Here is a 227177-nt window from a genome sequence, read left to right on the forward strand (position 1 = left end):
GACACCGCCCCCTACGCCATCGACCCGACGTGGATGAAGCGGGTCAAGCAGGTTGTCGACTGGGCCCTGGAGGACGGCCTCTACGTCGAGATCAACGTCCACCACGACTCGTGGCAGTGGATCGCCGACATGTCCACCGACCACGACAAGGTCATGGCCAGGTTCAAGGCGACCTGGCAGCAGATCGCCACCACCTTCAAGGACGAACCGCGCGCGCTGCTCATGGAGAGCATCAACGAGCCGCAGTTCAACAACGCGACCGACGCCCAGAAGACCCAGTACCTGCGTGAGCTCAACACGGCCTTCCACGACGTCGTGCGCGCGTCCGGTGGGCAGAACAAGGACCGTCTGCTCGTCCTGCCCTCGGAGGAGACCAACAGCGCCCAGCACTGGCTCGACGACCTGTCGACGACGATGACGGGGCTGCGCGACCGCAACCTCGTGGCGACCGTGCACTACTACAGCTGGTACCCGTTCAGCGTGAACATCGCGGGCGGCACGACCTACGACGCCACGAGCCAGAAGGACCTGACCGACGGCTTCGCCCGGGTGCACGACACCTTCGCCGCCAAGGGCATCCCCGTCTACGTGGGCGAGGTCGGCCTGCTCACCTCCCCCTACTCCGGTGTCGTCGAGCGCGGCGAGATGCTGAAGTACTACGAGCACCTCACCTACGAGGCCCGGCGCAGCGGATTCACCACGGCGCTCTGGGACGCCGCGAACGACTTCCTCAACCGCGGCACCATGCAGTGGATGGTTCCCGAGATGGAAGCCCTGATGAAGACGTCCTGGACCACCCGCTCGGGCACCGCCTCCACCGACAACGTCTTCCTGCCCGCCTCCGGCGCCCTCACGGCGCAGACCCTCACCCTGAACCCCAACGGCCAGACGTTCACCGGCCTGTGGGAGGGCGACCGTGAGCTGACCTCGGGCAGCGACTACACCCTCGACGGCGACCGGCTCACCCTCACCGCCGACGCCCTCACCCGGCTCGCGGGCGACCGCGCCCACGGCGTCAACGCCACCCTTGAGATCCGCTACTCCGCCGGTGTGCCCTGGAAGCTCTTCATCCGCTCCTACGACAAGCCGGTGCTCTCCAACGCCACCGGAACGCTGGACGGCCTGACCATCCCGACCCGGTTCAACGGCGCCCTGATGGCCAACGTGGAGTCCACCTACGCCGACGGCACCGCGGCCGGACCGGCGTCCTGGACCACGTTCCAGTCGTTCGACAACTACCGCGCCGACTACAGCGCCAACACCACCACTGTGAAGCCGGACTTCCTCAAGTCGCTCAAGGACGACGCTCCGGTCACACTCACGTTCCGCTTCTGGACGGGTGACAACATCACGTACACCATCACCAAGTCCGGCAACACCGTGACAGGGACTACGTCCTGACACACCGTCACAGAGCAGCCCGGTCGGCACACGCCGTCCGGGCTGCCACGGTCACAACTCCCCGACGAACCTCCGCCACGCGGCTTCGCCGACCAGGAGGCGGGGGCCCTGGGTGTCCTTGGAGTCGCGGATGTGGGTGGTGCCGGGGGTGTGGGCGACCTCGACGCAGTTCGGGTCGTCGCTGCCGCTGCTGTAGCTGCTCTTGAACCAGGCCAGTTCAGAGGTCTCGCGGATCATAGTTCTCCCAGCACTTGCTCGATGAAGACCAGTGACTCCCCTGGTGGGAGAGCCTGAGCCCGGATGATGCCACACCGCAGTTCGATGACGCGGAGCTGTTTCGCGTCGGAGACGGGGCGTGCGGCGTAGAGGCCGTGGCAGCGTCCGATCGCTGTTCCGTCCCTGAACTTGAGCACCTCCATCTCCCCGCTCATCCCGGAGTGGTCCTCGCGGTCCGTCGGCATCACCTGGATCTCGACGTGCGGCAACTGCCCGATGTCCAGCAGGTGTTCGAGCTGACGCCGCAGCACCATCTTCCCTCCGATCGGGCGGCGCAGGGTCACCTCTTCCTGGATGAAGCTGAGACTGGGTGCCGGATCACGCTCGAACACGGACTTCCGCGCCGCCCGTCCGGCCACGCCGCGCTCGATCTGCTCCCGCGTCAGCGTCGGTCGCCACATGGAGATGAGGGCCTGTGCGTACTCCGGTGTCTGCAACAGACCGTGCAGATTGTGATTCCAGTACGCCGTCAGCTCGACGGCCTGCGCCTCCATTGCCGCGATGTCCCGTACCCGCTTGGGGTAGCGCACCTCCGCGACGTCCCCCTTCAGCCCCGTGATGAGCCCCCCGGCGTCCAACACCTCCTCCGCCTTGTCCAGGAACTCCGGCCGCGGAATCCGCTTCCCGGACTCGACCTTGTAGACGAGCCCCTCCCCGTACCCCATCGCGGAGGCCAGTTCGGGTACCCGCAACCCCAGCGCCTCCCGTCGCGCCTTCAGCAACCGCCCCACCAGGGCGATGACCGCCGCACCCTGCTCGTCGCCGGGTTCGAGCTCCCAGCCGTCACTGTCCGTCGCCTCAGTCATCCGTGCGCACCTCCCGAGATTCCCCACGGCACTACCCGCACGGCACCTTGGACAGCCTGTACAGCTCTGGACAAAAGCTGGACAGTCACCGTACGTGACGGGCATGTCGCGGGTCAGGGTAGGCAGGCGCGGCCACGCTGAGTCACATGAATCAAGAAGTCGCCCAACTGGCGTGCCCCACCCATCACTTCAGCGTTCAGCTGTCGCCCACGCCCCGCGCGGCCCGGCTCGCGCGCCTCCTCGCCGTCGAACAACTTCGCACCTGGGAACTCGTGTGCGTACTGGACGGCGCGGCGCACATCGTGGCGGAGCTGGCCGCGAACGCCGTCACGCACGCCCGGCTCCCCGGGCGGGACTTCCGGCTGGTGCTGTACGTGGCCGAGGGCGTCCTGCGCATCGAGGTCGCCGACGCCCGGGGCGACCGGCGCCCTCAACTCGGCTCGGGTGAAGGGGAGTCGGGGCGCGGCCTCATCCTCGTAGAAGCACTGGCCGACCGCTGGGGCGTCACGGCGGGACCGGCGCCCCGCAAGACCGTCTGGGCTGAGATCGACCTGTCACCGGGGCGCGGAAACGCGTGCTCCGGTCACTCGGGCTTCAACCCCAAAGGAACATCCGAGAGGGAAAGAAACCTGACCAAGCCCCACCCCTCCTCCCGCCGCCACTCGGACGGGTGAAGGTAGCCAACTCGGCTTGCGCTGCGGCCGGTTGGTCCCTCTACGCTCACGCCCAACAACACAACCGCAAACATGCGACGGCCCCCGCCGGGATTAACGGTCCCAAGGCGAGGGCCTGACCACCGAGGAAGGCCAACTTCCCGATGGATATCCAGCACCCTAGCGCGCCCCCGCACGCCGAGTCCGGCGTTGGCGGCATCGTTCACGAGAACGTGCGGCATCACAGCCGTTTCACGGTCATCGGCAACCATCTCGCACAGCATCGCGAACTCTCCGGACTCGCCATCGGGCTCGCCGTGTACATCCAGTCGCTCCCGGCCGGGGCCCGCGCCGACATCCGCACCCTCACCGCCCGCTTCCCGGAAGGCTCCACCCGTATCGCCGCCGCCCTGCGCGAGCTGGAGACCCACGGTTACCTGCGGCGGGAGCGGCTGCGCACCCCGGACGGGAAGGTCCGCACGCGCACGGTCTCCTGCAACCGGCCCGGCGCCGTCGACCGGGCCGCCCCGGCCGTGCGCACGCCCGTACGGGAGAAGAAGCCCAAGCCCCTCGCCGTCCCGCACCCGGAACGCGCGCCGGGGCCCGGCCTCCTGCGGGCCGCCACCGACGTCCTCGCCACCCTCCACCGCGCCGACGCCCGCCTGGCCCTCTCCGCCCGGGACGCCGAACGGCTCGCACCCGGTGTCGCCGCCTGGCTGGAACGGGGCCTGACCCCGTCGGCCGTCCGGCACGCGCTCACCCGGGACCTCCCGGACCGCCCGATCCACCGCCCGGCGGCGCTGCTCGCACACCGGCTGACGGTGCAACTCCCGGTGTGGGACCGGCCGTTCCAGCCGCCGGCCGCCGCGCCACCCGCCCTCCATCCCCTCCACAACTGCGACGTCTGCGACCGCGCCTACCGGGGCCCGGAACCGGACCGCTGTCCCGGCTGCCGGGCCCACGCCGCCGACCCTGGGCGGGCTGCCTTACCCCGGACGTAATCGACCGGGACCGGGGCCGAGCGGCACTCTGAGGTCACCGGAACCCGGACGGCGCACTCCGTCCGGGCTCCGGCCCCTTGACCAGGTACTTCAGGTGTTTCCGGTAGCTCAGGAGGCTTGCCATGACCGCCAACGACATCCACACCGCCGCCGTCGCCCGCTACTTCGAGGCCTGGAACGCCCGGACGCCCGAAGAGCGCGCCAAGGCCGTCGCAGCGGCCTGGACGGAGGACGGCAGCTACACCGACCCGCTCGCCGAGGCCGCGGGCCACGACGGCGTCGCCGCCGTCATCGGGGGCGCGCACGAGCAGTTCCCCGGCTTCTTCTTCCGGCCGCTGGGAGACGTCGACGGGCACCACCGGGTGGCCCGGTTCGGCTGGGAGCTGGTCTCCGAGGCGGACGGGTCGGCGCCGGTCGCCGGGTTCGACGTGATCGAGCTCGCGGACGACGGCCGGATCCGTGCGGTGCACGGATTCCTGGACCGCGTACCCGCCTGAGCCCCAACCGGGCTCTCCCGGTTCGGTGCTGCGGTGCTGCGGCTGCGGTGCTGCGGTGTCGCCGGCGTGGCCGGTTCCGCTCCGTGACGAGCCGGAACCGGCGCCGCCGCAAGCGCCGACCCTGTGACGAACCTGTGTGGGACATCGGGAGGTGCCCCACAGGTGTCCAGTATTGGGGGTCTGTGCATTTATGGAGGGAAGGGGAGGGAGCGGTTCCATTGCGGTATGACTTCACCTCTTGACGCCGTCTGGGCGGACGAGTTGGCTTTCGAGCCACCTCGGTCGCACCGTCGCGGCCACGTCAGGGAGGTATCCGTAATGAACACGCGAATGCGATGCGTCACGACGGCGGGCGCCGCATCCGTCCTGCTGGTCTCGCTCACGGCCTGCGGTGGTGTGCTGCCCGGGGGAAGCAGCGACAGCAGCGCGCCCGTGCGCAAGGGCAATGACGTGAAGATAGGTCTGCTCCTTCCGGAGAAGGAGACCGCCCGCTACGAGAAGTTCGACCGGCCGATCATCGAGAGACAGGTCGACGAGCTCACCGACGGCAAGGGCAAGTTCGTGTACGCCAACGCGGACCAGGACGCCGACCTTCAGAACGATCAGGTTCAGAAGATGATCGACGAGAAGGTGGACACCCTCATCGTCGACGCGGTCGACGCCAAGACCATCGCCGCGTCCGTGAAGAAGGCGAAGGACGCGGGCATCCACGTCATCGCCTACGACCGCCTCGCCGAGGGCCCGGTCGACGCCTATGTCGGTTTCGACAATGAACTCGTCGGCCAGACGCAGGGCAAGGAACTGGTCGCCGCGCTCGGCGACAAGGCGAGCAAGAGCACCAAGGTCGTCATGATCAACGGTTCGCCGACCGACCCCAACGCCGCGCAGTACAAGGAGAGCGCCCGCGCGGAGCTGGAGAACAGGGTGACCGTCGCCGAGTCGTACGACACGGTGGGCTGGAAGCCCAAGAACGCCAAGGCCAACATGGAGCGGGCGATCTCCGCGATCGGCGCGTCGAACATCGCGGGCGTCTACTCGGCGAACGACGGCATGGCGGCCGGCGTGATCGAGGCGCTGAAGGCGGCGGGCGTCACCAAGATGCCGCCCATCACCGGCCAGGACGCCGAACTCGCTGCTGTGCGCCGCATTCTGACGGGCGACCAGTACATGAGCGTGTACAAGCCCTACCCCGACGAGGCCGCGACCGCCGCCGAGATGGCGGTGCGTGCCGCCCAGGGCCGCGACATCGAGTTCGAGGCCCTGGCGACGAGCCGCGTGGACAGCCCGACGAACAAGCAGATCCACACCGCGAGCATCAGCGTGGTGGCCCTGACCCGCAAGAACATCAAGCAGACCGTGGTCAAGGACAAGATCTTCACGGTCAAGGAGATCTGCGCGGGCGGCTACGCGCAGCCGTGCGCGGACGCAGGCCTGAAGTAACCGCCCCGGGAGCCGGTCGAACTCCCCTTGCCCGGCCCTGGCCAGGCGGGGGATGACTGGTCAGGGCCGGTGCGCTTGGGGAGCGCTGGGGTTCAGCCTGCCCGGGGGAGAGGGGTGGCGCTACCGTCAGCTTGTTGCGTCAGCACCTTCATGGGGTCTGCGCAAACCATGAACAAGCGCTGCATATGCGTTGTTTGAGGCCGGGTGGGGTGACGATGACGGAGTGGGGCGGCACGGCGGACGGACGGCACGACCACGGTGTGGAGCGGCTGTGCGACGCCGGGAACCGGTTGTACAGCGAGGCGCTGCGGGCGGGCCGGCTGCCGCGCGACGCGGCCGAGGAGGCCCCCTGCCTGGTGCGCCTCGCTCTGCTGTACACGGATCCGCGCGATTCCGACTGGCTGGTCCCGGTGCCGCCTCAGCAGGCCATGGCGGGCGCGCTGCGCTCGACGTACGAGGCCGTCGCGGAAGGCCACCGGCGGCTGGGGGCGACCGTCGAGGCGCTCTCCCGCTACGCGGAGCTCGACATCCGCTCGGGGCCCGACCGCGGGGTCGCCCGGCTGCTGGAGGGCAAGGAGCGCATCCAGGAGGCCGTCGACGAGGCGGGCGCGGCGTGCGAGGGCATGGCCCGCACCATCCAGCCGGGCGGCATCCGCAGCGAGCTGGACCTGGCGGAGTCGGCGTGGCGGCTGGAGGGGATGCGCGAGCGCGGGGTGCGGATGCGCACGCTGTACACGCATGTGGCCCGGCACGGCCTGGGGCTCCACGAGTATCTGGACATGGTCGGGGACGTCGTCGAGGTGCGGACCCTGGACGAGGTGCCGGAGCGGCTCATGGCGTTCGACTCGACGGTCGCGTACGTCCCCGCGAACGCGGACCGCACGCTCGCGCTGGAGATCCGGCACCCCGCGTTGGTCGCGTACCTGGTCACCGTCTTCGACCGGCTGTGGCGTCTTGCGATGCCGACGACGCAGCGGCTGCCCGGGGCGGACTCGGCCGGGATCACGCACCAGGGGCGGGCCATCGCGGCGCTGCTCGCCGAGGGCCACACGGACGCGGTGGTCGCCGAGCGGCTCGGGATGAACGTGCGGACGTGCCGGGCGCACATCGCGCGGCTGGCGGAGACGCTGGGTGCCTCGAACCGCACTCAACTGGGCGTGCGCATAGCCCAGTCGGGCCTGGCCGACCCTGAACCGTCGTCGCCCGGGACGTCACCCGTCCTGATCCAGGATCCCTGACTGCCCTATGAGGTATCCGAGCTGAGCCCGGCTGTCGCTGCCGAGGGTGGCGGCCAGTTTGGCGATGTGGACGCGGACGGTGCGGATGTTCATGCCGAGACGTTCGGCGATGACGGCGTCCGTGTGGCCCTCGATGAGGAGCGCCGCGATGGTGCGCTGGCGGGTGGTGACCGACCCCGCCGACGCCTCCTCCCCCGCGTCCTGCGGGAACATCGGGGTGGCCAGCCGCCACAGCCGCTCGAAGGTGGTGGCGAGGTAGGAGATCAGTGCCGGGTGCCGGATCTCCAGCGCGACCGTGCGGTCCGCGTTCGCGGGGATGAAGGCGACCTTGCGGTCCAGCATGACGAGGCGTTCGACGACCTCGTCCAGCGTGCGCACCTGGACGTCCCCGGCGAGCTGCTCGTAGTGGGCGAGGACGGCCGGTGAGTGCCGGGAGGTGTGCTGGTACAGCGTCCGCATCCGGCCGCCGCGGGCGAGCAGTTGCTGTTCGCGCGGCAGGGTCGTGGCGAGTATGGACGCGGGGCGGGCCGGTCCGGGCTGGATGGTCAGCAGTTCGCTCGACGAGGTCGAGGTGGCCTCGGCGATGGCCTCGTTGATGCGCTGGAGGCCGAGCAGGACATCGATCATGGGTGCCCTCGGCACCGTGGCGCGCTCCGCCTCCATGTCGATGAGCGAGGCGAACGTCTGAGCCAGACGCACCTCTTTGCTGCGCTGTTCGGCGATGGTGCTCTCGACCGACTTCAGCAGTTCCGGGAGCACGACCGCGGGGGACGCGGGGTGCAGCCACTGCGGGTCCTCCGGGTCCGGGCGGAGCAGACCGAACGATTCGAGGCAGGGGACGGGCTGGGTGTCGTCCCTGTGCAGTCGGCGCTCACGCAGGGCGCGGGTGTACAGGGCCGTGCCCGCCTCGCACATCTCCTCGGGACCGTGGGGGTGTATGTCAGTCGTCACGCGTCTGCTCCAGCATCCCGGACTGTGCGATGAGGTACCCGAGTTGGGCCCGGCTACCGCTGCCTAGGGCGGCCGCGATCTTGGCGATGTGCGCGCGGCAGGTGCGGACGTTCATGCCGAGGCGGCGGGCGATGGCCTCGTCGACGTGCCCCTCCACGAGGAGTTTGGCGATGGAGCGCTGGACGCCGGTGATCCCCTCCGGCGTCGCTTCGTAGGAGACGTCCTCCTGGAGCGGGGTGGCGCGGCGCCACAGATGGTCGAAGACATTGATGAGGTACTGCACCAGGCCCGGGTGCCGCAGCTCCAGCGCCAGGTTGTCGCCGGCCTGGGCGGGGATGAAGGCGACGTCGTGGTCGCAGATGATGAGGCGCTCGATGAGTTCCTCCGTCGTCCGTATCTCGACCCGTGCCCCGGCCATCTTGTCCATGTAGGCGAAGGTGTTCTGGCTGTAGCGGACGGTGTGCTGGTACAGAGTGCGCATGGAGATGCCGCGCTCTATCAGGGGTTTGCTGCGCTCCAGCGCCTCGCTCAGGAGATGCTCGGACCGGCCGCCGCCCGGCTGGATCGTGAGTACTTCCCGCCGGCTCTCGCCGATGGCCCGGTCCAGGGCGGCGTTGATGCGGCCCACGCCCTCCAGCACCGTGATGGCGTGCGTGGTCGGAGGCATCTGAGCACTGATGGCCATGAATGGCTGGAAAGCAGTCGTGAGATCGGCGGTGAGCTGCCGCCGCTCCTGTATCTCGCGTTCTATCGGCTGCAGCGTCTGAGCGAGCACGACGGACGGGGGAACCGGACGCAGCCAGCGGGCGTCGTCCGGGTCAGGGTGCAGCAGCGCGAATTCCACCAGGCAAGGCGCGAGATCGACTTCGGCACGTGCGATCCGTCCCGCACTGAGCGCACTCGCGTAAAGACGCTCGCCTTCAGGGCACAGCTCAGTGACTGGATGTGGATGTGTCGGTTGTGTGCTTTTTGTTGGCAAATCTCCACCCCCCAGGGTCCTGAACGTGCAGGAACATGATGCATCGCTCCTGTGGCTTACACACGCACGAATGAGTCATCGTCTGTGGTGCGGGGGAGAAGAAGCCATCAGGTAAGGACGAAGCCGACATGAGTAAGAGAATGCTTCGCTCAATGCTTGGCGCGGCGGTCGTCGCTGTTGCGCTGGCGCTGAGCACGGCCGCCACCAGTGCGCCGGGCGATGTTGCCTGGGGCTCTGCTCAGGTAGGTACGCACAGCGTCGCCAGCCCCGCCGCCGCCGATGACGTGGCCTGGGGCCGTTCGACCGCCGCCGGGGGCGAAGAGGGATGATGACCCCACCCGACGACAGAACCCTGCGCCGCGAGATGGCGATCGCCTACCGGTCCGGTTGGCACACGATCGATCTCGTGACGGCGATCCCGAACGTGGGTGACTCCCTCATGGTCACCCTCTTCGGAGAACCGATCGTCGTGGTGCGGGAGGACGACGACATCCGGGCCTTCCGGTGTCTGCGTCGGCCGCGCGGCGCCCCACAGCCGGTGCGGACCGTCGTCCGGTACGGAATGATCTTCGTGAACCTCGACCAGCGGGACCACCAGCTGGTCGGCGAGGCAGGACCCGAGGCCTCGCGGGCGTCCCGAGAGGCGTCCCCCCGCACCACAGCCACCCCCCGCAGTGCCTGACGCGATGCCCCCGTCGTTGTAGATCGCGCAGGTGCTTCCCCCCGCAGCGGCGCCACCGTGAACCTGAATCACGGTGGCGCCGCTGCAGTTTTGCGTGCGGTGCCCCGGATACCCGGCTACGCGTCGAAGACGGCGTTGCCCGTGGCCCGGCCCACCGCGATCTCGATGACCACCCGGTCCGGGTTGGGCGACGGCGTGCGCGTGTAGCGCTCGGCGTAGCGGCGCTCGGCGTCCGCGACGCGCTCGGGGTCCGTGTGCACGGTGGCCCGCCCCTCCAGCGTGGCCCAGCGCCGGCCGTCGACCTGGCAGACCGCGACGAGCCCGGGGCCCGCCAGAAGGTGGGCGACCTTGCGGCTGGCCTTGTTGGTGATGACCCGGGCGACCCGCGCCTCGGCGTCGTAGGTCACGCCCACCGGGACGACGTGCGGCGTGCCGTCGGGGCGCAGTGTCGTCAGCGTGCACAGGTGCCGTTCCCGCCAGAAGCTGAGGAAGGCGTCGGAGGGGGCGTCGAGGTCGATCCGCTTGGCCATGCCGCGAACCTACCTTTCATCTGAAGGTTGAGCGGAATAGACTCAACTTTGTGTACGTTGGAGTAGTCAGATTCAAGAGTAGTGAGAAGGCCGCAGCGGGGCCCGTCAGGGCCCGGTAGAGCCAGGGCCCAGTTGGACGACGTGGAGGAGAACAGGCACGTGGACGCCGAGCTGACGAACCGGAGCCGCGACGCGATCAACGCGGCGACCAGCCGGGCCGTGTCCGGGGGACACCCGGATCTGACCCCGGCGCACTTGCTGTTGGCCCTGCTGGAGGGGCAGGAGAACGAGAACATCACCGACCTGCTGGCCGCGGTCGGCGCCGACCAGGCGGACGTCAGGGCCGGTGCCGAGCGCGTGCTGAGCGAGCTGCCCAGCGTGACCGGGTCGACCGTCGCGCCGCCGCAGCCGAGCCGCGACATGCTCGCCGTCGTCGCCGACGCCGGTGAGCGGGCGAAGAAGCTGGGCGACGAGTTCCTCTCCACCGAGCATCTGCTGATCGGCATCGCCGCCAAGGGCGGGGCCGCCGGTGCGGTGCTGACCGAGAATGGGGCCGGGGCGAAGCAGCTGGCCGAGGCGTTCGCGAAGAGCAGGGGAGGGCGCCGGGTGACGACACCGGATCCCGAGGGGTCGTACAAGGCGTTGGAGAAGTTCGGTACGGACTTCACGGAGGCGGCGCGCGAGGGGCGCCTCGACCCCGTCATCGGGCGGGACCAGGAGATCCGCCGCGTGGTGCAGGTGCTGTCGCGCCGCACGAAGAACAACCCGGTGCTCATCGGTGAGCCCGGCGTCGGCAAGACCGCCGTCGTCGAGGGGCTCGCGCAGCGGATCGTGAAGGGGGACGTGCCCGAGTCGCTGAAGGACAAGCGGCTCGTCTCGCTCGACCTGGGCGCGATGGTCGCGGGCGCGAAGTACCGCGGCGAGTTCGAGGAGCGGCTCAAGACCGTCCTCTCCGAGATCAAGGAGAGCGACGGACAGGTGATCACGTTCATCGACGAGCTGCACACCGTCGTGGGCGCGGGCGCCGGCGGCGACTCCGCCATGGACGCGGGGAACATGCTGAAGCCCATGCTCGCCCGCGGCGAGCTGCGCATGGTCGGTGCGACGACCCTCGACGAGTACCGGGAGCGGATCGAGAAGGACCCCGCCCTGGAGCGCCGCTTCCAGCAGGTGCTGGTCGCCGAGCCGAGCGTCGAGGACTCCATCGCGATCCTGCGCGGGCTCAAGGGCCGGTACGAGGCCCACCACAAGGTCCAGATCGCCGACAGCGCGCTGGTCGCGGCCGCCACCCTCTCCGACCGGTACATCACCTCCCGCTTCCTCCCCGACAAGGCCATCGACCTCGTCGACGAGGCGGCGTCGCGGCTCCGTATGGAGATCGACTCGTCGCCCGTCGAGATCGACGAGCTGCAGCGCGCCGTCGACCGGCTGCGCATGGAGGAGCTCGCGATCGGCAAGGAGACCGACCCCGCGAGCCGCCAGCGGCTCGACAAGCTCCGCCGCGACCTCGCCGACAAGGAGGAGGAGCTGCGCGGCCTCACCGCCCGCTGGGAGAAGGAGAAGCAGTCCCTCAACCGCGTCGGTGAGCTGAAGGAGAAGCTCGACGAGCTGCGCGGGCAGGCCGAGCGCGCCCAGCGCGACGGCGACTTCGACACGGCCTCCAAGCTCCTCTACGGCGAGATCCCCACCCTGGAAAGGGACTTGGTGGAGGCTTCCGAGGCCGAGGAAGAGGTCGCGCGCGACACCATGGTCAAGGAGGAGGTCGGTTCCGACGACATCGCCGATGTCGTGGCGTCGTGGACCGGCATCCCGGCGGGCCGCCTGATGGAGGGCGAGACGCAGAAGCTGCTGCGCATGGAGGACGAGCTCGGCCGGCGGCTCATCGGCCAGGGCGAGGCCGTGCGCGCCGTGTCCGACGCCGTACGCCGTACGCGCGCCGGCATCGCCGACCCCGACCGGCCCACGGGTTCCTTCCTCTTCCTCGGCCCGACCGGCGTCGGCAAGACCGAGCTGGCCAAGGCGCTCGCCGACTTCCTCTTCGACGACGAGCGGGCGATGATCCGCATCGACATGAGCGAGTACAGCGAGAAGCACTCGGTGGCCCGCCTGGTCGGCGCGCCCCCCGGCTACGTCGGATACGAGGAGGGCGGACAGCTCACGGAGGCGGTGCGCCGCCGCCCGTACAGCGTGGTGCTCCTCGACGAGGTGGAGAAGGCGCACCCGGAGGTCTTCGACATCCTGCTCCAGGTGCTCGACGACGGCCGGCTCACCGACGGTCAGGGCCGCACGGTCGACTTCCGCAACACGATCCTGATCCTCACGTCCAACCTGGGCAGCCAGTTCCTGATCGATCCGCTCTCCTCGGCGGACGAGAAGAAGCAGCAGGTCCTCGAAGTCGTCCGGGCGTCGTTCAAGCCGGAGTTCCTCAACCGGCTCGACGACCTGGTCGTCTTCTCCGCCCTGGAGAAGGACGAGCTGCGCCGGATCGCGGGCCTGCAGCTCGACCGCCTGGCCAAGCGCCTCGCGGACCGCCGCCTCACGCTCGACGTCACCGACGCCGCGCTGTCGTGGCTGGCGGACGAGGGCAACGACCCGGCCTACGGTGCGCGCCCGCTGCGCCGCCTCGTCCAAACGGCCATCGGCGACCGGCTGGCCAAGGAGATCCTCTCCGGCGAGGTCAAGGACGGCGACACGGTCCGGGTGGACGCGTTCGGCGACGGGCTCATCGTGGGGCCCGCCACCGGGAAGACGCTGTAGCGGTACGCCCCCGCGCCCCCTGGGGCGCGGGGGCGTGTCCGTCGGCGGTCGCGCCGCGGCGTGCAGCCGGAAGCGAACACGACCCGGCAGACGCGAAGCCGGGCTTGCCCCCCGGGGGGCCTCCTGGGAGAGGATGGCCGCATCCATACGAAGGGAACAAGCACGTGAGCATCGACCCGTCCTCGATTCCGAATTTCGGGGGACAGCCCCAGCCGCAGCAGGGGGCGGGACCGGCGGGCCCCGTCATTCCCGACCAGGACCTGGTCAAGCAGCTGCTCGACCAGATGGAGCTCAAGCACGTCATCGACGACGAGGGCGACCTCGCCGCGCCGTGGGAGGAGTTCCGCACGTACTTCATGTTCCGTGGCGAGGGTGACCAGCAGGTCTTCTCGGTGCGGACGTTTTACGACCGGCCGCACACCATCGAGGCCAAGCCGCAGCTCCTGGAGTCGATCGACGACTGGAACCGCCGCACCCTGTGGCCCAAGGTCTACAGCCACACGCACGACGACGGCACGGTCCGCCTCATCGGCGAGGCCCAGATGCTGATCGGCACCGGAGTCTCCCTGGAGCACTTCGTGTCGTCGACCGTCAGCTGGGTCCGCGCCGCGATCGAGTTCGACCGCTGGCTCGTCGAGCAGCTCGGCCTGGAGGCCGACGTCGACGCCGCCGAGGGCGAGGACGACGAGAAGCCCGAGGGCGACGCCGAGTAGTAACCCGACGGCCCGGACCGCCTACAGCGGTCTGCGTGCGTACAGCAGCAGATACGTTCCGTACGCCAGGGAGAGCCCGGCCAGCGCAGCCACCACCAGGAGGGCGTGCGCGGGCCGGGCTCTCGCCGTTCTGGCCAGCGCTCGGGCCAGCGGCAGCAGCAGCGGGAACGCCGGGAGCAGAAAGCGCGGCTTGGACTCGAAGAAGCCGGAGCCGCAGACCGCGATCGACAGCAGCACCCCGCTGTAGACGAGCAGCGGCAGCGGTGCCCGGTCCAGGAGCAGCAGCGCGTACAGCAGTACGCCGACCGCGACGATCAGCAGCGCCGTCGGGAAGATGACCAGGTCCCCGCGGAGCAGCATGTTCCGCGCGAACCGCGCCGAACCCAACCCGAGATCGAACGTCGACCCCCAGGCCTTCTGCACCCCGAAGTACCCGCCGAGCGGATCGCCCTTCCGGAACCCCACCCACAGCATGTACGCGCCCCAGCCGAGCGGCGCGAGCAGCGCGCCCGTCCACAGCCTGTGGGGAACCCGGCCGCGCCGCCGCACCAGCTCCCAGGCGGCGGTGACGAGCACGGCGGCGGCGACCGCGAAACCGTTGGGCCGGGACAGGCCGGCGAGCGCGGCCAGCGAGCCCGCCCACAGCCAGCGCCCGGTCAGCACCGCGTACAGCGACCAGGCGGCGAAGGCGGTGAGCACCGGCTCGGTGTAGCCCATGGAGAGCACCACCGAGTGCGGCATGACGCCCCACAGCACGACGAGCAGCGTCGCCACGGACGGGCCGTACAGGCGCAGCCCGATGCGGTGGATGCCGAGCGCGGCCGCGGCCGCCGCGGCCCAGGCCACCAGCAGCCCGCAGGCCCCGAGGCTGACCGGCAGCACCAGGTGCACGGCGCGGGTCAGCGCCGGATAGAGCGGGAAGAACGCCAGGTCCTGGTAGACGATCGCGGGGCCGTGGTGCATCGTGCGGGCGCCGTAGCCGTGCGCGGCGATGCTCAGGTACCACAGCGAGTCCCAGGAGCGGCCGAGCACCGCGAAGGGCTGCCGTCCGTCGAGCCAGGAGTCGAGCACCACGGCGAGCAGGCCCGTCAGGCGCGCGGCGGCGAACAGCGCGAGGGCCCGCAGCGCGGTCGCGGGGCGTCGCGCGGTCCTGCCGAGGTGCGGTGCTGTGGCTGAGGGGGCGTCAAGAACGGCGGTGCTGCTCGACTCGGTCACAACCGAACCTTCCGACGCCCGCCCCGCACCCGCGCGTTGGGCTGCGCCGACCGGGTTCGTCGCGGGGCAGGGTCGGATCGTGGCCCGGGGGTGGTCGGTCGTTGTCTGCGGCTCCGGTGGGGGCTGGTCGCGCAGTTCCCCGCGCCCCTGAGATGCGCACCTTCGGTGCGGCATCTCCCCGACGGGGAAGGCTGCGCGTCAGCGCATGCCTTCAGGGGCGCGGGGAACTGCGCGACCAGCCCCCACCGGGCCCGCGGCCTCCCACGAGACAGTCCCCCCTACGGCGAAGCCGAGCAGGAAGGAAGGGGCTCGCTCAGAGCCGCTTCAGCCGGCCCACCGCCTCCGCGAGAACGTCCTCCCGCTTGCAGAAGGCGAACCGTACGAACGGCGCCCCGGCGGCCCGGTCGTCGTAGAAGACGGCGTTCGGAATGGCGACCACCCCGCACCGCTCGGGCAGCGCGCGGCAGAACGCGAACCCGTCGCCGGAGGCGTCGAGCGGCCGGATGTCCGTCGTGACGAAGTACGTGCCCGCGGGCCGGAACACCTCGAACCCCGCCTCCGTGAGCCCCGCCGCCAGCAGATCCCGCTTGGCCGTCATGTCGGCGCGGAAGTCCGCGAAGTAGGAGTCGGGCAGCGCGAGGGCCTCGGCGACCGCGTACTGGAAGGGACCCGCGGAGACGTACGTGAGGAACTGCTTCGCCGAGCGGACGGCCGTCACGAGCTCCGGCGTGGACGTGACCCAGCCGACCTTCCAGCCCGTGAACGAGAACGTCTTGCCGGCCGAGCCGATCGTCACCGTCCGCTCCCGCATCCCGGGCAGCGTGGCCAGCGGCACGTGCTCGGCGCCGTCGAAGGTGAGGTGCTCGTAGACCTCGTCGGTGACCACGAGCAGATCGCGCTCGACCGCCAGCTCGGCGATCGCGGTCAGCTCGGCGCGGGTCAGGACGGTGCCGGTCGGGTTGTGCGGGGTGTTGATCAGCAGCAGCCGGGTGCGCGGGGTGATGGCGGCGCGCAGCTCGTCGAGGTCGAGGCGGAACCGGGCGGCGCCGTCCTCGACGGACGGCCGCAGCGTCACCGGGACCCGCGTCCCGCCCGCCATCGCGATGCTCGCCGCGTACGAGTCGTAGTACGGCTCGAACGCGATCACCTCGTCGCCGGGCTCGACCAGCGCGAGCAGGGACGCCGCGATGGCCTCGGTGGCGCCCGCGGTGACGAGCACCTCGCGGTCGGCGTCGAGCTCGATCCCGTACCGCCGCTTCTGGTGCTCCGCGATCGCGGCGCGCAGCTCCGGGACGCCGGGGCCCGGCGGGTACTGGTTGCCGCGCCCGTCGCGCAGCGCCCTGACCGCCGCCTCGCGCACCTGCTCGGGGCCGTCGGTGTCGGGGAAGCCCTGGCCGAGGTTGATGGAGCCGGTGGACAGGGCCAGGGCGGACATCTCCGCGAAGATCGTGGTCCCGAACTCGGCGAGACGGCGGTTGAGCAGAGGGCGCGCGCTGGAGGTCATGGCCGCCATCCTGCGCCGAAGCCCCGCCATGCTCAAACCTCTGGACTTCCTCAACTCTGCTTTGACCGCGTACGCGCAGGGGCATCCCCCTGTCACGCCCGCTCGGGGCGCCCCTCGGGGGACACGGGGGAAGCGAAAAACAGAGAGGGAGGCCGGTGATGGAAGCAGTCGTCATCGTGGTCTTCGTGGCGTTGGTGGTCGCCATCGTCATCGGTACGGCGAAGGCGGGCGGCAGCGGCCGCTCACCGCGTACCTCACGTACGTCGTTGAACAAGACGCGGTCACGGACCTCGGGCCGCGGCAGCGGCAGCGACAACAGCTGGTGGGCCGCCGGCGGCGCCGCGAGCAGCGGCGGCATCTCGTGCTCCTCGGGCTCGTCCGGCTCGTCGGGGCACCACCACGGTCACTCCTGCGGGGGCGGTTCCTCGTGCGGCGGAGGCAGCTCCTGCGGAAGTTCCTGCGGGGGCGGCTCGTCGTGCGGCGGCGGGGGCGGGTGCGGCGGCGGCAGCTGACGCCGCACCCACACGGGGAGCGTGCGGCCCGCGCGGAGGCGACTGACACGGGGCAGTCGGTCCGCGAGGGCCGCACGCATGTGCGGTCACGGTCTCGGAAGGTGTGCGCCGGGCGCATTCCGTGGCCCTGGAAGTTGAACAGTTGAGCTGTGCAGCGCCCGAGGGGATGGAAACCCTGCGATGTTGGGTAAAAACGCTGTGACGGCGCCACCGCCCATGATTCCCTTTCAGTCGTTGTAACCCGTCAACTCAGCCCTCGTACTACGTATTCACAGCGTTCGCGTGGGCACGAGCCGGTCCCTTTGACACAGCCGGCCCCACCTCCCTTTGCGTGCTAGCGGAGCCGACCCATGCTCACGACCCTGAACACCGCGTACACCGACACGAGTGCCGACGACCTCGCCTGGGCCCTGGGCCGTGAGCCGCTCCCCGCGCTCGCCACCCTGGACCTCGAACTCTCCGGCGCCACGCTCCAGTTGAGACTGCTCGGCGCCTCCCACCAGGTACTTCTGGAGGAGGCGAACGGCACCTGCTCGGAGACCGTGGCCTGTATCCCCGGCAGCAGCACCCCGCTGCCGCTCGGCGTCGCCAAGCGCCTGGGCGACTGGGAGTACGAGTTCGCGGCCCGCGTCGAACACCTGACACCAGGTCAGTTCGCGGGCCGGGCGCAGGAACTGCTCGCCCTGGTGTCCGATCATCCGAACGGTCTGGCCGGTGTCTTCCCCGGCAGTCCGCATGCCTTCACCGCGATGCTCGCCCAGCGGCACGACGGCCAGGTGCACTGGCGTACCTGGCACGCGTACCCGCAGGACGGTCAACTCGTCGCCACGCGCACCCGGGTGGGTGTGCGGATGCCCGCGGGCGCCCTGCTCTGACGTGAGAGGTGCCCATGGCCCGGCGCTTGTCGGCGTACGTATGCCTTCGGTGCGCCTTTTCCACACGTGTGGGTGACCGGGCGGAGTTGAGCGGTGACGTAGCGTTCCAGGAGTGATCGATCCGCACGCCCCTGCCCCGCACTCGGGGGTCCCGCGGCCCCTGAGCGGGCCGGGCCGGGCCCCGCTCCCGGTGAAGCCCGGGACCGGCCGGTTCCTGGTCCTGCTGGGCGTCTTCGTCTGCGCGGCCTGCGGACTGGTCTACGAGCTCGAACTGGTGGCCCTAGCCTCGTACTTGATGGGCGACTCGGTCACCCAGGCGTCCGTCGTGCTCTCCGTCATGGTCTTCGCGATGGGCCTCGGCTCGCTCGCGGCCAAGCGGCTGCGCTGCCGGGCCGCCGCGGGCTTCGGCATGGTCGAGGCCGTCCTCGCGCTCGTCGGTGGATGCAGCGCGATGGCGCTGTACGCGGTGTTCGCGTGGACCGGCGACTGGGGCGGGCCGTGGAGCGACGGGCCGAGATGTCTGCTGGTCGCCTTCTCGCTCGCCATCGGGGTGCTGATCGGCGCCGAGGTGCCGCTGCTGATGGTGCTGATCCAGCGGATCCGCAGACAGGACCCCGGCGGCGCCGTCGCCGACCTCTTCGCCGCGGACTACGTGGGGGCGCTGGTCGGCGGCCTCGCGTTCCCGTTCGTGCTGCTGCCGCTGTTCGGGCAGCTCACGGGCGCGCTGCTGACCGGCGCGGTGAACGCGGTGGCGGGCGGCGCGCTCGTCCTCGGCCTCTTCCGGGGCGACCTGAGCCGGCGGGGCCGCTGGCTGCTGCTCGTCGCCAACGTCACGGTGCTCGCCGTGCTCGCCGTCGCCTGGGTCCTGGTCGGAGATTTCGAACGGGCGGCGCGGCACGCGCTGTTCGGTGCGCCGGTGCGGGTGGCTGTGCAGAGCCCGGTGCAGGAGGTCGTGCTGACCGGCGGCGAGCACGGGCGCCCGCTCGGCCTGTACCTGGACGGGCGGGCCCGGGTGCGCGGCGCGGACGCCGGCCGCTACCGCGCGGACCTCGTCGACCCGGCCATGCGCGGCGGTCCGCACGCCCGGGTGCTGGTCCTCGGCGGAGGCGACGGGATCGCGGCGCGCGAGGTGCTCCGCTTCCCCGGGGTGCGGCGGGTCGACGTCCTCGACACCGACCCGGCCGTGGTCCGCCTCGCCCGCACCGACCCGGGGCTGAGCGCGCTGAACGGGCGGGCGCTGCGGGATCCGCGGGTGCGGGTCACCACGGGAGACGTGTTCGGGCTGCTGCGGGCCGAGCGCGGGGGCTTCGCCCGGGGCCGGTACGACGTGGTGGTCTGCGATCTGCCCGATCCGGCGCTCACCAGCAGTACGAAGCTGTACTCGGAGGAGTTCTACGGGCTGGTGGGGCGCGTCCTCGGGCCCTCCGGGCGGGTGGTGGTGCACGGGGGGCCGGTGTCGGGGCGGTTCTGGACGGTCGCGGAGACGGTGCGGTCGGCGGGGCTGCGGGTGGTCGCGTACCGGGGGAGCGGGGGTGCGGGGTTCGTGCTCGGGGGGTGGCAGGTGCCCCGGGCCGGGGAGGTGCGGGTCGTTCGGTCCGGGGGGACGTACGCACCGTCGACGCTGGTGCATCCGCGGTACGGGGATGTCGCGCCGTAGCTTCGGAGGTGGGTGGCCGGGTGCGGGTTGCGTTGTGGCTGGTCGCGGGGAACGGCGCGAGAAGCCCCACCGGGCCCGAGGATCTCCACGAATCCGAATGCACCACGGCGAAGGGGATACACGTGACCGGCGGCGCCGTTAGGCTCAGGTCGCATGGAGCATGAGGTGTTCGTTCCGGTTCCGGCGGAGTCCGTCAGGGCGGTGCTCTGCGATCCCCTTCGGGTCGCCCGGGCCCTGCCCGGGTTCCAGCGCGATGCCGCCGGCGAGGGGGGCCGCCTCAAGGTACGGATCGGCGGCCACACCATCACGTACCGCGGCAGCGTCACCGTGGCGCAGGCCGCCGACGGTTCGTTCGCCGTGACCGGTGACGCCACCGAGGCCCGCGGCACCGGCGGCGTGAAGTTCGCGCTGACCGCCAAGGTCGCCGCGGCGGCCGGCGGCACGGCGCTCACCTTCTCCGGCACCGCATCCGGCGACGGCCGCGTGGCCGAACTGCCCAAGGACGCCGTGGAATCGGCGGCCCACCGCCTGCTGAACCGTTTCGCGGAGAACCTCGCGGCGGCCGAGCAGGAGCCCGGCTCCGAGGACGAGCCGGAGACGGACACGGAGACGGAGACGGAGACGCAGGCCGGGATCGAGGGTGAGCCGCACGTCTCCGTGTACGAGACCGAGGTGCCGCCCCCGTCCCTCGACCCCGACGCCGACCTGGACACGGACCTGGACACGGGACTGGACACGGGACTGGACGACGACACCGGGCTGCCCGCCGAGCCCGTCGCCGCGCACGCCCGCCGCACGATGATCGGCCGCAGCGCGGAGGAGGTCGACCACGCCCCGCCGCGCGGCCGCTACGCCCCCGTGCCCGCCCCGGCCGGCACCACGGCGAGCGCCACCCTGCGCTGGGCGGCGCCCGCCGCGGCCCTCGCCGTCGCCTCGGCGATCGTCGTCGGGCGGGCCCTGCGCAGGCGGCGATAGCCGCACCCCGCAGCCCCGCATAGGCTCAGTGGTCGTGACGACACAGGAAACGACGCTGACCGCGGGCGACGCGGAAGTGACCGTGGCGCCGGGCAACGGCTGCCGCATCAGCAGTCTGAAGATCGCCGGTACCGAACTGCTGCGGCAGGGCGAGCGCTACGGCTGCTTCCCGATGGTGCCGTGGTGCGGCCGTATCAGGGACGGGCAGTTCCGCGACGGCGGCCGGCTGCACCAGATGCCGCTGAACTCCCCGCCGCACGCCATCCACGGCTTCGCCCGGGACGCCGAGTGGACGACGGCCCGTACCGGCGCCGCCGAGGCCGTGTTCACGTACGACCTCACCGACCCCTGGCCCTACCGCGGCCGCGTCACCCAGATCGTCTCCCTCACCGAGGACGCCCTGACGCTGAGCATCGGCATCGAGACGTACGAGGACTCGTTCCCGGCGCAGATCGGCTGGCACCCCTGGTTCAACCGGGAGCTGGACGGTTCCCAGGTCGAGATCGCCTTCGAGCCGGCCTGGCAGGAGGAGCGCGGCGACGACCACCTGCCCACCGGCAAGCGCATCGACGTCCAGCCGCAGCCGTGGGACGACTGCTTCGGCATGCCGGACGGCGTGGACGTGACCCTGACCTGGCCCGGCGCGTTCGAGGTGAAGGTCGCCAGCCGGGAGCAGTGGGTCGTCGTCTACGACGAGCAGGAGGCCGCCGTCTGCGTCGAACCGCAGACCGGCCCCCCGAACGGCCTCAACACCGCGCCGCGGCTCGTCACCCCCGTGGAGCCCCTGGAGGCCGCCACCACCTGGACCTGGCGGCGGCTGTGACAGGTCCTGTGCCCGAGCCCCCGTCTGCGCCCCGACGCACGGCGATCGCCCGCACCGGACGCCGCTGCGCCCGCCCTTCGGGCGGACGGCAGGGGCTCGGACACAGGCCCTAAGCTCATAGCCATGACGACGAACGACGTGCGCGACGCGCTGCTCCAGCAGATCAAGGACAAGGCCGTGGTGCACGGCAAGGTGACGCTCTCCTCCGGCATCGAGGCCGACTACTACGTCGACCTGCGCCGCGTCACCCTCGACGGCGAGGCCGCCCCGCTGGTCGGCCAGGTGCTGCTCGACCTGACCGCTCAGCACGGTCTGGAGTTCGACGCGGTCGGCGGTCTGACCATGGGCGCCGACCCGGTCGCGACGGCCATGCTGCACGCCTCCGCCGCCCGCGGTGAGCGCCTGGACGCGTTCGTCGTCCGCAAGGCCGCGAAGGCGCACGGCATGCAGCGCCGCGTCGAGGGCCCCGAGATCAAGGGCCGCCGGGTCCTGGTCGTCGAGGACACCTCGACCACCGGCGGCTCCCCGCTGGAGGCCGTACAGGCCGTGCGCGAGGCCGGGGCCGAGGTCGTCGGCGTCGCGACGATCGTGGACCGGGCCACGGGCGCCGCGGAGAAGATCACCGAGGGTGCCGGGGTCCCGTACCTGTTCGCGTTCTCGAAGGACGAGCTGGGCCTGGACTGACCCGGGACCTATGGCCCGCCACCGCGGGCTTTCGCCGGACTGGAGCATTCGCCCAAGTCTGGAAAGATGGGGGCGACGATGATGTCACCCCTTGGTACTTGGTGAGGCTCGACAGAGCAGCAAACCAAACCCGCAGAATCGCGCTTTACGAGGAGACGGCTGATGGCCATCGCAACCCCGGACCAGTACAACGAGATGCTCGACCGGGCCAAGGCGGGCAAGTTCGCCTACCCGGCGATCAACGTCTCGTCGACGCAGACCCTGAACGCGGCGCTGCAGGGCTTCGCCGAGGCCGAGTCCGACGGCATCATCCAGATCTCCACCGGTGGCGCCGAGTACCTGTCGGGCCAGGGCGTGAAGGACATGGTGCCCGGCGCCGTGGCCCTCGCCGAGTTCGCGCACGTCGTCGCGGAGCGCTACCCGAACAAGATCGCGCTGCACACCGACCACTGCCCCAAGGGCAAGCTGGACGGATACGTCCGCCCGCTGCTCGACATCTCCGCGGCCCGGGTCGCCGAGGGCAAGAACCCCCTGTTCCAGTCCCACATGTGGGACGGCTCGGCGGAGACGCTCGCCGACAACCTCTCCATCGCGCAGGAGCTGCTCGCCAAGGCCAAGGCCGCGAACATCATCCTGGAGATCGAGATCACCCCGACCGGCGGTGAGGAGGACGGCGTCTCGCACGAGATCAACGACAACCTCTACACCACGGTCGACGACGCGGTGCGCACCGTCGAGGCCCTCGGCCTGGGCGAGCAGGGCCGCTACCTGCTGGCCGCGTCGTTCGGCAACGTGCACGGCGTGTACAAGCCGGGCAACGTCGTGCTCCGCCCCGACCTGCTCGCCGAGCTGAACGAGGGCATCGCCGCGAAGTACGGCAAGCCGGCCGGCTCCAAGCCGTTCGACTTCGTCTTCCACGGCGGCTCGGGCTCGACGATCGAGGAGATCCACACCGCGCTGGAGAACGGCGTCGTGAAGATGAACCTCGACACCGACACCCAGTACGCCTTCACCCGCCCGATCGCGGGCCACATGTTCTCGAACTACGACGGCGTCCTGAAGGTCGACGGCGAGGTCGGCAACAAGAAGACGTACGACCCGCGCGTGTGGGGCAAGAAGGCCGAGACGGGCATGACCGCCCGCATCGTCGAGGCCTGCGAGAACCTGCGCTCGACCGGTACGCGCATCAAGTAAGCGAGTAGTTCGGTACGCGGGCCCGGTTCCCCCTGCGGGGGCCGGGCCCGCGCCATGCCCGGAGGCTGTTTTCAGTGACGTACGACGGTTCTGTTCAAGACTTCGACCTGTTCGACACTCCGGTGGACCGGCGCGGCACCTGGTGCGTCCAGTGGGACGGCATCACGGACCGTTTCCCGGTCCCCGACCTGCTCCCGTTCACCATCTCGGACATGGACTTCCGGTGCCCGCCGCAGGTCATCGACGCCATCAACGCCCGGGTCGCGCACGGGGTGTTCGGCTACACGGACTGGCGCAACGACGACTTCCGCGGCGCGATACGCGACTGGTACGCGCGCCGGTACGCGACCGAGGTCGACACCGACCGGCTCGTCTACGCGCCGTCCGTCCTGAACCAGATATCGCAGCTGTTGCGCATGTGGACCGTGCCGGGCGACGGGGTCGTGGCGCACGCCCCGACCTACGACGGGTTCCGCAAGGCGGTCACCGGGCTCGGCCGTGAGATGCGCACCGTCGGCCTCGACGACTGGGCGGGCCTGGAGCGGGAGCTGGCGCGGCCCGACGCCCGTGTGCTCTTCCTGTGCTCGCCGCACAACCCGACCGGGCACGTGTGGACGGACGCCGAGCTGCGCCGCGTCGCGGATCTGGCGCGGACCTACGACGTCGCCGTCATCAGCGACGAGATCCACTCCGACCTCACGCACGACGGGTCCACCCACCTTCCGTTCGTCCCCTACGGCGAGGGGCTGCGCTGGGCGCTCGTCACGTCCGGCACCAAGTCCTTCAACTTTCCCGCGCTGAGCGGCAGTTACGGGTTCGTGGGCGATCCGGACGACCACGCCGCGTTCGTCCGCCGGATGGACACGGGGGAAGGCCTGGCCTCGCCCGCGGTGCTCTCGCTGACCGCGCACATCGCCGCCTATCGGGAGGGCGGTGAGTGGCTCGACGCGCTGCGCGCGTACACGTACGGCAATCTGCGGATGCTCGGCGAGCGGCTCGACGCCGAGCTGCCGGAGCTGAAGTGGCAGGTGCCCGAGGCCGGGTATCTGGCCTGGATCGATCTGCGGCCGCTCGGCATCGAGGAGGACGCCGAGCTGCAGCGCGTCCTGGTCGAGGAGGAGAAGGTCGCCGTCATGCCGGGCGGCACGTACGGGGCACCGGGCTTCGTGCGGCTGAACCTGGGCTGTCCGCGCTCCAAGGCGCAGGCCGGTGTGGAGGCGCTGATACGGGGGGTACGCCGGGTCGCGGGGTGACCCGGGGCTGTGTCGAGGTGCCGCTGTGGTCGTGCCCCGCGGGGCACGGGACTGTGTCGATGTGCGGCTCCGCCGCGTGGGCGCGATCGGCGGTGGTCGTGTCCCGCAGGGGCGCGGGGAACTGCGCGACCAGCCGAGACGGTGCTGCACCCGGCGATGGCGCGGCCGGGACCGAGCTGGAGGCCGGTTGGAGCGCTCACCCCGCGCCGGGGTGCCGCCTTGCCCACCCTGCCGCCCATGGCGGCAGACTGCCCAAGGCGAGGGCGACCGGGCGCCGCCAAGGCGAGGGTGACCGGGCGCCGCCAAGGCGAGGGTGACCGGGCGCCGCCAGGGCGGGAAAGCCGCCGGCGGCAGATTGCCCAGGGCTCCGGGGCCCGGAGCCGAGCACTGGCCGTGGCGCGGCACACTGGACACCATGAGCCTTCACGAGAATCTGCTCGGGGGACCGGCCCCGACCCACCTGCCCGACGACCCGGAGCCGCGGGAGCTGCTCGCCGCGGGGACCGCCCCCGCGGACGTCGCGGCGAAGTACCCGACCTCCTCGCTCGCCTGGGCGCAGCTCGCCGACGAGGCGTTCGAGCGGGGCAGCGTCGTCGAGTCGTACGCGTACGCCCGTACCGGATACCACCGCGGCCTGGACGCCCTGCGCCGCAGCGGCTGGAAGGGCCACGGCCCGGTGCCGTGGGAGCACGAGCCCAACCGCGGCTTCCTGCGCGCCCTGCACGCCCTGGCCCGCGCCGCCGGTGCCATCGGCGAGCAGCAGGAGTTCGAGCGCTGCTCTCAGTTCCTGAAGGACTCCTCGGAGACGGCCGCGCGGACGCTCGGCTAGGTCCCTTTTGCGCCGAGGCCCGCCTGTGACCAGGCGGGCCTTGCGGTTTCGAGGGACGATTGCGGAGGATGCGAGGTGGGGACCGGGGCCCCGTGCCGGTAACGGCAGGGCGGACCGCTACCCGTAGTACGCAACAGGAGACAGTGATGTCCCACCACGCGATCAACGAGTCGGAAGCAACCGCTGCCCCGCATCTCGACTTCGCGGGCACCACGCCGTACGAGGACTACGTCCAGGCCGACGTCCTCACCCACCTCCAGCACCCCCGCTCGAACGACCCGGGCGAGATGGTCTTCCTGGTGACGACCCAGGTGATGGAGCTGTGGTTCACCGTCATCGTGCACGAGTGGGAGACCGCGACCCGGGCTCTCGTCGCCGACGACGTCCCCACCGCCGTGGCCGCGCTCAAGCGGTCCGTGCGGGAGCTGGAGGCCCTGAACGCCTCGTGGAAGCCGCTCGGCCAGCTCACCCCCGGCCAGTTCAACTCCTACCGCGCGGCCCTCGGCGAGGGCTCCGGTTTCCAGTCGGCGATGTACCGCCGCATGGAGTTCCTGCTCGGTGAGAAGTCCGCGTCGATGCTGGTGCCGCACCGCGGCGCCCCGCGCGTCCACGCCGAGCTGGAGAAGGCGCTGCACGAGCCGAGCCTGTACGACGAGGTGCTGCGGCTGCTCGCCCGCCGCGGGCACGCCGTGCCGCGCGCCGTCCTCGACCGTGACGTGTCGAAGCGGTACGAGCCGTCGCCGGAGGTCGAGGCCGTGTGGACGGCCCTGTACTCGGGTGACGAGAGCGATGAACTCGCGCGTCTGGGCGAGGCGTTGACCGATGTCGGCGAGCTGGTGTGGCGCTGGCGCAACGACCACCTGGTGGCCACCCGGCGTGCGATGGGGGCCAAGGCGGGCACGGGCGGTTCCGCCGGTGTGGCGTGGCTGGAGAAGCGCGCACGAGGAAACGTTTTCCCCGAGCTGTGGACGGCGAGGTCCCATGTCTGACCTGGAAGAGCGCGCACGGGAACTGGACGCGGCCGATCAACTGGCCGCCGTCCGCGGGGACTTCGTTCTCGACGACCTTGACCATGCGGTCTACCTGGACGGGAACTCGCTGGGCGCGCTGCCCGTGAACGTGCCGGGCGCGGTCGAGGACGTCGTCCGCCGGCAGTGGGGCGAGCTGCGGATCAGGTCGTGGAGCGAGTCGGGCTGGTGGACCGCCCCGGAGCGGATCGGTGATGTGATCGCCCCGCTGGTGGGTGCGGCCGCCGGGCAGATCGTGGTCGGCGACTCGACGAGCGTGAACGTGTTCAAGGCGCTGGTGGGCGCGGTGCGCCTGGCCGGCGGTCCGGCTTCCGGCCGGGACGAGATCCTCGTCGACGCCTCGACCTTTCCCACGGACGGGTACATCGCCGGGTCGGCGGCCCGGATGACCGGGTGCACGGTGCGTGCCGTCGCGCCGGACGAGGTGCCGGACGCGCTCGGCCCGCGTACCGCCGCCGTGCTGCTGAACCACGTCGACTACCGCAGCGGGCGCCTGCACGATCTGCCCGGCCTCACGGCGGCGATCCGTGCGGCGGGCGCGGTGAGCGTCTGGGACCTGTGCCACAGCGCGGGCGCGCTGCCGGTGGGGCTCGACGCGCACGGGGTCGACCTCGCGGTCGGCTGCACGTACAAGTTCCTCAACGGCGGGCCGGGTTCGCCCGCGTACCTGTACGTCGCCGAGCGTCACCAGGCCGCCTTCGACTCGCCGCTGCCGGGCTGGAACTCGCACGCCGAGCCGTTCGGAATGCGTTCCGCGTACGAGGCGGCCGACGGCGCCGTCCGCGGGCGCGTCGGCACCCCGGACATCCTCTCGATGCTCGCCCTGGAGGCGGCGCTCAAGGTGTGGTCGCGGCCCGACGTCTCGGTCGACGCGGTACGCGCCAAGTCCCTCGCCCTGACGGACTTCTTCGTGGAGTGCGTGACGGCGTACGTGCCCGAGGGCCGGGTCGAGGTCGTGACGCCCGCCGCCCACGGCGAGCGGGGCAGCCAGGTCGCGCTGCGCTGCGCGGACGCGGGTGAGGTCATGGAACGGCTGATCGCGGCGGGTGTCGTCGGGGACTTCCGGGCGCCGGACGTGCTGCGGTTCGGGTTCACGCCGCTGTATCTCGGGTTCGCCGACGTGGAGCGGGCGGCGCGGGTGCTCGCCCGCGAACTCGGCTGACGCGGAACCCGGCGGACGGGGGGCCTCAGCCGATGTAGGCGCCGGCCTTCGCCGCCGCCGTGGCGGCGGCGACCGCGCGGTCCGCGTCCGCCTCGGTGGGCGCGGACCCGGTCGTCAGGAGCCGGTAGTAGAGCGGGGCGGACACCGCGCGGACGACCTCCGCCGGGTCCGTCCCGCGCGGCAGTTCGCCGCGGGCGACGGCCTCCTCGACCACGGGCGCCCACTCGGCGACCCGTACCGCGTAGAACTGCTCCAGGGCCTGTGCCGTACGGGCGTCGCAGGTCGCCGCCGCGATCACGGCGCGGAACAGCGGGCCCTGGCGCGGGTCGGCCAACGTGCCCTGTACGAGACGGGCGTTGGCGGTCAGATCGCCGTGCAGGGAGCCGGTCGCCGTGCGTGGCAGCGACCCCTCGGCCATCTCGGCGAGCAGGTCCGTGACGAGTCCGGTGGGCGACGACCAGCGCCGGTACACGGTCGTCTTGCCGACCTCCGCGCGGCGCGCGATGTCGGCGAGGTCGAGTCCGGCGAAGCCGTGCTCGGCGAGGACGTCGCCCGCCGCGGCGAGCACCGCGGCGCGGACCCGGGCGGTGCGGCCGCCGGGGCGGAGGGTGCCGGGTTCGGGGGTGGCCGGTGCGGCTTCGCTGCTCATGACAGCGAGAGTAACGGACGTAACGGAACAACAGCACCGTTTGTCCGGTGACTCTGCGTATCGGCGAACGTGATCTCCCTGGTAGCGTCCGCATACCCCGCTGGTGCCCCGCCGGTTCCCGGCTGGTTCCCGGCTGGTTCTCACTGCTTCTTCTGTTTCTTCTGGTTCTGCTGGTTCTGCTGGTTCTTTGTGCGCTGAGAGGTTGGAGCATGCCGGTCCCCGACGACGCTGCCGCCGCCCGGGAGGAGGCCGAGGAGACATCGGCCTTCTCGCACCCCGCCGTCCCCCCGGACGTCACTGCCGCGTACGGCGATCACCCGGATCAGGTCGTCGACTTCTACGCGCCCCGGGACGGTTCGAGTCCGGCGCCGCTGGTCGTCGCCCTGCACGGCGGCGCGTGGCGGGCGCCGTACGACAGAAAGCACCTGAGCCCGCTGTGCGACTACCTCGCGCGGCGCGGCTTCGCCGTCGTCAACGTCGAGTACCGCAGGGGCAGTTCCGTGCCCCATCAGGGCGTGGCCGGTCCGGTCGCGGGGCGCTGGCCGGAGACCTTCGACGACGTGGCGGCCGCGTTCGACGCGCTGCCCGCGCTGGTCGCCGAGCATCTGCCGACGGCGGACGCCCGGCGCGTGGTCGCCGTCGGGCACTCGGCGGGCGGCCATCTCGCGCTGTGGGCGGCGGCCCGGCATGTGCTGCCCGAGGGCGCGCCGTGGCGGACAGCGGCCCCGGCGGCGCTGCGCGGCGTGGTCGCGCTCGCCCCGATCGCCGACTTCGCTCTGGCCGAGACGCTCGGCGTGTGCGGCGGCGCCTGCGGCCAACTGCTCGGCGGCGACGCCGACTTGTTCGACGAGCGCAGGCCGTACGCCGATCCGTCGCTGCTGCTGCCGACGGGCATCGCCACCACCCTCGTCCAGGGCCGCGCGGACACGACGGTCCCGCACGAGCTCGCCGAGGCGTACGCGGACGCGGCGGCGAAGGCGGGCGAGGTCGTCGGCGTCACGTACCTGGAGGAGGTCGGCCACTTCCCGCTGATCGACCCGGCGGCCGACGCGTGTGCGGTGGTCGCGGAGGAGATCGCGCAACTGGCCTGGTGAGCGCCCTGGACTGCCTGCGGAGCGACGGTAGGACCAAGGACCTACGGTCCCGGCGTTCCGGGTCTGCGTGATGTCCCTCGGCGACCTTGAGCCGGTGGAGGCGTGCGCCTTCTTGGCGGGTGGCGCGTGCCGCGTCGACGTCCCGGTCGTGGACGGCGCCGCAGCCGGGCAGGTCCAGCTGCGCACCTTCAGCGGCTCGGGGCCGTCGACGCCGAGAGCGGCGTCCCAGTGAGCCCGGGGCGCGGCCCGGGTAGTACTCAGGGCGGACCCGTACAACCCGTCTTCCTGGGGACGACCCGGGCGGCGCGGGACCGTACGGTCATGGCATGACCGAGACGACCACCACCGTGCCGGGGCAGCGGGAGCGCAGCCCCGAGTCGCGCTTCGCCCGGGAGTCGCTGCGCGGGCTGCGCGCGGACCTCTTCCGGGACGTGACCGCCTACCGGCCGCTGCCGCGCCTGCGCACCGAGGGACCCGTGTGGCAGCTGATACCGGCGGGACCGCGCAGCGAGGCGGGCGTCCTGCCGCACCTCGTCGTCCTGTGCCTGGCCCTGCTGACCTTCGCCATCGGTCTGGCCGAGACGTCAGACAGCAGCCCGATCGCGCTGATGGGCGGGCTGATCGTGGCGCTGCCCGTCGGGCTCACCCTGATCCGGCCGGTGCTCGCCTGGTGGCTGTCACTGGCCGCGGCGGCGTTCGCCGTCGTGCTCACCGGCACGGTCCACTCCCCTTGGTCGGGCGGGAGCATCGCCGGGCACACGATCGTCATGGCGCTCGTCGCCGCCCGCACCCGGCCGCGTACGGCGGCCTGGATGTGGATCATCAGCGTCGTGTACTCGGTGTTCGCCGGGGCCGTGTTCGGCGGTGGGCCGCTCGGCGGTGACTCCGTGCCGATGCTGGTCTTCTCCGGGGTCGTCCTGGCGCTGGTCGCCCAGGCTCAGGTGAGCCGCAGCGCTCGGCGCGAGGTCGCCGTGGAGCGCACCGTCACCGCGGTGGAGCGGGACAAGCGCACGCTCCTCGAAGAGCGCACCACCATCGCGCGTGAGCTGCACGACGTCGTCGCCCACCACATGTCGGTCGTCGCCATCCAGGCCGAGGCCGCGCCCTACCGCGTGGAGAACCCGCCGCCCGAGCTGGAGCAGGCGTTCGTGACGATCCGGGAGAACGCGGTGGCGGCGCTGACCGAGCTGCGCCGGGTCCTGGGTGTCGTACGGGCCGAGGACTACCAGGCCCCCGACGCCCCGCAGCCCACGCTCGCCGACCTCGACCGGCTCCTGGAGAACGTGCGGGACGCGGGCCTGACCGTCTCCAAGGCCGTCACCGGCGCGGTCCGTGAACTGCCGCCCGGCGTCGAGCTGTCGGCGTACCGGATCGTGCAGGAGGCGCTGAGCAACGCGCTGCGGCACGCGCCCGGCGCCGAGGCCGCCGTCGAGGTGTCGTACGTGCTCGGCGGGCTCGGCCTGCGCATCGTCAACGGCCCGCCCACCGGCCTGCGCAAGGAGTCGCCCGGCGCCGGGCACGGCATCACCGGGATGCGGGAGCGCGTCGCGATGCTCGGCGGCGAGATGACGGCCGAGGCGACGCGGGACGGCGGGTACGAGGTCGCGGTCTTCGTCCCGGTGGCCGCGGCGACGGAGCCGGAGACCGACGCATGATCCGCGTACTGATCGCCGACGACCAGATGATGGTCCGCGAGGGCTTCTCGGTCCTGCTCAACGCGATGCCGGACATCGAGGTCGTCGGCGAGGCGGTCAACGGTGCGGAGGCGGTCGCCAAGGTCCGTGAACTCCGCCCCGACGTCGTCCTCATGGACATCCGGATGCCGGAGATGAACGGCATCGAGGCGACCCGCGCGATCGTCGCCGCCGACGAGGGGGAGCGGGCCGCGGCCGTCCTGGTGCTGACCACGTTCGACCTCGACGAGTACGTGTACCAGGCGCTGCGCGCGGGCGCCTCCGGGTTCCTGCTCAAGGACGCCTCCGCGCGCCAACTCGCCGACGGGGTACGGGTGGTGGCCTCCGGTGAGGCGCTGCTCGCGCCGACGGTCACGCGGCGGCTCATCACCGAGTTCTCGAAGCTGTCGGCCGGTCCGAAGAAGCTGCCTGCGTACGGCGAACTGACCGACCGCGAGACCGAGGTCCTCGTGCTCATCGCACAGGGCCTGTCGAACGCGGAGATCGCCGAACGGCTCGTCGTCGCCGAGTCCACGATCAAGACCCACGTCAGCCGGGTCCTGGTGAAGCTCGGCCTGCGCGACCGCACGCAGGCGGCGGTGTTCGCGTACGAGGCCCGCCTGGTGACGCCGGGGTAGCGCTCCTTCCCCTGCGAGTCCGGGCACCTTTCGCGCCCGCGGGCCGACGCCCCCGCGACCGGCCCCACCGGGCCGGCACCCGGCTGCGGCGCCCGACGGCGGCGCCCGGCCAGGGATCCCGGTCACGGCACCCGGCCACGGCATCCGACCGGGAATCCCGCCCACGGCACCCGCCCACGGCATCCGACCGGGAATCCCGCCCACAGCACCCGCCCACAGCACCCGGCCACGAATCCCGCCCACGGCACCCGCCCACCAATCCCGACCACGGCCCCCGCGATCCCTGGTCACGCTCGACTGGCCTTGGCTAACGTCACGCCATGGAAGCCACCGCCGCCACCGCCTTCGACCCCTGGTCGCCGACCTTCCTCGGCGACCCGTACCCGGCGTACGCCGCCCTGCGCGAGGCCGGCCGGGTGCATTACTACGAGCCCACGAACCAGTACCTGATTCCGCACCACGCCGACGTCTCCGCGCTGCTGCGCGACCGCCGTCTCGGCCGGACCTATCAACACCGGTACGCGCACGAGGACTTCGGCCGCGTCGCGCCGCCGCCCGAGCACGAGCCGTTCCACACCCTCAACGACCACGGCATGCTCGACCTGGAGCCGCCGGACCACACCCGCATCCGGCGCCTGGTCTCGAAGGCGTTCACGCCGCGCACGGTGCAGCAGCTCCAGCCGTACGTGGAGAAGCTGGCGTGCGACCTCGTCGCCGGGCTCGTCGCGGACGGCGGCGGCGACCTGCTCGGCGCCGTCGCCGAACCGCTCCCCGTCGCCGTCATCGCCGAGATGCTCGGCGTCCCGGAGTCCGACCGGGCCCCGCTGCGCCCCTGGTCGGCGGCGATCTGCGGGATGTACGAGCTCAGCCCGCCGGAGGACGTGGCCCGCGCCGCCGTGCAAGCCTCGGTCGAATTCACCGAGTATCTGCGCGAGTTGATAGCCGAGCGGCGCAGGAATCCGGGCGACGACCTCGTCTCCGGTCTCATCGCGGCCCACGACGACGGCGACCGGCTCACCGAACAAGAGATGATCTCGACCTGCGTACTGCTCCTGAACGCCGGCCACGAGGCCACCGTCAACTCCACGGTGAACGGCTGGGCCGCCCTCTTCCGTCACCCCGAGCAGCTGGCCGCCCTGCGCGCCGACCACTCCCTCGTCCCCTCCGCCGTCGAGGAACTGATGCGGTACGACACCCCGCTCCAGCTCTTCGAACGCTGGGTCCTGGAGGACATCGAGGTCGCGGGCACCGCGATCCCGCGCGGCTCGGAGGTCGCCCTGCTCTTCGGCTCCGCCAACCACGACCCGGCCGTCTTCACCGACCCGGCCCGCCTGGACCTGACCCGCGCCGACAACCCGCACATCTCCTTCTCGGCCGGCATCCACTACTGCATCGGCGCCCCGCTGGCCCGGCTCGAACTGGCCGCGTCCATGCGGGCGTTGCTCACCCGGGCGCCGACGCTGCGGCTCGCCGCCGAGCCGCGGCGCAAGCCGAACTTCGTCATCCGGGGCCTGGAGGGCCTTGCTGTGGAGGTGTGAACGACCGGCCGCCGAGCAGCCGGTGCAGCAGGAATCCGGCGAGCGTGCCGACGGCGACGCCGCCGACCAGACAGACGGGCAGCCCGAGGTAGAACACCCGCCAGTCGGGCCCCGTCTCGAACCGGTGGATCCGGCCGTCCGCGACCCACTCGGTCCAGGCCACCAGTCCGGCACCGAGCCCGGCGAGGGCGGCGAGGCAGCCGGCGGTGGCCTGTGCGCGCTGTCCCATGCCCGTAACGGACGCGGAACCCCTGCCCAGGGGTTCCGCGTCCGCACGTTCCTTCTCCTCAGGTGGACAGGTCGCGCCGCCGCAGCCCCGCGAGCCCCGCCCCCACCAGCACCACGGCGATCCCGCACAGGACCAGCACGGGCCCCCACGCCATGTCCCCGCCCGGCAGCTTCGGCAGATGCCCGAAGGGGGAGAGGTCCATCACCGCCTGCGGCAGCTTCAGGGCCGGGCCGATCCAGCCGATCAGGAGCGCCGCGCCCGCCACACCCCAGCCGCCGCCGACGGCGGCCTGCGGAGCGAACCCGTACAGCAGCACCGCCACCGCGCCGAGCGCCCACACCGCAGGGAGCTGGACCAGGGACGCGCCCAGGATCGGGCCGATTTCATGGCCGTAGCCCGCCGCGAGGCCGAGGCCGCCGCAGAGCAGGATCAGGACCGCGCCCGCGAACGCGATCGTCAAGTGGCCCGCCGCCCAGCGCAGTCGGCCCACGGCGCCGGACAGCACCGGCTCCGCGCGCTGCGACGTCTCCTCGCCGTACATGCGCAGGACGGACTGGACGACGTACAGCGCCGCCACCATCCCGAGCATGCCGACCATCGCCGCGAGGAACGCGTCGGTGATCCCGGACTGGCCGCCCATCCGCTCGATGATGTCGCGGGTGTCGGCGTTGTCGCCGACCAGGTCCGTGGCCCCGTTCGTGACGCCGCCGAGCGCGGCGCCGGACGCGAGGAAGGCGAGGGACCAGCCGATGACGCTGCCGCGCTGGAGCCGCCAGGCCAGTGCTCCGGCCGACCCGAGGCGGCCGTTCGCCGGGCCCGGCCTGCTCGGCACGAAGCTCATGCCGATGTCGCGCCGCCCGGCCAGTACGTAGGCCAGGGCGCCCTGGGCGAGCACGGCGACCCCGAAGAGGAGCAGCACCCACCAGCGTTCACCGGCGTAGGCGCGGGTGTTCTCCAGCCAGCCGATCGGGGAGAGCCAGGTGAGGACGGAGGACCCGTCGACACTGCCCGCGTCGCCGGCCGCGCGCAGCACGAACGCCACGCCGAGCAGGCCCGCGCTCAGCCCCCGGGCGAGCCGGGCGCTCTCGGTGAACTGGGCGACGATCGCCGCCAGGGAAGCGAACACCATCCCGACCCCGCCGGTCGCGAGCCCGAGTGCGAGCGCGCCCGCGACGCCCTCGCCGGCGGTCACGGTCATGCCGACGGTGATGAGCACCGCGACCGTGGCGTTGGCGACGAAGGCCGCGAGCAGCGCCGAGGTGAGCGGCGCCCGGCGGCCCACCATCGCGGCGGACACCATCTCCTGCCGCCCGCTCTCCTCCTCGTCACGGGTGTGCCGCACGACGATCAGCAGGCTCATCGCCGCCGCGAACAGGGCCGTCCACGCGCCGACCCGCCACACGGTCAGGCCGCCGAGCGAGTCGTCGAGGGCCGGTCCGTACAGGGCCCGCAGCGAGCTGTTGGCGCTCATCGTCGTGAGCACGTCGGCCCGCTCGGCCGGCGTGGCGTAGATGCCCTTCAGCGTCTTCGGCATCGTGATCACGGTCAGCGCGACGAGGTAGACCCAGAGCGGGATCATCAGCCGGTCGCGGCGCAGCGCGAGCCGCAACAGCACGCCCGTTCCCGCGAGTTGGCGGCTGCCGCCGCGTGCTGCCGAGTAACCGGCGGCGGTCATCGCGCGGCCTCCAGATCGCCGAGGTCCTCCTGGTAGTGGCGCAGGAAGAGCTCCTCCAGGGTGGGCGGCGTGCTGGTCAGCGTCCGTACGCCGGACGCGGTCAGTGAGCGCAGTACGGCGTCGATCTTGTCGGTGTCGACCTGGAGCCGCACCCGGTTGCCCTGGACGTTCAGGTCGTGGACCCCGGGCAGGGCCGCCAACCCGTTGGGCGCGCCGACGAGTTCGGCGCTCACGCTGGTCCGGGTCAGATGCCGCAGCTGGGCGAGCGAGCCGCTCTCGACGGTCCGGCCCTTCCTGATGATGCTGACGCGGTCGCAGAGCTCCTCGACCTCGCTGAGGATGTGCGACGAGAGCAGCACGGTCTGCCCGTGCTCGCGGGCCGCCTGCGCCACGTAGGACTGGAAGACCTCCTCCATCAGCGGGTCGAGCCCGGAGGTGGGCTCGTCGAGGATGAGCAGGTCGACGCCGGTGGCGGCGAAGGCGGCGACGAGCGCGACCTTCTGCCGGTTGCCCTTGGAGTAGGTGCGGCCCTTCTTCGTCGGGTCCAGCTCGAAGCGCTCGATCAGTTCGGCCTTGCGCCGGGTGTCGAGGCCGCCGCGCAGCCGCCCGTACAGATCGATGACCTCACCGCCGCTGAGGTTGCGCCACAGGGTCACGTCACCGGGGACGTACGCGACCTTGCGGTGCAGTGCGACCGCGTCCGCCCAGGGGTCGCCGCCCAGCATCTGGACGGCGCCGGAGTCGGCGCGCAGCAGTCCGAGCAGCACCCGGATGGTGGTCGACTTGCCCGACCCGTTCGGGCCGAGGAAGCCGTGCACCTCACCGGTCTCGACGTCCAGGTCGAGGCCGTCCAGCGCGTGCGTCCTGCCGAACGACTTGTGCAGTCCGGAGACCGTGATTGCCTTCGTCATGATTCTGAACGTACGCTGGTTTCACAAATTTGTGAAGTTAAGGAAGTGTATAAAACGGCGTATAGACTCGACGGACCGGATCCGGGCACGTCGGGCAGGGGAGATGATCGGGGCATGAAGAACGAAGCGGCGGAAACGGCGGCAGCGACGGAGCCGGACGCGCGCTCCCGTTTCGTCGAGCGCTTCGCGGGCCAGCTCGTCGAGGCCGGAATGCCGCGCATGCCCTCACGGGTCTTCGCGGCCCTGCTCGCCTCCGACTCCGGCGCCCTGACCTCGGCGGAGCTCGGGGAGCGGCTGCGGATCAGCCCGGCGGCGGTCTCCGGGGCCGTGCGCTATCTGACGCAGCAGCACATGGTCACGCGCGAGCGCGAACCCGGGACGCGGCGCGATCTCTTCCGGGTGCACGGCAACCAGTGGTACGAGGCCCTGGGCAACCGGGACAGTGTGCTCAAGCGCTGGGAGGACGCCCTGCGCGAGGGGGTCGGCGCGGTCGGCGCCGACACCCCGGCGGGCCGGCGCCTCGGCGAGACGCTGGCGTTCTTCGAGTTCATCCAGGGCGAGCTGGCCGGTCTGATGGACCGCTGGCGCGCGCACCGCAAGACGCTCGGCCTGGACTGAACTGTCGTGCGTGCGCGGCTCAGACGGCGGACCAGCCGCCGTCCACCGGCAGCACCACACCGGTGATGTTGGACGCCGCCTCCGAGGCCAGGAACACGATGGCCGCGGCCTGCGTCTCGGCGCCGGCCGGCTGTCCGACATTGCCCATGTAGGCGCCGATGGCCTGCGGGCCGATGGCCTGCGGGTCCGCGCTGACCTGGATGTTGGTGATCGTGCCGCCGGGCGCGATGGCGTTCGCCCGGATGCCCCTGCCCCGGTACGTCACGGCGATCGACTTCGTCAGGCCCGCGATGCCGTGCTTGGCGGCGGTGTAGGCGGCACCGGCGGCCGAGCCGCGCAGTGACGCCTCGGACGCGGTGAACACGATCGCGCCGCGCCCGGCCGTCAGCATGTGCGGGACCACGGCGCGGGCCAGCAGGAACGGCGCCGTCAGATTGATCCGGATCAGCCGCTCCCACTCCGCGTCCGTGACATCGGCGACGGCGGACATGGAGTCCATGATCCCGGCGTTGTTGACGAGCACGTCGATCCCGCCGAACGCCTCCAGGGCCGTGGCGACGACCTCGTCCACGACCTGCTGCTCGCTCAGGTCGCCCACGACGGCGACGGCGCTGCCGCCCGCCCGATCCCGGAACCGGCGCCGGTGACCACGACGGAACGGTTGCTCGTGCTGCTCATCAGGTGCTCGCTTTCCGCGTGCCCGCTGTACTGGTGGTGTGTACGATGCACGCTATATGTATGGTACACATCGCCCGTGATATACCTGCGGCGGGACAGGCTGTCCGGCGGGACGACGGGCGGCGGGCCGGCACGGGAAGGTGACGAGGTGGGCGACGAGGCGGGCGACGCCGGCGAGGACAGGACCACGCGCCAGGTCGAGTTCGAGACCATGCTGCTGAGCCGGCACGGCTATCTCTTCGGCTCCCGCGCCCGCTCCGAGCGCTGGCACCTCGACCGCAGCGCGTACATCCTGCTCAGCCGCATCCAGATGGACGGCCCGATGTCGATCGGGCAGCTCAGCGACGCGTTCGGCCTCGACGCCTCCACGCTCAACCGGCAGACCGCGGCGATGATGCGCGAGGGCCTGGTCGAGCGCATCCCGGACCCGGAGGGCGGCGTCGCCCGCAAGTTCCGCATCACCCGCGACGGCGCCGCGGCGCTGGACGCGGACCGGGGCCTCAACCTGGAGGTGATCAGCGGTCTCCTGGACGAGTGGACGCCCGAGGAGATCGCCGGGTTCGCGACGAGCCTGGAACGCCTGAACCGGGCGATCGAGCGGCTGGAGGGCAGGCCCTGGCCGAGGCCGTGAGCCCCGGACCCCGCCCTGCGCCGCACGAGCGAATCTTCCGCGGTGCCGCGGGCCCGCCCGGCCCGCCTCTTTGGTGACGTTCCGTACGACCGGTATCCCGTTCATGGTGATTTATGCCGGTAATCGTAGGAACACACGGTTGGGGTGGTGGGTCTTTCATGCTCTGGGCTTTCCGGTCGGCACTCGGATCGCGGGGCGGCCGGGTGTGCGGCGCGCTGCTGGCGCTCGCCTGTCTTCTGGCGGTGCTCGGACCCTCCGGCGGACGGGCCGCGGCGGCGGCCGCCGCCCAGAACCCGCTGTCCGTCACCTTCGTGGCCCGCGCGTGCCCTGCCTACACCGACGTGATGGCCAACAAGGCCCGTAACAACATCCAGGAGTCGCTGCGCGACCTCGGACCCGACTCCAACTACGCGGCGGGCGAGGCGGTCTCGGCGGCGAAGGAGGCGGCCGGCACCCCGCTGCCGCCGTGCGAGGCGCTGCCCGGCTGGACGTTCGCCACCGGCACCGGCATCACCGCGAAGTCGACCCAGTCGCTCAACCTGAGCACGGTCTCCGGCCCGATCCGGCAGAACATCACCACGATGGCGAGCACCGCCGAACTCGACAACCAGGGGAACCCGACCGGACGCACGCTCCAGGGCGCGGTCACCGTGAACCTCACCAGCCAGGAGATCGCGGCGGGTTCGGGCCTGGTCGTCCAGGGCGGCACGAAGTCCCAGCCGCTCAACGGCCTCCAGGAGCAGTACGGCTTCGCCGCGCTGCGCTGCGCCCAGGACTCCATCAACGGCGACAACGTCGAGTACGTGGCGTTCCCGTCCGGCACCCGGCACGTCTTCTGCTACTACTACGCGATCACGCCCCCGCCGGACGCCGGCACCATCAAGGTGATCAAGAAGGTCACCCCGGAGACGGCGGGCGAGGGCGACTTCCGCTTCGACGGCAACGTCTCCTACGCCGACACCAACGGCGACGGCACCAACGACTTCGTGCTGCACGGCTCGGCGCGCCAGGAGGACTCGATCACGTTCGTCCGCGGCGCGGGCGGGGCCCCGTGGACCTTCAAGGAGGTCATCCCCGCGGGCACCGGCTGGACCCCGCCGGGCCGCCCCGACTGCACCGTGGTCGCGGCCGGCGGCGGGGCGGGCACCAGCGCCGTGCGGACGGACTCGACCGGCGCGGTCTCCGTGGAACTGGCCGCGGGCGACACCGTGACCTGCACGTACACCAACACCAGAACCAGCGGAAGGGCGCTCCTGGAGAAGGAGTCGATCGGCGGCACCGGCACCTTCGCCATCGATCTGAAGCCGCCGACCGGATCGGGGCCGCTCGCCATCGGCCCGGTCACCACCAGCCGTGAGAGCACCCCCGTCATCGTCGCCCAGGCACCGCAGGGCGCCACCCCGGGCACGTACACCGTCGACGAGGCGATCCCGGCCTCCGACGGCACCGGCAGCTGGGAACTCGTCGGCCTGAACTGCAACGGCACCGACGTGCCGATCAGCAAGGGGGCCGCGACGGACGCGGCCCCGCGCGGCACCTGGCACGCGAGCTACGACGTCGCCTCGGTCGACGACGCGACCTGCCTGCTCACCAACAAGTTCACGCCCGGCGGCGCCATCAACATCGAGAAGGTCACCGACGGCGGCACCGGCACCTTCGCCTACGACGTGATCGCCCACCCGCTCTCCCGGCTCAGGGACGCCACCACCTACCGCTCCACGGCCACCACGGTGACCGAGGGCGTCGCCGTCACCGCGCACCCGGAGGACGGCACGGGGCCGGCCGCCGACGAGCTGACCGTGGGCGACCGCACCCAGTACACCGTCCAGGAGCACCTGCCGCCGCCCACCGCCGCGGGGCACTGGGAGCTGACCGACGCCGACTGCGGCGCCGCCGGGTCCGACGTGGACACCGCGCAGGGCACCGTGCGGGTCCGGCTCACCGCCGAGAACCCGCGCCCCACCTGCCGGTTCACCAACCACTTCGTGCAGCAGGGCACCCTCGACGTCACCAAGCACACCACCGGTGACACCGGGCTGCGCCCCGGCGCCGCCCATCTGAGGCTCAGCTGCGCCGACGGGACCGAGGACGCCCTGGACGTCGCGGCGGGGGAGGCGTCCGGCGCCCTGGAGCGGCACCGGTTCGCCGCCGACACCACGTGCACGGTGCGGGAGACCGCCTCCGGCGCCGGTGAGCGGGTCGATGTGACGACGTCGGCGGTGCTGACGGTCGGGGGCCGGACCACGCAGGTGACGCCCGGCGAACCGTTCCCGGTCCGGGAGGACGAGGCGGCGTCCGTCGTCGTCACCAACACGTTCACGCGTACGCCCCCGACATCGAGCCCCACGCCCACGCCGACCCCGACGCCCACGGTGACCCCGCCGCCGACCCCCGCCCCGAGCGGGCCGGGCACGCCCCCGCCCGGTCACCAGCTGGCCCACACGGGTACGTCCCTGACCGCCCTGTGGCTGGCGGCGGCCGCGGCCCTCGCGGTGGCCCTGGGCACGCTGACGGTGACGGCCGTACGGCGCCGCTAGGTCCTGTCCGGGCGGTGAGAACGCGGGAGGGGCGGGGGCTGGCGGCTCAGGGCAGCGCCAGCCCCCACGCCCCCACCCGTACCGTCCACGTCCGCTTCCGCACCGGCCCGCCGATGGTCACCGCGTCCGCCCGGTACCGGAAGTCGGACCCCGACACGCAGACACTCCGGGCCGCCACCCGCAGCGGTTCGGCCGGGGACGCGACGGGCCGCACCTCGACCCGGGCCAGCCCGGACCCGATGCCCGCGGGCGTCACGGACACCCCCTCCACCGGCTGGTCGAGATCGACGAGCGTCACCCCGTCCGCCTCCACCCGCAGCCGCGCCGGGACCCCGCCCTGCGCCGGCGCGGGCCGCGCGGGCCGCGCCGCGATACCGCGCACCAGCGAGCGGCACGTACGCAGCCAGGGGTGGGCCCCCGCAGCCCCCTCCGGGTGCGCGACCGGCGGGATGCGCAGATCCCCGAGCACCACCCCGTCACTGTCGTCGACCAGCAGATCGAGCCGCCGCTCCGTGCCGTCCAGCGCCGCGCGCGCCGCGGCGACCGCGCCCTGCGGCACCCCCAGCGAGCGCGCGAGCGCCACACCGGTGCCCACCGGCACCATCGAGAGCACCGCTCCGGCCAGCTCGCGCTCCCGGTGCAAAAGGGACACCGCGCGCAGCAGCGCCCGGTCGTCGCCGACCACCACGGGCCGCCGCGCACCCCGCTTGGCCAGGGCTTTCGCGAAATCCTCCGGTCCGTCGGGCAGGCACACCTTGGCGGTGGCGCCCGCGCACAGCACGTCCTTCGCGATCCGGACCGACTCCCCGTCCGCCCGCCGGGCGAGGGGGTCCACGATCACCAGAAGCTGCCGGGACAGTTCCTGCCCCGTACGGTCAGATGGAAGGTCCAACGCCGCCACCTCGGCCTTGCCTCGCTTCCTCGGGTAGCATCTTTGTGCAAGAGCCCCTTGCGCTATTGCGCCAGGGGCTTCGTCTATTCCGGGGCACCCCAAGGCTCATGAAGGCCCGCCGCAGAGCCGCGGCGCCAGCCCCTGACCTTGGACATGCCCCGCCCGGAAGGGGTGTACGCCTGTGCCCGCACTTGTGCTGCTCGGTGCTCAGTGGGGTGACGAAGGCAAGGGAAAGGCCACCGACCTGCTCGGTGGATCCGTGGACTATGTGGTGCGCTACCAGGGCGGCAACAACGCCGGTCACACGGTCGTCGTAGGCGACCAGAAGTATGCGCTCCACCTCCTCCCTTCCGGGATCCTCTCGCCGGAGTGCACGCCGGTCATCGGAAATGGTGTCGTCGTCGACCCGTCGGTCCTGCTCTCCGAGCTGAGCGGTCTGAACGAGCGCGGCGTCGACACCTCCAAGCTGCTGCTCAGCGGTAACGCGCACATCATCACGCCGTACAACGTGACGGTCGACAAGGTGACGGAGCGCTTCCTCGGCAAGCGGAAGATCGGCACCACCGGCCGCGGTATCGGCCCGACCTACGCGGACAAGATCAACCGCGTCGGGATCCGGGTCCAGGACCTCTACGACGAGTCGATCCTCACCCAGAAGGTCGAAGCGGCCCTCGAGGTCAAGAACCAGCTGCTGACCAAGCTCTACAACCGCCGCGCCATCGAGGCGCAGCAGGTCGTCGAGGAGCTGCTCGGCTACGCGGACCAGATCAAGGGCTACGTGGCCGACACGACCCTGATCCTGAACAACGCGCTGGACGAGGACAAGGTCGTGCTCTTCGAGGGCGGCCAGGGCACGCTCCTCGACATCGACCACGGCACGTACCCCTTCGTCACCTCCTCGAACCCGACCGCGGGCGGCGCCTGCACGGGTACGGGCGTGGGCCCGACGAAGATCGGCCGGGTCATCGGCATCCTCAAGGCGTACACGACGCGGGTCGGCGCCGGCCCGTTCCCGACCGAGCTCTTCGACCAGGACGGCGAGGACCTGCGCCGTATCGGCGGCGAGCGCGGTGTCACCACCGGCCGTGACCGTCGCTGCGGCTGGTTCGACGCGGTCATCGCCCGCTACGCGACCCGCGTGAACGGCCTGACGGACTTCTTCCTCACGAAGCTCGACGTCCTCACCGGCTGGGAGCAGATCCCGGTCTGCGTCGCGTACGAGATCGACGGCAAGCGCGTCGAGGAGCTCCCGTACTCCCAGACCGACTTCCACCACGCGAAGCCGGTCTACGAGTACCTGCCGGGCTGGTCGGAGGACATCACGAAGGCCAAGACCTTCGCGGACCTCCCGAAGAACGCGCAGGCGTACGTGAAGGCGCTGGAGGAGATGTCCGGCGCCCCGATCTCGGCGATCGGCGTCGGCCCCGGCCGCGACGAGACGATCGAGATCAACTCGTTCCTGTAGGAAGCGAGCCTTCGGACTCACGACCGGTGCCCCGGTCCGCTGCGGCGGGCCGGGGCACCGGTGCGGGTGCGGTCAGCCGCCGAGCACCCCGCCGAACCCGGGCGTGCCGGACGTGGAGACGCCCACGGCGGACGGCGAGAGCGACACCGCGCCCGTCGTGACGATCTTCCCGCCGGAGGACTTGAGGACGGTCAGCGCGCCGTTGCCCGCGTTCTCGCCGGCGACACCGACGGCCAGGTCCGACCTGCCGTCGGCGTTGAAGTCCGACAGCAGGACGTCGGAGCCGAACAGATCGCTGCTCTCGCTGCTGCCCGGGACACCGGCCGTGTTCTGGGTGAAGCTCTGCGCCCCGGTGCCGGTGACGCCGGACGGGGTGCCGTACAGGACGGTCACGGCGCCGCTGTTGTCCGTCCCCGCGGTCGTGCCGTCCTCGCCGATCGCGCCGACGGCGATGTCGCTGAGGCCGTCGCCGTTGATGTCACCGACGCTCACCTCCCAGCCGAACAGGTCCGCCGCCTCGCCCGTGCCGGGAACACCCGCGGTGTCCTGCGAGATCACCGTGGTGCCGCCGTCGGGCCCGGTGGCGGAGCCGTACGTGACGTGGATGTCGCCGCCGGTCGAAGTGCCGGGCTGTTCCTCGGAGTTGGAGGAGTCCGCGGTCAGGCCGGTGACCACGTCGCCGAAGCCGTCGCCGTTGAGGTCACCGATGTCGCTGATGACGCCGCCCGGCAGCATGGTGGCCGTGTTCGAGGGGCCGGACGCGGTGCCCGGCAGGTAGGCGTTGACGAGGTAGTCGCCGTCGGTGGCGGTGTTGCCGCTGACGACGAGGTCGTCCTTGCCGTCGGCGTTGATGTCACCGGCGGTGAGCTTTCGCAGGTGGTAGGGGCTGGTCGAACGGAGCGGGGTGGTGACGGCGGTGGCCGAACCGACCGAGTCGTCCTTGGTGATGCCGCCCTTGAAGACACGGACGTACTTGGAGGTGTCCGCGATCGCGAGGTCCGTCTTCGCGTCGCCGTCGAAGTCGCCCGCGGCGACGTCGAAGCCGAAGCGGTCGTGGCTGGAGGGCGCCGGGTCGTCGAGGGTGGTGCCGCCCTTGAGGCCGCTCGACGACCCCCACAGCACGGTGACGGTCCCGCCGTCGGTGTCCCCGGGCATGTCCTCGTACGGGGTGCCGACCGCGAGGTCCGTGAACCCGTCCCGGTTGAAGTCGCCCGGCGACGTGGCGTACCCGAACAGGTCGCCGGACTCGGGCGTGCCCGGCACGCCCGTGGAGCTCTGGGTGATCGTGGCGCGCTTGGCGGCACTGATCCCGCTCGCCGAGCCGTAGAACACCGTGATCTGCCCGGCCTCCGCGTGTCCGCCGACGGACGCCTCGGGGGAGGAGACCGCCACGTCCGGATACCCGTCGAGGTTGAAGTCGGCCTCGTGCGGCCGGGTCGCCGACGCACCGGCCGTCGCCGACGCCGTACCGGCCGAGAGCGACACGAGTCCCCCGGTGAGTGCGGCCGCGGCAGCCGTCGCGGCGGCGATCCGGGCCCGCCCGGGTCTGACGGCGGGGGTGCGCTTGTGCTTCGGCATGGCGGGGCTCCTGGGCGGTCGTGGTGCGAACGGTGCTCAGGAGACTCACAGGGGGCGTCCGGGGTTGTAGAGGCCCCGGATGCCTTGTGGGCGGGGCCGTCAGTCGCGGGTGAGTTCGACGACGCGGTCGCGGCGCCGGGGTCCGAAGCCGAGGACGAGCTTCTCGCCCTCGCGGGTGTAGACGTACGGCTTCGCGGTGGTTCGGCACCGGGGGTCGCCGCCGGTGCGGCGGAGCTGGTTGGCCGTGGTGTCGATGTGCTGCTCGACCCGGTCGAGCACGACCGCCGACCAGACGCACATGCCGTCCGGGGCCCGCTCGATGCCCGTCACCAGGGCACCGTTGGCTGCATGGGCCGGATCTTCGCACAGGCGGGCCCGGCGGGAGGGGGGGAAAGGAACTGATGAGGGGACGTCAAGTAGGTATGACTGCACGGTAGTTGAGGGTGCGGGCGGTCGTCGGGCCCGGCTGGACGCGTCCGGGCCGGGGTCCCGGCCGGGGCGCCGGGCAGCTCCTTGCCCGGCAGCTCCGACCGCGGCGCGGTGCCGCACCGGGACGCCCTGGTCGGATCAGCCCTGCTTGGTGTAGGTGAGGACCTGTTCGTGGCCCGTCGAGTCGATCAGGGTGCGGCGCAACTGGCCCGAGGACAGGAACTCGACCGTGCTCGGTGTGCCCTTGCGGCAGGCCGACGACGGCTCGGCGGTCACCACGTCGGTGCCCGCCAGCTGCAGGCTGGAGTCCGTGGCGGAGGCCAGCCGGCCCTTGAACACACAGTGGTACGAGTCGTAGTTGTCCTGTGTGCCGTCCTGGGTCAGCGTCAGGACCGTGTCGCCCGGCTCCCCCTGTTCGATCTCCAGGACGCGGGAGATCGGCCCGTAGTCGTTGCCCTTGTCGTTCGTCCAGGTGCCGAGGAACTTCTCGGGTATGTCACCCGCCGCCGACTGCGGCGTCGGCGACTCGGCGGGTGTGGTGGACTGCTCCGGCGTGGGCGAACCCCCGCCCTGCGAGGAGGGCGCGGGCGACACGGGCGCCGACGCCGACGCGGACTGCGAGCCGTCGGCGCTCGGTGAACCGCCCTTGCCGTCGTTCTTCATCAGCGCGTACACCGAGCCGCCCGCGCCGAGTGCCACGATCAGTGCCACCGCGACGAGCGCCGCCGTGGAACGGCCGCGGCGCGGCTCGGGAGCGGGCGGTGGGCCCAGTGGCGCCGGGCCGTAGGGCGGCGTCCCACCCCAGTTGCCCTGCGGGTAGCCGTATCCGGGCTGCTGGTGCGGGTAGCCGTACGCGGGCGGGTTCGGCGTCGGTGCCGGGGCGGGCGGCAGGGCCGGGGTGTCCTTGCCGACGACCACCGTCGGCAGATGGTTCACCACCGGCGGCGGCGTCGCACCGGGCGCGCCGGGCGGCGGCGGCGCGTTCGGCGGCTCGGGGACCGGTACGGGCGTACTCGCGGGGTTCGCCGGGTTCGCCGGGCCCTCCGGGTCCTCGGAGTCCAGCAACTGCACTGCGTGCCGCCCCAGTTGGGCCACGAGGGCGCCGGGCAGCCACGGGTCGCGGGTGCGGCCGCCGTCGCCCAGGGTGTCCTCGGCGCCGGTGCGCTCCAGGATCTCGTCGGGCGTCGGGCGCTCCCCGGGCCGCTTGTGCAGACAGTCCCGTACGAGATCCTGCAGCCCCTCCGGGAGGTCGGACAGGTCCGGCTCCTCCTGGGCGATCCGGAACATCAGGGCGTGCACCCCGCTGTTGGACGTGCCGAACGGCAGATGGCCCGTCGCCGCGTACGCCAGCACCGAGCCCAGGCAGAACACGTCGCACGCGGGCGTGATGCGGTCGCCGCGCACCTGCTCGGGCGCCATGAAGCCGGGCGAGCCGACCAGCGCCCCGGTTCTCGTCAGACCGCCGTCCGTGACGGTCTCCAGGGCGCGCGCGATCCCGAAGTCGATGACGCGCGGGCCGTCGATCGTCACCAGTACGTTCGACGGCTTCAGGTCGCGGTGGATGATCCCCGCCGCGTGCACGTCCTTGATCGCGTGCGCCAGACCGGCCGCGAGGATGCGCACCGAACGCTCCGGCAGTGCGCCGTAGTCGTGCGAGACGACCTGCTGGAGTGAGGGGCCCGCCACATAGGCCGTCGCCACCCAGGGCACCCCGGCGCCCGTGTCCGCGTCCAGCACGCTCGCCGTCCAGGCGCCGCCGACCTGCCGCGCCGCCTGCACCTCCTGCCGGAAGCGGTTCCTGAACTCCTCCTGCTCCGCGAGCTCTTCGCGCACCAGCTTCACGGCGACGGTGCGTCCGCGCTCCGAGCGCGCCAGGTACACCTGCCCCATGCCGCCGGCGCCGAGCCGGCCGAGCAGCCGGTACGCCCCGATGCGCTGCGGGTCCCCCGGCCCGAGGGCCTCAAGCCTGTCCATGTCGCGCCACCCTCCCCCGTACGTGAGCAACAAACCGAGAATAGTGCGGGGCTGAGACAGAGAGGGTGGTAGTGGCTTCTACGGTTCCGTAACGGACCTGTCGTGTGCAGCAGCCGTTTTCCGCCGCGCACCATCCGTACCGTCCGTACCGTCCGTACCGGCCGGCCTCCCGGTCGGCGTGCTCCCGCTCCAGCCGGTCCTCCGGTACCCGCAGCCGACGCGACTCGGCATGCCACTGCCGCTGCGCCCAGACCCCCGGCACCCGTGCGCCCGGCCGCCTCGGCGCCCGCGGGCCGGCGTGCCCGACGGTTTCCTGGCGCCACGCCAAGAGCGGGCCCGGGAAGGCCCGACAGTCTGTCGTGTTCGGCGGCGTCCCACAGACAGGACGCCGATGGCACCCGGGTGCAGCGCACATTTACCCTCGGCCCCATGACCCCTCAGCCGAATCCCCAGGTCGGCGCCGCCGTCAAGGCCGCGGACCGCAAGCACGTGTTCCACTCCTGGTCCGCGCAGGAGCTCATCGACCCGCTCGCCGTCGCCGGTGCCGAAGGCTCGTACTTCTGGGACTACGACGGCAACCGCTACCTCGACTTCACCTCCGGGCTCGTCTACACGAACATCGGGTACCAGCACCCGAAGGTCGTCGCGGCGATCCAGGAGCAGGCCGCGAAGATGACGACCTTCGCGCCCGCGTTCGCCATCGAGTCGCGCTCCGAGGCCGCACGCCTCATCGCCGAGCGCACCCCCGGCGACCTCGACAAGATCTTCTTCACCAACGGCGGCGCCGACGCCGTCGAGCACGCCCTGCGCATGGCCCGCCTGCACACGGGCCGCCCGAAGGTGCTCTCCGCGTACCGCTCGTACCACGGCGGCACCCAGCAGGCGATCAACGTGACCGGTGACCCGCGCCGCTGGGCCAACGACAGCGCGTCCGCCGGTGTCGTCCACTTCTGGGCCCCCTACCTCTACCGCTCGCGCTTCTACGCCGAGACGGAGGAGCAGGAGTGCGCCCGCGCCCTGGAGCACCTGGAGACGACGATCCAGTTCGAGGGTCCGGCGACGATCGCCGCGATCATCCTGGAGACCGTCCCGGGCACGGCGGGCATCATGCTGCCGCCCCAGGGCTACCTGGCGGGCGTCCGCGAGCTCTGCGACAAGTACGGCATCGTCTTCGTCCTCGACGAGGTCATGGCGGGCTTCGGGCGTACGGGCAAGTGGTTCGCCGCCGACCTGTACGACGTCGTGCCGGACCTGATGACCTTCGCGAAGGGCGTGAACTCCGGCTACGTGCCGCTCGGTGGTGTGGCGATCTCCGGCGCCATCGCCGAGACGTTCGCCCAGCGCGCGTACCCCGGTGGTCTCACGTACTCCGGGCACCCGCTGGCCTGCGCCGCCGCCGTCGCCACCATCAACGTGATGGAGGAGGAGGGCATCGTCGAGCAGGCCGCGAAGACCGGCGCCGAGATCATCGAGCCGGGTCTGCGTGAGCTGGCCGAGCGGCACCCGTCGGTGGGCGAGGTGCGCGGCGTCGGCATGTTCTGGGCCCTGGACCTCGTACGGGACCGTGCGACGCGTGAGCCGCTGGTGCCGTACAACGCGGCAGGGGAGGCGAACGCGCCGATGGCCGCGTTCGGCGCCGCCGCCAAGGCGAACGGCCTGTGGCCCTTCATCAACATGAACCGCACGCACGTCGTGCCGCCGCTGAACATCACGGAGGCGGAGGCCAAGGAGGGTCTGGCAGCCCTGGACTCGGCCCTCGCCGTGGCCGACGCACACGTGGCGTAACCACCGAGCCCACGGCCGCCGCGGGCATTCCGCCGTTACGGGGCATTCCGCCGTTACGGGGTATCCGCCGCTACGGGCTGTCCGCCGCCTGCCCCCGCTCGCCGCGGGCAATCGGCCGCCCGGCACGGCCGCCCGGCCCCACCCGCCTTGGGCAGTCTGCCGCCATGGGCGGCAGGGTGGGCAAGGCGGCACCCCGGCGCCGGGCAGGCGCCCCCGCGGGCACCCGCCCACGGTCCCGGGCGGCAGGCACAGCTCGGGGCGAGCGCTCAATGGGCGCTCGCCCCGGGCAGGCTCCGCCGCGCGGCCTCAGCTGAAGATGATCATCGAGCCCTGGGCCAGGCTCCGCGTAGCGGCCTGATGCAGGCCCAGCCACACATGCCGCTCCCGCGCGAACGGACTGTCGTCCAGCGGCACGGCGGCCGCCGGCTCCTCAAGAGCGGTGGGCCCGGCGGGCGGCGCGGGCGCCACCGGAGGATTCGCCGGGTCGATCCCGATCGCCGGCGCCACGTACTCCAGTTCGCGCAGCAACGCGTGCGACGACCCCAGGGGGCCGCCCCCGGCGAGCAGTTCGTCGTTGGACAGCGGCGTCGCGAAGTCCACGGGAACGTACGCACCCGCGTGGTCGTAGTGCCACACCAGATGCGAACTCTGCGCCGTCGACTCGAACATCTCCAGCAACTGCTCGTAGTCCCCGCCGAGTTCGTCGACCGGCGTCACCGCGAGACCGCACAGCTGGAGCAGATACGCCCGGCGCAGGAAGTGCAGCGCGTCGTAGTCGAACCCGGCGACCGGCGCCACGTCGCCGGAGAGTCCCGGCATGTACGCGTAGACCGGCACCGGCGGCAGTCCTGCCTCGTGCAACGCCTTGTCGTAGAGCGCGAGTTCTTCGGCGAAGGGATTGTCGGGGCTGTGGCACAGCACGTCGACGAGGGGGACGAGCCACAGGTCACAGGCCAAGAGGGCTCCTTAGATTCGGACGTCGGGGCGTCAGCGCCAGCGTAGTGCGCGCCGGGCCGGGGCAGACCTGTCTTGCAGGTACCCGCTGCGGACACCGTTCAGCGCTGCTGTCCGCCCGCGATGCTCTCGATCAGCGCGAGCGAGTCCGCGTTGTACGAGGCGATGATCGCGTGCGCCCGCTGTGCGTCCTGCTGGGACAGGGCGTCGACCAGTTCGCAGTGCCCGGCCCACAGGCGGCCCCTGAGCTCGCCGGCCCGGCGCAGGTGCGGCACCGCGCACATCCAGGACTGGACGCGCAGCCGGTGGAAGAAGTCGGAGAGGTACGCGTTGCCGAACAGGGCGGAGAGCTCGCGCCAGAACCGCAGGTCGTAGCCGATCAGCACGTTCAGGTCGCCGGCGCTCGCGGCGCGGGCCGCCTCCTCGCCGCGGCGGCGCACGCCGGTCAGCGCGGCGAAGGTGGCCGGGTCCTGCGGGGCGTGCGCGGCGAGCCCGCGGAAGATGCCGTCGGCGACCAGGCTGCGGGCCTCGATCATGGCGCGGTAGTCGGCGAGCGAGTACTCGTGGACGCGGAAGCCGCGGTGCTGGGCGGAGTCGAGCAGGCCCTGCGCGGTGAGGTCGACCAGGGCCTCGCGCACCGGGGTCGCCGACACGCCGTAGCCGTCGGCGATCTCCTTGACGGTGAATTCCTGGCCGGGGGTGAGCCGCCCCGCCAGGATCTCGTCACGCAGCGCGTCCGCGATCTGCTGACGCAGAGTGGAACGGGTGACGGTGGGGCCGTCGGATGCGGGCGGCACGGGTCCCCTCCGGGGGTCAGCGGGCGATCTCGTCGGGTCACCCTAGCCGTGGGGCCGCTTTCGGCGCCTTCTCGCCGCTGCCGGTGACGGGTGCGTAGCCCGCCCCGGCCCCGCTCCGGCCCGCCTTGGCCCCGGCCCGCCCCGGCCGGCTGCCGCGCCGCCTTGGGCAATCTGCCGCCATGGGCGGCAGGGTGGGCAAGGCGGCACCCCAGCGCCGGGCAGGCGCTTCAGGCGGCCCCCGCCCCGGCCCCGCTCCGGCCCCCGCCCCGGCCCCGCTCCGGCCCCGCTCCGCCCTCGACTCGCTGTTGCCCGGTGCGGGCTCCGGCGGGGGCCGGGCGCGCTCGCGCCGGAGCCGCCCCGCGCCGGAGCCGCTCATACACACGGCCCCGCACCCCGCCGGGGCCGGTGCCCTCGGGGTCTAGCGAGGCTCCGGCGGGCGCTGGCGGGGCATGTTCGGGCGGGCGCCCGGCGGCAGCGGGAAGCGGCCGGGGGACGGCTCGGGACCACGCGACGCGGGCCCGGGGACGGTCGCCTGCATCACCAGCGGCGCCGGCCCCGACCGGAACTCCACCATCCAGTCCGCGGTCTCGGCCCGGACCATCTCCGTGATGTCCTCGGAGAACCGCCGCAGCACCCCGAGACACCGGTCGGCCGCCTCACTCGCCGTCCCCTCGGTCGGCCCGAGCACCTCGCGCACACTCTCCGACGCCCAGTCGAACTGGAGCACCTGCAAGCGCCGCTGCACGGCCTGCGCCGTGGCGACATCCCTTATCCACCCGGACGTGAGCCCGAAGTACCGGTCGCACGCGATGCACGCGACGGCGAGCAGCAGCGCCACATACCCCCAGGGCGCCGCACCCCCCACCGCCCCGGTCAGATCGAGCAACGGCAGCACACCCCCGCACACCGCCCCGAAGGCCGCCCCGGCCCGCAGCCCCCGTGCCCCCCGCCGCTTCCACGCCCGGTCCGCCAGATACCAGTCGGCCGTCCGCAGGGCGCCCTGCTCGACCCACCGGTACAGCTCGTCGAGCCGCTCGGCGGGCTCGCCCCAGTCACCGAGCGGAAACGTTCGCCCAGTGAGGTCGCCCGACCCCGGGTCCTCCTGGGGCGGACCTTCGGGCTGCATCTCCGGCTGACTCACCCGGCACTCCCTCGACTGGTGACGACTGGACGTTAAAGGGGCTGAATGTGCAGCATCTTCCTACCGCCCAATGGGTGGCCAAGGTCCCGGTTTCACGGGTTTTACCCCTAGAAGTAGGTCTTCATCAGGTATAGGGAAGCCGCTCATCTCACTCGAAAGAGTGCAGTGGCACGCGCCAGGGCAGCGGCCCCCGGGACCACGTAGGCTCGGTTGTGTCAGTGACGTACGCACCCGGATACCAGGAGCTGATCGTGATCCCCGGTGGTGGCCAGCCCAACATGCAGCAGCTGCTCCAGCAGGCCCAGAAGATGCAGCAGGACCTCGCGAAGGCCCAGGAAGAGCTGGCGCGCACCGAGGTCGAGGGCCAGGCGGGCGGCGGTCTCGTCAAGGCGACGGTGACGGGCTCCGGCGAGTTGCGCAACCTTGTGATCGACCCCAAGGCGGTCGACCCGGAGGACACCGAGACCCTCGCCGACCTGGTGGTCGCGGCGGTCCAGGCGGCGAACGAGAACGCACAGACGCTGCAGCAGCAGAAGCTCGGCCCGCTGGCGCAGGGCCTCGGCGGCGGCGGCATCCCGGGCCTCCCCTTCTAGGGGCGGCGGCAACTACCGTACGTATCAGGCGACACCGAGCGACACCCCACCGGAAGGCAGCGATCCGTGTACGAAGGCGTGGTCCAGGACCTCATCGACGAGCTGGGCAGGCTGCCCGGCGTCGGTCCCAAGAGCGCGCAGCGGATCGCCTTCCACATCCTCCAGGCCGAGCCGACGGACGTGCGGCGGCTCGCGCAGGCCCTGATGGAGGTCAAGGCCAAGGTCCGCTTCTGCGCGACGTGCGGGAACGTGGCGCAGGAGGAGCTCTGCAACATCTGCCGCGACCCGCGCCGCGACCCGACCGTCATCTGCGTGGTCGAGGAGCCCAAGGACGTCGTCGCGATCGAGCGGACGCGTGAGTTCCGCGGGAAGTACCACGTGCTCGGCGGCGCGATCAGTCCCATCGAGGGTGTCGGTCCCGACGATCTGCGTATACGAGAACTTCTCGCGCGGTTGGCCGACGGGACGGTCACGGAGCTGATCCTGGCCACCGATCCGAACCTGGAGGGCGAGGCCACGGCGACGTACCTCGCCCGCATGATCAAGCCCATGGGCCTGAAGGTCACCCGCCTGGCCAGCGGCCTCCCCGTCGGGGGCGACCTGGAGTACGCGGACGAGGTCACCCTCGGCCGTGCCTTCGAGGGGAGACGACTCCTAGATGTCTGACGCCACGCTGCACTCCACCACCCAGGACCCGAACGACTTCGCGGTCCAGATCTCGGACCAGATCGAGTCGTTCATCGTCGCGGTCACCGAGATCGCCAAGGGCGACGAGCCGGACTCGGCGGTGCCGTTCCTGCTTCTCGAGGTGTCCCAGCTGATGCTCGCGGGCGGCCGGCTCGGCGCCCACGAGGACATCGTCCCGGACGAGCGCTACGAGCCGGACCTGGGCCCGGAGGGCGACGTCGACGAGCTGCGCGAGAAGCTGGCGCGGATGCTCGAACCGATCGACGTCTACTCCGAGGTCTTCGACCCGTACGAGCCCCGCAAGGCGCCCGTCGCGGCCCGGATCTCCGACGACCTCGCCGATGTCGTCACCGATCTGCGCCACGGCCTGGCGCACTACCGCGCGGGCCGGATCACCGAGGCTCTGTGGTGGTGGCAGTTCTCGTACTTCTCCAACTGGGGATCGACGGCCTCCGCGACCCTGCGCGCCCTCCAGTCCCTGGTGGCCCACGTCCGCCTGAACCAGCCCCTCGCGGAGCTCGACGGCCTCGACACGGACGAGGACCTCTCGACCGGTGAGGACGCCCTGGAGGAGGAGGCCGGCCGCGTCATGGCGGAGGAGATCGCGGGCCCGCTGGGACTGCGCCCGGTCAAGTGACGTACGGGGCGACCACCTCGTACACGTACGAACGGGACGGCGTACGCCTCGCCCGCCGGGAGGCCGGCGAGGGCGTCCGCCGATCCCGCTGCACGGCCTCACCGGCGACGCGGGCCCGTGGCGGCACGCCGGGCACGCCCGGACCCTGGCCGCTGCCGGGCGGCGCGCGAGCATGCCGGACTTCCGCGGGCACGGGTCGAGCGAAGGCCGACGGACGCGGCGGCCCACCCGCAGGACGTGCCGAGAGCCTGTGACCGGCCCCCTGTCCGCGCGGCGGCATCCGGTGCGTGCGCCGCGGCCCTGGCCGGGTTCCTGATCGTGTGACCCGCCCCACTTTCCCGGTTGTGCCCGGACGGGGCCGGGCATGCGCTTGTCCGGAGCGGCCGAGCCGATGACCGATCAGGCCCAGTGATCAGTTCGTGAGCGGGACATCTCACGATCCGATACGGCTGGGGCGGAATTCGGCCGCTCGTTAGACTGAGCCGACCGCCATGCATGCGCATGCGCGGTGACAGACGGACTGAGCGAGGAGCGCACGTGGGCCTTGTCGTGCAGAAGTACGGAGGCTCCTCCGTTGCAGATGCCGAGGGCATCAAGCGGGTCGCCAAGCGCATCGTCGACGCCAAGAAGAACGGCAACCAGGTGGTTGTCGTGGTGTCCGCGATGGGCGACACGACGGATGAGTTGATCGATCTCGCCGAGCAGGTATCTCCGATTCCTGCCGGGCGTGAGTTCGACATGCTGCTGACCGCCGGAGAGCGGATCTCCATGGCCCTGCTGGCCATGGCGATCAAAAACCTGGGCCACGAGGCCCAGTCGTTCACGGGCAGTCAGGCCGGTGTCATCACCGACTCGGTCCACAACAAAGCCCGGATCATCGACGTCACGCCCGGCCGTATCCGGGAGTCCCTGGACAAGGGCAACATCGCGATCGTCGCCGGTTTCCAGGGTGTCTCGCAGGACAAGAAGGACATCACCACGCTCGGCCGCGGTGGGTCCGACACGACCGCGGTCGCCCTTGCCGCCGCGCTCGACGCCGAGGTCTGCGAGATCTACACGGACGTCGACGGTGTGTTCACCGCCGACCCGCGCGTCGTGAAGAAGGCGCGGAAGATCGACTGGATCTCCTTCGAGGACATGCTGGAGCTCGCGAGCTCCGGCTCGAAGGTGCTGCTCCACCGCTGTGTGGAGTACGCCCGCCGTTACAACATCCCGATCCACGTGCGGTCTTCGTTCAGCGGGCTGCAGGGGACCTGGGTCAGCAACGAACCGCTCGTGAAGCAGCAAGGGGACGAACCCGTGGAGCAGGCGATCATCTCCGGTGTCGCGCACGACACCTCCGAGGCGAAGGTCACCGTCGTCGGCGTTCCGGACAAGCCGGGCGAGGCCGCGAAGATCTTCCGGGCCGTCGCGGACGCCGAGATCAACCTCGACATGATCGTCCAGAACGTCTCGGCCGCCTCGACCGGGCTGACGGACATCTCCTTCACGCTCCCCAAGACCGAGGGCCGCAAGGCCATCGACGCCCTGGAGAAGCAGAAGGCGAACGTCGGCTTCGAGTCGCTGCGCTACGACGACCAGATCGCCAAGATCTCGCTCGTGGGCGCCGGTATGAAGACGAACCCGGGTGTCACGGCCGGGTTCTTCGAGGCGCTCACCGACGCGGGCGTCAACATCGAGCTCATCTCGACGTCGGAGATCCGGATCTCCGTCGTCACGCGCGCCGATGACGTCAACGAGGCCGTGCGCGCCGTGCACTCCGCCTTCGGGCTCGACTCGGACTCCGACGAGGCCGTGGTCTACGGAGGCACCGGCCGCTGATGGGCGCTCCTTCAGGGGCCACCCCTGTGCGGCGTCCGACGCTCGCGGTCGTGGGAGCGACCGGGAGCGTCGGCGCCGTTCTGCTCCAGCTGCTCTCGCAGCGGGCGGACATCTGGGGCGAGATCCGGCTGATCGCCTCGCCCCGCTCGGCCGGGCGCAAGCTCACCGTGCGCGGCGAGGAGACCGAGGTCCTCGCCCTGGAGGAGTCCGCGCTCGACGGGGTCGACGTCGCCATGTTCGACGTGCCCGACGACGTGGCCGCCCGGTGGGCGCCGATCGCCGCCGCCAAGGGCGCCGTGGTCGTCGACAACTCGGCCGCCTTCCGGATGGACGACGACGTGCCGCTCGTCGTCCCCGAGATCAATCCGCACGCCGCCCGCGTGCGGCCGCGCGGCATCATCGCGAGCCCCAACTGCACGACCCTGTCGATGATCGTGGCCGTCGGCGCGCTGCACGCCGAGTTCGGCCTGCGCGAGCTGGTCGTCTCCTCGTACCAGGCGGTGAGCGGGGCCGGCCGGGCCGGCATCGAGACGCTGCGCGCGCAACTGGCGCTCGTCGCGGGTACGGAGCTGGGGACGAGCCCCGGTGACGTGCGGCGGGTCGTCGGCGACCGGACGGGGCCCTTCCCCGAGCCGGTCGCGCTGAACGTCGTGCCGTGGGCCGGTTCGCTCGCCGACGAGGGCTTCTCCTCGGAGGAGATGAACGTGCGGGACGAGTCCCGCAAGATCCTCGGGCTGCCCGGGCTGAAGGCGGCGGTGACCTGTGTCCGGGTGCCCGTCGTCACGACGCACTCGCTGACCGTCCACGCCCGCTTCCAGAGCGAGGTCACCGTGGACCGGGCGCGGGAGATCATCGCGACCGCCCCCGGTGTGGTGCTCTTCGACAACCCGGCGGCGGGCGAGTTCCCGACGCCCGCCGACGCGGTGGGCACCGATCCGACGTGGGTGGGCCGGGTGCGCCGCTCGCTCGACGATCCGACCGGCCTTGAACTCTTCGTGTGCGGGGACAACCTGCGCAAGGGGGCCGCTCTGAACACCGCGCAGATCGCCGAACTGGTCGCCGCGGAGTTCACCGGCGCCTAACTGGTCACCCAGGTCCGCACAGCGGGTCGCCATGTCCGTATATGGGAGGCCCCGGTGTGTCCGGTCTTCGGGCGGCCTCTTCCCATATCCGGATCGCCTCGTAGGATCTGTGGAGGTTCTGTGGATGTGACGCTGGTCCATACCACTTGAACCGAGACCACAGCGCGTTCAAAGATTCCCTCCTCGTCCTGCAACCGCACGCAGGGCGGGGAGCGTCTTTGCGGGGGCCTTCGGAGGTGTTGTCTCGCAGAGCGCAGATCAGGGCGTAGGGGAAGAGCAGGTACGCATGTCGGCATATGGCGCGTCGCCATCGGGGACGGTGGCGAAGTCTGTCGCAAATGGGGCGCCGGACGCGTACAACCCTGATGGGGGGAAGCGTGTCCAACAGACGTGGCAGAGGTACTGGACTTCACAGCGGTGCAGGCGAGGGGCGCAGCCGCCCTACGCCCACCCCTTGCGCCCCTGGGCGCACGCCGCCCCCGCGGGGGCGCGCCCGGCGGCATGCCGGTGATCGCCCCCATGCCCGCGCGCATACCGGCGCAACTGCAGGGCGCTGACGACACGATGGCGGCCGGCACCACAGTCGATCACCTCACCGAGACGTATCGCGCCCACTACCGCTCCCTGCTCGGGCTCGCGGCGCTGCTCCTCGACGACACGGCCTCCTGCGAGGACGTCGTCCAGGAGGCCTTCATACGCGTCCACTCGGCGCGCAAGAGGGTGCGCGACCCCGAGAAGACGCTCGCGTATCTGCGTCAGACCGTCGTGAACCTGTCGCGGTCCACGCTGCGGCGGCGCATCCTCGGCCTGAAGCTGCTCACCAAGCCGATGCCGGACATGGCGAGCGCGGAGGAGGGCGCGTACGACCTGCTGGAGCGCGACGCCCTGAAGAAGGCGCTCAAGGGGCTGCAGCGACGCCAGCGCGAGGTCCTGGTCCTGCGCTACTTCGCGGACATGACCGAGGCTCAGGTGGCCGAGGCGCTCGGGATATCCCTGGGATCGGTGAAGGCGTACGGTTCACGAGGCATCGCGGCCCTCCGCGTCGCCATGGAGGAGCCGGCATGAGCCCTGCACGCGGCGGCCCCGAGGAGTGGTTCGGGGCGTACAGGCAGGACGACGCGCAGGACACGCGCGCCACGCGCGACACGTACGACGAGCAGTACACGCAGGACGAACACGCTGGGAATGCAACTGTGAACGACGGACCCCGTCGTCCGGCCGATGCGGCGGCCGGAGACGAGAGCGGCCCCGAGACCCCGGGCAGCAATGGTGTCGGCACTGGGCTCGGTGACGACGAGCTGGCGTTGCGGCGGATGATGCGGCAGGCCGTCGCGGAGATCGGGCCCCCCGACAGCACGGACGCGGTCCTCGATCACCTGCGTCGTGCGGTGCCCGCCCGGCGGGCCCGCAAGCGGCAGGCCACCGTGGGTGCCATCGCCGCCGGCGTCTTCGTCGCGATGGCGGTGCCCGCGGTGCTGCACGTGACCAACTCGGGAGCCTCCGGCGACCGGCCCTCCATCGCCGGCAACAGCACGGCGACGCAGGGGAGCGACGCGGGAAAATCCTCCGGCGCCGCAGGTAAGGACTCGGCCGGCTCCCCCTCGCAGTCGAAGGGCAAGGACGAGGACGGGAAGAAGGGCAAGAAGGGCGACCAGGGCAAGGGGGCGAGCGCCGGCGCGAGTGCCGGCACCGACACCGGGTCCACGGCCGCCGCGTCCTCCCCGACCTGCGACGCCAACGAGCTGGGCACACCGGTGACCAGCGTCGGCACCCCCGATGCCAACGGCACGGTCTACGGCTCCTTCACCGTCCCCAACACCTCCGGCTCCAACTGCACGGTCGACAGCCCCGGCAGCGTCGTCACCATCGCGCAGGGCGCGGCCGACCCGACCAAGGTGAGCGTCGTCGACCACACCTCGGGCGACCAGGCGAGCGGCCTGCCCGACCCGTCGACCGAGCCGAGCCAGCTGGTCCTGGAGCCCGGCAAGTCGTACGTGGTGCGGTTCGCCTGGGTGCCGTCCGCGCCGTGCACGCCCTCCGGCGGCGACGGCGGCGGCGGGAGCGGTGGCACCGGCGGCGGCGAGGCATCGCCCTCTCCGTCGGCGAGCGGGGACACGACGCCCACGACCGGCGACACCACCGATGCGTCGCAGCTGTCCACGCAGTTGGGGTCGGACGGGTCCGACACCGGCAGCGTGGTCGTGTCGCACACGGCGGAGCCCGGAGCGCCGTCCGCCGCCGCCACGATCCCGGACGCGTGCGCGGGGACGGTCTACACGACGGGGCTGCTGCCCGCGTCGTGATCGCCCGGGGCCGTTCCCCTCAGGCGGTCTCCTCCGTGAGGCCGAGCTCCGCGTCGCGGATCGCCTCCGCCTCGCGGCGGACCAGGCGGAACCACATGAAGACGACGAAGCCCGCGAAGACGAACCACTCGCCGGTGTAGCCGAGGTTCTGGAACGCCTTGAGGTCGAGGCCGCTGCCCGACGGGGTGGTGGCCGGAACCGCCGTCATCGTCCCGTCGGCCTTGTCGAGGGTGATCCAGGCGTCGTAGACGTCGTAGGGCACCACGTTCACCAGCGACGCCGCGCTGATCATGCCGATCTGCCCGGAGGGCAGACCGCCCGCCGCCGTCACCCCGTTCGCCCCCTGCGACTCGGACGCCTGGAGCGCCCCGGTCACCGTGACCTCGCCCCGGGGCGCGGCCGGTGTCTTCGCCGCGGAGGCCGAACCGGGCAGCCAGCCGCGGACCACCGGCAGCGCCTTGTCCGTGCCGTCGACCTTCAGCAGCGTGACGACGTAGAAGCCGTCGCGCCCGTCCACCTCGCGGTGCGGCACCACGAGCTGCTTGCCGTAGCGGCCGGTCGCCGTGGCCCGCTTGCCGGAGGTCTCGGTGGAGACCGGCAGCAGCGAGGCGAGCGGCGCGGCCGCCGTCTTCTTGTTGCTCTGCGTCTGCTCCGTCGCGGACCGGTGGTCCTGCACCCGGTCCTCGAAACGGCTCAGCTGCCACGAGCCCATGAAGACGCAGAACGGGATGGCCAGCAGCACGAAGAGGTTGATCCCCAGCCAGCGCGGGGTCAGCAGGAACCGGTACACGCCTTCCACGGTACGGGTCCGATATAAAGCCGCTTCCCGCGACCCCCGGCACGGCCGCCCCTCGGCTACTGCGGCGGCAGGTGCCGTCTCGCGAAGTCGAGTTCGAGCGCGACCTGCTTGATGCGCTCGTCGACGACGAGGGAGCCGTGCCCCGCCTCGTACCGGTACACCTCGTGCACCGCGTCGCGCGCCGCGAGCCGGTCCACGTAGTTGTCGATCTGGCGGATCGGGCAGCGCGGGTCGTTGAGCCCCGCCGAGATGTACACCGGCGCCTTCACGTCGTCGACGTACGTCAGCGGGGACGACGCCGCGAAACGGTCCGGCACCTCCTCGGGGGAGCCGCCGAAGAGGGTACGGTCGAGGGCCTTGAGGGCCTCCATCTCGTCCTCGTAGGCCGTCACGTAGTCCGCGACCGGCACCGCGGCGAGGCCCACCGCCCACGAGCCCGGCTGGGTGCCCAGGCCGAGCAGGGTGAGATAGCCGCCCCAGGAGCCGCCCGCGAGGACGAGCCGGTCGGGGTCCGCGAGCCCGGACGTGACCGCCCACTCCCGCACCGCCGCGATGTCCTCCAGCTCGATCAGGCCGACGCGGTGCTTGAGCGCGTCCGTCCACTCCCGCCCGTACCCGGTCGAGCCGCGGTAGTTGACCCGGACCACCGCGAACCCGTGGTCGACCCAGGCCGCCGGGCCCGCCGCGAAGGCGTCCGAGTCGTGCCAGGTCGGCCCGCCGTGGATCTCGAAGACCGTGGGCAGCGGGCCGCTCGCGCCCGCCGGCTTCTGCACGAGGGCGTGGATCCGGCCGCCGGGGCCCTCCACCCACACGTCCTCGACCGGGACGGACGCCGGGGCCCGCATGCCCGGGGGATCGAGGACGACCCCGCCCTCCCCCACTGCCTTGAGGGCGGGGGAGGTGCCCCCGGTCGAGCGCACCACCGGCGGCTCGGCCGCCGACGACCACAGGTACTCGACGCTGCCGTCCGGGCGGACCGTCGCCCCCGACACCGAGCCGACCGGGGTGTCGACCTTCGTCAGCGCGCCCGTCGCGAACTCGTAGCGCCACAGGTCGCCGCGGGCCTCGAATTCATGGGCGATCAGCAGCGCCGAGCCGTCCGGGTACCACTCCGCCGACACGTCGCCCGGCAGGTCGAGGGCGAGGTCGGTCTCCTCGCCGGAGGCGAAGTCCCACACCATCGGCTCCCAGCGGCCGCGCCGCTGGTGCCCGACCAGGAGGCGGGTGTCGCCCTCCACGGGCGCGAAGCCGAGGACCTCCAGGCCCAGCTCCTCCTGGCCGCCGCGGGTGTCGTCCAGCTCCGCGACCGTCGACCCGTCGAGCCGGACCACGCGCAGCGCCGAGTGCATCGCGTCGCCGTGCTCGGTGTGCTCGATGGCGATCAGCGTGCCGTCGTGGCTCAGGTCGCCGACGCCCGCCGACTCGCGGTGCCGGTAGATCTCCGTCGGTCCGTCACCATCGGGGCGTACGACGTGCAGGGTCGTCCCGTCCTCGTCCGTGGAGCGGCCGACCACCGCCGTGCGCCCGTCCCGGCCGATCGCGAGGCCCGCCGGGTAGGAGGGTGCGAGACCCGGCACGGCCTCGGTGTCCTCGCCGCCCGTGAACGGCTGGCGCAGCCAGATCCCGAACTCGTCCCCGTCCTTGTCGCTGAACCACCAGATCCACTCGCCGTCGGGGGAGAGCACCCCGTCCGTCGTCCCGTTCGCCCGGTCCGTCGCCTGGCGCTGGGTGCCCGTGGCTCTGTCCCACGCGTACAGCTCGTACGTCCCCGTCGCGTTCGACACGAACAGGGAGCGGTCCGGGGCGTCCTCGGCCCAGTCGGGCAGGGACACGCGCGGCGCCCGGAAGCGCTTCTCCCAGTCGGGCATGGACCCGTTGCTGTCACTCATGGCCCCATAGTGCCCGCCCGCGCCGACAATTCGCTGGCGGGTCCCCCACACCCTGTGGATAACTTCTGTCATGCCTTCCACGACCCCGCCCGCCCCCGGAGCCTGGCCCGCTCTGCGCGAGGCCAACCGCCGCCGCTGGGACGAGAGGGTTCCGCTCCATCTCGCCAGCGACTTCTACAACGTCGACTCGTTCCGGGCCGGCCAGGACGCGCTGCGTGCCTTCGAGGTCGACGAGATCGGCGCCGACGTCGCGGGCCGTTCCCTCCTCCACCTCCAGTGCCACATCGGCACGGACACCCTGTCGTGGCTGCGGCACGGCGCCGCCCGCGTCGTCGGCCTCGACTTCTCCGAGCCGGCCGTCGACGCCGCCCGCGACCTCGCCGCCGGACTCGGTATCGACCGCGACCGGGCCCTGTTCGTGGCGTCCGACGTGTACGACGCGGTGTCGGCGGTGCCCGACAAGGCGTACGACGTCGTCTACACCGGGGTGGGCGCGCTGTGCTGGCTGCACGACATCCGCGCCTGGGCCGACACGGTCGCGGCGCTGCTCGCGCCCGGCGGCTTCCTGTACCTCGCCGAGTTCCACCCGGCGTGCTGGATGCTCGACGACGAGACGGGCAGCCGGGTCGTGCGCGACTACTTCGCGCCGGACGCCTTCGAGTACGAGTCGTCCGGTACGTACACGGACTGGGAGGCGCCGACCGCGCACAACCGGGCCGCCGAGTGGCAGCACACGATGGGCGACATCGTCTCGGCACTCGCGTCGGCCGGGCTGCGCCTGGACTTCCTGCACGAGCACGACTTCACGCTGTTCGGGATGTTCGGCGGCCTGGAGGAGCGGGACGGGGTGTGCCGCTTCCCCGCGGACCGGCCGCGCGTGCCCCTCATGTACTCACTGAAGGCCACGAAGCCGTAGGTCTGGGGCCGTCGGTCTACGAGGCCCTGGGCAGCCGTATCACCGCGCGTCCGCCGTCGAGGTCCACCCGCGAGTGCGCCGGCGGCGCCCCGTCCTCCTCGTCGTCGCGCAGCACGAGCGCGCTCTGGCGCTCCTTCAGCTCACTCTGCTTGCCCGGCGAGAACGTGGCGTGCAGCTGCTCGAACCCGGTCGCCGAGATCTGGCTCTGCCGCTTGCGCCGGCCCAGCAGCCGCAGGCCCTGGTCCGTGAACGCGATCACGGTCAGCGCGATGACGAGCCCCGGCAGCGTCATGAGGACGGCTGTTCCCATGGGCCCAGTAAACCTCAGCGGGCAGGCGGCGTGACCCGGCCGGATGGTGCGTCCGAGGGGAGCGGCCGGGTCCGCCTCGCAGGTGCTCCCGCTGTGCTGAGCCTGCCGTGCGCCGACGGCGTACGAGGGGTCCCGAGGGGAGGGGGCCCGAGGGGAGGGGATGAACAGCACCGACGCAGTTCATCCGAGCGTCCCCGCGTACGGCGACGGTGAGGGGAATGTACGCCTCTGGGTGCCGCCCCGGAATACCCCGCGCATATATCTGCGGAAGTCTGCGGCTCCAGGTCCGCGATAAATTTCCTAGCGCCGCTAGACAGTCGAGTGCCGCTAGGTCTAGCGTAGTTCTTGTAGCTAGCGGCGCTAGAACGCGAAGCGGTCGGCGCCGCTCGTCCTCGTAGACCTTTCAGGGGGAGACCTCTCATGTCCGAGCACGTCAGCACCACCGCGGTCGTCGCACCGGCCGTCGTCACGCCCACCGCCGTCGCCGCCCCGCGCCGCAGGGGCCGGTTCCTCACCCGGCGCCGCGTCACCACCGGCCTCGCCGTCCTGACCGGCGCCGCCGTCTCCTACTTCGGGCTGAACTTCCTGTTCAACCCCGCCGCTCCCGACGGCTTCGGCATCGACCCGTGGCCGACCGGGAACGGCACGGGCTACTTCGCCGTGAAGGGCGTACGGGACCTGGCCGTCGCGGCCACGGTCTTCCTGCTCCTGGCCCGCGGCCAGCGCCGCACCCTCGGCTGGGTCGTCCTGATCGACGCGCTGATGCCGCTCGGTGACGCCTTCGCCGTCCTCACCCACGGCGGCTCGCTCACGACCGCGCTGAGCGTGCACGTCTCGGCGGCGAGCGTCGTGCTCCTGACGGCGTTCCTGCTGCTCACCGAGGGTTCGAGCGATGCGACCGACGGCCCGCGGACGGCGTGAAGGCGGCGCCCCGAGTGGCACGCCGGGGCCGCCCGGGTGAGGCTGACCGGGTGACCCCGGGGGCGGCGACGGGAGGCAGGTGCGATGTTCGCAGCACTCGGGCGATTCGTGGTCCGCAGGCCCTGGTGGGTGATCCTCGGCTGGGTCGTCGTGGCGGCCGCGGTGATATCCCTGGCGCCGAAACTGACCTCCAGCACCGACGAGGCGAGCTTCCTGCCCGACAGCTACGAGTCGATCAAGGCCGCCGACGTCCAGGAGTCGGAGTTCCCCCGGCAGCAGAACATCGGCGCCGTCATCGTCTTCCAGCGCTCCGACGGCAAGCGGCTCGCCGCCGCCGACTCCGCCGACGTCGTCCGCGTGTCGAGGGAGTTGGCGGCCAAGGACATCCCCGAGGTGGAGGCGGTGGTCCCCGGACAGCCGTCGCCCAACGGGCTCGTGCAGACCTCCATGGTCGCCATGCCCAAACTGACCGACCCCTCCGACACCTCCGAGCAGGACGCGGTCAAGACCCTGCGCACCGATCTCCAGCAGGAGATCAAGGGCACGGAGCTGAGCGCCGGGGTCACCGGCTCCGCCGCCACCGCCCTCGACGAGTCGGAGGCGTCCGAGCGGGCCGGGATGCTGGTCGGCGTCGGCACGATCGTCATCATCGTCGTCCTGCTCCTGCTGATCTTCCGCAGCCCGATCATCGCGCTGCTCCCCGTGGTCCTCATCGGCCTCATCTCGCCGCTCGCGACCGGCCTGATCGCCTCCGCCAACAAGGCGTTCGACATGAAGGCGGACTCCTCGATCCAGGAACTGCTCACCGTCGTCCTGTTCGGCGTCGGCACGGACTACATCCTGTTCCTGCTGTTCAGATACCGAGAGGCGCTCCGGGCCGGGGAGGACCCCAAGCGCGGCATGGTGCACGCCGTGGAACGGGTCGGGGAGGCCATCACCTCGGCGGCCGGCGCCGTCATCGTCGCCTTCGCCGCGCTCGCCCTGTCCACCCTCGGCATGCTCAAGTCGATGGGCCCGGCGCTCGCCATCGCGGTGTTCGTGACCCTGTGCGCGGGCCTCACCCTGGTCCCCGCCGTCGTCTCGCTCCTCGGCACCAAGGTCTTCTGGCCCTCCAAGTCCTGGCAGCGCGAACCGCAGGGCACCGGCTTCGCGCGGCTCGGCGGCGCCATCGCCCGCCGCCCCGCGGTGTGGGCCCTGGTCTCGGCGCTCGTCATGGGCGTGCTGGCCCTCGGCGCCCTCGACTACAAGGCCAACTTCGACTTGGCGACGTCCTCGCTGCCCAAGTCGAAGGAGTCGATGGTCGCCCTGAAGGACCTGGAGAAGGGCTTTCCCGCGGGCACCACCGACCCGACGAGCGTCTACCTGACGTCCACGACGAAGGACGCGCCGCTCACCCCGGTCACGACGGCGCGGTTCAGGAAGTCGCTGTCCGAGGTCGACGGCGTCGGTACGGTCTCCGCGGCCACCCTGAGCAAGGACGGCACGGCCGCGGCCTTCAGCGTCGTACTGGACGATCCGCCCGCGTCGGACGCGGCGATGAACACGGTCAAGGACGAGCTGCGCCCCGCCGCCCACGCGGACGCGCCCGAGGGCACACAGGCGCTGGTCGGCGGCATCACCGCGGTCTACGTCGACATCAACAAGGCGGTGGACCGCGACTACTCGGTGGTCTTCCCCGTCGCCGCACTCGCCATCATGGTCATCCTCGGACTGCTGCTGCGCAGCCTGGTGGCGCCCTGGTACCTGATGGTGTCGGTGGCGCTCGGCTTCGGCGCGACGCTCGGCGCCACGTCGTTCCTCTTCACCCGGATCGGCAGCCAGCCGGGGCTGATGTTCATGCTGCCGGTGATCATGTACTTGTTCGTGGTCGCGCTCGGCACGGACTACAACATCCTGATGGTGTCCCGGCTGCGCGAGGAGGCCCGCGAGGGCCGCGATCCGCACGACGCGGCGGGCACGGCGGTGCGCCACTCGGGGCCGACGATCGCCTCGGCGGGCGTGATCCTGGCCGGTACGTTCGCGACGCTGATGCTGGCCGGCAACTCCACCCTCTCCCAGATGGGGTTCGCGCTCTCCTTCGGCATCGTGATCGCCGCGTTCGTGATGGCGATGGTGTTCACCCCGGCGCTGACGGCCCTGATCGGGCATGCGGCGTGGTGGCCGGGGCACGGGGATCGCCGCGATTAGGGCGCCGGTTCGTCTGCCGGGTGCGGTTTCGTCGGCGGGTGCGGGTGGTGGTGGGTTGCTCGCGCAGTTCCCCGCGCCCCTGAAAGGCCTGCGGCCTTCAGGGGCGCGAGAACGGACCACCGGCCTGCACCGGACGACGCACCGACGAAGCTACGGCGCACTCATCAGCATCTTCACCACGATCCCCGTCACCCCGGCCACCCCCACCCCCACGCACCACGCCCCCGCGATCACCCGGGCCCGCATCGCCCGGTACCGCTCCTCGTACTCCCCGCGCAACGAACCGGCCCGCTCCACCGCCTCCCGCCACAACTCCCGCCGCAGCCCCAAGTGGACCTCCACATAAGCCCGTTGGACATCCTCCGCCTGCGTCTCGGTGAGCCACGGCACCCGCTCCGTGAACCGCCGGGCGGCGACCCGACCCTCGGCCCGCGCCGCCTCCACCATCAGGAAGCCCTCGATCTCCCGGATCACCGCGCACCCCGCACCAGTTCAGGCTCGGCGGCAGCGCCCCCGTGCCGCACGTCGAACGCCGGCGACTCCGAGCGGATCCGCGGCAGCGCCACGAAGTTGTGCCGCGGCGGCGGGCACGACGTCGCCCACTCCAGCGAACGCCCGTACCCCCAGGGGTCGTCGACGCCCACCGGCTCCCCGTACTGCGCGGTCCGCCACACGTTGTAGAGGAACGGCAGGAACGACATCCCCAGCACGAACGAGAAGATCGTCGAGACGGTGTTGAGCCCGGTGAGCCCCTCCACCGCCAGATAGTCCGGCACCCGGCGCAGCATCCCCCGCGCGCCCAGCCAGTGCTGCACCAGAAACGTCCCGTGGAACCCCACGAACAGCGTCCAGAACGTCACCTTCCCCAACCGCTCGTCGAGCATCTTCCCCGTGAACTTCGGCCACCAGAAATGGAATCCGGAGAACATCGCGAAGACGACCGTGCCGAAGATGACGTAATGGAAGTGCGCCACCACGAAATACGTCTCGCCGACATGGAAGTCGAGCGGCGGCGCCGCCAGGATCACCCCGGTCAGGCCGCCGAACGCGAACGTGATGAGGAATCCGATCGCGTAGAGCATCGGCGTCTCGAACGACAGCGAGCCCTGCCACATGGTGCCGATCCAGTTGAAGAACTTCACGCCCGTCGGCACCGCGATCAGGAACGTCATGAAGGAGAAGAAGGGCAGCAGCACCCCGCCCGTGACATACATGTGGTGCGCCCACACCGTCACCGACAGGCCCGCGATGGCGATCGTCGCCCCCACCAGGCCCTGGTACCCGAACATCGGCTTCCGGCTGAACACCGGGATCACCTCAGAGATGATCCCGAAGAACGGCAGCGCGATGATGTAGACCTCCGGATGCCCGAAGAACCAGAACAGGTGCTGCCACAGCAGCGCGCCCCCGTTCGCCGCGTCGAAGACGTGCGCCCCGAACTTCCGGTCCGCTTCGAGCGCGAAGAGCGCGGCGGCGAGCACGGGGAAAGCGAGCAGCACCAGGACGCCCGTCAGCAGCACGTTCCAGGTGAAGATCGGCATCCGGAACATCGTCATTCCGGGCGCGCGCAGGCACACGATCGTCGTGATGAAGTTGACCGAGCCGAGGATCGTGCCGAAGCCGGAGAAGGCCAGACCCATGATCCACATGTCGGCGCCCACGCCCGGTGAATGCACGGCGTCCGACAGCGGCGCGTACGCGAACCAGCCGAAATCCGCCGCCCCTTGAGGGGTGAGGAACCCGCCGACCGCGATCAGCGACCCGAGCAGATACAGCCAGTACGCCAGCATGTTCAGCCGCGGGAACGCGACGTCCGGCGCCCCGATCTGCAGCGGCATGATCCAGTTCGCGAACCCGGCGAACAGCGGCGTCGCGAACATCAGCAGCATGATCGTGCCGTGCATCGTGAACGCCTGGTTGAACTGCTCGTTCGACAGGATCTGCGTTCCGGGCCTGGCCAGCTCCGCGCGCATGAACAGCGCGAGCACCCCGCCCAGACAGAAGAACGCGAACGCCGTGACGAGATACAGCGTTCCGATGGTCTTGTGGTCGGTGGTGGTCAGCCACCCCACCACCTTGTGTCCCCTCATGGCTCTCATGCCCGGTACGTGTCCGCACCCGCCCCGCACGTCACGGGCCGCCCCGCCCGAAAGATCACACACCGCGCCTGTGAACATCGGGGCACAGCCGGACACCTACGGATCATGAGCACGGACGCATCACGAGCAGCGGCAGCAGTACGGGTATGAGCGACAGCAGCACCACGGACGAGGCCTTCGCGGCGGCCTACCGCGCCCACTACTGGGCGGTCAGCAGGTTCGTCGCGCGCCGTCTCGACCCCGGCGCGGCCCACGACGTCGAGGAGGTCGTCGCCGACGTGTTCTCCATAGCGTGGCGGCGCCGCGCGGAGCTGCCGCCCGAGGCGCCGCTGCCCTGGCTGTACGCCGTCGCCCGCAACTGTCTCGCCAACACCGTGCGGGGTCTGGGCCGAAGACGCCGGCTGCTCGACCGCATCGGTCACCACGAGACCGCCCATCGCCGCCAGGTCGTGCCGGGCCCCGACGCCGACGAGCCCGGCGCCTGGATCCACGAGGCGCTCGCCCGGCTGAACCCCGCCGACCAGGAGGCCCTGCGCCTGACCACCTGGGAGGAGCTCGGTGTCGACGAACTCGCCGTCGCCCTGGAGTGCTCGCGCGGCGCCGCCGCGATGCGCCTGCACCGCGCCCGGCGCCGGCTGCGCGCCGAGATCGACCGGATGAACATGACCGTGACGGCAGGAGACCACGACCGTGACTGACCATCGAGGCACGCCGGGGGCCCGCGACGGCGCCGACGAGCTGGCCCTGCTGCGCGCCGCCAACCCCGTACGCGCCGACGACCCCCGGTACGCCGACGCCCGCCCCCTGCACCACACCGCCGAACGCGCCCTGAACCAGCTCCTGCACCGGGGGCGGCGCCGGGCACGCCGGGCGCTGGTGCTGCGCGCCGAGGCCGTGGCGTGCGCGCTGGCCGCGCTGCTCGCCCTCGGCCTGTCGAACCTGGCCGCGACCCCGGCGACCGCCACACCACCGAAGAGCTGCGGCGCGACGGCCCCCGACCGCGATTGCTAGGGCGTGTTTCGAAAGTCCCGCCTGCCCCGCGACGCCTGGCACGCGCGCTCGCGGCGTTGCCGAACCGCCCGAATAGCTCCGCTATGAGGACGCTCCGGCGCCTTGCGATCGCACGCACCAGACGCCGCGGGGCCCGCCCTTCGGGCGGACGACGGGACTTTCGAAACACGCCCTAGCGCGCTCACTTCAGCCCGTGCCTGCGGGCCACCATCCGCTCGCTCGCCGCGCGCGGCAGCATCCGGCGCAGCGCGAACACCAGCGGCGCGTTGCTCCCGACCGCGTACAGCGGGCGGGGCCGCGCCGCCTCCACCGCGACGAGCACCTTCGCGGCGACCTTGTCGGCCGAGATCCCGTGCGCCTCATTGCGGTTGAGGGCGGCGAGCATGGTGTCGTACGCGGGCCTGAAGGGCGAGTCGGCGGCCACGTACTGGGTGCGCCGCTCGCTGATCCCGGTGGCGATCGAACCGGGCTCGACGGTCGTGATGCCGACCCCGTACGGCGCGTACTCCCGCCGCGCCGCGTTCGCGAACCCCTTGATCGCGGCCTTCGAGGCGACGTAGGAGGACCGGTAGGCGAGCGGGAAACTGGCCAGCATCGAGCCGACCATCACGACCCGCCCGCGCCGCCGCGCCCGCATCCCGGGCAGCACCAGCTGGCTGAGCCGCACGGCCCCGAACACGTTCAGCTGGAACAGCCGGCGCACGGCGTCCATCGGCAGTTCCTCGAAGGGGCCGCTCTGTGACTCCCCGGCGTTGTTGACGAGCACGTCCACCTCGCCGGCCGCGGCCGCGCACGCCTCGATGCTCGCCTCGTCCGACAGGTCGAGGGGGAGGTAAGTCACCCCGGGGACAGGGGAGTCGACCTTCCGCGGGTTCCTGCTGGTGCCGTACACGGTGTACCCGCGGCGCACCAGCGCGGCGGCCACCGCGGCCCCGATCCCCGACGAGGCGCCCGTCACGAGCGCGGTGCCGGTCACGCGAGGCTCCGCGCGAGGGCGCGCCCGGCGGCCCGGCCGGAGAAGATGCAGCCGCCCAGGAACGTTCCTTCGAGCGCGTTGTACCCGTGCACGCCGCCGCCGCCGAACCCGGCGACCTCCCCGGCCGCGTACAGCCCGTCGAAGACGCTGCCGTCGCTCTTCATCACCTGCGAGTCGAGGTTGGTCTCCAGGCCGCCCAGCGTCTTGCGCGTGAGCACGTGCAGCCGTACGGCGATCAGCGGGCCCTGCGCCGGGTCGAGCAGGCGGTGCGGCTTGGCGACGCGGGTGATGCGGTCGAAGAGGTACGAGCGCGCGTTGCGCACCGCCATCAGCTGGAGGTCCTTCGAGTACCCGTTGTCGATCTCGCGGTCACGGGCGACGATCTCGCGCTCGACCTGCTCGTAGTCGACGGGGGCCGAGGGGGTGAGGGCGTTCATCCCGGCGACGAGGTCCTTCAGGTTCCTGCGCACGACGAAGTCCTCGCCGTGGTCGAGGAACGCCTGGACCGGACCCGGGGCCCCCTTCTTCACCCGCTGGAGGACGAGTTTCAGGTCCTTGCCCGTGATGTCGGGGTTCTGCTCGCTGCCCGAGAGCGCGAACTCCTTCTCGACGATGGCCCGGGTCAGGATGAACCAGGTGTGGTCGTGCCCGGTTCCGGTGATGTGCTTGAGCGTGGCGAGCGTGTCGTGCCCGGGGAAGAGCGGGGCGGGCAGCCGCCTGCCCTCGGCGTCCAGCCACAGCGACGACGGGCCGGGGATGATCCGGATGCCGTGGCCCGGCCAGATCGGGTCCCAGTTCTTGATCCCCTCGGTGTAGTGCCACATGCGGTCGCGGTTGACCACGGACGCGCCCGCGCCCTCGCTGATCTCGATCATCCGCCCGTCGACGTACGCGGGCACGCCCGTCACCATCGACTCCGGCGCCTGGCCCATCCGCTCGACCGGCCAGTTCTTCCTGACCAGTTCGTGGTTGCCGCCGATGCCGCCGGAGGTGACGATCACCGCCTGCGCGCGCAGCTCGAAGCCGCCGACGGTCTCCCGGGAGGAGGCGACACCGCGCGGCTCGTCGCAGGGCGCGAGGAGCGAGCCGCGCACGCCCACGGCCGCCCCGTCCTCGACGATCAACTCGTCCACCTGGTGGCGGTACTTGAAGGTGACGAGCCCGCGCTCGGCGGCCGCCAGGACCGGCTCCCGGAAGACCCGCACCACCTCGGGGCCCGTGCCCCAGGTGAGGTGGAAGCGCGGCACGGAGTTGCCGTGCCCGGTGGCGGTCCCGGCGCCGCGCTCGGCCCAGCCGACGTTCGGGGTGACCTTCAGGCCGAGCCCGTACAGATAGTCCCGCTTCTCGCCGGCCGCGAACTTCACGTACGCCTCGGCCCACTGGCGCGGCCACCGGTCCTCGGTCTCCCGGTCGAACCCGGCCGAGCCCATCCAGTCGGCGAGCGCCAGCTCATAGCTGTCCTTGATCCCCATCCGCCGCTGCTCGGGGCTGTCGACGAGGAAGAGACCGCCGAGCGACCAGAAGGCCTGTCCGCCGAGGTTGGCGGCGTTCTCCTGGTCGACGAGCACAACTCGCTTGCCCGCGCGGGTGAGTTCGTACGTGGCGACGAGCCCGGCGAGCCCGGCCCCCACGACGATGACATCGGCGGCTGCGTCACTCACGGTTGCTCCCTCGGTGTGCTGTAGGCGTTCAGTACGTTCATGAAGAGGGCCCGGCGACGCTCCCGTACGGCGTCGTCGTCGGGCCGCAGCAGAACCTGCACGGCCGTTCCGTCGTGCACCGCGACCAGCGCGTCCCCCAGCGCCCGCTCGTCGGTGACCCGCCGCCCGAGCCGGTCGAGGGCGGCGACGAACACCGGCAGCACGGCGTCCCTGATGGCCTCCTCGCGGGCGGCCATCACCCGCCGCAGCCCCGGCGTGCGCAGGGCGTGCGCCGTGAACTCGGCGGTGATCCGGTACCAGCCGTCGTCCACGGGATTGGCCTCGATGGCCGCGCGCACGGCCGACTCGGGATCGTCCGGGTCGAGCCCGGCGAGCGCGGCGCGGATGTCTTCGAGCATCCGCGCCGACCGCTCCTCCCACAAGGCGAGGAACAGCTCGTCCAGGGACGAGAAGTTGGAGTAGAAGGCCCCGCGCGTGAAACCGGCGCGGTCACAGACCTGCTCGACGGTGGAGCGCCCGAACCCCTCCTCCGCGAACACGTCGAGCGCGGCGTCCAGCAGCCGCTGCCGGGTGCGGGCGCGCCGCTTGGTGATCATGGGTGACTCCCCGGCTTCCCGGCCCGTCGTTGGATACAGGAACGTATTCGATACATTCCTGTATCCACAAGGGGCGGGTGCTCCCCGTGGGGCGTCGGCCGGGTCAGCCGACGAAGATCTCCACGAACGACCACACGGCGAGCACGAGCATGCAGACACCGCCGACCCGCTGCACCGTCTTCAGCGGCACCCGCTTGGCGATGAACCGCCCGGCGATCAGCGCGAGTCCGGAGACCGAGATCAGCGCGGCGAAGGAGCCGATCGCGGTCGACCAGGTCCCGTTCGTGGCGGCCAGGTTGGCGGTGGTGATCTGGGTGAGGTCGCCCCACTCGCCGATGAACACGGCCATGAAGGCGGTGCCGAACACCGGCCAGAACCCGGTGACGGTCTTCGCGCCCGCCGCGTCCTCGCCGTCCTCGTCGTCCCCGCCGCGCAGCAGCATGAACGCGCCGAACAGGAACATCAGGCCCGAGACCAGCTTCACGATCCAGGAGGGCAGCAGGCCGAGCAGCGACCCCGCGCCGACCGCGATGGCGACGTGCACGGCGAACGCCGCGGAGGTGCCGAACCACACGTACAGCGGCTTCATCCGCGTACCCATGGCCAGGGACGCGAACATGGTCTTGTCCGGGAGCTCGGCCAGGAAGATCAGGCCGAAGGCGGTGACGATCGCCAGCGGATCGAGATGCATGGAATTCGGGGGTCTCTCTGTGCGGGCCACGTCCGGGCCTCGCGAACCACCCGCTCCGGGGGACCACTCGACCCGGCAGCGGCACATGGGCAGGCTGCCTGGTCGAAGGTCTCGCCCGCCCGCACCGCAGTGGTGGGGCCCGGCCACCGGGAGCCGGGGCTCCAGTGTGTCGACGACCGGTTCGCGGGGCTACTCCCCTTCGCTTGCTCCATTCAGGGTACAGGGGGTTTCCCTCGGCCGCAGTCGCTGAATGTGGCGGCCGTTCGAGTGCAATCGTGTAAATCGCGTCAAATATGCCTTTCGGTAAATAGAGGGCATGTGAAGTTCGCCTCACTGATCACTCTGGGTCACTGCGGAGGCGGAGATGAGCGGCGCGAGACATCGGTTCCGGCACGCGTGGGTGCCGCGGGGCGCACCCATGGTGGGGACGGTGCTTGCAGCGGTGCTCGCCGTCGTGGCGGCGCCGCTGCCGGTGTTCGGCGTGGCGTCCGAGGCGCACGCGCGGCCGGGCGAGGTGGCGGCCGCGGCGGTTCCCGAGGATCCCACGGAGGTCTACCGGGAAGACTTCGAGAACGTCACCGGGGACCCGGTCCTGCTCGACCGCTACACCGGCGCCGCGCCGCAGAGCATGACGTACACGGCGAACGCGGGCTGGCTGAAGGGCTGCAACGGCTGGGTGCTGAACAAGGCCGACTCCGCCGCCTACGCGCCCGGCGTCGCCGACTGCGGCTCGTGGTGGGACTCGACCCGTGACTTGTCCAGCGCGCTGGGGCAGGCGAACGGGACGGCGGATCCGGACAGCAACCACGCGGTGGCCGCCTTCACCGTCACGGCCCCGTCGGCGAACTCGGTGGAGTTCGAGACGGAGCAGCCGTTCGCCGTCACCCCCGGCCGCTTCTACACCTTCTCGGTCTCCTCGGCAGCCCTCAACTGCAGTGTCTCCGGGCCGCAGCTGAAGTTCTTCCTGATGGACGGGACCACGGCGATCTCCACGTCGTCGAAGGCCATCAACCCGTGCAGCGACAAGAACGCGACGACCGTCACGGTCGGCAAGCGGAACGTGCAGGTGGTGCACACCACCAGCGACGCGCCGGTGCTGTTCAACGGCAGCACGCTCGGCATCCGCATGGTGAACGCCAACGGCAGCAACGCCGGCAACGACGCCGCGTTCGACGACATCGAGCTCCTCGACGTCACCCCGCGCGTGGAGAAGGCGTTCACCCCCGCGCTCGCGGAGTCGAACGGCACGTCCACGCTGACGTTCACCGTCACCAACACCTCGGACCTGCGGGCCAAGAAGGGCTGGTCCTTCAACGACAGCCTGCCCGCGGGCCTGACCGTCGCCGACCCGGCGGCCACCACGACCACCTGCTCCAACGGAACGGTCACCGCGGCCGCGGGCGGCAGTTCCGTCGCGCTCAAGGGCGACCTGACCGACGGGCAGACCTCCTGCACGCTGAGCGTGAACGTGACGGCGGCCCAGGGCGAGTACCAGAACTGCCCCGCCAACATCGGCGCGCTGTCCGGGATGAACGCGCCCACGGAGTGCGCGACCGTCCGCTTCACCGACCCCGGCTACAAGATCACCAAGACCTCGTCCCCGGCCTCCGGCGAGAAGGCCGAGCCCGGTGACAAGGTCACGTACACGGTGGTCGTGGAGAACACGGGGCCGGTGTCGACGCAGACACCGGTCACCGACGATCTGACCGCCGTCCTCGACGACGCGACGTACAACAACGACGCCTCGGGGACCACCGGCACCCCGTCCTACACGTCTCCGCAGCTCAGCTGGAACCCGACCGTCGCGGCGGGCGCCAAGGCGACGCTCACCTACTCGGTGACGCTGAAGGACCCGGCGACCGGTGACGGCGTCGTGCGGAACACGGTGAAGGGGTCCTCGATCTCCAACTGTGCCACCGGCGCCGAGAGCGGCTGCACGACGACGGTCACCGTGAACAAGCCGCCGCGCGGCGGCTACTGCTCGGACGTCGCGTACCTGTCCCAGCTGGTGGGCGGGACCACGAGCCTGTACTCGGTGGACCTGGTCACCGGCGCGCAGTCCAAGGTCTCCGACACGACGCCCGGCGCGTCGATCGGCTACAGCCAGCTCGACGGCGCGGTCTACGGCATCAGCCCGGACAAGCGGCTCGGCCGCTTCGACCCGCGGACGGGGAAGCTCACCAAGACGCCGGTCACGGGGCTGCCCGCCGACATCTCGGGGGTCAACAACGCCGCGAACTCGATCGACGGTTCGCTGATGTACATCCGGGACAACACCACCGGCAACCTGTTCACGATCGACATCGACCCGGCGAGCGCCACGTACGCGTCGGTCCTCAAGACGGTCAGGACGGACGACCTGACCAGCGGGGGGAACTACGGCAACGTGGCCGACTGGTCGGTCAGCCCCGCCGACGGGTTCCTCTACGGCATCCTCGGTGACGACGCCACCCTGTGGCGGCTCGACCCGACGACCGGCGCCGCCACCAACCTCGGCACCCACAAGCTGCCGGTCTCGGCCTACGGCGGTGTCTGGTTCGACAACCTCGGCACGTTCTACGCGGCCAACAACAACACCGGCGTCATCTACGCCGTCGACCTGTCGGTGTCGTCGGCCTCGGCCCCGATCGCCAAGGCCGACGTGCCCGACGCGTTCAAGGCCGCCACGACCAACGCCACCACGGGCAACGACGCGGCCGGATGCCTCAAGGACTACGACTTCGGCGACGCGCCGGACTCCTACGGCACGCTCAAGGGCGCGGGCCCGGTCGCCGCGATCGACAAGTCCCTGATGCTCGGCGCGCACATCTCCTCCGAGCGCCAGGCCCGCACCCCCGGCGACGACCCGGCCCTCAACGCCCTCGGCGACACCTTCGACGACGGTGTCGCGAGCTGGCCGAAGATCGACACGAGCACGCGGTCGTACGCGGTTCCGGTCGCCGTCACCAACAGCACCGGCGCACCGGCCACCCTGTCCGGATGGATCGACTTCGACGGCTCGGGCACCTTCGACGCCGGTGAGCTGGCGACCGTCGCCGTGCCCGCCGGGGCGACCTCGGCCCGCCTGGACTGGTCCGGGATCACCGGTCCGAAGGTCGGCGCGACGTACGCGCGCTTGTGGCTGCAGGCCGGCACCGTCGCCTCGCCGGTCCCGACCGGCGACGCGGACACCTCGCGCACCGTCATCGGCGAGATCGAGGACTACCCGGTCACCGTCGAGAGGGTCCCCGTCAGCTCGATGCGGATCACCAAGTCCGCCGACAGCACGGTGCTCGCCCCCGGCGGCATCCTCACCTACACGGTGGCCGTCACCAACACCGGTGAGACGGCGCTGACCGGCGCCACCGTCACCGACGACCTGTCGAAGGCCCTCGACGACGCCACGCTGTCCGGTACGCCGAGCGCGTCCGCCGGCACCATCACCGTGGACGGCACCACCGCCACCTGGACCGGCGACCTCGCCGTCGGCGCCACCGTCACCCTGACCTACCGGATCAAGGCGGGTGCCGCGGGCACCGGCGACGGTGTCCTCACCAACAAGGTCACCGGGCCCGACATCTCCAACTGCCGGGCCGATGCGACCGATCCGGCGTGCACCACGACCGCGCGGCTGACCGCGGTGGAGATCGTCAAGAGCAGCGACAACCCCGGGCCCAAGCCCGGCGACAAGGTCACCTACACGGTCACCGCGACCAACACCGGCCAGGTGGCGATCAGTTCCGGGTCCATCGTCGACGACCTGTCCAAGGCCCTGGACGACGCCACGTACAACGGCGACGCCCAGGTCTCGGCCGGCACCGTCTCCTACGCCGAGCCGGAGCTGACCTGGTCCGCCGGCATCCCCGTCGGCGGGAAGGCCACGCTCACCTACTCGGTGACCCTGAAGGACCCGGCGACCGGCGACGGCAAGCTGGACAACGCGGTCGTCTCGGACGTCCCCGGCTCCAACTGCCCGGAGGGCTCCACCGACCCCCGGTGCGCCACCTCGGCCGGGGTCCCGTCCCTGGACATCGCGAAGAGCGCCTCCGCCTCGCAGGCCGAGCCGGGTGACAAGGTCACGTACACGGTGACCGTCACCAACACCGGTACGGCCGTGTACCGGGGAGCGACCGTCTCCGACGACCTGACGAAGGTCCTGGACGACGCCGCGTACAACGCGGACGCGTCGGCCACCTCCGGCACGGTCTCGTACGCCGCGCCGAAGGTGACCTGGACCGGCGACGTCGCGGCCGGCCAGACGGTGACGGTCACGTACTCGGTGAACGTGGCCTCGCCGCCGAAGGGCGACAAGGTCCTCACCAACGTGGTGACCGGGCCGCCCGGCTCCACCTGCGCCGACGACTGCACCACGGACACCCCGGTCGCCGCGCTGGCGTTCGCCAAGTCGTCCTCGACGACGGAGGCGGAGCCGGGTGACAAGGTCACGTACACGGTGACCGTCACCAACTCCGGCAAGGCCCCCTACACGGGTGCGACGTTCACCGACGACCTGACGAAGGTCGTCGACGACGCCGCGTACAACGCGGACGCGTCCGCCACCTCCGGCACGGTCTCGTACGCCGCGCCGAGGGTGACCTGGACCGGTGACGTCGCCGCCGGCGCGACCGTGACCGTCACCTACTCGGTGACCGTGGGCAGCCCGCCCGCCGGTGACAAGGTCCTCACCAACGCGGTGACCTCGGACTCGCCGGGCTCCAACTGCCCGGCCGGTTCCACCGATCCGACGTGCACGACGTCGACGCCGGTCGCGACGCTCGACATGGTGAAGAAGGCCGACAAGGCCGACGCCAAGCCCGGCGAGAAGATCACCTACACGATCACCGTCACCAACACGGGCAAGGGCGGCTACACCGGCGCCACCGTCACCGACGACCTGACGAAGGTGCTGGACGACGCCACGTACAACGGCGACGCGAAGGCATCCTCCGGCGACGTGACGTACGAGCGGCCGACAGTGACGTGGGCCGGTGACCTGAAGGCGGGCGCGAAGGCGACCATCACCTACACCGTCACCGTCTCCGCCGCGCCCGCGGGCGACAAGAAGCTCGACAACGCCGTGGTCGGCCCACCGGGCTCCAACTGCGCGCCGGGCTCCACCGACCCGCAGTGCACCACCGAGGTCCCCGTCCCGACGCTCGCCGTCAAGAAGAGCTCGGACACGGCGAAGCCGCTGCCCGGCGACAAGGTCACCTACACCGTGACCGTCACCAACACGAGCGGCGAAGCCGCCTACCGCGACGCGCGGTTCACCGACGACCTGACGAAGGTCGTCGACGACGCCGCGTACAACGCGGACGCGGCCGCCACCTCCGGCACGGTCTCGTACGCCGCGCCGAAGGTGACCTGGACCGGTGACGTCGCCGCCGGGCGGACCGTGACCGTCACCTACTCGGTGACCGTCGGCGCCCCGCCCGCCGGTGACAAGCGGCTGACCAACGCGGTCGTCTCCACCTCGCCGGGCACCAACTGCCCGGAGGGCTCGACCGACCCGGCGTGCACCACCGACGTCGGCATCCCCATCCTCAAGATCAAGAAGACCGCGACGCCCGAGGACCCGAAGACCGGCGACACCGTCACCTACACGGTGAAGGTCACGGCCGACGGCGAGGCGGACTACCCGGGCGCCACGTTCACCGACGACCTCGGCAAGGTCCTCGACGACGCGACGTACAACGACGACGCGCGGGCCGACTCCGGCACGGTGTCCTACGCCGAGCCGAAGCTGACCTGGACCGGCGACCTCGCGCAGGGCGCCACCGCCACCGTCACCTACTCCTTCACCGTCTCCGGACCCGGTGACGGCGACGGCCGGTACGTCAACGGCGTTGTCGGCCCGCCCGGCTCCAACTGCCCCGAGGGCAGCACCGACCCGGACTGCGTGACCGTTCTCCCCAGCCCGGACTACGACTTCGGCGACGCGCCGGACAGCTACCGCACATCCCGGATCCGGGGCGGGGCGTTCCACGAGATCGTCCCCGGCCTGCGGATCGGCCGGAGCGTCGAGCCGGACCGGGACGGCGATCCGACCACGAACGCCGGAGGCGACGCCGACGACGACGGCATGAGGACCATCACGCTGTACCAGCACCAGGACCGGTACGCCGTGGACATCCCGATGGTCAACGAGACCGGGCGGGACGCCGTCCTCGCCCTGTGGATCGACAAGGACGGGAACGGCACGTTCGACGCCGACGAGATGGTCTCCGCGACCGCCCCGCCGGGCACCACCGACTGCCCGCTGACCGTGACCGGCCTGGCCGGCGTGGCTCCGGGGACGACGTTCGCGCGGCTGCGGCTCTTCGGCGACGACAGCGCCGCGGCCGCCGAGCGGGCGCTCGCGAGCACCGAGCCGGTCAGGTCGGCCGGATTCGGCGGGCCCGGCGAGGTCGAGGACTACACGCTCGTCGTCGAACCGGCCCACCTGGAGATCGCCAAGTCGGTGTCCGCCGCCGGGGCGCAGCCCGGCGACAAGGTGACCTACACCGTCACCGTCGCGAGCAGCGGCCCCGGCGCGTACTCCGGCGCGACGTTCACCGACGACCTGACGAAGGTCCTGGACGACGCCACGTACAACGGCGACGCCAAGGCCACCGTCGGCGACGTCACGTACGCCGAGCCGAAGGTGACCTGGACCGGGACGGTCCCGGCCGGGGAGAAGGTCACGGTCACCTACTCCGTCACCGTGGCGGACCCGGTGACCGGCGACCGTAAGCTGACCAACGTCGTCACCGGGCCCCCCGACTCCACCTGCGAGGACGGCTCGGCGGCCGGCTGCACCACCACGACCGAGGTGCCGCCCGCCCCGAAGCCGCCCACGGAACCGGGCAGCCCGACGCCGACCCCGCCGCACACCGGCACCCCGCCGCACACCGGTACCCCGCCCGCCGGGAGCCTGCCGGACACCGGCTCCTCGGCGGCCACCACGGTGCTCGCGGGCCTGGCCGGCGCCCTCGCGCTCGCCCTCGGCACGCTTCTGACGGTGCGCGCCCGCCGCGGCCGGCGGAACGCGAGGTGAGGCGGCGGCCCGGACAGCCGTAGCAAGGGCCGGAGGGGAGGCACCGGGTCCATCCGGTGCCTCCCCTCCGGCGTGTCACGCCACCTGTACGGCGGGAATTCGTATGGGCGGGTGAACCCGCGGGCCTGTCCGGCACGCCCCGAGCCGTGTGCCCGGGGCCGGTGCTGCCATGGGCGCCGCCACGCCGCGTCGGCGTGCCCCGACGGAAGGACCACTGCCGTGACCCTCGTTTCCCGAGTCGCGCACTGCGCCCTCGCGCTGCCCTGCGCCGTCCTGCTCCTGGCCCCGGCCGCCCATGGCGACGGCGGCGGCAAGGGAGCCAGGGGTGCGGGGGACGGGGCGGTGCCACCGATGTCCATCGAGATCACCGACGGAGTCGAGGCCGCCGACAGCGGCGACAAGCTCGGCTACACGATCATCGTGCACAACCAGGGCGCCGAGCCGATCGAGAAGCTGCGTGTGGAGCAGCGGCTGCCGCAGGGGGCGGGCGCGCCCGAGCTGTCCGAGGGAGGCAAGGCCCGTACGTCCGGACTCGCCGTGTGGACGGCGGACGTCAAGGCGAACCACAAGACGACGTTCACGTCCCGCGTCCGCCTGGGCAAAACCGGCAAGGACACGCTGCGGGTGGCGTCCACCGTCTGCGCGTACGTGGACGGCGCGAAGGCCCCCGCCGTCTGCGCCAGCGACCTCGACACGCTCCCGGCGGGGGCCGCGGGTGCCGCCGGCGAGCGTGCCGCGGATGCTTCGGGCGGGTCCGGGACCGCGGCCCTCGTGGGAGGCGGGGCGGCACTCGCGGCGGCGGGCGGGGCGCTCGTGGTGATCCGGCGCAGGCGGGCGCGGGCGCACCTCTCCTGACAGATCATGGGAGCGGATCGGCGGGGAACGGTCTCGCGAGGGCTCGGGGAGCGGTACGGCTCCCGAATGGCTCCCGACTTCTCCTCGGTCCGGGCTGGGTGCCGCACACCGGCTGCCCGCCCCCGAGCGCCACGACCTGATCATGATCGGGCCCCGTCGGATCCGGCGGGCCCGTGCCACGATCCTTGATGCGAAGGCCGCCTTCGGCGGCTGGGGCACACCGTCCACAGCGAGGTCAGTCAGCTGCTCGTGGACGGCGGGGCCGGTTCCACCGGGCCGGACCGGCGCTCGCCTCAGGCCGTGGTCGTCGGACCGGAGGATTCGGCGGCGCGTCGGTACTCGGCGTTGATGCGCTGGGCCTCTTCGAGCTGGTCCTCGAGGATGACGATCCGGCATGCCGCCTCGATCGGGGTGCCCTGGTCGACGAGCTCACGCGCGCGGGCCGCGATCCGCAGCTGGTAGCGCGAGTAGCGGCGGTGTCCGCCGTCGGAGCGCAGCGGCGTGATCAGCCGCGCCTCGCCGATGGCGCGCAGGAAGCCGGGCGTGGCGCCGATCAGCTCGGCGGCCCGGCCCATGGTGTAGGCGGGGTAGTCGTCGTCATCGAGACGGCCCAGCGAATCGTCTGCTGTCATTTCACCTCTCTGTGGAATACGTCGAGTCTCTGTGGAACACGTCGAGGGGCCCCGATGCCGTACGGCACCAGGGCCCCGAAGGAACTACTACACCATCTGCCGACCTTGATGCTGTGTCGGCCTTCTGTTTCCGCATGACCGTCCGGAATGCCGACGGGAGTGCGGGGATCGCGGATGCGTGACCGGAGACCACCTGCCTATCGATGTCCTGCGGTACCCGGGCTCAGTGCTGCTCCCGGGCGATCCTGATGGCGATCGATTCCTCCGTTCTTCCCTCTGATCGTTCGCTCTCTTGCTGTGGCGGCCCCTGATCACCGCGGGCCACCCGGTCCGGTGGTCAGCCCCGTCACCGTCTGCAACAGCCCTGGCTTCGAAGCTCCACCACCGCACCGTGATGCGTGTACTACTGCCCGCCAGTTCGTGTCTGCCGGGCCTTGCTCGATCTCGGCTACGAGAAAAACCATAACCGCGCGAGGAGCCAATGTCTACCTCGGCCACGATAGATTTCTGGTCTCCTGCCGAGTAGGTAACCCGCTGGAGCGGGCTGAGATCCGGCGCGGGCGGCTCGCGCTACGGGGAGGTCAGGGCGTCGAGCCGGTCGACGAGGTCGGGGTGTGCGGGGGTCAGGTGGGGGCGGGCCGCGGTCAGGGGAGCGATGAGGTCCGTGGGGTCGTCGTGGGCGAGGGCCGCGTGGAGTTCGGTGAGCGGGCGTCGGGCCGCGGCGGGCAGGTCGGTGAGTGCGGTGATCTGGCCTGCGAGGCGGCGCAGGTCGGCCGCGTTCTGGCGGGCCCGGGCGGCGGTGGTGCGGTCGGCGGCGCGGGCCTGACGGGTGGCCGTCACGCGCTGTTCGCCGGTGGACCCGGCAGGGCCGGGTCGACCGCGCAGGTAGCGGCGCTCGGCGGCCTGGCGGCTGGCGACGCCGAGGGGCGGGGCGAGGTCGGCCCAGCTGGCGCCCGCGTCGCGAGCGGTTTCGATCAGGCCGGTCTCCCACCCGGCGAGCCGCTCCCGCACTTGCCGCAGCAGCAACAACGAGGCCAGGGCCTGCTCCGGGGCGGGCCCGGCGGCGGAGGTGTTCGGAGTCTCCTGCTGGGCTTCGCGAAGGGCATCGTCCACGGCCTTGAGGGCCGCCGCGGCGGCGAGGAACGACGCCGGGCCGTGAGCGTCGGCGTCGTGCGTGGACGGCTGGTCGGTCGGGGTCACGGACACCTCCTTGGTTCCGTCATCGCACTGACGACATCATGTTTGTCATCCATTGGATGACATGTTACAACGATGGCAGTGCAGCGCATTGGCAGCAACTGCCTACAACCCGCTGGAGGTGTTTCACGATGTTGATGCGCACTGACCCCTTCCGTGAGCTGGACCGGCTGGCACAGCAGCTGATGGGCCCGGGGACCTGGTCGAGGCCGTCGGCGATGCCGATGGACGCCTACCGCGAGGGCGACGAGTACGTGGTGGCCTTCGACCTTCCCGGTGTCACCGCGGACGCGATCGACATCGACGTCGAACGGAACATGCTCACCGTCAAGGCCGAGCGCCGACCGGTCGCGAAGGCCGACGACGTGCAGGTGGAACTGTCCGAGCGGCCGCTGGGCGTCTTCTCCCGCCAGGTCGTGCTCGCCGACACCCTCGACACCGAGCACATCGAGGCCGACTACGACGCGGGTGTGCTCACCCTGCGCATCCCGATCGCCGAGCGCGCCAAGCCCCGCAAGATCTCCATCGGCGTCGGGACCGGCAACAAGCAGATCTCCGGCTGACACCGGCCGGCCGAGTGCGGGGGGACGGGCACCTGATCTCTCCCTCCACCTCGCCCTCCGCACCCGCCGGCCGCGTGAAGAAGGAGGGGTGACGGCCGAGACGATTCCCCGACGCGGAGCCTTCCTCGACCACGTCAGGGAACGTGGCGAGTACGGCACCGAGGATGAAGCCGAGCGCGCGGCCCGGGTGGTGCTCGCCCTGCTCGGGGCACACCGGGGCGGCGAGTCAGGCACCTGACTGTCCTGGGCTCCGCCGGACTGCTCTCCAGCAGCCGGGCCGGACGCGAAGTGCGGTACTCGGTACGGCCCGCGGCGCTGGACGCGACGGCACGGTGGATGGACTCGCTCGCCGCCGACTGGGACCGGCGCCTCGCACACACCAAGCGCACGGCCGAAGCGGCGGAGCGTCATTCCAGCTCGGCCAGCTCGGCCAGCTCGGCACCACCCGATGGAGAGGAAGCGCCCCCCCCCGGACACGACCGCACTGCGCGGCGCGCACGAGAAGTTGCTCGATGCGGCGGCCACACCCGGCCTCGGTGAGGCCGCCGACGGGGGATGGGACGCCGACCGGATCCTGGCCCACCTGCTCAGCGCCGACGCCGCGACTTCGACGGTCGCTCTCGGCGTCGTCGCGGGCTCGCGCCCCACGTTCGACAACCGGATCTTCCTCGACGCCTGGAATTCGGAACGGATCATCGTCGAACACCCCGGCCGGGCGGACCTGTTGGAGCATGTTCGGCGCCAGGCCGCCGTCCTGTGCGACATCACCGACCAGCTCGGTGAGGAAGCCGCCGAGGTGCTGGTGCCGACGATCCTCCTGTCCAACGACGCGCTGGCGCTGGACCAGCCGATTCCGTTGGCAAGCCTCATCAGTGGCCTCGCCGAGAACCACGTGCCCGCGCACACCCGACAGCTCCTCGCCCTGCGCACAGCGGCCACCGCCCCGGAGGACGCGGCGGAGCTCGCCGACGGCCAGAGGCACCCCCGGTAGCGATCGGCGGCGCGCCAACGACTGAGCGGCAGTGTCATTCCGCTTCCGGCCACAACAAACAGGTGAGGGGCTCACGGCAAACCGTGAGCCCCTCACCTGCTGTTTCAGCTGTCGGGGTGGCGGGATTTGAACCCACGACCTCTTCGTCCCGAATGAGGTTCGGGCGTGATCTACACCTGCGGACTCTGTAAACATGCAGGTCAGTTCGTTGGTCTGAGGTGGGCCGGCATGGTCTCGATGGGCCTCCGCGGGAAGATCATCTCCCAAAATTCCCCCAGCGCTGGATGTGGCGTTCAGCGAGCGCAACCGGCCCCACCTCCAAGTTGCATTGCGGAAGCAAGTTTGCACTGGCCGTTGTAGCTTGATGAGCCTCTCGCAGTGTTTGCAGTTAATGGGCCCATCAAGGCTGAGCTTCACGCCATGGCGCGCGGCAGGGTCCGACAGAGTGTCGAAAATCAACTCTCTCCAGGTGGCCGTAGCGATGACCGTCAGGCGGGCATGTCGGACTCCGAGGCTGGATGGTGCGCTTGCCTGGTCGCGCCCCTACCGAACCCCGGTTGTGTAGTTCGGCGACTCCGACCGCGATGTTCACCGCGCCCGAGAATTGGGCGTGAATGTCAGTGGGGTCGGCCAGACTGTCTGCCGTGGAGAGGGTTCTCGCGTGGATGGTACTGGCGTCCCTGATATCCGTTCCGGTGCTGTGCTTGTACGACCCCCTTCGGCAGGGGTTACTTCGGCACGTTCGGCGAGTCCGGGCGGGGACGGTTCGCTCTCGCCGCCGCTTCGCGTTGAAGCAGGCCGAGCCCTTCTTCGACGAGGCTCGGCATGTACTGCCGATGGTGGTGGAGGGGCGAGTCCCGCCGGGGCGGGGTCTCACGCCTGACTGGGTGCTGCGATGGTGGTACGCGGCACAAGTCACCATCCCTGCAATGGCATTGATGCTTGCGGCGTCCGTTGTGTTCATCTGGAACGCCGGGGCGACCTTCTCCAGCGATGATCGGCATCCGAATCCGCTATCAGGGCTGTTCGGTCTGGAGGACCTGCTGGACTGGGCGATGTCTCTCCCGCGTACGGTGCGTTCCTGGGACGGCCCAGGGGACGTGTACGAGTCGCTGCGAGGACTTGTGGTCTTTCTGGTGGCCGTGCGCATTGTTCCGCTGATCATCCGTATCGTCTCCGTGATAGCTCAAAAGCCGGAGCGTCGACGGTTCAAGGAACAGGAGCGCCAGCGGAGTGGGCGCAGAGGTGACTACCAGCGTTGCTGGCCTGTTGTCATGCTGCTGCTCACCGCAGTGGAGTGCGCCCGGGCGCATGAACAGTGGGGCGAGGTGTCGCGGGGTGAAGACGGACCGCAGGTGTCTCTGGGGTCTGTCGAGCGCGTCCTGTGGCGGGCTCCGCGTACCCGGAGGGGATGGGCACGCGGGCATCAGGAACGCGTGGCTAGGGCACATGTCGCGCGAGTGGTGGGTGCCCTGCGCGCGGCCGAGGCGCGTCAGGACGACGATCCCCGACAGGCGCTCCAGGATCTCACGGTCTTGTTGCTGACCATCGCGGAGAGGTATGCCGAGGGACGTGTACGGGAACTCCTTGACGAGGACCAGCTAGAGAACGCCGAACCGGCTGTTTACCGAGAGCGCTTCCGGCTTGTGGGAGTCGGGACAACTGCCGTGCTGATCATGGTGGGTGCTTCTCTGGCAGGTCTTCCGGAGGCGGCACTCACCGCGCTGCTGCCGGTGAGCGTGGTGGTCTTGATCCTCCTGTTCTACCGGGAGAAGGGCCCCACTCCCTCACAGCTGACAGACCTGATCATTCCCCGGTAGAACTGGCTGCGGTTGCGCTCGGATGAGTTGCCGTCGAGGTGCAGCGAGGATGGGATGCCCGGCACTTTCTCAAGTGGCCAGGTTCTCCCGCAGCATGGAATGGTCGGCGCCAGGGCGTTCGGCGATGGCGACCAGGTCGAGCAGGGCCTCGGCTGCGTAGGAGCGGCCTCCGGGTCCGCCAGGGCTGGGCTTCCTTGCGGCGAATTGAGGGGCAAGACCACTCGAGAACTGGCTCAATGGACCCATGGAGGCGAAAGAGCATTGGGCGTACCGGGGGAGGCCGAGGGAACTGGGCAGCCCGTTGCGCGAGGTCGAGGTCGTGCGTGTTGGCGGTCCCGGCAAAGGCGGATGGGTTCACGTACGGTTCCTCGACGGTGACGATGCCGGCCTCCAGGAGTGGGTCAACCCCGCCTCGCTGGTTGTCCCTTGGCCTGACATCGAAGTCTTTCTCAAGGATGATGCAGGCGAGCTGGCCCTGGCCGAGGCGTCGCGTCATGTACGAGGAACCAACGACTTCGAGGCCGCCCGGCTGATCCTCGGCTTTGTCCGGCCCAAGAGCGCCCTGCGTCTGCGTCGCGGTGTGGCGGACGCCGGGATTCTGGAGCTGAATCGACTGGGCGTCATTGCTCGACAACTCGGGATAGAAGAGGCCGAGTTGAAGGGCGATGCCATGGTGTACGTACGACACAACGGAGTGTGCCTGGCAGGCTGGCCGGTCACCGAACGCATCGCCCGTCAAGCCGCGCGCAGCCTCGCAGAGGAGATCCTGCCCGAACTCGATCGCAAGCAGCAGGCGCTGGAACAGGAGCGCGCACAACCGACCTGGTACGCCTATGGCCGCCGCGACGACCGCAAACTGGACGCGCAGGCGGCGATCCTGCGAACCGTCCGCGCATGGTGCGGCGAAGACAAGGCGGAGCGCTACGACGAATTGGTCGCCCTGCGCGCCGAGGTGGTCCGGCTCGGCGAGCTGGTCGAAAGAGCATCGAGGGCCCTACGCGAGCGCGGCCACGGGGTCATCGCCTCCACCATTGAGCGCGACCTTGGCGTCCCCATCGCCACTCTTGATCCTGACGTGCGTCGGTAAGGCCGCGCCAGGGGTCCGGATCGGGTTGGGGCGGGGTGTCCGGAGTCCTCCGCTCCACCTTCTCCGGACGCTCCGGATGCCACCCATCCAGGTGGGGGCGCAACTGCTCGCTGGTCGGCTCCGCATGGAAGTCCTGTGCCGTCAGACCATGCCCACTGAGCGTGGGATCGAGTCGGTCCGCTTCTCCCATCCCCCACACGGACCACTCCCGCAGCCTCTCGGCCTCCACAGGATCCTTCGACGCCGTGGCGACCTCAGCCAGTGCCGCACAGAACTGCCGGATCTCTCCGGCTGCACGCCACTGCTCCAGGGCCGTACCGAAGCGATCGGTTCGCACGGCCTGAACTGCCTTGACCGACGCTGCATCGACCGCCCGCTCCCACTCCTTTCGAGTGCGCTCCTGCTGCTCCGCTTCCAGACGTCGCTGTTCTGCCTCCTGTCGCTCTCGCTCTTCCTTCAGCCGCTGCTGCTGCGCCTCACGCTCGCGCCGTACGCGCTCCACGTCCTCAGCATGGTTCTTCAACGCCCGAAGGATGGATACGACTTGGTCCTCCAGCGGCTTCTTCGCAGTGTCGGCCCACTCCTTCTTCCAGCCGTGCCCGGAGTAAGGGCTGTAACCCGGGTACTGCTGGCTGACGTGCAGTTCCAGCTCCCCGGACGGTTCGAGGCGGTGTGCCGGGGTGACCCGCTGCCAGTCGTACGTCCGGCGTCCCGCCTCCTTGGGCACGTAGCGGACTGGCTTCTGCCGCTCCTTGAAGATCACCTCGTATGTTCTGCCGTGCACCGTGAGCAAGGGCTTCACCTGCCTGCGCTTCTTGGACACCGCGATCTCCCCGTGCCGGGCCAGGGCCTGTTCGGCGAGGTGCCTCAGAAGCGAGAGCACGCGGGGGAGCACCTCATCCGAGATCTCGAAGGCGCTGTGATCGGCCGTGACCGCTGCGAGCACGTCCTCGACATCGGTGATGACGCGACTGCGCGCCAGACGGATCCGGTTCCACTCGGTGTCGTCCTCCCCGGTGATCCGGAGCAGCCCTAAAAAGAAGTCGCCCTTGGCTCGCCCGCTGTACTTGAGGTGGTAGCCCTCAGGGGCGCATTGCCGTGCCGCGTCGAACGCCCGGCAGTAGCGAGCGCGCTCCGAGTCGCTCGGATCGGGGATCCGCAGAAACCGCCCAGCCTGTTGAACTTCCGCGATCAGAGCGGCACCGATCTCCGCGGACGGCGGCGGCGTGGGCTTCACAACGCGCGCCGGTTTCGGCCGCGGGGAGGGAGGAGCGGCCAGCGGAGTTGCGGGGGCTTCGGGCGGGGGTGAATCCGGAAGTCGCTGACGGCGTTGTGTCGGCTCGGGACGGTTCGGGTGGTGCCCGTGTTCCAGATAGAAGCGCCCCGCGTCCGTGATTTCCGCCTGCCACTTGCCGCCCTGTCTTGGCATGGAGATCAGGCCGCGGTTCTTGAGTGCGTGGGCGCTGATGGCGAGCTCGGGGCTGTCCGAGGTGACGGGATCTGTTTCCGCTCCGATCCGGAGGAGAAGAGCGAGCTGGCGGTCATTCAGCGGAGACCAGGGATGCATGACGATGGTCGTACCGTCTGTGACCATCTCGGCACAAGCTGTATGCGGTGATTGCTCTCGGGGCTTGTTGAGGAGCTGAGCGGGCGAGGGGTCGTCGCGACTCTGGGCTCCGGAGTGTGGAAGGTATCGCGCGCACGACAGGGCGCTTCCTGACTTTACGTCTTCCGGCGAGTGAACCAGCCCAAGAGTGGGTGACCTGGTTCGAACAGCGGAAGGACAACTCATGCAAGCGAAAGCCATGCAATGCGCATCAGAGGAGCGTCGGATCGCGGAGGAGACCCCCGGCAGGATCCGGGCGCATGACGCCTGGGGGCTCGATCTTCCCGTCCTGATGGACGCGATGAACACGCGGGCGGTCGAGTACGACCTGGGGAAGGGGAGCATGCATGCCGCGCTGGGCGTCATCACGGGGCAGCTCTTCATCCTCGTGCGTCCCGGACTGACTGACACGCAGGTCGCATTCGCCATCCGGTCTCTGCTGGCCCACTACATCCACCGGCCTTATCCCGTCCTACGCTTTTGGGCGGCGACGCAGGGACAGGGCGCGAGGGTTGAGGAAGTGGATGATCTGCCGGATTCGGTGCCGGCGGAACCCCCCGAGGTGACGGTGGACGTCCTGGACCTCTTCGGCGATGGTCACTGGGCGCCGAAGGACGGCTGGCGTCCCGACGAGGAGGTCCTCGCCGAACTGAAGGACATTGCCGTCCTCGGCCTTAAAGGCGTCGTGGAAGACATCCCCGTAGACCGGTATCCGCTGCCCGCCGGCCTCGGAGCTGTCATGACGATCAGTGAGGACAACGATGGAGCGCCTCATCCGCTCGTCTACCTTCGCGGCGACCTGCCTACTGGGCTGTTGGTCGATCTTCTCGGCTTCTGCATCGCGCTTGGTAGCGGAGCAGAGTACGGGGACTGGGAACCGGATGAGAACGGCCTGATCTTTGTAGGCACCGAGGCCGGGCCGGTTCGCGGCCCCGGAGCCGCGCTTCTGGGCGCCCTCATGGTCCAGCGCTTGGGCCGCCGTCCCGGGGACTGCGCGTTCACGCTTCTCGCCCCACCCACCGAGGGATCTGCCTCGGCGCCGGAGCTTGCCGCCTGAGTACGGGGACGTCTGGGAGCCGGATCCGGGGAACGGCTCCCAGATAGCGCCCCAAACGGCTACGGAAGGCACTCAAGGCCGCCGACTCATGTGAGTCGGTGGCCCTGAGCTGGCGTTTCTCTGTCGAAGTGGCGGGATTTGAACCCACGACCTTCGTCCCGAATGAGGTTCGGACAGTGGGGCCGACCACGAGTGTTGATGTTTGCGCAGGTCGGGGCGTTGATCTCGGATGGTGTGGGGTGTAATCGCGGCGGGTGCGGGAGAAGTTCTTCTCCCAAGGGCCGGGTGGCCGTCCTGGTGACAGTGGGACTCATGAGCGCTTTGACACATTGCTGGTACACACAGGACGGGGCGTCAGTAGGGTGCCAGGAGTCGTCGGCGACCTGGGTGGGGGATCCGTGATCGAGCTGTCGGAGATGATTCGTGAGCTGCGTCGTGAGTTCACGACGGCCCTTTCTGCGGGGAACGGGGAGCAGCTGCGGTTCGAGCTGGGGCCCATCGAGGTGGAGGCATCCGTCACGGTGACCAAGGAGGCGAGTGGCAACGCGCGCCTGCGCTTCCTCGTGGTTGAGGCTGGAGGCGCCGCCAAGGTGGCACAGGCCGAGACGCAGCGGATCACCTTCACCCTGCAACCGCGCATCGCGGATTCCGATGCTGCCGTTCTGATCTCCGGTGACGCTGTGGCCGGCGAGCGCTGAAACTCTCACGAGGGTGTCCATCGGTTTGGAGGCGCGCCGAGCGGCGGAAGTCATCGTCTCCGGGGACGACGGAAAGGGGCGTCGGGGGTCGGGGTACCTGGTCGCCGTTGGACGGGTTCTCACCGCCGCACATGTGGTGCGGGGTGCCCACACGGTCACGGTGAGATTCGACGCCGACCTGGCAACCGAGCGTGTTCACCGTGCTGGAGTTCTCTGGGAAGACCAGGCCATCGATGTTGCCGTACTCGCCGTCGATGGGGATCAACAGTCAGTCTCATGGACCCATTTCGGGTCTGTGCCTAACCGGGATGTCGTGCTCCGGTGCAGCGCCGTCGGGTTCCCGGGCTTCAAGATGCGCACGGATCCCGATGGTTCTCGGTATCGGGACTCGTGCCACGTGCACGGCTCCTGTGCGGTGTGGTCCAACCGCCGCGAAGGGACGTTGGACCTCAGGGTCGCGGCGAGTCCCACGAAGGCGGCCGCGGGAGAATCTCCGTGGGACGGAATGTCCGGTGCCGCTGTCTTCAGTGGTGCGAGCCTCATCGGCATCGTGGGGCACCATCACCTCTCCGATGGCTCAGATCACTTGGCTGTTCTCCGTGTGGACGGCTGGCACAGCCGATTGTCACCTGAAGCCGCGCGGCGCTTGGAGGACGCGATCGGTGTCCCGCTGAGGCCGAGTCGACTCATCGAGGTACGGGCCGAGTTCGAGAGCACGGGGACGAACAAGGGCGGGCCGCCTTTGGGGCGTCGGCTGAGTTCCTTGCCGCCCGAGCATGCGCTGGCGCTGGAGGTCCACCCCGCCATCGAGCTGCGCGAGCCCGGTCAGCGGCTTGAAGTCCTGCCCCCATACCTCCAACGCGATGGAGTGGACGACGAGTTACGGAAAGTCGTGGCTGACGCTGAAAACGGCAGCAAGCTGCTGATGCTTGTCGGGGGATCTTCCACAGGGAAGACGCGCGCTGCGTGGGAGTCGGTGCGTGCCTGCCTGTCGGGCGGCTGGCGGCTGTGGCACCCCCTCGCCCCGGAGCGTCCCGTCTCTGTGTTGGAGGCGCTGAGCTCGGGCCGTGTCGCTCCACGCACCGTTCTGTGGCTGAACGAAACCCAGCTCTACCTGACCCCGAGTCCTTATGGTGAGCGCGTTGCCGCAGTGCTGCATGAACTGCTGGCCGACGGGCGCGCCGGTCCGCTGCTTGTCCTGGGGTCTCTCTGGCCCCGGTACTGGGACGCACTTACGAAGGAGCCCGAGAAGGGCGGATCCGCGCCGGATCCCCACGCTGCCGCGCGCTCACTGCTCGGGCTCGCCACGGTGGTCCACGTCCCGGAGAGCTTCAGCGAGTACGAGCTGCTTGGCCACAAGCAGGTGCTCGATGCAGATCCGCGACTCGCTCAGGCCGCGGACGCTGCTGGTGGGCGCGTGACTCAATTCCTTGCTGGTGCACCGGAGTTGGTTCGTCGGTACAAGCAGGCTTCGGCGGCCGCCCGTGCGGTTCTCCTGGCGGCTATGGACGCACGAAGGCTCGGGCACGGTGCGTTACTGCCCCGGGCGTTCCTGGAGCGGGCCGCGCCGGGATATCTCAGCGACGACGAATGGGACGTGCTGGAAGAGGACTGGTTCGACCGGGCGCTTACGTATCTCGCCGAGCCATGCCGTGGGGCGCGAGGACCGCTCAGCCAGAGTCGCCCCCGCCCTGGTTCCGCCGATGCCGACGGCAGACGGGGATACCGGCTCGCCGACTACCTCGAACAACATGGCAGTGCCGAACGCTGGCACATCAGTCCTCCGGCCGATTTCTGGGAGGCGGCAGCTCATGCGGCAACACCGCAAGACACCTCGATGCTCGCCCGTGCCGCCCGACAACGCTGGAGGCTTCGACACGCGGCCAGGCTGTATCAACAGGCCGCCGCGCAGCAGGACGTCGAAGCCCTTGAGGGCGTTGCACTGCTGTGTAATCACACCGGCAACCGCTCGGAGAACCTGAATGCAGACGATGTGGCGGACACCGGAGGCGTGACGGCTGCTGAGTCCGACATCCGCTGGAGTCTGCGGCAGAGTGCCGTTCGGGAACGGTTGGCCGAGAGACACGAGGCGGCCTGGCTTGAGCAGCGGGAGGAAGGCGAGTTCGTATTGCCTTGGGAACGTGGCGAGACGGCCGATGCTCGGTTGTGGCGTGAGATGGCCCCGTTGCGAGAGGCCGCCCCACACATGGGCGCCACCGAGGAGCTGATGACGGAGGCTGTGGCGGAGGGGAACTCTCGGCTCCTGTTCAGCCTGGCCTTGATCAGAGAGCTGGCCGGTGACCGCTACGGAGCGGAAGCAGCCCTGCGGCAGGCTGCTCGGGCCGGTCATCCACGGGCCCTGATCGACCTCGCACGGTTGAGGGAACTGGCCGGGGACCGTGAGTCGGCCGGCCGGTATGCGCTCGATGCAGCTGCGCATGGACACACCGGGTTGCTCACGTCCTTGGTCGAGCACCGCGAACAGCACGACCTTCGGTCAGCCCGACGACTGGCGCACCGTGCTGCGGACGCCGGACATGCGGACATCTTGATGGCCTTGGCGATCCGCCGCACCTTGGCAGAGGGCCTCGGGAGTCCTTGGGTGCGGCTGTGGCGGTATGGGCTGACAGCTGAGGGGGACATTAGCCGCCCGTGGTGACATCAGCTGTGCGGGGGGCGCGTCGTGGGCGTGGAGCAGCTCTAAGGGCACCGCTGACCTCACGGGACAGGACTCAACCTCGGGCCGGTGCGCCAGGTCGGCACGATGGAGGGTGCGCTCCCCGGTCCAGTCCCAGGCCGCAGTCCTGAGACTGGACCGGCCGCCAGTCAGTCCGCTCGGTCCGTCGACTCCCCTCGGCCGTTCCGTGCGGCCCGGAGGGCCGGCAGGCTCTCGGTGACGTCGCGCGCATAGTCGGCGAGAAGCGGCGTCACCTCGTCAAGCAGGGCGGAGAGCCGGTCGTACTCGTCAATCTGCTCTGGTGTCCAGGGCTCATGGATGTCTTCCAGCTCCGACAGGCGCGAGATGGCCATGGAAGCGCGCACGACGGCGCGGGAGGAGCTCAGAAGGCGCTCGCTGGCCTCGCCGGGGGCGTGGGCAAGAAGCACGTCGAGGTCGTCGGGGCCGGGCAGTGCCGGAATGCCGAGCTGGAGCCAGCACTCTCCCCAGAGACGGCGGCGCCGGGCTTCCGGATCGACGTTCTCGATCACCTCGATGTCCCCATGTACGTTCCGACGCAAGGACAGACCTGAACGGGCTGCCAGGTCAGTGGCCATGGAGGCGGTGTCGTCGTCGTTGTCAGGAGCCATCCGAGGGTCGCCCAGAAACGCTCCCAACTCCACGAGTTCCCTCGTTTTGTCGTTTACTGCGGGCAGTACCGCCACATCGTCGTCGGCCAACAGAGTGTCCGGTGCGGCTGCACCCAGGCGTGCCCGAGTCACTGGCAGTTCGTGGACCACTGCCGTCCATGCAGTCACAGCTGCGTCCACCCACCAGCAGACGAACTCCCGCGCAGCGTCGCGACTGTCCTTCGCGCACCTGTTTGCCAGCCTCAGACGCACCGAGAGCGCCACGGACTCAGCGCTGTAAGGCGGCTCCTGCCCTTCGATGCGACGTTGGATTCCGCTCTCGCTGCGCGTGTTCAGCTCTTCCGCACGTTGCTGGTCGGCCTGAGACTGCTGGACCAGGGCGGCTGAGCAGCGGCCAAGCCCGGCGAGGATCTCATCGATCTCCGCAGCGGTTAGAGGTTCTGTTGCTGGAGCCAGGGCTGGTCTGGCGTCGGAAGAGGAGGGGTCACCACGCATGTCGGACTCCTGAACCGCGGGGAGCGACGAACGAGAGGAACTTGTAGAAGCTCTCTCGGACTCGGACAAGAGGCGACCGTAGTCCTCGTGGCGATGGGTCGTACAAGAAACGGTGCAATGCGGCGTGCGAACGGTGTCGCGGTAGTAGGCCGAGCTGCCGGAGACGTACCGGAGTCTTAGCGGCGACCTGCATAGGTGCCTACGGCTGAGAGAACCCCGACCAAGATCTTCTCTCAAACGATCACCTGAAATGCGGGAATAGCTGGCTCTCCAATGCGGATCAGGCCCCTGACCCGTTCCTTCAGCTGTTGGGATGGCGGGAACTGAGCTACGAGGTAGCAAGTCGGCTCCCAGGCTGCCTGAGGGCGTTACGCCTTTACCATTTGCGCTTCGCTGATCACGCGGTGCCCGGTTGAGGAATGCGGGTCAGACGGGTTACCGAACGGTCGCTCCCCAGAATCGCGATTCGAGATCTGCGAAGAAGCGACGCATGAACGTCAAGTCGCCCTTGGCCTGAAGGATCTCGTGACCGCCGAAGCGAAAGACTTCGTAGCCCAGCAGACGGAGGGCTCGATCCTCGGCGACCATCTCGGAATAGAGGTCGGACGCTACTTGCCACTGTCCTGTCCCTGAGGGAACCTCACGGGCGTAATGGTGCTTCCCGTCCACCTCGATGACGATGCGGACGCCGCCAGGAAGAAGCATCAGGAAATCCATGCGTTCGCGAGCAAGGCGGCGAGGCTTGTGTAGGAGTTGCCGTTGGCGCTCAGTCAGCGGGTCGAAGTGCAGGTATACCTGCGGAAGAAGGACTGGCTGGGCCCGTCCGTCAGCCGCAGAGTATCGGCTGGCGAAAGCGTAGAAGAGATGGCGCTCAGCGTCGGAGCTCAGGGAAGCTTTCAGCCGCTCGTACAGAGAGATTGCGACGTCGCGTTCCGGTGACTCTTCGAGATGGTTCTCTTGGCGCCACCAGTCGACGAGCTCGCCCCAGGTGAGGCCGGCATCGGTCAACGGCTTGTTGTAGAGGAGACATTGATCGGCATGTTCGACGATCTCGATGGCCCCGTCCATGACCTGACTCCAGACAATCTCAGGCTTGGCACCCTTGGAGGCGAAGATTATGTTTCTCGGTTCACCGTCAACGCCGAGGAAGCCGACTGCGGCGGTGGATGCTTCGTCCAGCTCGTCTAGCCGCTCCCAGACTGGCGCGAAGAGCTTGTTGAGGTAACCGCGCCGGGCCGCCCAGCCGCCAGGGCCGCCCATACCTTCAGCACTCCAGTAGCCGTGGAAGCCCCGAAAGTCGCGGAACGGTGGGTTGAAGTCGAGGCCAAGCCTGCGCATCAAAGACTTGAAGCTGCGGATTGCCTCAGCTATCTCGTCATCGTCCAGGCGCTGAGAGCCGCTGGTGCCACATTGCTCCAGCTCGGAGTGGATGAGCCGTCCGAGAGCTTCGCCAGCATCCCTGTCCTCGGTGCCCTCCAGCGGCCCCTTGCGTAGCCGAACCACGAACTCGCGCTCGAACTCATGCCTCTCCGAAGACCACAGTTCTCCGGGTCCCGGGGGTGTCACCACCGGCCGGAAAAAGTCGTTCGGCTTCATATGGGCAGGTTACTGAGCGGCACTGACATGGGGGAGGGGTAGAGGCGCTTGGTCGCGCGGCCAGCTAGTGCTGTGAACGGTTGGACGGGCGGTGACGTCCGTTGCAAGCGTTGGAGGTGTGGTGGCTGAGCCTGTGCGGGTGCGCAGACTGACCAACCAGGAGAGGCAGAATCTGCGGAAGATCATGCCCTGGGGCAGTACCAGCTTGGCGCGCTATCGCCGGGTGATGCTGCCGGTGGGAACCGGATGCAGGTGATCGCGTAGATGGTCCAGGCCGACGAGGACACTGCGCGAGAGGTGATCCACCGGTTGAACGAGTGCAGCCTGGCTTGCCTGGACCCTCAGCGGGCGGGAGGGTCGCTGCTGTGGACGCCCGTTGGCGCGGCCTGAGAGCATTTCGTGCACATCGCCTCCGACCCAGCGAAGGATCCAGAGGCCACACGCTTGAGCATCAGTACGACGCATCGGGATTTGCTGAGCCGTTATGGCGCGTACATCTTCGCTAACGTGTAGCTGGCGCACCAGTGCCGCAACTGGCGCAAGTCGAGCAAAGACTCGATCGGCATCAGTCCGGATGAGTTCATCCATCCAGTGGTGGTTGCTTGGTTCCCGGTCACCCGCGGGCCCAGGAGGACGCTCCTGAGCCCGCGTGCTCACCCTCGTAGCTGCGCCAGATGACGAACGTTGTGGTGGTTGCAGGGGAGACACCAGAATCCTCTCCCATCTGCAACAGACCCTGCTGCCCGGTGGAGCTGACTGGCAGGCGCTCGGAGCCTTCGCTTGCGCCTCATTGTCAGACCTAACGCTGTTGGCAATGGCACTTCTATTAGCCGCCCGCTATCACTGCGCTACTGGCAAGCGTAGAAGGTCATCCTGAATTCAGAAAGGTTCCTGGGACTCTGTGGTGAGCCTTCCGGATCGCCGCCCGGAATTATATGTGTCTCGCACTACTCGGGCGATACCCTCTACTACTGTACCCCCGGTTACTTCCTTGAAGCCGCGCCCCTTTCCTAGGAGGCTGGCAGGCCCGCCAGCAAGCTTCGACAGCTTGCGTACGAGCGCGTCGGAGTCTAGGTACGGGAACTCGTGAAGAACTGAAGCAACTCCCAAAAGCACGTAGCTATTTGCTGCAGCCGGACTGTTTCCCCAGGAATCGGTGACCACCCTCAAGGTGCGCCTGAGGAGTTGGCCTTTCTCGGTCGACTTTCCGTAGATCTTCCGTAGAGCCGCAACCGCGATAATTGCGTTACCGGCGCCTGAATCTGAGACAATCCAGCCGTGATCCCTTGCGGCTCGAGTGATCTCCAAAGATTCTGCATGCCCAGCAGTGACCTCGGCCATGAACTTATATAGGGGCTGCACGCGTCGGTTGTCATTCAACCCGAGAAACAGTTCCGCTTCCTGCTCTCTTGTGAGCCCACGGAATACTTTCATTCCGACCTTTGTTTCTCCGTGGTCTGCAGCGACGCATAGAGCTCCTCGGTTCTGTCCATCGAGCCAGATGTATGTGCCGTCTGGGCGGGCAGATACCTGGGGCACCCCGAGCCGCCCCAGGTCAAAACCTTCTCTGAGCTTTCGCCCCACCCAGGCCGTGTCCACGGGGCGAGTATTCACGTGCCGGTCGGTTGTCACCTGACTGGGCACAAGAAACTCGATTTCAACAGCATACTGGGCGCGATTATTCATCCCGCATCTTCTCCATCTTCTTCACGTACGTGTGTGACAATCGACGGGCGTCTTTGAGTGCCTTGAGCATGTACCCAAAGTGCTCGGAGCTGGCTAGATCGTCCGTGACGATTTCGGACAACCCTCCGAGAGTGCCAATTACTACATCGGCGGTACGGACATAGTCATATTCTCTTTTGGAGGCACGGGCCTTGGGTACGGGATGGCCTACGCTTTCAGCGCTAGCCGGGCGGGTCTCTTTAGTGCCCGGCTTTCCGTTGAGATACGGGAAACATGATTCCAGTGTGTCCGGGCAGATGCCTTGACCAGCAGAACCCGGTCCTCCAACGTCAGAGACCATGGTCGCCCCGGCCCCGGTTCGTCGGCGCCCTCACGTCGCAGCATGCGTATCAGCTTGTGGAAGGCGACGAGGTTCATGCCGGTGAACGGGGCAATCCATGACGGCTCCGATGCTGTGATCACGGTTGGCACAACAGAAGCGTCTCACCGGTTGTCCGGCCAGATCCGGCGAGGCTTGCTGCGCGATCGAACCGTGCTGGCGCTGCGAAGGTTTTCGGTCCGCGAGGGAGTGACTTTCCGCTGAGTCCTCCCGGCGGGGGAGCGGGAGGACCAGAATGGCAACTAAGCCGGGGCGCCGCCGCCCGAGCGGCGGGCCGCGGCGCCGACCTACGAAGTGAGGTGACCGTTATGGCGCAGCCGGAGCGGGACGAGCGGCTGGCGCGGGCCTTCATCGAGCTGGCAGACACGCTGGTCGGCGGGTTCCAGCTGGTCGACTTTCTGCACGTGCTGACCGACCACATGGTGGAGCTGCTGGAAGTGGATGCGGCCGGGGTGGTGATGGTCGATGCCCGTGGGCGTCTGGTCGACGTCACGGCGTCCACTCATACCGTGCACCAACTGGAGGAACTCCAGCTGGAGTTCGATGAAGGGCCGTGCCGGGACTGCTGCCTGGACCACTGCGTCATCCCCCCGGTGGACCTGACGACCCGGGCTGCCGCCGACCGCTGGCCACGCTTCACCAAAGCCGCGCGGACTGCTGGCTTCACCGCGGTGGCCGGACTGCCGCTGCGGCTGCGCGAGGAAGTCATCGGCGCCGTCAACCTCTTCCACACCACCCCCGACGGCCTCCACCCGGCCGACCTGCGTCTGGGCCAGGCCCTCGCCGACGCGGCCACCATCGGCATCCTCCACCAGCGGCTCAGCAACGACCAGGCCGAACGCGTCAGCCAGCTGCAGACCGCGCTCAACAGCCGCATCACCATCGAACAGGCCAAGGGCGCCCTCGGCGCCCACCTGGACATCACCCCCGACGCCGCCTTCACCCTGCTGCGCGCCTACGCTCGCTCCCACAGCCGCTCACTCACCCAGCTGTGCCTGCAACTCCTCGAAGGCACACTCCACTTCGGCCTGTTCGCCCAGTCCGACAAGGACAAGCATCCCGGCGGCTGAGGCTCACGCCCGACCCGCCCGCGCTCAGGCGCTCCACCCCCTGCACGTCGAGGAGACAGCGGTGCCCCCAACCAGCCCCGAACTTCCCAAGCTCCTGGCCACAGCCTCCGCGGCCGACCAGGGACTCGACGGACTGCCACCGGCACCCTGCGCGGCCGCGCTCGGCCTGGACGGCCTGACCATCTCCCTGCGCAACAACTCCAGCATCGAACTCGTCTGGTACGACCCCGGCGACACCGCCGGCCTCGCCCTGGACGACCTCCAGTACACCCTCGGCGAAGGACCCACCTGGGACGCAGCCCACACCGGCCAACCCGCCATCGCGCCTGACCTGCACACCACACCGGAACACCGCTGGCCGGCCCTCCTGCCCGCCACCCGCGACCAGCCCACACACGCCGTCATCGCCCTGCCACTGAACCTCGGCGCCATCCGACTCGGCGTCCTCACCGGCCACCGCGCCACCCCCGGCCCCCTCACCCGCGCCCAGATGGCCGACATGTTCAGCCTCACCGAAACCGCCGTGCTCCTCCTGCTCAGCCCCTCCAGCCCCCACGACAACGCAGGCGACAACCACAGCCCCCTCCCCCTGCACCGAGCCCTCATCCACCAGGCCGCAGGCGCCCTCACCGTACGGCTCGACATCCCCATCGATCAGGCCCTGGCCCGCCTGCGCGCCTACAGCTTCACCCACGCACGCCCCATCCTCGACATCGCCCACGACGTCGTCCACGGCCGCAGCAACCTGAACGATTCACCACCCAACTGACCAACAGTTGCGGGACAGCCTTTAGCGTCGTGTCCGAGCTAACAATCTGCTGGGTAGACAGATCGGGCGTCCATCGAAGGTGCGCTGAGCCGTAGGAAGACGACTAGGCGCGCCCGCAACGTCCTGATGATCGTCTGCGACGGCCCTGATCTGATCGGCGTCCACCTGTAGGAGGCCGTCGGAAGGACCCACGGCAGCGGGTGGACACGTGGTTGCGAAGCATGGGTGTCTCAGCCGAAGACCAGCTTGCGGAAGGTGTCGCGGATGTCCATCAAGGGCTGGCGGTCGCGTGTGTAGTAGAGCTTGTTGGTCAGGAGCACTGCCCATTGCCGTTGGCGAGGCGAGATCCACATGCCGGTGCCGGTGAAGCCGTAATGGACCCAGACGTCTTCGGTGGGGGCGGTGCCGGCGGCGGGGTGCCAGAACAGCCCGCGTACGGGTTCCAGGGCTCCGGTTTGGACGGTCAGTGATTCTGTGGTCCAGGCCGGGCCGAACCCTGCCCGTGCCGGGGCGGTCGTGGTGTCGAGCATGTAGCCCAGGAACGCGGCGAGGTCGGCGAGGACCGTGAAGGCGCCTGCGATTCCGCATGCTCCGCCCAGGAGCCGGGCGGAGAAGTCGTGGGCAACGCCCTTGAGGTGCGTATCGGTGTCCTGATCGAGCTCAGTCGGTGCACAGCGGGCGGCGACGTCAACTGGCAGTGGCCCGAAGCGCGTGGAGTGCATGCCAAGCGGCTGCCAAGTCCGTTCTACGGAAAGGTGGTTGAGGGTCCCACCGGATAGGTACTCGGCGAGGTAGCCGAGGACGAGGGCGGCTCGGTCGGTGTACTCGACGGCCTCGCCGGGCTGGCGGTGCAGGGCTTCGTGCAGGACGCCGTCGCGGATGTCCTGGGCGTCGGTGCCGTAGAGGTTCTTCAGCTGGGCCCGCAGCGGAAGGCCGGCGGTGTGGGTCAGTAGCTGTCGGGCGGTGGCCGCTCCGAGCGGGTGGCCGACGACCTCGGGCCAGAGGGTGTCGAGCGGGACGTCGAGATCGAGCTTGCCGTCCTCCCAGAGAGCACCGATCGAGGACCAGACGGCGAGGATCTTGGTGAGGCTGGCCGCGTCGAAGACGGTGTCCGGGCGCATAGGAGCATCCGGCTCGTCGGGGTCGAGGACGCCCGCGGTGCCCGACGCTCCGATGCCGTCGGCGTCGCCAACGGCCCACACCACGCCTGGGTAGACCTTGTCTCGGACGCCTTCACCCAGCAGCTGCTCGATGCGATCGTTGCGGTACGTCATGGTCTCCCTGTTCGCCGTTGGCATCCCGTCGTCAGCGTAGTGACGCGGGTGAGAGGTTCGGGGAATGCTTCCGCCTTGGTGTCGGGTGGCACCAGGAACAAGATGGGGCTGCGACCAAGCATCGGCTCGGCCGCAGCCTCGATCTGCCGGCCCCGCATCAGGTGAGCTGCTGACCGAGTTCGGTCAGGGTCTGCGCGGTCGTTGAGAGCGGATAGCGAGCGGCGTTCGCGTAGCCCGCCTGTCGAAGCGCGGGCAGGAGGCCCAGTGCGGTGCGTAGCCGATCCAGGTCGCGGGCGAGTGTGGCGGGCTGGGATAAGTCGGTGGCCATTCCGGAAGCAGCGAGAACCTCGTTGAGGCCGGGCACCGGCTGGTGGAGGACGGGCAGGCCGCAGGCTTGGGCCTCCAGTGCGACCAGGCCCATGGCCTCCAAGGTCGTGGACGGCATGACCAGCGCGTCGTGCTCGGCGAAGGCTTTCCACAGCTGTGGGCGGCGGAGCCAGCCGAGATACCGGGCCCGCACTCCGGACCGCTGGAGCAGCGGGGCCAGCGCGTGGAACTGGGCTCTGGGGGCGGCGATGCTCAGCTCGATGCCTGGAATGGGTGCCAGGGCTGTGACCAGGTGCTCGGCTCCCTTCTCGGCGGTCAGCCGCCCTGCATACAGCAGCCGCAGGTGGCTGGCCGAGCTGCGGGAGGGCCGGGGTGGTGGATCGGTGAGCAGGTGGTCGGGGATTCCCCAGGGGATGTGGACAATCTTGCGGCGGTCGGCCTGTGGGGCGAGTTGGAGGAGGTGATCAGCCATCGCGCCGGTGGGGACCACGATGGCGTCGGCGGTCCTCGCTGTCTCGCGAAGGACTTGGAGTTGGTCGCGGTGGGCTTCAGCGAAGAGCAGGTCGGTGCCGTGGACCAACGCGATCCTCGGGTGGTTCGGCAGTGCACGGAGCAAGGCGGGTGTGGCGCCGAACGCGAGGTGTTGCAGGTGCAGTACGCCGATCTGCGCGGGGTCGATCGCGGTCACCAGGGCCTGGCGCAGCTCCGCGACGTAGCGACTGAAGAGGGCGCCCTCCAGACACTTCCCGGACACCGGAAGAACGTTGAGCCCGGCCGGGAGTCGGGTTCTGGGGTCGGCGGGCGCCAGCATGAAAGCCCGCGCGGGGATCAATGGGTTGTCGCCCGTGTAGAGGTCGAGGAAGAGTTCGACGCTGCCTCCCGGGCTGCCGGCCGGAAGGTCCAGGAAGGTGGCGGCCAGCGGACCCGCGTCCGAGCGTACGACGGGATTCACAGCGCTCCTTGAGGGATCTCTTCGTACAGGCGGGAGATGTCGATGCCGTTCGTGGCCGCGTACTTGGCGTGCTGTTGCTGGTAGCTGGCCGGGACGCCGAGGGCCGTGAGGAAGACGAGCTTGCCGAAGGTCATTCCCGGATAGACCCGGGCGGGTTTCGCGGCCCGGATCTCCAGGGTCCAGCGGATCGCGTGGCCCTGGTGGCCGAGTGGGGCGGAGACGTGGACCCAGATGCCCAGGGCGCCGATGGTGCGGTCGCCGTTGAGTAGTTGCGCGTAAGTTTCCGAGCCGGTCTTCTCCAGGGTCACGCCGAGATAGAGCACTCCGGGCTGCAGGACCAACCCGGAGGCAGGGATGGGGTGTTCGGTGAACCTGGTGGGTGCGGCGGCGTCGAGTTCGCTGTCGCAGATGCGGATCGTGTCGCCCAGGCGCCAGTCGTAGGAGTTGGGGGAGAGCCGTGCTGGGTCGTAGGGGGCGATGGTGATCTCTCCTGTGCCGACGGCGGCGGCGATGGCCGGGCCTGTGAGGATCATGAGGCGACCGCCTGGATGGGTGCCGCGTCCCGCCAGTAGCGGGAGGGCTGCGGGCCGGTGGCGCCCTGGTACTTGCCGCGGTACGGATCGACGTCGCCGGTGGAGACGAAGAACATGACCTGCCCGATCTTCATGCCCGCGTAGACCCGCAGCGGGCGGATGGGCGAGAGCATCAGCGTCCACTGACCGTGGAACCCGATGTCGCCGATCGGCGCGGTGATCTCCACGAACAGGCCGAGGCGGCCCACCGACGAACGGCCGAACAGCAGCGGGACGAAGACGTCCGAGCCGACCTCCTCGACGGTGTGGCCCAGGTACAGCTCTCCGGGCTGGAGAACGTAGCCGTCCTTCCCGATCAGGACGGAGCAGGTGGGGTTGGCGCGGTGGGCGTCGATGACCTCGGCGGCGTAGGTCAGCAGGGTCGGGCCGAGGCGGACGTTGTAGCTGTTGGGGTTCGTCTGGTCCGGGGCGAAGGGCGTGATCCGTAAGCGGCCGTCGGCCACGGCAGCATTGATCTCAGGTCCGGTGAGGATCATTGCTCGCCTCCTTCGTGGGACTGGCGGAGGTCAGGACGCGGCATACGGCCTGTCCAAGTCGTAGGCCGGCCTGATGAGTTCGTCCGCCGAGGTAGCTGTCGGCGAGGTAGTCGGTGGTCAGCACGGTGCGGACCGTCGGTGGCAGGTGAGCGGGGGCGGTGACGAGAGGGCCGAGGCGTTCAGTGAGGAGGTCGAGCAGGTTGCCGTGGTCCTGGGCGTGATCCTCGGGGAGGAAGGCGTGCACGAGCTGGTTGCCGAAGGGCTCGATGGCCAGCAGGTCGCCGAGGGTGAGGGTGGTGCCGAGCCGGACACTGCGCAGGGCGGTCTCGTTGAGGACGACCGCGTCTGCGCCGAGACCGGTGTGCAGTCGGTCGGCGATCTCTTCGAGCAGCTGACGGCGGTCCACGAGTGTGTTGCGGAGAGGCTCGGCCACGGCGCCGAGGGGACTTTTCAGCTGCTGTCCGATGGCTGAGATCTCCGCCAGCAGAGCGGTGAGGTCGCGGGGAGCGGCAGGGGCGTCGGGGAAGGTGCCGGTGCGGGCAGCCCAGCCGCTGCCGACGGGTTCGGCGGCGGCGTATCCGACGCCGAGTTCGCGTCCCTTGACCACCAAGGTGTCGCCGACGTGCACGGGCCCGAGGGTGTCGCTGTGGCAGTGCCCGGCGAAGATGACGTCGGCGAACGGGCAGGCGGCGGCTAGCTTCAGGTCCTCCTCGAAGCCGGAGTGGGACAGCACCATCCAGGCGTCGGCGCGGTGGTGGTGCTCCAGCATCACTTCGCGCAGGGCCTGGGCGGGATTGGTGACGCGGTGGCCGGCGCGTTGATCGACGGGAATGGCGTTGAACGCCTGCGGGCCCATCACCGCGGTGACGGCGACTCGTCGCCCGCCGATGTTCTGCATGCGTACGCGATCGAAGAGCGGCCCGCCCTTGTCGTCGGTCGTGTTCGCGCACACCGTCATCTGGTGCAGTTGCGGCTCGAAGTAGTGCGGCCAGCCGTGGTTTCCGGGCGAGAGCACGTCGTACAGGGTGGTGAGGACTTCGCGCTCGATGCGCCCCTTGCCCAGGTGGTAGAAGCCGCTGCCCTCGAAGAAGTCGCCGCAGTCCACGATCAGGCTGTCGGGCCTGGCGGCGTGGAGGTAGGCGAGCATCGGGATGGCCGAGTCGAAGGCGGAGTGGACGTCGGTCGTGGCGATGATCTGCCGGAACTGCCTGGGCTGCCGGTTCACGGGAGCACCTCGCAGATGTCGGCGCCCAAGGCGTGCAGCTTGACGGGCAGGTCGGCGTGGCCGCGTCGGAGCTGTTCGAGGCCGCCGAGGGTGGTCACGCCGTGCGCGGTGAGGCCGGCGATGAGCAGGGCGGAGCCCGTGCGGATGTCGGTGGCCTCCACTCCGGTACCCGTCAGCTGCTGCGGCCCGGCGAAGCGGCACCGTGTGGACGACAGTTCGTCGATCGCGGCGCCGAGACGGACGAGTTGGGGCAGCAGATTGCCGTGGCGGCCGGGGTTGATGTCGTCGGCGAACAGGTGGTCGCCGGGAAGGGCGAGCGCCAGGGCCATCAGCGGTGGTTCGAAGTCCGCGTCCAGGCCGCCGGGGGTCAGGGAGGCGATGGCTCGCAGTGGGCGACCGGTGGGCCGCGCGTTCTCGGCCTGGACAGCGAGGGTGCCGTCCTTTGACTCGGCAGGTACGCCGAGCCAGTTCAGGGCGTTGACGAGGGGTACGACGTCGTCGCTGCGGACGCCGAGGATGTGTGCGTTGCCTCCGCTCACCGCGACCGCGCAGGCCAGCGTGCCCGCCTCGATCTTGTCGCCGGGCACCCTCCACGCGAGCGTGTCGTCGGTGACGGACCGAGGTGGCTGGAGCGCGAGGACGGTCTCGCTAACTCGGCACTCCCACCCAGCGGTCTTCAACGCCTCTACGACACTGAGCACTTCGGGCGACAGGTTCGGCTGGCCCAGACGCAGTGGCCGTCCGGCGACGACCGCGCGCAGGACGGCGGCGATGCTCGCCCCGCGGGACCGGAAGGGCAGCATGACCGATACCGTGCCGCGTCCACCCGTGGCCGCTTCGACGAGGTAGCCGTGGTCATCGACGGTTGTGCGGTCACCGAAGCGCTCGTACACCTTGAAGTGCTGCTCCATCCCGCGCTCCCCGATGGCGCAACCGCCCGGCCACGGCAAGCGGGCCCGCCCGTACGCGCCGAGCAGTGCCGGGACCAGGTAGTACGAGGCCCGGATGCGGGCGGCGACGGCGGGGTCCGGATCGGGCTGGGGCTTGTCGCTCGGCAGGATCACCGTGGTGTGCGGATCGCTGACCGGGCGGGCTGCGTGCCAGCCGGTCTGCTGGAGCAGGGTGAGCATCGTCTCGACATCCGTGTTCGCCGGGACATTGCGCAGGTTCACCGGGCGGTGGATGGCCGCCGCGGCGGCCAGCAGGGGCAGGGCCGCGTTCTTCGATCCGTCGACGGTCACGGTCCCGGTCAGCGGAACGCTCGGTCGTACGGCGACCACTTCGGCCGCGACTGGGGGAATCCGTACGGCAGGCAACAGTCAACTCCTCTGCTGGGGAAGGTGTGCTGCAGGGACTGGAAGCGGGGCGCTGAACTCGAATTCGGCCCAGCAGCGCTTGCCGGAGGGCAGCGGGTCGAATCCGTGGCGATCCGCGAGCGCGGCGACAAGGAACAGGCCGCGGCCGTCCTCCGCCTCTGCATGAGGCAGGCCGACCTTGGGGATGTCGGAGTTGGCGTCGGTCACAGCGATCCGCAGTGCTTTGCCGTGCAGGTCGGCGCCGGCCGTGATCGGCCCTTCGTGTGCGTGTCGCACCGCATTGGTGATCAGCTCTGAGGCCACCAACTCGGCCGCGTCCAGGAGCTCGGATCCCAGGACGGCACCCCAATCCCGTATCTCCTCCGCGATCTGCTGGCGCGCGGACGCGGCGCCGGCAGATGTGCCGGAGACGGAAATCCGGATGTGGTGCGCTTCCATGAGCGGCCTCCTGGATCGGTTCGGCCACTCCACGCAACCGCCCCACGAGCCCCTCGAACCAGGACATGTGCCAGTGCTGCATGGTCTATGCAGGAGCTGCATCACGGTGAACTGCCAGTCCATTACGCTCGGTTGAGCAGGCAGGATCGGCGACGGCAGGAGGAGCCGTGGCACAGATGGCCGACGCGCAGAGCGAAGCGAGACGGATCGGTGAAGTGATTCGTCAGGCACGCGTATTACAGCGGCGCTCGCAGGCGGACGTCGCCTCCGCCCTGGGCTATCACCAGTCCAAGGTGAGCCGCCTGGAAGGCGGCAGGGGCACGGACGACGTCCGCGTGCTGCGCGAAGTCGCGCAGGTACTGGCGATTCCGCCGCACCGCCTCGGCCTCGCCGCCGCTTCGGACATCAGCCCCGTCGATCCCGAGACATCCGAGACAGAGGACATGCGCCGCCGTACCGTTCTCGCCGCCGGCATCGCCGCGCTCGCGGCCCCCACCATCCCCGGCACCGCCCACCAGGACCTGGTGCAGTCCCTGCTGCCCGGAGCAGCCCGAGTGACCGCCGAACCGGTGCCGGATCTCCAGAGCCTGCGAGACCAAGTCGCAGGCGTACGACGCCTCTTCTGCACCTGCGACTACACGAAGCTGGAGGGCGCGCTGCCCGTCCTGATCGGGCAGCTGCGGCAGGCCATCAGCGAAAGCCCCGGCTCGAGCGACCTGTCCGGTCTCCTCGCCACGACGTACCAGACCTCGGCGAGTCTCCTGCTCAAACAGAGCGACCAGGGGAACGCCTGGCTCGCGGTCGGACGCGCCATGGCCGAGGCCGAACGCTCCGGCGACCCCGTCGTCCTCGCCTCCAGCGTCCGCGTCCACGCCCACGCCCTGGCCCGCGACAGCCACACCGCCCAGGCCGTCACCCTCGTCCGGCACACCGCCGACCAGCTCACGGGCTCCTACGACCAGCGCTCCCCGAGGTATCTCGCGGCACTCGGGCTGCTGCTCCTGCGCGGGGTCACCGCTGCCAGCAGCGGCGGCGACCGCTCCGCCACCCAGGACTTCCTCACCGAGGCGAAGCAAGTCGCCCGCTACGTCGCGCTCGACAGCCCCGACGCCTGGGCCAACTTCAGCCCGACCAACGTCGCCCTGCACGGACTCAGCGCGGCCGTCGTCTTCGGCGACGCGGGCGTCGCCCTGGACACCGCCCGCCCTCTCATGCGCCGCCACATCCCCGTCCCCGAACGCCGCGCCGCCCTGTGGATCGAGGCCGCCCGCGCCTACAGCCAGCAGGCCCGCCTGGCCGACGGGTACCAGGCCCTGCGCATCGCCGAGAGCTGCGCGGCCCAGGACATCCGCCGCCCGGCCGTCCGCGAGCTGGTGGCCGACATGGCCGCTCGTGACCGCCGCCGTACGCTGCCCGAACTGCACCGCTTCAGTCGCCAACTGGGAGTCCCCGCGTGAGTGATCAGCCAGACCAGCAGACCGAGCCGACCCAGAAGAAGCCCTTCCTGTACGTCGTCGTGTGCGCCTGCGGCATCGCCGGTGACGTCGGCAAGCTGATCACTGCGGCCCAGGAGGCGAACTGGGATGTCGGCGTCGTCGCCACCCCGCAGGGCCTCGGCTTCATAGACGCCGAGGCCATCGAGGCGCAGACCGGCTACCCGATCCGCTCGGCCTGGCGACAGCCCGGCGACCCGCGCCCGCTGCCGCCCGCCGACGCCATCGCGGTGGCGCCGGCGACCTTCAACACGATCAACAAGTGGGCTGCGGGGATCTCCGACACCTTGGCGCTGGGCATCCTGTGCGAGGCATACGGGATGGGCATCCCGATCGCTGCCTTCCCGTACGTGAACGCGGCCCAGGCCGCCCATCCCGCGTACGCGCGCAGCCTCGACGTGCTGCGCGAGATGGGCGTCCTGATCGGCTCGTACGAGCCCCACAAGCCGAAGGCCGGGGGCGGTGCCGACCGCTACCGCTGGGAGGAAGCGCTGGAGCTGCTCGCTCCTGAGCTGTCCGCACGGGCCTGATCTGCGCCGCCATACATTCGGGGCGGCTGCCCGAGTCGGATCTGGTCGCGTTACGTCAGAAGGCGTACGGGGTGAAGGGGCGAGTCGGTTCGACTATCAGGCCGAGGATGCGATCGAGCTCGGCCCGGTCGTCCTTGCTCATCAGCTCGACCGCGTTGCCGAGGGTCTTCTCGGTGACCCGTTCCATGAACGGGGCGAGGAAGCGCTGCAGGGTGTCGGGGCTTTCCTCCTTCGTGCGCAGGTATTCCATGTAGCACTGGTGCTGTGCGCCGAACTCTTCGAACTCGGCCTTGGTAGCGGAGAGGGCCGTTGCCTGCTCCTCCTCGGTGAACGGGCGCCCGGAGCTGTGAGTCCAAGTGTTGCTGTCGGATCGGAGCTTGAAGTCCGAGTGGCACAGGAGAGCGACGACATGCGGTCGGATGTCGGTCGAGGGCATGCAGGAAATTCCTTCCGGAGTTCGGGGTTGAGGCCCAAATACTCCGGACGATCCCCGGTTTCGGTAACCGGGGATCGTCGGCTATGTTCCGCTCGCTCGCTGGTCAGCGCCGGTGCGATGGTGACCGCGGTTGAAGTGGGGCGACGGCCATCGGATGGACCGGGGCGCCGTGGGCTTGTGCGGCGCTGCGGGCCCTGGCTGCCTGGGCCCGGGGACTGGGGGCATGACGCTCGCCGAGGCGGCGGATGCGCCATGTCAGCGCACGGGCGGGGCTGTGAGCGTCGTGCAGAGGGCGTTGGCCGAGCGCCTGGTCCAGGACGGTGGCCGCGTTATGCCCGGCGGCCTCCGCTTCGGCGAGCACGGTGGTGAGCGCGTCCCAGGCGGGGTCGTGCAGGATGCGCTCGGCGTGATCGGGGACCGCCTGCTGGAGGTGGCGTGCGAAGCGCTGCTTCACCTGGAGGCTAGGGGCGCGTTGTGCGAGGCCCGCGAGGACCGGTTCGGTGATCTGCCCGTACGCGAGCTGCAGGTGGACGAGGGCCTGCTCGGCCGCTGCTTCTTGCTGAGCGTGCTGGTGCGTGCGGTGCCAGTGCGTCGCGAATGCCACCGCCGTGAGCACCGTGTCCAGGAGCATCGCGAACCCGGACCCGTCGCCGTCCGTGGGCCCTTCCCGCCAGATCGCTTGAACGCTGCGACGCAGGACGCGGGTGCTGTCCAGGTCGGCCGCGATGCGGGAGCGGGTGGCGCGTTCGAAGGCCACGGCGGCTTGTTGGAGCTCCACCTTCACCGCGGCCGGCGCGGTGATCGGTAGCAGGTCCAGCGTCGCGCCGAGCGCGACCAGTTGACCTTGAGCGACCTTCTCGTCGCCGTGGATGAGGTGGTGGGGAATGCGGTCGGCGGCGGCTGTCGCCCGGTGCCATGGGTCACCGGGCCCGACAGCGATCGGCTCAGGATTGGTGGTGGCGAGGTTCTTACGGATCTTGGGCAGGGACAGGTCGGGGGAGAGGGTGGAGCCCGCGTAGAACACCGGCTCACCCTTGTCGTTGGTGTCCTCGGGCAGGGCGAAGTTGCAGCCGAGCGCGTCGCCGGAGGGACCGAGCTTGAGGCGCACCGTCACGCCCGTCGCCTCCAGCAGGGCGAAGAACTCGGTCTCGTCGGACGCCGCGGCGACGGCTCGGCGTACCCGCAGGCGTAGGACATCTCGGGTCGCGGCGTCCTGGCCCATTCGCTTGGCCTTGAAGTGCTCCTTGCTGGTGGGGCGTTTGGCGCCGGTTCCATCGCCCTGCTTCAACCGCCGGAGCCCGTAGTCGATTTCGATCCGGCGGGCCTCGCGCTGGACGGCGCGCTGGTCGTAGCCGCGCTCGGGACGGCGGCCGTCTTGGCGTACGAGGGTGGCGGCGATGTGGATGTGGTCGTCGGCGTGGCGGACGGCCACCCAGCGACAGGCTTCTTCGTCCCCGGTCGGGGCGATGCCGGCGGCGGCCACGATGCGGCGGGCGATGTCGGCCCACTGGTCGTCGCTGAGGATCGGATCCTCCGGCGCGGCGCGGACGGGGCAGTGCCACACGGTGTCCTTGGGCGCCTTGTCGCCCAGCATCTTCACGGGCTGGTCGAGTTGAGCGACGAGCTGGTCCCTTGCGTCCTTAGGGTCGCGGTGGGGGCTGCGGCCGGGGTCGGGGGCGAAGCTGTTCCAGGACGCCACGAGGTGCGGGTCGATGTGTTCGTTGGCGCGGCCCTTGCCGAAGAGGTAGCCGATCGTGCGGCGCGTGGCGTTCGGGCCCGAGCTGAGGATGATCTTGGGTATCACCCGCTCACCGCCCCTCAGTGACCTGAGCGATGGCGGAGTCCAGCTCGGCGACGGACGCATCCACGCGGTCTAGGAGTCGTTGGACGGCGTCGGGGTGAGGCCAGGCGCCGTCCTTGTGGAGGTGCCAGGTGAGCTGGTTAAGGTTGTTGCCGATCTGGCCGAGCTTTCCGTTGGCGGCCATGAGCGCCTTGATCATGGCGCGGTAGTCGGCGACGGCTGCAGTGGGGTCGTCAGAGCGGGCGGCGGCGAGCGAGCACTCGGCCACATAGCCACCGAGCGCCATGTGGCTCAGGGCGGCAGCGTTCTTTACGAGGATGAACTCGTCGTCGTTGTAGCGGGGGTGGACGCGGCGCTCGCGCAGCTGCTTGTCGCGCAGGCGGCGATGGTGCACGGGCTTGTGCGGTGTGTTCGGCGACGACTTGCTGGTCCCCATCTCGGTCGGCTCCCCCGGGCCGGCCGACTCCGGTGCCGCCTCGGCGCCGGATGCCTCCGTCCCCTGCGGGGCGGAGGTCGGGTAAGGACTCCTTACCTGACAACTTGCTGCGCTGTTGAGGCCGGTGTTCATCACCTGCTGGTGGATGGGGAGTTCGTGGTGCGGATCGTGCATGGGTTGGTTCTCCGAGGAGTGCTTGGGTATCGGGGTGCATCGCTGCGCCGGCCCCCGTGTCCCCTGTGCCTGACTGCACGGGGGACACGGGGCGAGCCCGGAGGCGGGGCGACCGGCGTGGACGCAGGGGTTAAGCGGCGGTGCTGGCGGCGACCGCATCGAGTTCCTGCGGCCGCTCGGAGGCGGCTGCGTCGAGCTCGGCCTGCAGGGTGTCCTTGAGCTTGTCTGCCTCCGCCCTGCCGATGGTCAAGTCCCCGCTGCGGAAAGTGGCTTCGATGTGGCGGCGCGAGGCGCGGCCCTTGCGCCCGAGTGGCGCGGTGCGCGCGAGGGCGAGCCGTTCGGGAGAGATCTCACGGGCCTCGTGATCCTGCGGATCGGTTGAGGGCGGAGGGGTCTCAGCCACGTCCGTGGTGTCCGCAGCCACGTCGGCGGAGTTCCGCGCCACATCGGCGTGGCTGTGGGGCGCGGGGTGGTGGTGGACGACGATGTAGAGGTGGACGGCGCCGGCCAGGGCGAGCGGGGCGATGGCTGACAAGGCGCCGACGGTGACGTCGTCGAGGCGGAGCCCATCACCGTGACGGGCCTGCTCGTTGAGGCGGACAGCGTGTACGGCGTTGGCCCAGATGCTCGTCATCGTGGCCGCACCGACGAGCAGCCACACGTACAGCCTGGAGTACCAGGGCGCGGTGCGCAGCATGAGCAGGGCTCCGACGCCGACGGCGATGAACCCGTCGATCACGAGTGGGAAGGCGTAGGTGAGCAGTCCGCGGATGTGGATGGCGACTCCCATCTGGCGCAGGGCGTCGTAGGAGAGGGCGAAGGCGAATACGGCGAGCAGGGCGATGCCGAGGCGGATCAGGTCGGTGCCGCGTATGGCGGCGATGCGTGCGAACAAGCCGGGTGCTCCAGGTGATTTGGGGTGGTGGCTGCGGCGTAGGCGAAGACAGGGCGTGGCCGCCGTGGGGCGTGATGTCTCGTACCACTCGTCGCATGCCTGGTCAGGGCAGGTACGAGTGATGTGGTGATGTCGACTCGACTCGTTGCGGCTCCCTCACTCGTCCCCGCGCTGACCTGCGCGGGGACGAGTAATGCGAGTGGAGTCGAGTCAGGCGGCGGTGCCGGGCAGCGGCTCGTCGGCTGATGAGGCGGGCGCGTCCGCTGCCTTCGGCTCGGGGCAGTAGCGAGCCCAGGTGTCGAGGAATTGGTTGCGCGCGAAGCCCTTGGCCTGGGTGCCGTCGGGGAAGCGGCGGTTGGCCGAGCCGATGCCGTACGGCTTCAGCAGGAGCTGCAGGCCGCGCGGGGTCAGGCCGTTGGCGCCGTACTCCGCCCACGGCGCCTCCTTGTCCGCGTTGAGGGACTCCAGCAGATGCTTCGTGCTGAGCACGGCCGGATCGCCGACGGCGGCGAAGGCGCGGCGGATGCCGACCAGGAGGCGAGTGCGCAGGCCGCCTTCCTCGTCCTGGCCGGCCTCGTAGTCGGTCATGGCGCGACAGGCGGCGCGGGCCAGCACCGGCCAGTCGCCTCCGGCGAGGTCGGCGATGATGACCAGGGGTTCCCAGGTGTCCGCCGCGCGGTCCTCGACCGGCATGGGTGGCTCCATGCCCAGGGCCTGCTCGTAGAGCGGCTGGAGCCAGGCGTGGAGGCGATCACGGATCGCGTTCAGGGCGGGGGTGTCCCGGCCGGTGCGGAAGGAGGCCACCTTCTCGCCCGCCGCGCGACGGCGCATCCGGATGACCACCGCCCGGTCCATGATCGTGTCGGGCAGGTCGCCGATCCCGGCCAGTGCGGCCATGGCGAAGGTGGGGAACTCCTGCACCTGGTGCTCGGGCCCGGACACCCGCAGCGTGGGCCGGCCACGCTGGTGTCCGGCGTTGATCAGGCCGCGCACCTCCTCGTTCTTCTCCGCGGCCTTGGTGGTGCTGAACATGGCGTCGGCCTCGTCGACCAGCAGGGTCGGTGGGTCGTCCCCGTCGATCGACCGGAAGATCGCCGCCGCGCTGGCGTTGACCGTGATCAGCCGGTTGTGCACCGTCTCGGTCACCACGTCCAGGAGCCTGGACTTACCGCACCGCTTCTCCGGCGCGACGATCGCCAGGCGCGGTGCGTGCTGCCACGCACGCTGCAGATGCGTCGCCGCGATCCACAGAGCCACCGCTGTGACGGCCTCCTCGCTGGGCATCGCCACGTATCGCTTGATCTGCGTACGCAGGTGGTCCAGGATCTTCGCGCCCTCGGACATGGGCACAGCCTTGGACGCGTCGTCGAGGTCGTCGTCCGCGGGTGGTGCGGTGGAGTCGGCCGGTTGGCCGGGCACGGCAACGGGAGGCCACGACGTGGCGACGTGATCGGGAAGAGATGGCGTACTCGGCTGGGGATCGGTCATACTGGGCATCAGCTCCTCTGCTTGCGGGCCATATGGGACGGCAATCCCGGTCTCCGCAGGTTGATCGCTAGGGATGGCGGTTGAGAGGTTTGCGCTTGAGCCCCCGGCATCGCCGGGGGCTTCTTTCATGTCGCGTGCGGGCGTGTGGGCTCCTGAGGTTGGTGGGGTGGGATGCCATCACTATGCCACACGAATTGCAGATCGCAGAAGTGTTCTGCGTCTCGCAGTGAGCATGCTACTGTTATGGGGTCCTTGCGAATGGCAAGGCGCTGCTACGAACGGAAGGAGGTGGCCATGGCGGATGAGGACCCGCCGCAGGGCGTGCTGCTCAGCGGCGAGGGCAACGTCGCGGTGCGCATCAAGCTGGAACGCGAAGCGCGCGGCTGGAGCACCAACGCCCTGTCCGACCGCATGAACGAGGCCGGCTTCGAGATGAACCCGTCCGCGGTCTGGCGGATCGAAAACGGCAAGCGCCGCATCAACCTCGACGAGACCATCGGCTTCGCCGAGGTCTTCGGCCTCGACCTGCGCAACCTCGTCGGCCCTCCGCAGTTGGCCGCCAAGGCCCGCGCCATGGAGCTCATCGACGAGATCCTCGATGCGTTCCGCGCCACCCAGCGCGCCAACATGGCCTTCACCGAGGCACGCGACGCCCTCGACGCCTACCTCACCGAGCACCCCGACGTGCGCGAGGAGGCTGACGTCATGGTCTCCAACGCCATGGCGGAGGAGGCCAGCAAGACCATGCTGAAGATGCACGGGCCTCCGCCCGGCGACACCGACTCCGTCGGCGAGGCATAGCTCCCGACTCCCGCTCCCGTCCTGGGCCCGCAAACCCCCAGCACGGGCAGCTCACTCTCATCCCTAGCGATCGACCGGCGGACCGGCGTTGCCGCGCCCATGCCCGCCAGAAGAGGAACCACCCCTTGCGCCAACCCGCGATACCCCCTGCCTCCACAACGACCCCGTACGCCGAGGCCGCCCTGCCGCGCCTCTACGTCCCCGAGGAAGTCGCCGCCGTGCTCGGCTGCTCGGCCTGGTGGGTCAAGGACCGCGCCCGCCGACGGCTCATCCCGTTCACCCGCGTCGGCCGTGCCTACCGCTTCTCGGACGAGCACCTCGCCGAGATCATCCGTATGCACGAAGAGCGTCCGGCCCAGGCTCCGCAGCACCCTGGTGTCGTCCCTGCGCCGACCCGGAAGCCTCATGCCCGGCGGCAGCAGCCCGAGACGACTGTGCCCACCGTCCGTCTCAAGGCCCGGCCACCGCGCCGGATGACCAAGTTCCAGTTCGGAACCGCTGCTTAACGCACCCCGCACGACAGAAGGGAGGGAAATCTGTGGGGTATGCAGAGAAGCGCGGAGGCTACTGGCGCGGCCGTTACAAGATCGAGGACGGCAAGTACGGCACCGTCGCCGATTCCGCAGGCGTCGTGGTCAAGTTCGCCACCAAGCGCGAGGCCAAGCAGGCCGCAGACGCGGAAGAGGTGACCGTTCGGCGTGGCCAGTGGCGTGATCCTGGCCTCGGCCAGGAGACCTTCGGCGAATACGCGAGCCGCTGGTACGCCGCCCAGGACCTGGCCGCCTCGACGATGCAGAACTACAGGCGGCACATCGAGGAGCACCTGCTCCCCGACTTCGACGACAAGGCGCTCGCAGGCATTCTGCGTACGGACGTCGACGCCTGGGAGAAGAAGGAGCGGGCCGCGTACGCGGCTTCCAGCGTCAAGACCTGGCGCTCGACGCTCCACCTGATCTTCGAGGACGCGATCGACGAGGGCCTGCTCACGTCCAACCCGGCAGCCAGGCGCCGAGGCCGAGGCAAGCGCGCCGGCCGCTCCCGCGACCGCGGCCCGGAGAAGGCCGTCACCGACGCGCTCGGCATCCTGCTGACCGCCGAGCGGGCCGCCCTGCTCTCTGGCCGTGACGACGAGTTCGTGGCCACGGTCCTCAAGGGGTACACGGGCAAGCGCTGGGGTGAAATCGTCGGCCTGGAAACGGAGTTCGTCCGCCCCAACGCCTTCCGCGTCGAGTGGCAGCTGTACGAACTGGACACCGGCGAGCTGGTCCGCTGCCCGCCCAAGGACGACAGCTACCGCGACATCGACTCGACGGACTGGCTGTCGGCCCTGGTCTTCAACCACATCGCCCGCACGAAGCCGACGCCCTGCCCCTGCCACGGCAGGACGTACGTCTTCCGCGGCCAAGGTGCGGCACGCACCGGCGGCCACCAGTGCGCGAGGCTCGTCGACGTCGCCCGCCGCGCCGAAGTCTCCACGGGCACGGTCTCCAACGTCCTCAACCACCCCGACCGCGTACGGGAGGACACCCGCGTACGTGTCGAACTCGCCATCGCAGACCTCGGGTTCATACGGGGAGGCGTCACATCGGAGCACGCGGCCCACTGGCGCCGAAACGGCTTCGCCACTTGGCTGTTCACCCCGGCGGTCTCCGGCTGGTACCCCAAGAAGGCGCCCCAGGAGGCCCGCCCGGTACCGATCCTCGGCGAGCCCTGGCCGGGCATCCCGGCCCGAGGCCGAGGGGCTGCCGCTCGGGCGGACGCCTGCTGGCTCCCGATCGCCAAGGGCCTCACACCGCACGGCCTCCGGCACACCCACCGCACGATGATGGAGGACCTCGGCACCGAGAAGGTCCTCATGGACGAACGCATGGGCCACATCGACGGCTCGGTCTCCGCGCGCTACGCCCACGTCACGTCCGGCATGCGTCGGCGTCTCATGCTCGGCCTGACCGAGCAGTGGGAGGCGGCACTCGATGCTCGGCTGGCCATGTCGCCTGCCTCGCCGGTCCGGGTCCTCAACCAACTGTTGCGAGACCGTTTGACCACCACGTAGTGGCGCGGGCGGTGCAACGGTGGCACGGGAGCGAGTCAAAGGCTGCTGCGGTAACCACTAGATGTGACCGCAGCAGCTACTGACGCTCATCTCCGGTATCGTGCTCGCCTCTCTTCGACGGTGCGTGACGTGTGTCCACGTGGTGCCGGTGGGGCTCGTCCATTGTTCCCCCGCTTTCCCAACGCTCACCGCAGCAGGTTATATGGCGTTGTCGTACGTCGGACGTGGCTCCTACCATCGTGCTGAACTAGCGCTGGCGGGCTGAGGGGGGAGCGGCGTGGCTGATCCTAAGCTTCATCATTATGTTCCGCAATTCTACTTACGTCGATTTACTGACTCGGCGGAACGCCTATGGGCCTGGGACAAGACTAGCGATAGGGTGTTCCGTACTCAGCCGAAGGCAGTCGCTGCGGAGTCGAACTTCTACCAGCTGCCTCAGTTGATTGAGCACGGCCATAATCCGTTGGAAATGGAAAAACAATTTGCAGACCTGGAGGGCCAAGTATCCGCCATTACAGGTCAATGGCTCGACTGGGTTCGAAGTGGATATCCGGGTGATTCGTTACCCATACCTGCAGTAAATCGAGAAATAATCAGCCAGTTCCTGGCTCTCCAGTCCCTACGAACGGCCGACGCTCGCGCGATATTGGTAGCCTTCTCGGCGTTGCATGGGTACCAGGCCGAGTCTGAAGAGGACGTTAGAGCCCTCCATGCTGCGGTGCTTTGGGATGACGCGCTAATCTCCTCCTATGCCGATCGCGTGAGTCGATGCGCCTGGCTTTTCGCGTTGAATTTGACGCCTTCTCCATTCGTCACGTCGGACAATCCATTGGCCTTCAGGACGTCTGACAATCGGGCTTGGGTGAAACCGGGTAATCTCGGTAAGGATGCGTATGTAGTATACCCGCTCGCCCCTGATGTGATCATGTATTGCTATCCCGATGAAGGTGTGTGGCGCAATTCGAGTATCTCTCGATTTGACTGCCAAATTTCGCCGGTGCTGATGACCGAGGGCATGGTGCAGAGTGAAAATTCTGCACAAGTCTTCATGGCCTCTCGATTTGTGATGTCCAGCCAGAATTCCTTTTCTTCTGAACGGGAGTTCTTGAAGATGATTGCGGAAGATCCTGACGTGCCGCCGACCGTGGAATGAGTTTGTGGATTCTGCTGGAAATCTATTTCCCGCAGAGTGGGTCACTCGCCGAACAGACTGTCCTGCACGTACTCGACGACCTTCCGCTCCGGGTAGAAGACGGCCAGCAGCATGAACGTCTTGGGATGGGCGGCGATGTTTCCCACGAAGAAGTGGACGGCCCGGTTCGGGGCACACATCCGCGTGTACCAGCGCTCGCGGAGCGCATCACGCACCCCGTGCTCACCGTACTTGCGCAGGAACTTGCGGTATGACTGCCCTGCCTCCCAGTCCTTCAGTCCCATGTCGTGGGTCGGGCAGTCGTCTTCGGCGCAGCGAAAGCTGTAGCGGAGGTCGAGCGGCACCCACTCCAGCGGGTTCAGCTCCTGCTCGAATAAGTCGAGTTGGTCGGCCAGTGCGGCCTTGGAGACGGACCAGGGCTCGGCAGCCTCCAGCCGGAAGCGGGTGATCTCGGCGGGGCGAAAGACGCCGAGGGACGTTCCTCGTTTCCCCTGATCCCGCTTGATGGCGCAGAGCGACGGGGCGACCAGGGGCTCCACGTGCCGATATCGCTTCTGCCAGCCGCCGTCGGGCGGTACCTCGCCCACAATCTCCAACGTGTCGAGACACGGCCGGAGACTCTCTGGGCGGGAGTCACGCTCAAGGCGGTGTGGCTCGACGTCGACTTCGATGATCGAGTACTTGGAGAACTGCGCCTCTTCGCTGAGGAGCCGGAAGGGCACAGGGAAGAGCCGCACGTGCTGTGGCTCGCCTTGGTCGAGGCGTATGCCAGCCACACAGCTTGTCTCGCGGTACTTGCTGGACAGCTCCGGGTACGTCTTGACCGTAATCATGATCCGTGCGCGCTGTCGCTTCCCGAATGCCGATGACGCCATAGTGTGCCCCCTCCATCGATCTCCCCGATCTGATTGGACGAGAGGCATGCACCGCTGGCAAGGGCGCCTGCGAAAGCCGGGGACGAAGTCAGGCCAAGGGATTCACGGGCACTCGCACCCGGCTGCGGACCGTCTCCAAGACGACCTGCCGGTGACAGCGACTCTCGTCCTTCTCGAAGCACAGCACCGCGACCCGCGACGCTCGGGCGTGCTCTGTCAGGCGGTCAAGGTCGGCCTGGGCCTCTTCGGATCGCAGCAGGCCACGGAAGCGCGCGCACCCCACTTCGACGCGGCCGTCCCAGAAGGGCTCCCGATTGTCCTTCGGATTGCCCAGGCCACGAAGGTGCGTGTACTCGATGCCGGCTTCGGCCAGAGCCTCCCCGAGGCGGGTCTTACTGAAGCCCTTCTTGCGGCTGATCGGGGTGAGCCGTACGTCCGCTACGACACCGATGTGACTGTCGACGAGAGAGGCGACGAATGAGTCGATGTCTCGGCCTTCGTATCCGGCTGACCAGAGACCGGGGGTAACGGGCGGGGCTTGGGTCACCCGGAAAAGATCATCGAGGGAGACGGAAAGGGCCTCAGCCACCGCGCCGACGGTGAAGAAACCTGGCTGGATCGCTCCCTCACTCTCCAGGCGACGCAGCGTCACGGCGGCGATGCCTGCCTCTTTGGCCAGCCGTTCACGCGTCCACCCGCGGTCCGCCCGTAACGCCCGCACTCGCTGGGCAAGCGCATGGGCGGGGCCTTGGGGAGGAGCTGAGCGATGACCTGCCATATGCGGTGTTCCTAACGACCGTTGGGGCGGCCCGCCGCGGCGTTCCTGGTCAGCTACGAGCCCTGGATTCGCGAACGCGCAGGTCTGAGGACGCTTGAGTGTCACTCATCCTGCGGCACTGGAGACTGGTCCTGGGAGAAGCCAACCAAGATCTTCTCCCAGATTTCTCCCAAACGATCTCCAGGAACCACTCAGGGGCCTGACCCGCCATGCGGATCAGGCCCCTGACCTGGTACTTCACTGTCGGGGTGGCGGGATTTGAACCCACGACCTCTTCGTCCCGAACGAAGCGCGCTGCCAAGCTGCGCCACACCCCGATGTCGTTGTTCCGGTTCCCGCGGTTCCGCAGGTCCTGGCGACGTCGTTTACTTTAGCCCACCGGGGCCCGGAGACGAAATCCGGTTTTCGGGGCCCCGGATCTCGGGCCTGATCCGGTCCAGGCCGACCAGGGCCAGGGCCAGCAGATAGAAGGCCAGGCCGAAGACCACGGCGTTGCCGAGGACGCCCGCGTAGCCGTGGTCGTCGACGTCCAGGAACGGGTACGGGTAGCGGGCCGGCGTGCCCGGCGTCATGATCGCGCCGCGGATCAGGGCGAAGCCGAAGTAGGCGAACGGATAGATCAGCCACAGGCCCGCGTGGCGGAGCCGCAGCAGGCCGGGGCGGGTGAACAGGAGCCAGTTCAGGACCGCGCCGATCGGGGTGACGGTGTGCAGGAGCTGGTTGGAGACCGAGCGCCAGCCCGTCATCGCGTGCTCCGGGTCGTCCGTCATGGAGAAGCCGGACGAGGAGTTGGCCAGGACGAAGTGGTAGACGAGGCCCGTGATGCAGATGAAGAGCAGGACGCCGCCCGTGACCAGCGGGGGGAGCGGTGGGCGGGCGGTCCAGGAGCGTACGGCCGCCAGGGCGAGGACGACCGCGACCAGGAGGTTCGACTGGATCGTGAAGTAGCTCAGGACGCGCGGCACGCTGTCGCTGATCGCCAGGTCGATGACGATGCCGGTCGCCGCCGCGAGGGCGATCAGCGCCTGGAACACGGCGGCGACGGGACGGCGGCGGACGGGCACGACGGCCTCCGCCGGGACGGCGGAGGCCGACGCGGCCGAGGCGGCGGGGTTCGGCGCGATCATGCGTCCCACGGTACGTCCGGGGACGTAACGCCGCGAAAGGGAAGGTGAGTTAGCCGGGTCAGCGCGGTGCCGGGGCCAGCGTCAGCAGGGTCGCCTCCGGCGGGCAGGCGAACCGGACCGGCGTGTAGCGGTTGGTGCCGCAGCCCGCCGAGACGTGCAGGTACGAGCGCCGGCCCTCCGCCTCGTGCGTGGACAGGCCCTTCACGCGGTCGGTGTCCAGGTCGCAGTTGGTGACCAGGGCGCCGTAGAAGGGGATGCAGAGCTGCCCGCCGTGCGTGTGCCCGGCGAGGATCAGCGGGTAGCCGTCGGCGGTGAAGGCGTCCAGCGTGCGCAGGTACGGCGCGTGCACGACGCCGAGGGAGAAGTCGGGTCCGGACGCCGGGCCGCCCGCCACCTCCGCGTACCGGTCGCGCTTGATGTGCGGGTCGTCCAGGCCGGTCAGGCCGATCTCGACGCCCGCCACTTTCAGCGTGCCGCGCGTGTTGGTGAGGTTCAGCCAGCCCGCCTCGTCGAAGCCGTCGCGCAGCTCCTCCCACGGGTTGTGGATCGCGCCGACCGCCGGGGAGTTGCCGTTCAGGCCGTGCTTGCCGGACGCCTTCTCCAGCAAGTAACGGGCGGGGTTGCGCAGTTTGGGCCCGTAGTAGTCGTTGGAGCCGAAGACGTACGCGCCCGGGAACTCCATCAGCGGGCCCAGCGCGTCGAGGACCTCGGGTACGCCCTCCGGGTCGGAGAGGTTGTCGCCGGTGTTGATGACGAAGTCGGGGCGCAGTCCGGCCAGCGACTGGAGCCAGCGGCGCTTCTTGTTCTGCCCGCTGACCATGTGGATGTCGGAGACCTGGAGGACCCGCAGCGGGTGCATGCCGGGCGGCAGGACGGGGATCGTGACGCGTCGCAGCCGGAACGAGCGGGCCTCGAAACCGGCCGCGTAGGCCACTCCCGCGGCGCCCGCCGCCACGATGCCTGCTGAGACCTTGAGGGGAATCCCGTATCGCGCGCGCATGAGCCCATCGTGTCAGACCGCGGGGGCCCCGGAAATCGGCGGGCGCCACGCCCAGCACACCTGCGACAATCGAGGCATGACCACGCTCAAGTCGAAGCTGCAGGACGACCTCAACGCCGCGATCAAGGCGCGCGACGCGCTGCGCTCCTCGACGCTCCGGATGACTCTCGCCGCCATCACCACCCAGGAGGTTGCGGGTACGGAGAAGCGCGAGCTCTCCGACGGCGAGGTGCAGGCCGTGATCGTCAAGGAGGCGAAGAAGCGCCGCGAGGCGGCCGAGGCCTTCGAGAAGGGCGGGCGTGCCGAGTCCGCCGCCCAGGAGAAGGCGGAGGGCGAGGTGCTCGCCGAGTACCTGCCGCAGCAGCTGAGCGACGCCGAGCTGGAGCAGATCGTCGCGCAGGCGGTCGAGGAGGCGAAGGCGGCCGGCGCCGAGGGCCCGAGGGCCATGGGCCAGGTCATGAAGATCGTGAAGCCGAAGGTGGCGGACCGCGCCGAGGGCGGCCGGGTCGCCGCGGCGGTCAAGAAGCTGCTGGCGGGCTGAGCCCCACCGGCTCCTGTACGTGCAAGAAGGGGCGCCCCCGCTCGGGGGCGCCCCTTACTCGTACTGCCGTATGCCGTATGCCGTATGCCGTACGGCTCAAGGACCGGTTACCGGCCCCGGCCCGCTCCTTACCGGCCCCAGCCCCCGCCGTTGCCGTTCCCGCCGTTCTCGTTGCCCTGGATCAGGCCGTCCGGGATGGTGAAGGTCGGGTCGGGGGTGGGCGTGCCGCCGCCGTTGCCGCCCCCGTTGCCGTTGTTGTCGCCGGGCTTGCCGTCGTCCTGGCCGCCCTTGTTCTTGTCCTTCCCCTTGTCCTTGTCGGGGTTGGGGATGTCGACCATGTTGAAGCTGGGCGCTTCCTTGCCGGCCAGCGCGCCGGTCATGGCCTGCCGCCAGATCGGACCCGGCGTATCGGCGCCGAAGGCCTTGGCGTGGTACCGGCCGCCGATGGTGATGTCGATCATCTTCTGCTTCTGCTGCGGGTCGCCGACCCAGACGGCGCCGGCCAGGTTCGGCGTGTAGCCGACGAACCAGGCGTTCTTGCGGCCGTCCGTCGTACCGGTCTTACCGGCGTTGTCCCGGTCCGAGAGACCGGCCTGCTGGCCGGTACCGGAGTCGGTCACACCGCTGAGCAGCGTGTTGATCTTGTCCGCGGTCTCCGTCGACATGGCGCGCGAGCACTTGGTCTGCGGGACCTGGAGCGACTTGCCGGTGGTGGTCATGGTGACCGAGTCGATGGCGACCGGGGTGCAGTACGTGCCCTCGTTGGCGAAGGCGGCGTACGCGGAGGCCATCGTCAGCGGCGACAGACCCGTGGAACCGAGGGTCATCGACGACGGCACCTCGGGCACCTTGTCGCCGTTGCCCTGCACCACGCCGAGCTTGTCGGTCATCTTCACGACCGGGCACATCCCGGTGTCGGCGAGCATCTCCACGAAGTACGTGTTGATGGACTTCTCCATCGCCTCCTTGAGGCGATAGGGGCCGACCTCCGACTCGTTCTCGTTCGACAGCTTGTAGCCGCGGTCGTTGACCCACGGCTTGCCGCTACACGACTGCACGCTGCTCGGGTACTGCATCTCGTACGGGGCCGCGTACTGCTGCGTGATCGGCGTGCCCTTCTCCAGGGCTGCGGCCGCCAGGAACGGCTTGAACGTCGAACCCGTCGGGAAGCCGTAGTTGGAGCCGTTGTAGGCGTGGTTGACGTTGTAGTTGGTCGCGGCTTCGTGCTTGCCGAAGCCGTACGGGCGCGACTGCCCCATGCCGACGATCTTGCCGGTGCCGGGCTCGACGAGCGTGACCGCCGTCGCCACCGTGTCCGTCTTGTAGACGTTGGCCTTGATGGAGGCCTGCACCGAGTCCTGGGACTGCGGGTCCAGCGTGGTCTTGATGGTCAGACCGCCGCGGCTCCAGAGCTTGGCGCGCTCCTCCTTCGTCTTGCCGAAGACCGGGTCGTTCTTCACGACCTGTTCCACGTAGTCGCAGAAGAAGGCGGCGCCCTTGACCGCGGTGATGCAGCCGTTCTCCGGCCGGCTGACCTTCAGGCCGAGGTCCGATTCCTTGGCCTTGTCCGCCTCGGCCTGCGAGATGTCATGCACGTCGGCCATGCGCTGGAGCACGATGTTGCGGCGCTTCTTCGCCTCGGCGCCGTCGTTCACCGGGTCGTAGCGGCTCGGCGACTGCACGATGCCGGCGAGCAGCGCGGCCTCCTGGACGTTCAGCTCCTTGGCCGGCTTGGAGAAGTAGCGCTGGGACGCGGCCTCGACGCCGTACGCCTGCTGCCCGAAGTACGTGATGTTCAGGTAGTTGGCGAGGATCTTCTTCTTGCCGAGGTCCTTCTCGATCTGGATCGCGTACTTCAGCTCGCGGACCTTGCGGCCGATCGTCTGCTGGGTGGCCTGCGCCAGCTTCGTCGGGTCGTCGCCCGCCTCCTCCATGAAGACGTTCTTCACGTACTGCTGGGTGAGGGTGGAGGCACCCTGCGCGACGCCGCCGCCGCGCGCGTTGGCGTTGATGGCGCGCAGGATGCCCTTGGCGTCGATCGCCCCGTGCTCGTAGAAGCGCGAGTCCTCGATCGCGACGATCGCCTTCTGCATGTACGGGGAGATGTCGTCCAGCTTCACGACCGTGCGGTCGCGCGAGTAGACGGTCGCGATCTTGCCGCCCTGGCTGTCCAGGATCGTGGTGCGCTGGCTGAGCGGCGGCTGCTTGAGTGCGGCCGGGGTGTCGTCGAACTCCTCGACCGAGCCCTTGGCCGCGAGGCCGAGCGCGCCCGCCGCGGGCAGCGCGATTCCGGCGAGCACGGCTCCGGCGAGCACGCTGACACCGAGGAACTTGGCGGCCTGTTGGGCCGGCGACATGCCGCCGCCGCCACCGGCCGAGCGCTTCTTTCCCATGCAGGGCAGCCTACGTTCTGATTCTCCGGACAGGCGTATATGCCTTGGCCTAAGCTGCACTCAACTGTCACAGCAGTGCGGTCACGTATCAAGACGTGGGACGAACCCGAATCGTTCCCGGCACTTCTTCGGTGCTTCTCCTGTACCTCGAAGTGCCTCTTGTAGTCATTCCCGTCCCCCTCCCACGGGCCTCCGTGCGGGGCTCGGAGGGTGTCCGTTACCGCCTCGTGTGTCACTCGACGCCCGTTGTGGCTCAAGTGAACTGTCCGGATTTGCCGGTTAGCTCACGCATGTCCACCGGTCACTCCGTCGGGTGATCTGCCGCTTACGCATAGTCCGTTCGGACCATTCAAGATTGGGCCCGAAGGGGGTGTTGCGCTGTGCCCACCTTCCGTAACGTCCTCAACTGGCGGCGGTGAATATGCCGCTGCCGCCGTGGGGGAGCCTCGATTCGGGAGAGGACGGCGCCGGTATGGGCTGGGTAGTCGACTGGAGTGCGCAGGCGGCCTGCCGCACTACCGATCCGGACGAACTGTTCGTTCAAGGAGCAGCGCAGAACCGGGCGAAGGCGGTGTGCACGGGATGTCCCGTGCGGACCGAGTGCCTGGCGGACGCGCTGGACAATCGCGTCGAGTTCGGCGTGTGGGGTGGCATGACGGAGCGGGAGCGCCGCGCACTGTTGCGCAGGCGTCCGACCGTCACCTCATGGCGCCGGCTGCTTGAGACGGCGCGTACGGAGTACGAGCGCAGTGCGGGCCTGCTGCCCGCGGAGCTCGACAACGACGAGACGTACGAGAGGTACGCGGCCGTCGGTTAGCCGGCGCGCGTCACCTGTCGACGCAAGCGACACCGCGTACGCGCGACACGGCGTACGCGACAACACGATGAACGCGACGCGATGAACGCGGCACGCACGTAGGGCACGACGCCGACACGTGCGTACGGCTCACGACGCAGCTCCGGCCGGAGTGCCACCGGCCGCGAGCCGGTCTCCGATGTCCCGGAGGCCCGCCAGGTCGTGCACATCGCCGGGCAGCGCCGCGACCTCGGTCACGGCGACCTCGGGATGCAGAGCGGTGAAGCGGTCCCGTGTGCGCTGTTCGCGCGCGACCAGCCGCATGCGCTCCGCGTGCAACCGCAGCAGACCCGCGGTCAGTTGTTCCGTGCTGGGATGTTCCGTGCTGGGGTCCGGGTCCGTGGGGGCCGGCTCCGGACCGGAAGGTGCTTCGGGAGAAGGTGCCTCGGGAGTGGCACGCCCCTCTTCCTTCCCGTCCGTCTGATCCACAATGCGGCGCTCGTCAAGATTTTCTGCGGCGGCGAGCGCGCGCTCGGCCGACAGTTGGTCGGCGCCGCTGCCGTGCACCCGGTTGAGCACCAGGCCGGCGAGCGGCATCCGCTCCGCGGCCAGCCGTTCCACGAAGTACGCGGCCTCGCGCAGCGCGTCCCGCTCGGGCGCCGCGACCACCAGGAACGCCGTGCCGGGCGCCTGGAGGAGCTTGTACGTGGCGTCCGCGCGGGTACGGAAACCGCCGAACATGGTGTCCATCGCGGCGACGAACGTCTGTACGTCGCGCAGCAGTTGACCGCCGAGCAGCTTGCCCAGCGCGCCGGTCATCATCGACATTCCGACGTTCAGGAACTTCATCCCGGCCCGCCCGCCGACCTTCGCGGGGGCCATCAGGACGCGGATCAGCTTGCCGTCGAGGAACGAGCCGAGCCGCTTGGGCGCGTCCAGGAAGTCGAGCGCCGAGCGCGAGGGTGGCGTGTCGACGACGATCAGGTCCCACTCGTCGCGGGAGCGCAGCTGCCCCAGCTTCTCCATCGCCATGTACTCCTGCGTGCCCGCGAAGCCCGCCGAGAGCGACTGGTAGAAGGGGTTGCCGAGGATCGCCTCCGCGCGTCCCTTGTCCGCGTGCGCCTCGACGATCTCGTCGAAGGTGCGCTTCATGTCGAGCATCATGGCGTGCAGCTCGCCGCCGGCGGCCTCTCCCGCGGGGCTGATGCCCTTGACCCGGCGCGGGGTGTTGTCGAGCGAGTCGATACCCATGGACTGGGCGAGGCGCCGGGCCGGGTCGATGGTCAGCACCACGACCTTGCGGCCGCGCTCGGCGGCCCGCAGGCCGAGCGCCGCCGCGGTCGTCGTCTTGCCGACGCCGCCCGAGCCGCAGCAGACCACGATGCGGGTGGCCGGGTCGTCGAGCAGCGGGTCGATGTCGAGCGCGCCTTCAGGGTTCAGCGTCATCGAAGCGGTCCCTCAGATCCCTTGCTGTCGCAGTTCCTCGGCGAGCGTGTACAGGCCCGCGAGGTCCAACCCCTCGGTGAGCAGCGGCAGTTCGTGCAGCGGCAGCCCGGCCCCGGCGAGCAGCTCGCGCTGGGCGCGTTCGAGCGCGTACCGCTCCGCGTACTCCTCGGCCTGGTCGAGCAGCGGCCCCACGAGCCGCTTCGCCCCGCTGAGCCCGGCCGCCTTCAGGGCCTCGGTGACCCCGGGTGCGACGGACGGGGAACGGGTCAGTGCCAGGGCGGGTTCCCCCAGGAGCGCGGGCCGCACCATGTTCACCATGATCCGTCCCACCGGGAGCTTCGCGGCGCGCAGCTCGGCGACCCCGTCGAGGGTCTCCTGCACCGGCATCTCCTCCAGGAGCGTCACCAAGTGCACCGCCGTCTCGGGGGACTTGATGACCCGCATGACCGCCTGCGCCTGATTGTGTATCGGCCCTATCTTGGCGAGCCCGGCCACCTCGTCGTTCACGTTGAGGAAGCGGGTGATGCGGCCGGTGGGCGGGGCGTCCATGACGATGTAGTCGTACGCGTACCGCCCCTGCTTGTCCTTGCGCCGGACCGCCTCGCACGCCTTGCCGGTCAGGAGTACGTCCCTGAGGCCCGGCGCGATGGTCGTGGCGAAGTCGATCGCGCCCAGCTTCTTCAGGGCGCGGCCCGCGCCGCCCAGCTTGTAGAACATCTGGAGGTAGTCCAGAAGCGCCAGTTCGGGGTCGATGGCGAGCGCGTACACCTCGCCCCCGCCGGGCGCGACGGCGATCTTCCGCTCCTCGTAGGGAAGCGCTTCGGTCTCAAAGAGCTGCGCGATGCCCTGTCTGCCCTCCACCTCCACCAGGAGAGTGCGCTTGCCCTCGGTCGCGAGGGCGAGCGCGAGTGCGGCGGCGACCGTGGTCTTTCCGGTACCGCCCTTGCCGCTGACGACCTGGAGCCTGCTCACGTATTCGAGCGTAACCAGTACGCGGCCCGATCACGCAGCAGCCTCCGGAACGACGCACCACAGTTCGGCGGCTACAGTCGCCCTCATGGCAAAGAAGTGGGAATACGCGACGGTGCCGCTCCTGGTGCACGCGACGAAGCAGATCCTGGACACCTGGGGCGAGGACGGCTGGGAGCTCGTCCAGGTCGTGCCCGGGCCGAACAATCCCGAGCAGCTGGTGGCGTACCTGAAGCGCGAGAAGAACGCGTGAGCGGCCAGGTCGAGGCGCGCATCGCCGAGCTCGGTCTGACGCTGCCGCCGGTGGTCCCGCCGGTCGCCGCGTACCAGCCCGCGGTGCGGTCCGGTGTGTACGTGTACACGGCCGGGCAGCTTCCGATGGTCGACGGCAAGCTCTCGCTGACCGGCAAGGTCGGCGCCGAGGTCACCGCCGAGGAGGCCAAGGAACTGGCCGCCACCTGCGCGCTGAACGCGCTGGCCGCGGTGAAGTCCGTCGCCGGTGACCTGGACCGCATCGCGCGTGTCGTGAAGGTCGTCGGCTTCGTCGCCTCGGCCAGCGACTTCACCGGGCAGCCGGGCGTCATCAACGGCGCCAGCGAGCTGCTCGGCGCGGTCCTCGGCGACAAGGGCGTGCACGCCCGCAGCGCCGTGGGTGTCGCGGTGCTGCCGCTGGACGCGCCGGTCGAGGTGGAGATCCAGGTGGAGCTCACCCCCGAGGACTGAGCGGACCGGGTCCCGTACGCGTACGAGAGGCCGCCCCCGATCTTCGTCGGGGGCGGCCTCTCGAACATCCACGCCAGTCGGGATAGCCTCCGGCCATGTCCAACGGCCAGTGGTACCCCCCGGAGTGGCCGGAACGCATCCGCGCGCTCGCCGCCGGCACGCTCACGCCCGCGACGCCGCGCCGCGCGGCCACGGTGATGCTGCTCAGGGACGCGACGGGCCCGGACGGCCTCGAAGTCCACATGCTCCGCAGACGGACGTCGATGCAGTTCGCGGCCGGTGCCTACGCCTACCCCGGCGGCGGCGTCGACCCGCGCGACGACGACCGGCAGGTGCGCTGGGCGGGCCCCTCCCGCGAGGTGTGGGCCGAGCGGCTGGGCGTGCCGTCGCGAGAGGCGCAGGCGATCGTCTGCGCCGCGGTGCGCGAGACGTTCGAGGAGGCGGGCGTGCTGCTCGCGGGCCCCACCCCGGACACCGTCGTGGACGACACGACCGGCGCGCAGTGGCAGGCGGCCCGGCAGGCGCTGATCGACCGCGAGCTGTCCTTCGCCGAGTTCCTGGAACAGCGCGGCCTGGTGCTGCGCTCCGACCTGCTCGGCGCGTGGGCGCGCTGGATCACCCCCGAGTTCGAGCCGCGCCGCTACGACACCTGGTTCTTCGCCGCCGCGCTCCCCGCGGGCCAGCGCACCAGCGACGACTCCTCCGAGGCCGACCGCACGGTGTGGATCCGGCCAGGCCGGGCCGCGTCCGCGTACGACCAGGGCGAGCTGACGATGATGCCGCCCACCATCGCGACGCTGCGCACCCTGGCCGCCTACGGCTCGGCGGCCGACGCCCTCGCCGGTGCGACGGGCCGCGACCTGACCCCCGTACTGGCCCGAGCCCGCCTGGAAGAGGGCGCGCTGGTGCTGTCCTGGCCGGGGCACGACGAGTTCACCAAGCACATTCCGACCGGCGGGAGCGCGTGACGATGACCGAAGCAGCCGCCCTGCCGGGGCAGCCGCGGGGCGGGGTGCTCTCCGGCCCCGCCACCGCCCGCGCCGTGAACGTGCTGGCGCCCAACGCGTCGGCGATGACCCTCGACGGCACCAACACCTGGATCGTGGCCGAACCCGACAGCGAGCTCGCCGTCGTGATCGACCCGGGCCCGCTGGACGACGCCCACCTCACGCACGTGATCGCCACCGCCGAGAAGGCCGGCAAGCGCGTCGCGCTCACCCTCCTCACGCACGGGCACCCCGACCATGCCGAAGGGGCCGGCCGGTTCGCCGAGTTGACCGGGACGAAGGTGCGCGCGCTCGACCCGGCGCTGCGGCTCGGCGACGAGGGCCTGGCGGCCGGGGACGTGGTGACGACGGGCGGCCTGGAGATGCGGGTCGTCCCCACCCCGGGCCACACCGCCGACTCGCTCTGCTTCCATCTCCCCGCCGACCGGGCCGTGTTGACCGGCGACACCATTCTCGGCCGGGGCACGACGGTGGTCGCGCACCCGGACGGCCGCCTCGGCGACTACCTGGACTCGCTGCGCCGCCTCAGGTCGCTCACGGTCGACGACGGCGTCCACACGGTGCTGCCCGGCCACGGCCCGGTGCTGGAGGACGCGCAGGGCGCCGTCGAGTTCTACCTCGCCCACCGCGCCCACCGGCTCGCGCAGGTGGAGACCGCCGTCGAGAGCGGGTACGCGACGTCGTCCGAGGTCGTGGCGCACGTGTACGCGGACGTGGACCGCTCGCTGTGGCCGGCGGCCGAGCTGTCCGTCCTGGCCCAGCTCGACTACCTGCGCGAACACGGCCTGATCTGATCGGTCTGATCTGACCGGCTGGATCTGACCGGCTGGATCCGACCGGCCGGATCGGCAGCGGCCCGGTCGGAACCGGCCCGCTGCCGGGTCTACGCCTCGGGCCAGTCGATGTTCAGGGCGGCGATCCGGGCCGGGTCGGTGATGATGTCGACCCCGACGACCTTGCCGTCGCGGAACGTGAAGGCGCCGATGGTGGCGATCTTGCCGTTCGGCACGGACACCATGCCCAGGGAGTCGCCCACGAACGCCGGGAAGGTGACCGGGGCCATCCGCCCGTACAGCGCGGCCTGACCGGCGACCTCCAGGGCGCCGCGCATCAGCAGCGACGCGGCTCCCGGGCCCTGGTCGACGCGGAGCAGCACGTCCGGGTCGAGGAGTTCGAGCAGCGCCTCGAAGTCACCGGCGCGGGAGGCCGCCAGCCAGGCGTCGACGACCACCCGCTGCCGGGCGATGTCGGTGTCGGGCGCGGGAGCCTGCCCCTGGACGCGACGCCGGGCCCGGCTGGCCAGCTGCCGGGTCGCGGCCGGGGTGCGCTCCACGATCGGGGCCAGGTCCTCGAACGGCACCGCGAACATGTCGTGCAGCACGAACGCCAGCCGCTCGGCGGGCGCCAGCGTGTCGAGCACGACGAGCAGCGCGAGCCCCACCGAGTCGGCGAGCTCGGCCTCGTGCACCGGGTCGGCGGGCCGCACCACCGGATCGGGCAGCCGCACCTCGTCCCCCGACTCGACCTCGAACGGTTCCTCGCGCCGCGTGCTCCTGGCCCGCAGCATGTCGAGACAGATCCGCCCGACGACGGTCGTCAGCCACCCGCTCAGGTTCCGCACGTCGTCCGCGTCGGCCCGCTGCAGCCGCAGCCAGCCCTCCTGGACCGCGTCCTCCGCCTCGTTGAGCGATCCGAGCATCCGGTACGCCACGGACCGCAGCCGTCCGCGCTCCGCCTCGAAACGCGCGGCCAGGTCGTCGGCCTGTGTGGTCATCGTTCGCTTCCTCCCCAGGTGACGCCTTCGGCGCCTTTGATGCCGTGCACGCGCGCGTACTCGCCCGCGAGCCACGGCCCGAGCTCTTCGGTGTACGTCGACAGGGCGGCCGCCTCCCCGGTCGGCTCATGGGCCGCCCCGGCCGCCTCCCGTACGCGTCCGGCCCACTCCGTATCGCCGTGGTACTCCCCGAACACCGCGGCCATCTCCTGCAGATCGCTGGTCCAGCCGTTCCAGCGGGGCATGACGAGGGTGAAGGCGGTGCGCACGAGATGCCGGGCCAGGCGCCGCTGGAGCGCGCGCCGCTCGTCGTCGGTGCGGGCCGCCGCGCACTGCTCCCGCCAGCGGGGCAGGCGCGCGGCCAGGTCCCCGTTGGTCTCGCGGGCGAGGAGGGACGTGGGCCGGTAGCGCGGCAGGTATTCGGCCAGGTCCTCGCCGAGCAGCGGGGTGCACAGACAGGCCACGAACCAGCCCATGTCGTACGTCTCGGCCTCGCTCAGCAGCCGCTGCCGCCCGAAGACGAGGGTGCCCACCCCGGCGACCTGGGCGAACTCCTTGTCGAGCGCGGCGTCGAGCATCCGGGCGTCCGCGCGGTCGGCCTCGGTGGGCGCGGCGCGCAGGACGAGCAGGAGGTCGAGGTCGGAGCGGCCGGGGCGGGCGGTGCCGCGGGGCACGGACCCGTACAGGTACGCGCCGCTCAGACGGGCCCCGAAGACGTCGAGCAGCCGGTCACGGGCGGCGGCCACGACAGGGCGGAACGGTTCCTCGATGCGGCCCAGAGAGCCCTCGCGCGCGATGTATCCCTGGGGGTCGAGCCCACGGTTCGGATCGGCCATGGGGTAACTGTGCAGGGAAGAGGGGCGTACAGCACGGTATTTCCGCGTTCCGACGACGACGGGTCCCGCCGCGGTGTGCGGCGGGACCCGTCCTCGTACAGCTTCTGCGCGTGCGGCGTCCGTGATCAGCGCGAACGCTTGGCGAGCCGCTCGACGTCGAGCAGGATCACGGCCCGCGCCTCCAGGCGCAGCCAGCCGCGGCCCGCGAAGTCCGCCAGCGCCTTGTTCACCGTCTCGCGGGAGGCGCCGACCAGCTGGGCCAGCTCCTCCTGCGTGAGGTCGTGCACGACGTGGATGCCCTCCTCGGACTGCACGCCGAAGCGGCGCGAAAGGTCGAGCAGCGCGCGGGCGACACGGCCCGGCACGTCCGAGAAGACCAGGTCGGACATCTGGTCGTTGGTCTTGCGCAGGCGCCGGGCGACGGCGCGCAGCAGGGCGGCGGCCACCTCGGGTCGTGCGTTGAGCCACGGCTGGAGGTCGCCGTGGCCGAGGCCCAGCAGCTTCACCTCGGTCAGCGCGCTGGCGGTCGCGGTACGCGGTCCGGGGTCGAACAGCGACAGCTCACCGATGAGCTCGCCGGGTCCGAGGACGGCCAGCATGTTCTCGCGGCCGTCGGGGGAGGTGCGGTGGAGCTTCACCTTGCCCTCGGTGACCACGTACAGGCGGTCGCCGGGGTCGCCCTCGTGGAACAGGGCGTCGCCGCGTGCGAGGGTCACCTCACTCATGGAGGCGCGGAGCTCCGCGGCCTGCTCGTCATCGAGCGCCGCGAAGAGCGGGGCGCGCCGCAGAACGTCGTCCACGAGTTTCTCTCCTATGTCGCCTGCAGTGGGGGGAACAACAGTCGGGAAGGGTATTTCCCGTTCCCCATTTTGCCGGACGGTCCAAACAGTGTGATCAGTCACTCAGCTACAAGTCTGCCGCACCTGCGTCACAACCCGAGGGGGAGGGGGCCAATCGGGGGCCGATCCGACGGCTCCACGGCGGATGTCGGTGCCGGGCTTTAGGCTGGCCGGGTGTCCAAAAAGCCGGTGAGAGCGCAGGCAGAGGGGGCTGGGGCGATGTCGGCCGACCATGATTCCGCTGTGGGCGAACAAGCCCGAAAGAACCCCGTGCCCTGCGCCGTTCCGGGTTCCGCACAGGGGAAGGCCGCATAGTCGATGCCCGCGAAAAAGAAGCCCACAGCGCCCGAGCCCCCACTGCCCGGGACGCTTGCGGGACAGGTGTCCCGGGGCAGGACGGGGGCCGCCGAGAGGCCTCCGGCCAAGAAGGCCGCGGCCAAGAAGACGCCGACCAAGAAGACGCCGGCCAAGGCCACTGCTTCGACCGCGAAGACCTCGGCCGAGAAGACCTCGGCCGAGAAGACCTCGGCCGCGAAGACCTCGGCCGAGAAGACCTCGGCCGAAGCTCCGGCCAAGGAGACCGCCTCGGCTGCGAAGTCCTCGGCCGAGAAGGCTCTGGCCAAGACGGTGGCTTCGGTTGAGAAGACCGGGGCGAAGGCGTCGGCCAAGAAGACCGCCTCGGCTGCGAAGTCCCCGGCAGAGAAGGCCCCGGCCAAGACGGTGGCTTCGGTTGAGAAGACCGGGGCGAAGGCGTTGGCCAAGAAGACCGCCTCGGCCAAGAAGACCGCCTCGGCTGCGAAGTCCCCGGCCGAGAAGGTCACGGCCGAGAGGTCGCCGGCCAAGAGGACTGCCTCGGCTGCCGGGACTTCGGCGAAGACGACGGCCAAGAAGTCTGCCTCCGCCGCGAAGACCTCGGCCGAAGCTCCGGCCAAGAGGACCGCCTCGGCCGCGAAGTCCCCGGCCAGGACGACCGCCCCCGCCAAGAGGACGCCGAGCCGTAAGGCCCCGGCCAAGAAGGTTGGCCGGGCCGGGGTCTCGGGCGCGTCGGTGGGGGGTCCGGGGGCGCAGTCCCCGGGGTCGGGACGGGAAGGGGAGGAGGGGGCGACCCCCAAGACTCCCGCCACGGCCCCGAAGAAGCGCACCACAAAGCCCGAGTCCCGCACGGCCCTGGTCCGCCGGGCCCGCCGCATCAACAGGGAACTCGCGGAGACGTACCCGTACGCCCACCCCGAACTCGACTTCGAGAACCCCTTCCAGCTCCTGGTCGCCACGGTGATGTCGGCCCAGACGACCGACCTGAGGGTCAACCAGACGACCCCGGGCCTGTTCGCGAAGTACCCCACACCGGAGGACCTCGCCGCGGCGAACCCCGAGGAGGTCGAGGAACTGATCCGCCCGACCGGCTTCTTCCGCGCGAAGACGAGGTCGATCATGGGCCTGGCCAAGGCCCTGACGGAGGAGTTCGGCGGCGAGGTCCCGGGCCGCCTCGAAGACCTGGTGAAACTTCCCGGCGTGGGCCGCAAGACGGCGTTCGTCGTCCTCGGCAACGCATTCGGCAGGCCCGGCATCACGGTGGACACCCACTTCGGCCGCCTCGTACGCCGCTGGAAGTGGACCGAGGAGACGGACCCGGACAAGGTCGAGAGGGCCGTCGGCGAGCTGTTCCCGAAGAGCGAGTGGACCCAGCTCAGCCACAACGTGATCTTCCACGGCCGCCGTATCTGCCATGCCCGCAAACCGGCCTGCGGCGCCTGCCCGATCGCCCCGCTCTGCCCGGCGTACGGCGAGGGCGAGACGGACCCGGAAAAGGCGAAGAAGCTCCTGAAGTACGAGAAGGGCGGCTTCCCGGGCCAGCGCCTCAGGCCCCCGCAGGGCTACCTGGACGCGGGCGGCATCGCGGCGCCGCCGCTGGGCACCCCGTCCGGGTGACGGAACCGGAAGGCGGAACGAAGAGGGGGCGGCCGGGCGTTGGGACCAACACGACAGGTACGGGGGCGGCGATGAAGCACGTGAGCGAGATCGACGGAACGAGCAGGTTCGACGGCCGGAGCGGTCAGGGCGGTGGCCCCGCCGAGGGCGGGCAGGGCGGGCAGAGCGGACCGGTCGGCCCCGGTGGGACCGGCCGGGCGGACGAGCCGGGCACGACGCGCGCCCCGGCCGCGACGGAAGCCGCGCCCCTCGCCCACGGCACGGCCCCCGTCCCCTCCGACATCGCCCTGCGCACCACCGGCCTCCCCGACTGGCTCACCCCCGTCGCCGACGCCGCCCGCACCGTCCGCGGCGAACAGCTCAGCCGCTTCCTGCCCCCGAAGGACGGCGCGGGCCGCCAGTCCGCGGTCCTGATCCTGTTCGGCGAGGGCGACCGCGGCCCCGAACTGCTGCTCATGGAGCGCTCCGGCTCACTGAGATCGCACGCGGGCCAGCCCTCCTTCCCCGGCGGCGCCCTCGACCCGGAGGACGGCGACCCGCGTACGGAGGGCCCGCTGCGGGCCGCCCTGCGCGAGGCGTGGGAGGAGACCGGGCTCGACCCGAGCGGCGTCCAGCTCTTCGGCGTCCTGCCGAAGCTCTACATCCCGGTGAGCCGATTCGTCGTCACGCCCGTACTGGGATGGTGGCGGGTGCCCACACCCGTCGCGGCGGTCGACCCCGCGGAGACGGCCCGGGTCTTCACGGTCCCCGTGGCCGATCTCACGGACCCGGCCAACAGAGCGACGACGGTCCACCCGAGCGGCCACCGAGGCCCGGCGTTCCTGGTGGAATCCGCGCTGGTCTGGGGGTTCACGGCGGGTGTCATCGACCGGCTGCTGCACTACGCGGGCTGGGAGCGCCCGTGGGACCGGGAGAACACGGTCCCGCTCGACTGGCGCTCATGACAGGGTGGTCGCCGTGCTGTGCGATCCCGGTGACTGCGATATGAGGCGAGGCGTGACGAGGCGGGGCGTGGAAGAGGCCGTTCAAGAGGCGGGGCGTGAGCGGTGAACGTGCTGGACATCCTGCTGCTCGCCGCGGCCGTGTGGTTCGCGGTCGTCGGCTACCGCCAGGGCTTCGTCGTCGGCATCCTGTCGGTGATCGGCTTCCTGGGCGGCGGCCTCGTCGCCGTCTACGTACTGCCGGTGCTCTGGGGCGCCATCACCGATGACGCGGCCGTCTCGACGACGGCCGCGGTCGTCGCCGTGGTCGTCGTCATCGTCTGCGCCTCGGTCGGCCAGGCCTTCACCACGCACCTGGGCAACAAGCTGCGCAGATACATCACATGGTCCCCGGCGAGAGCGCTGGACGCGACGGGCGGCGCGTTGGTCAACGTGGCGGCGATGCTGCTGGTGGCCTGGCTGATAGGTTCCGCGCTGGCCGGCACCACGCTGCCCACGCTCGGCAAGGAGGTGCGCGGCTCCAAGGTGCTGCTCGGCGTCTCCCGCGCGCTGCCGACGCAGGCGGACACCTGGTTCGCCGACTTCTCCTCCACGCTCGCGCAGAACGGTTTCCCGCAGGTCTTCAGCCCGTTCGCGAACGAGCCGATCGCCGAGGTCCGCCCGCCCGACCCGGCGCTGGCCAACAGCCCGGTCGCGGCGAACGCGAAGCGGTCCATCGTGAAGGTCGTCGGCCAGGCACCCAGCTGCGGCAAGGTCGTCGAGGGCACCGGCTTCGTCTTCGCCGACCGCCGCGTGATGACGAACGCGCACGTGGTGGGCGGCGTCGACGAACCCACCGTCCAGATAGGCGGCGAGGGCGTCAAGTACGACGCGAAGGTCGTCCTCTACGACTGGAAGCGTGACATCGCGGTCCTCGACGTCCCGTCCCTGAAGGCGCCCGCGCTGCGATTCACGCAGACCGACGCACAGCGCGGCGGCGGCGCGATCGTCGCGGGCTTCCCGGAGAACGGGGCGTACGACGTGCGCCCGGCCCGCGTCCGCGGCCGGATCAACGCGGACGGCCCGGACATCTACCACCGCGGCACCGTCCAGCGCGACGTGTACTCGCTGTACGCGACGGTCCGGCAGGGCAACTCCGGCGGCCCGCTGCTGACACCGGACGGCCAGGTCTACGGGGTCGTCTTCGCGAAGTCCCTCGACAACGAGGACACGGGCTACGCGCTGACCGCCGACGAGATCCGTACCGACATCACCCAGGGCCGCTCCGCGGTCCAGCAGGTGGACACGGACGCCTGCGCGCTGTAGATCCCCTGGCGGGTGCCGTGATTCCCCTGCCGGGTAGCGAGGTTCAGCCCCGGCTCGTATGCCGCAGCCGCGCCGACACCCAGCGGGCCCGACGCCGCAGAATACGCGGAATGCCCAGCCGGGGGTCGTGCGCCGGATCGTCCTGCGGCGCCCCCCTCTGGGGAGTGCCCAGCGTCATCGCTGGGCGGCGGTTGCGTGCTGCGTCACTGTAGTCGTGCGTCCAGCCCATATTCCGACGTGTGCCCGTGCCTCATGGTCGGTAACCGCCCTCACGGCCCCCAATTGGCGTATGCGCCAGGCATTTGGCTGTTCGTAGGACAGATGTTCCCGACCGGATACCGGGCACCCGCGCGCGGGCCCCGCGGCCCGCGCCGGTGCCACCGATCGCGGGCCACCGATCGCGGGTCACCGATCGGGCTCGGGGTCCTTCAGCCAGTTCACGAGTTCCTTCGAGAAGGCCTCGGGGTCCTCCTCGTGCGGGAAGTGCCCGAGACCGTCGAACAGCCGCCAGCGGTAAGGGGCTTCGACGTACTCGCCGGACCCGGCCGCACTGCGCGTGCGCATCACGGGGTCGAGCGAGCCGTGCAGATGCAGCGTGGGAACCCGGACGGGGCGCTTCATGCGGCGGTTGAACTGGATCCCGTCGGGCCGCGCGAGAGACCGCACCATCCACCGGTACGGCTCGATCGAGCAGTGCGCCGTCGACGGGATGAGCATGGCCCGCCGGTAGGTCTCCACGGCCTCGTCGTCGGGCTGTCGCGGTCCCGACCAGTCCCGTACGAGCTTGCCGACCAACTCGGCGTCATGGGCCTGGAGTTGACGCTCCGGCAGCCACGGGCGCTGGAAGCCCCAGACGTACGAGCCCGAGCGCGACTGGCGGTAGTCCGCGAGCATCGCCGCGCGCCAGCGGCGCGGGTGCGGCATCGAGGAGACGACGAGCCGGCGCACCAGCTTGGGCCGCATCACGGCCGCCGTCCACGCGAGATACCCGCCGAGGTCGTGTCCGACGAGCGCCGCGTCGGGTTCGCCGAGCGAGCGGACGACGCCGGTGATGTCGAGCGCCAGGTTCGCCGGGTCGTAGCCGCGCGGCGTCCGGTCGCTGCCGCCCACGCCGCGCAGGTCCATGGCGACGGCCCGGAACCCGGCGTCGGCGAGCGCGCCGAGCTGGTGCCGCCACGTCCACCAGAACTGCGGGAAGCCGTGCAGCAGCAGGACCAGCGGCCCTTCGCCCACTTCGGCGATGTGGAACCGCGCGCCGTTGGCGGCGACGTCCCGGTGGAGCACCTCTCTGCCACCGGGGAGGTCGACGCGTACGACTGAGGAGGGCGGCTGTGCGGCCGAAGGAGTGGCGGGGTCCGTCATGAAGACGAGCGTGCCACAGCCTCGATGGCCTCGGGGACACGGTCGCCTGCCGTCACCTCACGCGGGTGCGGCTTGGCGTGCTGGAGTACGCCCGCCGTCTCCTTGAACGAAGCGGCCACCTTCTGCGGGCCCTTGCTCTTCTTGGCCTTCTTGGCGAACGCGACGCCGATCACGCCGAGGAGGATCGCGAGGACCAGGCTCGCGGTGAAGGAGAGCAGGAAGCACCAGGCCAGGTTCCAGCCGCCCCTGCCGTTGAAGCCGCCCGTCCAGGCGTTGATGGCGTAGGCGAGGGCGAAGCTCAGCATGGGCAGCGAGAAGACCAGCACGGCCACGGCCACGCTGAACAGGCCGCCGCTGGTCGCCCCGCGCTTCACGTCCTGCTTGAGCTGTGCCTTCGCCAGGGCGATCTCGTCGTGCACCAGTGCGGACATCTCGGTCGTCGCCGAGGCGAACAGCTGGCCGATGCTGCGTTCGGCGCCGACCGGGCTGCCGTCGGGTGCGCTCATCGCGTACTCCCTGTTGTTCCGTAGAGGCTTGTGGGTGCTCCGTTGTGCGGACTCGTTGTCAGATCATGCCGGACGCTCGTCCTGGCCGCCTGCCCCGGCCGCCACTTCGGCAAGCCTCCGGTGCTCCGCGGCCTTCTTCTCGTAGATCTCGGCCATCCGGAGGTGGTACTCCGGCTTGTCGACTTCGTAGATGTCGGGGATGCCGTCCTGGTCCTCGTCGCGCTCCTCGGCCTCGTACAGGGCGCGGTACTTGGCGTTCCGTATCTTCAGCAGCACGCTGCTGAGCACAGCCGCGATCAGCGAGCCCATCAGGACCGCTGCCTTGACCTCGTCGGTCATCAGCGGGTCGTCGGTGAAGGCGAGTTCGCCGATGAGCAGCGAGACGGTGAAGCCGATCCCGGCGAGCGAGGCGACCGCGAACACGTCCGGCCAGGCCAGCTCGTCCGACAGCGACGCCTTGGTGAACCGGGCCGTCAGCCACGTACCGCCGAAGATGCCGACGGCCTTGCCGACGACGAGACCGAGCACCACACCGAGCGTCTCCGGCTTGGTGAAGACGTCGCCCAGCGCCCCGCCGGACACCGTGACACCGGCGCTGAACAGCGCGAACAGCGGCACCGCGAGCCCGGCCGACAGCGGGCGCACCAGGTGCTCGATGTGCTCGCCGGGGGAGTGCGCCGTGTCCCCGTCGGCCTCCTCGCGGTGGCAGCGCAGCATCAGACCCATGGCGACACCGGCGATGGTGGCGTGGATGCCGCTGTTGTACATCAGGCCCCAGATGACCAGGGCCAGCGGAACGTAGAGGTACCAGCCGCGCACCCGCTTCCGCAGCAGCAGCCAGAAGACCGCGAGACCGACCACGGCCCCCGCGAGCGCCAGGAAGTTGATGTCCTCGGTGAAGAAGATCGCGATGATCAGGATCGCGAAGAGGTCGTCGACGACGGCGAGGGTGAGCAGGAAGGCGCGCAGGGCGCTCGGCAGCGACGTACCGATGACCGCGAGGACGGCGAGGGCGAACGCGATGTCGGTGGCGGTGGGCACGGCCCAGCCGGACAGTGAGCCACCCCCGATCGCGTTGACGACCGTGTAGACGATCGCGGGCATCGCCATGCCGCAGACCGCGGCGACGACCGGCAGTGCGGCCGCCTTCGGGTCGCGCAGATCCCCGGCGACCAGCTCACGCTTGAGTTCGATGCCGGCGACGAAGAAGAAGATCGCGAGGAGTCCGTCGGCCGCCCAGTGCTCGATGGAAAGGTTCAGGCCGAGTGCTCCGGGCCCGAGGTGGAAGTCGCTGACGGCCTCGTAGCTGTGGTGCAGGGCCGGGATGTTCGACCAGATCAGCGCCGCGACGGCGGCGAGCAGGAGCAGGACGCCGCCGACGGTCTCGGTGCGCAGCGCGTCGGCGACGAAGTTCCGCTCGGGCAGCGAGAGGCGGCCGAATGCCTTGCGGTCACTCTTGTCGGGCGTCTGCTGCTGCGGGGTGGGCGCGGCCACGGGGGAACCTCCGGTCGGGTACGGCAGTTACAACGCCGACCAGACTTCCCGGCACACCCTGTGGACTTCATTGCGTCTTCTTGACGCGCTCTTCACCCTACCGGGTGTACGCAAGGCGTACTGGTGATCATCACGATACGCACGAAACGGGCACTCGGCGCGTTCGCCGAGTGCCCGTTTCCTCTGTTCGTGCGGCTACGAAGATCAGTCCTCGCCGGACGTCTTCGGCAGCTCCGCCTGGATCAGGTCCATCACCGAGGAGTCGGCCAGCGTGGTGACGTCACCCACCGCCCGGTTCTCCGCGACGTCGCGCAGCAGACGGCGCATGATCTTGCCCGAGCGCGTCTTGGGCAGCTCGGCGACCGGCAGGATCCGCTTGGGCTTGGCGATCGGGCCGAGCGTGGCGCCCACGTGGTTGCGCAGGTCCGCCACCAGCGACTCGTCCTCCGCGTTCGCGCTGCCGCGCAGGATCACGAAGGCGACGATCGCCTGACCGGTCGTCTCGTCGGCGGCGCCGACCACGGCGGCCTCGGCGACGGCCGGGTGCGAGACGAGCGCGGATTCGACCTCGGTGGTCGAGATGTTGTGCCCGGAGACGAGCATGACGTCGTCGACCCGGCCGAGCAGCCAGATGTCGCCGTCCTCGTCCTTCTTGGCACCGTCACCGGCGAAGTACTTGCCCTCGAAGCGCGACCAGTACGTGTCGATGAACCGCTGGTCGTCGCCCCAGATGGTGCGCAGCATCGACGGCCACGGCTCGGTGAGGACGAGGTAACCGCCGCCACCGTTCGGCACCTCGTGCGCCTCGTCGTCGACGACGGTCGCGCAGATGCCGGGGAGCGCGCGCTGGGCGGAGCCCGGCTTCGTCTCCGTCACGCCGGGCAGCGGGGCGATCATCATCGCGCCGGTCTCGGTCTGCCACCAGGTGTCCACGATGGGGCACTTGTCGCCGCCGATGTTCTTCCGGTACCAGACCCAGGCCTCGGGGTTGATCGGCTCACCGACCGAACCCAGCACGCGCAGGCTGCTGAGGTCGAACTTCGCGGGGATGTCGTCGCCCCACTTCATGAACGTACGGATGGCCGTGGGCGCCGTGTAGAGGATCGAGACGCCGTACTTCTGCACGATCTCCCAGAAACGGCCCTGGTGCGGGGTGTCCGGGGTGCCCTCGTAGATGACCTGCGTCGCGCCGTTCGAGAGCGGGCCGTAGGTGATGTACGAGTGGCCGGTGACCCAGCCGATGTCGGCCGTGCACCAGTAGACGTCCGTCTCGGGCTTGAGGTCGAAGACGGCGTGGTGGGTGTAGCTGGCCTGCGTCAGGTAGCCGCCCGAGGTGTGCAGGATGCCCTTCGGCTTACCCGTCGTGCCCGACGTGTAGAGGATGAAGAGCGGCTGTTCGGCGTCGAACGCCTGCGGGGTGTGCTCGGTGGACTGGCGGCCGACGACGTCGTGCCACCACACGTCGCGGCCCTCGGTCCAGGCGACGTCCTGCTTCGTGCGCTGCACGACGAGGACCTTCTCGACGGACACGCGCGTCAGCGCCTCGTCGACGGCCGGCTTGAGCGCGGACGGCTTGCCCCGGCGGAAGCCGCCGTCCGAGGTGATGACGACCTTGGCGTCGGCGTCCTCGATGCGCTTGGCGATGGCGTCGGCCGAGAAGCCGCCGAAGACGACGGAGTGCGCGGCCCCGATGCGCGCGCAGGCGAGCATCGAGATGACGGCTTCCGGAATCATCGGCAGGTAGACGGCGACCCGGTCGCCCTGCTGAACTCCCAGCTCGGTCAGGGCGTTGGCGGCCCGGCTGACCTCGTCCTTGAGCTCGGCGTACGTGATCGCGCGGCTGTCGCCCGGCTCGCCCTCGAAGTGGATGGCGACCCGGTCGCCGTTCCCGGCCTCGACATGGCGGTCGACGCAGTTGTACGCGACGTTGAGCTTGCCGTCCTTGAACCACTTGGCGAACGGCGGGTTCGACCAGTCCAGCGTCTCGGTCGGCTCGGTGGCCCAGGTCAGGCGCCGGGCCTGCTCGGCCCAGAAACCGAGCCGGTCAGCCTTGGCCTGCTCGTACGCCTCCGCCGTGACGTTGGCGTTCGCGGCCAGGTCGGCGGGAGGGGCGAATCGACGCTCTTCCTTCAGAAGATTGGCCAGGCTTTCATTGCTCACGGCTACTGCCTTTCCCAAGGTGTCCGTTGTGTCCCAGGCCACAGCTCATCAGACCGCGACCCCTGGTGACAAGGGGGGTCCTGAAATTGGTTTAGACCTGTACGCCGTGGCTGGTGGGACGACTGTGTGCGGGTGGCGGATGCGGGTGGTTCCCGGCGGCACCGGGAACCACCCGCTCTCACCTCTGGCACGCGGCCGGGAAAGGGTTGGTTCAGGCCCGCGTGTCCTCGTACAGGGCGGCTTCCACCTGCCCGAAGACGGGATCGCGCTCCTCCAGGAGGTACGCCTGCGCCTCACCGACGTGGAAGTACATCCCGTGCAGCTCCAGCGTGCCCTGCTCCAGGGCTCTGGCGACGGACTCGTGCGCCCGCAGATGGTCCAACTGCTGGACGACATTGGTCAGACAGAGCTGCTCGGCCGCGTCGGCGGGCGCCCGGCCCGCGAGCCGCGCCCACGGCAGATCGGTGTCGGCCATCCGCTCCAGGCTCGGGATCCCGTGCCGCAGCCACCGCTTGAGCGGGGTGAGCGCGCCGTGCCCGGAGGGCGGACTGGTGAGCAGGGCCTGCATCGCCCCGCACCCGGAGTGCCCGCACACGGTGATCGACTGCACCTTCAGCACGTCGACGGCGTACTCGATGGCGGCGGCCACCGAGTCGTCCCCGCTCTCCTCGCCGGGCAGGGGCACGAGATTGCCCACGTTCCGTACGACGAAGAGGTCGCCGGGGCCGCTGGACGTGATCATCGACGTGACGACCCGGGAGTCGGCGCAGGTCAGGAAGAGCTGGGTGGGCTGCTGCCCCTCCCGTGCGAGCCGCGCCAGCTCACCGCGGACGAGCGGTGCCGTGTTCCGCTGGAACGCGCTGATCCCGCTGGCCAGTTGATGCCCGCCGACCCGCTGCGTCCGCGTCGCCCGGTCGGTCCGCTCGCTGTGCTCGGGCGCGTGGGTGTGCTGCGGGCGGTCGTCACAGTGGTGGTTGCGCCAGGGCGTCCAGGGCCGGCAGCAGGCGTGCGATCCGCTCGCCGGTTCGGCGATCCGCCTGCCGCCGCGCCCGGCCACCTCGACATGGCCGCCCTGGGCGGTGTGGGCCTTCTGCCAGCCCTGGAGTGCTTCGTACGCGGCATGGTCCATGAATGATCCGTCCAACTCCACTACGCAGTCGGCCCCTTGGGGCACCTGATGAAGGGTGCGACTCAGCCGCGGCACGGCGAGAAACGTCAACTGGCCGCGGATCCGCACATGGTGGACGCCGTGCGGGTCGTCCTCGTGCGTGATGCGGGTACGGGCGAGGCGCTGCATCGCGACGCCGACGGCGACCGCGACACCGAGGCCCACGCCTTCGAGCACGCCGAAGACGACGACGCCGAGGGTGGTGGCGACGTAGACGAGCACCTCACGGTGGCGGGTGACCGTGCGGATGTGGTGCAGGGACACCATCTGGATGCCGACCACCATCACCAGCGCGGCGAGCGAGGCGAGCGGGATCAGCTCCAGGACGGGGACCAGGAGGAGGGTGGCCGCTACTACCCAAACGCCGTGCAGCACCGCGGAGTTCCCGCTCACGGCACCTGCGTTGATGTTCGCGGTCGAGCGCACCGCGACACCGGCCACCGGCAGTCCGCCGAGCGATCCGGAGACGATGTTCGACGCGCCCTGCGAGAGCAGTTCCCGGTCCAGGTTCGAGCGGCGCATCCCGGGCGGCAGATCGGTCCGCCCGGCGGCCATCTTGTCCACGGCGACGGCCCCGAGCAGCGACTGCACGCTGCACACCAGGGTCGTCGTCAGCACGGCCGCGGCGATGCCGAGGACGGGTCCTTCCGGCAGCCCGGCCAGCGCGTGGCTGCTCCAGGAAGGCAGGTCGACCTCGGGCAGGCTCAGGCCCAGCAGCGCGGCGGTGACGCTCGCGGCGGTCACGGCGATCAGCGCGGCCGGGATCTTGCGGGCGATCCGGCCGGCCCTGCCCGGGATGCGGGGCCAGGCGAGCAGCACGGCCAGTGTGAGCACGCTGACGCCTACCGAGGCCGGGTGCACGTTCGCCAACTGGGCGGGCAGGGCGGCCAGGTTGGCGAGCACGGAGCTCTGCGGGGTGCCGCCGAGGACGATGTGGATCTGGGCGACGGCGATGGTGACGCCGATCCCGGCGAGCATGCCGTGGACGACGGCGGGGCTGACGGCGAGCGCCGTGCGGGCCACCCGCAGGCAGCCGAGTCCGAGTTGGGCGACCCCGGCCATCACCGTGATCGCGCAGGTGGTCCGCCAGCCGTAGCGCTGGATCAGCTCGGCGGTGACCACGGTCAGGCCCGCGGCGGGGCCGCTGACCTGGAAGGGGGCGCCGCCCAGGACACCGGCGACGATGCCGCCGACGGCGGCGGCGACGAGCCCGGACTCCAGGGGCGCGCCGGTCGCCAGGGCGATGCCGAGGGACAGCGGGAGTGCGATCAGGAAGACCGCGATGGACGCCGACACGTCGGCGCCCGCGATACGGAACCGGCGCTTGGGCGCCGGTGGCGGACTGTGCGCCGTACGGGCGGCGGGTGTGGGCTCCTCGTGGGCACGAGTGGGTACACAGGCTGACATGTTTCCCGTCTCCTCCGGGGTGCAGCGCGGTCGCGGAATGTGGGGGGACCCCTGACGGTGTGCGGGGTCGATCGCGGCCGTGGTTCACGGCGTGCAGCGGCGGGATGAAATCAACGCTCGGTAAATGAATGGTAATCCAGAGTAAAGGTTCTGGCTGGACGAGCCGGGCAAATGGTGCAGCCCTTCACTCCGAGTAGTGAACAAAAAGCCTGATCGGCTTGTCGTACAAATCGGGCGCGGCCTTCGTGCGACGTTGAGGCGCCGCCCGTGCAAAGCGGGCATTTCTCGCATTCACCTCCTGTCAGCCGACTCCAGGAAGAAGGTGGGCGGAAGATGGCCGCCACCCGAAGGAACGCCCTCCGAAGAATTGCTCCCCGCCCGGCCCTGCGGGTCGCCGCGGGTGTCACCGCCGCCGCGGCCTGTGCCGCGGCCCTCGCCGGCTGCGGCGCGGGCGACAAGAGCGCCGAGCCCCACAAGGGCGCCCCCGGCCCGAAGAAGGCCGCGCCCGCGGCGCCGGGCAGCGTGCTCCGGCTCATCGGCGACGGCTCGACCGCGTACACCGGCCGCCAGCCGCACCTGCCGCGAGCCGAACGCATGAAGCCCGGTCAGAAGCCACCGCAGTTCGTGGTCTTCTCCTGGGACGGCGCCGGCGAGGACAGCCAGCAGCTCTTCTCGCACTTCCGCAAGGTCGCCAAGGCGAACCACGCGACCATGACGTACTTCCTGAGCGGCGTGTACATGCTCCCGGAGGACAAGGCGAGCCGGTACCACCCGCCGCAGCACTCGCCGGGCCGCTCGGACATCGGCTTCAACGACATCAAGGGAATCAAGGACACCGCCGAGCAGGTGCGCGGCGCGTGGCTCGAGGGCAACGAGATCGGCACCCACTTCAACGGCCACTTCTGCGGCAAGGGCGGCGGGGTCGGCGAGTGGTCGGTGGACGACTGGAAGAGCGAGATCGCCCAGGCCAAGTCGTTCGTGAAGTCGTGGAAGACGACCGCGGGCCTGAAGAACATGGCCCCGCTGCCCTTCGACTACGACAAGGAGCTCATCGGCGCCCGCACCCCCTGCCTGGAGGGGCAGAAGAACTTCATGCGGGCCGCCCGCGATCTGGGCTTCCGCTACGACACCAGCGGCGTCGACAACCAGGTCTGGCCCACGAAGAAGGAGGGCCTGTGGGACCTGTCCATGCAGCTCGTCCCGTTCCTCGGCCACTCCTACGAGCAGCTGACGATGGACTACAACTTCGCCGTGAACCAGTCGGGCACGATGCACGGTGACCCGGACAAGCACGAGTACTGGGGCGACCAGATGCGCGACAGCCTGCTGGCGGGCTTCAACCGCGCCTACAAGGGCAACCGCGCCCCGCTGATCATCGGCAACCACTTCGAGTCCTGGAACGGCGGCACCTACATGCGCGCCGTCGAGCAGACCGTCGAGACGGTCTGCAACAAGCCCGACGTCCGCTGCGTCTCCTTCCATCAGCTCGCCGACTGGCTCGACGCCCAGGACACCAAGACCCTGCGGAAGCTGACCGGACTGGGCGTCGGCGAGGCGCCGAAGGAGGGCTGGGCGTCCTTCCTCGGCAACGGCAAGCCGGCCCCGGCCCCCAAGGGAGTACCGGGCGCACCGGCCGCCAAGCCGTAGCCACCGTCAGGTGGTCGCGGTGACGCTCTCCCGTAGTACGAACCCGGGGTCGACCTGAGAAGCCAGGTCGGCCCCGGTCGGTGCCTTTCTGCCCCCCTCGCGCCGCTGCGCGGGCTTCGGGTGGCTGCGCCGGACTCCGTCCGTCGGCCGTGGGGGTGCGGCGCGGGCGCGGTCAGGCGGTCGCGGTGACGCTCTCCCGCAGTACGAACCCGGGGTCGACCTGAGAAGCCAGGTCGGCCCCGGTCTTCTCGTTGCCCCAGTTGTGGGCGTTCTTCACGTGGAAGTGGACCATCTGGCGCGTGTAGCGCTCCCAGTCGCGGGCCTCGTACGTGGCATCGGCCGCGGCCTGAAGGGCCCGCAGGGACGCCCTGTTGGGTTCCTCCAGGAGGTCGAAGCGCGGCGGGCGTCCCTTCTCCATGGCGCGCACCCAGTCCGAGTGCCCGACCGTGGTGAGCAGGTCGTCCCCGACCTCGGCGCGGAGGAAGTCGAGGTCGTCCTGACCCTGCACCTTGTTGCCCACGACCTTCAGCGCGACGCCGAAGTCCCGCGCGTACTCCTTGTACTGGCGATAGACCGAGACCCCCTTGCGTGTCGGCTCGGCGACCAGGAACGTCATGTCGAAGCGGGTGAACATGCCCGAGGCGAAGGAGTCCGAGCCCGCGGTCATGTCGACCACCACGTACTCGTCGCGGCCGTCGACGAGATGGTTCAGACACAGCTCCACCGCCCCGGTCTTGGAGTGGTAGCAGGCGACACCGAGGTCGGCCTCGGTGAACGGCCCGGTGACCATCAAACGCACCGCGTCGCCGTCGAGTTCCACCTCCCGGGCACACGCGTCGTACACCGGGTTGTTCTCGCGCACGCGCAGCAGCCGGGAGCCCTCACCGGGCGGTGTCGTCTTGATCATCGTGTCGGCGGACGCGATCCGGGGGTTCGAGCCGCGTAGATAGTCCTTGATGAACGGCAGCCGCGCGCCCAGGGCGGGCAGTTCGGCGGCGACGTCGTCGTCGAGCCCGAGGGCCGCGCCCAGATGCTGGTTGATGTCGGCGTCCACGGCGATGACGGGGGAACCGGTGGTGGCGAGGTGGCGGATGAAGAGCGAGGACAGCGTGGTCTTGCCGCTGCCGCCCTTCCCGACGAAAGCGATCTTCATGTTCACCTAGCGTAGCCGGATGGTTGCGTTACGTGTCACGCGCGCGTGAAGAAGACCACTCCTTCGTGGGGCGCGGGTCCCGGGCCCGTACTGTCGTACTCATGAGTACGACAGCCGACCCCCTCGCCGCGCTCGCGACCCTGCCGGGCGTGGCCGACTCCGTGGACTCCGTGCGAAAGGCCGTCGACCGGGTCTACGGGCACCGGGTCATGCGGCGCCGCAGCAACGAGGTCACCTCCGAGGCCGCGCTGCGTGGCGCGCGCGGCAGTGCGGCGCTGTCCGGCGCCGACTGGGCGCTCGAAGAGGTGCGCAGGCGTACCGACTTCAGCGGCGGCGAAGGCGACAAGGAGGCGCCCGTGGTGGGTGCCGCCCTGCGGCTCACCGCGGAGGCGGGGCAACTCCTGTCCATCTGGCGGCAGTCGCCGCTGCGGGTGCTCGCGCGTCTGCACCTGGTCGCCGCGGCCGACAAGGGCGACACCGTGGGCCGTCCGCGCACGCCCGGCGAGCCTGTCGACGAGCCGCTCGTCGAACTCCCGGTGCCGGACGCCGACGAGGTGGCGGGCCGCTTGGAGGGGCTCTCGCAGCTGATCATCGCGGGGAGTTCGGCGCCCGCCCTGGTGAGCGCCGCCGTCGTGCACGGCGAACTGCTCGCCCTGCGCCCCTTCGGCTCGCACAACGGCCTGGTCGCGCGGGCCGCCGAACGCGTCGTCCTGGTGGGCAGCGGCCTCGACCCGAAGTCGATCTGCCCCGCCGAGGTGGGCCACGCGGAGCTGGGGCGCGCGGCGTACGCGGCCGCGCTGGAGGGCTATGTCGCCGGTACCCCGGAGGGGATGGCGGCCTGGATCGCCCACTGCGGCAAGGCCGTCGAGCTGGGGGTCCGCGAATCGACCGCGGTGTGCGAGGCGCTGCAGCGCGGCGCCGCGTGAGGGGGCGTCCCTGGAACTCCCTCAGGGCTTCCCCGGAACGAGGGGCCTGACAAAGGGTTGCGGCGGTACGAGTCCTCGTACCGCCGCTGGCATGACCACTGGGTTACCAAGCGTCCTCGATATGTGTTGCCCATCAGGTCGGGTTCTTTGCCCGTCGCCTGGTGCGGCTGGCCCGTAATCGACGGGTCGACGTCGCGTGGGTGCCCGGTGCTCATGCTTCGGTCCGTGGGGCCTTTTCTGCGTTTGAAGGTGATCCTCTCGGATGTCCTTGGTCTCGCGGGCCGTTGACTCCTTTGTACTCCTCGCCCGGAGGATGCGAAACCCCTGGCCGTACTTCTTTACTTTTAGGTTCAAACAGGGGCGAATCGGGCCGCGGATTACTGGGTTCCCGTGAGTGCGCGGCGCCGGCTCGCGTACCAGACCAGCCCCGCCGTGGCGGCCGCGGCGCCGAGCGCGGCGGCGGCGAGCAGCGCCGGACGCGACGGTGTGGAGAGATTCGGCAGCCGCTGCTTGAGCCGGACCGGCTTGTGGAAGTCGAGAATCGGCCACTCGCGCGCGAGCGCCTCGCGCCGCAGCGCCCGGTCCGGGTTGACCGCGTACGGGTGCCCGACGGAACTCAGCATCGGCAGATCGGTCGCCGAGTCGCTGTACGCGTAGCAGCGCGCGAGGTCGTACCCCTCGCTCCGTGCCAGCTCCTTGACGGCCTCCGCCTTGGTCGGCCCGTACGCGTAGTACTCCACCTCTCCGGTGAAGCAGCCGTCGTCGCCGACGACCATGCGCGTGGCCACCACCCGGTCCGCGCCGAGCAACTCGCCGATCGGCTCGACGACCTCGGCGCCCGAGGTGGAGACGATGACGACGTCCCGCCCGGCGGTGTGGTGCTCCTCGATGAGGGACGCCGCCTCGTCGTAGATGATCGGGTCGATGAGGTCGTGCAGGGTCTCGGCGACGATCTCCTTCACCTGCTGCACGTTCCAGCCGCGGCACAGCGCCGACAGGTACTGGCGCATCCGCTCCATCTGGTCGTGATCGGCGCCGCCGGCGAGGAAGACGAACTGCGCGTACGCGGTCCGCAGCACGGCCCTGCGGTTGATCAGCCCGCCTTGGTAGAACGATTTGCTGAAGGTGAGCGTGCTCGACTTGGCGATGACGGTCTTGTCCAGGTCAAAGAACGCCGCTGTGCGGGGCATGGAGTGAGGCAAGGAGTGGTTTTCCACGAGCCTGAGCATAGGCGCCCACCATTCGGCGTAAGCTGTGGCGCGTGGGTTTGCCTGAGAAGCCTCTCGGGTACACCATGGAAGTCACGGATCGTTCGCGACCGTGCTAACCCGGTCTGGCTCCTCCCCCCCCGAGTCGGACCGTGGGGACGACCCCCGCTCTCCCCCCCGGCGGGGGTCGTCGCATGTCCGGACCCGTTTTCGGGTCCTTTTTTCTTGTCTGTCCCCCCGTGATTCCGGGCCTGCGGGCCGCCGTCGGCCTGTGGCGCGGCCGTCACGGAGGGTGACGAAGGGGCTGCGCTGCGAAGGTTCCCGTGCCGACTTCGGGATGTCACCGGTATGGGTGAGCGGGATATTCACAAGCCTTCTCGTGTCCACAGTTTTTGACCAAGATCCACATGATTTCCGGGATCGCTGCACGGTGATTCCGCACGCGAAGTCCGGGCCGGCGTTCATGGCCGGTTCGTTATGGCCGGGCTGTGCCGACGGCCGGTATTCGGGGCCTCGGCGCCGGTGACTTCGCAGGCGGATCGGCTCGCCCACGGGGGCGGGTGAGGACGTGGAGACGGGGGATCGGATCGTGACGGAGACCATCGCCGGTGATCGGTGGGACGGGCGGCGCGCGCCGCTGATCGTGACGGAGGACGTGGAGCTCCTCGACGACCTGCTGCGGCTGTGCGCGGCGGCGGGGGTGCGGCCCGAGGTCGGGCACGGGGCGCCGGAAAGCAGAGGAAAGTGGCAGGCCGCGCCCCTGGTGCTGGTGGGGGACGACGCGGCGGGGCGGTTGCGCGGAGTGACCCGGCGGCGCGGGGTGGTGCTGGTCGGACGGGACCAGGACGACCCCGACGTGTGGCGGCGGGCCGTGGAGATCGGCGCCGACCAGGTGCTGATGCTGCCGGACGGCGAGCAGTGGCTGATGGACCGGATCGCCGATGTCGCGGAGGGCGTGGGCAGGCCCGCGCTGACCGTCGGTGTCATCGGCGGCCGGGGCGGCGCCGGGGCCTCCACGCTGGCCTGTGCGCTGGCCGTCGCGTCCGCGAAGGCCGGACGGCGCACTCTGCTCGTCGACGCGGACCCGTTGGGCGGCGGCCTCGACGTGCTGCTCGGCGCAGAGGCGGCGGACGGGCTGCGCTGGCCGGCGTTCGCCCAGTCCCGCGGCCGGGTCGGCGCCGGCGCCCTGGAGGAGTCGCTGCCGCGCCTGCACGGGCTGCGGGTGCTCAGCTGGGACCGCGGGGATCTGACCGCGGTGCCGCCCGAGGCCGTCCGGGCGGTTCTCGCCGCGGGGCGGCGCAGGGGCGGCGCGGTCGTGGTGGACCTGCCGCGCCGGGTCGACGTCGGCTCGGTGGAGGCGCTCGCCCAGCTCGACCTGGCTCTGCTCGTGGTGCCGCAGGAACTGCGCGCGGTGGCCGCCGCCCGGCGGGTCGCCGAGACGGTGGGCATGGTCGTGCGGGATCTGCGCGTGGTGGCCGCACCCGGACGGCGGGGAGTACGTCCCGGGCCGCTGGACGCGGACGAGGTGGCACGGCTGCTCGGACTGCCGCTCGCCGGTGAACTGCCCTGGGACGACGCCCTGTTGACCGCACGGGTGCCGGGACCTGGCGCCGCCGGGCCGCTGGCGCGGTTCTGCGCGGAGTTCTGGGAGCGGGTGCCGGTGGCTGTGGAGCAGGGGGAGGCGTCATGAGGGCGCGGCGGGGTCCTGGATCCGATCGGTGGGTCGGGCGCGGGGCCGGTACGGGGGCAGGATCCGCGTCCGCGCCGATCCGGACTGTGGACGGCCGGGACCGGGCGGTGGATGGGCCGGGGCGGGCTGTGGACGGGTCGGGGCGAGTTGTGGACGGGCCGGGGTGGGCCGTGGGCGGGTCGGGGCGAGTTGTGGACGGGTCGGGGCGGGCCTTAGGCGGGCCGGGGCGGATGCCGGTGGTCGTGGAACAGCGGGAGGCGTCATGACCGCGGTGGTCGGGACACGGATGCTCGATGGAGTCCGACAGTGGCTCGCGGAGACCGGCGCGGAGGCGACCCCCGCGCGCGTGGCGGAGGCGCTGCGGGCCCAGGGGCGCATCCTCGGGGACGCCGAAGTGCTGGGCGTGGCAGGCCGGTTGCGGTCGGAGCTGGTGGGCGCGGGACCGCTCGAACCGCTGCTCGCCGACCCCTCGGTGACGGACGTCCTGGTCTCGGCGCCCGACCAGGTGTGGGTCGACCGGGGCGGCGGCCTGGAGCGGACCGACGTGACGTTCGAGAACGCCGCGGAGGTGCGGCGGCTGGCACAGCGCCTCGCCGCCGTGGTCGGACGCCGGCTCGACGACGCCCGGCCCTGGGTGGACGCGCGGCTGCCCGACGGCACCCGCCTGCACGCGGTGCTGCCGCCGGTCGCCGTGGGGTGCACCTGCCTGTCACTGCGGGTCGTCCGCCCCCGCGCCTTCACCCTGCGGGAACTGGTGACGGCGGGGACGGTACCGCCGGGCGGCGACCGGGTGCTGCGGGCTCTGCTCGACGCCCGCCTCTCGTTCCTGATCAGCGGCGGCACGGGCAGCGGCAAGACGACCATGCTGAGCGCGCTCCTCGGGCTCGTCGGGCCGGACGAGCGGATCGTGCTGGCCGAGGACTCGGCCGAGCTGAGGCCCGACCACCCGCATGTGGTGCGCCTGGAGGCACGCCCCGCCAACCAGGAGGGGGCCGGCGCCGTCGGCCTCGACGACCTGGTGCGCCAGGCCCTGCGGATGCGGCCCGACCGGCTTGTGGTCGGCGAGGTGCGCGGCGCCGAGGTCGTCTCGCTCCTGGCCGCGCTCAACACCGGGCACGAGGGCGGGTGCCTGGTCTAAGCGTACATGCAGGGGCAGGGCTCAGCGAGGGTCTGCCAAGACAGGTAACACCCCTGGTCACAGGCCCCGTTGGCCCACAGCACGAAGCCCCGCCCATGCGCCGGGGGAGACACACAGACGGGGCAGCCGGACACGCTGAGCCTTGATTGCCGTCCTCAGCGCGCCGGGGCTACTGGGCAGGCCGGACGTTCCGGGGGTCGTTCGGATGGCCGTGAATCATGTGCGCGTGCATAGCCCGCACCACCGACACAGCCATCCGCCGGTTGCCGGTCGAGATAGCCGCACTCACGCTGTCCCGCAGCAGCGCACACATTCCGCAGGTATCCGGGTCCACGTTGCCGGGCCGTGGCGTTCTCAGGTCAAGCACCGTCCGAACTCCGCTCGCAGTTCTTACAGGGGAACGGGCATGGCGGAAGCTGTGCGGTCCGGGGAAAGTGGATGACCCCTGATGCCGTGTCCAGCGCTCCGCCGTATTCCGTCCACCAGCCTTCCGGAGAGTCCGCGTACGGCCCCAGCGGATCATCAGTGAGGCTGACTAGCTTCGGGTCCGGTAAGGCGCTCAGACGGGCGCTGGCGCGATTTGCTGGGGCTGTCATGCCGGGCACTCGCAGTGCGTATAGCGGGCGACGGGAGCACCTGACTGCCGCTCCACTGTGCTCCGCTGGCAAGGCTCGAACTTCCCAATCACGCGCCTGCACCTGGTGCACTTCGATCGCGGAGGGGCGTAGGTGACGTACTCCGCCGTATTCGCCTCAGCCTTCGGCGCTGTGCTCGCTGCCATGACTTCCCCTCGCGTTGCCGTCTAGGGCGTCCAGACTCCTTCGGGTGTTGATCAACGACTAGCGGCCCCCTGTAGGCCAACTGTCGGCCAGAATTGAGGCATGGGGAGCAGCATCGGGGCCAACATCCGGCGGCTACGCGAAGAGCGCGGCTGGAGTCAGTCACGGCTAGCGCATGAGGTCTGCCAGGCGGCAGGGGTGATCGGTGATCCGGTCGGACGGCAGGAGATCAGCCGTTGGGAGACAGGCAAGCGCACGCCCCGCGAATGGCTGCCGTTCCTCGCTGCCGCACTAGGCGTGTCCGTGGAAGTGCTCAGGGAGCCTCAGAGGCCCGCTGAGCCCCCTTTGCCGACACTGGCTGACTTCCTGCCCGAAGGAGACCCGCTAAGCCCACTAGAAGCCCGTACAGGGCGGCGTATCGGCATGGGGCAGGTTGATGACCTACAACAGCGCGTGCATGGGCTCAGGCTGGCTGATGACGTGCTGGCAGGTGGTGACCTAATCCGCCCGGCGCTCAGGGAACTCCGCTCAGCCGTAAAGCTCTACCGGGAGGGCAGCCACACCAGTGAAGTGGGGCGGCAACTTCTCAGGCAAATTGGCGAGTTGGCACAGATTGCCGGATGGATTGCCAGCGATGCCGGGCAGCATGCGGAAGCTGAGCGGATCTACCGGCTAGGAATCAGCGCAGCACGGCAGGCTGAGGACCACACCCTTGCCGGGAACATTGCCGGATCACTCGCCTACCAACTCAGCAACACGGGCAGGGAATCCGAAGGGCTCACGCTGGCGCAAGCCGCCCTGAATGACGCTGGCAGCGACGCACCCGCAAAAGCCCGCGCGCTGTATCTGGACCGGGTGGCGTGGGCTCACACGAAAGCTGGGGGCGTAGCCAACGGACAAGAGGCTATGAGGGCACTGGGGGAAGCCGGGCAGGCGCTCAGCGAAGACAGCCCCGGGACGGAATCGCCTGCCTATCTGTACTGGGTGGATGCCGGAGAACTCCGGGTGATGGAATCCCGGGTCTACACAGAGCTTCACCGCCCCTTGCGCGCCGTGCCATTGCTCCGGGAAGTCCTCAACGGCTATGACGCCACCCACACCCGTGAGATGGCCTTGTACCTGTCTTGGCTTGCCGTGGCGCTGGCCGATGCCAACGAACCAGAAGAGGCGGCAGCCGTAGCCGAGCGGGTCACTTCCCTGGCAGCTGACACGCCGTCAGAACGGGTAGTCGAACGGGTGCGCGTCATTCTCAGCCGGTTGCAGGACTACGCAGACGTGCCGGAAGTCTCCGCGCTACTCGCTGAGCACCAGGCGGCCTAGAAACGCAGAAAGCCCCGCACGGGCCACCACTAAGGCAGCGAGTGCGGGGCTATGGAAACCGGAATCATTCCTTGCGAGGTTGAAACATGAGCGTTTCCGAGAAGACTCGAAAGATTCTGTGGGTTCAGGCTGGCGGCCTCTGCGCCATCTGTAAAGAACGCGTGGCTACGCCTGGGACCGCATCGGATGACCCTTCCGTATTCGGCGAGGAAGCGCACATAGTTGCTCGATCAGAGGGCGGCCCCCGGGCGGGAGGACTGCCGGAGGATCGGATTAACCACCATTCGAACCTAATTCTCCTGTGCAGCAAGGATCACAAACGGGTTGATGACCAGCCGATCCATTTCACTGTGGAACGACTCCGGCGTATCAAATCGGAACATGAGGCATGGGTGCGTTCCGTGGTGGACGCCGACAACAGCCGCTTGAGGCTGGTGCCTGATCCGCTGTTCCCTCAACCCAAGGCACTCAAGCTGATCACGCGTGGGAACCCATTGTGGAATATGCTCAAAGAGAGCGTCACGTTCGAGTACGGCATCCCGGACGGCCTGCCTGACGACGATGAAGACTTGATTATTGAGTTTATGGATCTGTTGAGGGATTACCTCGACATAGCCGGGGACCTTGTCAGCGTCCGAGAGAATCGCGACGCAGAGAAGACCCTTCAGCAGTACATCAGCCGCCTAGCTGAGCGTGAATTCCTGGTAGGCGCCTACGTTCGCCACATGCTTTTGAAAGGTGGGAGCACTGAGGCTCCAACTCCGTGGCCAATGCTCCGAGTCGAAGTGCAGCCAGCGACGCTCGCAGAGGTCACAGACGAGAGTGGCACCACCAGATATCCCCGTGAGACGTCATGAGGCATCCCGCGCAAATGGCTTAGCTTGCGGCGCTAGCTTTTTGCCTCCCTGCCGGTCAATCTCTGAGGGGGAAGGGGGTCACCCCCCACCCGGGTAGGCGTCAGCGGGAACTAGAACGGCGGAAGCTCAGGCGGCTTAGGCTTCACGTTCTCGGCTGCCCAACCACCAGGTTGGTTCTTCGCGGTCTCGCTGTCATGGCATGGCTTGCACAGTGGCCGAAGGTGTTTAGGTGCATCAGGGTTCGGCTCATGCCGTGCCTGCAATTGCTTGCGACTCAGCGGCCAATGGTCAGCGATAGTCGCTTGCCGACCACACAACACACACCATGGATTGGCGTACAGGTAAGCCTTACGCTTGCGCTGCCAGCCAACGTCATAACCACGCTTACTCGCGCTGCCTCGCTGTTGCTCACGCTGCCTCTTGTGCTCAGGACATGGGCCACCATTCGTTAGCTCACTGCACCCAGGCTGACTGCACGGCGTCCTAGGTTTCCTTGGCATATCTGTACTCCGGGAGAAGGGGGCACCTACGGATATCCGTAGGTGGGTGGTTAGCTACAGCACAGGGGACAGCAACGCCACTGAGCGAGATAAGCCCAGGCCAGAGAATCAGTCGATTTCAGCCGGCTGAGGGTGCCTGGTTGCGTCAGCACACGCTCTTGACCCGCTGCGCTGCCTGCCCCGAATATGGCGCCATGGATGCAGGATTGGCCGCAGTGCTCGGCGCCTTGGCTGGATCGATGGCAACGATAGGCACGGCGTTAGTTACCAGTAGATCCCAGAGAGAAACGACCCGGCTCACAGCACGGGCCGAACATCAGCGCCAGCGAAGGGAACCACGCCACGACACGTATAAGGCATTCATATCCAGCACATCACAACTGAGAGATCAGCTGGAGAAGTTCGAGAATTTCGACCTGTACCCTGATTCAGTTACTGATGCCACTGTGCAGCGTTACAACGACACGGCTAATGAGCTGAAATCCCAGTGGGTGGAAGTCGCGTTGGTCGGTCCCGCAAATGTCGGTGCTTCGAGTAGGAAGGTCGAGCAACTAGCTCACAAGACAGCTCTGCAAGTCAATCGCTTGCAGTGGTTTATCGGCCAAGGGGATGACCAAAAGAGAGATAGCGAGCGCTCAGCTATAGAGCTAAGCACCTTTGAACTGGCGCTGGCTCTAGACAACTTCATTTCTGTGGCGCAAGCGGCTTTGGATGATGACGGAAGTCTGTGAAAGTTGCCCTGCGCGAGTGGAACACAGGGCAACTCGGCTACTTCGCGGGAATGATCGGCGGATTGATCGGGTTGCCGTTGATGTCTCGGGGAGTCAGGTCAACCATCACGCCCCGCTGCCGGTGAAGACCACGTGGCATTCGCGTTCCCTGGTAACTCGGCGGGCAAAGATCAGACCAGGCAGGCGAACCGTCCGGCAGCCGGGGAAACCAGGGATACGAACCATCGGGTCCGGGGTCCAGTGCGTCATGCGCCATTGCTAGTCCACCTCGTACGGCGCCAGCGCCTCAGCGGAAAGTGCGTCAGCACGGTCACGAAGAACTAGGGGCATAGCCTCTTCCTGCCAGCGCCGCAACTCTTCGTTGGGATCAACCCAGCGGAGTTCATCAATGCCTAGCTCATAGGGGTTGAGGCCCAATAGCCGAGCACACTCCTGAGCATGAGTGCGAAGCGCGCTAACTGCCTCACGCCGGGAAAGGTACTCAACAACTAGCTCAGCGAGAGTGCCAGCCTTGAATGCTTCCGCCTTTTCCTTGGCGCTGGGATTGCTGCCGCGCACCTTTTCCTCAAGGTCTCGCCGGTCCTCAAGGAATCGGGCCGCAGCTTCCTTCTCAGCCTCAAGGCGTTCAGCGGCCTGCTGTGCGGCCTTCTCTGCCTCAGCGGCCTCAGCCTCAGCCAACTTCGCGGCAGCCGCCTCAGCAGCCTTACGGGCCTTCTCAAGATCAGTTGCAGTCATGATGCCGCGTACTCCTTTCAGGCGCCGTAGCCGCGCGCAATGCGCTGAGCGGGGGTCAGAGCATCCGTGCTGGCGCTGGTGGCCTTCGGCGTAGCCTCGCCTAGCTGGGCAGCCGCCTTGCGGGCAACGGTCGCGTAGCCCATTGCCATTCGCGTAGACGGGTCAATCTCAACTCCCCGGGCCTCAGCGGCCTTTAGGTGAGAGACCATGGCGTCATCCTCAGCGCTGGCCGTGGAAGCCAGGGACTCAAGCGCCCAACGCTTACCGTCGGCGCTGGCACCCTCAGTACCAGGCTCAACGCTGCGCATGTACCAGGGGGTGTTAGTCATCGTCATTCTTCCTTCTTGAGGTAGTCACATACGGATATCCGTAGGTGGTCAGTTGGCGTACCAGACTCTGTGTTGCAGTGCCGGGTCCTTCGGGCGAATCCCTTTGTAACGGACTCCATAGCGCCGGGAAGTGCGCTCATACCCGGTAGCGCGCAGCAGCCGGTCAAAGGAGCCCATAGGTATGAAGCGCGGTCCGCTGGCTTCTTTGCACGCGCCGAACAGCAGCAACAGACTTGATTCAGCGCCCGGACATTCTTCAATGGCTTCGCCTGCAACGGCCACAAAGGCCGAGATATACCCCCGGTCGGCTTCAGTCAGATGCACCATCGGGTGCACCCCCCATGGCAAGCATGCGAAGCACGACTAGGGCCGCGAACAGCTCAGTGCGTGAGCCTTCGTCACGGGGTACGCGTGTATGCGCTTCGAGGATGCGGAGCGCCTGTGTGGGCCCTATAGCGTCCATTGGAATTTCTCCGGATAGGGGTCAGCCGGCTCGGATCTGCCGGGATTTTCGAGAATGGGCGGACAGGGGGCTGCCCTCTGGCTAGTAACAGCCCCCTGCCCGGGTCTTTAGATGGCGCCTGCCTCAGCGCGTTCAAGCGCGTTATGCCGGTAGCCCCGCGACATGAGGGCAAGGGCAGTCTTTTGAGGCTCAGACAGAAACTTGCGGCGCTCAGGCATGAGGGCTTCGCGCGCCTCCAGATGGCGGAGAGCGGCCTTACGACTAGCCTCCCGGCCCCTGGTCTCAGCGGCCCGCCGTTCGTCGCTCACAGAGGCATACGCGGCTTCCTTGAGTCGGGCTACCTCGTAGGGGAATCGCTCAGCGCTGTAGGACCGGTGCGCGTCATCAAACGCGTTGTGGCAGCGTCGGCACATAGGTGCGTAGCTGGTGGTGTTCTGGCTGTACGGGCCGTGGTCGCTGTCCAGCGCATGGGGGTCATCCCACTGGTAGGCCCAGTCAGAAGCGGTGAGCCCGCACCAGGCGCATGCGCTGTACTTCGCGGGTAGCTTTAGCTGGGTCAATAGCTTGTGCATGGCGGAATAGCTGGTCATGGATGTGATGCCTTCTGGTGTGATGCCGAAAACGAAAAACGGCCCTAGGTCAGGGACTCACAACAGCGGGGCATCACTACCGCTGAGGGAATCAACCTGACCTAGGGCCGTTGGTATAAGAGCGCCGTAGCGCGGAATGCGAACCAGGGTGATGCCGTTCGCGGTAGGCGGCTTATCGCCCCTACAAGATATGTCTAGGGAGTGGAGCGCCCGCAAAGTGTATGCATTCGGGCATTGCGGACTGACGAATTTATGTGAAGCGCGTCACTCTGAAATTCCCCTGAAAACAACCACCTGATGAGCCCCCGCACCTTCGATACGGAAACCAGCGGCCTTGAGCTGAGGCAGCATGTCCGAAGGGCTCAGCGGCTCAATGCCGTAGGCGCCAGCCCAGACCACGTAAGCCCCGTAGAACTCCTCAGCGTTCGCGTGAGCGCCAGGGGCAGGGCTGGCATAGCGGAGGAACTGAGAGACAGCGCCAGGCGCCACGCTGGACAACTCACGCTTACGACGATGGCGGCAGGCTTCACCGCAATACTTCGAGATACGCCCGGACTTGCTACCGGCGGCAGACTTGCGCTCAAGAGGCGTGCCGCAGACGACACAGGGCAGGGTGCGCCGGGCATCCTGGTCAGCCTTCACCTGAATTGCCGCTGTCTTTCGCGTCCGGGCTACCTTCTGCCGCTCCTCCCGGGCGGTCAGCTCAGCGTCAGACAGTGCAGCAAACCGGCGGGCGGCCACATAGCAGCGCTGGGAGCAGTAGTCAGAGCGCGGGCGGGCAGCGTTCTCACACGGTTCCCATGCGCATTCTCGTCCAAGGAGCATCGCGGATTGCCTCTCTGGTGGTTGGTGCCTCCGAAAGAGGTCTAGGGAGTCGAATGCCCGGAAGCTCAGTGAGATGTACGAGTAGTGCAGAAACTACACACCGGCTATTTGGCCTCTGACCTGGGCTTTTACTGCCCGGTGACCGGAAGCTGTGTGCAGAGTACGAGTAGCCCCCTTTCCCTATAGATTTCTATATGCGGTTGGGGCTAACTAATACTTACTACATAGAAAGCGGTCTGTGAGTTGTAAAAGCCCAGGTCAGTGGGGGTTTCGGGGGTGTGTAGTTTGCTCACCCCTCCGCGCTGAAACTACACAGCGCCAGCTAGCGCACTAGGAAACGGGCAGCATTCTCGATGCCCTAACCTGACGGTCTGTCAGAAGCTCTGTGCGTACGCCTGTGCCCTTCTCCGCTCCTCCCTGGTACTCGGCGCCAGCGACGCACTGAAAGGCGCTCAGGCGCCCGCACGGGGGCTTGCGCTGGCCTGCCGGAGAAACACGAAAGCCCCCGCCTGGCAGAAGCCAGAACGGGGGCTCAGTGGTCGTGCTTACGCTGCCGCCGGGAAGACGCTGACGTTTCCGGCAACCCTGCGGAATATCTCCCGGGATGCTGCGTTGGTCTCGTCGTCCAGCGTGAACGGGTTGCTTCCCGTGATGCCCAGCTCCTCACGGATGCGCCGGGCAATCTCCGTGATCAGTTCATCGCTCATGCGGTCTCTCCTTCCGCTAGGTGGAGCCTTCGAAGTTGGTCTAGCGGGTCGAAAGCTCAGCGCAGGAAGGATGCTCCTGACCACCTGTCGCGTAGGCGCCGGATTGCCTTGCTGCGGGCGGCAGATACGTGCGCCTTCGGAATGCCCAGGGTTTCGGCTATCTCCTCATCCGTCATGCGGCCTGACTCCCCGATGCCATAGGTCATCTGCACCACGGCCCGCTGTTGCTGCCCCAGTGACATCAGCATCCATGCCACACGGCCGCTAGAACGCTCTGAGCCGTCCGCTGAGGGTTCTACCGGGGCAGGGGCGCCCGGGTCTTCCGGCAGGGCCTCAGGCGGGCGTACAGCGCTTCTCACGGCTTTGGCGGTCTCCGGGCTCATGCGCCAGGCCAACTGTCCGGAGCACACCAGTCGTTGCGCTTCGTCAGCGTTGCCGTTTGCGTGCTTGTAGGCGGACCGCCATAGCTTCGCTTCGTCAAGGCTGATCCCCGGGTATCGCATGGCGCAGTGTGCGTCTTGCATGGCGCCGGTCACGGTCCGGCCAGCGAAGGTGATGAATTGCCCGGCGGAGCCAGTGAAGCGGCCCAGGCTGAGCCACAGGGCTTCGCGTCCCACCTGTGCAAGGTCTTCTGCGCTGTCCCGGTCAATGCGCTGGGCCCGTGCCCGGATAAGCCCATCAAGGGCCCTGAGAACGGCCGTGGTGGCTTCGGGGTCGCCGTTGAGTGCTCCCCTGAGCTGAGTTTCATCAAGGCTCATGCCGACAACACCTCTTCCATGGCAAGTTCAATCAGGTGTGCTTCCGCCGGGTTCAACTCGCGCCGCCATTCAGGCCCCTGATAGCTCACGGAAATCCGCGTGGGGTCGAACCTCTTCGGGGCGCCGGGCGTGGCCGGACGGATGACCACTTGCGCCCCCAAATCTGCGAGCATTGCGCGCCGCCCCTCTTCGTTCCGCTGAGCCCAGTCCTCAGCGATAGTTTTACCAGTGGATACCCAGCGGCCTTCGGCGTGTTCGGCTTCGGCCTGTAGTTCCGCCTGCCGCTTTTCCAGTGCCGTTAGCTGCCCAATGACTACGCGTGCCGCAGAGCCGCTGGGGTCGAGTTGGGCAAGGTTTCCTGCCAGCCGCTCAATCTGACCGGTCACTTCCGAGAGTTGAAGCACGGCACTTCCGTCAGGCTCAGCCCAGCGCATCAGCTCGAAGGTTCCAAAGCGCCTCAGATAGTCGGCGGTCACCAGCTCCTCAACGTTGCGGGCAATGATGACGTTGGGCCGGTGAATTCCCCGCTTGCCTACTCCGGCGCGACATACGTACGTGCTGTAGTCCTTGCCATTGACGGCACGGCGCTGCCGGTACATGGGGCCGTTGCACTCCGAACAGTGCGCCACGTGCAGGAGTAGGGCCTTACCCGTCCGCTCACCGCCCCGCCCCTTTGCCTTGCCATCAAGGATTGCCCGCACGGCGGACCAGACTTCGGCGCTGAGAATTTCCGGCCCGGCGGACACTGGCTTGCCCTCAGCGTCTAGGACAGGCTGATTGGTGAGGGCGCCGCGCTTAGTTCCGGGAACAGCCTGCACCAGCCATCCCCGAACGGCAGGCGAGTAGAGCACATCCCGAAGTGACGTGGAATGCCACTTGCCGCCCCGCAGCTTCCGTCCAGCGCGCTGCCGTGCATGTTCAGCCGGGGGCAGGATTCCGCGCTCATTCAGCTCCCGGGTGAGCCCTGTGAGCGAAGCTCCTTCGTTGATGAGCTTGTCTGCGCACTCGCGCAGAATGCTTGCGGCTGATTCGTCAATGACCCAGCGCTTGTTGTTGACCGGCCCGCTGACTGCATAGCCGTACGGGGCCAGCCCGCCCAGGTGGTTGCCGCGCGCCCGGAAGTGCTTCTTGCTGTCCGTGATCCGGGCCTTAATCATGTCCCGTTCGTACTCAGCGAATGCGGCAAGGACGTTGATGATGATGGACGCGTTTTCCGGGCTCACGACTCCATCAGCCGTGACAACGGTGGTGCTGGTGGACTTCGCAGCGTCTAGAAGTCGCTGGAATTCCAGAACACTGCGCGCGTACCGGTCCAGCTTTGCGGCAAGCACGTAGTCAGCGCGGGGAAGCCAGGACAGGACTTCGCGCATACCGGGGCGGTCTTCAAGTCGGCTGGCTCCACTGACGTTGGTGTCGGTAGCAATGTGCACCACCTTCCATCCACGCTGAGCGGCATAAGCCTTGCAGGCGGTAATGCGGTGGTCCGGGGCTTCCTCTGCGAAGAGGCGCGACAGGCGGTCATAGATGACACAGGTGGGTTGGCTCACGGAACGTCCCTGGTGAGTCGAACGCCTTGCAGTGCTAGGCGAGACACCCGGGCGGCTGCGGCACTCTGCACGCCAATGCGGCGGGCGATGTGCCGGTGCGCCTCGAAGCGCTGGGGACCGCCGCGGGGCTCGACCGGGCGGCGCTGCACAGCCAGTTGGCGGCCGCGGTGTCCGTGGTGCTGCATCTCGTACGGGACCGGGCCGGCCGTCGGCGGGTGGCGCAGGTGAGGGTCCTGGAGCGGGACGCGGAGGGATGGGTGCGGGCCGTTTCGGCACTGGAGTGGGGAGCGCGCGGATTCGTGGCGGGGGAGGGGTGGCAGCGGCTCGGCGGGCTGTTGGGGGTGCGACTGGAGTGAGCGGCTCGCGGGACCGGTCGATGAACGTGCGGGACTGAAGACTGAAGGGGGAGTTGAGATGTCCGGTGTCGTGGTCGTGGGGCTGGCCGGGGCGATGGCCGTGGTGTGGGCGCTGAAGGTACGGGACGCCGAAGTGCGCCGGGTGCGGGCCGTGTTGGGTGCGAGCGGGCCCGGCGGGGCGTCGACGGCGGCCTGGCGGGGTGCGGGGCGGCGGTGGTGGCGATGGGCGCGGGGACGGCCCGAGTGGGGGTGCGTGGTCGGCGGGGCGGTGATCGCCGCCGTGGGGGCCTCGCCGCTGCCGTTGGTCCTGGGCGCCTGTGCGGTGCCCGGCGTGGCGCGCTCGCGCAGGGCGAGGGCGGCGCGGCAGGCGCGGGACCGGCGCGGGAGCGCGGTGATCCGGCTGTGCGAGGTGCTCGCAGGCGAGGTGCGGGCCGGGCGGCAGCCGGGCGCGGCGCTGGATGTCGCGGTGCGGGAGTCGGGGGCGCTGTCGGGCAGAGGGAGCGCGGGGGTGGCGGCTGCGGCCCGGTTCGGCGGGGACGTGCCCGGTGCTCTGCGGGCGGCGGCCGAGGAGCCGGGAGCCGAAGGGCTGCAGGGCCTCGCGGCGTGCTGGCACGTGGCGGTGGACCGGGGTGCGGGACTCGCGGCCGGCCTGGAGCGGCTCGCGGACGCGCTTCGGGCGGAGCGGGACCAACGGGCCGATCTACGGGCGCAGTTGGCTGGCCCCTGGTCGACCGCGGTGATGCTTGCCGGGTTGCCGGTGCTCGGGCTGCTGCTCGGATCGGTGCTGGGGGCACGGCCGTTGCGGGTGCTGCTGCACACCGGTGCCGGCTGGGGGTGCCTGGTGGTGGGCGGCGCGCTGGAGGCGGCGGGGCTGTGGTGGGCGCTGCGGATCGTGCGGAGCGCGGAGGCGTGAGGAGCTGGGTGAGTGGAGGCGTGAGCCGTGAGCCGTGATGTGAGTCGTGAGGGTGAGTGGGGGTGAGTGGGGGTGGGAGCGGTGGTGGGAGCCGTCATGCGAGCAGTGGTGGGAGCCGTCATGCGAGCAGTGGTGGGGGCCGCCATGTGAGCGGTGGTGGGAGCCGTGAGGTGAGCGGTGGTGGGGGAAGTGGCGTGGGCCGTGATGCGGAGTGCTCGGGCGGAGGGTGAGAGCGATGGAAGTTGTCCACAGGCTGGGGGCAGTGCTGTGCGGCGTGTCGGCGCTGGTGTGGCTGGTGCACACGGTCGAACGGCGGTGGCGGGAACGGGAGGTGCGGCGCCGGGTGGCGCTGGTGCTGGACGTCGCCACGCAGGGCGCGACGCGGCGGGGCGTGCGGATGCCGGACGCCGTACGGCGATGGGCTCCGGTGGCCGGAGTCGTGTGCGCCGGGTACGTGCTCGTCGGCGGGGCGTTGGGGCTGCTGGTCGGGGCTGTCGCGGGTGTGCTGACGGCGCGCTGGTGGCGGCGTCGGGCGGCGAGAGCGGGGGCGGACACCGGCGCCGAGGCGGTGCGGCAACTCCCGCTGGCCGCAGATCTGTTGGCCGCCTGTGTCGCGGCCGGGGCGGACCCGGTGGAGGCCGCGCGGGTCGTCGGGGAGTCGTTGGGCGGGCCCGTCGGCTGCGGACTCGCGCGGGGCGCGGCGCAGGTACGGCTCGGGGCTGAACCGGGCGGTGCGTGGCGTGAGTTGGCCGCGATACCGGACGCCGGTGTGCTGGTCCGGCTCCTGGAGCGGGCCGGTGAGTCCGGGGCGCCGGCGGCGGCACCCGTCGCCCGGTTCGCCGCGGAGTGCAGGGCCGAACAGGGGCGCAGAACCGCGGCGGTCGCGCGGCGTGCGGCGGTGGCCGTCACCGCGCCGGTCGGGCTGTGCTTCCTGCCTGCCTTCCTCGTGATCGGGGTGCTGCCCGTGGTGATCGGCCTCGCGGGCGGGGTGCTGGGCGGGCGGTGAGACGGGGCGCAGGAGCCGAGTTGCAGGGGGAGTCCGGAAGGACTGGATTCCCGTGATCCATATGGGGGTTGAGATGAACGGAACGCGTAGGACGAGCACGAGCGCGAGCACGTACGGGTGGCTGCGGCGGCACATGAGGCGCTGGGCGCGAGGTGTGCGCAGCGTGCGGTCGGGGCGCGGGGACGCCGGGATGGTCACGTCGGAGTACGCGGTCGGGCTGATCGCCGCGGTGGGCTTCGCCGGGGTGCTGTATCAGGTGGTGACGAGCGACGGGGTGCAGTCGGCGCTGCAGTCGCTGGTGGACAAGGCGCTCCATGGGGCGTTCTGAGACCAGGCGCGGGCGCGGGCGCGAGCGGGGTCGCGGGCCGGGCGGCGACCGGGGGTTCGTGACGGCGGAGGCGGCCGTGGTGCTGCCCGTGCTCGTGGCGTTCACGATGACGCTGGTCTGGGTGGTTCTCGCGGCGTCCGCGCAGATCAGGTGCGTGGACGCCGCGCGGACCGGGGCCAGGGCCGTGGCCCGCCAGGAACCGGAGGGCGCCGCCGTCGCCGCCGCCCGGCAGGCCGCGCCGAGCGGGGCTTGGGTCGAGGTGAGCCGGGAGGGCGACCTCGTCCGGGTCACGGTGCGGGCGCGGGCGGCGGGGCCGGGGGTACTCGGCGTGGAGTTGAGCGCGCAGGCCGTCGCGGCGGCCGAGGAGACGACGGGGGAGACGACCGGGGAGACGGCTGTGGAGACGACCGGGGAGACGGCTGGGGAGACGACGGGGAAGACGGCCGGGGAGACATGAGCCAGCGATGGAAGCATCGGACGCAGTGGACGCAGTGGACGCAGTGGACGCAGTGGACGCAGTGGACGCAGCGGACGCAGCGGAAGCGGTGGACGCAGTGGACGCAGTGGAGGCGATGGAGGCGATGGAGGCGGAGGTGGCCGGCCACGGGTGATCGCGGGTCCGCGACCGTGTGGGTCGTCATGGCGATGGCCGCGGTGGGAGCCGTCTTCGGAGGCGTGCTCGCCCTGGGCCATGCCGTGCAGGCGCGGCATCGGGCGGGCGGAGCGGCCGATCTGGCGGCGCTGGCCGCAGCCGATCACTGGACGGAAGGGAGGGCCGCGGCTTGTGAGCTGGCCGGGAGAGTGGCTCGGGCGCAAGGGGCTCGGGTGGTGCGGTGCGGGGTGATGGGCGAGGTGGCCGATGTGACCGCCGCCGCGGGGGAGGGGGTGTTCGGGGCGGAGGTGCGGGCTCGGGCGGGGCCTGGTTCGGGGTGAGTTCTCGCCGGGGCGCCGGGGCGCCGGGTCGCCGGGCTTCGTGGGGGGGCTTCGTCAGGTCGGGGCGATGGGTTTCGGCCGAGGTCTGGAGGAGTCGCCCCCTGCCTCCCCTCCCCTTCCCGTCCCGAAACCGGGGGCTCCGCCCCTGGACCCTCTGGTTTCGTGGTCGGCCGACGGCCGGTGGTGGGTTCTCGCGCCGTTCCCCGCGCTCCTTACGGGGCTTCCTTCAGGAGCGTGGTCAGGAGGCGGATCGCGCCTCGTTTGTGCAAGGGGTCGTTGCCGTTGCCGCACTTGGGGGACTGGATGCAGGACGGGCAGCCGGCCTCGCACTCGCAGGAGGCGATGGCCTCGCGGGTCGCGGTCAGCCACTCCTTGGCGGTGTGGAAGGCGCGCTCGGCGAAGCCCGCGCCGCCGGGGTGGCCGTCGTAGACGAAGACCGTGGGGAGCAGCGTGTCGGGGTGCAGCGGGATGGAGACGCCGCCGATGTCCCAGCGGTCGCACGTGGCGAAGAGGGGGAGCATGCCGATGGAGGCGTGTTCGGCGGCGTGCAGGGCGCCGCCGAGGATCTCGGGGTTCACCCGGGCCGCGTCCAGCTGGTCCTCGGTGACCGTCCACCACACCGCGCGGGTGCGCAGCGTACGAGGAGGGAGGTCGAGTTTGGTCTCGCCCAGGACCTCGCCGGTGATGAGACGGCGGCGGAGATAGCCGACGACCTGATTGGTGACTTCGACCGAGCCGTAGCACAACCGGCCCTCGCCCCAGGGGACTTCGACGTCCGTCTCCAGGATGGAGATCGCCGTCGTGTCCCGGGCGGTGGTGGAGTAGGTCGGGTTGGCGGGTTCGACCAGGGCGACGTTGTCGTCGAGGTCCAGGTGCTTCACGACGTAGGTGCGGCCCTGGTGGAGGTGGACCGCGCCGTCGTGGACCGTGGTGTGCGACGACGCCGCGTCGACCGTGCCGAGCAGACGGCCGGTGCTCGCCTCGACGATCTGGACCGGATCGCCGCCCTCGCCGCGGATGTCGGCCAGGTCGGCGGCGGACTCGCGACGGGTCCAGTGCCACGCCTTGGTGCCGGGGCGGCGGCGGAGCAGTTTCGCCGCTTCCAGCTGCGGGAGGAGGTCGCTGGAGGCCGGGCCGAACAGGTCGAGGTCGGCTTCCGTCAGCGGGAGTTCGGAGGCGGCCGCGCACAGGTGCGGGGCCAGGACGTACGGGTTGTCGGGGTCCAGGACCGTCGACTCCACCGGCTGGTCGAAGAGGGCCTCCGGGTGGTGCACCAGGAAGGTGTCCAGGGGGTCGTCGCGGGCCACCAGGACCGCGAGCGCGCCCTGGCCCGACCGGCCGGCCCGGCCCGCCTGCTGCCACAGGGAGGCCCGGGTGCCCGGATATCCGGCGATCACCACGGCGTCCAGCCCCGAGACGTCGATGCCGAGTTCGAGGGCGGTGGTGGCGGCCAGGCCGAGGAGTTCGCCGGAGTGCAGGGCGGCCTCCAGGGCGCGGCGCTCCTCGGCGAGATAGCCGCCGCGGTAGGCCGCCACGCGCTTGGGCAGCGAGCGGTCGATCTCTGCGAGACGTTCCTGGGCGATCACCGAGATCAGTTCGGCGCCGCGCCGGGAGCGTACGAAGGCGACCGAGCGGACGCCCTGGACGGTCAGGTCGGTCAGGAGGTCGGCCGTCTCGGCCGTGGCCGTGCGGCGCACCGGGGCGCCCTTCTCGCCCTGCATCTCGGTGAGCGGGGGCTCCCAGAGGGCGAAGACGAGTTCGCCGCGCGGCGAGGCGTCGTCGGCGACCTCGACGACCGGCAGGCCGGTCAGCCGGCGGCCGGCGACGGCCGGCTCGGCCGCCGTGGCCGAGGCGAGGAGGAAGACGGGGGAGGAGCCGTAGCGGGCGCAGAGGCGGCGCAGCCGGCGCAGGATCTGGGCGACGTGCGAGCCGAAGACGCCGCGATAGGTGTGGCACTCGTCGATGACGACGTACTTCAGGGCCTTGAGGAAGGAGGACCAGCGCGGGTGCGAGGGCAATATGCCGCGATGCAGCATGTCGGGGTTGGTCAGGACGTAGTTCGCGTACTGGCGCACCCACTCCCGTTCCTCGAACGGGGTGTCGCCGTCGTACACCGCAGGGCGGATGGCCGTACCCAGAGGTTGTGAAAGTTCCTTCACCGATCGGCACTGGTCGGCCGCCAGGGCCTTGGTCGGGGCGAGGTAGAGCGTGGTCGCCCCGCGGCCGTTCGGGGCCTCCGAGCCGTCCAGGAGCGCCGAGAGGACCGGGACCTGATACGCCAGGGACTTGCCGGACGCCGTGCCCGTCGCCACGACCACCGAATCGCCGTCGAGAGCGTGCTCGGCGGCGAGTGCCTGATGGGCCCAGGGGTGCTCGATACCCGCTTCCTGCACGGCCGCCACGACCTCCGCGCGGATCCGGTCCGGCCAGACTGCATGACGTCCCGGGCGAGGGGGCAAGTGCTCCGTATGGGTGATGCGCGCAGCCCTGCTCGGACCCGAGGCGAGCCTGTCCAGGACCGCACCGGGAGAAGGGCGGGAGGCGTCGGGAGCCGCGGGTCGTTCGGATCGGTGATTCTTGGCCATCGGCACCGAGTGTGTCACTGGCGTGACGGACAATGTCCCAAGGCGTCGTGCACGCCCGCCGGTAAGTGATTGAATGCCATCGCGGCTGGCGAACCGTCCCGGGGGGTCAAGCCGAGGTATCCCCGAGGGGCGACCGCTCGATAGCAAGGTGCTGGAGGATCCGTGGACCTGTCCCTGTCGACCCGTACCGTCGGCGATCGTACGGTCGTCGAGGTCGGTGGCGAAATCGATGTATATACCGCGCCCAAGCTGCGCGAGCAGCTGGTCGAGCTGGTGAACGACGGCAGTTTCCACCTTGTCGTCGACATGGAGGGCGTGGACTTCCTCGACTCCACCGGGCTCGGCGTGCTGGTCGGCGGTCTCAAGCGTGTGCGGGCCCACGAGGGCTCGCTGCGCCTGGTCTGCAACCAGGAGCGCATTCTCAAGATCTTCCGGATCACCGGCCTGACCAAGGTGTTCCCGATCCACACCTCGGTCGAGGAAGCTGTCGCGGCGACCGACTGATCTCGGTCGCAGCGGGAAGATCGATAGAGAGACGGGGATCGGGCGACGCGCCGTCGCGCCCGGTCCCCGAGAGCACGCCCGTATGTCCGAGGGGGATGCATGGCCACCGTCGAACTCCGCTTCAGCCCTCTGCCCGAGCACGTCCGCACGGCCCGTCTGGTGGCGGCCGCGGTGGCGCGCAGGTCAGGCGTGGACGAGGCCGTGCTCGACGAGGTCAGGCTCGCCGTCGGCGAGGCCTGTTCCCGGGCTGTCGGGCTGCACCAGGCCGGCGGGATCACCGCACCCGTCCGGGTGTCGCTGATCGAGGAGGAGAAGCAGTTCTCCATCGAGGTCGGGGACGAGGCGCCGCGCGCGGCCGCCGAGACCCCCGGCGCGCCTGACGCGGCCGACGACCTGGAGGCCGAGGGCGAGGACGAGATGGGTCTCGCCGTCATCAGCGGCCTCGTGGACGACGTCGAGGTCACCGCGGACGCGGACGGCGGTCTCATCAGGATGAGCTGGCCGACGCTGCCCGCGACCCTGTTGCCGTAGCGCCGACGCGCGATTTTCCCGAGAGCTTCAACAGAGCTTCAAGATCCCGTTCATCTTCCTGATGAGCGGGATCTTTTTATTTCCGAGGAGATCATTTTCCGTAGATCGTCGATCTTTGCTAATGCCCTCAAAGGGTTAGCGGGGTTTATCGATCATTTCTCGGGTAGAAAACAATTCCGCTTACGGTGCCCTGTTGAGATCAGGTTCAGCTCCCTACAATCCGTCCACATCTTGAGCTCAGCCCAAGCGTCAAGGAGGACGAATGGCGGAGCCTTCTCAGTTCGCAAGCCTCGCAGCCGCAGTTCTGACGGACGACAACCGACTGATCGTGATCGTCATCGCGCTCGTCGCGCTCGCGGCGCTCGCCGTCGCAGGGGTCCTGGTGCGTCAGGTCCTCGCGGCCGGCGAGGGCACCCCATCCATGAAAGAGATCGCGGCCGCGGTGCAGGAAGGCGCGAAAGCCTATCTGGGCCGGCAGTTGCGCACCCTCGGCGTATTCGCCGTCGTGGTGTTCTTCCTGCTCCTGCTGCTGCCCGCCGACGACTGGAATCAGCGGGCGGGCCGTTCGATCTTCTTCTTGATCGGTGCGCTGTTCTCGGCGACCACCGGCTATATCGGAATGTGGCTCGCGGTGCGCAGCAATGTGCGCGTGGCGGCCGCGGCCCGGGAAGCGACTCCCGAGGAGGGCGAGCCCGAAAAAGATCTCACCGATGTCTCGCACCACGCCATGAAGATCGCTTTCCGTACGGGTGGCGTCGTCGGCATGTTCACCGTGGGACTCGGGCTGCTCGGCGCCTCCTGCGTCGTCCTGGCCTACGCGGCCGACGCGCCGAAGGTTCTGGAGGGCTTCGGGCTCGGGGCGGCGCTGATCGCCATGTTCATGCGTGTCGGGGGCGGCATCTTCACCAAGGCCGCCGACGTCGGCGCCGACCTGGTCGGCAAGGTCGAGCAGGGCATTCCGGAGGACGATCCGCGCAATGCCGCGACCATCGCCGACAATGTGGGCGACAACGTCGGCGACTGCGCCGGGATGGCCGCCGACCTCTTCGAGTCGTACGCCGTCACGCTGGTCGCCGCGCTGATCCTCGGCAAGGCGGCCTTCGGCGACTCCGGGCTCGCGTTCCCGCTGATCGTGCCCGCGATCGGGGTCCTCACGGCGATGATCGGCATCTTCGCCGTCGCGCCGCGCCGCTCCGACCGCTCCGGGATGAGCGCGATCAACCGCGGCTTCTTCATCTCCGCGGTGATCTCCCTCGTACTCGTCACGATCGCCGTCTTCGTGTATCTGCCCGGCAAGTACGCCGATCTGGACGGTGTCACCGACGCCGCCATCCGCGCCAAGGACGGCGATCCGCGGATCCTCGCGGTCGTCGCCGTGGCCATCGGTATCGTGCTCGCGGCCCTCATCCAGCAGCTCACCGGCTACTTCACCGAGACGACCCGGCGCCCCGTCAGGGACATCGGCAAGACGTCGCTGACGGGCCCGGCGACCGTGGTCCTCGCGGGCATCTCGGTGGGGCTCGAATCGGCCGTGTACACCGCGGTGTTGATCGGACTCGGCGTCTACGGCGCGTTCCTGCTCGGCGGTACGTCGATCATGCTCGCGCTGTTCGCCGTCGCGCTGGCCGGCACCGGGCTGCTGACCACCGTCGGCGTCATCGTCGCGATGGACACCTTCGGGCCGGTCTCCGACAACGCGCAGGGCATCGCCGAGATGTCCGGCGACGTCGAGGGTTCGGGCGCGCAGGTGCTCACCGACCTGGACGCCGTGGGCAACACGACGAAGGCCATCACCAAGGGCATCGCCATCGCCACGGCCGTCCTCGCGGCGTCCGCGCTCTTCGGCTCGTACCGCGACGCGATCGTCACGGCGGCGCACGACGTCGGCGAGAAGGTCGGCAACGGCGGGCCGATGGGTCTGGTCATGGACATCTCGCAGCCCAACAACCTGGTGGGGCTCATCGCCGGAGCCGCGGTGGTGTTCCTCTTCTCCGGCCTTGCCATCAACGCCGTCTCCCGGTCGGCGGGTTCGGTGGTCTACGAGGTGCGCCGCCAGTTCCGCGAGCACCCCGGGATCATGGACTACACCGAGAAGCCGGAGTACGGGCGCGTCGTCGACATCTGTACGAAGGACGCGCTCAGGGAGCTGGCCACGCCCGGTCTGCTCGCCGTCATGGCGCCGATCGCGGTCGGCTTCACGCTCGGTGTGGGCGCCCTGGGTGCCTACCTCGCCGGGGCCATCGGCACCGGCACCCTGATGGCCGTGTTCCTGGCGAACTCCGGTGGCGCGTGGGACAACGCGAAGAAGCTCGTCGAGGACGGTCATCACGGCGGCAAGGGCAGCGAGGCGCACGCGGCGACGGTGATCGGGGACACGGTCGGCGATCCGTTCAAGGACACCGCGGGCCCGGCCATCAACCCGCTGCTGAAGGTGATGAACCTGGTCGCGCTGCTGATCGCGCCCGCGGTCGTCAAGTTCAGCTACGGGGACGACGCGAACGTGGGCGTACGGGTCGCGATCGCCGTCATCGCCCTCGGCGTCATCGTCGCGGCGGTGTACGTGTCCAAGCGGCGCGGCATCGCCGTCGGCGACGACGGAGACGGCACGGACGGGGACGGAGGAAATTCCGGACCGGTGCCGCAACAGGCGGATCCGGCCGTGGCGTCGCAGCGCACCTGAGGGTCCGACAGGCGGCCGCCCCAACACATGGGCGGGCAGCGCGTTTTGACGCGCTGCCCGCCCACGCGCGCGTACGCACAGGCTTCATGACGTGCCGTGAACTTCTCACCAGGTCTTCCGTGTGTCCTCCGTGAGCCTTCTCTCCCTTGGTGCAAATGGCTGCTAAAGGTCAAGAAAGCGGTCGTATCGAACGCCCGAGATGCGCTTGTCGTGTGCTCGGCGTGTAAGTTCCGGGGCCGTAAGCCATGGAAGGGACCAATCCGGTGAACAAGAAGCTTGCAGCCGCACTGTCCGGCGGTGCGGTACTGGTACTGGCGTTGTCGGGCTGCAGCGACGACAGCAATGACAAGCTGGACTCCTGGGCCAAGCAGGTCTGCGACGAGGTCCAGCCGCAGGCGAAGAAGATCGAGGCGGCCAACACCGCGATCCAGAAGCAGACGTCGGACAACAGTGCGCCGGCCGATGTGCAGAAGACGGACTCGCAGGCGTTCCAGGACATGTCCGACGCCTACAAGGCGATCGGTGACGCGGTCGACAAGGCGGGCGCCCCGCCGGTCGACAACGGTCAGACCAAGCAGCAGGACGCGGTCAAGGAGCTGGACAAGATCTCCACGTCGTACGCGGACCTGAAGAAGCAGGTCGACAAGCTCGACACCAACGACCAGGCCAAGTTCGCCGAGGGTCTCAAGGGCATCGCGGGCGAGCTCGACAAGCTGAGCCAGTCCGGCAGCGACGCCCTGAAGAACCTGGAGGAGGGTGACGTCGGCAAGGCGATGGCCAAGCAGGAGAGCTGCAAGAGCGCGTCCGCTTCGCCGTCGGCCTCGTAGGGTCCGCCCGGCGTACGCGCCCCCGGTGCCGCGGGGAAACCCGCCGCACCGGGGGCGCCGCCGTTTTCCCGCGCGCCCCCGCGCCGGAGGGCCGTGCCCACCCGTTCCACCGTGCGGAAGGCCTGCCCGCGGCGCGGTAACAATGGAAGCGTGAGTAATTCCTCCGCCTCTGTGCCGCTGCCCGCCGCCGACCGCCCCGACGCCGCCCGCGCCCTGCGCGACGCGCTCATCGAAGCCGAGTTCACCGCCGACGGGCTGCTCGAACTGCTCGGCGCGCCCGCCTACGCGGCGCTCGCCCGCAGCGAGACCGTGCCCGCGCTGCGCGCCACCCGTGGCGACAGCCCGCTGGAGACGCTGGTGCGGCTGTTCCTGCTGCAGCAGCCCGTCGCGCGCGAGCGGCTGGCCGGGGTGCTCGACGTCGACCTGGGCGTGGCGAGCGGCTGGCTGCGCGACGTGAACGGCGCTTCCGGCGCTTCCGGTGCCGCCGGTGCCGCCGGTGTCGCCGGTGTCGCCGGTGCCGAGGTCGCCGCGACCGTCGACGTCCGCCCCTACGGCGGTCCCGACGGCGAGGACTGGTTCATCGTCTCCGACCTCGGCTGCGCGGTCGGCGGCGCCGGCGGTATCGGCAGCCGCGACGAGGGAGTGGTGCTCGGCGTCGGCGGTGCCTCCACGACGCTGGCCGGGATCACCGTCCGTACGCCCGTCGACTCCGCCCTCGACATCGGCACCGGCTCCGGGATCCAGGCCCTGCACGCCGCCCGGCACGCCACCCACGTCACCGCGACCGACCTCAACTCCCGCGCCCTGCACATCACCGGACTGACGCTCGCGCTCTCCGGCGTCCAGGCCGCCGACCTGCGGGAGGGCTCGCTGTACGAGCCCGTGGGCGAGGGGGGCGACGCCAGGTACGACCTGATCGTGTCGAACCCGCCCTTCGTCATCTCGCCCGGCGCCCGGCTGACCTACCGCGACGGCGGGATGAGCGGGGACGATCTGTGCCGCTCGATCGTTCAGGGAGCGGGGCAGCATCTGAACGAGGGGGGATTCGCACAGTTCCTGGCCAACTGGGAGCACGTCGAGGGTGAGGAGTGGACCGAGCGGCTGCGCTCGTGGGTGCCGCGCGGCTGCGACGCCTGGATCGTGCAGCGCGAGGTGCAGGACATCACGCAGTACGCGGAGTTGTGGCTGCGCGACGCCGGTGACCACCGCACCGACCCGGCGGAGTACGCGGCGCGCTACGACGCGTGGCTGGACGAGTTCGAGGCCCGCAAGGTGAAGGCCGTCGGCTTCGGCTGGATCACCCTGCGCAAGACCGCGAGCGACGAGCCGTCGATCACCGTCGAGGAGTGGCCGCACCCCGTCGAGCAGCCGCTCGGCGACACCGTACGGGCGCACTTCGAGCGGGTCGACTGGCTGCGCACGCACGACGACGCGGCGCTGCTTCAGTCGTCGTTCACGCTCGCCGGTGAGGTCGTGCAGGAGCAGGTCGGCCTGCCGGGCGCCGAGGACCCGGAGCACGTCGTGCTGCGCCAGGGCCGCGGGATGCGCCGGGCGACGAAGGTGGACACGGTCGGCGCGGGCTTCGCGGGCGTCTGCGACGGGACCCTGAGCGCCGGGACGATCCTGGACGCCATCGCCCAACTCATGGGCGAGGAGCCCGTGTTGCTGCGCGACCAGACGCCGGCTCAGATCCGCACCCTGGTCGAGCAGGGCTTCCTGGAGCCCGTACGCCGAGCCTGACGGCCGCTCTTCGCCTTGCGCTGTACGGGAGTTCACCCCGGGTTGGCCTGCCGGTGTCAGCGTCTCCCGTCTGGGTACCGCGACCGGTACCGGGATCGGGGAGGCAAGGCGATGGAGAGTACCCCCGCGCTCTTCGCGGGCACCGTGTTCGCGCTGTTCGGAGCGGGTCTCGTGGTGTGGACGGGTGCGCGCACACTGCACCGGGAGCCGGTGCTGGACGGCGCGCGTCCGGTGGCGGCGGCGGTGCTCACCGGGGCGTCCGGAGTGGCGTCGCTGGCGCTCGCGGTGTGGTGTTTCGGCCAGACGTGAGACGTCCGGGCATCCGGGTATTCGGACGTGCGGACGTGACGTGCGGACGTGACGTGCGGACGTCCGGACGTTCAGATGTGAGACATGCCGAAGGGCCCGCCCCGCTTCCGCGGTGCGGGCCCTTCGGCGCAGTTGCCTCCGACGGCGTCAGCCGCGCAGCACGCGGCCCTGGCTGTCGGTGCGGTCGGTGCTGGTGAAGAACAGGATCGCGTCGATCAGGGCCCAGAAGCCCAGGCCGCCGCAGGTGAACAGCTGGGCGAGCGCGACGCCCGTGTTGCCGACGTAGAAGCGGCCGATGCCGAAGCCGCCCAGGAAGAGCTGGAGCACACCTGCGGTGACCTTGGACTTCTCGGAGTACGGGCGGCCCTGCGGGTCGTAGCCGTACGGGGCGTTGGGGTCGGGCTGACCGGGCTGGCCGGGCTGAGCGGGGTAGGACATGCGCGTTCTCCTCGGGGACAGCGCAAGGGGCACGGCGCGGCCGTGCTCCTGAGCGGATGACTGGTGAGGCGGATGCGCTGTGTGGGGACGTCGCGCAGCCTCGGAGTGCCCAAATTTAGAGGCAGTTGAGGCGGGCTCGCCCCGGAGGAGGGGTTTCGTGGCGGGTTTGTGACCTGAGGGGTGCGTGGTGCCGACAGGGCCTGTGCGGCGGTGTGTGATGCGGCATCAGAGCGCGTTGCGCAGCACGGTCCACACGAGGGCGACGGCGAGGATCGCCGCCTGGCCGCGCGGTGGGATCCGCGGTCGCCAGCGGCGCCCGCGCAGCCCCTCGTAGGCCCAGCGGCCGAGGAGGGCGAGGGCGAAGGGCGCGGTGAGCAGCAGCAGCCGGTTGTCGTGCCAGGCCGCGGTGAACTGACCGTGCATCAGGTCGTAGACCATGCGGCTGCCGCCGCACGCCGGGCAGAGCAGCCCCGTCGCCCAGTTGAAGGGGCAGCGGGGCAGCCAGTGGCCGGGCTCGTGGGGGTTGGTGCCGTAGAGGTAGTACGCGCCGACGGCACCCGCGGCCAGCACCCCGACCGGGGCCGCCGCCGGGTGCCGCCACAGCGCGCGGGCCCGGCCGCGGCCGTCAGCCGCGCAGGACACGGCCGTTCGAGTCCGTGGTGTTGCTGCTGGTCAGCAGGATGATGCCGTCGATCAGCGCCCAGATGCCGAGGCCGCCGCAGGTGAACAGCTGCGCGAGGCCGATGCCGACATTGCCGATGTAGAAACGGCCGACGCCGAAGCCGCCGAGGAAGAGCTGCAGCACCCCGGCGACGATCTTGGACTTGTCCGAGTACGGGCGGCCGTACGGGTCGTATCCGTAGGGGGCGTTCGGGTCGTAGCCGCCGCCCATCGGCATGCCGGGCTGCGGCGGACCCGCGTACCCGCCGCCCGGGTAGCCGGCTCCGGGAGCGCCCCCCGGGTAACCGGCGCCCGGCGCGCCGCCCGGGTAGCCGTATCCGGGCTGGGAGTCCTGCTGGGGGTAGCCGTAGCCGGGCTGCGGGGCGCCCTGCTGCGGGTAGCCGTACGGGCCGGGCTGGCCGGGCTGTCCCTGCGGGTCCTGCGGGGGCGGGCCGTAGGGGTTGCTGTCGGACATCGGGATGCTCCTGGGTCGGATGCCTGGGGACGGAGCCGGAGGCTCCCGCAGGCTCCCCCAGCCACTGCCATCTTGTCAGGACGGGATAAGTACGGGGAGTGAGGGATGCCGCGAGTCCCTTGATCGGGGCGCAACCGGGACGCTCGTGACAGGAACGTGGCACACACAGTGAACGGACGGGTACCCGGAGCCCATGCGTCCGCTCCCCGGTCCGGGGGCAGGATCACGAGGAGTCGGGTTACCGTTCCGAGTGGCTGCTGCGTGCTTTTCCCGTTTGACACACCGGCGGGAGGTACCGTCACACTCCGCAGCAGTGCCGTAGAGCCCGTAGCGCCGCAGCAGTGCGGCCAGCAGCGACCAGAACGGCCCCAACCGCCGACCGGAGAGAAGAGCGAAGTTGTCCCCGACCAGCGAGACCGCACAGGGCGGCCGCCGACTCGTCATCGTCGAGTCGCCCGCCAAGGCGAAGACGATCAAGGGCTACCTCGGCCCTGGGTACGTCGTCGAAGCGAGCGTCGGGCACATCCGCGACCTCCCCAGCGGCGCGGCCGAGGTCCCCGAGAAGTACACCGGCGAGGTGCGCCGCCTCGGCGTCGACGTGGAGAACGACTTCGAGCCGATCTACGTCGTCAACGCCGACAAGAAGGCCCAGGTCAAGAAGCTCAAGGACCTGCTGAAGGACTCCACCGAGCTCTTCCTCGCCACCGATGAGGACCGCGAGGGCGAGGCCATCGCGTGGCACCTCCTGGAGGTCCTGAAGCCCAAGGTTCCCGTCCACCGGATGGTCTTCCACGAGATCACCAAGGACGCGATCCGCTCCGCCGTCGCCAACCCGCGCGAGCTGAACAAGCGCATGGTCGACGCCCAGGAGACCCGCCGCATCCTCGACCGTCTCTACGGCTACGAGGTCTCGCCGGTCCTGTGGAAGAAGGTCATGCCGCGCCTGTCGGCGGGCCGTGTCCAGTCGGTGGCCACCCGGCTCGTCGTCGAGCGCGAGCGCGAGCGCATCGCCTTCCGCTCCGCCGAGTACTGGGACCTGACCGGAACCTTCGCCACCGGCCGCGCCGGTGACCCGTCCGACCCGTCGTCGCTGGTCGCACGCCTGTCGGCGGTCGACGGCAAGCGCATCGCGCAGGGCCGCGACTTCGACTCGCTCGGCCAGATCAAGGGCGGCAACTCGGCGAACACGCTGCACCTGGACGAGGCGAACGCGCGAGCGCTCGCCGCCGCCCTGGAGAACACGTCGTTCGCCGTCCGTTCGGTCGAGTCCAAGCCGTACCGCCGCTCGCCGTACGCGCCTTTCCGTACGACGACGATGCAGCAGGAGGCCTCGCGCAAGCTGGGCTTCGGCGCCAAGGCGACCATGCAGGTGGCCCAGAAGCTGTACGAGAACGGCTTCATCACCTATATGCGTACGGACTCCACGACGCTCTCGGACACGGCGGTGACCGCCGCCCGCGCTCAGGTCACGCAGCTGTACGGCTCGGACTACCTGCCGGACAAGCCGCGCACCTACGCGGGCAAGGTCAAGAACGCGCAGGAGGCGCACGAGGCGATCCGTCCCTCGGGCGACCGCTTCCGCACGCCCGCCGAGACCGGTCTGACCGGCGACCAGTTCAAGCTGTACGAGCTGATCTGGAAGCGGACCGTCGCCTCCCAGATGAAGGACGCGGTCGGCAACTCGGTCACGGTCAAGATCGCGGGCACGTCGAGCGACGGCCGCGACGCCGAGTTCAGCGCGTCCGGCAAGACCATCACCTTCCACGGCTTCCTCAAGGCCTACGTCGAGGGCGCCGACGACCCGAACGCGGAGCTGGACGACCGCGAGCGCCGTCTGCCGCAGGTCGCCGAGGGCGACGCGCTGTCCGCCGAGGAGATCTCGGTCGACGGCCACGCCACCAAGCCGCCGGCCCGCTACACCGAGGCCTCGCTGGTCAAGGAGCTGGAAGAGCGCGAGATCGGCCGCCCGTCGACGTACGCGTCGATCATCGGCACCATCCTCGACCGCGGCTATGTGTTCAAGAAGGGCACGGCGCTCGTCCCGTCCTTCCTGTCCTTCGCCGTCGTCAACCTGCTGGAGAAGCACTTCGGCCGGCTCGTCGACTACGACTTCACCGCCAAGATGGAGGACGACCTCGACCGCATCGCGCGCGGTGAGGCGCAGTCCGTGCCCTGGCTGAAGCGCTTCTACTTCGGTGAGGGATCGGGTGACGCGAGCGCGGCCGACGCGGGCAACGGCGACGGGGACCACCTCGGCGGCCTCAAGGAGCTCGTGACCGACCTGGGCGCGATCGACGCCCGCGAGGTCTCGTCCTTCCCCGTCGGCAACGACATCGTGCTGCGGGTGGGGCGCTACGGCCCGTACGTCGAGCGCGGTGAGCGCGACTCCGAGGGCCACCAGCGCGCCGACGTCCCCGAGGACCTCGCCCCCGACGAGCTGTCGGTCGAGTACGCGGAGGAGCTGCTCGCCAAGCCGAGCGGCGACTTCGAGCTGGGTACCGATCCGGGCAGCGGGAACCAGATCATCGCCAAGGACGGGCGCTACGGCCCGTACGTCACCGAGGTGCTCCCCGAGGGCACCCCGAAGACCGGCAAGAACGCGGTGAAGCCGCGGACGGCCTCGCTCTTCAAGTCGATGTCGCTCGACACGGTGACGCTCGACGACGCCCTGAAGCTGATGTCGCTCCCGCGCGTGGTGGGCACCGACGCCGAGGGCGTCGAGATCACCGCGCAGAACGGGCGGTACGGGCCGTACCTGAAGAAGGGCACGGACTCGCGGTCGCTGACGGCCGAGGAGCAGCTCTTCACCATCACGCTGGAAGAGGCGCTGGAGATCTACTCCCAGCCCAAGCAGCGCGGGCGCGCGGCCGCGAAGCCGCCGCTGAAGGAGCTCGGCGAGGACCCGGTCAGCGGGAAGCCCGTCGTCGTCAAGGACGGCCGCTTCGGCGCGTACGTCACCGACGGCGAGACCAACGCGACGCTGCGCGCGGCCGACTCGGTCGAGGACATCACGCCGGAGCGCGGCTACGAGCTGCTCGCGGAGAAGCGGGCCAAGGGACCCGCCAAGAAGACCGCGAAGAAGGCCGTCAAGAAGGCGCCGGCCAAGAAGGCCGCCGCCAAGAAGACGACCACGGCGAAGAAGACGGCGGCGAAGAAGACCACCACCGCCAAGAAGACGACCACGAAGAAGACGACCACGAAGAAGGCGGCCGCCTCCAAGACGGCGGCCTCCGGCGCGGCCGACGAGTAGTGGACCGCCGCGCGGGCCGTCGATCGGCCGTTGACCTGCCGTCGATCTGCCGTTGATCGGGCCGCCCCGTACCGGCGCGTGCGGGCCGGTCCCGCAGAGCCGTTTTACGTAGACACGTGGACGCCCCCGGAAGTTGTACCGGGGGCGTCCATTTGTTCGGGCTGGGCGCCCGGAGTGTCGGTGCGTCCCGATAGGCTGGACGAATGACCCCTGCCGAGCAGCCAACGGCCCCCAGTAGTGCGGCCCCAGACGACGCCCTGGTAGCGGACTCCCGAGAGCGCGCCGTGCGCGCCCTCCTGCGCGCACCCCAGTTGAAGCGACTGTGGTCCGCGCAGCTCGTCGGCGGGGTCGGTGATGTGCTCGGGCTGCTTGTGCTCGTGGTGCTCGCACTGCAGGCGGCCATCGCCGAGGGATCGTTCGGCGCCGGGTACAGCGGCGTCGCCCTGGCCGTCACCGCCGTGTTCGGCGCGCGGATCCTGTCCACGCTGCTCTTCGGCGCCGTGCTGCTCGGCCCGCTGACGACCCTGACCACGCCCGGCGGCCCGCTCGACCGGCGCTGGACCATGGTCGGCGCCGACGGACTGCGTGCCGCGCTGCTGATCGTCGCCCCGCTGTGGATCGACTGGACGCCGGACAACGCGCTGGCGCTGATCCTCGTCACCGCCTTCGTGGCCGGGGTCGCCGAGCGGTTCTGGACGGTCGCCAAGGAGAGCGCGGCGCCCGCGCTGCTGCCCGCGCCGCCCCTGGAGGGCGCGGCCGTGCGCCCGCTGCCCGACCACATGGACGCGCTGCGCAGGCTCTCGCTGCGCACGACCTTCGTCGGCGTTCCGCTGGCGGCCGCGGTGCTCGTCGTGGTCACGCTGGTGCAGAACCTGATCGGTGCGGGCGTGGACTGGTTCGCGCTGCACCAGGTGGCGCTGTCGTCGTACGTGGGGGCGGGCCTGTTCGCCGCCTCCCTGTCCGTCGTCTTCTTCCTCGAACTGCCCGGTACGCAGACCCCGCGCGCGCGGTCGCCGCTGGAGGGGCTGCGCCGCCCGAAGACCGGCACCGGTGTCGACAAGGGACGCACCGGCGCCATCCCGCTGCTCGTGCTCGCGTGCGCCGCGGTCGCCGGAGCGGTCTCCGCGGCCGTCGCCGTCGCCGTGCTGCAGGCCAAGGACCTGGACGGCGGACCGGTCACCTTCGGTCTGCTCGTGCTCGGTCTGACCGGCGGCACCGTCATCGGGATCCGCAGCGCGCCGTCCGTGCTGCCGTCGCTCTCGCGCCGCCGGCTGCTCGCGCTGGCCATCGCGCTCACCGGCATCGCGCTGCTCGCCGCCGGGCTCGTGCCCGACGTGACCAGCGTGATCCTCATCGTCACGCTCGGCGGTGTCGCCGCCGGCATCGCGGCCAACACCGGGCACACGCTGCTCGACCAGGAGACCGAGGAGTACCGCAGGGCCCGCACCACCGAGCACCTCCAGGCGGTCGTACGGGTCTCGGTGGCGCTCGGCGCCCTGATCGCGCCGCTGCTCGCCGCGCTGATCGGGCGGCACCGCCTGGAGAGCGGCAAGTTCGTCTTCGCGCACGGCGGCGCCGCGTTCACGCTGATGCTGGTGGGCGCGCTGCTGCTGCCCGTTGCCGCGCTGGTGCTCGCCAAGGCCGACGACCGCAGCGGGGTCCCGTTCCGCCACGACCTGCGCGACGCGCTGCTCGGCGGCCACGACCCGGCGCAGGCACCCGCCCCGAGCGGCTTCTTCATCGCCCTGGAGGGCGGCGACGGGGCCGGCAAGTCCACGCAGGCGCAGGCGCTCGCCGACTGGATCCGGGCCAAGGGCCACGAGGTCGTCGTCACCCGCGAGCCGGGCGCCACCCCGGTCGGCAAGCGGCTGCGCTCGATCCTGCTCGACGTGTCGTCGGCCGGTCTGTCGCACCGCGCGGAGGCGCTGCTGTACGCCGCCGACCGCGCGGAGCACGTCGACACCGTTGTCCGCCCCGCTCTGGAGCGCGGCGCCGTCGTCATCTCCGACCGGTACATCGACTCGTCCGTCGCCTACCAGGGCGCGGGCCGTGACCTGTCGCCCGTCGAGGTCGCCCGGATCAACCGCTGGGCCACCAGCGGACTCGTACCGAACCTGACCGTGCTGCTCGACGTGGACCCGGAGGCCGCCCGCGAGCGGTTCACCGAGGCGCCCGACCGGCTGGAGTCGGAGCCGATGGAGTTCCACGCGCGCGTGCGCTCCGGTTTCCTCACCCTGGCCGCCGGTGACCCCGGCCGCTACCTGGTCGTCGACGCCGGGCAGGAGCCGGAGGCGGTCACGACCGTCGTCCGGCACCGCCTGGACATGCTGCTTCCGCTCTCCGAGGCCGAGATCAAGGCGCAGGAGGAGGCCCGCAAGGCCGCCGAGGAAGAGGCGCGCCGCAAGGCCGAGGAGGAGGCCGCCCGCAAGGCGGAGGAGGAGCGCCTGGAGCGCGAGCGCCAGGAGCAGCTCGCCAAGCTGCGCGCCGAGGAGGAGGAGCGCAAGCGCCGCGAGCTGGAGGAGGCGCAGCGCATCGAGGCCGAGCGCCAGGCCGAGGAGGCGCGCGTGCGGGCCGAGGAGGCCCGTAAGAAGGCCGAGGAGGAGCGGGCGCGGCTGCTCGCGGAGGAGGCCGCCCGCAAGGCGGAGGAGGAGCGCCGCCGCAAGCAGGCCGAGGAAGAGGCGCGGCTGCGGTCCGAGGCCGAGGAGCGGCGCCTGGAGAAGCAGCGCAAGGCCGAGGAGGCCCTGCTGCGGGCCGAGGAGGCGCGGCGGCTCGCGGCCCAGGCGAGCGCGGCGGCGGCGGAGGCCGGGCGGACGATGGAGTTCCGCAAGGTCGAGGACGCCAGGCCCGCGACACCGGCTGCACCGGCGGCCCCTGTGACCCCGGCGGCTCCCGCGACTCCGGCGCAGCCGCCCGTTCCGGACAACGAGACGACCGTGCCGACGCCGATGGTGCGGCCCGAGGACCTGCCTGCCAAGGCGGGCGCGGCCGACGAGACCGCGGTGCTGCCGCAGGTCCCGGAGGCGACTCCGGCGTCCCCCTCCGACGCAGAGGAGACCGCGGTGCTTCCGCAGCCGCCCGCCGGCGCGGCGGACGAGACGGCGGTGCTCCCGCAGGTGCCGGATCCGGCCGGTTCCTCCGGTTCCTCCGGTTCCTCCGGTTCCTCCGGTTACAAGGTGCCGCCGGGCTACTTCCGTGACGAGCGGCCGTCCCCCGAGGGCTCCGCGGAGCGCACGGCCGAGCTGCCGCAGGTCGACGAGGAGGGTCGGCCGCGGCGCCGCCCCCGCCCCGACTGGGCGGAGGAGACCCCGCTGGACGACCTGCCGTCGCTCGCCGACGAGCTGCTCGGCAGCCGGGACGAGGACGAGGGAGACGGCGGGCGCCGACGCCGCTGAGGCGCCGGGTTCCGTGGGTCGGGCCTGGTGGGTCGGGTCCCTCGCGTCGGGCTCTCTGGGTCGGATCTGTGGGTCGGCTCTGTGGAGCGGGCTCCGCAGGTCGGGCCCCGGGGGTCGGGCTCCGCGGTGTCAGGCCAGCCGCAGCTCGACCCAGACGCAGTCCGCGGGGTCGCCGTCGAGCTGGTACCGGTCGACCTCGACGGTGAAACCGGCCCGCTCGGCGAACCGCAGTCCCGCCGTGTTCGAGGCCAGCAGGACCGTCTCGAAGGACCGCGCGCCGAGCCCGCGGGCCGCCGCCAGCCCACGCTCGTACAGGGCGGTGCCGAGGCCGCGGCCCCGGTGCTCCGGCAGCACCCGGGCGATCACGGTGGCGGTCCCGTCCTCGCGGGGCCGTCGCACGGTGGTGCAGCCCACGAGGACGTCGCCCTCGTACGCGACCTCCAGCACGTTGCGGCCGGCGCGCTCGCGTACGTCGTCGAGGGACAGGCGCGCGGACGCGGCGGGCACGATCGTGTTGTGCGCGTGCTGCCAGTCGGCGAGCAGCGCGTCGGGGGAGCCGCTGGTCAGGGGCTCGATACGGAGATCGGTCATCGTCGTATCCAACGGTGTCAGTGGGGCCCGGCACAATGGTCGCAAAGGGGCACAGCCTGAGAAAGGGCGGTAGGCGATGGCCGTATGGGACGACCTGGTCGGTCAGGAGCGCGTGATCGCGACGCTCGACGCGGCCGCGCGGGACGCGGACGCGCTGGTGACGGCTGCCGCGACCGACACCCCGCCACCGCCCGCGTCCAAGATGACGCACGCCTGGCTGTTCACCGGGCCGCCCGGCGCGGGCCGGGTCACGGCGGCCCGCGCGTTCGCCGCCGCGCTGCAGTGCGTGTCGCCGGACCGGGCGCTCGGCGGCTCCCCGGGCTGCGGGTTCTGCGACGGCTGCCACACCGCGCTGCTCGGCACCCACGCCGATGTCTCCGCGGTCGCCGCGGTCGGCACCCAGATCCTCGCCGAGGACATGCGCGACACGGTCCGCAAGTCGTACACATCACCGGCGGGCGGCCGCTGGCAGGTGATCCTCGTGGAGGACGCGGAGCGGCTGAACGAGAAGTCGGCGAACGCCGTCCTGAAGGCCGTGGAGGAGCCCGCCCCGCGCACGGTCTGGCTGCTGTGCGCGCCCTCCGTGGAGGACGTGCTGCCGACGATCCGTTCCCGCTGCCGGCTGCTGACCCTGGCGTCGCCGGCCGTCGGCGCCGTCGCCGACATGCTCGTACGACGTGACGGTATCGAGCCCGACGTCGCGGCGAACGTCGCCCGTGCCACCCAGGGCCACATCGACCGGGCCCGCCGCCTCGCCACCGACCCGCGCGCGCGGGAGCGCAGGGCCGCCGTGCTGAAGATCCCGCTGCGCGTCGAGGACATCGGCGGCTGCCTCAAGGCGGCGCAGGAGCTGGTGGACGCGGCGGCCGAGGACTCCAAGCAGCTCGCCGAGGAGGTCGACACCAAGGAGACCGAGGAGCTGAAGGCGGCCCTCGGCGCGCAGGCCGGCGGGCGGATGCCGCGCGGCACGGCCGGCGTGATGAAGGACCTGGAGGACAAGCAGAAGCGCCGCCGCACCAGATCCCAGCGCGACAGCCTCGACCTGGCCCTGACCGAGCTGACCGGTGTGTACCGGGACGTGCTGGCGCTGCAGCTCGGCTCGCGAGTGGCGCTGGCCAACGTCGAGATCCAGGACACGCTGGAGCGGATCGCACGCGGCAGCTCGCCGGAGTCGACCCTGCGCCGGATCGAGGCGATCGGGGCGTGCCGCACCGCCCTCGACCGCAATGTCGCGCCGCTGCTCGCGGTGGAGGCGATGACGGTGGCGCTGCGGGCGGGGTGAGCGGGGTCCGGCCGGGGTGCTGCTCTTTAGAGTGCCGATGCGACCGCTCGCTGTGACGGCACGGCTGCGGAGGGTTACGCTCGTTCGATGCACTCCAGGCGCCGCCCCTCCACCTTCCGCTCCCGCCCCGCCCCCGTTACCGCCGTCCGCCGCAAGGCCGCCCTCCTCGGCGCGGCCGCCGCGCTGCTGTTGACCGGTGTCGCGGCCTGCTCCCCGGGGAGTTCGAGCACCGCCGACGCCTCGCTCGCCGCGCTGCCCGGCGCGACCCCCGCCGAGCTGACCTCGTACTACAGCCAGACGCTCAAGTGGCGGGAGTGCGGTGTCCCCGGCTTCGAGTGCGCGACGCTGAAGGCGCCCCTCGACTACGACAAGCCGACCGCGGGCGACATCGACCTCGCCGTCTCCCGCAAGAAGGCCACGGGCCCCGGCAAGCGGCTCGGCTCGCTCCTGGTCAACCCGGGCGGCCCCGGCGGCTCGGCGATCGGCTACCTCCAGGCGTACGCGGGTATCGGCTACCCGGCCGGGGTCCGCGCCCGCTACGACATGGTCGCCGTCGACCCGCGCGGCGTCGCCCGCAGCGCGCCCGTCACCTGCCTGAACGGCAAGCAGATGGACGCGTACACGCAGACCGACGTGACACCCGACGACGCCGCCGAGAAGACCGGGCTGACGGCCGCCTTCCAGAGGTTCGCCGACGGCTGCGAGACCCACGACGCGACCTCCAAGCGGGTCCTGCCCCATGTCTCCACGGTCGAGGCGGCCCGCGACATGGACCTCGTCCGCGCGGCGCTCGGCGACGAGAAGCTGACCTATGTCGGGGCCTCGTACGGCACCTTCCTCGGCGCGACGTACGCGGGCCTGTACCCGGAGCGGGTGGGCCGCCTGGTCCTGGACGGCGCCCTCGACCCGTCGCTGTCCTCCCGCGAGCTGAACCTGGAGCAGACCGCCGGCTTCGAGACCGCGTTCACCTCCTTCGCGAAGGACTGCGTGGCCCGCGCCGACTGCCCTCTCGGTACCGGTACGCCCGCCGAGGCGGGACAGCGCCTGAAGCAGTTCTTCACCACCGTCGACCGCACGCCCCTCGCCACCGGTGACCCCGACGGCCGCAAGCTGGGCGAGGCGCTCGCCACCACGGGAGTGATCGCGGCGATGTACGACGAGGGGGCCTGGCCGCAACTGCGCGAGGCGCTCACCGCCGCGCTGAGCAAGAAGGACGGCGCGGGCCTGCTCGCGCTCTCCGACAGCTACTACGAGCGCGACCCCGACGGGACGTACTCCAACCTGATGTTCGCCAACGCCGCCGTGAACTGCCTCGACCAGCCCCCGTCCTTCACGTCGCCCGCGGACGTCGAATCCGCCCTCCCCGACTTCGAGAAGGCCTCCCCGGTCTTCGGCCCCGGCCTCGCCTGGTCCTCCCTGAACTGCGGCTCCTGGCCGGTCCGGCCCACGGGCGAGGCGCACCGGATCACCGCCGACGGCGCCGCCCCGATCGTCGTGGTCGGCACCACCCGCGACCCGGCCACCCCCTACGGCTGGGCGAAGTCCCTCGCCTCCCAGCTCTCCTCCGGCCGCCTCCTCACCTACGACGGGGACGGCCACACGGCGTACGGCCGCGGCAGCACCTGCATCGACGACGCGATCGACACCTACCTCCTGACCGGCACCCCGCCCACCGACGGAAAGCGCTGCTCGTAGCCCGTCTCCCATGCCCATAAAGGGTGGGCGGAGCACCCCTGGGGACCGTGTAGGATTGGCGACGTTGCTGACGCACTCCGGTGCGCGCGGCGGCGCCGCCTTAGCTCAGATGGCCAGAGCAACGCACTCGTAATGCGTAGGTCTCGGGTTCGAATCCCGAAGGCGGCTCCGAAAGAGGCCAGGTCGCATAACTCGTGACCTGGCCTTTTGCTTGCCCTGATGCCTTGTCGGCGGGGCGGAGGACGCCCGGCCCCGCACCACCGAATCCAAGGGGTGTACGAGGGGTGCGCGCAGGATGTGATCGAGAGGGCGGACGAGTCGTCGTGTGAGGCGCCCCGGCAGGTGAGCCGATTTGTGGAATCACTCCAAACCCAGCTCATAGGCTGGCTGACGTGGCAGATCCCTTGGACACTGTGGAGTTCCGCTCGCTCGTGACGCAGTCGAGCGCTGTGCTCCTCACGCACGGAGTCGAGGTGGAAGTGACATCCGTGCACAGGGTCGCGTCCAACCTCGTCGAGGTCATCGCGCAGCAGTCCGGCATGGATCGCGCGGAAGCCGTTCACCCGGTGACGCCGGAGGCGGTCGCCGGGATCATTATGGAGGTAGCAGCAGAGGAAGACCGCAGCTCTCCCGGGCCGCACGCGACGAGGCCGGTCCGGCTCGACGACCGCTCGGTTCGTACGCCCGTTGAGTCGCTGGGGCATTTGGTCATGGCCGCTGCGCGGGCTGGAAAGTACGCTGGTATCAACGACGACGGCGCGGCAGCGGCTCACCTCTTGGACCTCGCCACCGAGATCGGCGCTGCCCTCGTGCAACGGCACTCCGATGGCGCGGCCAACGTGCCAGTCGGCATGCTCGATGAGTTGACGGAACTGGTCGACGCGGTGGCCGACCACATCGAGTCGGGCAACTGGAGCATCTGCACGTGCGGCGAGGACCACGAGCAAGGGGACGTGGACTCGGATGCGCTGCCGGTCATGCGTCACCAGGCGGCTCTGGCCCGCAGACTTCGAGCCCAGGCCACGGGATGACAGTGACAACGCGAGCACTGGCGAAGCAGAAGCAGGCCGGCCCTGCCCAGTTCTGTGATTGCGGACGGGAGATCGGGAGCGACTTTCGTTTCTGCCCCACATGCGGGTTCGCGGTGCGGCCCCACGGCAGGCAGGAACAGAAGCCGGGAGACCTGTGTCGCACCCTTTGCCGTTGCGCTGAGCGGACCTATGAGCGCCTCGCCGAGAGCCATCTCGCGGGCAGGGCCCTGGGGGAAGAGTCCTTCACTGACTACAACCTCCAGGACATCCGCCAGGCACACGGGGACCGGGTGGTCACACAGCAGTACAGTCGCGAGGAGGAGTCCAGGAACGGGGCCGACTGGGAGTGGTGGTTCCACGACGGTACCCACGGCTTCGGCATGCGTGTACAGGCCAAGAAAGCCCACAAGGACGGCCGTTACGTACTTCGTCACACCGTGCGCAGCACCGGGGCGCTGCAGAGTACGCAACTGGTCGAAGACGCAGCGGCCTCGGGTTGTCTGCCCTTCTACGTCTTCTACAACCACAAGAGCTGGACCGCCCCCGGCGAGGCCCTGGCACCGGCTGACTGTGATCACACGCGAGCCGATCAACGCCAGATGGGATGCACGATCGTCTCGGCGCTGGTCGTTCAGCGCGTAATAGCTGAGGGCATGCCCCGCGCGAGTGACCATGTCAAGCAGCACAGCCTGCCCTGGAACCGTCTTCTCTGCGACTCGCACAAGAGGTACGAGGAGGACACGGGCTTGGAAGCCGCGTTCGACCACATCTGCGAACTCCACGCTGACGGGCGCAGTGACCTTAGCCTCGCTGTCGAGCGCCCCGAGGTCTATTCATACGTCGTCAGGTCGATCAAGCGTGCTGAGGACAGAGAGAGCCGAGTTCCGGCCCAGGACCGTGTCGTCCTGCCTGACGTGGCCGAGCGACCGTACATCGACCTGACGGACACCCCCCTGTATCGGAAGTTCGCTGTGCTGGCTGACAGACCTTTGCCGCCATTGCCGGAGCGAGTCAGGCACATGCTTCACAGCGAGACGTTCGAACCTCCGGACGAGCGCCTCGCCGGGACAGCTCTCATAGACCTCACCGGCTGCTGACCGGTACGGAAACCGGTCAGCAGTGCGGGAAGCGGTCACGCCGTAACCGGCTCATTCCGGAGGGTTGCTCCGCAGGTGCACGAACAAGTGCACTCAGGTGCTGACTTGACGGCGAAAACGAGAGTCTTGGCATGCTGCTCGATCGCCGTCCGGATCGCGCACGGGGCACGAGCTGGACCAGGCCTCGCCAGCGACGCGGGCGAGATCGTCGAGCACGGACTGGTAGATGTCGCGCCTCGGCGACAAGACGCTCGAAGAGGTTTGAGATCCGCCCGGGTTGCAGAAGGGGCCCCTTGTTGCCGTTGGCCCTGATGCAGGCGTCGTACAAGGCGGGTGGAGTTTCGATCACTCGCACCGTACGCAGGTCAATGAGGGTAAGGCGGTCAGCGTCGATGCCTTCAAGCCGGGTGACCTCTTGTTCACCAACGGCACGGCCGAAGCCCCGGATCGAGTGCGCCTGGCCAGTGCAACTCAACAAGATCTTTACGGGCCCTTAGGGACGTGTCCCTCGTGCTCGCCGGAGCTCGGGATCCGGCGTTTTCGGTGCCATATCCGAGATACGGACTATGCGGGGTAACAATGAAAATTTCCGACACGATCGGGTGAGCCGGTTCAGGCTTTTCCGTTGGATTCGTTTCCGGTCCTCCATAGTCAATCGCGGAGTAGGTGGCGAAGATGAAGCCTCGAGGAGGGGTTATGCCGGATATTTTCGACCGGATTGAATGGAAGGTTCGCGATGTTTTCGGGAAAGCGCCAGTTTGTGTGCATGTAGGGAATGTTGAAGAGTGTGATATTAAACGGCATCCCACCTATGCGAAATTTCGCGCGGAGGCGATTTCGGCGGGAGTCCGGTCAGCTGCGAGTTCCCGCCTGTGGGAATCTCTAATTGCAATGGGTAGGTTGTGCGATCTAGACGGTGACGACACGTGGAGGTTGGTGATTCTTGATTGCATCGTTCCTTGCTTCCGATCGACATCCATGAAGATCGCCCGAGATTTTCGGGTCGACCGTGAAGAGCTGCGATCGTCAATGGTGGCAACTGCACTGGAAGTCTGGGCGGACACTGTGGTGGGCGTTCCGCCGCGCCACGTGCGGGATCGAATGGTGAAGGCGGCTTTCGAGGTGGCCTGGCAACTTGGGAATCCCGGCTCGTTCGAATACCCAGCTGATGACATCGAAGTCTATGACGGGCCGGACGCTTCTGACCCGCGCCTTGGCGTGAAGGCGGCCTCTATCCTTGACTTGGGCGTCATGCGTGACGCAGATTTCGCGGAACAGATCAGTGGTGAACGCTTCGGGGCGCTTTTCGAGAGGCTGGGGCATTTCGATGCCGTGCAGTCTTTTCATGACGAGATTCGCTCCGGTCGGCGATCGGGTTCGGTTAGTCAAAGTAAGGCTTCGGGGTTGCATCGATACTGGATTTCCAACTCGAAACATTATTACTATGCTTCGGATCTTTATCCCCCATATGTTGGGCTTCGGGAAGCTGCAACCGTGATGGGGATTGCCGAATCTGCCGCGCGTCGACTGATCGGTGCCGGGCAGTTCCCTTTCCCGGTGGCGAGGGCGGGTCGTAGCTATAAAATATCAGTCAGGGCTCTCATGCATTTCAAGGAAATTCCGGACGCCATTGTCTACGTTGATGACGTTGAGAACGGTGCTCTTCATGCGCGCGGTGGTGCAGCCTGAGTTGTGGTGCACATATCCACATGCAAGTCACCGGCGAGGGAGTGGGGGCGCGGAATAGAATTCCGTTCCTGTCGGCGTAGGGACGGGAGCGCCACGCCGACCAGAGGCGCATCTGGCAGGTAATGAATCCTGACGTAAGTCTCGAACCTGACCAGGTAATTCAGCTTGGCGCGCGCCTCCGGTGTTGTCCGGCATGCTCGTGGCTGAGTTTCGTGGGGGCCTGCGAATGGTGATGGCGATGGGGGAGCCGGTTCCCGAGGTAGTACGTGACTTGAGGTCGACGCGACGACGTGGCAACGGCCAGAGTGGGAGCGAGGCCGAGGAGATCTTCCGACTTCGTTGGAAGGCAACGCAGTTGAAGAAGGGCAGCATGGACTGGCTGGCACGGAGGGCTGATTCTGCGCCCTGGCGTCCACAACCCCTTCGGCATCGGCCATTTCGCCGTGGACGCGGTCTCCGGAGCCCTCGACGTGATCCCGAGCCTTCACGGCCATCTGTGCAAGCGCAGCTGCACGGCCGATCTGTGGCGATGCAGCTGCAGCCTGAGATTGGGTCCGGCGCTGGATGCGTATTGGCTTGGAAAGCGCCCGCGCGCGACGGCGTCGGTGGTGGGGGAGGCCGCGACGACCTACCTGGCCGACCCCGCGCCGACGTGTTTTCTTCGGGCCCGGGCCAGCCAGGCCCAGCGGGTGAGGGCGCCGACGGCGACCACCACGATGAGTGATCAGCAGATTGGTGGGCTGACCAGCTGCGATCATCTGCTCCGGCGCCGACTCCATGCGTGAGCGATGCGTGAGCGGACCCGGTGGCAGCCCCCTGGATGCGGCGTCATGCGAAGGAGGCCAGCACCTGTCTGACCAGCCGCAACAGGATCTCGCGTGAGCGCGCGGCACCATCCGACACGATCTTGCAGGCCCTCGTAATGCGTAGGTCTCAGGTTCGAATCCCGAAGGCGGCTCATCTAAGAAGTCAGGCCGGACAATGTCTGGCCTGACTTCTTTCATGTCCGCATGGCCCGGAGGGCCCGCTGGGCGCGGCCGGGTGACGTACACCTCTCCCGAGGCGTACGAGGCGTACGAGGCGTACGAGGCGTACGAGGCGTACGAGGCGTACGAGGCGTACGAGGCGGCGGGCAGGCCTTGCGGCCGTGGCCGCGTCGCGCTCGGTGCCGCTCGGCCTTTCCATATATCCGCGGTCCCGGACATCGTCTGCAACATTCTCCGGGGGCCGGCGCATCTATCAGGTGTGGGTGCGACGAAGGGGGAGCAGCGCGGATGAGGCGGTCGCTAGAAGGAGCGTTCCGGGAGTTCGCCGAGGCGCGGTCGGGGCAACTGTTCCGGTCCGCATGCCTGTTGACCAGCGGGGACGCGCATCTCGCCGAGGATCTCGTGCAGGAGACCCTGGGGCGGATGTACGTCGTGTGGGGGCGTTCGGCGGTGCGCGTCGGCAACCCCGCGGCGTATGCGCAGACCGTGCTCGTACGGGTGTTCCTCGCGTATCAGCGACGCCGCTCGGCCGGTGAACGGCCGTCCGCCGAGCTGCCCGAGGGCGCGGCGGCAGGGGGCAGCGACACCTCTCTGCGGCTGACGTTGCTCGATGCGCTGCGAGAACTGCCGCCGAAGGACCGCGCGGTGGTCGTGCTGCGCTACTGGGAGGACCGGTCGATCGAGGAGACCGCGGACGTTCTCCACCTCAGCTCGTCCGCCGTGCGCACCCGCAGCAGCCGGGCGCTGGCGCGGCTGCGCGAGCAACTCGGCGGCAGCATCGGCGAGTTCGCCACTCACTGACGACGTAACGGCATACAGACGTAGATGAGGAGGGCGGTCGGCATGGTGGACCGGGTGGGCGGGGACCAGGACGGTACGGACGTGTTCGAGGCGGAGCTGGGTGGAGCGCTGCGGCGGGTCGGTGAGGAGTTCGCCGTCGGCGACGGGGCGACGCTGGTCGACGCCGGGGTGCGCAGCGGCAGGCGGCGGCTGCGGCGCCGGCGGGCCGGTGCGATGGGCGGAAGCGTGGCGGCGCTGGCCGTCGTCGGGCTCGGGGCGTCCTATGTGGGCGGGGCGTTCGACAGCCCGCACGCGGATGTGACGGGGGTGGCGGCCCGGCCGAGCGCGTCCACGGTGCAGGGCAAGGGTCCGCACGGCACGGGGCCCGTCGTCTCGAAGGCGGACATGATCAAGATCCTGCAAGGACTGCTCCCCGAGGGGAAGTTCAGCGAGCAGGACGGGATGGGGACGGAGCGCGGGGCCGGGGCCAACGCGCACCTCGTCTTCGACGACCGGCACGGCAAGGCCGCGATCGGGGTGAGCGTCGGCGCCGTCGACCCGCAGGGCACCGAAGGCAAGCAGCTTCTGCAGTGCCCCGACAAGAACGCCATGTCCTTCGACGAGTGCCGCGTCGAGAAGCTCGCCGGCGGGGCCCGGATCCAGTTGATGCGCGGCTACGAGTACCCGGACCGGCGCGCCGACACCAAGATGTGGAGCGCCGTGCTCCTCACACGCGAGGGCTTCACCGTCTCCGTGAGCGAATGGAACGCGCCCGCCGAGAAGGGCGCGGCCATCAGCAGGCCCGAACCGCCGCTGAGCCTCAAGCAGTTGAAGGCCATGGCCACGTCCGACAAGTGGCGGCCCGCGATGAAGTCGATCGGCGCCGCCCCCGACGAGCCGCTCGCCGCCCCGCCCGCTCTCGGCCAGGACAGGGAGACCATCCTGAAGCGCCTCACGTCGCAGCTGCCGAAGGGGTTGAAGGTGAAGTCGCGGGGCGGCCAGGAGTCCGAGTACGCGTACATGGTCGTCGATGACGGCAAGGGCCCCAGCCTGGTGCAGATCAATGTGCAGACCGACATGAAGGACGTGGAGAACGACCTGTTCGGGGCGGACGCCGAGACGCTGCCCGACGGGACCAAGGTCACCACGCGCACGAGCCACGGCGACGACAAGGGCGGCGCCGGGATCGTGATGTGGACCGCCGACATGATGCGGCCCGACGGATTCCGGGTCGTGGTCTCGGCGTTCAACTCCGAGGCGCAGACCAAGGACGCCAATCGGGCCGAACCCGCCCTGACCCTGGCCGAGTTGAAGAAGATCGTGCTGTCCGACGTGTGGACCGACGGCAGCAAGTAGTGGAGCGGGGGCGCGTGAGCCGTCACTTGGCGTCGGCGTAGCACTCCACCGTCGCCGTCGTGAACGGGAACCGCACCGGCGTCTCGCCGAACGTGAGACGTCCCGCCAGCAGAGAGGCCGTCCGGATCGCTTCGGTGACCCGGGCGGCCTCGTCCTGCGGGCAGTGCACGATCACCTCGTCGTGCTGGAAGAAGACCAGCTCGGCCGCCATGCCGTTCAGTTCGCGGCGGAGCGCCGCCAGGAGCAGCAGCGCCCAGTCGGCGGCGCTGCCCTGCACCACGAAGTTCCGGGTGAAGCGGCCGCGGGCCCGCGAGTTCGACGACGCGTAGCCGTATGTGAACTGTCCTTCGGCGGAGGCCTGCTCCGGATCGTCCTGCGGGATGCCGGCCTCCTCGGGGTCCGTGCTGTTCGCCGCCGGCGGGCAGGTACGGCCCAGCCAGGTGCGCACGAGGCGGCCCTCCTCTCCGGCCCGTGCCGCCTCGTCCACGTACGCCACCGCCTGCGGGAAGCGGCGTCTGAGGAGTGCGAGGTTCTTCAGGCCGTCGCCCGAGGTCTGTCCGTATATGGCGCCGAGGACGGCGATCTTGGCCTGGTCGCGGTCGCCGGAGAAGGCGCGGTCCGAGATCGCCTTGTACAGGTCGCCGTCCTGCCCGCACACCTCCATGAACGCCGGGTCGCGGGAGATCGCGGCCAGCACCCGCGGCTCCATCTGCGCGGCGTCCGCGACGACGAGCCGCCAGCCCGGGTCGGCGATCACCGCGCGGCGCACCACCTTGGGGATCTGCAGCGCACCCCCGCCGTTCGTCGTCCAGCGGCCCGAGACCGTGCCGCCCGGCAGGTACTCGGGCCGGAACCGGCCGTCGTGCACCCAGTCCTGGAGCCACGACCAGCCGTGCGCCGTGTAGATCCGGTACAGCTTCTTGTACTCGATCAGGGGCCGCACGGCCGGGTGGTCGACGTTCTCGATCTCCCAGCGGCGGGTGGACGTCAGCTTGATGCCGGCCTGCGCGAACGCCTTCACCACGTCCGCGGGCAGGTCGGGTCTGACCCGTCTGCCGAACGCCTCCGACACCTCGTCCGCCAGCTCCGCCAGGCGCCGTGGCTCGCCGCCGCCCGCGTACCGCTCGCCGAGCAGCTCGGTGAGCAGCGCTCGGTGGGTGTCCGCGCGCCACGGCAGCCCCGCCGCGCGCATCTCGGCGGCGATCAGCATGCCCGCGGACTCGGACGCGGTCAGCAGGTGCATGCGGTCGGGGTGCGCGGTGGTGCCGTGCCGGCGCTGCTGGTCCGCGTACACGTCGACGAGGTCGCTCAGCGGTACGCCGACGGGCGGGCGCGGCTCGAAGAGGGCGTCCATGGAGTGCCGGCCGGGCTCCGCGACGCGCGGGGGCGGATCGGGCGGGACCGGGCCGCCACGCAGCCGGGCCAGGGCCGCGGCGGCCGAGCGGGGTTCGCCGTGGTGGCCCTCGTGAGCCAGCAGGAGGGTCTCGGCCGCCTCGATGTCGTAGCAGCGCTCCACGCGGACGCCGGCTTCGAGGAGACGCGGGTACACGGCGTGGGTGTCGCGCCAGACCCAGCGGGTGACGTCCGGCCGGGCGCGGACCGCTTCCGCCAGGTCGGGCTCATGGCTGACCGGGGCCGTGGGGCGGCCGTCCTCGCCCAGCGGCGCGATGTCGGCGCCGCCGTGCTCGGTGGGGGCCAGGGCCCAGCGTTCGGTCATGAGGCCGAGTGTCACATCCGGGTCTGACAATGAGCGTCAGCCGCGGTGTCAAATGAGCGTCAGCCGCGGTGTCAGCTGTCGCCGCCCTCGTCGATCAGTCTGCGCACCTCGCGGTCGATCAGGCCGAGCCGCGCCTCCGCCACCAGGGGGACCGCCCTGCGCAGGCGGCGCGCCTCGTGGACGTCGATGTCGACCGTGACCAGACCCGGCTCCCACTTCGGGGCCTGCGCCACCACGGTGCCGCGCGGGTCGACGACCCGGGAGCCGCCCCAGAAGGACGCCCCGTTCTCGTTGCCGACCCGGTTCACGAAGACGACCCAGCACTGCAGCATCTTCGCGGTGTACGAGAGCAGCGTGTCCCAGTACAGGGTGGTGTCCATGGCCTCCGGGTCGAGGGTCGCCGCGCTGTTCGCGGGGACGATCACCACCTCGGCGCCGTCCTGCACGGCCAGCCACGGCAGCACCGGTTGCCAGGCGTCGTTGCAGATCAGGGTGGCCGCCCGGCCGTGCCCGCCGGGCAGGTCGTACGCGCGCAGGTGCTGCCCGGGGCTGACGTGCTTGCGTTCCTCCCAGGCCAGGTAGTTCGGCAGGTAGAGCTTGCGGTGGGAGTGCAGCAGGGCGCCGTCGGCGTAGTAGGCGCAGGTGTTGTAGGCGCGCAGGCTGGTGTGCTCGTGCAGGCCGACGACGACACCGGGGCCGCCGGACTCCTGAGCGCCGGTCAGGGCGAGCAGCCGGGGGTCGGTCACCGCCACGGACGTGTCCGTGGACAGTGCGCCGAGGTGGTAGCCGTGCAGGCTCAGCTCGGGGAAGACGACGAGGTCGGCGCCCTGTGCCGCGGCCTGTCCGATCTGCTCGCGGGCCGTGGTCAGGTTGGCGTCGACATCACCCAGCGCGCAGTCGGTCTGTGCCAGTGCCACTCTCATGGTCCGAGCCTCGCAGCCCGCGCGTACCCCGGCATCCGGAGAGCCGGTCTGTTTCACTCGGTGGCGCGCCGTCACTGCCCCAACCGACAGAGACGGTCGGCGGGCACGGCTGACGGGCACGATCGGCAGACACGATCGACAGACACGAATAACAGACACGACAGAGAGGACCGGCACCGTGCCGAACGCCGCCGTCACCACTCGCCGCGCCTTACTCGCTACGTCCACCGCCGCCGTCGCCGCCACCGTCCTCACGGGCTCCACCCTCGCCGGTTCCGGGGCGCCCGCGTACGCCGACCGCGGCGCCGTGCCCGGATCCGCTGCCGCCGGTCATGGTGCGGCGGCCCGCCGCCGGTTCGCCGCGCTGGAACGCCGGCACGGGGCCCGTCTCGGCGTGTTCGCGCACAACGTGCGGACCGGGGCGACCGTGGCGTACCGCGCCGGTGAGCGTTTCCCGATGTGCTCCACCTTCAAGACGCTCGCCGTCGCCGCCGTACTGCGCGACCTCGACCGGCACGGGGAGGTGCTCGGCCGGCGTGTGCACTACACGCAGGACGACATCGACAAGGCCGGCGGCGCGCCCGTCACCGGGAAGCCGGAGAACCTGGCCCACGGCATGACCGTCGCCGAGCTGTGCGGCGCCGCGATCTCGTACAGCGACAACACGGCCGCGAACCTGATCCTGCGCGACCTCGGCGGCCCCACCGCCGTCACCCGCTTCGCCCGCTCGCTCGGCGACCGCACGACCCGCCTCGACCGCTGGGAGCCGGAGCTCAACTCGGCCGAGCCGGGCCGGATCACCGACTCGACGACGCCGCGCGCGCTCTCGACGACGTACGCGCGTCTCGTCCTCGGCCGCGCCCTCGACTCCAAGGACCGTGCGCTGCTGACGGGCTGGCTGCTGGCCAACACCACGAGCGGCGAGCGGTTCCGTGCCGGGCTGCCGGACGACTGGGTGATCGGCGACAAGACCGGCACCGGTTCGTACGGCACCGCGAACGACGCCGGGATCACCTGGACCCCCGACGGCACGCCCATCGCCCTGACCGTGCTCACCACCAGGCCGGGCCCGACCGGGGAACCCGACAGCGCGCTGGTCGCGGCGGCGGCCGGGGTGGCGGCACGGGCCGTCACCGCCTGACCGCGGCGGCGCCCGGGCGCGGGGCGAGGGCGAGCGCACATCGGGCTCCGGCTCGGAAGGCGGCCTGGACCGCAGCCCCGCATCACCCCGCCAGCGTCTCCGCGTACACCCGGGCCGGATCCCGCGGTTCCCGGCCGAGCAGCTCACGCAGGGTGCCCCGCTCGGCCTCCGGAACCCCGGAACCGTCCATGAAGCCCGCCGCGATCGCCGAGTACGTGCCCACCAGCATCGGCACCTGGAACGGCACCGCTCCCGACTCGGCGATGCGCTCACGTGCCTCGGCGAGCGTCCCCGGCACGTACGCGGTACCAGTCGCCCGTGCCAACTCCGCGCCGCCGAGCGGCACTTCGCCCACCAGCTCGTACGTACGCCCCGCGTGCGGCGCCGGGGCGAGCGCCACCCGCGCCGCGATCTCGGCGAGATCGTCCCGGGCCACGGCGGCGAGCCGGCCCGTGCCGAGCGGGGCCGATATCACCCCGTCCGGGCCGGGCGCGGCGAGGAAGGACAGGAGCTCCGCGTACAGGCCGTTGCGCAGCACCGTCCAGGCCAGTGGCGATTCCCGGAGCCGGCGCTCGGTCCAGCGGTGGGCGAGCGCGTACGGGAGATGGTCCCCGTCCCCGGACAGGCTCGTGTACACGACGTGCTCCACGCCCGCCTTCTCGGCCGCCGTGAGCGCCGCCTCGTGCCGGGCGATCACGGTGTCGTCCTCGCCGTACCCGGCGGATATCAGCAGCAGCGTCCGTACGCCGTCGAAGGCGTCTGCGAGCGTGTGCGGGGCGTCGAAGTCGACGCGGCGCCCGCCGGGAGCCTTGGGCTCGCGGGTGCCGAGCACGACGTCGTCGCGGCCCTTGAGCCGCTCGGCGATCAGCGAGCCGAGTCCACCGGAAGCGCCAGTGACGAGCAGCATGGAAGGTCCCCCTTGAGCGATACATGGTTGCCGGACCCATCGTGAAGCCCCGGACCGATCCGCGTAAGAAGGCACTTCTGTGTCACTCGGGCACACGGAGGTAACCACCCCACAGGCTCGCAGCGGTCCGCAGCAGTCCCCGGCAAGTCCCGGCAGTCACCAGTACTCCCTTACGGCCCGAAGTCTGTTGTCGGTGGCGGGTCGTAGCCTTCTCGTGATGGACACGCCGTGGGACGCGGAGTGGTGGCCGGCGGCCGCGGTGCGGGTCGTCGCCACGGCCGCCGGGGAGTGGGCGGACGAGGTGGAGCAGGTGGAGGAGGGGGACAGGGCGGATGATGGATGACGTGAAGGAAGCAGAGACCTTGATGCCGGGCGGTGACCCCGGCGGCCCCGTCGTGACTTGTGACGATCACGACGACTGCGGCATCCGTGATGTCCTGGACCGGCTCGGCGACAAGTGGTCGGTGCTCGTCGTGGTCGAACTGGCCGCGGGCGTACGGCGGTTCAAGGAGCTGCAGCGGGCCGTGGCCGGGATCTCGCAGCGCATGCTGACGCTGACCGTGCGCAGACTGGAGCGGGACGGCCTGGTGACGCGGACCGTGCATCCGACGGTGCCGCCGCAGGTCGACTACGAGCTGACCGAGATGGGGCACAGCCTCACCCACCTCATCAAGGGGCTCGCCGACTGGTCCCGCGACCACAAGTCGGCCATAACCGCCGCCCGTGCCGCCTGGGACGGCCAGGAGCGTCATGAGCGCTAGTGGGACGAGTGGCGCTAGTGGCAAGAGCGGCGCTAGAGGTACGAGCGGCACGGTGGAGCGGGCCTTCGCCGCAGCGCTCCACGGCGACGGCGATCTGGACGTCGGGGCGTCGCTGCTCGCCGCCGCCCCGTCCAGCGATTCCGAACTCGACGCGCGGGGGCGGGAGTTCGTCCGCCGGGCCTGGGAGCGGGGCTGGCAGCCCGCCGACGTGCTGCGCATGGTCGTACGGGCGGAAGGGCTCGACGCCGACCATGTACGGCTCGCCGCCCGGCTGATCCGCGCGGAGGTCGGGCGCTACGACGTGCTGCCGCCACGCTGGGCCGCCCAGCTCGACGAGGCGCCCGGCGAGGACCCGGCCCGCACGGACCGTTTCTCCGCCGCCACGCGCGCCCTTGAGCTGTACCGGCTGCTGCTGCGCCTGCCCGCGATCGAGCCGGTCGGCCCGGTGCCGGGCGAGTCCGTCACGGTGCCCGTCGCCGGTGAGCCGCGCACGCTCGCCCGGATCAGGGCGCTGCTCGCCAAGGCGGAGGCGACCGGGTATCCGCCGGAGGCCGAGGCGCTCACCGCCAAGGCGCAGGAGCTGATGGCCCGGCACTCGGTCGACGAGGCGGTGCTCGCCTCCCGTACGCACGCGAAGGACACCCCGGCCGCGTGCCGGATCGGCGTCGACGCCCCATACGAGACGGCGAAGGCGGTCCTCCTCGACGCGGTCGCGACGGCCAACCGGTGCCGGGCCGTGTGGAACAGCGCGTTCGGGTTCTCGACCGTCGTCGGCTTCGAGGCCGACCTGGAGGTCGTGGAGCTGCTGTACACGTCGCTGCTCGTGCAGGCGGACGCCGCCATGACGCGGGCCGAGGCCGAGCAGCGGGCGGGCGGCAGGAAGCGTACGAAGACGTTCCGGCAGTCCTTCCTCGCCGCGTACGCGCATCGGATCGGGGACCGGCTCGCGGCCGTCGCCGATCAAGTGGTGAGCGGGGAGGGGGAGTTGCTGCCGGTGCTCGCGGCCCGCGATGTCGCTGTCGCGGGACGGGCCGAGGAGATGTTCCCGCAGACGGTGACGACCCGGATGAGAGGCGTCACGGACGGGGCGGGCTGGGACGAGGGCGGCGCCGCGGCGGACCGGGCCCGGATCGGCGGCGGCGCGTCTGCCGGGCCGGGAGCGCGCGGCCGGCTGCGGGGAGGTGGGGACTGGTCGCGCAGTTCCCCGCGCCCCTGAGGCACGGGGGACTGGTCGCGCGGTTCCCCCGTCCCTGAGGCACGGGGGACTACGCGATCAGTTCCCCGCGCCCCTGAGACGCGCACCTTCGGTGCGGCATCTCATCGGGTAGCTGCGCGATCGGCTGCCGCCGCCTCATCGCCGCGCCCCGGCCTCCTCGATACGCGCCAGGAGCCGGTGATGCCGGGCCGCGTGGGCGAAGTCCGGGACCACGGACGTGCCGTCCGTCAGGTCGCGGCGGAGTTGCGCGTAGGCGGCGCCGACGTTGTACGCGTCCGTGTCGCGCAGCGCCGCGAGGGACGGGTCGAAGTACCGCTCGGGGACGGGCAGTTCGGCGAGTGCGGGGTCGGAGCCGTGGGCCCCGGCGATCGTGTACGTACCCATCTGAAGGTGCCCGTGGTCCCCGGTGACGACGAGGTCGCCGTCCGTTCCGTTGATCTCCCAGCGGAAGTTGGTGCCCCGCGACAGACCGCCCCGGAAGTGCACGGAGGCCACCGCGCCGGAGGAGAGCACCCCGCCGAGCGCCAGCTGGTCGGCGACGTCGGGGCGCAGGACGGTGCCGGAGTGCGGGTCGGTGACCGTCCGGCGCCGGGTCGCGGTGACCGCGGTGACCTCGTCGACGTCGCCGAGCACCGAGGTCAGTCCGTCGAGGGTGTGCCCGAACGGGATGGTCAGCATGTTCGCCCCGGACGCCCGGTCCAGCAGATAGGCGCCCCCCTCGGGGAACTCGGCGCCCCAGCCGCGCCCCGACGCCACCAGGCTGGTGGAGAGCACCTCGCCTACGTAGCCGTCCGCGACCAGGTCCCGCAGATACCGGACCGCCGGCGCCGAGCGGGCCTGGAGCCCGGTGAAGGTGCGCAGCCGGTGCCGGGCCGCGAGAGACGCCAGCTCCTCGGCCTCGGCGGGCCCGGTGCCCAGCGGCCACTCGGAGAACACGGCCTTGCCCGCGGCCAGGGCGGCCCGGACGATCTCCAGGTGGTCCGGCACCTTCACGGTGACCACGACCAGGTCGACGCCGTCATCGGCGGCGAGTTCGGCGGCGCTCCCGTAGGAGCGCGCGACCCCGTGCTTCTCGGCGGCCCGCCTGGCGGACTCGGCGCTGCTCGCGGAGAGCGCGCGCACCTCGAAGCCGTCGAGCAGCCGCAGCGCGGGCAGGTGGGCGCGGGAGGCCCAGCCGCGCCGCGCGGAGAGGCCGACGATGCCGACGCCGATGGGGGCGGGCGGTGCGGGCTGTGCGACGGGCGACGGCATGACGGGCTCCTCCGTGTGACGCGGGACGTATGACAGGTGACGCCTGACTTGGTGCTTGGTGCCTGACGCCTGACGCCTGACGCCTGACAAGCGACAGTGAGGCACTAGACTGTTCGATGGGTGGCGAACACTCGGAGTGTACGCACAGCGTCGAACACTCCACAAGATCGCCGTCCCTTTCCGCAGGCGAAGGGAGCGCACGGCATGGCGGCGACAGAGACGGCTACGACGGGCACGACGGGCACGACGGGCACGACGGGTACCGGCCACCGGTCGGCGCCGGTCCATGTCCATCCCCGGGAGGTCTCCCTGGAGTCCGCCCTGCTCGCGCTCGCCGACCCGGTCCGCCGCACGCTCGTGCGGGAGCTGGCCGGGGCCGGGCCCTGGGAGCGGACCTGCGGCACCTTCGACGTGCCCGTCACCAAGGCCACGCTCAGCCGCCACTTCTCCGTGCTGCGCGAGGCGGGCCTCATCGAGCAGAAGGACGCGGGGCCGCGCCGGCTGAACCGGCTGCGCAAGGAGGAGTTCGACGAGCGCTTCCCCGGCCTGCTCGACCTCGTACTCCGCGAAGAGGGCTGACCGCTCCGCCGGGAAGGCCGATTGCCCGGTTTGGTGCGATGTAACCGTATTCTGGCTGGGTGAGCTGGTTCCGGGCGCTGAAGGACACCACCCGCTCGGGTCTGACCGTCGAGCGGAAACGTCTGGAACCCCTCGTCGCCCTGCGCGGCGCCGCAGGTCTCGCGATCGTCGTCGCCGTCAGCCTGGCGGCGTTCGGGCCCGCGGTGGCGGCGGGCTCGGCGTTCGGCGCGTTCCAGGCGGCGATCGCCACGTTCCAGCGCAGCTGGCGGCCCCGACCCGAGCTGGCCGTCGCCTCCGGCACCAGCCTCGGCATCTCCACCTTCCTCGGCTATCTCACCGGCTCCCACCTGGCGATGTTCCTGCCGCTGCTCGCGGTGTGGACGTTCCTGGCCGGCCTGGCCTGGGCGGCGGGCCCGACCATCGGCATCATCGCCTCGTCGAACGTCGCGATGATGCTGGTCACCATCACCCTGCCGACGACCGTCGCCGAGGCCGCGGGGCACGCCGCGATGATGGTCTTCGGCGGCCTGGTGCAGGCGGCGCTGGTGGTCCTCTTCCCCGTACGCCGCTGGGGCGCGCACCGCGACGCCCTCGCCGACGCGCTCGCCGCCGAGGCCGACTACGCCCGCCGGCTGCGCCACGATCCGCACGCGCCGTTCGACCCGCAGCCGCTGATGCTGGCCCGCAGCGCCGCCGCGCTCACCCCGCGCCAGGCCCGCACCCGCCCCGCCCAGCTGCACGGCGCGCGCGGCATCGCCGAACGCATCAGGCCGGTCCTCGCCTCGCTCGCCGACCCGGCGGTGGGGGTGCCCGAGGAGGGTGTCGAGCGCGACCGGGTCCGCGAACTGCTGGCCGCCGCCGGGACGATCCTGGACGCCGCCGCCCGCGCCATCCGCACCGGCGCCCCGGTCCAGGTGCCGGGCCCGGCCGTGGCCGTGTTCCGCACCCCCGACACCGGCGCCATCCTGACGGGCCCGCCGCACCGGGCGGCGACCCGGCTCGGCTCGCTGCTGAGGGACGTACTGGAGACGGCGGGCGCGGTCGACGAGCCCGACGACCGGCCGACGGACCCGTTGTGGCGCCGGCTGCCGTCCGCCCCGCGCCGGGCCCTCGCCACCGCCCGGCCGCCCGAGCCCGGCACCCCGCCGCAGGCGCTGCCCCGGCCCACCCTCCTGAAACTGCTCCCCGCGGCCGTCCGGGCCATCCGCCGGGAGGCCCGCCCCGGCTCCCCGATCCTGCGCCACGCGACCCGGGTCGCCGCCGTCGCCGTGGTCGGCTACCTCATCGGCAACGCCCTCCCGTTCGGCCACGGTTACTGGGCGCCCATGGCCGCGGTCATGGTGATGCGCCCCGACTTCTCACAGACGTACTCCCGCGCGGTCGCCCGGTTCGGCGGCACGCTCGTCGGTGTGACCGTGGCGACGGCCGTCGTCCAGCTCGCCCACCCGGGCACCTGGCTCTCCGCCGCGCTCGCCGTTCTGTGCGCGGCCCTGATGTACCTGCTGATGCGCACCGGGCAGCTCGCGGCGCAGGCGTGCGTCGCCGCGTACGTCGTCTTCCTGCTCGGCATGGGCGGCCAGACCTGGGACCAGACGGTGCCCGAGCGGGTCGTCCTGACGCTGGTCGGCGGGGTCCTGGCGATGATCTCGTACGCCCTGTACCCGGCCTGGGAGACCCCGCGGCTGCGCACCCGTCTCGCCGACTGGCTGGCCGCGTCCGGGGAGTACGCGGCCACGGTCGTCGACCACTACGCGCACCCGGCGGGCAAGTCCTGCCCCGATGTGCGCGCGGCGCTGCTCAACACCCGGGACGCCCATGTCGCCTGGGACCAGGCGGTGGCCCGCGCCAGGACCGAACCCGTCCGGCACCGCGGGCTGTCCCGCGCCGCCGCCGAGGACGCGGCGCACGCCCTGCACCATCTGGGGCGGGTCGCGATGCTGATGGAGGCGCATCTCCCGGAGCGGGACACTACTCCGGTGCCGGCGGCCGCGGCCCTCGCCGAGGCGCTGCGCGCGGCGACCCGCGACGGGGCCCGCGCGGTGCGTGAACGCCGTCTTCCGCGCTGGAAGCCGGTCCGTGCGGCGCTCGATGCATGGGACGGCGAGGGGGTTCCCGACCGGGTCGTGCGGCGGGGGGCGGGGATGCTTCTGGAGGCCCTCGAAGAGCTGACGGACGCCCTCGACACGGACGCGCCCCCGATGACGGTCACCTCAGACGGCCCCCGCAACCCGGAGAAAACAGCCTCCTAGCCCCGTCAGGGGCGCGGGGAACTGCACGCTCAGCCCCTGCCGGGCCTGCGCTCAGCCCCTGCCGGGCCTGCACCCGGCGCCCTGCCGGGCCTGCACCCGGCGATGCGGCGACACGGCGACCGGGACCGAGCTGGAAGTCGCCCGGGAGCGCTCGCCCCGCGCCGGGGTGCCGCCTCGCCCACCCTGCCGCCCAGGGCGGCAGACTGCCCGAGGCGGGGGCAACCCTCGACCCGTCAGCCCGTCGGCAGACCGCTGGGCAGGCCGGTCGGGAGCTTTCCGTCCGCCGACTTCTTGAAGGTGTCCTTCGCCCCGGCGTCCCAGGACACCGTCATCGTCGAACCGTCGTTGGACTCGATCGCCCCCATGGTGCGGTCGGTGTTCCCGTCCGCGCACTTCAGGTTCAGCATCCGCTTGCCCATGTCGGACACGGTCCCGGTGCACAGATGCCCGTCGCCCGTGCTCAGCGATGCCTGCTTGCCGCCGATCACGAGCACGACCGGCTGACCGTCGGTGGTCGCGCTCCAGATGCCCTCGGCGTTCTTCGAGGAGCCGGACGAACCGCCCGACGACGAACCGCCCGACGACGAACCGCCCGACGACGCCGAGCCCGAACTGCTCGCGCTCCCCGACGGCGTGTCCTTGCCGCCACCGCCACCGCCACCGCCGTCGCCGTCGTCGCTGCTGCAGCCGCTCACGGCCAGCGCCGCCACCGCGACCGCCGCCACGCCCATCGCGGCCCGCGCGCCCTTGGTGCTCCTGATACGCACAACTTCCCCCTACGTCACTTCAGTCGACCTGAATTGCCGCAGCAAGTTACCAGTCGTCACCGGGAGGAGTTGTGCGCGCCAGGCGGGAATCCCGCGTGCGCTTGCTCACGTACGCGGAGCGCGCGCGTGTGTGACGTACGCCTCTCGCTCACCTATTGAAAACGGGAGTCATTTTCATATACTTACGGCATGGCACGCAACGAACTCCGACCGGTGATCAAGCTCAGGTCGACCGCGGGCACGGGCTTCACGTACGTCACGCGCAAGAACCGCCGCAACGACCCCGACCGCATGACCCTGCGCAAGTACGACCCCGTGGCGGGCCGCCACACCGACTTCCGAGAGGAGCGCTGACCTCATGAAGAACGTCATCCACCCCGCGTACGCCCCCGTCGTCTTCCGGGACCGCGCCGCGAACCACGCCTTCCTCACCCGCTCGACCATGACGAGCGAGAAGACGGTCGAGTGGCAGGACGGGCACACCTACCCCGTCGTCGACGTCGAGATCTCCGACGTCAGCCACCCCTTCCACACCGGCAACCAGCGGGTCCTGGACTCCGCGGGCCGGGTCGAGCGCTTCGAGCGCCGCTACGGAAAGCGCCCCGGAGCGTGAACAAAGGCCCCGCCGTGATCGTCCTCACGGCGGGGCCTCGTCGTACCGGGCTAGAACGGGAACTGTGACCTTCCGTGCTGCACGGAGATCCACTTCTGGGTGGTGAACGCCTCCACGGTCGCGTCCCCGTTGAGCCGCCCGATGCCCGAGCGCTTCTCCCCGCCGAACGCGACGAGCGGCTCGTCGTGCACGGTCCCGTCGTTGACGTGGATCATGCCGGTGTCGATCTGCTGGGCGAACGCCACGCCCCGCTCCACGTCGGCGGTGTGCACGGCGCCGCTGAGCCCGTACGGGGTGTCGTTGGCGATCCGGACCGCCTCCTCGTCCCCGTCGAACGGGATGAGCAGCGCCACGGGACCGAAGATCTCCTGGCGCAGCACGGGGGAGTCGGCCGGCAGGCCGGTGAGCACGACCGGCTCCACGAGGTTGCCGTCGACCGAGCCGCGTACGAGCGCCGTCGCGCCCTCCGCGAGCGCCTGCTCCACGACGCCCGAGATCGCGTCCGCTTGCGTGGAGTTGATGACCGGGCCGATCACCGTCTCCGGGTCGCGCGGGTCACCGGACTTCAGCCCCCGGACCTTGGCGACGAACTTCTCGGTGAACTCCTTCTCCACCTTGCGGTCCACGAGGATCCGGTTCGCGGCCATGCAGACCTGGCCCTGGTGGACGAAGCGGCTGAACACCGCCGCGTCGACCGCGTAGTCGATGTCGGCGTCGTCGAGCACGGTCAGCGCGCTGTTGCCGCCCAGCTCCAGGACCGCGTACTTGAACTGCGTCGCGCACACCGTCGCCACGTGCTGGCCGACCTTGTCGGAGCCGGTGAAGGAGATCACCTTCGGCACCGGGTGGGTCAGCAGCGCGTCGCCGATCTCGGCGATGTCCGTGATGACGACGTTGAGCAGACCGGGCGGCAGACCCGCGTCCTCGAAGATCTTGGCGACCAGCGAGCCGCCGCAGATCGGGGTGTTCTGGTGCGGCTTGAGCACCACGCCGTTGCCGAGCGCCAGCGCAGGGGCGACGGACTTGAGGGAGAGCAGGAAGGGGAAGTTGAAGGGCGAGATGACGCCGACGACCCCGACCGGCACCCGGTAGACCCGGTTCTCCTTGCCGTCCACCGGCGAGGGGATCACCTGTCCCTGCGGGGCGAGCGCCAGCTGGATCGACTCGCGCAGGAACTCCTTGGCGAGGTGCAGCTCGAACCCGGCCTTCACGCGCGTGCCGCCGAGCTCGTCGATGATCGCTTCGGCTATGTCGGCCTCGCGCTCCTCGATCAGGTGCAGGGCCCGCTCGAAGACGACCCGGCGCGCGTACCCGGTGGACTTCGCCCAGTCCTTCTGCGCGCGCTCGGCGGCCCGGTACGCCTCGTCGATCTCCTCGACCGAGGCGACGGTGATGGAGGCGAGCTTGTCGCCGTTGTACGGGTTGAAGTCGATGATGTCCCAGGACCCGCGCCCGGGGCGCCACGAGCCGTCTATGTACTGCCGGTCGAGTTCGGTGAAGTACGACTGTGAGGACTGTGACGTCATGAGGACATCCCTTGCTGCAGCGACTGACACCTGATGAGACGTCATCGTACGACCGGTGTCTGTCAGTTGCGGCAAGGGATTGATCAACTGCTGTTGTATTTACGCGAATTCAGCGGACGGAAACCGGGCGGTCAGTTGTCGAGTCCGGTCAGGATCCGTCGCACCAGCGCCACGCTCTCCTCCGGTGACGGGCACTGTTCCTGCAGTTCCACCATCGCCTTCTCGTACTGCGCCACGTCTTCGCGCTTGTCCAAGTACAGGGCGCTGGTGAGCTGTTCGAGGAAGACCACGTCCGACAGGTCGGACTCGGGGAACGTGAGAAGGGTGAAGGTGCCGGACTCGCCCGGGTGCCAGCCGTGGCTGAACGGCATGATCTGCAGCGTGAGATGCGGCAGTTCGGCCACCTCGATCAGATGCTCCAGCTGGCCGCGCATCACCGCGGGCCCGCCGTGCATCCGGTGCAGCGCGGACTCGTCGAGCACGATGTGCACGTCCGGTGCCCGCTCCGCGACCAGTATCTTCTGGCGCGCGAGGCGCAGCGAGACGCGCCGCTCGATGTCCTCCGCGGGGGCGCCCTTCATGCCCTGGGCCACCACCGCGTGCGCGTACGCCTCGGTCTGCAACAGGCCGTGCACGAACTGGGCCTCGTAGCCACGGATCAGCGACGCGGCGCCCTCCAGGCCGATGTACGTCTGGAACCAGCCCGGCAGCACGTCCGAGTAACTGTGCCACCAGCCCGCGACGTTGGCCTCCTTCACGAGCGAGAGCAGCGCCTCGCGCTCGGCCCCGTCCGTCACTCCGTACAGCGTCAGCAGATCCTCGACGTCCCTCGCCTTGAAGCTCACCCGTCCCAACTCCAAGCGGCTGATCTTCGATTCGGAGGCGCGGATCGAGTAGCCGGCCGCTTCTCTCGTGATGCCGCGCGATTCCCTCAGGCGCCTCAGCTGCGAGCCCAGCAGAATGCGTCGCACCACCGAGCCGCTCGACTCCCCAGCGGTCACGTCTCTTCATCCTCCCCATCGGTTCAGGGGGCGAAGTCTGCCACTAAAACGCTCCGCCCCGTACTCGGCTGGTTACAGAAATGGAAAGATCACGAAAGGAGTGCGCAAGAAGTCGTAGGGAGAAATGAGCAAGAAGCGGTACGGGAGTGTCCAAGTCCGGCGCGTGCACGTGCATCTGCCCTTGCATCCGATGTACGCATTCGGAACGATGGTCTTCCGCCACCGCTCGCTGTGTACTGCGAAACTGGGGAGTGCCTCGCATGGGGACGAACGGATCGACCATGCTCGAGTCTTACGACGCGTTAAGGCAGGGCCTTCCTCCCCTCGATCCCTCGGCCGTCTCCAGCGCCGCCTCGTGTGCGCTGCCCGCCCGGTACGAAGCGGTGCGTACGGCACGCGACTTCACCCGCCGTACCCTCGCCGACTGGGACGTCCCCGAGCGCTTCGACGACATCTGTCTGGTCGTCTCGGAGCTGGTCACCAACGCCCTGCGGCACGGCCTGCCCGCCGACACCCCGCACGGTCAGGACCCGCCGGTGCGACTGCACTTGATGCGCTGGGCGTCGCGGGTGGTGTGCGCGGTGCGCGATCCCGGCAGCGACAGCCCGGTGGCGGGAGAGGCCGGGGACGGCGTCGCGGCGGAGTCCGGCCGCGGGCTCTTCCTCGTCGGCTCGTTCAGCGACGGCTGGGGCTGGCATCCGCTGGCCGGGAGACTGAGCGGAAAGGTCGTCTGGGCACTGTTCAGACTCTGAACACGGACCCGTCCCAACGTACGGACGGGTAGGGGCAGTCGGGCCCGATGTCTACGCGCGTCGGTCGCCCGGAGATCTCGGCCGGGCGGATTCAGGCGCCGGCTATCAGATGGTCGAACTCCCCGTCCTTCACGCCGAGCAGCATCGCCTCGATCTCGGCCGGCGTGTAGACGAGTGCGGGCCCGTCGGGAAAGTTGGAGTTGCGCACGGCCACGCGTCCGCCGGGCAGCTTCGCGAACTCCACGCAGGATCCCTGCGAGTTGCTGTGCCTGCTCTTCTGCCAGACCACACCGTGCAACTCCGTGGCTGCCATGCCGTTGTACACGTGGTGCACGGTTCGCTCCCGGTGGTGCTGTAAGTGATGCATCTGTGAACTGGCCCGCCCGATCCTGTGACGGTTGTCAACAGTTGTGAAAAGCGGATATCGCCTGTCCCAACTGTCCAGGATCATAGCTGCGTTCATATGCGGATGCATGGGCAGATGCACGTGCACGCGCGGTGTTCCCGTGGTTACAGCTCTGTCAGCTCTGTCAACGTCTGCCCCAACGCCCGCATCACATGCGAACGCCATCCGCCGTCCATGATGTTCCGGGCCATCAGCTGGGCCGGATCGTCCGGATCGAAGCCCTCGTGCACAAGAAGAAGACGCGTCCCGCGCCCTTCCGGCTCCAGGGTCCAAGTGATCGTCCAGTCCGCGGAGTTGGCGGGGTCGCGATCGGCCCACCGCACGCGCAGCATCCGGCCGTCCTCGAACGCGAGCACCTCGGCGTCGACGGTCCCGGAGAAGTTCGTGCGGGGGCGCGGTACGGCGGTCATCGCGTACCGGTGCCCGACCACGAGCCGGAAGTCCTCACCGCCCGGCATCATCCAACGGGCGATCAGTTCCGGCTCGGTCAGGGCGCGCCAGACCTTGGCGGGCGGATGCGGGAAGAACTGGTCGACGGTGATGGTGGTGGGGTCGTCGGGGTCGAGCGGGGCGGCGGCCGGGTCGGTGCTCATGAGGCGTCATCGTCGGGCATGGCGTCCAGTACGTCGCCCAAGGCGCTCAGCCGGCCGCGCCAGAACCGCTCGTAGGGGTGCAGCCAGTCCTGCACCTCGGCGAGCGGGGCGGCCTCCAGGCGGTAGATCCGCTGCCGCCCGGACCGCTCCTCGGACACGAGCCCGGCGTCCCGGAGCACCTTGAGGTGCTCCGAGAGGCTGGGCCGGGCCATGTCGAAGCGCTCGGCGATGGCCCCGGCCGGCTGTGGACCCTCGTCGCGCAGCAGGCGCAGGACCTCGCGCCGGGTGCCGTTGGCGAGCGCGCCGAAGAGCCGGTCCTGCTCCCGGGCGGACTCCCGGGCGGACTTCCGGGGGGTGTCCCGTGCGGACTCGCGCGCGCTCGTGGTGGCCATGGCCCTCAGAAACCTTCCTTCTCCGTGAGGAGCATCAGTGCATTGCCGTCCGGGTCGCGGAAGGAGGCCATCCGGCCCCACGGCAGCTCGTCGGGGCCGCCGACCTCGGCCCCGGCCTCGGCGAGGCGGGCGCAGTCGGCGTCGACATCGGTCGTCACCAGCATGATCCCCCGGGCGCTGCCGGGCACGAAATCGCCCATCCCCGGTCCGGACAGGGTGAACACGGTCTGCGCCCCGGAGGGGGCGACCTGCAGCCAGCGGCCCTGCGGCAGCTGCCGGTCGGCGGTGACCTCGAACCCGAGCACGTCGACGTAGAAGCGCAGGGCCCGGTCCTGGTCGGAGACGGGAAGGGTGACGAAAGAGGCGTGTGTGACAGTCATGGGCGCCAAGTTACGTAGGGAATCTCCTACGCGTCAAATGTAGGGTATCTCCTACGCGAATTGGGCGGGGAAGCAACGGAGTCGAGGACAGGAACTGACCGCAAGCCCCCCTACCTTCGTCAGTACCGGAACACGGAACACGGAACACGCCCACGAGAGGTGGCCCCCGATGGTCATGCACGTGAACCCCGAAGCCCGCGGCGACGAGCGCGGGGCGCTGCTCGCCTTCATCGCGGAGCAGCGCGGCGGCCTGCGCCGGGCCCTGATCGGGCTGACCGACGAGCAGGCGTCGTCCACGCCCAGCGCGAGCACGCTGTCCCTGGTGGGCCTCGCCAAGCACGTGGCCCAGGTCGAGGAGGGCTGGATCGCGCTGGCCGGCGGCCCGAAGCCCGAGGCCGAGCGGACCGTCGACGCGTACGCGGACGGCTTCCGCCTCCTGGAGGGCGAGTCGGTGAAGTCGGTCCTGGACCACTACGCGGACGTGGCCCGCCGCACCGAGGAGTTCTTCCGGGCGGCCCCCAGCCTCGACGACACGTTCCCGCTGCCGGACGAGCCGTGGTTCCCCGACGGCCAGGAGGTCTCGCTGCGCTGGCTCGGTCTGCACCTGATCCGTGAGACGGCCCGGCACGCGGGCCACGCGGACATCGTCCGCGAGTCCCTGGACGGCAGGACCGCGTTCGAGCTGGTGGCGCTGGACCAGCAGTGACCTCCCGCGCCGTGTCCGGCCTAGGCTTGCGCGCATGTCAGCGATCCGCCTCCTGGTACTCAACGCCGTGCGCCAGCACGGCCGCGCGCACGGCTACCAGGTCCGCAGCGACCTGGAGTACTGGGGCGCCCACGAGTGGTCGAACGCCAAGCCCGGGTCGATCTACCACGCGCTGAAGCAGATGGCGAAGCAGGGACTGCTGCTCGCGCACGAGACCGCGCCGTCCACGGCGGGCGGTCCGCCGCGCACCGAGTACGAGATCACGGAGGCGGGCCGCGCGGAGTACCTGAGGCTGCTGCGCGAGGCCCTGGTCTCGTACGACCAGAAGCCGGACCTCCTCGTGGCGGCGCTCGGCGGCATCGTCGACCTGCCGCGCGAGGAGGCCCTGTCCCTGCTGAAGGAGCGGCTGCGCTCCATCGGCGCCTGGCGGGACACCGTCACCGAGTACTACACGCCGCAGGAGGGCCCCGGTCAGCTGGGCCACATCGGCGAGATCATGCACTACTGGGTCCACTCCGCCGACTTCGGCACGGAGTGGACCCAGGGGCTCATCGAGCGGGTCGAGGGCGGCGCGTACGTCTTCGCGGGCGAGGCGGGCGAGCCGTTCCGCGGAGTGCTCGGCGAGGGCGAGCCGAACCCGTACGCGACGCGGGAGCGGCATCCCGGGGACGACCGCTGACGGGTCGCCGGCTCAGTGGTGGAAGCCCGTCGCCGCGTCCCGGTCCCGGGTGAACGGGTGGGGCTGGCGCCGCAGTTCGGGCAGCAGCCGGTTCAGGTCCTCCACCAGGAGATCCGCCAGATCGGAGGAGAACCCGTTGCGGCACACCACGCGGATGACCGCCAGATCCTCCCGGTGCGCGGGGAACGTGTACGCGGGCACCAGCCAGCCCCGCTCGCGCAGCCGCCGGGACACGTCGAAGACGTCGAACGCCTTCACGTCGTCGGCCGTCGTGAACGCGAACACCGGCAACTGGTCGCCGCGGGTGATCAGTTGGAAGTCGCCGAGCGTCTCGATCCGCTCGGCGAGGCCGCGCGCCACGTCCCGGGTCGCCTGCTGCACGGCCCGGTAGCCGTCCCGGCCGAGCCGCAGGAACGTGTAGTACTGGGCGACCACCTGGGCCCCCGGGCGGGAGAAGTTCAGGGCGAAGGTGGGCATGTCGCCGCCCAGGTAGTTGACGCGGAAGACGAGTTCCTCGGGCAGCGCGTCCGCCGTGCGCCACAGGGCCCAGCCGACACCCGGGTAGACCAGGCCGTACTTGTGCCCCGACGTGTTGATCGACGCGACGCGCGGCAGCCGGAAGTCCCAGGCCAGGTCCGGGTCGAGGAAGGGGGCGACCATCGCGCCCGACGCCCCGTCGACGTGCACGGGGATGTCGAGCCCGGTCCGCTCCTGGAGTGCGTCGAGCGCGGCGCACAGGTCGGCGATCGGCTCGTACGACCCGTCGAAGGTCGAGCCGAGGATGCCGACGACCCCGATGGTGTTCTCGTCGCAGAGCTCGGCCGCGGCCTCCGGGTCGAGATGGAACCGGTCGCCCTCCATGGGGACCTGGCGCGCCTCGACCTCCCAGAAATTGCAGAACTTCTCCCAGCAGACCTGCACGTTGACGCCCATGACGAGATTGGGCCGGGCCTCGCGCGACGGGTACCGGTCGGCGTTCTTCTGCGCCCAGCGCCGCTTGAGCGCCATCCCGGCGAGCATGCACGCCTCGCTGGAGCCGGTGGTGGAACAGCCCACCGCGGCCGACGGATCGGGCGCGTTCCACAGGTCGGCGAGCATCGCGACGCAGCGCCGCTCCAGCTCCGCCGTCCGCGGGTACTCGTCCTTGTCGATCATGTTCTTGTCCCGGCACTCGGCCATGAGGACACCGGCCTGCGGCTCCATCCACGTCGTGACGAAGGTGGCGAGGTTGAGCCGTGAGTTGCCGTCCAGCATCAGCTCGTCGTGGACGATCTGGTATGCGGTCGAGGGCGTGAGCGGGTTCTCCGGCAGCCGGTGCTTGGGCGGCGCCTGGGTCATGCCCGCGGTCGGATTCGCCTCCCCGTAGAAGGGGTTGAGCGCGACATGGGTCTCGCCCGGCTTGTCGGCGGGGCTCTGGTGCAGTGGCGACATGTCCGTGACTCCTGGGTCGGTGTACGGGGTCTGCTCAGCGGATGGCGGTGCCGTCCTCCGACAGTTGCATCTGCGGGCGCCCGGTCACCAGGAGCCAGGCGGGCAGCGACGCGATGCACATGAGGGCGATGATGGCGGGCGAGGCGACGAGCACGGCCGCGGTGAACAGGGCGACCCAGCCCTGCCGGGTGACCGCGAGCAGTACCCCGAGAACTCCCGCCGAGATGCCGACCGCCGGGTCGACGCCCGGAACCAGTGCGTGCGCGCACAACCCGAACGCGGCGCCGACGAAAACGGCGGGGAAGATCCGGCCGCCGCGGAACCCGCAGGTCGCGGCGATGACCAGCGCCGCCAGCTTCACGACCGTCATCGTGGCGAACTCCCCGGCCGACCAGCCGTCCGGGTCCGCGGCCAGCTCGCCCACCTCGTGCAGCCCCTTGAAGAGGGTCAGATGTCCGCCGAGCGCGCCGAGCAGACCGAGGACCAGACCGCCGAGCGGCAGCATCAGCATCGGGTGGCGCAGCGTGCGGAAGGCGCTGTGCACGTACGGGAACGCGTACACCGCGAGCATCCCGAGGACGGCGGCCGCGCAGGCGACGACGATCGCCGCGAGCAGGTCGCGCCAGCCGGGGTTGCCGAACGACGGCAGGCCCAGGTCGAAGGTGGGGGAGGAGATGAGCGCGGTCGTCATCGCGCCGGCGCCGGCGGCGAGCAGCGGCCCGAAGAGGTTGTCCCACAGGGAGCCCTTCATCGGCATCGGCTTGCCCGCGAACTGCTCGGAGACCAGCAGCGCCGCCGCGATCGGCGTGCCGAACAGGGCGCCGATGGTCGCCGAGCTGGCGAGGCCGACCCACAGCGCGGCGGGCGTGTGCGGCAGCAGCTTCTTGCCCGCCCAGAACGCGAGGCCCACGTTGATGGCGATGATCGGGTTCTCCGGGCCGAGGCTCGGCCCGCCCGCCAGCATCAGGGCGCTGGCCACGGCGAGCCCCGGCAGCACGTACATCGGCAGCGGCTCCTCGCCGCCCAGGCCCATCGTGGCAGGGTCGGGGCCGGCGTGCCCCGGCGCCTTCCAGACCACGAGCCCGACGAGGACACCGGTGGCCGTGAGCACCACGATCATCCACAGGGACGAGTACCGGCCGATGTCGAGCGCGTCCGGCAGCCGCTCCCACAGCACGTCCTGCAGCCGCTCCGCGACCCAGTCGAGCGCGAGGAACAGCAGACTGCAGACGACGCCCGTGACGAGCGCGGGCAGCACGAGGGGGAGCAGGGCGCGGGCGGGCGAGGACGGGGGCGGCGGTGACGGAGGTGACGGGGACGCGGCGGCAGGGGCTTCGGTGGTCACGGCGTCACTTTAAGCGGACATACCGCACATAACACCCGGAAGATGCCCGGAGGATGCGCGGAAGGTGTCCGGGAGAACCGACTTGCACCTCACGCCACGTGAGGACCCAAGCTGATGCACGTACGGCAGCGAGCACACCTCGGGAAAGGGACGTCATGTACTCCGTGGGCCAGGTGGCCGGGTTCGCCGGTGTGACGGTGCGCACCCTGCACCACTACGACGAGATCGGGCTGCTCGTCCCGGGCGGGCGCAACCACGCGGGACACCGCCGCTACAGCGAGCACGACCTGGACCGGCTCCAGCGGATCCTCTTCTACCGGGAACTCGGCTTCCCGCTGGACGAGGTCCAGACCCTGATCGACGACCCGGCGACGGACCCCCGCTCCCACCTGAGGCGCCAGCACGACCTGCTGCTCGCCCGCATCGAGAAACTCCGGAAGATGGCCGAGGCCGTCGCACACGCCATGGAGGCACAGAAGATGGGCATCCAGCTCACACCCGAGGAGCGCTTCGAGGTCTTCGGGGACAAGGACCCCGAGCGGTACCAGGACGAGGCCGAGCAGCGCTGGGGCAACACCGAGGCGTACGCCGAGTCGCAGCGCCGCGCGGCCACGTACACCAAGGAGGACTGGCAGCGCATCAAGGACGAGACCGACGACTGGGGCCACCGCTATGCCGCCCTCGTCGCGGCCGGCGAGGCCCCCGACGGCGAGCGCGCCATGGACCTGGCCGAGGAGCACCGCCGGCACATCGCGCGGTACTACTTCGAGGTCCCGTACGAGATGCACATCGGCTTCGGTGACATGTACGTGGCCGACGAGCGCTTCAAGGCGTTCTACGACTCCATGGGCGCGGGAGTCGCCGAGCACCTGCGTGACGCGATCCACGCCAATGCGGTGCGCAAGGTCTGATCGGCGCGGACGCACAGGTTTGCCACAGATCCGGCACAGTGCATCCTGAGGGGGCTGCTGGAACCTGGCAGGGCCACCTGGCGTTGATAACTTTGCCTCGCCCTTGCCCTGCAGCTGTTGTTGCCTTCAAGCCCCTCAGGAGTCCGGACCCGTGACGACCCTTGCTCTCGGACCCAGCTGGCTGGACCCGGACTATCTGCTCGACACGTTCGGCATCTGGGGTCTGCTGCTGATCGTGTTCGCGGAGTCCGGCCTGCTCATCGGCTTCTTCCTGCCGGGCGACTCGCTGCTGTTCACCTGCGGTCTGCTGATCACCGCCGGCACCCTGGACTTCCCGCTCTGGGCGGCCATCGGGCTGATCTGCCTCGCGGCGATCCTCGGTGACCAGGCGGGCTACGTCTTCGGCAAGAAGGTCGGTCCCTCGCTGTTCAAGCGGCCGGACTCCAAGATCTTCAAGCAGGAGAACGTGACGAAGGCGCACGAGTTCTTCGAGAAGTACGGCCCCAAGTCCCTGGTCCTGGCCCGCTTCGTGCCGATCGTGCGCACCTTCACGCCGATCATCGCGGGCGTCTCGGGCATGAAGTACCGCTCCTTCATCACGTTCAACGTGATCGGCGGCGTGCTGTGGGGCGCGGGCGTGACCCTGCTCGGCTCCTGGCTCGGCAACATCGAGTTCGTGCACAAGAACATCGAGGCGATTCTGATCCTGATCGTCCTCGTCTCGGTGGTCCCGATCGGCATCGAGTTCCTGCGCGCCCGCAGCAAGTCGAAGAAGGCGGCGGCGAGCGAGGTCCCGGGCCAGGGGCAGGGCCCGCAGGCCCAGCGGGGCCGGCACGCGAAGCGGTAGTCCGCCGGGCAGCCCCGGACGGGTGCCCTAGAAACCCCGGGTCCGCTTGGCGGCGCGCCGCCCCTCGGCGCCCGGGGAGCGGATGAACAGGCGGGAGATCTCCCCACCGAGGTTCACCCCGATCGCGATGGCCATGGCGAGCGCCGCCGCCTTGGACAGCGACACGAGCCCGGCGTCCATGTCGTTCTGGGCGATCGCGAGCAGCCCGAAGTACGTCGCGGAACCCGGCAGCAGCGGCCCGATCGCCGCCGTGACGTACGGCAGCGCGGACGCGAACCGGTACCGCGAGAACAGCTGCCCGAAGAGCCCGACGAGCCCGGCCGCCGCCGCCGTCGAGGCGACCGGCGAGATGTCGCCCGCGTAGTGCATGGCGCCGTAGACCACCCACGCCACACCCCCGTTGAGGGTCACGGCCAGCACCGTGGAACGTTCCTGCTGGAGCAGGACGGCGAACGCGAACGACAGCGCCATCGACGACAGGATCTGCCAGACGGGCCGGTCCAGAACCTTCAGCGCGGCCTCGGGGTTGAGCTGCGCGTCCAGCTGCACGCCCACGTACAGCATGATCAGCACGCCGACGACGATGCCGACGAAGAAGTACATGACTTCCAGGAGCCGGGCCGCGGCCGTGATGTAGAAGCCGGTCAGACCGTCCTGCACGCCCGCCACCAGGGCTCTTCCGGGCAGCAGCGCGAACAGTCCACCGGTGATCACCGCGGAGGCCCGCACGTCCGCGTGCAGCAGCGTGAGCAGGATGCCGATCGCGGCGGGCGGCATCGCGGCCACCGTGAACTGGTAGAACTCCGGGAACCCGCGCCCCGCGCACAGCCACGCGAGCCGGTCGCCCAGCATCGCGCCGAGCGCCGCGGCGACGAACACGATCGGATCACCGCCGACGAGGATCGAGGCGGAACCGGCGAGCAGCCCGTTCGCCGCCGTCAGCGCCCAGCCCGGGTAGGGGTGCCGGTTCCTGCGGATCTCCGCGAGCCGCCGGTACGCCTCCTCCAGGGAGATGTGGGCGGCCTCCTCGTCCTCGTCGCTGATGTCGTCGACGAGCCGGTACACGGCCGCGAGCCGCGTGTAGTCGGTGCCCCGGCGCCGCACGGTGCGCGACGCGGTCACCGGATCGTCCACGAGCGAGGGCTGGTAGCTGATCGACAGCAGCGTGAACGTCACCGTCGGCTCGCACCGGTCGAGCCCGTAGGACCGGCACACGGCGAACATCGCCGCCTCCACGTCCTCGGCGCCCTCACCACCGGCGAGCAGCAGCTCCCCGATACGCAGCGTCAGGTCGAGCACGCGCGGCACGGCGGGCCCGGCCTCGTCCGCCTTCTGCACCTTCTCCGGCGCGGGCCGCTCGGCGACCGGCATCCGCAGCATCGTGCGCATCCGGTCCTGCCAGGGCGCCTCTTTGGTCAGCTTGACCACGGGGATGCCGTACGCGGGCGTGAAGGCGGGCGGCGACTCGCGGGCGCTGTAGGTCCTCGGCGGCGTGAAGGCGGAGCCCTCCGGCTCGGCGGCCTCGGCCGGCGGCGCGCTGAACCCCTCGGGGAGCGAGAACTCCGACGTGGTCGAGGACGACTCCTCGTCGACCGCCGGCGCCGGCGCCACGACCCCGATGGGCTGCGTGAACGCGCTGCGTGCCTCGTCGGACTGCGGTTTGCGGTCCTCTGCGGCCTCGGTCTCCCGCTCCGTCACCTCTCGCCCTTCGTGCGCCTGCCTACGCGTCTACCTCCCCGCACGCCTCAGTATGCGCACGAATACGCGGACGGGCCGCACGACAGATGTCGTACGGCCCGTCCGTCAGGACACGCGGGGTCAGTGACCGCCGTTGTCCTGGGCGCGCTTGTAGGAACGCTCGATCTCGGCCTCGGCCTCGGTGCGGCCCACCCAGTCGGCGCCCTCGACGGACTTGCCCGGCTCCAGGTCCTTGTAGACCTCGAAGAAGTGCTGGATCTCCAGGCGGTCGAACTCGGAGACGTGGTGGATGTCGCGCAGGTGCTCCATGCGCGGGTCCGTCGCCGGGACGCACAGCAGCTTGTCGTCGCCGCCGGCCTCGTCCGTCATCCGGAACATGCCGATGGCGCGGCACTTGATGAGGCAGCCCGGGAACGTCGGCTCGTCCAGGATGACCAGCGCGTCCAGCGGGTCGCCGTCCTCGCCGAGGGTGTTCTCGACGTAGCCGTAGTCCGTCGGGTAGGCGGTCGAGGTGAACAGACGACGGTCGAGACGGATGCGACCGGTCTCGTGATCGACCTCGTACTTGTTCCGCGATCCCTTCGGGATCTCGATCAGGACGTCGAACTCCACCGGTGGCTCCTCAATGATCAACACAAACGTCTGGTGGTTAAGTGTCCCCTACGCAGGTGTGTGATCGCGAAAGGGGCTGGTCCGCGGTGCCGGAGCTGAAGGCTTCGCAGCTCGTGACGGGCGTTGTGACGGGCGTTGCGAAGACCAAGACCAAGCAGTTCACGGTGGGTGCGACGGCGGTGGGTGTGGCCTTCGCTGCCCTCGTGGCGGTCGCGACCGGCCCCTGGGACTCCTCGGGTCAGCGTAAGGCCGAGGCGCACCGGGCCGCTTCCCAGGAGACCGGGGGTGGTGCAGATCACGGCCGTACGTCCGCGGGGGCGCCGTCCGCGGCACCCAGCGCGCCCGCCGTGCTCGCCGCTCCGGGCGCCTCGGTGCCGGGCCCGACCAAGCGCGCCCTGGCCGACGTACTGGACCCCCTTCTGCGCGACTCCGCGCTGGGTGCGCACCGCACGGCGGCCGTCGTCGACGCCGTCACCGGGAGGAAGCTCTACGGGAAGTCCGCGGGCGACGCCCTCACCCCCGCCTCCACGACCAAACTCGCCACCGCCGTCGCGGCCCTCACGGCGGCGGGCCCCGACCACCGGATCGCCACCCGCACCGTCCTGGAGAAGGACACCGGCGGCTCGGGGGAGCTGATCCTGGTCGGCGGCGGCGACCCCACGCTCACCGCCCGCGAGAAGAATCCTTACGACGCCGCCAGCCTGCGCACCCTCGCCGACCGGACCGCCGCGTCCCTGAAGGCCGCGGGGACGACCGAGGTCACGCTCTCCTACGACACCTCGCTGTACTCGGGCCCCGCCCTGCACCCCATCGGCGTGAACGACAACCTCGCCCAGGTCAGCGCCCTGATGGCCGACGAGGCCCGGACCGACGACTCCCACAGCGGCCCCGCCCCGCGCGCCGCCGACCCCGCCGCCTCCGCCGCCGGGAAGTTCGCCGGCCTGCTGCACGACCGCGGCATCAGGACCAAGGGCGACCCCGGGCCCAGCAAGGCGTCCGGGCAGGCCGAGGACGTCGCCGAGGTCGAGTCGCCGCCGCTGTCCGCCCTCGTCGAGCGGATGCTGACCAACAGCGACAACGACATCGCCGAGGCCCTCGCCCGGCAGGCCGCGATCGCCGCCGACGAGAGCCACGACTTCGACGGCGCGGGCGCGGCCGTCAAGAAGGAGCTCAAGAAGCTCGGCCTTCCGCTGTCCGGCGCCCACTTCTCCGACGGCAGCGGCCTCGACCGCACCGACAAGGCCTCCGCCGACCTGCTCACCGCCCTGCTCGCCAAGGCCGCCGACCCGGCCGTGCCGCAGCTGCGCTCCCTGCTCACCGGGCTGCCCGTCGCGGGCTTCACCGGCACCCTCGCGCACCGCTACGAGGACTCGGCCGACGCCTCCGGAACCGGTCTGGTCCGCGCCAAGACCGGCACCCTCACCGGTGTGAACACCCTGGCCGGCACCGTCGTCGACGCCGACGGACGGCTGCTCGTCTTCGCGTTCATGACCGAGGGCGCCCCCGCACCCGACGCGGCCGTGGCGGCCCTGGACCGGCTGGCCTCCTCCGTCGCCAACTGCGGCTGCCGCTGAGAGTCAGGGAGAGGTCAGGGTTCAACCCCCTCCCTGTACCCGAAGGGTCACGTACCGTTGACGCATGACGAGCTTCGGCAGTGCGGCTTCGGCAGGAATGGTCGACTGGAACCTCGCGGTGGCGACGGCGTCCCGACTCGTACGGCCCGGCCCCGAGGTGAGCCGCGACGAGGCGCGCGCGGTCGTCTCCGAGCTGCGCCGGCACGCCAAGGCGTCCGAGGAGCACGTCCGCGCGTACACGCGCATGGCGACGGAGGCGGCCCACGACACCCCGGTCCTCGTGGTGGACCGGCCGGGCTGGGTGAAGGCCAACGTCGCGGGCTTCCGCGAGATCCTCAAGCCGCTGCTCGACAAGATGCAGGAGCGCCGCGGCTCGGGCCCCGGCGGCGCCGTCCTGGGCGCGGTCGGCGGCAAGGTCACCGGCGTGGAGCTCGGCATGCTCCTGTCGTTCCTGTCCTCCCGCGTCCTCGGCCAGTACGAGACCTTCGCCCCCGCCACCAGCGACCTGCCGGCCGCACCCGACGGCGGCGGCCGACTGCTCCTCGTGGCGCCCAACATCGTGCACGTGGAGCGCGAACTCGACGTCGCCCCGCACGACTTCAGGCTCTGGGTCTGCCTGCACGAGGAGACGCATCGCACCCAGTTCACGGCCGTGCCCTGGCTGCGCGACCATCTGGAGGGCGAAATTCAGTCGTTCCTGGGCGAGACCGAGGTCGACCCCTCCACGTTCCTGGAGCGCATCAGGGAAGCGGCGCAGTCGCTGGCCGGCGGCCGCCCCGAGGGCGAGGAGGACGACGGCGGGCACTCCCTCGTCGAACTCGTCCAGTCACCCGCCCAGCGCGAGATCCTCGGCCGCCTCACTGCCGTCATGTCGCTGCTCGAAGGGCATGCGGACTACGTGATGGACGGCGTCGGACCCGCTGTCGTGCCGACCGTCGGAGAGATCCGAGAGAAGTTCCAACAGCGCAGGCAGAAGGGCGCCTCCCGGCTCGACACGGCGCTGCGCAAGCTCCTCGGCCTCGACGCCAAGCTGCGTCAGTACCGCGACGGCGAGCGGTTCGTGCGGGCCGTCGTCGACCAGGTCGGCATGGACGGCTTCAACCGGGTCTGGACGTCCCCGAACACGCTCCCCACGAAGACGGAGATCGCCAAACCGGCGGACTGGATCGCACGGGTGCACAACAAGGCAGACGGCGCCCACGACGCGTCGTAAGGCACGCCCAAAATTGCTCAGGATCACCCATCCGAGGGACCGTGGGCCGTGGGTAGGCGTGCAATGCTCAGGGAATGGCTCGGCTCTGTCACCATCGACACACTCTGCGTGACCGAAATCACCGAGTCACCGTTGAGCGACTGAGTCGTACCGGATTCTCTCCGGAGCCTCCCGTACAGCTCATCAAGATTGGCGCCCACCCCCCAGACAACGGAATGAAGGGAACCGGACATGGGTCCCCATCCTGCGGTCGCGGCGATACGCCTGGCGGTCCGCCGCGTCCTCCATGACATCCTCAACGAACACCCCCCACTCTCCCCGGGAGAGCAGCCCCTGGTGCTCGTCGCCTGCTCGGGCGGCGCGGACTCCATGGCGCTCGCCTCCGCCCTGGCCTTCGAAGCCCCCAAACTCGGCATGCGCGCCGGCGGCATCACCGTCGACCACGGCCTGCAAAACGGCTCCGACACCCGCGCCGAGGACGTCGTCCTGCGGCTGACCGCCCTCGGCCTGTCCCCCGCCGAGTCCGTCGCCGTGCACGTCGGCCGGGACGGCGGCCCCGAAGCGGCCGCCCGCGACGCGCGCTACGCCGCCCTCGACTCCTGCGCGGACCGCCTCGGCGCCGCCGCGATCCTGCTCGGCCACACCCGCGACGACCAGGCCGAGACCGTACTGCTCGGGCTCGCCCGCGGCTCCGGCATCCGCTCCCTGTCCGGCATGGCGCCCGTCTCCGGGGGACCGGGGGCCGTCCGCCGCTACCGCCGCCCCTTCCTCCAGCTCGACCGGCAGACCGCCCGCAAGGCCTGCCTCGTCCAGCATCTGCCCGTGTGGGACGACCCGCACAACACCGACCCGGCCTACACCCGGTCCAGGCTGCGGCACGAAGGACTGCCCGCCCTGGAGAAGGCGCTCGGCAAGGGCGTCGTCGAGGCTCTCGCCCGTACGGCCCAGTTGTCCCGCGACGATGCCGACGCGCTGGACGCCTGGGCCGCGCAGGCCGCCGAATCCGTGCGTGACGCCGCCGGGCTCCTCGAATGCGCCAAGCTCTACGCGCTGCCGCCCGCCGTACGCCGCCGCATCCTGCGCAGGGCCGCCATCGAGGCCGGCGCCCCGGCCGGCGCCCTGTTCGCCCGGCACATCGAAGAGGTCGACCGCCTGATCACCGGATGGCGGGGCCAGGGGGAGATCAATCTCCCGGGCAAAGTCGTCGCCCAGCGGCAGGGTGGCAGACTGGTCATCCGGCAAGGCTGACTCCGCGGCTCACGTCGCGGCGGCCGGTGGGACGACCGAAAGTGATGCGGGTGGACGCGAAAGACATGGGCACCGACCTCAAGTCGGTGCTCATCACCAAAGAAGAGATCGACGCGAAGCTGGCCGAGCTGGCCGCCAAGGTCGATGCGGAGTACGCGGGCAAGGACCTGCTCATCGTCGGAGTCCTCAAGGGCGCCGTGATGGTCATGGCGGACCTGGCTCGCGCCCTGTCCACCCCCGTCACCATGGACTGGATGGCGGTGTCCTCGTACGGCTCCGGCACCCAGTCCTCCGGTGTCGTGCGGATCCTCAAGGACCTCGACACCGACATCAAGGACAAGCACGTCCTGATCGTCGAGGACATCATCGACTCCGGCCTGACCCTGTCGTGGCTGCTCACCAACCTCGGCTCGCGCGAGCCGGCCTCCCTTGAGGTCTGCACGCTGCTGCGCAAGCCCGAGGCGGCCAAGGTCGACATCGACGTGAAGTGGGTCGGCTTCGACATCCCGAACGAGTTCGTGGTCGGGTACGGCCTGGACTACGCCGAGAAGTACCGGAACCTGCCGTTCGTCGGCACGCTCGCGCCGCACGTGTACGGCGGCTGAGGGTTCTTCCTGAGCTCTCGTCAGACGGCGGGAACCCTTATGGGCTTCCCGCCGTTGGAGCATGCGAAGGGCGGATTGTCGGACGTCCGCTGCGGCGTCGGGTGACAATGCTGGGGTACCGTCCGAAGAACAGTTCTTCAAACAGCTTCAAACAGCCTTATCAAACTCACTATGGCAGGAGGGACGGGGCGGCTCCGCTCCGTATGGATGGACGTGAAGCGATACTTCCGTGGGCCGGTCATGTGGATCGTGCTGGCCGTCCTTGCCGTGGTCGTGTTGATGCAGGTCGTCGGCTCGTCCGGCGGCTACAAGACGGTGGACACCGGCCAGGTCATTCAGGCCATCAACCAGAACCAGGTGCAGTCGGCCAAGATCACGACCGGTGACGAGAACACCATCAAGGTCGAGCTGAAGAGCGGCGAGAAGGTCGACGGCTCCAGCAAGATCCAGGCGAGCTACATCGGCGACCAGGGCGTCGACGTCGCCCAGACGCTGCAGGCCAAGTACCAGGACAAGCAGATCCCTGACGGGTACACCGTCTCCCCGACGAAGCAGAACGCGTTCGTCAGCATCCTGCTGTCGCTGCTGCCCTTCGTCCTCATCGTCGTGGTCTTCCTGTTCCTGATGAACCAGATGCAGGGCGGCGGCTCCCGAGTCATGAACTTCGGGAAGTCCAAGGCCAAGCTCATCACCAAGGACACCCCGAAGACGACGTTCGCCGACGTGGCGGGCTCGGACGAGGCGGTCGAGGAACTCCACGAGATCAAGGAGTTCTTGCAGGAGCCGGCCAAGTTCCAGGCCGTCGGCGCCAAGATCCCCAAGGGTGTGCTGCTCTACGGCCCGCCCGGAACCGGTAAGACGCTGCTCGCGCGAGCCGTCGCCGGTGAGGCCGGGGTGCCGTTCTACTCGATCTCCGGTTCCGACTTCGTCGAGATGTTCGTCGGTGTCGGTGCCTCCCGTGTCCGCGACCTCTTCGAGCAGGCCAAGGCGAACGCCCCGGCGATCGTCTTCGTCGACGAGATCGACGCGGTCGGCCGGCACCGTGGCGCGGGCCTCGGCGGCGGTCACGACGAGCGCGAGCAGACGCTCAACCAGCTGCTCGTCGAGATGGACGGCTTCGACGTGAAGGGCGGCGTCATCCTGATCGCCGCCACCAACCGGCCCGACATCCTCGACCCGGCGCTGCTCCGTCCCGGCCGCTTCGACCGCCAGATCGCGGTCGACCGCCCGGACATGCAGGGCCGCCTGGAGATCCTCAAGGTCCACCAGAAGGGCAAGCCCGTCGCCCCGGACGTCGACCTCTCGGCCGTCGCCCGCCGCACGCCGGGCTTCACCGGTGCCGACCTGTCGAACGTGCTGAACGAAGCGGCGCTCCTCACGGCGCGCAGCGACATGAAGCTGATCGACAACAAGATGCTCGACGAGGCGATCGACCGTGTGGTCGCGGGCCCGCAGAAGCGGACCCGGATCATGTCGGACAAGGAGAAGAAGATCACCGCGTACCACGAGGGCGGTCACGCCCTGGTCGCGGCGGCTTCGCCCAACTCCGACCCCGTCCACAAGATCACGATCCTGTCCCGCGGCCGCGCGCTCGGGTACACGATGGTGCTCCCGGACGAGGACAAGTACTCGACCACGCGCAACGAGATGCTCGACCAGCTCGCCTACATGCTGGGCGGCCGCGCTGCCGAGGAGCTCGTCTTCCACGACCCGACCACGGGCGCGGCGAACGACATCGAGAAGGCCACCGGTACGGCCCGCGCGATGGTCACGCAGTACGGCATGACCGAGCGGCTCGGCGCGATCAAGTTCGGCGGCGACAACACCGAACCGTTCCTCGGCCGCGAGATGGGCCATCAGCGCGACTACTCGGAAGAGGTCGCGGCGCTCGTCGACGAAGAGGTCAAGAAGCTCATCGAGACGGCGCACAACGAGGCCTGGGAGATCCTCGTCGAGAACCGCGACGTTCTCGACAACCTGGTCCTCGCGCTGCTGGAGAAGGAGACGCTGAACAAGGAGGAGATCGCCGAGATCTTCGCCCCGATCGTGAAGCGTCCGGCCCGTCCCGCGTGGACCGGCTCCTCCCGCCGCACGCCCTCGACCCGTCCGCCGGTGCTCTCTCCCAAGGAGCTCTCGCTGACGAACGGGGCCAACGGTTCGGCGACCGCCATCGAGGCCACCACCCCGGTGGACACGGTGAAGGACGACCGCCCCGAGAGCTGACCCCGCTGACGGAACCCTTCACAGGGCCCGGAATGCAGCCCGCGTCCCCCACGCTTTACGGTGTGGGGGACGCGGCTTTTTGCGCTGCCGCGCCGGTACATACGAGGAAGAGGCACCTGATGACCGACCCGGTGACGCTGGACGGCGAAGGCTCGATCGGCGAGTTCGACGAGAAGCGGGCCGAGAACGCCGTGCGCGAACTGCTCATCGCGGTCGGCGAGGACCCGGACCGCGAGGGCCTGCGAGAGACCCCGGCGCGCGTCGCCCGCGCGTACAGGGAGATATTCGCGGGGCTGTGGCAGAAGCCCGAGGACGTGCTGACGACGACGTTCGACCTGGGGCACGACGAGATGGTCCTGGTGAAGGACATCGAGGTGCAGAGCTCGTGCGAGCACCATTTGGTGCCCTTTGTTGGAGTTGCCCACGTCGGCTACATCCCGTCCTCCGACGGTAAGATCACGGGCCTGTCGAAGCTGGCCCGTCTCGTCGACGTCTACGCCCGCCGCCCCCAGGTGCAGGAGCGGCTGACGACGCAGATCGCGGACTCCCTGATGGAGATCCTGGAGCCGCGCGGCGTCATCGTCGTCGTGGAGTGCGAGCACATGTGCATGACGATGCGGGGCGTGCGCAAGCCCGGCGCGAAGACCATCACGTCCGCGGTCCGCGGTCAGCTGCGCGACCCCGCGACGCGCAACGAGGCGATGAGCCTGATCATCGGGCGCTGACCCGTCCTCGACAGTCGCAGGGCACGGCCCGAGCCGCGTGGCATCACGCGGCCGGGGCCGTGCCCTGCGTGTCGTTGTCCGTGTTCTCCG

At 70.1% G+C, this 227177-nt stretch carries 204 protein-coding genes, 2 tRNA genes and 6 pseudogenes (2 of these 212 only partly in view); 117 read left to right on the forward strand and 95 right to left on the reverse strand.

What is annotated here, in order from left to right; translation table 11 throughout:
• Positions 1 to 1401 carry the 3' portion of a cellulase family glycosylhydrolase gene (locus J3486_RS20665; RefSeq protein WP_229378329.1) on the forward strand. It extends 303 nt beyond the left edge of the window, so 1401 of the gene's 1704 nt are visible here — the last part of the coding sequence; its start codon lies beyond the left edge, outside the window; its stop codon occupies positions 1399 to 1401.
• 51 nt (positions 1402 to 1452) lie between these two features.
• On the opposite strand, the gene J3486_RS20670 is transcribed toward J3486_RS20665, so the two are convergent.
• Together J3486_RS20670 and J3486_RS20675 are read right to left on the reverse strand one after the other, a co-directional pair.
• A complete protein-coding gene (locus J3486_RS20670; protein ID WP_207822272.1) occupies positions 1453 to 1638 on the reverse strand; it encodes a DUF397 domain-containing protein in 186 nt (61 codons plus the stop codon).
• A complete protein-coding gene (locus J3486_RS20675) occupies positions 1635 to 2483 on the reverse strand; it encodes a helix-turn-helix transcriptional regulator (RefSeq protein ID WP_207822274.1) in 849 nt (282 codons plus the stop codon). The genes J3486_RS20670 and J3486_RS20675 overlap by 4 nt, the downstream gene beginning before the upstream one ends.
• Before the next feature lie 146 nt (positions 2484 to 2629).
• On the opposite strand from J3486_RS20675, the gene J3486_RS20680 reads away from it, so the two are divergent.
• From J3486_RS20680 to J3486_RS20700, 5 genes are all read left to right on the forward strand, one after another.
• Positions 2630 to 3157, forward strand: coding sequence for an ATP-binding protein (locus J3486_RS20680; protein ID WP_207822276.1), 528 nt, complete (start codon positions 2630 to 2632; stop codon positions 3155 to 3157).
• A 143-nt stretch (positions 3158 to 3300) separates the two neighbouring features.
• Positions 3301 to 4137 carry a helix-turn-helix domain-containing protein gene (locus tag J3486_RS20685; protein ID WP_207822278.1) on the forward strand — a complete coding sequence of 279 codons (837 nt, stop codon included), beginning with the start codon at positions 3301 to 3303 and terminating at the stop codon, positions 4135 to 4137.
• Between the two features lie 122 nt (positions 4138 to 4259).
• Positions 4260 to 4634 carry a nuclear transport factor 2 family protein gene (locus J3486_RS20690; RefSeq protein ID WP_207822280.1) on the forward strand — a complete coding sequence of 125 codons (375 nt, stop codon included), beginning with the start codon at positions 4260 to 4262 and terminating at the stop codon, positions 4632 to 4634.
• A gap of 318 nt (positions 4635 to 4952) precedes the next feature.
• Positions 4953 to 6074, forward strand: coding sequence for a sugar ABC transporter substrate-binding protein (locus J3486_RS20695; RefSeq protein ID WP_229378330.1), 1122 nt, complete (start codon positions 4953 to 4955; stop codon positions 6072 to 6074).
• Between the two features lie 215 nt (positions 6075 to 6289).
• Complete coding sequence (locus J3486_RS20700) at positions 6290 to 7312, forward strand: helix-turn-helix transcriptional regulator (RefSeq protein ID WP_207822282.1); 1023 nt, start codon at positions 6290 to 6292, stop codon at positions 7310 to 7312.
• Here the strand turns inward: J3486_RS20700 and J3486_RS20705 are convergent.
• Together J3486_RS20705 and J3486_RS20710 are read right to left on the reverse strand one after the other, a co-directional pair.
• Entirely contained in the window at positions 7286 to 8263 is a 978-nt protein-coding gene (locus J3486_RS20705) for a helix-turn-helix transcriptional regulator (protein ID WP_307804881.1), read from the reverse strand. The two genes, J3486_RS20700 and J3486_RS20705, sit on opposite strands and share 27 nt — an antisense overlap.
• Positions 8253 to 9242: a helix-turn-helix transcriptional regulator gene (locus J3486_RS20710; protein WP_207822284.1), complete on the reverse strand. Its 990-nt coding sequence runs from the start codon at positions 9240 to 9242 to the stop codon at positions 8253 to 8255. The genes J3486_RS20705 and J3486_RS20710 overlap by 11 nt, the downstream gene beginning before the upstream one ends.
• A gap of 325 nt (positions 9243 to 9567) precedes the next feature.
• Between J3486_RS20710 and J3486_RS20715 the strand changes: the two genes are divergently transcribed.
• The gene (locus J3486_RS20715) at positions 9568 to 9924 is read left to right on the forward strand and encodes a hypothetical protein (protein ID WP_207822286.1); all 357 of its coding nucleotides are present in this window, start codon (positions 9568 to 9570) and stop codon (positions 9922 to 9924) included.
• 116 nt (positions 9925 to 10040) lie between these two features.
• On the opposite strand, the gene J3486_RS20720 is transcribed toward J3486_RS20715, so the two are convergent.
• The gene (locus J3486_RS20720) at positions 10041 to 10454 is read right to left on the reverse strand and encodes a pyridoxamine 5'-phosphate oxidase family protein (RefSeq protein ID WP_207822288.1); all 414 of its coding nucleotides are present in this window, start codon (positions 10452 to 10454) and stop codon (positions 10041 to 10043) included.
• A 159-nt stretch (positions 10455 to 10613) separates the two neighbouring features.
• Between J3486_RS20720 and clpB the strand changes: the two genes are divergently transcribed.
• A complete protein-coding gene (clpB, locus tag J3486_RS20725; RefSeq protein WP_207822290.1) occupies positions 10614 to 13211 on the forward strand; it encodes an ATP-dependent chaperone ClpB in 2598 nt (865 codons plus the stop codon).
• A gap of 164 nt (positions 13212 to 13375) precedes the next feature.
• Positions 13376 to 13924, forward strand: a complete 549-nt coding sequence (locus tag J3486_RS20730) for a YbjN domain-containing protein (protein ID WP_207822292.1) — start codon at positions 13376 to 13378, stop codon at positions 13922 to 13924.
• Positions 13925 to 13945: 21 nt separating this feature from the next.
• Here J3486_RS20730 and J3486_RS20735 read toward each other — a convergent pair whose 3' ends face one another.
• Positions 13946 to 15139 carry a hypothetical protein gene (locus J3486_RS20735; protein ID WP_374194750.1) on the reverse strand — a complete coding sequence of 398 codons (1194 nt, stop codon included), beginning with the start codon at positions 15137 to 15139 and terminating at the stop codon, positions 13946 to 13948.
• Between the two features lie 313 nt (positions 15140 to 15452).
• Entirely contained in the window at positions 15453 to 16652 is a 1200-nt protein-coding gene (locus J3486_RS20740) for a pyridoxal phosphate-dependent aminotransferase (protein ID WP_207822787.1), read from the reverse strand.
• A 149-nt stretch (positions 16653 to 16801) separates the two neighbouring features.
• Here J3486_RS20740 and J3486_RS20745 point away from each other — a divergent pair, with 149 nt between their 5' ends.
• The 11 genes from J3486_RS20745 (at position 16802) to kynU (ending at position 27635) form a co-directional block, all read left to right on the forward strand.
• Positions 16802 to 17155, forward strand: coding sequence for a hypothetical protein (locus tag J3486_RS20745; RefSeq protein WP_207822294.1), 354 nt, complete (start codon positions 16802 to 16804; stop codon positions 17153 to 17155).
• 350 nt (positions 17156 to 17505) lie between these two features.
• Positions 17506 to 18030, forward strand: coding sequence for a DUF2617 family protein (locus J3486_RS20750; protein ID WP_207822296.1), 525 nt, complete (start codon positions 17506 to 17508; stop codon positions 18028 to 18030).
• Positions 18031 to 18142: 112 nt separating this feature from the next.
• Positions 18143 to 19687 carry a polyamine aminopropyltransferase gene (locus J3486_RS20755; protein ID WP_207822297.1) on the forward strand — a complete coding sequence of 515 codons (1545 nt, stop codon included), beginning with the start codon at positions 18143 to 18145 and terminating at the stop codon, positions 19685 to 19687.
• Between the two features lie 153 nt (positions 19688 to 19840).
• On the forward strand, positions 19841 to 20662 hold the full coding sequence (locus J3486_RS20760; protein WP_207822299.1) for an SRPBCC family protein: 822 nt from the start codon (positions 19841 to 19843) through the stop codon (positions 20660 to 20662).
• 34 nt (positions 20663 to 20696) lie between these two features.
• Positions 20697 to 21485 (forward strand): aldose 1-epimerase, encoded by a 789-nt coding sequence (locus J3486_RS20765; protein WP_207822301.1) that lies wholly within the window; start codon positions 20697 to 20699, stop codon positions 21483 to 21485.
• Positions 21486 to 21608: 123 nt separating this feature from the next.
• A complete protein-coding gene (pyrE, locus tag J3486_RS20770) occupies positions 21609 to 22169 on the forward strand; it encodes an orotate phosphoribosyltransferase (protein WP_207822304.1) in 561 nt (186 codons plus the stop codon).
• Between the two features lie 162 nt (positions 22170 to 22331).
• The gene (gene fbaA / locus J3486_RS20775) at positions 22332 to 23363 is read left to right on the forward strand and encodes a class II fructose-bisphosphate aldolase (RefSeq protein ID WP_207822306.1); all 1032 of its coding nucleotides are present in this window, start codon (positions 22332 to 22334) and stop codon (positions 23361 to 23363) included.
• Between the two features lie 74 nt (positions 23364 to 23437).
• Positions 23438 to 24616: an aminotransferase class I/II-fold pyridoxal phosphate-dependent enzyme gene (locus J3486_RS20780; RefSeq protein ID WP_307804882.1), complete on the forward strand. Its 1179-nt coding sequence runs from the start codon at positions 23438 to 23440 to the stop codon at positions 24614 to 24616.
• Positions 24617 to 25031: 415 nt separating this feature from the next.
• Entirely contained in the window at positions 25032 to 25445 is a 414-nt protein-coding gene (locus tag J3486_RS20785; protein WP_207822308.1) for a DUF3151 domain-containing protein, read from the forward strand.
• Positions 25446 to 25591: 146 nt separating this feature from the next.
• Positions 25592 to 26434, forward strand: coding sequence for a tryptophan 2,3-dioxygenase family protein (locus J3486_RS20790; RefSeq protein WP_207822309.1), 843 nt, complete (start codon positions 25592 to 25594; stop codon positions 26432 to 26434).
• Entirely contained in the window at positions 26427 to 27635 is a 1209-nt protein-coding gene (gene kynU / locus J3486_RS20795; RefSeq protein WP_207822311.1) for a kynureninase, read from the forward strand. The genes J3486_RS20790 and kynU overlap by 8 nt, the downstream gene beginning before the upstream one ends.
• A gap of 25 nt (positions 27636 to 27660) precedes the next feature.
• On the opposite strand, the gene J3486_RS20800 is transcribed toward kynU, so the two are convergent.
• Positions 27661 to 28284, reverse strand: coding sequence for a TetR/AcrR family transcriptional regulator (locus J3486_RS20800; protein WP_207822313.1), 624 nt, complete (start codon positions 28282 to 28284; stop codon positions 27661 to 27663).
• 209 nt (positions 28285 to 28493) lie between these two features.
• On the opposite strand from J3486_RS20800, the gene J3486_RS20805 reads away from it, so the two are divergent.
• The 5 genes from J3486_RS20805 to J3486_RS20825 all read left to right on the forward strand — a co-directional run bounded on the left by J3486_RS20805 (position 28494) and on the right by J3486_RS20825 (position 33227).
• Complete coding sequence (locus J3486_RS20805; RefSeq protein ID WP_207822315.1) at positions 28494 to 29378, forward strand: alpha/beta hydrolase; 885 nt, start codon at positions 28494 to 28496, stop codon at positions 29376 to 29378.
• A gap of 70 nt (positions 29379 to 29448) precedes the next feature.
• Entirely contained in the window at positions 29449 to 29610 is a 162-nt protein-coding gene (locus J3486_RS20810) for a hypothetical protein (protein ID WP_207822317.1), read from the forward strand.
• A gap of 94 nt (positions 29611 to 29704) precedes the next feature.
• Positions 29705 to 31033: a sensor histidine kinase gene (locus tag J3486_RS20815; protein ID WP_207822319.1), complete on the forward strand. Its 1329-nt coding sequence runs from the start codon at positions 29705 to 29707 to the stop codon at positions 31031 to 31033.
• Positions 31030 to 31689, forward strand: coding sequence for a response regulator transcription factor (locus tag J3486_RS20820; RefSeq protein WP_207822322.1), 660 nt, complete (start codon positions 31030 to 31032; stop codon positions 31687 to 31689). Before J3486_RS20815 ends, J3486_RS20820 begins: the two co-directional genes overlap by 4 nt.
• Positions 31690 to 32009: 320 nt before the next feature.
• Positions 32010 to 33227, forward strand: a complete 1218-nt coding sequence (locus J3486_RS20825; RefSeq protein ID WP_207822323.1) for a cytochrome P450 — start codon at positions 32010 to 32012, stop codon at positions 33225 to 33227.
• Here the strand turns inward: J3486_RS20825 and J3486_RS20830 are convergent.
• From J3486_RS20830 to J3486_RS20840, 3 genes are read right to left on the reverse strand one after another with little or no spacing between them, the layout of a single operon-like run.
• Positions 33190 to 33456 (reverse strand): hypothetical protein, encoded by a 267-nt coding sequence (locus J3486_RS20830; RefSeq protein ID WP_207822325.1) that lies wholly within the window; start codon positions 33454 to 33456, stop codon positions 33190 to 33192. The genes J3486_RS20825 and J3486_RS20830 overlap by 38 nt on opposite strands.
• Positions 33457 to 33514: 58 nt before the next feature.
• Positions 33515 to 35131, reverse strand: a complete 1617-nt coding sequence (locus J3486_RS20835) for an ABC transporter permease (protein ID WP_207822327.1) — start codon at positions 35129 to 35131, stop codon at positions 33515 to 33517.
• Positions 35128 to 36042, reverse strand: a complete 915-nt coding sequence (locus J3486_RS20840) for an ABC transporter ATP-binding protein (protein WP_207822330.1) — start codon at positions 36040 to 36042, stop codon at positions 35128 to 35130. Before J3486_RS20840 ends, J3486_RS20835 begins: the two co-directional genes overlap by 4 nt.
• A 114-nt stretch (positions 36043 to 36156) precedes the next feature.
• Between J3486_RS20840 and J3486_RS20845 the strand changes: the two genes are divergently transcribed.
• Positions 36157 to 36660 (forward strand): GbsR/MarR family transcriptional regulator, encoded by a 504-nt coding sequence (locus J3486_RS20845; protein WP_207822332.1) that lies wholly within the window; start codon positions 36157 to 36159, stop codon positions 36658 to 36660.
• Between the two features lie 19 nt (positions 36661 to 36679).
• Here the strand turns inward: J3486_RS20845 and J3486_RS20850 are convergent.
• A pseudogene (locus tag J3486_RS20850) lies at positions 36680 to 37282 on the reverse strand (SDR family NAD(P)-dependent oxidoreductase); the annotation flags it as partial.
• The gene (locus tag J3486_RS45235) at positions 37246 to 37389 is read right to left on the reverse strand and encodes a hypothetical protein (RefSeq protein WP_207822336.1); all 144 of its coding nucleotides are present in this window, start codon (positions 37387 to 37389) and stop codon (positions 37246 to 37248) included. The gene J3486_RS45235 and the pseudogene J3486_RS20850, both read right to left, overlap by 37 nt.
• 160 nt (positions 37390 to 37549) lie before the next feature.
• On the opposite strand from J3486_RS45235, the gene J3486_RS20860 reads away from it, so the two are divergent.
• Positions 37550 to 37969, forward strand: coding sequence for a MarR family winged helix-turn-helix transcriptional regulator (locus J3486_RS20860; RefSeq protein WP_207822792.1), 420 nt, complete (start codon positions 37550 to 37552; stop codon positions 37967 to 37969).
• Positions 37970 to 38127: 158 nt separating this feature from the next.
• Positions 38128 to 40506: a DUF5979 domain-containing protein gene (locus J3486_RS20865; protein WP_207822339.1), complete on the forward strand. Its 2379-nt coding sequence runs from the start codon at positions 38128 to 38130 to the stop codon at positions 40504 to 40506.
• Between the two features lie 46 nt (positions 40507 to 40552).
• Here J3486_RS20865 and J3486_RS20870 read toward each other — a convergent pair whose 3' ends face one another.
• Positions 40553 to 41398 carry an acylglycerol kinase family protein gene (locus J3486_RS20870; protein ID WP_229378333.1) on the reverse strand — a complete coding sequence of 282 codons (846 nt, stop codon included), beginning with the start codon at positions 41396 to 41398 and terminating at the stop codon, positions 40553 to 40555.
• Between the two features lie 181 nt (positions 41399 to 41579).
• On the opposite strand from J3486_RS20870, the gene J3486_RS20875 reads away from it, so the two are divergent.
• Positions 41580 to 42863: an adenylosuccinate synthase gene (locus J3486_RS20875; protein WP_207822341.1), complete on the forward strand. Its 1284-nt coding sequence runs from the start codon at positions 41580 to 41582 to the stop codon at positions 42861 to 42863.
• A gap of 72 nt (positions 42864 to 42935) precedes the next feature.
• Here the strand turns inward: J3486_RS20875 and J3486_RS20880 are convergent, their stop codons facing one another.
• From J3486_RS20880 to J3486_RS20890, 3 genes are all read right to left on the reverse strand, one after another.
• The gene (locus tag J3486_RS20880) at positions 42936 to 44441 is read right to left on the reverse strand and encodes an FG-GAP-like repeat-containing protein (protein WP_207822343.1); all 1506 of its coding nucleotides are present in this window, start codon (positions 44439 to 44441) and stop codon (positions 42936 to 42938) included.
• A 99-nt stretch (positions 44442 to 44540) separates the two neighbouring features.
• Positions 44541 to 44771, reverse strand: a complete 231-nt coding sequence (locus J3486_RS20885; protein WP_207822345.1) for a hypothetical protein — start codon at positions 44769 to 44771, stop codon at positions 44541 to 44543.
• A 237-nt stretch (positions 44772 to 45008) separates the two neighbouring features.
• On the reverse strand, positions 45009 to 46844 hold the full coding sequence (locus J3486_RS20890) for a serine/threonine-protein kinase (protein ID WP_207822347.1): 1836 nt from the start codon (positions 46842 to 46844) through the stop codon (positions 45009 to 45011).
• 429 nt (positions 46845 to 47273) lie between these two features.
• Between J3486_RS20890 and J3486_RS20895 the strand changes: the two genes are divergently transcribed.
• The gene (locus tag J3486_RS20895; protein WP_207822348.1) at positions 47274 to 48629 is read left to right on the forward strand and encodes an aspartate aminotransferase family protein; all 1356 of its coding nucleotides are present in this window, start codon (positions 47274 to 47276) and stop codon (positions 48627 to 48629) included.
• Positions 48630 to 48935: 306 nt separating this feature from the next.
• Here the strand turns inward: J3486_RS20895 and J3486_RS20900 are convergent, their stop codons facing one another.
• From J3486_RS20900 to J3486_RS20910, 3 genes are all read right to left on the reverse strand, one after another.
• Positions 48936 to 49586 carry a hypothetical protein gene (locus tag J3486_RS20900; RefSeq protein WP_207822350.1) on the reverse strand — a complete coding sequence of 217 codons (651 nt, stop codon included), beginning with the start codon at positions 49584 to 49586 and terminating at the stop codon, positions 48936 to 48938.
• 98 nt (positions 49587 to 49684) lie between these two features.
• Entirely contained in the window at positions 49685 to 50380 is a 696-nt protein-coding gene (locus J3486_RS20905) for a GntR family transcriptional regulator (RefSeq protein ID WP_207822352.1), read from the reverse strand.
• A 418-nt stretch (positions 50381 to 50798) separates the two neighbouring features.
• Positions 50799 to 51521, reverse strand: coding sequence for an SLATT domain-containing protein (locus J3486_RS20910; protein ID WP_207822354.1), 723 nt, complete (start codon positions 51519 to 51521; stop codon positions 50799 to 50801).
• Positions 51522 to 51772: 251 nt separating this feature from the next.
• On the opposite strand from J3486_RS20910, the gene J3486_RS20915 reads away from it, so the two are divergent.
• The 7 genes from J3486_RS20915 to J3486_RS20945 all read left to right on the forward strand — a co-directional run bounded on the left by J3486_RS20915 (position 51773) and on the right by J3486_RS20945 (position 58644).
• Entirely contained in the window at positions 51773 to 52114 is a 342-nt protein-coding gene (locus tag J3486_RS20915; protein WP_207822796.1) for a YbaB/EbfC family nucleoid-associated protein, read from the forward strand.
• A 66-nt stretch (positions 52115 to 52180) separates the two neighbouring features.
• The gene (gene recR, locus J3486_RS20920; protein ID WP_207822356.1) at positions 52181 to 52780 is read left to right on the forward strand and encodes a recombination mediator RecR; all 600 of its coding nucleotides are present in this window, start codon (positions 52181 to 52183) and stop codon (positions 52778 to 52780) included.
• On the forward strand, positions 52773 to 53438 hold the full coding sequence (locus J3486_RS20925) for a DUF5063 domain-containing protein (protein WP_207822357.1): 666 nt from the start codon (positions 52773 to 52775) through the stop codon (positions 53436 to 53438). The genes recR and J3486_RS20925 overlap by 8 nt, the downstream gene beginning before the upstream one ends.
• A gap of 537 nt (positions 53439 to 53975) precedes the next feature.
• On the forward strand, positions 53976 to 55259 hold the full coding sequence (locus J3486_RS20930) for an aspartate kinase (protein WP_207822359.1): 1284 nt from the start codon (positions 53976 to 53978) through the stop codon (positions 55257 to 55259).
• A complete protein-coding gene (locus J3486_RS20935) occupies positions 55259 to 56341 on the forward strand; it encodes an aspartate-semialdehyde dehydrogenase (protein ID WP_207822361.1) in 1083 nt (360 codons plus the stop codon). Before J3486_RS20930 ends, J3486_RS20935 begins: the two co-directional genes overlap by 1 nt.
• A gap of 390 nt (positions 56342 to 56731) precedes the next feature.
• On the forward strand, positions 56732 to 57406 hold the full coding sequence (locus J3486_RS20940; protein ID WP_207822363.1) for a SigE family RNA polymerase sigma factor: 675 nt from the start codon (positions 56732 to 56734) through the stop codon (positions 57404 to 57406).
• Positions 57403 to 58644: a hypothetical protein gene (locus J3486_RS20945; protein WP_229378336.1), complete on the forward strand. Its 1242-nt coding sequence runs from the start codon at positions 57403 to 57405 to the stop codon at positions 58642 to 58644. Before J3486_RS20940 ends, J3486_RS20945 begins: the two co-directional genes overlap by 4 nt.
• Before the next feature lie 19 nt (positions 58645 to 58663).
• On the opposite strand, the gene J3486_RS20950 is transcribed toward J3486_RS20945, so the two are convergent.
• Together J3486_RS20950 and J3486_RS20955 are read right to left on the reverse strand one after the other, a co-directional pair.
• Positions 58664 to 59434, reverse strand: coding sequence for an SURF1 family protein (locus J3486_RS20950; protein WP_207822365.1), 771 nt, complete (start codon positions 59432 to 59434; stop codon positions 58664 to 58666).
• A 65-nt stretch (positions 59435 to 59499) separates the two neighbouring features.
• Positions 59500 to 61332 carry a prolyl oligopeptidase family serine peptidase gene (locus J3486_RS20955; protein WP_207822367.1) on the reverse strand — a complete coding sequence of 611 codons (1833 nt, stop codon included), beginning with the start codon at positions 61330 to 61332 and terminating at the stop codon, positions 59500 to 59502.
• A gap of 70 nt (positions 61333 to 61402) precedes the next feature.
• Between J3486_RS20955 and J3486_RS20960 the strand changes: the two genes are divergently transcribed.
• Positions 61403 to 62248 carry a bifunctional 2-polyprenyl-6-hydroxyphenol methylase/3-demethylubiquinol 3-O-methyltransferase UbiG gene (locus J3486_RS20960; RefSeq protein ID WP_207822369.1) on the forward strand — a complete coding sequence of 282 codons (846 nt, stop codon included), beginning with the start codon at positions 61403 to 61405 and terminating at the stop codon, positions 62246 to 62248.
• A gap of 16 nt (positions 62249 to 62264) precedes the next feature.
• On the opposite strand, the gene J3486_RS20965 is transcribed toward J3486_RS20960, so the two are convergent.
• A complete protein-coding gene (locus J3486_RS20965) occupies positions 62265 to 62558 on the reverse strand; it encodes a DUF6191 domain-containing protein (protein ID WP_207822370.1) in 294 nt (97 codons plus the stop codon).
• 420 nt (positions 62559 to 62978) lie between these two features.
• Between J3486_RS20965 and J3486_RS20970 the strand changes: the two genes are divergently transcribed.
• Both J3486_RS20970 and J3486_RS20975 read left to right on the forward strand, forming a co-directional pair.
• On the forward strand, positions 62979 to 63479 hold the full coding sequence (locus J3486_RS20970) for a DUF4267 domain-containing protein (RefSeq protein WP_207822373.1): 501 nt from the start codon (positions 62979 to 62981) through the stop codon (positions 63477 to 63479).
• A gap of 84 nt (positions 63480 to 63563) precedes the next feature.
• Entirely contained in the window at positions 63564 to 65666 is a 2103-nt protein-coding gene (locus J3486_RS20975) for an MMPL family transporter (RefSeq protein ID WP_207822374.1), read from the forward strand.
• 150 nt (positions 65667 to 65816) lie between these two features.
• On the opposite strand, the gene J3486_RS20980 is transcribed toward J3486_RS20975, so the two are convergent.
• Both J3486_RS20980 and ctaD read right to left on the reverse strand, forming a co-directional pair.
• On the reverse strand, positions 65817 to 66140 hold the full coding sequence (locus J3486_RS20980; protein ID WP_207822377.1) for a hypothetical protein: 324 nt from the start codon (positions 66138 to 66140) through the stop codon (positions 65817 to 65819).
• Complete coding sequence (ctaD, locus tag J3486_RS20985; protein ID WP_207822379.1) at positions 66137 to 67765, reverse strand: cytochrome c oxidase subunit I; 1629 nt, start codon at positions 67763 to 67765, stop codon at positions 66137 to 66139. Before ctaD ends, J3486_RS20980 begins: the two co-directional genes overlap by 4 nt.
• Positions 67766 to 67911: 146 nt before the next feature.
• On the opposite strand from ctaD, the gene J3486_RS20990 reads away from it, so the two are divergent.
• Together J3486_RS20990 and J3486_RS20995 are read left to right on the forward strand one after the other, a co-directional pair.
• A complete protein-coding gene (locus J3486_RS20990) occupies positions 67912 to 68463 on the forward strand; it encodes an RNA polymerase sigma factor (RefSeq protein WP_207822382.1) in 552 nt (183 codons plus the stop codon).
• Positions 68456 to 68776, forward strand: a complete 321-nt coding sequence (locus J3486_RS20995; RefSeq protein WP_207822384.1) for a hypothetical protein — start codon at positions 68456 to 68458, stop codon at positions 68774 to 68776. The genes J3486_RS20990 and J3486_RS20995 overlap by 8 nt, the downstream gene beginning before the upstream one ends.
• 181 nt (positions 68777 to 68957) lie before the next feature.
• Here J3486_RS20995 and J3486_RS21000 read toward each other — a convergent pair whose 3' ends face one another.
• The 4 genes from J3486_RS21000 to J3486_RS21015 all read right to left on the reverse strand — a co-directional run bounded on the left by J3486_RS21000 (position 68958) and on the right by J3486_RS21015 (position 72700).
• On the reverse strand, positions 68958 to 69752 hold the full coding sequence (locus J3486_RS21000; RefSeq protein ID WP_207822386.1) for an SDR family oxidoreductase: 795 nt from the start codon (positions 69750 to 69752) through the stop codon (positions 68958 to 68960).
• On the reverse strand, positions 69749 to 71413 hold the full coding sequence (locus tag J3486_RS21005) for an FAD-binding dehydrogenase (protein ID WP_207822389.1): 1665 nt from the start codon (positions 71411 to 71413) through the stop codon (positions 69749 to 69751). Before J3486_RS21005 ends, J3486_RS21000 begins: the two co-directional genes overlap by 4 nt.
• A complete protein-coding gene (locus J3486_RS21010; protein ID WP_207822391.1) occupies positions 71410 to 72009 on the reverse strand; it encodes a TetR/AcrR family transcriptional regulator in 600 nt (199 codons plus the stop codon). Before J3486_RS21010 ends, J3486_RS21005 begins: the two co-directional genes overlap by 4 nt.
• Before the next feature lie 103 nt (positions 72010 to 72112).
• A complete protein-coding gene (locus J3486_RS21015; RefSeq protein WP_207822393.1) occupies positions 72113 to 72700 on the reverse strand; it encodes a TMEM165/GDT1 family protein in 588 nt (195 codons plus the stop codon).
• Positions 72701 to 73130: 430 nt separating this feature from the next.
• Between J3486_RS21015 and J3486_RS21020 the strand changes: the two genes are divergently transcribed.
• Entirely contained in the window at positions 73131 to 79715 is a 6585-nt protein-coding gene (locus J3486_RS21020; RefSeq protein WP_207822395.1) for a GEVED domain-containing protein, read from the forward strand.
• Positions 79716 to 79934: 219 nt separating this feature from the next.
• On the forward strand, positions 79935 to 80570 hold the full coding sequence (locus J3486_RS21025; protein WP_207822397.1) for a DUF11 domain-containing protein: 636 nt from the start codon (positions 79935 to 79937) through the stop codon (positions 80568 to 80570).
• 293 nt (positions 80571 to 80863) lie between these two features.
• Here the strand turns inward: J3486_RS21025 and J3486_RS21030 are convergent, their stop codons facing one another.
• Complete coding sequence (locus tag J3486_RS21030; protein ID WP_207822399.1) at positions 80864 to 81202, reverse strand: MerR family transcriptional regulator; 339 nt, start codon at positions 81200 to 81202, stop codon at positions 80864 to 80866.
• 570 nt (positions 81203 to 81772) lie between these two features.
• A complete protein-coding gene (locus J3486_RS21035) occupies positions 81773 to 82402 on the reverse strand; it encodes a type III effector protein (protein ID WP_207822401.1) in 630 nt (209 codons plus the stop codon).
• Positions 82403 to 82530: 128 nt separating this feature from the next.
• Between J3486_RS21035 and J3486_RS21040 the strand changes: the two genes are divergently transcribed.
• The 5 genes and pseudogenes from J3486_RS21040 to J3486_RS21060 all read left to right on the forward strand — a co-directional run bounded on the left by J3486_RS21040 (position 82531) and on the right by J3486_RS21060 (position 86860).
• A complete protein-coding gene (locus J3486_RS21040; RefSeq protein WP_207822403.1) occupies positions 82531 to 82962 on the forward strand; it encodes an Hsp20/alpha crystallin family protein in 432 nt (143 codons plus the stop codon).
• Positions 82963 to 83065: 103 nt separating this feature from the next.
• Positions 83066 to 83188 (forward strand): annotated as a pseudogene (locus J3486_RS21045) (DUF2267 domain-containing protein); the annotation flags it as partial.
• A 222-nt stretch (positions 83189 to 83410) separates the two neighbouring features.
• Positions 83411 to 83953: a hypothetical protein gene (locus tag J3486_RS21050; RefSeq protein WP_207822405.1), complete on the forward strand. Its 543-nt coding sequence runs from the start codon at positions 83411 to 83413 to the stop codon at positions 83951 to 83953.
• A gap of 929 nt (positions 83954 to 84882) precedes the next feature.
• On the forward strand, positions 84883 to 85773 hold the full coding sequence (locus tag J3486_RS44215) for a hypothetical protein (protein ID WP_229378337.1): 891 nt from the start codon (positions 84883 to 84885) through the stop codon (positions 85771 to 85773).
• 244 nt (positions 85774 to 86017) lie between these two features.
• The gene (locus J3486_RS21060) at positions 86018 to 86860 is read left to right on the forward strand and encodes a PE-PGRS family protein (RefSeq protein ID WP_207822407.1); all 843 of its coding nucleotides are present in this window, start codon (positions 86018 to 86020) and stop codon (positions 86858 to 86860) included.
• On the opposite strand, the gene J3486_RS21065 is transcribed toward J3486_RS21060, so the two are convergent.
• Complete coding sequence (locus tag J3486_RS21065) at positions 86790 to 88454, reverse strand: PE-PGRS family protein (RefSeq protein ID WP_229378338.1); 1665 nt, start codon at positions 88452 to 88454, stop codon at positions 86790 to 86792. The genes J3486_RS21060 and J3486_RS21065 overlap by 71 nt on opposite strands.
• Before the next feature lie 196 nt (positions 88455 to 88650).
• Here J3486_RS21065 and J3486_RS21070 point away from each other — a divergent pair, with 196 nt between their 5' ends.
• From J3486_RS21070 to J3486_RS21080, 3 genes are all read left to right on the forward strand, one after another.
• Positions 88651 to 89523: a hypothetical protein gene (locus J3486_RS21070; protein WP_207822409.1), complete on the forward strand. Its 873-nt coding sequence runs from the start codon at positions 88651 to 88653 to the stop codon at positions 89521 to 89523.
• A 398-nt stretch (positions 89524 to 89921) separates the two neighbouring features.
• Positions 89922 to 90221 carry a trypco2 family protein gene (locus J3486_RS21075; RefSeq protein WP_207822411.1) on the forward strand — a complete coding sequence of 100 codons (300 nt, stop codon included), beginning with the start codon at positions 89922 to 89924 and terminating at the stop codon, positions 90219 to 90221.
• Between the two features lie 13 nt (positions 90222 to 90234).
• Entirely contained in the window at positions 90235 to 92880 is a 2646-nt protein-coding gene (locus tag J3486_RS21080; protein WP_207822413.1) for a trypsin-like peptidase domain-containing protein, read from the forward strand.
• Positions 92881 to 93047: 167 nt separating this feature from the next.
• On the opposite strand, the gene J3486_RS21085 is transcribed toward J3486_RS21080, so the two are convergent.
• The 4 genes and pseudogenes from J3486_RS21085 to J3486_RS44225 form a co-directional block, all read right to left on the reverse strand.
• A complete protein-coding gene (locus J3486_RS21085; RefSeq protein ID WP_207822415.1) occupies positions 93048 to 94022 on the reverse strand; it encodes a hypothetical protein in 975 nt (324 codons plus the stop codon).
• A gap of 435 nt (positions 94023 to 94457) precedes the next feature.
• Positions 94458 to 95618 carry a hypothetical protein gene (locus tag J3486_RS21090; protein ID WP_207822417.1) on the reverse strand — a complete coding sequence of 387 codons (1161 nt, stop codon included), beginning with the start codon at positions 95616 to 95618 and terminating at the stop codon, positions 94458 to 94460.
• Positions 95619 to 96497: 879 nt separating this feature from the next.
• Complete coding sequence (locus J3486_RS21095) at positions 96498 to 97217, reverse strand: DUF6551 family protein (protein ID WP_207822419.1); 720 nt, start codon at positions 97215 to 97217, stop codon at positions 96498 to 96500.
• Positions 97218 to 97586: 369 nt separating this feature from the next.
• A pseudogene (locus tag J3486_RS44225) lies at positions 97587 to 97775 on the reverse strand (IS5/IS1182 family transposase); the annotation flags it as partial.
• Positions 97776 to 97991: 216 nt separating this feature from the next.
• Between J3486_RS44225 and J3486_RS21100 the strand changes: the two are divergent.
• Positions 97992 to 98753, forward strand: coding sequence for a GAF and ANTAR domain-containing protein (locus J3486_RS21100; protein WP_207822421.1), 762 nt, complete (start codon positions 97992 to 97994; stop codon positions 98751 to 98753).
• A gap of 61 nt (positions 98754 to 98814) precedes the next feature.
• Positions 98815 to 99522: a GAF and ANTAR domain-containing protein gene (locus tag J3486_RS21105; RefSeq protein ID WP_207822424.1), complete on the forward strand. Its 708-nt coding sequence runs from the start codon at positions 98815 to 98817 to the stop codon at positions 99520 to 99522.
• Between the two features lie 230 nt (positions 99523 to 99752).
• On the opposite strand, the gene J3486_RS21110 is transcribed toward J3486_RS21105, so the two are convergent.
• From J3486_RS21110 to J3486_RS21140, 7 genes are all read right to left on the reverse strand, one after another.
• Complete coding sequence (locus J3486_RS21110; protein ID WP_207822426.1) at positions 99753 to 100796, reverse strand: serine hydrolase; 1044 nt, start codon at positions 100794 to 100796, stop codon at positions 99753 to 99755.
• Between the two features lie 157 nt (positions 100797 to 100953).
• A complete protein-coding gene (locus J3486_RS21115; RefSeq protein ID WP_207822428.1) occupies positions 100954 to 102075 on the reverse strand; it encodes a glycosyltransferase family 4 protein in 1122 nt (373 codons plus the stop codon).
• Positions 102072 to 102608 carry a deoxycytidine triphosphate deaminase gene (locus J3486_RS21120; protein ID WP_207822430.1) on the reverse strand — a complete coding sequence of 179 codons (537 nt, stop codon included), beginning with the start codon at positions 102606 to 102608 and terminating at the stop codon, positions 102072 to 102074. Before J3486_RS21120 ends, J3486_RS21115 begins: the two co-directional genes overlap by 4 nt.
• Entirely contained in the window at positions 102605 to 103144 is a 540-nt protein-coding gene (gene dcd / locus J3486_RS21125) for a dCTP deaminase (protein WP_207822432.1), read from the reverse strand. Before dcd ends, J3486_RS21120 begins: the two co-directional genes overlap by 4 nt.
• Entirely contained in the window at positions 103125 to 104369 is a 1245-nt protein-coding gene (locus J3486_RS21130) for a metallophosphoesterase (protein WP_374194752.1), read from the reverse strand. Before J3486_RS21130 ends, dcd begins: the two co-directional genes overlap by 20 nt.
• On the reverse strand, positions 104366 to 105649 hold the full coding sequence (locus J3486_RS21135; RefSeq protein WP_207822805.1) for a UDP-N-acetylglucosamine 1-carboxyvinyltransferase: 1284 nt from the start codon (positions 105647 to 105649) through the stop codon (positions 104366 to 104368). Before J3486_RS21135 ends, J3486_RS21130 begins: the two co-directional genes overlap by 4 nt.
• A gap of 39 nt (positions 105650 to 105688) precedes the next feature.
• Positions 105689 to 106123: an ATP-binding protein gene (locus J3486_RS21140; protein WP_207822434.1), complete on the reverse strand. Its 435-nt coding sequence runs from the start codon at positions 106121 to 106123 to the stop codon at positions 105689 to 105691.
• 176 nt (positions 106124 to 106299) lie between these two features.
• Here J3486_RS21140 and J3486_RS21145 point away from each other — a divergent pair, with 176 nt between their 5' ends.
• Positions 106300 to 107580, forward strand: coding sequence for a helix-turn-helix domain-containing protein (locus J3486_RS21145; RefSeq protein ID WP_207822807.1), 1281 nt, complete (start codon positions 106300 to 106302; stop codon positions 107578 to 107580).
• Positions 107577 to 108146, forward strand: coding sequence for a flavoprotein (locus J3486_RS21150; RefSeq protein ID WP_207822436.1), 570 nt, complete (start codon positions 107577 to 107579; stop codon positions 108144 to 108146). The genes J3486_RS21145 and J3486_RS21150 overlap by 4 nt, the downstream gene beginning before the upstream one ends.
• Positions 108147 to 108201: 55 nt before the next feature.
• On the opposite strand, the gene J3486_RS21155 is transcribed toward J3486_RS21150, so the two are convergent.
• From J3486_RS21155 to J3486_RS21175, 5 genes are all read right to left on the reverse strand, one after another.
• Positions 108202 to 108582 carry a hypothetical protein gene (locus tag J3486_RS21155; protein ID WP_207822438.1) on the reverse strand — a complete coding sequence of 127 codons (381 nt, stop codon included), beginning with the start codon at positions 108580 to 108582 and terminating at the stop codon, positions 108202 to 108204.
• Positions 108583 to 108685: 103 nt separating this feature from the next.
• Complete coding sequence (locus J3486_RS21160) at positions 108686 to 110386, reverse strand: mobilization protein (RefSeq protein ID WP_207822440.1); 1701 nt, start codon at positions 110384 to 110386, stop codon at positions 108686 to 108688.
• 4 nt (positions 110387 to 110390) lie between these two features.
• Positions 110391 to 110993: a plasmid mobilization relaxosome protein MobC gene (locus tag J3486_RS21165; protein WP_307804883.1), complete on the reverse strand. Its 603-nt coding sequence runs from the start codon at positions 110991 to 110993 to the stop codon at positions 110391 to 110393.
• Between the two features lie 130 nt (positions 110994 to 111123).
• Positions 111124 to 111888, reverse strand: a complete 765-nt coding sequence (locus J3486_RS21170) for a DUF2637 domain-containing protein (protein WP_229378341.1) — start codon at positions 111886 to 111888, stop codon at positions 111124 to 111126.
• 210 nt (positions 111889 to 112098) lie between these two features.
• Positions 112099 to 113376: a DUF3631 domain-containing protein gene (locus J3486_RS21175; protein ID WP_207822442.1), complete on the reverse strand. Its 1278-nt coding sequence runs from the start codon at positions 113374 to 113376 to the stop codon at positions 112099 to 112101.
• 294 nt (positions 113377 to 113670) lie between these two features.
• Between J3486_RS21175 and J3486_RS21180 the strand changes: the two genes are divergently transcribed.
• From J3486_RS21180 to J3486_RS21195, 4 genes are all read left to right on the forward strand, one after another.
• Positions 113671 to 114177, forward strand: coding sequence for a helix-turn-helix transcriptional regulator (locus J3486_RS21180; RefSeq protein ID WP_207822444.1), 507 nt, complete (start codon positions 113671 to 113673; stop codon positions 114175 to 114177).
• Between the two features lie 125 nt (positions 114178 to 114302).
• Entirely contained in the window at positions 114303 to 114683 is a 381-nt protein-coding gene (locus J3486_RS21185; RefSeq protein WP_207822446.1) for a helix-turn-helix domain-containing protein, read from the forward strand.
• 32 nt (positions 114684 to 114715) lie between these two features.
• A complete protein-coding gene (locus J3486_RS21190) occupies positions 114716 to 116230 on the forward strand; it encodes a LacI family DNA-binding transcriptional regulator (RefSeq protein ID WP_207822448.1) in 1515 nt (504 codons plus the stop codon).
• 277 nt (positions 116231 to 116507) lie between these two features.
• Positions 116508 to 117383 carry a DUF4238 domain-containing protein gene (locus J3486_RS21195; protein WP_207822450.1) on the forward strand — a complete coding sequence of 292 codons (876 nt, stop codon included), beginning with the start codon at positions 116508 to 116510 and terminating at the stop codon, positions 117381 to 117383.
• A 41-nt stretch (positions 117384 to 117424) separates the two neighbouring features.
• Here J3486_RS21195 and J3486_RS21200 read toward each other — a convergent pair whose 3' ends face one another.
• The 5 genes from J3486_RS21200 to J3486_RS21220 all read right to left on the reverse strand — a co-directional run bounded on the left by J3486_RS21200 (position 117425) and on the right by J3486_RS21220 (position 121163).
• Positions 117425 to 118216, reverse strand: a complete 792-nt coding sequence (locus J3486_RS21200) for a hypothetical protein (RefSeq protein WP_229378342.1) — start codon at positions 118214 to 118216, stop codon at positions 117425 to 117427.
• A gap of 130 nt (positions 118217 to 118346) precedes the next feature.
• Complete coding sequence (locus J3486_RS21205) at positions 118347 to 119036, reverse strand: DUF488 family protein (protein ID WP_207822454.1); 690 nt, start codon at positions 119034 to 119036, stop codon at positions 118347 to 118349.
• A gap of 243 nt (positions 119037 to 119279) precedes the next feature.
• Positions 119280 to 119353: transfer RNA gene (locus J3486_RS21210), tRNA-Pro, on the reverse strand.
• 48 nt (positions 119354 to 119401) lie between these two features.
• A complete protein-coding gene (locus J3486_RS21215) occupies positions 119402 to 120163 on the reverse strand; it encodes a Pr6Pr family membrane protein (RefSeq protein ID WP_207822456.1) in 762 nt (253 codons plus the stop codon).
• A 58-nt stretch (positions 120164 to 120221) separates the two neighbouring features.
• A complete protein-coding gene (locus J3486_RS21220) occupies positions 120222 to 121163 on the reverse strand; it encodes a metallophosphoesterase (protein ID WP_207822458.1) in 942 nt (313 codons plus the stop codon).
• Positions 121164 to 121239: 76 nt separating this feature from the next.
• Here J3486_RS21220 and J3486_RS21225 point away from each other — a divergent pair, with 76 nt between their 5' ends.
• A complete protein-coding gene (locus tag J3486_RS21225) occupies positions 121240 to 121704 on the forward strand; it encodes a GatB/YqeY domain-containing protein (protein ID WP_207822460.1) in 465 nt (154 codons plus the stop codon).
• Positions 121705 to 121832: 128 nt separating this feature from the next.
• Here the strand turns inward: J3486_RS21225 and J3486_RS21230 are convergent, their stop codons facing one another.
• On the reverse strand, positions 121833 to 124097 hold the full coding sequence (locus tag J3486_RS21230) for a transglycosylase domain-containing protein (RefSeq protein ID WP_207822462.1): 2265 nt from the start codon (positions 124095 to 124097) through the stop codon (positions 121833 to 121835).
• A 472-nt stretch (positions 124098 to 124569) separates the two neighbouring features.
• Here J3486_RS21230 and J3486_RS21235 point away from each other — a divergent pair, with 472 nt between their 5' ends.
• Positions 124570 to 124914, forward strand: coding sequence for a WhiB family transcriptional regulator (locus J3486_RS21235; RefSeq protein WP_207822464.1), 345 nt, complete (start codon positions 124570 to 124572; stop codon positions 124912 to 124914).
• Positions 124915 to 125043: 129 nt separating this feature from the next.
• On the opposite strand, the gene J3486_RS21240 is transcribed toward J3486_RS21235, so the two are convergent.
• On the reverse strand, positions 125044 to 126339 hold the full coding sequence (locus J3486_RS21240; protein WP_207822466.1) for an ArsA family ATPase: 1296 nt from the start codon (positions 126337 to 126339) through the stop codon (positions 125044 to 125046).
• 12 nt (positions 126340 to 126351) lie between these two features.
• Positions 126352 to 127311 carry an ArsA-related P-loop ATPase gene (locus tag J3486_RS21245; RefSeq protein WP_207822467.1) on the reverse strand — a complete coding sequence of 320 codons (960 nt, stop codon included), beginning with the start codon at positions 127309 to 127311 and terminating at the stop codon, positions 126352 to 126354.
• A gap of 85 nt (positions 127312 to 127396) precedes the next feature.
• Between J3486_RS21245 and J3486_RS21250 the strand changes: the two genes are divergently transcribed.
• The 4 genes from J3486_RS21250 to J3486_RS21265 all read left to right on the forward strand — a co-directional run bounded on the left by J3486_RS21250 (position 127397) and on the right by J3486_RS21265 (position 129832).
• Positions 127397 to 127561 (forward strand): DUF4177 domain-containing protein, encoded by a 165-nt coding sequence (locus tag J3486_RS21250; protein ID WP_207822469.1) that lies wholly within the window; start codon positions 127397 to 127399, stop codon positions 127559 to 127561.
• The gene (locus J3486_RS21255; RefSeq protein WP_207822471.1) at positions 127558 to 128031 is read left to right on the forward strand and encodes a RidA family protein; all 474 of its coding nucleotides are present in this window, start codon (positions 127558 to 127560) and stop codon (positions 128029 to 128031) included. Before J3486_RS21250 ends, J3486_RS21255 begins: the two co-directional genes overlap by 4 nt.
• Before the next feature lie 95 nt (positions 128032 to 128126).
• Positions 128127 to 128999, forward strand: coding sequence for an NUDIX hydrolase (locus tag J3486_RS21260; protein WP_207822473.1), 873 nt, complete (start codon positions 128127 to 128129; stop codon positions 128997 to 128999).
• Positions 129000 to 129001: 2 nt separating this feature from the next.
• On the forward strand, positions 129002 to 129832 hold the full coding sequence (locus J3486_RS21265; protein ID WP_207822475.1) for an MBL fold metallo-hydrolase: 831 nt from the start codon (positions 129002 to 129004) through the stop codon (positions 129830 to 129832).
• Between the two features lie 89 nt (positions 129833 to 129921).
• Here the strand turns inward: J3486_RS21265 and J3486_RS21270 are convergent, their stop codons facing one another.
• The 3 genes from J3486_RS21270 to J3486_RS21280 all read right to left on the reverse strand — a co-directional run bounded on the left by J3486_RS21270 (position 129922) and on the right by J3486_RS21280 (position 132448).
• Complete coding sequence (locus tag J3486_RS21270) at positions 129922 to 130812, reverse strand: sigma-70 family RNA polymerase sigma factor (RefSeq protein WP_207822477.1); 891 nt, start codon at positions 130810 to 130812, stop codon at positions 129922 to 129924.
• Positions 130809 to 131648 (reverse strand): nucleotidyltransferase domain-containing protein, encoded by an 840-nt coding sequence (locus tag J3486_RS21275; protein ID WP_207822479.1) that lies wholly within the window; start codon positions 131646 to 131648, stop codon positions 130809 to 130811. Before J3486_RS21275 ends, J3486_RS21270 begins: the two co-directional genes overlap by 4 nt.
• Before the next feature lie 125 nt (positions 131649 to 131773).
• Positions 131774 to 132448 (reverse strand): Crp/Fnr family transcriptional regulator, encoded by a 675-nt coding sequence (locus J3486_RS21280; RefSeq protein ID WP_016642758.1) that lies wholly within the window; start codon positions 132446 to 132448, stop codon positions 131774 to 131776.
• A gap of 792 nt (positions 132449 to 133240) precedes the next feature.
• On the opposite strand from J3486_RS21280, the gene nth reads away from it, so the two are divergent.
• The 3 genes from nth to J3486_RS21295 all read left to right on the forward strand — a co-directional run bounded on the left by nth (position 133241) and on the right by J3486_RS21295 (position 136662).
• Positions 133241 to 134416 (forward strand): endonuclease III, encoded by a 1176-nt coding sequence (nth, locus tag J3486_RS21285; protein ID WP_207822813.1) that lies wholly within the window; start codon positions 133241 to 133243, stop codon positions 134414 to 134416.
• Between the two features lie 71 nt (positions 134417 to 134487).
• Entirely contained in the window at positions 134488 to 135360 is an 873-nt protein-coding gene (locus tag J3486_RS21290; RefSeq protein ID WP_307804887.1) for a CoA pyrophosphatase, read from the forward strand.
• 102 nt (positions 135361 to 135462) lie between these two features.
• The gene (locus J3486_RS21295; protein WP_207822482.1) at positions 135463 to 136662 is read left to right on the forward strand and encodes a MarP family serine protease; all 1200 of its coding nucleotides are present in this window, start codon (positions 135463 to 135465) and stop codon (positions 136660 to 136662) included.
• A 43-nt stretch (positions 136663 to 136705) separates the two neighbouring features.
• Here the strand turns inward: J3486_RS21295 and J3486_RS44230 are convergent, their stop codons facing one another.
• The 6 genes from J3486_RS44230 to J3486_RS21320 all read right to left on the reverse strand — a co-directional run bounded on the left by J3486_RS44230 (position 136706) and on the right by J3486_RS21320 (position 144759).
• Entirely contained in the window at positions 136706 to 136891 is a 186-nt protein-coding gene (locus J3486_RS44230) for a hypothetical protein (protein WP_229378343.1), read from the reverse strand.
• Positions 136892 to 137067: 176 nt separating this feature from the next.
• Entirely contained in the window at positions 137068 to 138024 is a 957-nt protein-coding gene (locus tag J3486_RS21300) for an alpha/beta fold hydrolase (RefSeq protein ID WP_207822484.1), read from the reverse strand.
• Positions 138021 to 138530 (reverse strand): phage holin family protein, encoded by a 510-nt coding sequence (locus J3486_RS21305; protein WP_207822486.1) that lies wholly within the window; start codon positions 138528 to 138530, stop codon positions 138021 to 138023. The genes J3486_RS21300 and J3486_RS21305 overlap by 4 nt, the downstream gene beginning before the upstream one ends.
• A gap of 63 nt (positions 138531 to 138593) precedes the next feature.
• Positions 138594 to 140024 (reverse strand): Na+/H+ antiporter NhaA, encoded by a 1431-nt coding sequence (gene nhaA, locus J3486_RS21310; RefSeq protein ID WP_307804888.1) that lies wholly within the window; start codon positions 140022 to 140024, stop codon positions 138594 to 138596.
• Between the two features lie 204 nt (positions 140025 to 140228).
• Entirely contained in the window at positions 140229 to 142226 is a 1998-nt protein-coding gene (gene acs / locus J3486_RS21315) for an acetate--CoA ligase (protein WP_207822488.1), read from the reverse strand.
• A gap of 169 nt (positions 142227 to 142395) precedes the next feature.
• A complete protein-coding gene (locus J3486_RS21320) occupies positions 142396 to 144759 on the reverse strand; it encodes a bifunctional SulP family inorganic anion transporter/carbonic anhydrase (protein ID WP_207822490.1) in 2364 nt (787 codons plus the stop codon).
• Positions 144760 to 145092: 333 nt separating this feature from the next.
• Between J3486_RS21320 and J3486_RS21325 the strand changes: the two genes are divergently transcribed.
• Positions 145093 to 146406, forward strand: a complete 1314-nt coding sequence (locus J3486_RS21325) for a hypothetical protein (protein WP_207822491.1) — start codon at positions 145093 to 145095, stop codon at positions 146404 to 146406.
• Between the two features lie 172 nt (positions 146407 to 146578).
• Here J3486_RS21325 and J3486_RS21330 read toward each other — a convergent pair whose 3' ends face one another.
• The gene (locus tag J3486_RS21330) at positions 146579 to 147559 is read right to left on the reverse strand and encodes an ATP-binding protein (protein ID WP_207822493.1); all 981 of its coding nucleotides are present in this window, start codon (positions 147557 to 147559) and stop codon (positions 146579 to 146581) included.
• Between the two features lie 101 nt (positions 147560 to 147660).
• Between J3486_RS21330 and J3486_RS21335 the strand changes: the two genes are divergently transcribed.
• Positions 147661 to 148485, forward strand: coding sequence for a Fic family protein (locus J3486_RS21335; protein WP_207822495.1), 825 nt, complete (start codon positions 147661 to 147663; stop codon positions 148483 to 148485).
• Between the two features lie 377 nt (positions 148486 to 148862).
• Here J3486_RS21335 and J3486_RS21340 read toward each other — a convergent pair whose 3' ends face one another.
• Positions 148863 to 149714, reverse strand: a complete 852-nt coding sequence (locus tag J3486_RS21340; RefSeq protein WP_207822497.1) for an HAD family phosphatase — start codon at positions 149712 to 149714, stop codon at positions 148863 to 148865.
• Between the two features lie 568 nt (positions 149715 to 150282).
• On the opposite strand from J3486_RS21340, the gene ssd reads away from it, so the two are divergent.
• From ssd to J3486_RS21365, 5 genes and pseudogenes are all read left to right on the forward strand, one after another.
• Positions 150283 to 151383 (forward strand): septum site-determining protein Ssd, encoded by a 1101-nt coding sequence (gene ssd, locus J3486_RS21345; protein ID WP_207822499.1) that lies wholly within the window; start codon positions 150283 to 150285, stop codon positions 151381 to 151383.
• A gap of 262 nt (positions 151384 to 151645) precedes the next feature.
• Positions 151646 to 152512 (forward strand): annotated as a pseudogene (locus J3486_RS21350) (TadA family conjugal transfer-associated ATPase); the annotation flags it as partial.
• Positions 152513 to 153402: 890 nt separating this feature from the next.
• Positions 153403 to 154620, forward strand: coding sequence for a helix-turn-helix transcriptional regulator (locus J3486_RS21355; protein ID WP_207822501.1), 1218 nt, complete (start codon positions 153403 to 153405; stop codon positions 154618 to 154620).
• Positions 154621 to 154706: 86 nt separating this feature from the next.
• Positions 154707 to 155477, forward strand: a complete 771-nt coding sequence (locus J3486_RS21360; protein WP_207822503.1) for an HNH endonuclease — start codon at positions 154707 to 154709, stop codon at positions 155475 to 155477.
• A gap of 694 nt (positions 155478 to 156171) precedes the next feature.
• On the forward strand, positions 156172 to 156708 hold the full coding sequence (locus J3486_RS21365; RefSeq protein WP_207822505.1) for a hypothetical protein: 537 nt from the start codon (positions 156172 to 156174) through the stop codon (positions 156706 to 156708).
• A 258-nt stretch (positions 156709 to 156966) separates the two neighbouring features.
• Here J3486_RS21365 and J3486_RS21370 read toward each other — a convergent pair whose 3' ends face one another.
• The 7 genes from J3486_RS21370 to J3486_RS21400 form a co-directional block, all read right to left on the reverse strand.
• Positions 156967 to 157443 (reverse strand): hypothetical protein, encoded by a 477-nt coding sequence (locus J3486_RS21370; protein WP_207822506.1) that lies wholly within the window; start codon positions 157441 to 157443, stop codon positions 156967 to 156969.
• Between the two features lie 377 nt (positions 157444 to 157820).
• A complete protein-coding gene (locus J3486_RS21375) occupies positions 157821 to 158099 on the reverse strand; it encodes a hypothetical protein (protein WP_207822508.1) in 279 nt (92 codons plus the stop codon).
• Between the two features lie 243 nt (positions 158100 to 158342).
• Positions 158343 to 158825, reverse strand: a complete 483-nt coding sequence (locus J3486_RS21380) for a hypothetical protein (protein WP_207822510.1) — start codon at positions 158823 to 158825, stop codon at positions 158343 to 158345.
• Between the two features lie 264 nt (positions 158826 to 159089).
• Positions 159090 to 159566, reverse strand: coding sequence for a hypothetical protein (locus J3486_RS21385; protein WP_207822512.1), 477 nt, complete (start codon positions 159564 to 159566; stop codon positions 159090 to 159092).
• 629 nt (positions 159567 to 160195) lie between these two features.
• A complete protein-coding gene (locus J3486_RS21390) occupies positions 160196 to 160357 on the reverse strand; it encodes a hypothetical protein (protein WP_207822514.1) in 162 nt (53 codons plus the stop codon).
• Positions 160358 to 160413: 56 nt separating this feature from the next.
• Positions 160414 to 161115, reverse strand: a complete 702-nt coding sequence (locus J3486_RS21395) for an RNA polymerase sigma factor (RefSeq protein WP_207822516.1) — start codon at positions 161113 to 161115, stop codon at positions 160414 to 160416.
• Positions 161112 to 162662: a recombinase family protein gene (locus J3486_RS21400; RefSeq protein WP_207822518.1), complete on the reverse strand. Its 1551-nt coding sequence runs from the start codon at positions 162660 to 162662 to the stop codon at positions 161112 to 161114. Before J3486_RS21400 ends, J3486_RS21395 begins: the two co-directional genes overlap by 4 nt.
• A gap of 44 nt (positions 162663 to 162706) precedes the next feature.
• Here J3486_RS21400 and J3486_RS21405 point away from each other — a divergent pair.
• The 6 genes and pseudogenes from J3486_RS21405 to J3486_RS44235 all read left to right on the forward strand — a co-directional run.
• Positions 162707 to 163018, forward strand: a pseudogene (locus J3486_RS21405) (ATPase, T2SS/T4P/T4SS family); the annotation flags it as partial.
• Positions 163019 to 163076: 58 nt separating this feature from the next.
• Positions 163077 to 163931: a type II secretion system F family protein gene (locus tag J3486_RS21410; RefSeq protein WP_207822520.1), complete on the forward strand. Its 855-nt coding sequence runs from the start codon at positions 163077 to 163079 to the stop codon at positions 163929 to 163931.
• Positions 163932 to 164166: 235 nt separating this feature from the next.
• On the forward strand, positions 164167 to 164937 hold the full coding sequence (locus tag J3486_RS21415; protein ID WP_207822523.1) for a type II secretion system F family protein: 771 nt from the start codon (positions 164167 to 164169) through the stop codon (positions 164935 to 164937).
• A 73-nt stretch (positions 164938 to 165010) separates the two neighbouring features.
• Complete coding sequence (locus J3486_RS21420; protein WP_229378345.1) at positions 165011 to 165265, forward strand: DUF4244 domain-containing protein; 255 nt, start codon at positions 165011 to 165013, stop codon at positions 165263 to 165265.
• Positions 165252 to 165722, forward strand: a complete 471-nt coding sequence (locus J3486_RS21425) for a TadE family protein (protein WP_207822525.1) — start codon at positions 165252 to 165254, stop codon at positions 165720 to 165722. Before J3486_RS21420 ends, J3486_RS21425 begins: the two co-directional genes overlap by 14 nt.
• Before the next feature lie 182 nt (positions 165723 to 165904).
• Positions 165905 to 166198 carry an Rv3654c family TadE-like protein gene (locus J3486_RS44235; protein ID WP_229378346.1) on the forward strand — a complete coding sequence of 98 codons (294 nt, stop codon included), beginning with the start codon at positions 165905 to 165907 and terminating at the stop codon, positions 166196 to 166198.
• 212 nt (positions 166199 to 166410) lie between these two features.
• Here the strand turns inward: J3486_RS44235 and J3486_RS21435 are convergent, their stop codons facing one another.
• Positions 166411 to 168783, reverse strand: coding sequence for a DEAD/DEAH box helicase (locus J3486_RS21435; protein WP_207822530.1), 2373 nt, complete (start codon positions 168781 to 168783; stop codon positions 166411 to 166413).
• A 162-nt stretch (positions 168784 to 168945) separates the two neighbouring features.
• Here J3486_RS21435 and bldG point away from each other — a divergent pair, with 162 nt between their 5' ends.
• The 6 genes from bldG (at position 168946) to J3486_RS21465 (ending at position 175374) form a co-directional block, all read left to right on the forward strand.
• The gene (gene bldG / locus J3486_RS21440; protein WP_003975386.1) at positions 168946 to 169287 is read left to right on the forward strand and encodes an anti-sigma factor antagonist BldG; all 342 of its coding nucleotides are present in this window, start codon (positions 168946 to 168948) and stop codon (positions 169285 to 169287) included.
• A gap of 99 nt (positions 169288 to 169386) precedes the next feature.
• On the forward strand, positions 169387 to 169818 hold the full coding sequence (locus J3486_RS21445) for an ATP-binding protein (RefSeq protein WP_207822532.1): 432 nt from the start codon (positions 169387 to 169389) through the stop codon (positions 169816 to 169818).
• A 262-nt stretch (positions 169819 to 170080) separates the two neighbouring features.
• Positions 170081 to 172498: a sodium-translocating pyrophosphatase gene (locus J3486_RS21450; RefSeq protein ID WP_207822534.1), complete on the forward strand. Its 2418-nt coding sequence runs from the start codon at positions 170081 to 170083 to the stop codon at positions 172496 to 172498.
• A 245-nt stretch (positions 172499 to 172743) separates the two neighbouring features.
• A complete protein-coding gene (locus tag J3486_RS21455) occupies positions 172744 to 173325 on the forward strand; it encodes a small secreted protein (RefSeq protein WP_207822536.1) in 582 nt (193 codons plus the stop codon).
• 150 nt (positions 173326 to 173475) lie between these two features.
• Complete coding sequence (locus tag J3486_RS21460; protein ID WP_207822538.1) at positions 173476 to 175065, forward strand: methyltransferase; 1590 nt, start codon at positions 173476 to 173478, stop codon at positions 175063 to 175065.
• A gap of 111 nt (positions 175066 to 175176) precedes the next feature.
• The gene (locus J3486_RS21465; protein WP_207822540.1) at positions 175177 to 175374 is read left to right on the forward strand and encodes a hypothetical protein; all 198 of its coding nucleotides are present in this window, start codon (positions 175177 to 175179) and stop codon (positions 175372 to 175374) included.
• Between the two features lie 147 nt (positions 175375 to 175521).
• Here J3486_RS21465 and J3486_RS21470 read toward each other — a convergent pair whose 3' ends face one another.
• From J3486_RS21470 to J3486_RS21480, 3 genes are all read right to left on the reverse strand, one after another.
• A complete protein-coding gene (locus J3486_RS21470; RefSeq protein ID WP_207822543.1) occupies positions 175522 to 175812 on the reverse strand; it encodes a TM2 domain-containing protein in 291 nt (96 codons plus the stop codon).
• 225 nt (positions 175813 to 176037) lie between these two features.
• On the reverse strand, positions 176038 to 176454 hold the full coding sequence (locus J3486_RS21475; RefSeq protein ID WP_207822545.1) for a DUF2752 domain-containing protein: 417 nt from the start codon (positions 176452 to 176454) through the stop codon (positions 176038 to 176040).
• The gene (locus J3486_RS21480; protein ID WP_207822547.1) at positions 176438 to 176947 is read right to left on the reverse strand and encodes a TM2 domain-containing protein; all 510 of its coding nucleotides are present in this window, start codon (positions 176945 to 176947) and stop codon (positions 176438 to 176440) included. The genes J3486_RS21475 and J3486_RS21480 overlap by 17 nt, the downstream gene beginning before the upstream one ends.
• A gap of 397 nt (positions 176948 to 177344) precedes the next feature.
• On the opposite strand from J3486_RS21480, the gene topA reads away from it, so the two are divergent.
• Both topA and tmk read left to right on the forward strand, forming a co-directional pair.
• Positions 177345 to 180197 carry a type I DNA topoisomerase gene (topA, locus tag J3486_RS21485; RefSeq protein WP_207822549.1) on the forward strand — a complete coding sequence of 951 codons (2853 nt, stop codon included), beginning with the start codon at positions 177345 to 177347 and terminating at the stop codon, positions 180195 to 180197.
• A 203-nt stretch (positions 180198 to 180400) separates the two neighbouring features.
• Positions 180401 to 183589 (forward strand): dTMP kinase, encoded by a 3189-nt coding sequence (tmk, locus tag J3486_RS21490; protein ID WP_207822551.1) that lies wholly within the window; start codon positions 180401 to 180403, stop codon positions 183587 to 183589.
• Positions 183590 to 183718: 129 nt separating this feature from the next.
• Here the strand turns inward: tmk and J3486_RS21495 are convergent, their stop codons facing one another.
• Entirely contained in the window at positions 183719 to 184180 is a 462-nt protein-coding gene (locus tag J3486_RS21495; protein WP_207822553.1) for a GNAT family N-acetyltransferase, read from the reverse strand.
• A 76-nt stretch (positions 184181 to 184256) separates the two neighbouring features.
• Here J3486_RS21495 and J3486_RS21500 point away from each other — a divergent pair, with 76 nt between their 5' ends.
• The 8 genes from J3486_RS21500 to J3486_RS21535 all read left to right on the forward strand — a co-directional run bounded on the left by J3486_RS21500 (position 184257) and on the right by J3486_RS21535 (position 194096).
• Positions 184257 to 185462 carry a DNA polymerase III subunit delta' gene (locus J3486_RS21500; RefSeq protein WP_207822555.1) on the forward strand — a complete coding sequence of 402 codons (1206 nt, stop codon included), beginning with the start codon at positions 184257 to 184259 and terminating at the stop codon, positions 185460 to 185462.
• Positions 185463 to 185549: 87 nt separating this feature from the next.
• Complete coding sequence (locus J3486_RS21505) at positions 185550 to 187157, forward strand: alpha/beta hydrolase (protein WP_207822557.1); 1608 nt, start codon at positions 185550 to 185552, stop codon at positions 187155 to 187157.
• 94 nt (positions 187158 to 187251) lie between these two features.
• A tRNA-Thr gene (locus J3486_RS21510) sits at positions 187252 to 187325 on the forward strand.
• A 224-nt stretch (positions 187326 to 187549) separates the two neighbouring features.
• Positions 187550 to 188188: a hypothetical protein gene (locus tag J3486_RS21515; protein ID WP_207822560.1), complete on the forward strand. Its 639-nt coding sequence runs from the start codon at positions 187550 to 187552 to the stop codon at positions 188186 to 188188.
• Positions 188185 to 189285 (forward strand): DUF6615 family protein, encoded by a 1101-nt coding sequence (locus J3486_RS21520; RefSeq protein ID WP_307804889.1) that lies wholly within the window; start codon positions 188185 to 188187, stop codon positions 189283 to 189285. The genes J3486_RS21515 and J3486_RS21520 overlap by 4 nt, the downstream gene beginning before the upstream one ends.
• Before the next feature lie 978 nt (positions 189286 to 190263).
• Positions 190264 to 190974, forward strand: a complete 711-nt coding sequence (locus J3486_RS21525; protein WP_207822564.1) for an AlpA family transcriptional regulator — start codon at positions 190264 to 190266, stop codon at positions 190972 to 190974.
• A gap of 1274 nt (positions 190975 to 192248) precedes the next feature.
• The gene (locus J3486_RS21530) at positions 192249 to 192761 is read left to right on the forward strand and encodes a SigE family RNA polymerase sigma factor (RefSeq protein WP_207822567.1); all 513 of its coding nucleotides are present in this window, start codon (positions 192249 to 192251) and stop codon (positions 192759 to 192761) included.
• A gap of 42 nt (positions 192762 to 192803) precedes the next feature.
• Positions 192804 to 194096 (forward strand): hypothetical protein, encoded by a 1293-nt coding sequence (locus tag J3486_RS21535; RefSeq protein WP_207822569.1) that lies wholly within the window; start codon positions 192804 to 192806, stop codon positions 194094 to 194096.
• A 22-nt stretch (positions 194097 to 194118) separates the two neighbouring features.
• Here J3486_RS21535 and J3486_RS21540 read toward each other — a convergent pair whose 3' ends face one another.
• Positions 194119 to 195813 (reverse strand): bifunctional 3'-5' exonuclease/DNA polymerase, encoded by a 1695-nt coding sequence (locus J3486_RS21540; protein WP_207822571.1) that lies wholly within the window; start codon positions 195811 to 195813, stop codon positions 194119 to 194121.
• A gap of 71 nt (positions 195814 to 195884) precedes the next feature.
• Positions 195885 to 196736: a nitrilase-related carbon-nitrogen hydrolase gene (locus J3486_RS21545; protein WP_207822573.1), complete on the reverse strand. Its 852-nt coding sequence runs from the start codon at positions 196734 to 196736 to the stop codon at positions 195885 to 195887.
• Positions 196737 to 196914: 178 nt separating this feature from the next.
• Between J3486_RS21545 and bla the strand changes: the two genes are divergently transcribed.
• Complete coding sequence (bla, locus tag J3486_RS21550; RefSeq protein WP_307804890.1) at positions 196915 to 197877, forward strand: class A beta-lactamase; 963 nt, start codon at positions 196915 to 196917, stop codon at positions 197875 to 197877.
• Positions 197878 to 197959: 82 nt separating this feature from the next.
• Here bla and J3486_RS21555 read toward each other — a convergent pair whose 3' ends face one another.
• Entirely contained in the window at positions 197960 to 198784 is an 825-nt protein-coding gene (locus J3486_RS21555; RefSeq protein WP_207822575.1) for an NAD(P)H-binding protein, read from the reverse strand.
• A 217-nt stretch (positions 198785 to 199001) separates the two neighbouring features.
• On the opposite strand from J3486_RS21555, the gene J3486_RS44725 reads away from it, so the two are divergent.
• The 3 genes from J3486_RS44725 to J3486_RS21565 are packed head-to-tail and all read left to right on the forward strand — an operon-like array spanning position 199002 to position 200761.
• Positions 199002 to 199127: a hypothetical protein gene (locus tag J3486_RS44725; RefSeq protein WP_267878214.1), complete on the forward strand. Its 126-nt coding sequence runs from the start codon at positions 199002 to 199004 to the stop codon at positions 199125 to 199127.
• A gap of 22 nt (positions 199128 to 199149) precedes the next feature.
• On the forward strand, positions 199150 to 199545 hold the full coding sequence (locus J3486_RS21560) for a helix-turn-helix domain-containing protein (RefSeq protein ID WP_207822821.1): 396 nt from the start codon (positions 199150 to 199152) through the stop codon (positions 199543 to 199545).
• Positions 199535 to 200761, forward strand: a complete 1227-nt coding sequence (locus J3486_RS21565) for a DUF2786 domain-containing protein (RefSeq protein WP_207822577.1) — start codon at positions 199535 to 199537, stop codon at positions 200759 to 200761. The genes J3486_RS21560 and J3486_RS21565 overlap by 11 nt, the downstream gene beginning before the upstream one ends.
• A gap of 135 nt (positions 200762 to 200896) precedes the next feature.
• Here the strand turns inward: J3486_RS21565 and J3486_RS21570 are convergent, their stop codons facing one another.
• A complete protein-coding gene (locus J3486_RS21570) occupies positions 200897 to 202012 on the reverse strand; it encodes a Gfo/Idh/MocA family protein (RefSeq protein WP_207822579.1) in 1116 nt (371 codons plus the stop codon).
• A 204-nt stretch (positions 202013 to 202216) separates the two neighbouring features.
• Between J3486_RS21570 and J3486_RS21575 the strand changes: the two genes are divergently transcribed.
• Together J3486_RS21575 and J3486_RS21580 are read left to right on the forward strand one after the other, a co-directional pair.
• Positions 202217 to 202591 (forward strand): helix-turn-helix transcriptional regulator, encoded by a 375-nt coding sequence (locus J3486_RS21575; protein WP_207822581.1) that lies wholly within the window; start codon positions 202217 to 202219, stop codon positions 202589 to 202591.
• Between the two features lie 59 nt (positions 202592 to 202650).
• Entirely contained in the window at positions 202651 to 204840 is a 2190-nt protein-coding gene (locus J3486_RS21580; protein ID WP_207822583.1) for an FUSC family protein, read from the forward strand.
• A gap of 233 nt (positions 204841 to 205073) precedes the next feature.
• Here J3486_RS21580 and J3486_RS21585 read toward each other — a convergent pair whose 3' ends face one another.
• Positions 205074 to 205607 (reverse strand): hypothetical protein, encoded by a 534-nt coding sequence (locus J3486_RS21585; protein ID WP_307804891.1) that lies wholly within the window; start codon positions 205605 to 205607, stop codon positions 205074 to 205076.
• A 189-nt stretch (positions 205608 to 205796) separates the two neighbouring features.
• Here J3486_RS21585 and rpmG point away from each other — a divergent pair, with 189 nt between their 5' ends.
• Both rpmG and J3486_RS21595 read left to right on the forward strand, forming a co-directional pair.
• Positions 205797 to 205961 (forward strand): 50S ribosomal protein L33, encoded by a 165-nt coding sequence (gene rpmG, locus J3486_RS21590; RefSeq protein ID WP_207822585.1) that lies wholly within the window; start codon positions 205797 to 205799, stop codon positions 205959 to 205961.
• 4 nt (positions 205962 to 205965) lie between these two features.
• The gene (locus J3486_RS21595; protein WP_207822587.1) at positions 205966 to 206220 is read left to right on the forward strand and encodes a type B 50S ribosomal protein L31; all 255 of its coding nucleotides are present in this window, start codon (positions 205966 to 205968) and stop codon (positions 206218 to 206220) included.
• A 50-nt stretch (positions 206221 to 206270) separates the two neighbouring features.
• Here J3486_RS21595 and J3486_RS21600 read toward each other — a convergent pair whose 3' ends face one another.
• Together J3486_RS21600 and J3486_RS21605 are read right to left on the reverse strand one after the other, a co-directional pair.
• Positions 206271 to 207746 (reverse strand): aldehyde dehydrogenase family protein, encoded by a 1476-nt coding sequence (locus J3486_RS21600; RefSeq protein WP_207822588.1) that lies wholly within the window; start codon positions 207744 to 207746, stop codon positions 206271 to 206273.
• Positions 207747 to 207877: 131 nt separating this feature from the next.
• Complete coding sequence (locus J3486_RS21605; RefSeq protein WP_207822590.1) at positions 207878 to 208747, reverse strand: helix-turn-helix transcriptional regulator; 870 nt, start codon at positions 208745 to 208747, stop codon at positions 207878 to 207880.
• A gap of 260 nt (positions 208748 to 209007) precedes the next feature.
• Here J3486_RS21605 and J3486_RS21610 point away from each other — a divergent pair, with 260 nt between their 5' ends.
• Positions 209008 to 209499 (forward strand): ATP-binding protein, encoded by a 492-nt coding sequence (locus tag J3486_RS21610; protein ID WP_207822592.1) that lies wholly within the window; start codon positions 209008 to 209010, stop codon positions 209497 to 209499.
• A gap of 91 nt (positions 209500 to 209590) precedes the next feature.
• Here J3486_RS21610 and J3486_RS21615 read toward each other — a convergent pair whose 3' ends face one another.
• The 4 genes from J3486_RS21615 to J3486_RS21630 form a co-directional block, all read right to left on the reverse strand.
• Positions 209591 to 209833 carry a DUF397 domain-containing protein gene (locus J3486_RS21615; protein ID WP_207822594.1) on the reverse strand — a complete coding sequence of 81 codons (243 nt, stop codon included), beginning with the start codon at positions 209831 to 209833 and terminating at the stop codon, positions 209591 to 209593.
• A gap of 176 nt (positions 209834 to 210009) precedes the next feature.
• The gene (locus tag J3486_RS21620; protein WP_207822596.1) at positions 210010 to 210498 is read right to left on the reverse strand and encodes an SRPBCC domain-containing protein; all 489 of its coding nucleotides are present in this window, start codon (positions 210496 to 210498) and stop codon (positions 210010 to 210012) included.
• Complete coding sequence (locus J3486_RS21625; protein ID WP_207822597.1) at positions 210495 to 210890, reverse strand: metalloregulator ArsR/SmtB family transcription factor; 396 nt, start codon at positions 210888 to 210890, stop codon at positions 210495 to 210497. Before J3486_RS21625 ends, J3486_RS21620 begins: the two co-directional genes overlap by 4 nt.
• Before the next feature lie 5 nt (positions 210891 to 210895).
• The gene (locus tag J3486_RS21630) at positions 210896 to 211270 is read right to left on the reverse strand and encodes a glyoxalase superfamily protein (RefSeq protein WP_207822600.1); all 375 of its coding nucleotides are present in this window, start codon (positions 211268 to 211270) and stop codon (positions 210896 to 210898) included.
• 169 nt (positions 211271 to 211439) lie between these two features.
• On the opposite strand from J3486_RS21630, the gene J3486_RS21635 reads away from it, so the two are divergent.
• Positions 211440 to 211976 (forward strand): DinB family protein, encoded by a 537-nt coding sequence (locus J3486_RS21635; RefSeq protein WP_207822602.1) that lies wholly within the window; start codon positions 211440 to 211442, stop codon positions 211974 to 211976.
• A gap of 34 nt (positions 211977 to 212010) precedes the next feature.
• Positions 212011 to 212655, forward strand: coding sequence for a PadR family transcriptional regulator (locus tag J3486_RS21640; RefSeq protein WP_207822603.1), 645 nt, complete (start codon positions 212011 to 212013; stop codon positions 212653 to 212655).
• A 12-nt stretch (positions 212656 to 212667) separates the two neighbouring features.
• On the opposite strand, the gene J3486_RS21645 is transcribed toward J3486_RS21640, so the two are convergent.
• Positions 212668 to 214086 carry a glutamate decarboxylase gene (locus tag J3486_RS21645; protein WP_207822605.1) on the reverse strand — a complete coding sequence of 473 codons (1419 nt, stop codon included), beginning with the start codon at positions 214084 to 214086 and terminating at the stop codon, positions 212668 to 212670.
• A 34-nt stretch (positions 214087 to 214120) separates the two neighbouring features.
• Positions 214121 to 215431, reverse strand: a complete 1311-nt coding sequence (locus J3486_RS21650) for an ion channel protein (protein ID WP_207822607.1) — start codon at positions 215429 to 215431, stop codon at positions 214121 to 214123.
• A 155-nt stretch (positions 215432 to 215586) separates the two neighbouring features.
• On the opposite strand from J3486_RS21650, the gene J3486_RS21655 reads away from it, so the two are divergent.
• Positions 215587 to 216342 carry a MerR family transcriptional regulator gene (locus J3486_RS21655; protein ID WP_207822609.1) on the forward strand — a complete coding sequence of 252 codons (756 nt, stop codon included), beginning with the start codon at positions 215587 to 215589 and terminating at the stop codon, positions 216340 to 216342.
• Positions 216343 to 216493: 151 nt separating this feature from the next.
• Positions 216494 to 217159: pseudogene (locus tag J3486_RS21660) on the forward strand (DedA family protein); the annotation flags it as partial.
• Between the two features lie 57 nt (positions 217160 to 217216).
• Here the strand turns inward: J3486_RS21660 and J3486_RS21665 are convergent.
• Together J3486_RS21665 and J3486_RS21670 are read right to left on the reverse strand one after the other, a co-directional pair.
• Positions 217217 to 218887, reverse strand: a complete 1671-nt coding sequence (locus J3486_RS21665; RefSeq protein ID WP_207822613.1) for a threonine/serine exporter ThrE family protein — start codon at positions 218885 to 218887, stop codon at positions 217217 to 217219.
• A 120-nt stretch (positions 218888 to 219007) separates the two neighbouring features.
• Positions 219008 to 219499 (reverse strand): inorganic diphosphatase, encoded by a 492-nt coding sequence (locus J3486_RS21670; protein ID WP_207822615.1) that lies wholly within the window; start codon positions 219497 to 219499, stop codon positions 219008 to 219010.
• An 86-nt stretch (positions 219500 to 219585) separates the two neighbouring features.
• On the opposite strand from J3486_RS21670, the gene dacB reads away from it, so the two are divergent.
• The 6 genes from dacB to folE all read left to right on the forward strand — a co-directional run bounded on the left by dacB (position 219586) and on the right by folE (position 227087).
• Positions 219586 to 221073, forward strand: coding sequence for a D-alanyl-D-alanine carboxypeptidase/D-alanyl-D-alanine-endopeptidase (dacB, locus tag J3486_RS21675; protein WP_207822617.1), 1488 nt, complete (start codon positions 219586 to 219588; stop codon positions 221071 to 221073).
• Positions 221074 to 221137: 64 nt separating this feature from the next.
• A complete protein-coding gene (locus J3486_RS21680; RefSeq protein ID WP_207822619.1) occupies positions 221138 to 222286 on the forward strand; it encodes a zinc-dependent metalloprotease in 1149 nt (382 codons plus the stop codon).
• A 231-nt stretch (positions 222287 to 222517) separates the two neighbouring features.
• The gene (gene tilS, locus J3486_RS21685) at positions 222518 to 223534 is read left to right on the forward strand and encodes a tRNA lysidine(34) synthetase TilS (protein ID WP_207822622.1); all 1017 of its coding nucleotides are present in this window, start codon (positions 222518 to 222520) and stop codon (positions 223532 to 223534) included.
• A 44-nt stretch (positions 223535 to 223578) separates the two neighbouring features.
• Complete coding sequence (gene hpt / locus J3486_RS21690; protein ID WP_207822825.1) at positions 223579 to 224139, forward strand: hypoxanthine phosphoribosyltransferase; 561 nt, start codon at positions 223579 to 223581, stop codon at positions 224137 to 224139.
• Positions 224140 to 224346: 207 nt separating this feature from the next.
• Positions 224347 to 226362, forward strand: coding sequence for an ATP-dependent zinc metalloprotease FtsH (ftsH, locus tag J3486_RS21695; protein ID WP_207822624.1), 2016 nt, complete (start codon positions 224347 to 224349; stop codon positions 226360 to 226362).
• A 119-nt stretch (positions 226363 to 226481) separates the two neighbouring features.
• Positions 226482 to 227087: a GTP cyclohydrolase I FolE gene (folE, locus tag J3486_RS21700; protein WP_207822626.1), complete on the forward strand. Its 606-nt coding sequence runs from the start codon at positions 226482 to 226484 to the stop codon at positions 227085 to 227087.
• A 43-nt stretch (positions 227088 to 227130) separates the two neighbouring features.
• Here the strand turns inward: folE and J3486_RS21705 are convergent, their stop codons facing one another.
• Positions 227131 to 227177, reverse strand: partial view of a DUF3180 domain-containing protein gene (locus J3486_RS21705; RefSeq protein ID WP_207822628.1) — the 3' end only. It continues 451 nt past the right edge of the window; only the last 47 of its 498 coding nucleotides appear in the window; its start codon lies off the right edge, out of view; the stop codon is at positions 227131 to 227133.

The sequence above is a fragment of the Streptomyces sp. VRA16 Mangrove soil genome (assembly GCF_017377775.1).
In the GTDB taxonomy this organism is placed as follows: domain Bacteria; phylum Actinomycetota; class Actinomycetes; order Streptomycetales; family Streptomycetaceae; genus Streptomyces.

Excerpts from the sequence above, each read along its gene's own strand:
- J3486_RS20670 (WP_207822272.1), bottom strand. The coding sequence starts at position 1,638 with ATGATCCGCGAGACCTCTGAACTGGCCTGGTTCAAGAGCAGCTACAGC.
- J3486_RS20675 (WP_207822274.1), bottom strand. The coding sequence starts at position 2,483 with ATGACTGAGGCGACGGACAGTGACGGCTGGGAGCTCGAACCCGGCGAC.
- J3486_RS20680 (WP_207822276.1), top strand. The coding sequence starts at position 2,630 with ATGAATCAAGAAGTCGCCCAACTGGCGTGCCCCACCCATCACTTCAGC.
- J3486_RS20685 (WP_207822278.1), top strand. The coding sequence starts at position 3,301 with ATGGATATCCAGCACCCTAGCGCGCCCCCGCACGCCGAGTCCGGCGTT.
- J3486_RS20690 (WP_207822280.1), top strand. The coding sequence starts at position 4,260 with ATGACCGCCAACGACATCCACACCGCCGCCGTCGCCCGCTACTTCGAG.
- J3486_RS20695 (WP_229378330.1), top strand. The coding sequence starts at position 4,953 with ATGAACACGCGAATGCGATGCGTCACGACGGCGGGCGCCGCATCCGTC.
- J3486_RS20700 (WP_207822282.1), top strand. The coding sequence starts at position 6,290 with ATGACGGAGTGGGGCGGCACGGCGGACGGACGGCACGACCACGGTGTG.
- J3486_RS20715 (WP_207822286.1), top strand. The coding sequence starts at position 9,568 with ATGATGACCCCACCCGACGACAGAACCCTGCGCCGCGAGATGGCGATC.
- J3486_RS20720 (WP_207822288.1), bottom strand. The coding sequence starts at position 10,454 with ATGGCCAAGCGGATCGACCTCGACGCCCCCTCCGACGCCTTCCTCAGC.
- J3486_RS20740 (WP_207822787.1), bottom strand. The coding sequence starts at position 16,652 with ATGGCGGCCATGACCTCCAGCGCGCGCCCTCTGCTCAACCGCCGTCTC.
- J3486_RS20745 (WP_207822294.1), top strand. The coding sequence starts at position 16,802 with ATGGAAGCAGTCGTCATCGTGGTCTTCGTGGCGTTGGTGGTCGCCATC.
- J3486_RS20750 (WP_207822296.1), top strand. The coding sequence starts at position 17,506 with ATGCTCACGACCCTGAACACCGCGTACACCGACACGAGTGCCGACGAC.
- J3486_RS20760 (WP_207822299.1), top strand. The coding sequence starts at position 19,841 with ATGGAGCATGAGGTGTTCGTTCCGGTTCCGGCGGAGTCCGTCAGGGCG.
- pyrE (WP_207822304.1), top strand. The coding sequence starts at position 21,609 with ATGACGACGAACGACGTGCGCGACGCGCTGCTCCAGCAGATCAAGGAC.
- fbaA (WP_207822306.1), top strand. The coding sequence starts at position 22,332 with ATGGCCATCGCAACCCCGGACCAGTACAACGAGATGCTCGACCGGGCC.
- J3486_RS20785 (WP_207822308.1), top strand. The coding sequence starts at position 25,032 with ATGAGCCTTCACGAGAATCTGCTCGGGGGACCGGCCCCGACCCACCTG.
- J3486_RS20790 (WP_207822309.1), top strand. The coding sequence starts at position 25,592 with ATGTCCCACCACGCGATCAACGAGTCGGAAGCAACCGCTGCCCCGCAT.
- kynU (WP_207822311.1), top strand. The coding sequence starts at position 26,427 with ATGTCTGACCTGGAAGAGCGCGCACGGGAACTGGACGCGGCCGATCAA.
- J3486_RS20800 (WP_207822313.1), bottom strand. The coding sequence starts at position 28,284 with ATGAGCAGCGAAGCCGCACCGGCCACCCCCGAACCCGGCACCCTCCGC.
- J3486_RS20805 (WP_207822315.1), top strand. The coding sequence starts at position 28,494 with ATGCCGGTCCCCGACGACGCTGCCGCCGCCCGGGAGGAGGCCGAGGAG.
- J3486_RS20810 (WP_207822317.1), top strand. The coding sequence starts at position 29,449 with ATGTCCCTCGGCGACCTTGAGCCGGTGGAGGCGTGCGCCTTCTTGGCG.
- J3486_RS20815 (WP_207822319.1), top strand. The coding sequence starts at position 29,705 with ATGACCGAGACGACCACCACCGTGCCGGGGCAGCGGGAGCGCAGCCCC.
- J3486_RS20820 (WP_207822322.1), top strand. The coding sequence starts at position 31,030 with ATGATCCGCGTACTGATCGCCGACGACCAGATGATGGTCCGCGAGGGC.
- J3486_RS20825 (WP_207822323.1), top strand. The coding sequence starts at position 32,010 with ATGGAAGCCACCGCCGCCACCGCCTTCGACCCCTGGTCGCCGACCTTC.
- J3486_RS20830 (WP_207822325.1), bottom strand. The coding sequence starts at position 33,456 with ATGGGACAGCGCGCACAGGCCACCGCCGGCTGCCTCGCCGCCCTCGCC.
- J3486_RS20835 (WP_207822327.1), bottom strand. The coding sequence starts at position 35,131 with ATGACCGCCGCCGGTTACTCGGCAGCACGCGGCGGCAGCCGCCAACTC.
- J3486_RS20840 (WP_207822330.1), bottom strand. The coding sequence starts at position 36,042 with ATGACGAAGGCAATCACGGTCTCCGGACTGCACAAGTCGTTCGGCAGG.
- J3486_RS20845 (WP_207822332.1), top strand. The coding sequence starts at position 36,157 with ATGAAGAACGAAGCGGCGGAAACGGCGGCAGCGACGGAGCCGGACGCG.
- J3486_RS20860 (WP_207822792.1), top strand. The coding sequence starts at position 37,550 with ATGCTGCTGAGCCGGCACGGCTATCTCTTCGGCTCCCGCGCCCGCTCC.
- J3486_RS20865 (WP_207822339.1), top strand. The coding sequence starts at position 38,128 with ATGCTCTGGGCTTTCCGGTCGGCACTCGGATCGCGGGGCGGCCGGGTG.
- J3486_RS20880 (WP_207822343.1), bottom strand. The coding sequence starts at position 44,441 with ATGCCGAAGCACAAGCGCACCCCCGCCGTCAGACCCGGGCGGGCCCGG.
- J3486_RS20890 (WP_207822347.1), bottom strand. The coding sequence starts at position 46,844 with ATGGACAGGCTTGAGGCCCTCGGGCCGGGGGACCCGCAGCGCATCGGG.
- J3486_RS20895 (WP_207822348.1), top strand. The coding sequence starts at position 47,274 with ATGACCCCTCAGCCGAATCCCCAGGTCGGCGCCGCCGTCAAGGCCGCG.
- J3486_RS20925 (WP_207822357.1), top strand. The coding sequence starts at position 52,773 with ATGTCTGACGCCACGCTGCACTCCACCACCCAGGACCCGAACGACTTC.
- J3486_RS20935 (WP_207822361.1), top strand. The coding sequence starts at position 55,259 with ATGGGCGCTCCTTCAGGGGCCACCCCTGTGCGGCGTCCGACGCTCGCG.
- J3486_RS20945 (WP_229378336.1), top strand. The coding sequence starts at position 57,403 with ATGAGCCCTGCACGCGGCGGCCCCGAGGAGTGGTTCGGGGCGTACAGG.
- J3486_RS20955 (WP_207822367.1), bottom strand. The coding sequence starts at position 61,332 with ATGAGTGACAGCAACGGGTCCATGCCCGACTGGGAGAAGCGCTTCCGG.
- J3486_RS20960 (WP_207822369.1), top strand. The coding sequence starts at position 61,403 with ATGCCTTCCACGACCCCGCCCGCCCCCGGAGCCTGGCCCGCTCTGCGC.
- J3486_RS20965 (WP_207822370.1), bottom strand. The coding sequence starts at position 62,558 with ATGGGAACAGCCGTCCTCATGACGCTGCCGGGGCTCGTCATCGCGCTG.
- J3486_RS20970 (WP_207822373.1), top strand. The coding sequence starts at position 62,979 with ATGTCCGAGCACGTCAGCACCACCGCGGTCGTCGCACCGGCCGTCGTC.
- J3486_RS20975 (WP_207822374.1), top strand. The coding sequence starts at position 63,564 with ATGTTCGCAGCACTCGGGCGATTCGTGGTCCGCAGGCCCTGGTGGGTG.
- ctaD (WP_207822379.1), bottom strand. The coding sequence starts at position 67,765 with ATGAGAGCCATGAGGGGACACAAGGTGGTGGGGTGGCTGACCACCACC.
- J3486_RS20990 (WP_207822382.1), top strand. The coding sequence starts at position 67,912 with ATGAGCGACAGCAGCACCACGGACGAGGCCTTCGCGGCGGCCTACCGC.
- J3486_RS21010 (WP_207822391.1), bottom strand. The coding sequence starts at position 72,009 with ATGATCACCAAGCGGCGCGCCCGCACCCGGCAGCGGCTGCTGGACGCC.
- J3486_RS21015 (WP_207822393.1), bottom strand. The coding sequence starts at position 72,700 with ATGCATCTCGATCCGCTGGCGATCGTCACCGCCTTCGGCCTGATCTTC.
- J3486_RS21030 (WP_207822399.1), bottom strand. The coding sequence starts at position 81,202 with ATGACAGCAGACGATTCGCTGGGCCGTCTCGATGACGACGACTACCCC.
- J3486_RS21040 (WP_207822403.1), top strand. The coding sequence starts at position 82,531 with ATGTTGATGCGCACTGACCCCTTCCGTGAGCTGGACCGGCTGGCACAG.
- J3486_RS21050 (WP_207822405.1), top strand. The coding sequence starts at position 83,411 with ATGGAGAGGAAGCGCCCCCCCCCGGACACGACCGCACTGCGCGGCGCG.
- J3486_RS44215 (WP_229378337.1), top strand. The coding sequence starts at position 84,883 with ATGGCATTGATGCTTGCGGCGTCCGTTGTGTTCATCTGGAACGCCGGG.
- J3486_RS21060 (WP_207822407.1), top strand. The coding sequence starts at position 86,018 with ATGGAGGCGAAAGAGCATTGGGCGTACCGGGGGAGGCCGAGGGAACTG.
- J3486_RS21065 (WP_229378338.1), bottom strand. The coding sequence starts at position 88,454 with ATGGTCACAGACGGTACGACCATCGTCATGCATCCCTGGTCTCCGCTG.
- J3486_RS21070 (WP_207822409.1), top strand. The coding sequence starts at position 88,651 with ATGCAAGCGAAAGCCATGCAATGCGCATCAGAGGAGCGTCGGATCGCG.
- J3486_RS21085 (WP_207822415.1), bottom strand. The coding sequence starts at position 94,022 with ATGCGTGGTGACCCCTCCTCTTCCGACGCCAGACCAGCCCTGGCTCCA.
- J3486_RS21090 (WP_207822417.1), bottom strand. The coding sequence starts at position 95,618 with ATGAAGCCGAACGACTTTTTCCGGCCGGTGGTGACACCCCCGGGACCC.
- J3486_RS21100 (WP_207822421.1), top strand. The coding sequence starts at position 97,992 with ATGGCGCAGCCGGAGCGGGACGAGCGGCTGGCGCGGGCCTTCATCGAG.
- J3486_RS21110 (WP_207822426.1), bottom strand. The coding sequence starts at position 100,796 with ATGACGTACCGCAACGATCGCATCGAGCAGCTGCTGGGTGAAGGCGTC.
- J3486_RS21120 (WP_207822430.1), bottom strand. The coding sequence starts at position 102,608 with ATGATCCTCACAGGCCCGGCCATCGCCGCCGCCGTCGGCACAGGAGAG.
- dcd (WP_207822432.1), bottom strand. The coding sequence starts at position 103,144 with ATGATCCTCACCGGACCTGAGATCAATGCTGCCGTGGCCGACGGCCGC.
- J3486_RS21140 (WP_207822434.1), bottom strand. The coding sequence starts at position 106,123 with ATGGAAGCGCACCACATCCGGATTTCCGTCTCCGGCACATCTGCCGGC.
- J3486_RS21145 (WP_207822807.1), top strand. The coding sequence starts at position 106,300 with ATGGCCGACGCGCAGAGCGAAGCGAGACGGATCGGTGAAGTGATTCGT.
- J3486_RS21155 (WP_207822438.1), bottom strand. The coding sequence starts at position 108,582 with ATGCCCTCGACCGACATCCGACCGCATGTCGTCGCTCTCCTGTGCCAC.
- J3486_RS21165 (WP_307804883.1), bottom strand. The coding sequence starts at position 110,993 with ATGCACGATCCGCACCACGAACTCCCCATCCACCAGCAGGTGATGAAC.
- J3486_RS21175 (WP_207822442.1), bottom strand. The coding sequence starts at position 113,376 with ATGACCGATCCCCAGCCGAGTACGCCATCTCTTCCCGATCACGTCGCC.
- J3486_RS21180 (WP_207822444.1), top strand. The coding sequence starts at position 113,671 with ATGGCGGATGAGGACCCGCCGCAGGGCGTGCTGCTCAGCGGCGAGGGC.
- J3486_RS21200 (WP_229378342.1), bottom strand. The coding sequence starts at position 118,216 with ATGATTACGGTCAAGACGTACCCGGAGCTGTCCAGCAAGTACCGCGAG.
- J3486_RS21205 (WP_207822454.1), bottom strand. The coding sequence starts at position 119,036 with ATGGCAGGTCATCGCTCAGCTCCTCCCCAAGGCCCCGCCCATGCGCTT.
- J3486_RS21215 (WP_207822456.1), bottom strand. The coding sequence starts at position 120,163 with ATGATCGCGCCGAACCCCGCCGCCTCGGCCGCGTCGGCCTCCGCCGTC.
- J3486_RS21220 (WP_207822458.1), bottom strand. The coding sequence starts at position 121,163 with ATGCGCGCGCGATACGGGATTCCCCTCAAGGTCTCAGCAGGCATCGTG.
- J3486_RS21225 (WP_207822460.1), top strand. The coding sequence starts at position 121,240 with ATGACCACGCTCAAGTCGAAGCTGCAGGACGACCTCAACGCCGCGATC.
- J3486_RS21230 (WP_207822462.1), bottom strand. The coding sequence starts at position 124,097 with ATGGGAAAGAAGCGCTCGGCCGGTGGCGGCGGCGGCATGTCGCCGGCC.
- J3486_RS21235 (WP_207822464.1), top strand. The coding sequence starts at position 124,570 with ATGGGCTGGGTAGTCGACTGGAGTGCGCAGGCGGCCTGCCGCACTACC.
- J3486_RS21240 (WP_207822466.1), bottom strand. The coding sequence starts at position 126,339 with ATGACGCTGAACCCTGAAGGCGCGCTCGACATCGACCCGCTGCTCGAC.
- J3486_RS21250 (WP_207822469.1), top strand. The coding sequence starts at position 127,397 with ATGGCAAAGAAGTGGGAATACGCGACGGTGCCGCTCCTGGTGCACGCG.
- J3486_RS21260 (WP_207822473.1), top strand. The coding sequence starts at position 128,127 with ATGTCCAACGGCCAGTGGTACCCCCCGGAGTGGCCGGAACGCATCCGC.
- J3486_RS21265 (WP_207822475.1), top strand. The coding sequence starts at position 129,002 with ATGACCGAAGCAGCCGCCCTGCCGGGGCAGCCGCGGGGCGGGGTGCTC.
- J3486_RS21270 (WP_207822477.1), bottom strand. The coding sequence starts at position 130,812 with ATGACCACACAGGCCGACGACCTGGCCGCGCGTTTCGAGGCGGAGCGC.
- J3486_RS21275 (WP_207822479.1), bottom strand. The coding sequence starts at position 131,648 with ATGGCCGATCCGAACCGTGGGCTCGACCCCCAGGGATACATCGCGCGC.
- J3486_RS21290 (WP_307804887.1), top strand. The coding sequence starts at position 134,488 with ATGAAGCACGTGAGCGAGATCGACGGAACGAGCAGGTTCGACGGCCGG.
- J3486_RS44230 (WP_229378343.1), bottom strand. The coding sequence starts at position 136,891 with ATGGGCTGGACGCACGACTACAGTGACGCAGCACGCAACCGCCGCCCA.
- J3486_RS21300 (WP_207822484.1), bottom strand. The coding sequence starts at position 138,024 with ATGACGGACCCCGCCACTCCTTCGGCCGCACAGCCGCCCTCCTCAGTC.
- J3486_RS21305 (WP_207822486.1), bottom strand. The coding sequence starts at position 138,530 with ATGAGCGCACCCGACGGCAGCCCGGTCGGCGCCGAACGCAGCATCGGC.
- J3486_RS21320 (WP_207822490.1), bottom strand. The coding sequence starts at position 144,759 with ATGTCAGCCTGTGTACCCACTCGTGCCCACGAGGAGCCCACACCCGCC.
- J3486_RS21325 (WP_207822491.1), top strand. The coding sequence starts at position 145,093 with ATGGCCGCCACCCGAAGGAACGCCCTCCGAAGAATTGCTCCCCGCCCG.
- J3486_RS21330 (WP_207822493.1), bottom strand. The coding sequence starts at position 147,559 with ATGAAGATCGCTTTCGTCGGGAAGGGCGGCAGCGGCAAGACCACGCTG.
- J3486_RS21335 (WP_207822495.1), top strand. The coding sequence starts at position 147,661 with ATGAGTACGACAGCCGACCCCCTCGCCGCGCTCGCGACCCTGCCGGGC.
- J3486_RS21340 (WP_207822497.1), bottom strand. The coding sequence starts at position 149,714 with ATGCTCAGGCTCGTGGAAAACCACTCCTTGCCTCACTCCATGCCCCGC.
- J3486_RS21355 (WP_207822501.1), top strand. The coding sequence starts at position 153,403 with ATGGGGAGCAGCATCGGGGCCAACATCCGGCGGCTACGCGAAGAGCGC.
- J3486_RS21360 (WP_207822503.1), top strand. The coding sequence starts at position 154,707 with ATGAGCGTTTCCGAGAAGACTCGAAAGATTCTGTGGGTTCAGGCTGGC.
- J3486_RS21365 (WP_207822505.1), top strand. The coding sequence starts at position 156,172 with ATGGATGCAGGATTGGCCGCAGTGCTCGGCGCCTTGGCTGGATCGATG.
- J3486_RS21370 (WP_207822506.1), bottom strand. The coding sequence starts at position 157,443 with ATGACTGCAACTGATCTTGAGAAGGCCCGTAAGGCTGCTGAGGCGGCT.
- J3486_RS21375 (WP_207822508.1), bottom strand. The coding sequence starts at position 158,099 with ATGGTGCATCTGACTGAAGCCGACCGGGGGTATATCTCGGCCTTTGTG.
- J3486_RS21380 (WP_207822510.1), bottom strand. The coding sequence starts at position 158,825 with ATGACCAGCTATTCCGCCATGCACAAGCTATTGACCCAGCTAAAGCTA.
- J3486_RS21390 (WP_207822514.1), bottom strand. The coding sequence starts at position 160,357 with ATGAGCGATGAACTGATCACGGAGATTGCCCGGCGCATCCGTGAGGAG.
- J3486_RS21395 (WP_207822516.1), bottom strand. The coding sequence starts at position 161,115 with ATGAGCCTTGATGAAACTCAGCTCAGGGGAGCACTCAACGGCGACCCC.
- J3486_RS21410 (WP_207822520.1), top strand. The coding sequence starts at position 163,077 with ATGTCCGGTGTCGTGGTCGTGGGGCTGGCCGGGGCGATGGCCGTGGTG.
- J3486_RS21415 (WP_207822523.1), top strand. The coding sequence starts at position 164,167 with ATGGAAGTTGTCCACAGGCTGGGGGCAGTGCTGTGCGGCGTGTCGGCG.
- J3486_RS21420 (WP_229378345.1), top strand. The coding sequence starts at position 165,011 with ATGAACGGAACGCGTAGGACGAGCACGAGCGCGAGCACGTACGGGTGG.
- J3486_RS21425 (WP_207822525.1), top strand. The coding sequence starts at position 165,252 with ATGGGGCGTTCTGAGACCAGGCGCGGGCGCGGGCGCGAGCGGGGTCGC.
- J3486_RS44235 (WP_229378346.1), top strand. The coding sequence starts at position 165,905 with ATGGCGATGGCCGCGGTGGGAGCCGTCTTCGGAGGCGTGCTCGCCCTG.
- J3486_RS21435 (WP_207822530.1), bottom strand. The coding sequence starts at position 168,783 with ATGGCCAAGAATCACCGATCCGAACGACCCGCGGCTCCCGACGCCTCC.
- J3486_RS21445 (WP_207822532.1), top strand. The coding sequence starts at position 169,387 with ATGGCCACCGTCGAACTCCGCTTCAGCCCTCTGCCCGAGCACGTCCGC.
- J3486_RS21450 (WP_207822534.1), top strand. The coding sequence starts at position 170,081 with ATGGCGGAGCCTTCTCAGTTCGCAAGCCTCGCAGCCGCAGTTCTGACG.
- J3486_RS21455 (WP_207822536.1), top strand. The coding sequence starts at position 172,744 with ATGGAAGGGACCAATCCGGTGAACAAGAAGCTTGCAGCCGCACTGTCC.
- J3486_RS21465 (WP_207822540.1), top strand. The coding sequence starts at position 175,177 with ATGGAGAGTACCCCCGCGCTCTTCGCGGGCACCGTGTTCGCGCTGTTC.
- J3486_RS21470 (WP_207822543.1), bottom strand. The coding sequence starts at position 175,812 with ATGTCCTACCCCGCTCAGCCCGGCCAGCCCGGTCAGCCCGACCCCAAC.
- J3486_RS21480 (WP_207822547.1), bottom strand. The coding sequence starts at position 176,947 with ATGTCCGACAGCAACCCCTACGGCCCGCCCCCGCAGGACCCGCAGGGA.
- tmk (WP_207822551.1), top strand. The coding sequence starts at position 180,401 with ATGACCCCTGCCGAGCAGCCAACGGCCCCCAGTAGTGCGGCCCCAGAC.
- J3486_RS21495 (WP_207822553.1), bottom strand. The coding sequence starts at position 184,180 with ATGACCGATCTCCGTATCGAGCCCCTGACCAGCGGCTCCCCCGACGCG.
- J3486_RS21500 (WP_207822555.1), top strand. The coding sequence starts at position 184,257 with ATGGCCGTATGGGACGACCTGGTCGGTCAGGAGCGCGTGATCGCGACG.
- J3486_RS21505 (WP_207822557.1), top strand. The coding sequence starts at position 185,550 with ATGCACTCCAGGCGCCGCCCCTCCACCTTCCGCTCCCGCCCCGCCCCC.
- J3486_RS21520 (WP_307804889.1), top strand. The coding sequence starts at position 188,185 with ATGACAGTGACAACGCGAGCACTGGCGAAGCAGAAGCAGGCCGGCCCT.
- J3486_RS21525 (WP_207822564.1), top strand. The coding sequence starts at position 190,264 with ATGAAGATCGCCCGAGATTTTCGGGTCGACCGTGAAGAGCTGCGATCG.
- J3486_RS21530 (WP_207822567.1), top strand. The coding sequence starts at position 192,249 with ATGAGGCGGTCGCTAGAAGGAGCGTTCCGGGAGTTCGCCGAGGCGCGG.
- J3486_RS21535 (WP_207822569.1), top strand. The coding sequence starts at position 192,804 with ATGGTGGACCGGGTGGGCGGGGACCAGGACGGTACGGACGTGTTCGAG.
- J3486_RS21540 (WP_207822571.1), bottom strand. The coding sequence starts at position 195,813 with ATGACCGAACGCTGGGCCCTGGCCCCCACCGAGCACGGCGGCGCCGAC.
- J3486_RS21545 (WP_207822573.1), bottom strand. The coding sequence starts at position 196,736 with ATGAGAGTGGCACTGGCACAGACCGACTGCGCGCTGGGTGATGTCGAC.
- J3486_RS21555 (WP_207822575.1), bottom strand. The coding sequence starts at position 198,784 with ATGCTGCTCGTCACTGGCGCTTCCGGTGGACTCGGCTCGCTGATCGCC.
- J3486_RS44725 (WP_267878214.1), top strand. The coding sequence starts at position 199,002 with ATGGACACGCCGTGGGACGCGGAGTGGTGGCCGGCGGCCGCGGTGCGG.
- J3486_RS21560 (WP_207822821.1), top strand. The coding sequence starts at position 199,150 with ATGCCGGGCGGTGACCCCGGCGGCCCCGTCGTGACTTGTGACGATCAC.
- J3486_RS21565 (WP_207822577.1), top strand. The coding sequence starts at position 199,535 with ATGAGCGCTAGTGGGACGAGTGGCGCTAGTGGCAAGAGCGGCGCTAGA.
- J3486_RS21570 (WP_207822579.1), bottom strand. The coding sequence starts at position 202,012 with ATGCCGTCGCCCGTCGCACAGCCCGCACCGCCCGCCCCCATCGGCGTC.
- J3486_RS21575 (WP_207822581.1), top strand. The coding sequence starts at position 202,217 with ATGGCGGCGACAGAGACGGCTACGACGGGCACGACGGGCACGACGGGC.
- rpmG (WP_207822585.1), top strand. The coding sequence starts at position 205,797 with ATGGCACGCAACGAACTCCGACCGGTGATCAAGCTCAGGTCGACCGCG.
- J3486_RS21595 (WP_207822587.1), top strand. The coding sequence starts at position 205,966 with ATGAAGAACGTCATCCACCCCGCGTACGCCCCCGTCGTCTTCCGGGAC.
- J3486_RS21600 (WP_207822588.1), bottom strand. The coding sequence starts at position 207,746 with ATGACGTCACAGTCCTCACAGTCGTACTTCACCGAACTCGACCGGCAG.
- J3486_RS21610 (WP_207822592.1), top strand. The coding sequence starts at position 209,008 with ATGGGGACGAACGGATCGACCATGCTCGAGTCTTACGACGCGTTAAGG.
- J3486_RS21620 (WP_207822596.1), bottom strand. The coding sequence starts at position 210,498 with ATGAGCACCGACCCGGCCGCCGCCCCGCTCGACCCCGACGACCCCACC.
- J3486_RS21625 (WP_207822597.1), bottom strand. The coding sequence starts at position 210,890 with ATGGCCACCACGAGCGCGCGCGAGTCCGCACGGGACACCCCCCGGAAG.
- J3486_RS21630 (WP_207822600.1), bottom strand. The coding sequence starts at position 211,270 with ATGACTGTCACACACGCCTCTTTCGTCACCCTTCCCGTCTCCGACCAG.
- J3486_RS21635 (WP_207822602.1), top strand. The coding sequence starts at position 211,440 with ATGGTCATGCACGTGAACCCCGAAGCCCGCGGCGACGAGCGCGGGGCG.
- J3486_RS21640 (WP_207822603.1), top strand. The coding sequence starts at position 212,011 with ATGTCAGCGATCCGCCTCCTGGTACTCAACGCCGTGCGCCAGCACGGC.
- J3486_RS21645 (WP_207822605.1), bottom strand. The coding sequence starts at position 214,086 with ATGTCGCCACTGCACCAGAGCCCCGCCGACAAGCCGGGCGAGACCCAT.
- J3486_RS21655 (WP_207822609.1), top strand. The coding sequence starts at position 215,587 with ATGTACTCCGTGGGCCAGGTGGCCGGGTTCGCCGGTGTGACGGTGCGC.
- J3486_RS21680 (WP_207822619.1), top strand. The coding sequence starts at position 221,138 with ATGACGAGCTTCGGCAGTGCGGCTTCGGCAGGAATGGTCGACTGGAAC.
- tilS (WP_207822622.1), top strand. The coding sequence starts at position 222,518 with ATGGGTCCCCATCCTGCGGTCGCGGCGATACGCCTGGCGGTCCGCCGC.
- hpt (WP_207822825.1), top strand. The coding sequence starts at position 223,579 with ATGCGGGTGGACGCGAAAGACATGGGCACCGACCTCAAGTCGGTGCTC.
- ftsH (WP_207822624.1), top strand. The coding sequence starts at position 224,347 with ATGGACGTGAAGCGATACTTCCGTGGGCCGGTCATGTGGATCGTGCTG.
- folE (WP_207822626.1), top strand. The coding sequence starts at position 226,482 with ATGACCGACCCGGTGACGCTGGACGGCGAAGGCTCGATCGGCGAGTTC.